The sequence below is a fragment of the Flavobacterium sp. HJSW_4 genome (genome assembly GCF_042436695.1).
GTDB lineage: Bacteria > Bacteroidota > Bacteroidia > Flavobacteriales > Flavobacteriaceae > Flavobacterium.
Map to the genome: position 1 here is coordinate 57,672 of NZ_JBHNPP010000008.1, position 176,865 is coordinate 234,536.

Here is a 176,865-nt window from a genome sequence, read left to right on the forward strand (position 1 = left end):
GTCCGACACCTTGTCTGTCCTGCAAAACTTCTTTTTTCTGAAGATCATTCTGAATCGCCAGATAATCTTTATCAACAAATATTCTAATATGAAGCGGTTTTTGTTCGCTTACAACATTGTGTTTTACTGTATTCTCAAGCAAAAGCTGTAAAGAAAGCGGCACCACTTTGGCTTCTGGATTGATATTTTCTTTTGGCAATTCGTAAAACAAACTATTTTCGAAACGCATTTTCAGCAGATTCATATAGGTTTTTGCAAATGACAATTCGTCTTCAACCGAAACCAATTCTTTATCTTTTTGTTCTAAAACATAGCGGTAAATTTTAGATAACGAAGTTGTAAATCGCTGTGCATTATCTGGATTTTCTTCTATTAAAGAACTCAAAACATTTAAACTATTAAAAAGAAAATGCGGATCAATCTGATTTTTTAAACTTTCGAATTTGGCATTTGCCGTCCCCGCGATAATCTTTTGCTGTGTAACCTTGTTTTCCTGATAAAGCTTATAAAAATTAAGTCCGTGAAAAAACAGCAACACAATAAAAGTCATTACCGCAGATTCTATATAATTTTCTGCTTTTTCATTGGCTAGAAAACCTATAATTGTTTTGTTCTCGATTATTATACTTGTAAACAAACGCAATATTCCAATTACGATCATCGACAGAAAAAATGAACTTACAAAACCAATTAAAATCCTCCTTAAAGAATACGGATTTGATCTGAAAACTCTATCTAAAAAATCAAAAAGAACGACATTTACGATATATAAAACCACACTGTAAAGCATGCAGTACAAGAAATAAATAGAAAGATTCTTAGTAAAAACTGCTGTTCCTATAGAAGCAAATCGAATTAGAAAAGAAAATAAAAATACTATTCCTCCAACTAAACATGCCTTTAACAAATTGGGTTTTAATATCATGATGGCTTATAGCTATTAAATTATTTACAAGTTTTTTGAATTTCTAACGCTCTGTCTAATCCCCATTTTGGAGCATAAGGCGTTGCTGGTTTAAAATTATTAAAAAGTTCAATAGATTTATCAACTTGTGCACATAAAGGTTTTGTATCAACTCCTGTCCATTTTGCACCGCCTAATTGGTAATCTGCTTCACCAAAAACTGCTCTCGGATTATTTGGGTCTAATGCTTTAGCTTTCGCGTAAGCTTCCATTACTTTACCAGAATATTTCATTCCGTTTGTCATTGGATCAGCTACAACATATCCTGTGTAAATTAAAGCCTGCATTACATACAATTCAGAATTGGCTTGGTCTTTAATCAATTCTACATCTAAAGCATCTTGCGCTTTTGTCAATAACAAATCGATTTTTGTTTTGTCTTTTTCAGTAAATACTGCCGTCGCGTTGATCAAAGCTACATAATAATTTGGCAAATAACTGTTTTTTTCGGCCGCAGCAATTCTTTCAAATAAAGCAGAAGCTTCTGTATTTTTTCCTTCTTTCCAAAGTCCGAACGCTTTGTTCATTCCTTGTTCAAATTGTGTTTGCGCTGAACCTATTACTACTACAAATAATGCGATTAAAGTGATGATTTTTTTCATTTTATAAGTTATTTAATGGTTTGTTTATTGGATGAGTTATTTATTAAAATGTAATTTGAATTTTTGAATCTTTACTGACATTAAATTTAGCGTCGGCATAAGAAGGAGGCCCCATAAATCCTTTTGCATTGTTTGAAGCCGCATATTCTTCTGACGGAATTCCCATTGCATTTCGATCTAATTTTCCGTTGCTATTTTCGTCATGATAAGTTGAAATCGCATATTCTCCTGCCGGAAGATTATCGAAAGTGACAACCGCTTGATTGTTTTTAATTTCTGAAGCAAGGCTTTTGTAAGTTGTTTTAAGAAACGTTCCGTCTGAATTATATAATCCTACTTTAACAACTCCTGTATCATTTTTCAATCCTGAAACAGCAACCGTTAATTTTGCGTTTTGAGCAGACATTAAGCTGCAGATAAATAAAATAGTTATGGTAATAATTTTGGTCATGATTTCTTTTTTTTAAAGGTTCGTTTTTTAGGTTCAGAGTGTCAAAGGTTTTATTTTCTAATTATTAAGATTCTAAACTTTGAACCTTTGCATCTCTGAACCTCTGTTCCTTTTAATCTACACTTCAAAAGTATGCTGGTTTTTAGTCTTTTAAAACTAAATGATACTGAGTTGTTGATTTTGGTTACTGAATTGTTTCTTTTTGAGGAGCAAAGGTTCAGAGGAACAAAGCGACAAAGGTTTTCTTGTATTTCTCATAGATCTTTGTCTTTTAAATCGAAGCTTTTTTTGAAACGCAAAGAAACCTTTGTCCCTCTGAACCTTTGCCTCTTTGTCCCTTTTTTAAAGGTTCTTCAACTGATTCTCATTTTTATTCTGGCTGATTGTCCAGAAGAAACCAACGAAGAAGAATCTATCAGCTGTTGGAACTACCGCTTGTCTTTGATACACTCCGCTTGGATCTGGATTTCGGGCATAATCATATCCGAAAACATTTTTTGTCCCTAAAAGATTTGAAACAGAAAAATAAAGGATTTTTTGTGTTGTCAATAAATATGCCCAGTTGAAACTCAAACTATTGTACGATTTTGTTTTTCCATTCATGAACTGCGTTTGGTTCGGATCATTGTATGGGCGTCCTGTGCTGAAACTGTTTGTAAAACCAACCTGCGATTTCCAGTCTGTAATGAAATATTTAGTAACAACAGATAAATTATGATTCGCAATAAAACTTGGAGTTGCCATGTAAGGGAAGTTTTTATACTGTCTTTCTGAATCGATATAAGAATATGAAATCCAATATTCTAAGTTTTTGTATAAATTGCTGTCTCTCCAGAAAATATCTAATCCTTTTGCATAACCCGATCCGTTGTTATTGAAAACCGAATTGTACTGAATGTCTCTTGTATCGTACTGCACCAAATTGCTGTAATCTTTGTAATACCCCTCTACTCTTAGCGTTTGTCCTGGTCTTGTAAAAGTGTAATTTAAAATATAATGGCTTGCTTTTTCGCTTTCAAACTGATGGTATTTAGAAAACTTAATATAATCTACAACAGGCGTTTGCGTAAAATCTCCGTAAGCAAAAGAAAATTGACTGGTTTTGGAAGCTTTAAATCCTAGTGAGGCTCTCGGCGCAATATTATTTTCGTTTAATAAACTATTATTAGAATATCTTAAACCAACTTTCAAAGCTAATTTCTTAGAAAACATAATATCTCCTTCTGTATACGCTGCAAAAATATTCGAGTCGTAACCATTTGTAACATCAAGTGCGATATTATCTGCTACATTTTCATTGTATTTTGTAATGAAATAATCGGTTCCGAAAGACAATTTAAAATAGTTTGAGAATTTCTTGCTTAACTTCAATTTCAGCTGAGCCGCATTTTCCTGACTGTCAACTCCCGTGATATCGTATTTCAATTTATTTTTACTGTAACCATAACTAACTCCAGAAGTAATCTGCCATCCTGTTCCAAAACTTCCTTTATAAGATGAATTCAAATAAAAATTATTATTGTTCATATCAGTTCGAATCGGATTTTCGAAATTGACATTCTTCTGATTTAAATCGAATTTCTCAGAATCGAATGAAGCATACAATTTGAAAATTCCGTTTGTGAAATTATATCTGTAAACCGTTTCACCTCCAAGCGATTGATACGGATTGTTCCAATCTACATTTTGCGGAACAACAGCTTGATAAGGAGCCAAATTGATATAAGCCATATTTACACTTAAGGAGCTTTTTTTGAATTTCTGCGTATTTCCTAAACTCAAACCAACTGTCATTAATCCGATGTCTGTTTTTTCGTGATCTTCTTCATCTTGTGTGTTCAAAAGCAAAACACTTGACAAAGCTTCTCCGTATTCTGCAGAATAACCACCTGTAGAAAATGCGATTCCACTAAATAAGAAAGGAGAAAATCTACTTCTTGTTGGCAAATTATTAGTGGTTGCGCCGTAAGGTTGCGCTACACGAATTCCGTCAACAAAAGTCTGAGTTTCGCTTGCTTCACCTCCACGTACAAACAAACGTCCGTCTTCTCCAACTGTCTGCGTTCCTGGTAAAGTTTGTAAAGCTGCAACAATATTTCCCGCAGAACCTGCAGTCGTTACAATATCTAAAGGTTTTAGAACAGAAACTCTTGCTTTGTCTCCAGATTCTAAAGTTCCAGCTGTAATAACAACTGCATCTAAAGTATTAACATTATCTCTTAATTTTACGGTTTGATCTTTATAATTGGCAACATCAATTTCTTGTTTGAAAGTTTCGAAAAGCAAAAAACTAACTACTATAAATTTATTTCCTGTTTCTGTTGTTTCAAAAGAGAATTCTCCAGTTTCAGAACTTGTAGCTCCGTCGTAAGTTCCGTCAATATATATGTTTGCACCTGCAACTGGTTTTCCTTTTTGATCTACAACTTTTCCTGAAATTGTATTTTGAGCAAAAATTAATGCAGTGAAAAATAAAAAGCTTACTGTAAAAAATAATTTGGTTTTCATGTCATTTATTGGTTTTGATGAGGCAAATGTATTTTAACATTAAACGTTAAAAAATATATAATAACCCAATTGTAGAATTTCGAGGATGAGTTGTAAATGACTAATTTGTATCTTAGCTAGGAATTCCAAAAAATTACCATTTATGTCAGAAAGCAAACGAATTTCAAATTTATATCAATCCATTTATAATGGAAATCCATGGCTAGAAGTCAATCTAGACAATACTTTAAAGAATGTAACCGCAGAACAAGCATACCGAAAAATAAATCCGAATTTGAATACGATTTGGGAAATTGTCAATCATTTGATTCAATGGAGAAGAAACATTCTAGAGCGTATGCAAGGAGAAGTTATTAAAACTCCAGATCATAATTATTTTGTTCCTGTTCTAGATCCTTCTGAAGCAGCTTGGGAACAATCGCTACAAACATTAGCAAAATCTCAAGATTCATGGAATGCTTTTTTTGAAGATTTTAGTGATGCTGATTTAGCTAAAATCTATGTAAATAATGGCCATACGTATTATGAACATCTTCACGGAATTATTCAGCATGACGTTTACCATTTAGGACAGATTGTTATTTTGAAGAAACTGCTTTAAAATTTTTATATGATTGATGAAACATTAGATTATCAATGGCGAAAGGTTAAAAATGGAAAAACTTTTTTAGCCATCGTAAATCTAGAAATCAGTAAAAATGACAATCAAAATGAAATTATTGAAGAATATACGGGTGAAGGTTGGATTGGAATGGGGCATTTTGCAAGTATTCCTGCGAAAGATGAACCTGGTAAAGCACGTTTTTCCGATTGGAGAAAAGCAGTATTAAGAGGTTTGGAATTAATTTTTTCTGAAATTGAAACCAAATGGACTGTTAAAGTAAAAAAAGTCGAAGGACTTCTTATTACTGATACTAATCCAACTATTATAGGTTATGTGACAATTTTAGCTTTTTGTAAGCAAACCAATATAGAATTAGACTCTGATCTCATTAAAAAAATTGAAGATTTTGTATTTAATAGTTGGGAAGATAAAAACCATGAAAAAACACCAAATTTTGTAACATTACAATATGACCTTTAAATATTTTCTTAAACTTCATAACATGGAAAAAATACTATTTATTTTCGGTTTTTTGTTTTTTAGCACTATCAGTTTTTCACAAGAAACTGAAGCGAAATACGATGAAGCTTTAGCAAAATCGCTTCATGCTGACGAATACGGAATGAAGAAATATGTTTTTTGTCTCTTAAAATCTGGAACTAATAAAACGGCATCGAAAGAAGAAACCAAAAAACTTTTTGAAGGTCATATGGAAAACATTGGAAAATTAGCCAAAGAAGGAAAACTCGTTGTGGCTGGTCCTTTCATGAAAAATGATAGAAATTATCGAGGCATTTATATTTTTAATGTCGAAACTATAGAAGAAGCCAAAGCTCTTGTTGCCACTGACCCTGCAATAAAAGCCAATTTACTTGAAGCCGAATTAACGCCTTGGTATTGTACTGCAGCTTTACAGGAAACTGTAAAAATACATGATAAAATCGCCAAGACGAAAATGTAAATATGAAAACAGAAAAAGAAAAAATGATCTCTAGCGAATATTATAACGCTTTTGATCCTGAATTAGTTAAAGGCCGTCGCGCCGCAAAAAATCTTTTACATAGCTTGAATGTAAAAGAATATCGAGTTACTAAAAAAGCAAAAGAGATCTTAAAAGAACTAATTCCAAATGCTGGAGCAGGTTTATATATCGAACCGCCTTTTCATTGCGATTATGGTTATAATATTTTCTGCGGAGAAAATGTTTATTTCAACGTGAATTGTGTTGTTTTGGACTGCGCGCCAGTAAATATTGGATCGAATGTGTTTATTGCACCAAATGTTCAAATTTATACTGCTTCTCATCCGCTTGACGCTGAATTGAGAAAAACATTAGAAAATGCTTATCCAGTTACAATTGGAGATGATTGCTGGATTGGCGGAAATTCGGTTATCTGCCCTGGCGTAACTATCGGAAAAGGTTGCGTTATTGGAGCCGGATCTGTTGTAACGAAAAATATTCCAGACAATTCATTGGCAGTTGGAAATCCAGCGAAAGTTATTCGAAAATTAAATCAAGAACCTGAATCACAAAAATAATGCTTACCCTTAATAAAGTTCATCATATTGCCATTTTATGTTCCGATTACGAAAAATCGAAACATTTCTATACTCAGATTTTAGGTTTAACGATAATTAGAGAAATCTATCGCGAAGAACGCCAATCTTATAAATTGGATTTAGCTTTAAATGGTTCTTATGTTGTTGAATTATTCTCCTTTCCGAATCCACCACAAAGACCTTCACGTCCAGAAGCTGTTGGTTTGCGTCATTTGGCTTTTGAAGTGATTAATTTGGAAGAAACAATTGCTTTTTTAACTTCAAAAAATATAGAATCAGAGCCTATTAGAATTGACGAAACAACAGAAAAACGTTTCACTTTTATTGCTGATCCCGATTTACTTCCAATAGAATTCTACGAGAGATAGGTCTTTCAGAGGGACAAAGGGACAAAGGTTTTTACACTTTATGTCATTTCACATGAGAAAAACCTTTGTCCCTTTGTAACTTTGCCTCTTTGTTCCTTTTAAGAAAAATAATGCGAGATTTTTCCTGTTTATATCACTTTTAACACACTAAAATGAATATTTCCTAGAAAAAACCGAATTTCATGCTTAAATTTGTAACCCGCAGATAAAAAAGTGCGGATCTTCAAATATATAGTGATGAACAAAACGGCGCAAATCAAAAAAAATCATCAATTAATCAAATTCCGAAAATTAGTAATTGTTTCTATTTTAATTGGCTTTCTTTCAGCCTTCCTCGGAATTTCACTAAAAAAAATAACTGAATATTACGAAGAAATTTTCTTCCACGAAGTATCAGTTCACCCAGTATTTTATATCGTATTTCCAGTTTTCGGATTATCGGTAATTTATTTCTTAAGACAATATCTTTTTAAGAAAAAAGAAAACAAAGGAATTAAAGAAGTTTTTGAAAGTACAGCATCAAAATCAAAAAATCTTCCTTCTTATAAAATTCCATCTCACTTCATCAACGGATTATTAACGGTTATTTTCGGAGGTTCTACAGGAATCGAAGTTTCTACCGTTGTTGCTACAGCAACTATCGGATCTGTTGCTCACGAAAAAGAAAATGTTTTCCGTCAATACAAAACAGAATTAATCTGCGCGGGTGTTGCAGCGGGTGTTACGGCACTTTTCAGCAGTCCGATTGCGGGAGTTTTATTTGCTTTCGAAGTTATTTCTAGAAAAGTAACTCGTGCATTTATCATTTCAAATTTAATTGCAGTTTCAATTGCATTTGGTTTATTAACCATTTTAAAAGAAGAACCTTTATTTGCGGTTTCAATTGCAACTTGGAATTTAAAAGCAATTCCGTACTTCATTCTTTTAGGAATTTTAGCTGGAATGAATTCGGTTTACCTAACGCGTTGCGTTTTATTCTTCAAATCGCAATTTGGTAAAATCGATACGCATTATTACAAAATCATTTTAGGATCTATTGTATTAAGTGCTTCATTATTCATGTTTCCTCAATTATACGGAGAAGGTTATCACGCGATAAAAGGGATTTTTGGAGGAGCTGCACAAATGCAATTGACTATAACTTTAGCATTGACCTTCATCGGAATTTTAATTCTAAAACCAATTGTAACTTCAATAACATTGGCTTCTGGAGGTGACGGAGGTGTTTTCGCACCAAGTTTATTCATTGGAGCATTTTTAGGATTATTACTGGCTTCAATTTTAAATAGCTTTTTTAATGTAAATGTAATTCCGGTTAACTTTATGATTATCGGAATGGCAGCGGTTCTGAGTGCAAGTATCCACGCGCCTTTTACAGCAATTTTCTTAGTTTGCGGATTGACAAACGATTATACTTTGTTTTTCCCAATTCTTGTAGTTTGTTTAATTTCAAAATACACTGCAAAAACAATTTATCCGTATACCGTTTATAGTTATTCTCCAAGTTTAGTTAAATAATTTCAGATAAGTATAATCTGAAAATTAAAAACATACAGCAAAGTATATTTAAAAGCATAACGAGTAAAATATAATACCACAATAATGCCAACTGAAAAAATAAAAAGAAGCTATCGCAAAACACGTTACATCCTTTACAAAGAGACTTTAATTGACTATAAAGAGCACTTTTGGTCCTTTTTAGGTTCTTTCGTCGGAATCGGAATTTTGGCTTATGTACAATCGATACATTTTTCTGGACCTGATGCCGTTTATTTAATTGGTTCTTTTGGAGCTTCGAGCGTTTTGGTTTACGGAATTATTCAGAGTCCATTTTCTCAACCTCGAAATTTAATTGGAGGGCACGTAATTTCAGCTCTTGTCGGAGTTACGGTTAACAAACTGGTTCCAGACGTTATGTATATTGCTGCTCCATTAGCAGTTTCTTTAGCGATTATTTTAATGCAAATCACTAAAACGCTTCACCCACCTGGAGGAGCAACTGCTTTAATTGCAGTTATCGGAACAGAAAAAGTAAAAGCTTTAGGTTATATGTATGTGCTTTCTCCAGTTTTTACAGGCGTCCTGATTCTGTTTTTAACGGCCTTGATTTTTAATAATATGACGCCAAGCAGAAGTTATCCGAGCAATTACCACAAACATTATCATAAAATTAGAAAAAGATTAGCGAGAAAGTAATTTTGTTTTTCTTCTGAATGTCACCCTGAGCGAAGTCGAAGGACGCTTCAATTGGAAAAAGGGCTTCGACTTCGCTCAGCCTGACAAACTATTGACTATCAAATTTCTAAAATCTTTTCAACAAATCACGATTCGTGATTCGTATTTCATTTTTTATATTTTACCTTTGACCTCTCAATAAAAACAAAGATTATGGTTTATAAATTTAGAGTTATTCTAGACGCCGAAGAAGATATTTTCAGAGACATTGCTATTCTTGAGGAAGATACACTTGAGGATTTACACAATGCAATCTTCAACTCTTTTGGCTTTGACGGATCGGAAGTGGCTTCATTTTATACTTGTGATGATACTTGGAATCAAGAAGATGAAATTCCGCTTTTCGATACAGGAGATGTTCCTGGCGAAATAAGAACCATGAACGATTATCCGTTATCTAGTATTTTAGACAAAGAAAATACAAAGATTATCTACGTTTATGATTTCATCAGCATGTGGACTTTCTTAGTTGAATTGGCTGCAGTCGAAGATGAACAAGTTGGAGTTACTTACCCAGAAACTTTATTCTCTCACGGTGAAATGCCAGCAGACGCTATCGAAAAAAGCTTTGAAGCAGATGACATGCACGACGATATCTACGGAGAATTTGAAGACGACCTAGACGAAGATGATCTAGACATGTTCGAAGGCGATGATAGCTTTGAGGATTATGGGTTTGAGGAGAATTGGAATTAATTTTTGAGGTTCAAAGAGTCATAGGTACAAAGGCTCAAAGGTTTCTTTAAAATCTTATGATTTTAAAATGTAATATTTTTCTTTATTTTTATATTTTAATTATTAAAATATAAAATGAAAACTTTTCGCGACCTTTTAATTTGGCAAAGATCTATGAATCTTGTAACCGAAATTTACCAATTAACAAATTCATTTCCAAAAGAAGAAATTTACGGGCTATCTTCACAAATCAGAAGATGTTCAATATCAATACCAAGTAATATTGCGGAAGGATATGGCAGAGATGGAAACAGTGACTATTTGAGATTTTTAAATATTTCTATTTCGTCATTGTTTGAAATGCAGACTCAGCTAGAAATTTCATTCAATCTAAAATATATAACCGAGTACCAATTCAGTAAAATAAATGGAGAAAGTAAGGAGTTAGAACGAATGTTGAGTTCTTTTATACGAAAAGTAAAAGATCGCAAATAGCCTTTGTTCCTCTGAACCTTTGCACCTCTGAACCTAGAAAAAAATGATCAATTTATTCAACACCCACATCGACACGCTGGCGATACACCGCGTAGGAAACAAAAGCCGTAATGAGGCTATTTTTTTATCAGAGCAGCCATTTAACTTAAATGATGAGATTGTTCCTTTGATAAAAGAATTCTTTTTTAAGCCTTTTAGAGAAAAAGAAGAAAACTATTATCAGTTTGCACATGAAGTGGACTTGGATTACAACGACATGTTTAAATATGCAACTGAGATTTTTACAAATCCGGCAAGTGTACACGAGGTTTCTAAAAACATCACAAAACATTTGTACGAGCAGTCAAATCATCCGCATATTAAAAATGGAGAGGTTTATGTGACGTATTTAACTGGTTTAAGTATCGACAACAATGTGGTTGATGCAATCGGAATTTTTAAAAGCGAATTACAAGCTGACTTTTTACAGTTTGAAGAAAATGGAAGCAACCTTGAAATGATTTTACAACAAGGAATCAACTTGAGTAAATTAGATAAAGGATGTTTGATTTTCAACTACAAAAAAGAAGAAGGATATAAAATCTTAACTGTAGACAGCAACCGTTACGATGCGCGTTACTGGTTAGAGCACTTTTTATCTGTAGATGCTTTCGAAGATGAAAATTTCATCACTAAAAAATATTTGAAATTCTGTCAAAACTTCGCAAAAGACGTTGTTTTGCCAGCTGAAGACAAGAAAGAGGAAGTAATGTTTATGAACCGATCTGTGAATTATTTCGCTAAAAATGATCAGTTTGAAGAACAGAATTTCTTGAATGAAGTAATTGACAACCCTGATTTGATCCCTGAATTTAAAAACTATAAAGTTGATAAAGGAGAAAAATACAGCATCGAAGATGTGACCTCATTCCCTATTGCCAACGCAGCGGTTTCTGACGCTAGAAAATCGATTAAAAACGTAATTAATTTGGATACTCACATTCAGATTAAAATGGATTTCATCAATCCTGAAAGTGCAGAAAAATTTGTTGAAAAAGGCTGGGATGAAGAAAAACAAATGTATTACTACTTAGTTTACTTCAACAAAGAAGAAAAAAACTAAGGGTTTTCATTTTCTATTACTTACTTATTTAATACAAAAAACGGCAGCTACAATTGTAACTGCCGTTTTTTTATTGCAATTAATTTTCTAAAACAAAGCAAAAATCGATTTTAAAATATCATCGTAAACTTGTTTGTCTCGCTCGCCAGCTCTTGCCAAAACTCTGATTCCCGAATAATTATTAAAGATAAAACGAGCCAAAGACCGAGCTTCTTGTTTATCAGAAATCTGTCCCGACTCCTGCCCTTTTTTTATGGCTTTAGAAAAAATATCTTCCACCATTTTTTGATTGTCGTGAACAATCTTTGCAATTTCAGGATCGTGCATCGCCAGTTCTACAGCAGAATTTACCATAAAACAACCTTTTGTAATTCTATCCTGAAGACTTTCTACAACTGCTTGTTTAAAAATTTCAGTAAAAGCCGTTTTTATATTTGGAGCATTTTCTAAAAGTTCTATCAGAACGTCTTGATTTTGCTGTTGATATCGTTTCAAAGATTTTACAAAAAGCTTTTGTTTGTCTCCAAAAGTATCATACAAACTAGAACGGCTTAATCCTAAATGGTTTACCAAATCCTGAGCCGAAGTTCCGTTGTAACCTTTGTGCCAAAAAATTTCGATTGCTTTATCTAAAGCCTGATCTTCATTAAATTCTTTCGTTCTAGCCATGATATCCAAATTAAATTCTTTACAAAGATATAAAAATACGGAACAATCGTTCCTGAATTAGTCAAAAAAATTATACAACTGCATTTACAGTAAGTCCACCGTCAACTACAATTTCAGTTCCTGTAATGAATGAAGCATCATCTGAAGCTAAGAACGAAACTGTTTTTGCAATTTCAGCAGATTGAGCAAAACGTTTCAATAAGATTTTTTCACCTAGAACAGCTCCAAAGCCTTCTACTTCTTCTTTTTGCAAACCTAGTTTTCCATAAAGCGGAGTTTCAACTGGTCCAGGAGAAACAGCATTTACTCTGATTTTTCTAGGAGCTAATTCTACAGTAAATACTTTATTAAAAGATAAAACAGCTGCTTTACTTGCCGCATAAACACTAGAATTTGGCATTCCAAGATGAGCATTTACCGAAGTATTGAAGATGATAGAACCACCGTCATTTAAAATTGGCAATAATTTCTGAACAGTAAAATAAACTCCTTTTGTATTTACGTTCATAATTGTATCATAATGATCTTCTGGAGCTAATTCTACGGGAGCAAAAGAAGCTGTACCAGCATTTAAGAACACGATATCAATTTTTCCAAATTTTGCTTTTACTTCTTCTACTAAATTGTCTATTGATTTTAAATCAGATTGATCAGCTACAATTCCTGTAACGTTTAATTCTTGTTCCGCTTTTGCTAAAGCTTCTCTGTTTCTTCCTGTTACAATTACTTTTGCACCTTTTGCTACTAAATCAGCCGCTGCTGCGTATCCGATTCCACTGTTTCCTCCAGTTACTATCGCAACTTTATTTTCTAAATTTTTCATTGTTATTTGTTTTTAAGTTATTGATTATTCAATTATTATGGTACAAAGATATAATAACGGAACGATCGTTCCGTTATTTGTAATGTTAATTTTTAGTTAAAATTAAAAAGAGCGACTAGAAACCCCTTAATTATAAGGGAAACAACTATTTAAGTATAGAGGAAAGAAATCATAAAATGTCGTGCATTCTTAATTTATGCTTAATTTTGCATTAAAAAATTACTCAGATGGATATTCAGTTTTTCAAAGAAAGTCCTTTTAACACTATAATTTCATTTCACAAGCTAATTGAATCTTTTGAAGAAATTGCCTTGTCTAATGTTGATTATAGATCTAACTATGCCAAAGCGATTTTAGAACAGATAGATTTAATTCCTGAATTGAGAACTGGAATTCAAGATTATTCTGTCATCAAAGATAATGAGGCTTTAATTAAGAATATTTTGGCTGATTTGTTTCCGACTGCATTGACGCACAACGAAATAAAAGCCGTTACAATTCCATTTCAAAATATCTCTTTCAACTATACGGAGCGTTTCAAAAAAATCTTGAAAAATGCAGGAGATGAATTTTACATGGAAATTCGTGATTTTAGCGATCATCAATTCTACATTAATAACTGTTGTCTGATTCTTAGCTATTACTACAATCAGCGTATTGATTTTAATCAGCCTTTTTTCTATGACATTCCAGATGAAAATGGTGTAGAAAAGCATTATCGAATTTTATATAATGCTGATTTCATGGAAATTATTCCAACAGAAAATTCTGTTCCATTAACCCAAGAAGATATCGATCAATTAATTGATAATTATAACGATATTAATTTATGGAAATCTAAATTCCCTCCAGGAAGCTGGATTTTAAGAGGTTTCGGAATTGTTTCTTTATTTGATGCCACTACAGAAAGTGCTATTTCTATTTTAAAAAGTAATCTCCTAAAACCAGGACCAAAAACCGTTGCTACAGATCAAGAAATTTCTAACATTTTTCAGTCGATTTTTAATTTGCCTAACTTAAAAGTTGGATTTATTATTTATAATCCTGAAGAAGAGAAATTTATAAGACCTGCTAAATACGAAAATCAAATGAAGAGTTTTTTACTTTCTGCCGATCAGGAAGTAGATTGTAAAAATGCTTTTTTTGGATGTTCTTTCGAAAATCTGTTAGACAATCAGGAGCCTTTTGTAATTTCAAATGTGAGCAAGTTTACAGAACAGTCTTCAAATAAGAGACTTGGAGAGCATTTACTGGCGCAAGGAATTCAGAGTTGTATTTTTGCTCCAGTCATTAAAAGCGGACATTTATTGGGGGTTGTCGAATTGGTTTCTGAAAATCCAAGAGATTTAAATACTGTAAATGCAACTAAACTAGATTTGGTTCTACCGTATTTAACTGATACAATCGATCGTTACAATACCGACATGCAGCATCAGATTGAAGCGATTATTCAGCGAGAATATACTACGATTCACCCAAGCGTTTATTGGAAATTCAAAAGAGAATCGCAGAATTATTTTCAGAATATGAATCATACGAAAGATTATATTTTTAAGGAAATTGTTTTTAAAAATGTATATCCGCTGTATGGTCAAATTGATATTAAAGGTTCGTCTGAACACCGAAATGAAACTGTAAAAATCGATTTAAAGAATCAGCTTACGGCTCTTTTGGAAATTTTCGACAATCAAGAATCTAATTCGAATCTTGTTCTTTTGGAACAAAGAAAATTTGAATTGGAATCGCTTAGAAGCGAATTGGATTTTCCTTTAAAAGCAGATACCGAACAGCATGTTCAACGTTACATTGAAGAAGAAATTCATCCTATTTTAAAGAATACTAAAAGCAACGTTAAAAGCGAAAAACTGGAAAAACTTTACTTTGAAAATCTGGACGAAAAAACTGGAATGTTTTATCAGGAAAGAAAAAAATTCGACAATGCAATGTCGATTATCAATAAGAGATTGGCAACTGTTTTAGATAGAAAACAGGTTGAAGCACAGCAGATTTATCCGCATTATTACGAACGTTTTAAAACGGATGGTGTAGAACACAATTTATATATTGGAGCTTCAATTTCGCCAACAAAACCATTCGATATCATGTATTTGCACAATCTTCGTTTGTGGCAATTGCAGACTTTATGCGAAATGGAATTGGAGCATCACGATCTTAAAACCTCATTGCCTTATGAATTGGACGTTACTTCTTTGATTTTGGTTTTCAGTTCTCCGCTTTCAATCCGTTTTAGAATGGATGAAAAACGTTTTGATGTTGATGGAACTTATAACGCGAGATACGAAGTGGTTAAAAAACGAATTGACAAATCGCATATTAAAGGAACAAACGAAAGAATTACTGAAAAGGAGAAAATCACTATTGTATATTCTCAAAACAGCGAAGAAGCAGAATATTTAAAATATATTAAATACTTGCAACATAAAAAAATTCTTGAACCATCAATTGAACAATTTGAAGTGGAAGATCTTCAGGGAGTTTCTGGTCTGAGAGCGATTCGTGTGAAAGTAATCAACAATAATTCAAACTCAGAAGTTAAAAAAATAACCTATCAGGATTTATTAGACGAAATCAACTAATTAGTGACTTTATTGTACGCTGATTAAACGGATTTTTAATAAAAAAAGCTTTGTCAAGTTTAAAACTTTGACAAAGCTTTCTGTATTTTTAGCTATGTGTGAGAAACGAGTTTCTTTCTTTATTCTTTTTTGACGCAGAAAAATCTATGTTTCTATGTGTTTAAAATTTCAAATTATATCGATTTAAAAGCAATCACAAATGCAATCACCGTAATTATAATTCCGAACATAAAGAAATTGTACGCAATTCGAAGTAAATTATATTTTCTCTGTAAAACCAATCCTAAATAATACAAATCTTTAATCATTGTCGAGTACAGATAATCTCGGTCTTTCATCATTTCATTCATTGCCCAATCGTAATCTTCAAGAGGCATTTTATAGAAATTTCCAAAAAACATTAAATTGACTTTTTTATCTTCAACATCATTTCGGGTAAAAAATCCTGAAGTCACTTTTGGACGTGTAGAAAGAATGGCAAAAATAATCGTAATCACGCTCGACATCAGCATGATGAAAGTTGGAACAACTAAATGCGCATTTTTCGGACTATCCAATTTTGGAATAATAGATGATAATGCAATTGAAATAATAATTGCATTTACAGATAATAAAATATTGGCTTTACTATCGGCAATTCCGCTTAAACGTGTATGATTTCCAAGTGTGACACGAAATAAAGTATCAATTCCGCGATCTGGTTTTTCGGCTTTTTCCGCTTTTTCTCTTTTTTTATTTTCTTCTTCGATTGCTGCCGCAGCTTTCAATTCCTGTTTATTGATTTTTTTCTGAATCATTAATAGGTTTTTCTCCTTCAAAGGCTGCCATTTTCTTAAAGCGTAATCCGTATAAAAACGGTGTTTATTCAACAAGAAATTTAAATTTTCTCTTGTCCATTCGGCATTAGAAAAACTAACAATTCCAGCATTTTTTAATTCCAAACGAAGCAATTCGCATGTTGTAGCATATTCTGCACCCATTAAATGAGCGTAATCTGCGTCACGAATAATTTTTTCTAAATGCGTTTTAGGTTCATATTCTTTAACAGTAGCTAGAATCAAACTAGAAACTAAAGCAATAAATTCTTCCGATTTTCCTTTTTCACGCAAAAATTCTGCTGCTATTTCGGTGCTTTTCTTTTCGTGATTTTCATATCCTTCAATATATCCCGTATCGTGAAACCACGCAGCCACCAAAAGTGCCTCTTTGTCCTCGCCTTCTACATCTTCTTTTTTGCAAAGTTCTTTTACCGCAGTAACCACCGTAAAAGTATGATTAAAATTATGGTAAGAATATAAATTAGAAAGTTTATCTTTGAGTAAATTACCGACAAAATCCTCGGATTGTTCTATTAGATTCATAAAGAATATTTTTATACCACTAAATTATGAAATTGTTTTTGGATAATCATTTTATTGCAAAGATTAAAAACTTTTCTTTGGCAATTATGGCCCTATTCATTGTTTATTCCTGTGCAACGCGCAAACCGCAGTACGGAAAAAATGTTAGTGCCAACGAAACAGAAAACGCAACTGACACTATAAAAATTGCACATACCTTTTTTCTTGTTGGAGATGCTGGAAATGCCGACGAAGAGCAGGCTCAACAAACGCTCGAACTTTTGCATCAAAAGCTGAAAAAAGCAAATAAAAAATCGACGCTTCTTTTCTTAGGTGACAATATTTACCCAAAAGGTTTTCCGGGCAATAAAAACCCAGAAGACAAGGCTTTAGCAGAAACAAAACTGACAAATCAATTAAAATTAACTAAGGGTTTTAAAGGAAGAACAATTGTAATTCCTGGAAATCACGATTGGTACAGCGGCATTAAAGGTTTAGAGCGTCAGGCTGATTTTGTAACGAAATATTTGGACGATAAAAAGAGTTTTCTGCCAAGAAAAACCTGTCCGATTGAAGACGTAAAAATCGACAGCGTAACCACTTTGATAGCTGTTGATAGTGAATGGTTTTTGGAAGATTGGAACGATCATCCAACGATAAATGACAATTGCGAAATTAAAACCAGAGAAGCTTTTTTTGAAGAATTAGAAGGGCTTTTAAATAAAAACCAAGAGAAAACAGTTGTCTTGGCCATTCACCATCCGTTATTGAGTAACGGAACACATGGCGGACAATTTTCGTTAGAAAAACAATTATTTCCTTTAGAGCAAAAAATTCCGCTTCCAGTAATTGGTTCATTCATCAATTTGCTTCGAAAAACATCTGGAGTTAGTCCGCAAGATATTCAAAATAAGCAATATACTATTTATACGAAAAGAATAAAGACGCTTTTACAAAAACAGAAAAATGTAATTGTAGTTTCTGGTCACGATCATAACTTGCAATATATCAGCAAAGAAAACATTCAGCAGATTATTAGCGGAGCAGGATCAAAATCTGAAGCAGCGAGAGCAATTAGCCCTTATGATTTTTCGTATGGCGGAAATGGTTATGCTGTTTTAACAATGTTTAAAAGTGGCGATGCAAAAGTTTCATATTATGGAAATGAAAACAACAAAGAGAAACTTCTTTTTGAACGCGAAATTATAAAAGCTAAAGAAATTAACTGGGCTTCAGATATTCCGAATAAGTTTCCTGCAAAAGTGACAACTTCGATTTATTCTCCAAAAATGACTCAAAAAGGTGCTTTCCATAAATTTTTATTCGGACAGCATTACAGAAAATATTACAGTCTTCCTATTGAAGCTACAACCGCAACTGTAGACACTCTAAAAGGTGGTTTGAAACCTATTCGCGAAGGCGGCGGACATCAATCAGTTTCTTTAAGAATGTCTGATCCTCAAGGTCGTGAGTTTATCATGCGTGCCATGAAAAAAAGTGCAACAGTATTTTTACAATCCGTTGCTTTTAAAGATCAATATGTCGTAAATGAGTTTGAGAAAACCTATGCCGAAGATTTCTTATTTGATTTTTACACCACATCTCATCCTTATGCTTCTTTTGCAATTGGTGGAATGTCAGACCAAATTGGTTTGAGGCATACGAATCCGATTTTATATTATGTTCCAAAACAAAATGGTTTAGGAGAATTCAATGCGAGTTTCGGCGATCAATTATATATGGTTGAAGAAAGACCAGCAGATAATCATTTAGATGGAAAAAATTTCGGAAAACCGAGCAACATCATCGGAACTGATGATCTGATGCTAAATCTTCATAAAGATGAAAAATATGTGGTTGATGAAAAAGAATATATAAAAGCCCGTTTGTTTGACATTCTTATAGGAGATTGGGACAGACACGGCGACCAATGGCGTTGGGCAGAATATAAAGAAGATGGAAAAGTAGTTTACAGACCTATTCCAAGAGATCGTGATCAAGCTTTTGTAAAATATGACGGTGCTTTGCTTTCACTTATCATGAATATGCCTCCACTTCGTCATATGCGATCTTTTAAAGGTGACAGAATTAATGTGAAATGGCTTGGAAGAGAACCTTACCCTATGGATTTGGCATTTTTAAAAACTGCTGAAGAAAAAGAATGGGTAGAGCAAGCCAAATACATTCAAGAAAATCTGACTGATGCTGATATCGATGAGGCTTTTAAAAACATGCCAAAAGAAGTTCAGGATGGAACGGTTGACGAAATCAAATCAAAATTAAAACAAAGAAAAAAAGATCTTCAAAAGTATGCTAGTAGATATTCTGACGTTTTGAGCAGAACAATTATGATTGCTGGAACAGACAAAAAAGACAAGTTTGTTTTGAATCATAATGCAAAAGGAGCAATTGAAGTTCAGGTTTTCAGAGTTAAAAAAGAAGGTGATGAATTGGTTTACACTAAAACCGTAACAGATGATAAAACCAAAAATCTTTGGATTTACGGATTGGATGACAACGATACTTTTGAAGTAAAAGGGAATCAGAAATCAAGCATAAAAATTCGTTTGATTGGAGGTCAGAACAATGATACTTACAACATCGAAAACGGAAGAAAAGTTATTGTTTACGATTTCAAATCAAAAGAAAACACATATAATCTGGATTCTAAAACACAGACGCAGTTAACGGACGATTATGATGTGAATGCTTATAACTATGAAAAACCTAAATACAATGTAATTGCAGGACTTCCAAACATTGGATTTAATCCTGATGATGGTGTAAAAGTAGGAGTTAATTTAAATTATACCGTTAATAATTTTAAGCAGAATCCATATACGCAAAGACATATTTTTAACGCCTTTTACTATTTTGCGACTGGCGGTTTAGAGTTCAATTACGCAGCACATTTCCCAGGTTTATTAGGAAAATGGGTTATTGATGTGGAATCTTTATATACGACTCCAAACTTTGCCATGAACTATTTTGGTTATGGAAATGAGTCACAGTATGATGATGATGTAGATATGGATTACAATCGTGTTCGTATCAGAAAATTTAATGCTTCAGGCGCGATAAGACACGTTGGAAGATTTGGAAGTGAATTCAGCATTCAGCCAATTTTCCAGAGAATGACGGTTGAAGAAACTGAAAACAGATACATTAATATTCCAGGAATTGTAAATCCAGAAGTATTCGATAGCCAAAATTTTGGAAGTTTGAAGGTCAAATATGTATTTAAAAATTCAGATTTTGCTGCGAAACCTACGTTAGGAATGTATTTTATGGTTGCTGGAACTTGGACAACAAATTTGGATCAAACCAAAAAGAATTTCCCAACGCTTGAAAGTATTTTAGGTTTTACACATAAAATTGATCATAACGGAAAATTGATTTTGGCTACTTATTTAAAAGGAAAAGCTATTTTAAACAATAACTACGAATTTTACCAAGGTGCTTCTTTAGGCGGCGATACTGATTTACGTGGTTTTAGAAATGAGCGTTTCTTAGGAAATTCATATTTCTCTCAAAGTTCAGATTTACGATTAAGTATCGGAAAAATACGCAAAACAATTGTTCCTTTTACTTACGGAATTCTAGGCGGTTTCGATTATGGAAGGGTTTGGCTTGATGGTGAAGATTCTAAAAAATGGCACCAAGATTACGGCGGCGGACTTTGGTTGAATGCTATAAATGTCATTACAGCGAGAATCTCTTATTTTAAATCTCCTGACGAAATTGGAAGGGTGATTTTTGGAGCAGCATATAGTTTTTAATTAGGCACAAAGGTAAATAGTGACAAAGGTTCAAAGGTTTTTAAGATAACAACTTAAAAACCTTTGAACCTTTGTTCCTTTGCAACTTTGAACCTTAATTAAAGCTTAAACTCATAAACCTTTCCTCCTATTTTATTTGTTTTTTCGTCGGCGATTAATAATGTATTGTTGTCTTTAAAAACGATGGCTTCTTTTTGGGAAAAGTGATTTAGATTTAATTCTGTTTGGGTTCCTTTATGGAATAAATCTCCTTTAAAATCTTTAAATAAAAGCACTTTATCGTGACTTAATAGCGCCACTTTTTTTCCGTCTGGACTTATTGTTGCACTCGTTAACACGCAATGATTGTAGTTGTTACAAGTTTTAAATTCACCAATTTTTACTGCTTTCTGAGTTCCTGCAGCATTTTTAATTTTATAGATAAAAGCTGTTCCATCAAAACCTTTGCTTCTGTTTTTAGTAAAAAGATAGAAATAACCGTTTTGCTCAAAGAAACCTTCAACATCATAAAACATTTCTTTTTTCTTTGGAGGAAACTCTTTTTGTTCCGGATATGAAAATGAGATTTTATATTCGGCTTTAGCCAAATCATTATTCAGCTGATTTTTTGCCACTTTATAAATGCATAAATCTCGTCTTTCGTTATCATTATTTCCAAAATCGCCAATGTAAATATTTCCAGATTTGTCTTTTGTAATGTCTTCCCAATCGACATTTGTAGCGTTAGAAATTGTGATTGTTTTGGCTAATTTCCCTTTAGAATCAATTGCATAAATAGCATTTTTATTTCCGCTATCTTCTAGAGTGTAAAGAATATTGGATTCAGGAAAATAGGCAATTCCAGAAACTTCTTTTAATTTTTTTGGAAGTGAATAAAGTTCTTTAAAATCAGAACCAGATTGTTTCTGGCAAGCTAATAAAACAATTGAACAAATAACTAAAAAAGATTTTTTCATAAAATTTATTGTTTTTGAAACCATATAAGTTATATAAGTAATTTAAGAAGCAATGCTTAATTGAACTCATATGACTTATATGGTAAAATATTTAAACCAAATTGGTATTTTTAAAATTACGCGTAATAAACTCAAATGCAGCGTGCATCACATGTCCCATCGATTTTGCGTTTTTGAATTTCATGTCGTTCGTATAACGATACAATTCCATTTTTAATTGCATCAAATGTTCGTGTGTCGAAATCGTATCGTGACACATTATATTGAGTAATTTATGAATTCTAGTTTCGGCTGAGTGAATACGTTTTGCTAAAATCGCTCTTTCTTCATCTTTATATTGAATGATCGAACGCTCTTCCAATTTCTCTTTGATTAATTGAATCATCGGAAAATTTTCCTTGAAAAACTGCGGACGATAGACTTTAAAATTCCCTTCATAACATTGCTGGTCAAAATCAATCGGACGAATTTTATAGACAACTTGATCAAAATCGTGAATCGGGACAATTACATAATTATATGCACGCATATCTCCCAAAAGACGAATCATACAGCGTTCGTTAAACTTGACAAACTCTTTTGCAATCTGCGCTTTTTCCATTTCGCTACATTTATCCAGAAGCGTATCCATAAAAACATCACCTGGAATTCCGATAATATGCTCTTCGATCAAAGTGTCTTTATAAACCAAAAAGTTAATTTTATCTGGCGAAAGAATATCTTCCAATTCTAATCCATAAATACGTGAAGCATCTGCTTTTTTGATGTAAAAATGGACATAGTTATCATTCAAAATATTTCGAACTTTAATTCTAAAAGGCTTCGAATTTCCGAAAGTGCAATAATCAATCGCATCAACATTCAGGAATTGAATGATTTCATTATTTCCATCAGAATGCAAAAGCGAGTAGATTTTCTTTAGATTTAAATCAATTTCACTGCGCTCAAATTCGCCATAATATACTCGAATCCAAAGCGTATCGTTATCATATTTATCGTAAACATTTATTGAACCCGAAAAACGGAGCAAGTCATCATAAAACACAGAAACTTTAGAAATACGTTCGTATCGCTCTAAATAACTTAAAAGTGGCTGCGTTAAAGGGAAAGACGGTTTTTTTAAAACCATTAAAGGCTCGCTCATTTTGAATATCTTTATTACAAATTTACGTCAATACGATTTAAAGTTAGAATTTAAAGTAACAAAAATCAACTTGACTCGTCATACTAAAAACTAAAACCAGAAAAATTTGGAAACCATATTAACCATTGAGAATTTAAGTAAAAGATACGGCCGAATTCAGGCTCTGAAAAATGTATCTTTTCAAATACAAAAAGGTCGTGTTTATGGCATTCTAGGGCCAAACGGCAGCGGAAAATCGACCACATTAGGAATTGTTTTGAGTGTTGTCAACAAATCGTCTGGCAATTATCGCTGGTTTGACGGCAATGTGGAAACGCATGAAGCTCTTAAAAAAGTTGGCGCCATTATAGAAAGACCAAATTTTTATCCGTACATGACGGCTGAGCAAAATCTGAAACTGGTTTGCAAAATCAAAAATATCAACTATTCTAAAGTGAATGAAAAACTGGAATTGGTTGGTTTAATCGAAAGAAAAGACAGCAAATTCAGTACTTTTTCTTTAGGAATGAAACAGCGTTTAGCCATTGCATCGGCACTTTTGAACGATCCAGAAATTTTAATTTTAGATGAACCAACTAATGGATTAGATCCTCAGGGAATTCATCAAATTCGAGATATCATTAAAAAAATTGCATCACAAGGAACTACTATTTTACTGGCTTCTCATTTATTGGATGAAGTAGAAAAAGTATGTTCGCAGGTTATTGTTTTAAGAAAAGGTGAAGTTTTATATTCTGGCCCTGTTGATGGAATGTCTTCTAACGAAGGATTCTTCGAATTACAAGCCGATGATAATTTAGCTTTAAAAACGGTTTTAGCAGAAAATCCAGCAGTTGACAGAATTGCTGAAGAAGACGGAAAAATTTTAGTTTACTTAAATTCTGACTTATCAGCTTCAGAATTAAATCAGTTTTTATTTTCTAAAAACATTGTTTTAAGCCATTTAGTAAAACGCAAAAACAGTTTAGAAGCTCAATTTTTAGAATTAACCAAAAATGCTATCGCCCAAAAAAACTAAACCATGAAAAGACTTCTCTCTATAGAATTGCAAAAAATCTGGATGAATAAAGCCAGTCGTATATTAACCTTAACTTATTTCATATTACTTTCTTTTATAGCACTTATTGCTGTTATAAAATTTGATATTGGTCCTTTCAAATTTCATTTGGCAGAAATGGGAATCTTTAATTTTCCATTTATTTGGCATTTTAATACTTATGTTGCCGCTTGGATGAAATTCTTTTTAGCCATTGTAATTGTTTCCATGATGGCAAATGAATATAGCTACGGAACTTTAAAACAAAACTTGATTGATGGTCTCAGCAAAAAAGAATTTATTTTATCTAAATTCTTGACTGTCGTTCTATTTGCTTTTGGATCTACCGTTTTTGTTTTTATCATGAGTTTAATTCTAGGCGTATGGTTTTCTTCTTATACTGAATTTGGAATCATTTTTTCGGACTTAGATTATCTTTTAGCCTTTTTTGTAAAACTGACAGGATTCTTTTCTTTCTGTTTGTTTTTAGGAATTTTAGTAAAACGTTCGGCTTTTGCTCTTGGTTTTCTTTTAGTTTGGAATATAATCGAAGCAATTATAAGAGGAACTTTAGCTTTTAAAGTTTTTCCAAACAGCGATACTGACGAAAAAATTGTTCAGTTTTTACCTTTAGAATCAATGTCTAATTTAATTGTTAATCCGGGTCCGAGATTATCTGTAATTAAAAATATTGGTTCTCAAATGGGAATTGAAACAGGAGGTGACTTTAGCGTCAATTATACTGCTATTTTTATCGTTTTAGTGTGGACTTTTTTGTTTATCTATTTTTCTTACAAATTATTAAAAAATAGAGATTTGTAGTATATTTGCTACTATGAGTCAACTAAGAACTTTTCTAATTTTACTTTTGTGCTGTTTTTTCCATAAAATCAGTGCTCAGAATATTTCTGTTGATGATACAGCGACACCAGCAGATTTAATTCAGAATGTTTTAATAAATAGTTCTTGTGTTGATGTTGAAAGTGTAAGTGCATCAGGAAACCCGACTCCAAACGAACAGAGTTACGGTTCTTTTACAGCTGGTGCTAACTTTCCTTTTCCAAGCGGAATAGTTTTAAGTACATCACCGAGTAAAAATGCAGAAGGTCCTTATAATCAACAAGGTTCTAAGGGCACGCAAATAAGAGCTTGGAATGGTGACGCAGATCTTAACACAGCCTTAGGAATTACTAACAGTACTCAAGCAACAGTTTTAGAATTTGATTTTATAGCATTGACCAATTCGATAAGCTTTAATTATATTTTTGCTTCGAATGAATATCAAAATAATTTTCCCTGCATTTATTCAGATGGATTTGCTTTCTTAATTAAAGAAGTCGGAAGTGCTGATAATTATAAAAATCTTGCGGTTTTACCCAATACCAATACAGCGGTTTCAGCTACGACAGTTCACCCAAAAATTGAAACCATAAATGGCAGTGCTGGAGAACCGATAGTTGGGTGCGAAGCTATAAATGAAAATTATTATAGTGGTTACAATACGGCTTCGAGCCCTATAAACTATGCGGGTCAAACGATAGTGATGAATGCATCTACAGATGTAATTCCGAATAGAAAATATCATTTAAAATTAGTCGTTGCCGACGATGTTACTAGACAATACAACTCAGCAGTGTTTATTGAAGCGGGAAGTTTTGTAACTAAAATAAATTTTGGACAAGACAGAACTGCAGCTAATGGAAACCCTGTTTGCTTTGGCGAAAATTTTGCTTTAGATACTAATTTAAACCCTACAAATTACACTTTTAAATGGTTTAAAAAAGATGCTTCTAATACTTATGTTCAAATTCCAGGAGCAGCATCTCCGTCTTATCCCGTACCATCGGCAGGGATGTACAAAGTTGAAGCAACAATGAATGGCACAACTTGCGTTTCTATTGGAGAAATTACAGTTGAATTTTCTGCTGAAATACCATCAACAAATACTTCTTTGCTACAATGTGATGATGACAATGACGGCATTACAATTTTTGATTTGACTAAAGCTGGTAATATTATAAAAAATAATAATTCTCAAATCATCAATCAGGGATATTATGAAACTTTGGCTGATGCACAAGCTAAAACAAGTCCCATTTCAAATCCGCAACGATATACAAATAAAGGTCTAAATCAAATTGTTTTTGCCCGTATTGAAAACACTTTTGGCTGTAGCGCAATAGCAGAAATTACACTAAATGTTTCTAATTCTGTTATTCCAGACCAATCGCCAATAGAAACTTGCGACGGAGATGATACGCAGGATGGTTTATATCAATTTAATTTACTCGAAGAAGTAACGCCACAAATCAAAACTGGTTTGCCTTCAGAATTGGTTATTAATTATTTTTTAACGGCAACCGATGCAATTACGGAAACAAACCAACTACCGAATATTTTCAAAAATACAACTCCAAACAGTCAAACCATTTATGCACGTGCAGCAAACGGCCCTAATTGTTATGATATCACACCAGTAGAATTAATCGTTCATACTTTTGATCCGCCTAATTTTGAAGATGAAACTCGTTATTTATGCAAGGGAGACGAAATGACATTAACTGTCGCTACTGGATTTAACAGTTATAGCTGGTCTACTGGAAGCAGCACAAATTCTACAGTAATTAATAGCGCTGGAGATTATTCTGTTTTAGTAACTAATGCTAACGATTGTCCAAAAACTAAAAATTTCAAAATAATTTTATCTGAACCTGCCACAATTACTGGAGCAGATATAAAGGATTTTTCTGGAAATGATAATACTATACAAATCCAATATACAGGTGCTGGAAATTATGAATTTTCTCTTGATGGAACTGTTTTTCAAGACAGCCCAACTTTTACTCAAGTAAATCCAGGAATCTATAATGTAATTGCCAGAGACAAAAATGGCTGTGGTTTATCTAATTTATTTTTAGTATATGTTTTAGATTACCCACGTTTCTTTACTCCAAACGGAGACGGATTTAATGATTTATGGGTCATTAAAAATATTGATCAAATGCCAAATTATACGATCTCCATTTTTGATCGCTATGGAAAATTACTCAAACAAATGAACCAAAGTGGCGCAGGCTGGAACGGAATTTTCAACGGAAGAGAAATGCCTTCAGATGATTATTGGTTCACTTTACTTTTTGTAAACGGAAAAAATGTTAAAGGGCATTTCAGCTTGAAAAGATAACCTTTCAAAAATTCCAATTATTAAAACCTAAATTCCAATATTTGGTTTATAATTTTAAATCTCAGAAACAACTCAATTCAGCATAAAAAAAATCCCAAACTCCAGATGGAATTTGGGATTTTTATATTGAAATTTAAAATATAATTAGATTTTATATCTTTTTCTATCTGTTTCGCTTAAGTAGATTTTTCTTAAACGTAAAGATTTTGGAGTAACTTCAACATACTCATCTTTTTGGATGTACTCTAAAGCTTCCTCTAATGAGAATTTGATAGCTGGAATAATTCTAGCTTTATCATCAGCTCCAGAAGAACGTACGTTAGAAAGTTTTTTCGTTTTAGTAACGTTAACAGTCATATCATCGCTACGAGTGTTTTCTCCAATTACTTGACCTTCATAGATATCCTCGTTAGGATCAACGAAGAATTTACCACGGTCTTGTAATTTATCGATAGAGTAAGGAATTGCTTTTCCGTTTTCCATAGAGATTAATGAACCGTTGTTACGTCCAGGAATTTCTCCTTTGTATGGCTCATATCCAATGAAACGGTGCGCCATGATAGCCTCACCAGCAGTAGCCGTAAGCAATTGATTTCTTAAACCGATAATTCCACGAGATGGAATGTTGAATTTAATAATCATACGCTCACCTTTACCTTCCATAGAAAGCATTTCTCCTTTACGGATAGTAACGAATTCAACCGCTCTACCTGAAAGGTTTTCTGGCAAGTCGATAGTTAATTCCTCAATTGGCTCACATTTAACACCATCAACTTCTTTGATGATAACTTGTGGCTGACCAATTTGAAGCTCGTACCCTTCTCTTCTCATTGTTTCAATAAGAACAGATAAGTGAAGTACACCACGACCAAAAACCATGAATTTATCAGCAGAATCAGTTTCTCCAACTTTCATCGCTAAGTTTTTCTCTAACTCTTTTGTTAATCTTTCACGAATGTGTCTAGAAGTAACAAATTTACCTTCTTTACCAAAGAAAGGAGAATCGTTAATTGTAAACAACATGCTCATTGTTGGCTCGTCGATAGCAATAGTTTGTAAAGCTTCAGGATTTTCGAAGTCAGCGATAGTATCACCAATTTCAAAACCTTCAATACCTACAACAGCACAAATATCTCCAGCAACTACTTCTTCTACTTTTCTACGGCCTAAACCTTCAAAAGTATGTAATTCTTTAATTCTAGATTTGATTACTTTACCATCTCTTTTTACCAAAGAAATTGGCATTCCTTCTTTCAAAGTACCTCTTTCAAGACGACCAATAGCGATACGACCTGTAAAAGAAGAGAAATCTAAAGAAGTAATCAACATTTGAGGAGTACCTTCAGAAACTTTTGGAGCAGGAACATTAGCAATAACCATATCTAATAATGGTTCAATGTTTTCTGTTTGATTTTTCCAATCGTCAGACATCCAGTTGTTTTTTGCAGAACCGTAAACTGCTGGGAAGTCTAATTGCTCCTCAGTAGCTCCTAATTCGAACATTAGATCAAAAACTTTCTCATGAACTTCTTCTGGAGTACAGTTTTCTTTATCTACTTTATTGATAACCACGCAAGGTTTCAATCCTAAATCGATCGCTTTTTGTAAAACGAAACGAGTTTGTGGCATTGGACCTTCAAAAGCATCAACTAGCAAACATACACCATCGGCCATGTTCAATACACGTTCTACTTCACCTCCAAAATCGGCGTGGCCTGGAGTATCGATAATATTGATTTTTGTTCCTTTATATTGAACAGAAACGTTTTTAGAAGTAATTGTAATACCTCTCTCACGCTCTAAATCGTTATTATCTAAGATTAAATCACCTGTGTTTTCGTTTTCACGAAATAACTGACAGTGATACATAATTTTATCAACCAAAGTGGTTTTACCGTGATCGACGTGGGCAATAATTGCAATGTTTCTAATAGATTCCATCTGTGATTTTTAATGGGCGCAAAGGTACACTTTATTTTCTAAAAAAAAACGTTTCTGACATAGTTTGCGTATATACAATCAATTAGTTAATATAAAACATCAAAATATCGGTTTCAAAATGACATTAACATACGTTTAGTTATAGTTAAATTAACTATATTTGAGGTGATGAAAAGTAAAACTCTCCAAATTACTCTTATTTATACCATCATCTCAATAATTATGGCAATCTTATGTCATAAATTATTCATAACCTACTTTTCTTCACCAGAATACCTATACCTGCCTTTAATAAAAGACATTATATTTATCCTAATTACAGTATTGGTTTTCAGTCTCATACTTTCAAAAAATGAAAAAAGAAATATCACAATCTTTGAAAAGCTAAACAAAACCAACGAAGAAATTGAAGAATCTAATGAGAAATATGATATCGTAGCAAAAGCAACCAGCGATACAATTTGGGATTGGAAAATTCAAGAAGACAGCATTAATTGGAACAAAGGAATTGAAAGTGTTTTTGGTTATGACCCTAAAGAAGTAGGCAAAACTTCTAAATGGTGGTTTGACAAAATTCACCCAGAAGACAGTATCCGAATGTCAATAAAGCTTTATTCTTTTATTGAACAAAAAACAGAAAAATGGCAAGACCAATACCGTTTTAGATGCGCAGACGGAACTTACAAATATGTTTTGGACAGAGGTTTTTTATTGAAAGATGAAAACGGAAGAGCCATCAGAATGATTGGAGCAATTCAGGACATTACAAAACAAAAAGAAGAAGAACAGCGATTAAAGCTTTTAGAAACCGTAATTACACAATCTAAAGATTCTATTTTAATTACCGAAGCCAATTCTTCTGAGAGAAGAATACCTAAAATAGTATATGTAAATCCTGCATTTTCACAAATGTCAGGTTATCAATCAAATGAAATTATCGGAAAATCTCCAAACATTTTCAAAGGCCCAAAATCAGATTCTGATGAATTACAGAAACTTTTGAGAGCTATAAAAAATGAAGAAGAGTGCCTTATTGAAACTATTACTTACACCAAAAGCAAAGAAGAATATTGGGTACGATTTTCTATGATTCCTATTTTTAATAATGAAGGCGTGATTTCACACTGGATTTCGATTCAGAGAGACATTACAGATGAGAAAAAACTAGAAACAGAAAAAGAACATCTTATTCGAGAATTAACACAAAACAACAAAGACTTAAAACAATTTTCATACATCACATCACATAATCTTAGGGCACCACTTTCTAATTTAATCGGACTTTTAAATTTAATAGAAGATATCCCAATCGAAAATGAAGAGCTCCAAGAAATACTAGCCGGATTTACAAAATCTACTCATTTATTAAATGAAACCATAAATGATTTAGTAAAAGTGATCATTATTAAAGACAATCCTTCAATGCAAAAAGAAGAAGTGTCTTTGAAAGAAGTTTTTGAAAATGTATTTAGTCAGCTTTCATTTCAAATTGAATTACATAAACCAATAATTAAACTTAAATTTGACAAAGTCCCTGAACTTATTACAAACAAAGCTTACATTGAAAGCATTCTATTAAATCTGCTTACCAATTCCATAAAATATAAATCGGAAAACAGAAAACTAAAAATTTCTATAACAGCAGAACAAATCGAACAACGAACAATCTTAACCTTTAAAGACAACGGAATCGGAATTGATTTAGAAAGAAATCGCGACAAAGTATTTGGGCTTTATCAAAGATTTCACAATTATCCAGACAGCAAAGGATTAGGATTATACCTTGTAAAATCGCAGGTAGAAACAATGGGAGGAACAATTTCTATCGACAGCGAAGTCAATAAAGGAACTACATTTACAATAACATTTAAAAATTAATCATTATGCTTGAGCAGATTTTATGCATCGATGATGACCCTATCACATTGATGCTATGCAAAAAAGTAATTTCAAAATCTTTATTTTCACACGAAGTTATTACAGCTCAAAACGGCGAAGAAGCTCTTCATCATTTCAACGTATTAAAATACACTAACGATAAAGCTAAAAAAAGACCCGAATTAATTTTTTTAGATCTAAATATGCCAATTATGGGAGGATGGGAATTTTTAGACCATTTCACTTCTCCAGATTACAAAGAATTCAACACCGTTCCTGTTATCGTATTATCTTCAACCATTGACCCTGAAGATCTAGCCAAAGCAAAAAAATATCCTATTATAATAGATTTTTTATCTAAACCTATTACACTGCCAATGCTAGAATATCTTAAAAAGAAAATAGATCTTTAGATTAAATTCCAATATTAAAAATCCAAATTCCAACTTTAAAAACTATTGGAATTTGGTTTTTTTTTATTTTCAAAAATGGCTTTAGAATTTAATATAAATAAAAAAAAAAGTCCTCTAAAAGAGGACTTTTCTATATCTAATAAATTGTATTAATTACAATTTAGCAACGTGTTTCGTTAATTTAGACTTCAAGTTAGAAGCTTTGTTATCGTGAATGATATTCTTTTTAGCTAATTTATCAATCATAGAGATTACAGTTGATAATTTCGCAGTAGCATCAGATTTATCAGTAGCTAATCTTAATGCTTTGATAGCATTACGAGTAGTTTTATGTTGGTATCTGTTAAGAACTCTTCTTTTTTCGTTGCTTCTGATTCTTTTTAAAGCTGACTTATGATTTGCCATTTCTTTTTAATTTTAGATGTAATAATTATTATATATACTAGTTAAAAAAGAAAAACCTCCCACAATTGTTAAACAATCACTTTGGTTTTAACTAATAAAATAGAAATCGAGACACCAATTTTTATTTTATAAAACTTATTTACAACTAATTTTCGTAGTCTGTAAGGGAATCGAACCCCTGTTACCAGGACGAAAGCCTGGAGTCCTAACCCCTAGACGAACAGACCATTTCCTTCTAAGTTCTCTTCAATTTAAAATTGAAATTTGTAGTCCGTGGGGGAATCGAACCCCCCTTACCAGGATGAAAACCTGGCGTCCTAACCGATAGACGAACGGACCTAATTTTCCTAAGTTTGGAAATTTTCAATATGTAATATAACTTGTAGTCCGTGGGGGAATCGAACCCCCCTTACCAGGATGAAAACCTGGCGTCCTAACCGATAGACGAACGGACCGCGCTTCTGTATTGCGGATGCAAAGATACATCTATTTTTTAGTTGCGCAACACCTAACGTAAAAAAAATATTTTTTTTTTAGTATGCCTTAGCAAAAAGCACTCTTTTAGAAGAAGGTTTCCCAGTAAACACGCAGGTTCCCGCCTCTTCAACAGCATCCAAAGGAATGCAACGAATCGTCGCTTTTGTCAATTCTTTTATTTTTTCTTCTGTCTCAGCAGTTCCATCCCAGTGAGCAGACAAAAAGCCTCCTTTACCTTCTAAAACTTCTTTAAACTCCTCAAAATTATTTACTTCCGTAATATGAGTATTACGATAATCTAATGCTTTCGTAAATAAGTCAGTTTGAATCTGCTCTAAAAGATCATTTACATGTTCAACGATTTTTTCGCTAGCAACAACCTCTTTCGTCAAATTATCACGTCTTGCTACTTCAAAAGTTCCATTTTCTAAATCTTTTGGACCAACAGCAATTCGAACAGGAACTCCTTTCAATTCCCATTCCGCAAATTTAAATCCTGGTTTTTGAGTTGTTCTGTCATCAAATTTAACAGTGATTCTTAATCTTCTCAATTTAGCCGCTAACTCATTAACCGCTTCAGTAATTTGAGCCAATTGTTCGTCTGTCTTATATATAGGAACAATTACCACTTGTATTGGAGCTAAGTTTGGAGGCAATACCAATCCTTGATCATCAGAATGCGTCATAATCAACGCCCCCATTAAACGAGTAGACACTCCCCAAGAAGTTCCCCAAACATGTTCTTGTTTTCCTTCAGCATTAGCAAACTTAACATCAAATGCTTTTGCAAAGTTTTGCCCTAAAAAGTGAGATGTACCAGCTTGCAATGCTTTTCCGTCTTGCATTAATGCTTCAATACAATACGTTTCATCTGCTCCAGCAAAACGTTCTGTTTCGGTTTTAAAACCTTTTACAACTGGAATTGCCATGAAGTTTTCTGCAAAATCAGCATAAACATTCATCATTTTCTCTGACTCTTCTATTGCTTCATCTTTTGTAGCATGAGCAGTATGCCCTTCTTGCCATAAAAACTCAGCAGTTCTCAAAAATAAACGCGTACGCATTTCCCATCGAACCACATTAGCCCATTGATTAATTAACAAAGGTAAATCTCTATAAGATTGCACCCATCCTTTATATGTAGACCAAATAATAGCTTCACTTGTTGGACGAACGATAAGCTCCTCCTCTAATCTTGCATTCGGATCAACCATTAATTTCCCTGGTCTATCCTCATCATTTTTTAATCTGTAATGCGTTACAACCGCACACTCTTTTGCAAATCCCTCAGCATTCTTCTCCTCAGCCTCAAACATGCTTTTCGGCACAAACAAAGGAAAATACGCATTTTGATGTCCAGTTTCTTTGAACATACGATCTAACTCCGCTTGCATTTTTTCCCAAATAGCATAGCCGTATGGCTTAATTACCATACATCCTCTAACTCCTGAATTTTCAGCTAGATCTGCTTTTACAACCAGTTCGTTATACCATTTCGAATAATCTTCTGATCTTGTAGTAAGGTTCTTACTCATATTATATATTTTGGCACAAATTTTGTTTTATACAATTTTAACTAAATAGTTTGACAAAACTAACTAATTTTGTAATGTGCAACAATAAAAAACACCACAGATATGAAAACTTACCTTTCACTCCGCCAAAACTCTAATCATTTTTACTTAATTGGATTATTGAGTTTATTGCTAGCGTCATGTGGTTCTTACCAAAATTCATCTTATTACGATAATGATGGAGTATATGGAGGTACATCTGTTAAGTATGTACAAACTGGAACAAACAACCAATACAAAGAATACTTTAGATCATTGCAAGATGACAATCAGCCAACTGAAATATTTACTGATGTTGATAATTACACCAATTATTCAGACAGTACTCAAACTGCCTCTGTAGCAGGCTATCCTGCATGGGGAAGCAGCAGTTCTGAAGTTTCTGTAAACGTTTACTCTACACCAACATGGTCATTCGGATTCGGATGGGGATACCCTTATTATGGATATGGATACGGTTACGGATGGGGCTACCCTTATTACGGATGGGGTTACCCAGGTTACGGATGGGGCTACCCAGGATGGGGTTATCCTGGCTATGGATACCCTTATTATGGATACAACTACTCTTACAACTACGGAAGAAGAGGTTCTGCAGGTTATTACGGAGACAGAAACTACGCTTACAACAGAAATTACAGCACTAATAGAGGATACACAACCAATAGAGGAGCGTATACAACTAATAGAAACTATACCACCAACAGAGGAAGCTACACAACTAATAGAGGAAGCTTTACAAATAATAGAACCTACAACACAAATAGATCCAACGGTTATACTGACTTCAGAAGAACTAGTACGAATAGCGGAACAACAAGTCCAACATTTACAAATAGAAGATCATATTCAAACGGTTCTGACTACAGTAACAGCAATTACAACAGCACCAGAAGATCTTATAATAGCGGAAACGGCAACACTACAACAAATAGAAGCTACACCCCTAGCAACAACAGCGGTTCATCAAGAAGTTATACTCCAAGCAGCCCTAGCCGTTCAATGAACAGCAGCGGTGGCGGAGGAAGCTCTAGATCATACGGTGGCGGCGGTGGCGGCGGCGGAATGAGATCTGGCGGCGGCGGCGGAGGAAGAAGATAATTTTTTCCTCAGCAGTCTTAAATTCGAACTAAAACTTATCAAAATGAAAAAAATACTTTTCCTATTTATAACAGGACTAACTGTCAGCGCGTCATATTCACAAGAAGTTTCAGACGGTTTACGTTACGCCCAAGACAATCTTACCGGAACTGCTCGCTTTAGAGCAATGAGTGGTGCTTTTGGAGCTGTTGGAGGAGACATATCTGCCTTAAGCGTTAACCCAGCTGGATCTGCAATTTTCAACAGCAATCAAGTCGGAATATCTTTTAGCAATCAGAATATCAAAAACAACTCTAATTACTTTGGCAATAATACTTCCGACAAAGAGAACTCTTTTATCTTAAACCAAGCCGGTGGTGTTTTTGTATTTAAAGACAATAATCCAAAAAATGGATGGAATAAAATTGCAATTGGCGCAACTTACGAGAACACAAACAATTTCAATAATGAAGTTTTCTCAGCTGGAACCAATCCTACTAATTCAGTAGGCGACTATTTTATGTCTTATGCAAATGGAATCCCTTTAAAAGTCATAGATGGTTTAGACTATCGCGATTTAAATTACACAGAACAGCAAGCCTATATGGGATATTGGGGACATGTTATTGACCCTGCTGCCATTGATCCAGAAAACACTGAATATCTAACGAATATTCCTGCTGGAGGAAATTATTACCAAGAAAACGAAGTTTACACTAGAGGCTATAACAGTAAAGTAGGTTTTAACATTGCTACTTCATATAAAGACCGATTTTATATTGGAGCTAATTTAAATGTTCACATTACTGATTATAGAAGAACTACAAGTTTCTATGAAGACAATAGTAATCCGTTACAGCCATACGAGACAATTTCTAATTTACGCTTCAACAACGAATTATACACATACGGAAATGGATTCTCTTTCCAACTTGGAGCAATAGGGAAAGTAACTGAAAATTTCAGACTTGGTTTAGCTTATGAATCTAATACTTGGTATGAACTATACGACGAAACTTCTCAAAGCATTTACACAACTAGACAAGCAGATGGCGGACCAGCTTTGAATGCTAATATAAACCCTAATGTAATTAATGTATACGAATCTTATACTTTGCAAACTCCAGACAAATGGACTTTTAGTGCCGCATATATATTTGGAAAATCTGGTTTATTAAGTATTGATTATGCTATAAAAAACTACGGAAATACTAAATTCAAACCTACAGATGACCCAGGTTTTAGAGGAATTAATAATGATATTAGCAACACTCTTACTAGTACTGGCGAACTTCGAATTGGTGCTGAATACAAAATCAAACAATTAAGTTTGAGAGGTGGATATCGCTATGAAGGAAGCCCTTATAAAAACGGAATCACAGTTGGAGACTTAAACAGCTACTCTGCCGGCTTGGGATATAATTTCGGAACTACCAAATTAGATTTAGCTTATTCATACTTAGAAAGAGAATCAAATCAAGGTTTTTTCACAAGAGGTTTCACAGATGCTGCTAAAGTTACTTCAAAACTAAACAATGTCACTATGACTTTATTATTTGAATTGTAATTAAAAATCAAAATAGATGATTGAAAATTTCCGTCAGGTTTTTACTTGACGGATTTTTTTTACCTTTTAAACGCCTTTCACATTAAATTCTACTTAAGAATAACTGCAGCTTCATAAAAAACAGCTAAAACAAAGTGCAAACTAGTGATGTTTGAATAAAAAAAGTGTAATTTTGCACTCCAATTTATAAAAGTATGAGAACCAAGTCTTTAAAAAAGAACAAAATTAACGTAATCACTCTTGGGTGTTCAAAAAATGTTTATGACAGCGAAGTCCTTATGGGACAGTTGCGTGCAAATGGAAAAGAAGTTGAACACGAAGCTCCTGCAGAAAAAGAAGGAAACATTATTGTAATTAATACTTGCGGATTTATTGATAATGCAAAAGCAGAATCGGTAAACATGATTTTGGAATACGCTGATAAAAAAGACAGAGGGCTTGTAGACAAAGTTTTTGTAACAGGATGTCTATCTGAGCGTTACAGACCAGATTTGGAAAAAGAAATTCCTAACGTTGACCAATATTTTGGAACAACAGAATTACCTCAATTATTAAAAGCTCTTGGAGCTGATTATAAGCATGAATTACTTGGAGAGCGTTTAACTACAACTCCGAAAAATTATGCTTATTTGAAAATTGCGGAAGGATGCGACAGACCTTGCAGTTTTTGCGCAATTCCATTAATGAGAGGTTCTCACGTTTCTCAACCAATTGAAAAATTAGTTAAAGAAGCTCAAGGCCTTGCTAAAAACGGAGTTAAAGAATTGATCTTAATTGCTCAAGATTTAACGTATTACGGTCTTGATCTTTATAAAAAAAGAAATTTAGCAGAATTATTAGAGGCTTTAGCAGCTGTTGAAGGAATCGAATGGATTCGTTTACACTACGCTTACCCTACTGGTTTCCCGATGGACGTTTTAGAACTAATGAAACGTGAGCCAAAAATCTGTAATTATATTGATATTCCATTACAGCATATTTCAGATTCTATTCTAAAATCTATGCGTCGTGGTACAACTCAAGCTAAAACAACTCAATTATTAAAAGATTTCCGTGCTGCAGTTCCAGGAATGGCAATTAGAACTACTTTAATTGTTGGTTACCCTGGAGAAACTCAAGAGGATTTTGAAATTTTGAAAGATTTTGTTCAAGAAATGAAATTTGACAGAATGGGATGTTTTGCTTATTCTCATGAAGAAAATACTCATGCTTATTTGTTAGAAGATGATGTTCCAGATGATGTGAAACAAGCAAGAGCTAATGAAATTATGGAATTACAATCTCAAATTTCTTGGGATTTAAATCAAGAAAAAGTGGGCAAAGTTTTCAGATGTATTATTGACAGAAAAGAAGGCGCTCATTTTGTAGGACGTACTGAATTTGACAGCCCAGATGTTGACAATGAGGTTCTAATCGATGCTTCTAAGCATTATGTTAAAACTGGTGAATTTGTTAATATCAAGATAATTGAAGCAACAGAATTTGATTTATACGGAGAACCTGCTTAAATTTACGGTGAACTATTGCAAAAATTAGACAAAAAAACTTTTATGAAACCTACTCTGAACCTAATTCTTTTCGTTTTTACTTTATTTTGCTTCAACACTGTTTCTGCTCAATATGGAGGCGGATACAATAATGGTTACGGCGGCTATGGCAATGGTTATGGTGGCGGCTACGGAAGAGGCGGCGGAATGGGTATGGACAGAAGCATGATGGGCGGACAACAGCAAAGCACACCAAGCAAACCTAAAGAAACTCCTCCTGAAGAAATTGCTGCAATTATTATGGAGCAAATGAAACCACAGGTAAATTTGGATGAATTGCAAGCAATTGCTATTTCAAATGTTTTAGCTGAAAGCATCAGAGAACAAGGTATTTTGCTGAAAAATGAAAGCAGTAGTCAAGATCAAAAAATTGAGCAGATTAAAGCTTTAAAAGAGAGTACTGATAAAAAAATCAGCGCTTTTTTAAATCCTGATCAAATTGAAAAATATAAAACTTTCATGGATACTTTTAAAGACATGAAAAAATCTAAATCAAAAAAGAAAAAAGATAAAGATTCTAAAGACAAAGACTCAAAAGAAGTAAAAGACGCCCCAGATACGAAAATTTCAGAATAATCGTTATTAACTTATAAAACAACGAATTATGACAAAAAAACTTTTTTGTTATCTGATTTTAGCAATTATCATCAGTGCTTGTTCTACAAATCCGTACAAGAATACTGAGAAAGCTTATGATCAGCAGCTGAAAACTTTAGAGAACCAGATTACAAGCAAAGAAGCCAAACCAATTCCGCCAGTTTCACCATTGGCAATTGACACTTCTTATGCACAGCAACTGGGAATCATAAAAGACACTTTATCTAAAACAGGCTCTACGTATTTGGTAAATGGAATAAATACCGAGTGGGTTGGTACTGTAAACTTTAACTTAAGAAAACCAAGTTTCGTTATTATTCATCATACTGCTCAAGATTCTCTACAGCAGACGATTAATACTTTTACAAAAACGAAAACTCAAGTAAGCGCTCACTACATCATTTCTGAAAATGGAAAAGTAGTACAAATGCTTAATGATTATCTAAGAGCATGGCATGCTGGAAATTCGACTTGGGGAAAAACAACAGATTTAAACTCTTGCTCTATTGGTATTGAGTTGGACAATAACGGTTTTAAACCTTTTACTGAAGCACAAATTAGCAGTTTGGTCGCTTTGTTGACTAAATTGAAAAAGGATTATAACATTCCGACGCAAAACTTTTTAGGTCATGCTGATATTGCACCGGGAAGAAAACAGGATCCAAGCGCCTTATTTCCTTGGAAAACTTTAGCAGAAAAAGGATTCGGAATCTGGCCAGATGAAGTTTTAGAGCCAGCTCCTTTTGATTTTAAAATTGAACCAGCGCTTAGAATAATAGGTTACAACACCAAAAATTTAAGTGCCGCAATTCAAGCTTTTAAATTGCATTATATTCAAACTGATGCAACTTCAGTTTTAGATAGAAAAACAATCGATGCGATTTATTCAATATACAAAAAACAGGTTCAATAAAACCTCATCATTTAAATAATAAAAAAGCGTTTCTATTTAACAGAAACGCTTTTTTTATCCCTACTACTCTTCACAACAATTCATATAATACAAGAATACAAGTTGATAACCACATACATAGAACTGGAAATTTTAAATTAAAATAAAGCGTTTTAAAGAAGTTAGAAGAAAGAAACAAAACATGAAATTCAGAACTTCAAATTTAAAACTTGAAACCTGAAACCTGAAACAAAATAAAAAAGCTGCCAAAACATTAGAATGTTTCGACAGCTCCAAAAAAAAAAAAAAATATCAATCTTTATCTCTAGAAAGAGTATGTTGTTGCAATTAATCCGAAGAAGCTTCCTCCTGTTGGCAATGCATCTTTGTCTAAAAATATATCCTGAGATGCCGCATCGTATCTTAACTCAGGAATTATAGTAAGCTTTCCAACTTTGTAGTTTAAAGAAACTGTGTTAGCAAATACACTTGATCCTGCTAAAGTTCCTAAACTTAGAGCCGCATCTTTAGCATCAAAATATTCCATTCTGTAAGCTAAAAGCAAGGTTGGTTTGAAAGAATAAGTAGCATATCCTACCAAAGAAAACCAATCTCCATCTAAATTACTGTCAAAATCATTTGTCGTTTTAGCATAAGTTGCATTTAATCCAAGTGAAAAACTATCATTAATTGCTTTAGATGCTGTTAAATCAAACTGTGTTTTATTTTCGTCTGAAACTGGAATTGTACTTCCCGGAATTGGATTACTACTTCCTGTTGTAAAATTCAAATAAGCACTTCCTGTATCTCCAATATATCCTACTTGACCAATAAATGTTTTTTGGTAAGAACCTGCATCCATAGCCGATTTAAAGTCAGTCGGGTTGGTTAATCCTAACATCGCAGTAAATTTACCAGAAGTATATTGCGCTTTAACCCCAGTATTGAAAAATGGTCCATAAGAAAACGCATAAGACATACTGTAGTTTTTATTATCTACCGCATCTAGTACTTCATATCCGATATGAGTTCCGAAACTACCTGCCACTACTTTAAATTCATCAGTCAAATTGTATGTAAAATATAATTGTTTTAATAAAAATTTTGCACTTGCATCTTTATCTGGCGTTTCATTATATGAAAATTCTGCTGCTCTTTTTCCGAAACCTAAGTCCACAAAAACAGACGCTTTTCCAAATGTATGACCTGCTTCAATCGATGCCATTCCTAATTCGAATGAATTTTGCGAGTTGGTGAAGCTCGTCAATCCATTCATTTGTTTTGAAAAATCATATTTGTAGTACGCATCTGCAGAACCTCCCCATGTGGTTGCTGGAGCAGATGTTTCCTCTTCTTGGGCAAAGGCAAAAGAACTTGTTAACATCGCGGCTAAAATGTGAAATGCTTTTTTCATGTTTTAATTTGGTTTTTAGTTATTAATTGATTCTGGTTAGTTAATCTTTTATATATCTATTTAATAGTATAAGTCACTTCTAAAACCTTTCATGCGCCCTTCAAATCATCATCATTTTCATTAGCGAATTTATTAACTTTTGTATGAGTAGAATAATTCAAAACTGCTTTTTTGACGTTTTAGGCGAAGAATTACGGATTACAAAAATTAATGTTCTAATAATCATTATTTGATATTTATAGATAATTGTTTTTGAAAATTCAACAACATATTTTCACCTTTTTAATAAAATAAAAATAGGGTTAAAGTAAAAAATACTACAAAAACAAGAACAAAAACACCAACAAAACACATTTCAAAAACAATACCCCTATAAAAAACAGGGGTGTACATAAAAATAAATAAAAAACACAAAAACAACCATAATACAAAAACAAGTAACCAAACAAAACAATTAGAAGAAAAAATTCCTACAAAAATAAATCATCATAAGAACGTTTTTAAACTCAAAACTATAGCTCTTTTTAAACACAAAAAGCATTCATCCGAAACAAAAAAAAGCCCGTTCATTTAATTTGAACGGGCTTTGCAAAAATGACCTAACTAATATATTATTCTTTATTATACATTCTCAAATATTCGCGTACTTTAATTCCAGATTCTTTTAAATCCTCATCTTTCCATTTTCCTTCCGATTTTGCAGATTTCTTTAGAATTGAGCAAGTCTCATCTTTATCTGACACCGACCAAGTAATCCAGCTCAATTTTCGAGCTTCCATCCAATCTACATATTCTTGCCAAGCTTTATAATTTAGAGGTCCATCACCAGAAGCTTCCATTCCTGCCGATTCTGAAATAAAAACAGGCAAACCGCTTTTAATAGCATTGTCGGTTCTATCTCTTAATTCTTTACCGTGTGTTGCCGCATAAAAGTGCATCGTATACATTATATTAGTATAACCTCTTATCGGATCTTGAGCAGGAAGATCTATATCTTGATCCCAATGCGGACAACCCACTAAAATTATATTATTCGGATCGTTCTCTCGAATGACTTTTATAACTTCTTCTGCATAGGTTTTTACTTCCCACCAAGTCTCATAATCTGGTTCGTTGAAGACTTCATATATTATATTAGGATACTTAGCATATTTTTTAGACATCTCGGCAAAAAAGTCTTTTGCTTCTTTCAGGTTTACATTATGACTGTGCCAATCTATAATTACATATATATCAGACTTTATTGCTCCATTTACGACAGCCTCTATTTTCTCTTTCGAAAATTGCGGATCTTTTATATAGGAGTACTCACCAAGTTCAATTCCCATTGCGGCGCGAACTACATTACAATTAAAATCCTTTTTTAACCAGCTTACTGCTTTTTCATTATAAAATCTTGGCCACATGCTATGCCATCCAAAACTTAAGCCACGGAGCACAATCGGATTATTATCTTTGTCTACAAGCTGAGTTCCGAGAACACTTAACTGTCCGTGTTTTTTCACAAATTGCGCTTTTGAAACATTCATCAGAAACAAAAGAAAAAAAGCAACATACCAAACCTTTGATTTCATATTATATAGATTTAAGGAATTAATTTTAAGGTAATAACATCATGCGAAGCTATTTCAGCTGTAAAAACTTTTTTCGTATTTCCGATTTCTTTATTCTTCCAAAGGTCTTTCAACTTGAAGGTTGTTTTATTGAAATCGGCTTCATATCCAAAATCGGCATCTTTGAGATTATTTTTCTTCCAATCGAAATTTACTTTTTTCGAAGTTTCTGTTCTATTTATAAAACTAACTGCCCAAGCTCCATCTGAAAGCGGTTTTACCCACACTTCTACTCCATCTAAGATAGCATATTTAAATCCTTGAATCCCAAGTTTATCTTGATTTACAGCAAGTAATTCTTTATTGGTTAAAATTGCTAAAGTTTCATTAGACATTTTACGATAATCATTTCCTGTAAATAAAGGAGAAGAAAGCATACACCACATTGCAAAATGCGTTTTATCTTCAGTGTCATTCATTTCGTTTCCAACTTCCATCATATCAAAATCATTCCAATGATCTGGACCTGAATATTTACGAATATCTTTTCGCATATCAGCAATTTTCATAAATCCCCAAGACGACCAATTTTCTGGATGTTTGAATTCGCAATCAAAACAAGGATAAATATCTCCTGAGATTCTCCAAAGATTTCCAACAGGTTTACCCCATTCCCATGGCTGATTATCTCCCCATTCGCAAAGGCTGAAAACAATTGGTCTTCCAGCTGTTTTTAATGCATTGCTCATGGTTGTATACGCTTCTTTTGCAGTAATTCCTTCTGTATTGCACCAATCGTATTTTAAGAAATCTATTCCAAGTTTTGCGTAAAATCTAGCATCCTGATATTCGTAGCCTCTTGTTCCTGGATAACCGGCGCAGGTTTTGGTACCTGCACAATTGTACAATCCGAATTTAAGGCCTTTACTGTGAACATAATCTATAAGCGCTTTCATTCCGTTTGGAAATTTTTCTGGGTCTGGAACTAAATCGCCGTTTACATCACGTTCGTGCGTCATCCATCCATCATCTAAAACAATATAATTGTAGCCAGCTGCCGCCAAACCAGAAGAAACCATAATATCTGCGGTTTCTTTTACTAATTTTTCGTCAATATTAGTTGCAAAAGTATTCCATGAATTCCAGCCCATTGGCGGCGTCATTGCAAGTCCTTCAAATTTTCCGGCTTGTTGTTTATGAGTATTTCCTTGGCTGAAAGCAAAACTCGAAATACTTAAAGCAAGCATCAATGCGATTTTTTTCATTTTCTAGATCTTAATTCATTATAAAAAGATGTTCCCTAATTTTTCAACTAGGGAACATCACAAACTAACTCAAACCGATTCCTATTTTAATACAAATCCTAAATCATCAAACAATACGGTATTACCACCATCACTATTTGACTCTTGGAATGTAATCATTGAAAGAGTTGAAGGATTTCCTAATTTATCTAACGGAATTTCTATGTAAACCCACGCCGTTGTAACTGGAATAACATAGTTTGGCCCGCCGTTTAAACTAAAGTTAACCTGACCGTTTTTAGCTCCTTTCACAGCAATTCTAAATGCTTTATAAGGAGTCATATCAACATTGAAGCCCCAGTTTCCACCATCCCAAGCTGCAAATTCCCATTGCCATGATTTTTCGCCTTGATACGAATCGCCATCAAAATCAAAATTAACTCCTTTACCTGCCCATGGTCCTCCCCACTGCATTCCGTAAAGTTTATCATCATACAATGCTGTTCCGATAGCTTCTTTTGAAACTGCTGTTCCAGAAATATTAGAAACTGTCAAATATCTATGATTCGCATTGGCTGGAATTTTCACTACAACTTCTTCCAAAGTTGATGAAACAACCTCAACAGGAACTTCTGGTTCTGTAGCCGTTTTAGCCAATGTAACAACTGGATCTAAGAAATATTTTCCTTTTATGGTTACCTCATCTCCTTCTTCACAGTTTATAGAATTGAATCCGCTGAATGTTGGCACGGGAGGCGCAACCATTAAATCGTACTCTGCTGTTCCTCTACTTGTAACTACTCTTAATTTATTAGAAGCATTTGCAAAAGGCGTATTTTCATCAACAAGAATAATGATATCAGTATCTGTTACAAAAGTTGATCTAAAATAAGTATCGTAATCATTGAAATAAACTTTTGTCGCTGTTAGAAATCCTTTTCCGTGAATTACATAATAATTTTTTGGATCTACTAATTTCGTTGGTTCTAACGGCTTAAGACTTCCATCTGCATTATAACCAGAAGGCATCACCGATTCTATGACAGGCGCTCCTGTGTATGCATCAGCGCTATCATCATTTGAGCAGGAAGTAAAAAGCAATAATGACAGCATTAATACCAAACATGCTCCTAATGAAACAATTTTTAAATTTTTCATATTTTAATATTTTTAAAATTATTTAAAAGTATATGGTACTACTTCCGTTAATTTTGGATTTTTAGTTAAGTCATCAGCAGGATAAGGAAGCAACAAATTCGTTGCTGAAATTGTGATGTGTTTTTCCACTTCTCTATTTCCTCTGTTTTGCGCTTCTAGAATTGCTTTCGCTTTTTCGAAAGGCAAACGTCCTAGATCAAAATAATAATCTCCTTCACAAGCTAATTCTGCACGTCTTTCTTTAAAAATATCATCAAATGTAATTACAGATTTTGTTGGCAAACCTGCTCTTTTTCGAACTGCATTGTACGATTTAAGTGCGTTTGCATCTGTAGTGCTTCCTGTTTGTCCGCCAAGAATTGCTTCTGCGTGAATTAATAACAATTCAGCATAACGCATCATGTAGCTATTCATACTGCTTTCTCCATTATTTACAGGATTAAAAGCTCCCGTAATTGGAAGATTTTCTTTTCCGATAACATATTTCTTAAGTCCAGCTCCAGATTTCTGTGCTTCGTATTGCAACTCAAAAGTGTAGCCTAAAATTTTTGGAGCACCAATCTCTAATGTTTTTGCATAAGTCAAATTAGGATAAAAATCTCCTGGAAGCATAAAAGTCTCGATTCTTCTTCTGTCTCCGTTTTCAAAACCATTTTTAATCAAATCTTGAGATGGGGCAATCTGACCAGAATATGTAGTTTCTACTAATCTATTTTCAGGGGCAAATAATGTATTGGTAAAGTTTCCGTCAAAATAACCTCCAGTTCCTGTCCATTGCCAAGCAAAAATAGACTCTTCATTATTATTGTTTTTTTGCAAAAATAAATCAGCAAAAGATTTACTTGGAAGTTCGTCTCCACCCAATAATTTAAACTCTCCACTATTAATTACCTCTTGCGCCATTTGTCTAGCCAAGTCATATTTCTTTTGATATAAATAAACTTTTGCAAGCAGTGCTTTTGCAGATCCAGCAGAAACGTGAGCATTTGCAGCATAATTTGAACCTCTATTTTTTGTTCTCAAGTTAGCAATCGCAAATTTCAAATCATTTTCGATAAACGTATAAACATCTTCAACTCGGTTACTTGGAATAACGTAGTTTTTTGAATAGTCCGCATTGTTCTCAATAATAGGCACATTTCCCCATAATCTTACTAGAAAAAAATAAGAGAAAGCTCTAATAAAATGGCATTCACCCAACGTATTATTTAAAGCTTCTTTACTAACATTTGGCCCAACACTTTGTGGTAAATTGCTTAGATAAGCATTAGAATTTGCAATAGCACCAAAACAAGATCTCCAAGAATCTGAGATATATCTCGATGTATTAGTGAAACTTAAATCGGTAAAATCACCAAAATCATTATAAATATCAGCATACATATTTCCAGAAATTACATCGGTAATTCCGTAAAAACCTTCTTTATTCATATTAAACCAAACTAAACCATACAGTCCGTTTGTTGCATTATCTAACTTTTCATCAGAATCATAATAATTCCCCATCGTTGGATTTCCTTCAGCAGGCACTTCTATAAAATCTTGTGAGCAAGAAGAAAACAACATCAACAATGCCATCAATCCAACACCGCCTTTTTTATATATATTTTTCATACTTCTTTTTATTAAAATTCAACATTAAAACCAAAAGTAATTTGTCTTGGTACCGGATAGCGCCCGTTGTCAATTCCCGTCATTAACGCATCCTGATTGTAAGATCCTACCTCTGGATCATATCCTGTATACTTTGTAAAAGTGTACAAGTTTTGTGCAGAAGCATAAACTCTCAACCTAGTCAATTTGATTTTTGAAATGATGTCTGATGGTAATGAATATCCTAATGTCACGTTCTGAATTCTTAAATATGATCCGTTTTCTATCATACGAGTTGAAATCGCATTATTAATATGATCATAGCTAGAAGGAGTTGGCAATGAACCATCTAAATTACTTGCAGAATAAAAATCAGCCGCTTCAGTTAAATAGTTAGTGCCTAAACCACTGTTCATAATTCCAGATGAACGAGTTAAATTCATTAATTTATTTCCAGCAGTTCCCTGAAGAAAAATGGATAAATCAACATTTTTATATTTGAAGTTGTTTGTAAAACCGTAAGTAAATTTAGGATTCGGGTTTCCGATTGCCGTTAAATCGCTTTGGTCAATTTTACCATCATTATTCAAATCTTTATAAATAACATCACCTTTTACAAAATTTGGCAATAATGAGTTTGTTCCGTTTTTCAAAGGCACTTTATTTCCACTACCATCATCATGGCCATATCTCACTAAATCTTCATCTGTTCTATAAATTCCTAAAGCCTCATAACCTAAGAAAGAACCAATTGGCAAACCTTCTTGTGTTCTCGTTACACTCACGGTATTATAAGCAAGAGTTCCAGTTGTTTTCACAATATTTAAACCTGCCATATCTGTAACTTTATTAACATATTTAGTAAAGTTTAAACTAGAATCCCATGAAAAGTCTTTTGTAAATTTATTGTGATAACCAAGAGTAACCTCAACCCCTTTATTCTGCATACTTCCTAAGTTGAAATATGGAGGATTTACACCTCCCTCATAATCACCACCTCCAGAAAGATAATTTGGAAGAGGTACTTGATACAAGAAGTTTTTAGAAACTTTTTTATACAAATCTACCGAAGCAGAAAATTTAGAATCAAACATTGTAAAATCTAAACCTAAGTTGGTCTGATCTTGCGTTTCCCATTTCAAATCTTTATTTGGCGTATTTGAAGGAAGATAAGAAGTTCCCATTGAACTAATTACAACATGCAAGTTAGAATCGTATAAGTTGTTAGGAATTTGGTTATTTCCTGTTTGTCCCCATCCAAATCTAAATTTAATATTGTCAACATATTTTTTTGTGCTTTCCATAAAAGACTCATTAGAAAGTTTCCATGAAGCACCTACAGAACTAAAAACACCCCATTTATTTCCTACGAAAAATTTAGAAGATCCATCGGCTCTTACTGCTGCAGAAATTCCATAACGATCAGCATAATCATAAACTACCCTTCCTAAATAAGAAGCCAAAGTCTGACTGCCTGAATAAGTGCTTTTAAGTTCTGCTTGCGTCAAATCTCCACCCGCAAGAGTTTGGTTATTATTGTCTTTATAACCATTTCCTACCATAGAATATCCTTCCCAGTGTGATCTATTTGATTCTTGAACGGCTAAGATTGTGAAGTTATGCTTATCAATAGTATTTCTGTAGGTAAGCATATTTTTTAAGTTCCAAGAATTTCCAGAAGACGGGTTGTAATACAAGTTTGCATAATCTTTTACTGCATTTCCTAAAGAATACATAGGATCAAAACGCTGTCCTAAATTATCGTATAGGTATCCTCCAGCCTCAAAACGATATTCTAATCCTTTAACTATATCTACTTGAGTATAGAAATTTCCAGAATAGTTCTTTCTCACCAAAGTATTAGAACCTAATAAAGATGTTGCAACAGGGTTTACAAACGAAACTCCAGAAGTTGGTCCAGCAAAAGCACCAGATAATTCTCTAACCGCAACATCTGGCGTAGCTAATAAAGAAGTTGCTACTACTCCGTTAAACTGCCCGTTTAAAGTCAATTTTTCATCTGTAATTGCACCGCTTACATTGATACCAACTTTAATAAAGCTATTTACTTTGGCATCAACATTTGTTCTAATGTTATATCTTTTAAAACCAGACTCTATAACAATTCCTTCCTGATTCAAAACTCCTCCAGAAATATAATACGTGACACCTTCTTTACCTCCAGAAAAAGACAGCTGATTTGAGCTCATCATACCCGTTTCGTAAATAGCATCTTGCCAATCTGTTCCAGCGCCTAAAAGTTCAGGATGAGCAAATTCAGGTCGTTTTGAAGATGGATCATAAACATTTGATAAAGCATTCTGATGTGTAGCATATTGCTGTAAATTCATTGAATGCAGTTTTTTAGGAAGATTACTTATCGAATAAGAATTTTCGAAAGTCAATTTACCTGTACCTTTTTTACCAGATTTTGTTGTTACAATGATAACCCCATTTGCACCTCTTGAACCATAAATTGCAGTTGCCGAAGCATCTTTCAAAATATCGATAGACTCAATATCGTTTGGATTAATTAATGCCAATGGACTCATAGTAATATTTCCGGCATTAGAAAAGTTAGATTCTCCAGAAGCATTTCTCCCTGAAGTCGCAGAATTTCTTGCATCTCCAGAAATTGGCACACCATCAATTACATACAAAGGTTCGTTTGTACCCGTTAAAGAAGAAACCCCTCTAATTTTTACAGAAACATTACTTCCCGGCTCTCCAGAGTTACTACTAACGACTACCCCCGCTGCTTTTCCTTGCATCATTTGATCAAAGGAAGCTACTTTAAGATTTTCGATATCTTTAGAGCCAATACTTGAAATCGCACTATTGATATCTTTACGTTTTTGCGTACCGTAACCAATTACAACAACGTCTTTTAAGTCTTCTGCATTAGATTTCAAAACAACATCAATTTTCGTTTTACCGTCTACGGCAACCTTCAATGTTGTAAAACCGATAAAAGAGAATGATAGAGTTGAATTTGCCGGAACATCAATAGAATATTTACCATCAAAGTCCGTAGAAACAGTCGCTTTCGAACCAGAAACCGAAACATTGGCACCTGGAATAGACAGTCCTTTTTCGTCTGAAACTGTCCCCGAAACTTTTACTTGAGCCGTAATAAAATTACTGGCCAGTAACAAAAATAATATCAAAGGAACAGCTCTGTGGTCAGCCTTCCAATGAATGAAGCTAGTCATTAGTTTTTTCATAATAAGTGTTTGGTTAGTTGAATTTGTTTATTGCGAATCCAAAAGTAAAAGCCTGGTAATTTTTACTTTCAAATTATTTAACAAATCTATAACAGAGAGGATTATCAAATCGATAATATTATATCATTTAATGATAATATTTTTACCAGAATCGATTTTAAAAACATATATGAAAATAAAATCGCGTAATTTTTAAATTATTCGCAATGATATCACCTCAAAGAACACAAACGATGAATAAAAACTAATGAAATTGCAAAATTCAAACGTTTTCGTTAAAAATAATATTTATTGATGACAAAAAAGTATCACTATAAAATTCGCTTCAAGCCCGAAAACTCTTCACGATACTGACTTGGCGTACAATTTTTTGTTGCTTTAAAACTGCGATTGAAGTTCGCTATATTATTAAAACCCGATTTAAAAGCAACTTCAGAAACACTCATATCTTTTTCTACCAACCAACGCGCCGCGTAACCGATACGAATATCATTTATATAATTGACGAAAGTTTTCCCAGTTCTTTTTTTAATAAATCGGTTAAAAGAAATTATCGACATACTCGCCACATTTGCCACATCTTCTAAAGTGATTTTTTCAGCAAAATGCTTTTGCACATATTCATAAACCAATTTCATTTTATCATAATCATCAAAAGTATCGTAGTCTACGGTATAAGTCGAAAGCAAACGTTGATTTCTAGAATTTGCAAGATCATATAATAAAGAAGTAATTTCTAAAAAATAATCCATACCATCTAACTTAGAAAGCCTCACAAGCCTTGGCATTAATTCTTCAGCTGTTTTTTTTGAAAAAAGAATTCCGTGAATTGATCGATTAAACATATCTCGAATCGGATTCATAATACGTCTTGACAATAAAGATTCGTGAAATAAATCATTATGAAACTGGATCGTTATTTCGTGTATTTTTTTACTCGTACATTTATTCAGTTCCCAACCATGATATAAATTTGGGCCAATTAAAACCAATTCGACATTATCGATTTCCTCAATATTATCTCCCACAACCCTTTTAACTCCTTTTCCATTTTGAATGAAATTGATTTCAAATTCTGGATGATAATGAACCGGAAAATCAAAACTATCTTTTACGCGATCAAAAACCAAAAAGCTGTCACTTGCAGCAAGTGGCGCTATTTCTCTATAAAAATTCTTCGTATTACTCATCTTAAATCTATTTCAGGAAAACAATCATTCGTTTATTCGATTGCAATAATATGATATATAATTGATAAAATAATATTAATTACACTATAATCATCCGTTTATCTTTGAAAAAATTAATTTATCATTTCTTTAAAAAGAACATTAATAATAAACATTAATCATTTTTTATTAAATAACTTTTTATAGTTTTAATAATTTTAACCCTAATCGCGTTGAAAATTTTCGATAGAAAAAACGCTATTATTTAAAAACTGTAAACCCTTGTTTAGTTAGCTTTTAGCTAAGCAACCAACTTATATTTTTCGATGAAAAAACATTTTTTAACACTTTTAGCTATAACTGTAATGAGCAGTTCGTGTTTGTCACAAAAAAGCCACAGTAATACTAATTTGTCACTTTCAGATAAAAAAGCAACAGCAGAAACTAAATCTTTATACAAAGAACTTCATTCTTTAACTCAAAAAGGTTTCCTTTTTGGACATCAAGACGATTTGGCTTATGGCGTAAAATGGAAATACGAAGATGGTCGAAGCGACATAAAAGATGTAGTTGGAGATTATCCTGCAGTTTATGGATGGGATATTGCAGGTTTAGAAAATGATAGTCCGAACAATATTGACGGAGTTCCTTTTACTAAAATGAAACAATATATTATTGATGCAAACGCAAGAGGCGGAATTTCAACTATCAGCTGGCATTTTGATAATCCAGCGACAGGAAAAAATGCTTGGGATAACACTCCAAATTCTTTAAAAACTATTTTGCCTGGAGCTGAAAATCATAAAAAATATGTTTCTTGGCTAGATAAAGCTGCCATTTTCTTTTTGTCATTAAAAGATAAAAATGGAAAAAATATTCCGATTCTTTTTAGACCTTTTCACGAATTGACTGGCGGATGGTTTTGGTGGGGAAAAGGAAATTGCACTCCAGAAGAATTTAAAACTGCTTGGAAATTCACCTTTGATTATCTTCAGAAAAAAGGCGTTCACAACTTGATTTATGTTTACAATACAGGAAGTTTTGGAAGCGAAAATGACTTCTTGACCAATTATCCTGGCGACAATTATGCTGACATGTTGAGTTTTGACTCTTACCAAAACAGTAATGATCCAAATGGAGAAAAATTCATTAGCGAAGTTCAAAATCAATTTAAAATATTGAACGAGATAAGTCTAAAAAAACATAAATTGATGGCTCTCGCAGAAGCTGGTTATGAAGCAATTCCAGACCCTAAATGGTGGACAGGAACTTTACTAAAAGCTATTGGAGATTATAAAATTTCTTATGTATTGCTATGGAGAAATCACGGATGGCAGGAAAAAGAGCAAAAAATGCATTACTACGCTCCTTATAGCGGACAAGTAAGCGAAAAAGATTTTGTTGATTTTTATAATCTTGACCAAACTATCTTTGAAAAAGACATTCAGAAAAAATTAAAATAATCAATTTGGTGAGATAAAACAGATTTAATTTTAACACATAGAAACATAGGTTTTTATTGCTTCGTGTTTGAGGTTATAGAAAAGCAAGCTTTAACACATAGCTCTATGTTTAATATTATAAGTGAAACGACTTTAATAAATTCCTAAAAGCTATGTTTCTATGTGTTAAAAAAATTACCAAGCGAATAATTGCCCCAAAATAAATTACAATCTTTAAAAGAAATCTAATGCACGACAAAATTAGTTTAAAAGAAAAAATTGGTTACGGACTTGGAGATGCTGCTTCCTCTATGTTTTGGAAAATTTTCAGCATGTATCTGCTATTTTTCTACACCGATGTTTTCGGATTGGCGCCTGCTGTAGTAGGAACTATGTTTTTAATTACTAGAATCTGGGATTCTTGTTTTGACCCAATTGTTGGAATTCTAGCCGATAGAACCAAAAGCAAATGGGGAAAATTTAGACCGTATTTACTTTGGGTAGCGATACCTTTTGCCGTGATTGGAGTTTTAACTTTCTACACTCCAGATTTTGACGAAAAAGGAAAAATCATTTACGCTTACGTGACCTACTCGTTAATGATGATGATTTATTCTTTAATCAACGTTCCTTACGCTTCTCTTTTAGGAGTTATGTCTTCTGACAGAAAAGAAAGAAACACACTCTCTTCTTACCGAATGGTTTTCGCTTTTGGCGGAAGTCTTTTGGCACTTTGGCTAATTGAGCCTTTGGTAAATTATTTTGGAGGAAATTTAAATTCTAAAACAGGCTGGTTGGCTACAATCGCCGTTTTCGGATTAATTACAACCATCTTTTTCTGGGCTTGTTTTTTATTCACTAAAGAAAGAATCAAACCAATTGAAAATGAAGAAAACAACTTAAAAGAAGATTTAAAAGACCTTCTAAAAAATAAACCTTGGTGGATTTTGCTTGGAGCCGGAATTGGCGCATTAGTTTTCAATTCTATTCGAGATGGTGCGGCAGTTTACTACTTCAAATATTATGTAAGCAGCAGTATAAACTTCGATTTTTCACTTTTCGGAACCGATTTCCACATGACACCAACTTCAATTTATTTGGTTTTGGGACAAGCCGCAAACATTATCGGAGTAATCGCAGCAACAACAATCGCGAATAAAATTGGTAAAAAGAAAACCTTCTTCGGAGCAATGGCTGTGGCAGCAATTTTAAGTCTAATTTTCTATTTATTCGGAAAAGAAGATGTTTTCTTAATTATGAGTTTCCAAGTTTTAATCAGTATTTGTGCAGGCTGTATTTTCCCGTTAATCTGGTCAATGTATGCCGACAGCGCCGATTATTCGGAATGGAAACAAGGACGTAGAGCAACAGGGTTAGTTTTCTCTGCTTCGTCAATGTCACAAAAATTCGGATGGACGATTGGTGGTGCCGGAGCGGGATGGCTTTTAGGCTATTACGGCTTTCAAGCCAATGTTGAACAAACAGCAACAGCTCAAAACGGAATTCAATTAATGTTGAGTATTCTTCCAGCAATTGCCGCAGCCATATCAGTTGCTTTCATAGCATTTTATCCTTTATCAGAAGAAAAATTACAGATAATCGAACAGGATTTAAACGAAAAGAGAAATCATTAAAAACAAAGACAAAGAATCAATTTATATGACAACAATAACCTCTTCAGCCCCTTTTCTAGAAAGAAAATCGGCATTAGAAAAACAACATAAAACGCTTCTTGAACAAAAAAACGTACCTCAAGAAACTGTTGGAAACGGGATTTACGAACGTTATAAAAACCCAGTTGTTACCGCAGCACATATTCCGTTAAACTGGCGTTTTGATTTCAACGAAGATTCAAATCCGTTTTTACAAGAAAGAATCGGTGTGAACGCAGCCTTCAACGCTGGAGCAATGAAATGGAATGGCAAATATTTAATGGCTGTTCGTGTAGAAGGAATTGACAGAAAATCATTTTTCGCTATCGCGGAAAGTCCAAACGGAATCGATAATTTCAAGTTTTGGGATAAACCTTGTGTGATTCCACAAACTGAAGAGCCAGATACAAACGTTTATGATATGCGTTTAATAAACCACGAAGACGGATTTGTTTATGGAATTTTCTGTACCGAAAGAAAAGATCCAAAAGCTCCAAAAGGCGATACAAGTTCGGCTGTAGCCAATGCAGGAATTGTTCGTTCTAAAGATTTGGTAAACTGGGAAAGACTTCCAGATTTGATTTCGAACACAGGACAACAGCGAAATGTAGTATTACATCCAGAATTTGTAAACGGAAAATACGCTTTATATACACGTCCGCAAGATGGTTTTATCGATGTTGGAAGTGGCGGAGGAATCGGTTTAGGATATGTTGAAGATATGACAAATCCTGTTGTAAAAGACGAAAAAATCATTTTTGGAAAACAATATCATACGATTTACGAATTGAAAAATGGTTTGGGTCCTGCCCCAATTAAAACTTCAAAAGGCTGGTTGCATTTAGCCCACGGAGTTCGAAATACGGCTGCAGGATTACGCTACACTTTATACATGTTCATGACCGATTTGAATGACATTTCGAAAGTAACTCACGTTCCTGCTGGCCATTTTATGGGGCCTGAGGGAATTGAAAGAGTTGGAGACGTTTCGAATGTTTTATTCTCTAACGGATGGATCGAAGACGAAGACGGAACAGTTTACGTCTATTACGCTTCTTCTGACACACGCATGCACGTTGCAGTTTCTTCTGTAGACAAATTGGTTGATTATGTGATCAATACTCCCGCAGATACTTTTATTTCAGCAGGTTCTGTGCAAACCATCATTAATCAAATCGAAAAAAATAACGCAATTTAAAATATCGTGTCATTACAAAGAAAGCTTTTAAAATCGGAACTAACCGCAGAACTTGATTCCATCCTAAAATATTGGTCGAAGCGTACTATTGACGACCAAAATGGAGGTTTTGTTGGCCAAATCGATTTTAACGATCATCGGATTGCGAATGCAGAAAAAGGTTCGGTTTTAAACGCCCGAATTCTTTGGACATTCTCTGCCAGTTACCAAACCACGAAAAACGAAAACCACAAAAAACTGGCAGAAAGAGCATTCGAGTTTCTCGCATCTTATTTTTATGACACACAGTTTGGAGGTCTTTTTTGGAGTATAAATGAGGATACAACTCCAAAAGACACCAAAAACCAGATTTACGCATTAGCTTTTGCGATTTATGGATTATCTGAATATTATGTGATTTCGAAAGAAGAAAGAGCTTTAGAAATTGCTAAAAACTTATACGCTAAAATTCAAGAACACAGTTACGATCCTGAAAACAAAGGTTATTTTGAAGCTTTTACAAGAGATTGGCAACCTATTGAAGATTTGCGTCTAAGCGCGAAAGATGCCAACGAAAAGAAAACTATGAATACGCATCTTCATATTATTGAAGGTTATGTGAATTTATATAAAGTCTGGAAAGATGAAAAACTCCTTCAAGACATTATTGAATTATTAGAAACAATCGAAAAATATTTCATCAATACCAAAACGGGTCATTTGCGTTTGTTTTTTGATGAAAATTGGATCGAAAAACCAGATGTTATTTCATACGGACATGATATTGAAGCTGCGTGGCTTTTACAGCAATGTGCCGAAATTTCAGGCAATGAAAAATTAATTGCCAATTTCAAGAAATACGCTATCCAAATTGCTGAAGCCACAAAAGAAGGTCTCGATTCTGATGGCGGATTATGGTATGAATATGATCCTGAAAAGAAAGAATTAATTCTAGAAAAACATTGGTGGCCGCAGGCAGAAGCTTTGATTGGCTTTTACAATGCTTATCAATTGACCGGAAAAGAAGAATATCTGGATATTGTTTACAAAATCTGGAAATTCACAAAAAAACACATGATCGACCACAAAAACGGAGAATGGTTTTGGGGCGTTTATGACGATTATTATACAATGAAAAAAGATAAAGCTGGTTTTTGGAAATGTCCATATCATAACGGCCGCGCTTGTCTGGAACTTATTAATCGAATTAAAGACTAAAGGTTTTAGGTTAAAAATTAAAACTTCTTAAATAACGTAAAACCCTAGCCCTGATAGAAGTGAAAATCCTTTTGTGGCGGGGTTCGCCACAAAAGATTGTAACGGATAGCAGGATTAGCTCCTTAAAATACAAATTATGAAAAACAGATTTTTTAAAACCCTTTCATTAGCTATGATTTTTACTGTAATCGCTTGTCAAGCGCAGGAAAAAATCACCGTAAAAGGAAACCAATTTTTTAAAGGAGATCAACCTTATGCTTACATCGGAACCAATTATTGGTACGGAAGTATGCTGGCTTCTAAAAAAATAGGCGACCGAAAAAGGCTTTTGCGCGAATTGGATTTAATGAAAAAAAACGGAATCGATAATTTGCGTGTTTTGGTTGGTGCTGATGGTGGAAAATATGATTTTACAGTTCGCCCAGCCTTGCAATACGAGCAAGGAAAATACGATGAAGATCTTTTGGACGGTTTAGATTTTTTAATTTCTGAAATGCAAAAACGTAAAATGTACGCGGTTTTGTATTTGACGAATAACTGGGAATGGTCGGGCGGAATGTCGCAATATTTAGAATGGAATGGCAAAGGTCCGGTTCCGGTTCCTGCGATTCCACCAAATACTTGGCCTCAATTCATGTCGTATACAGAGCAATTTCATAGCTGCGAACCTTGTATGGAAGCGTTGAACAATCATGTGAAGTTTATTATTGGAAGAACAAATGCTTATTCTAAAAAGAAATACAACGAAGACAACACGATTATGGCGTGGCAAGTTGGTAACGAACCACGACTTTTTACTAAAGAAAACGAAGCGAAATTCACAAAATGGTTGAATAACATTGTCGATTTGATTGATAGTTTAGACAAAAATCATTTGGTTTCTACAGGTTCTGAAGGAAAAAACAGCTCGAACGACAGCATGGAAATCTTCGAAAGAACGCATCAAAACCCAAATATCGATTATTTGACAATGCACATTTGGCCAAAAAACTGGAATTGGTTTAAAGCTGATAATGCCGAAGCTACAATGCCTGCAACAATTGAAAACGCTGGAAAATATATTGACGATCACATTAAAGTTGCCAATAATCTGAAAAGACCAATTATCATTGAAGAGTTTGGGCTTCCGAGAGAAAACGAAAATTTAAATGCGGGCGCGCCTTCTGTTTATCGTGATCAATTTTACAGTTATATTTTTGGAAGAGTAGTTGAAAGTCATAAAAATGGAGGGCCGTTGCAAGCGGCAAATTTCTGGGGTTACGGCGGTGAAGGAAAAGCCATTCACCCTGATGGAAAATGGAATCCTGGTGAACCTTTAACGACAGATCCTCCGCAAGAACCGCAAGGTTTGAATTCTATTTTTAATGGAGACAAATCGACTTTAGAAATTGTAAAAAAATACAATTTAGAATTGAAGAAAAAATAAAATAATTTTCACCATATAAGTGATATAAGTTCATTTAATAAGTTTGGCTTTAAGTCCTAGCTAAATTGAACTTATATCACTTATATGGTTTCAAAAAATACCCGCATGAAAAACACATTTATTCTTTTTTGTTTCTTATTCCTAAATCTTTCTTTTTCTCAGAAGAAACAAGACTTTACTGTAACTTCTCCTGATGGAAAAATTGAAGTCAAAATTTCTGTGAATGATAAAATATCTTGGTCGATTTCGCATGAAAAAGATTTGATTCTGGCTCCTTCGCAAATGTCTTTGACTTTAGATGAAAATCAGATTTTAGGAAAAAATCCAGTTGTTATTAATTCGAAAAAAGAAAGTGTAAATAATTCGTTTGAAACATCGCTTTATAAAAAGAAATCAGTTCAAAATCATTACAATCAACTGACTTTAAACTTTAAAAATGATTTCAGTATTGAATATCGTGTTTTTGATGATGGTGCCGCGTATCGATTTATTACCAAAAAGAAAAAAGATATTACAGTTAAATCTGAAGAAGTAGTTTTAAATTTCGATAAAGATTACAACACTTTAATGCCATATGTGAGAGATTTAAGAAATCCGAAAGATCCTTATATTTCTTCGTTTGAAGCACATTACGAAAACAAAAAAATCAGCGAATTTTCTAAAGATACTTTAGCATTTTTACCTTTTTTAATTGATTATAAAAACCACAAAAAAGCAGTTTTTCTAGAAGCTAATTTGGAAGATTATCCGGGATTATTTGTTACAAACAACAAAAATAAATCAAGTTTTGAATCTCGTTTTTCTAAATACCCTTTAAAAGAAACCAACGGCGGATTCAACAATATCAACCGATTAATTACAGAAAGAGCCGATTATTTAGTAAAAACAAAAGGAACAAGAACTTTCCCATGGAGAGCCATTGTAATTTCTGAAAATGATGCCGCTTTAGCTAATAATGATATAGTTCAGAAATTAGCTGAACCTTCAAAAATCAAAGACATTTCTTGGATCAAACCTGGAAAAGTAGCTTGGGATTGGTGGAACGATTGGAATATTTACAACATCGATTTTAAAGCTGGAATCAACACTCAGACTTATAAATATTACATTGATTTTGCTTCTAAAAACAAAGTTGAATATGTGGTTTTGGACGAAGGTTGGAGTTTGGAAGAAGATATTATGAAACACAATCCGAATGTTGATTTAGAAGCTTTAATCGCTTACGGAAAAGAACGAAATGTTGGCATTATTTTGTGGAGTTCGTGGATGGCTTTAACTAAAAATACAGACGGAATTTTGAAGAATTATGCCAACTTAGGAATCAAAGGTTTTAAAGTGGATTTCTTAGATCGTGACGATGCCAAAATGGTAAATTCAGTTTACGATATTTCGCAAAAAGCGGCAAATCATAAATTGGTTTTGGATTTCCACGGAATGTACAAACCAACTGGAATTCAAAGAACTTTCCCTAACATTTTAAATTTTGAAGGCGTAAAAGGTTTAGAAAACAATAAATGGACACCAAATGATGATGTTCCTTTATACGATACTACAATTCCGTTTATCAGAATGATGGCTGGCCCGATGGACTATACGCCAGGCGCAATGCGAAATGCTACTAAAAGCGAATTCAAACCAAGTCATTCTACTCCAATGAGCCAAGGAACGAGATGTCATCAATTGGCACTTTACACGATTTTTGAAGCTCCTTTGCAAATGATGGCCGACAGTCCAACCGCTTTTATGAAAGAACAAGAAAGCACTGATTTTATCGCTAAAGTTCCGACCGTTTTTGATGAAACTGTTGCTCTTGATGGAGAAGTTGGAAAATACGTTTCTATTGCTCGAAAAAAAGACAATACTTGGTATTTAGGAGCTATCACAAATTGGGATTCCAGAGACATTACAATTGATTTTTCTTTCCTTGAAAAAGGCAAAAAATTCCAAGCCGAAATTTTCTCAGATGGTGTAAATGCGGATAAAGCTGCAGTCGATTATAAAAAAGAAATTATTACTGTTGATTCTACAACGAAGTTAAAATATAGATTAGCAAACGGTGGCGGTTTGGCGATGATTATCAAATAAAAAAAGGAGAACAAATTGTTCTCCTTTTTTTATCATTTTTATTTATTAAGCTAAAATCTTCTCAATCGCATTTAATTCGTCATGAGAAAACTCCGTATTCTGTAAACAATCGATATTATTACACAATTGTTTTACAGAACTCGCACCAATCAAAACCGAAGTGATTCGTTTATCTTTTTGAAGCCAAGCTAATGCCATTTGCGCCAAAGATTGATTTCTATTTTGAGCAATTTCATTCAGCTGAATCAATTTCTGAATTCTTTCCTGTGTAACTTCGTCTTCTCTCAAATGCCCATTCGGATTATGAGCTCTTGAATTCTCTGGAATTCCTTTTAAATATTTATCTGTTAAAAGTCCTTGTGCCAAAGGCGAAAATGCAATACATCCCACTCCTTTTTCTTCTAAAACATCCAACAAACCATTTTCAACCCAACGTTCCAACATCGAATACTTCGCTTGATGAATCAAACAAGGCGTTCCCAGTTGTTTTAAAACATCAACCGCAACTCTAGTCTGCTCCGCAGAATAATTACTGATTCCAACATACAAAGCCTTACCACTTCTTACGGCATGATCTAAAGCCATCATCGTTTCTTCAATCGGAGTTTCTGGATCTGGACGATGCGAATAAAAAATATCAACATAATCAACATTCATTCTTTTCAAACTTTGGTCTAAACTCGAAAGAAGGTATTTTCTCGAACCCCAATCTCCGTAAGGTCCTTTCCACATCGTATAACCTGCTTTTGTCGAAATTACGATTTCATCACGCAGATTTCCTTGAAAATTATGCCATAATATTTTTCCGAAATTCTCCTCAGCAGAACCAGGAACTGGACCGTAATTATTAGCCAAATCGAAGTGTGTAATTCCTTTATCAAAAGCTTCAATAGCAATGCTTTCAGCATTCTCAAAATTATCTACTGAACCGAAATTATGCCATAATCCTAAAGAAATTTCAGGCAGTAATAATCCGCTTCTGCCGCATCTGTTATATTTCATGTTTGTAATTTAAAAGTTGGAGTTTTAATAGATTTTAAAAATACAAAAAACTCCCGCAGATTTTGCAGATTTAGGAGATTAAAAAAATCCGCTAAATCTGCTAAATCTGCGAGAGAAAAATTAAAATCGTCACGACTCGAGCGATAGCGAACAGGCGAAGCAATTCACAAATTAATTGAATAAATTCGTGAATTCGTGGCGAAAAATAACTTTGAACCTTTGTTACTTTGCCCCTTTGAACCTCTTAAAGAATCTCAAAACCACTTTGCAAACCTTTATCAGAGCTTCCTCCAACCATGATTTTAAAAGTTCCTGGTTCTACAAGATATTTTCCTTCATTATCATAAAAACCAAGTTCTTTATCTGTTAAAGCAAATTTTACCGTTTTCGTTTCTCCTTTTTTAAGATTTACCAATTCAAAACCTTTTAATTCTTTAATTGGACGAATGATACTTGCAAATTCATCATGAATGTACAATTGAACTACCTCTTTTCCATCATAATTTCCAGAATTTGTGACCTCAACAGAAACCTCAACTTTTTCTCCTTTTGCAAAAGAAGTTTTATTCAACTTCAAGTTTTTATAATCGAATTTCGTGTAGCTTAATCCAAAACCAAACGGAAACTGAGGAGTTTTCTCCACATCCATGTAATGCGACCAGAAAACATTTTTATCGCTGTCGATTGGTCTTCCTGTGCTGTATTTATTGTAATAAATTGGCACTTGACCAACATTTCTAGGAAACGACATTGGCAATTTCCCACTCGGGTTATAATCTCCGTATAAAACCTGAGCAATCGCATTTCCTGCCTGAGTTCCTAAATGCCAAGCCTCAACAATTGCTGGAACATTTTCAGCTGCCCACGGAATACTCAACGGACGACCATTATTTAAAACCAAAACTACATTCGGATTTACTTTATAAATTTCTTCTAATAATTCCTGCTGTAAACCTGGCAAGTTCAAATCCGTTCTGCTTCTTCCTTCACCGCTTTGGAAACCGTATTCTCCTAAAACCATTACAACAACATCGGCATTTTTTGCTGCTTTTTTCGCTGCTTCAAATCCGCTTTTATCAGTTGTATTGAAAATGGTTTCGGTTAAAAAAGTTGCTTTTTGAGTCAATAAATCTGCACCTTTTTCAAAAGTCAGCTGATTGTCTTTGTATTGCTGCATTCCTTCTAAAACTGAAACTGCAGTATCATCTGAAGCAGCAATTCTCCAGCTTCCCAACGGACTATTTTTATCATTTGCCAAAGCGCCAATCAAAGCGATTTTCTTCCCAGATTTCTTTAGCGGAAGCAAATTCTTTTCATTCTTCAATAAAACGATAGATTTCTTTGCCATGTCTAAAACGCCTTCATTATTGGCTTTACTTCCAACAACTTCTTTTTCGCGTTTTTCATCACAATATCTGTACGGATCGTCAAATAATCCTAATTCAAATTTCACACGAAGAATTCTGCGAACGGCATCATCAACCAAAGCTTCTTTTACCTTTCCAGATTTTACCAAATCAACCAATTTAGCAACGTACAAATACGATTCCATATCCATATCAGAACCTGCAATTACTGCTTTTGCCGTTGCATCGGCTTCATCTTTTGCATAACCGTGCGCAATCATTTCACGAATCGAAGCATAATCAGAAATTACAAATCCGTCAAACTTCCATTTTTCTTTTAAAATATCTCTTTGCAAAAAAGCATTTCCAGTTGCTGGAACTCCATTCAAAGTATTAAACGAATTCATAAACGTACGAACTCCAGCTTCAACCGTCGCTTCAAAAGGAGGCAAAACCGAATTGTACAATTTAGAATTACTAATATCCACAATATTATATTCCAAACCAGCTTCAACATAACCGTAAGCCGCAAAGTGTTTCGCGCAAGCAGCAATTGTATTTACTTTTTGCAAATCAGCAATTGTTTCCCCTTGAAAACCTTTCACACGCGCATACCCCACTTTACTTCCCAAATACGGATCTTCCCCCGCACCTTCCATCACACGTCCCCAACGCGCATCATTTGCAACGTCAACATTTGGCCCAAAAGTCCAATTAATTCCAGATGCCGAAGCTTCATCAGCCGCAATTGCAGCCGACTTTTTAATCGCTTCCAAATCCCAACTCGCGGCTTCTGCCAACGGAATCGGACTTAACGTTTTATAGCCATGAATTACGTCAAAACCAATAATTAACGGAATTCCCAATCGCGTTTCTTCAACCGCAATTTTCTGCACAGCGCGAACTTCTTTTACACCACGAACTGTCAGCATCGATCCGACTAAACCTTTTCTTAAATGTTCGTATTTTAATTCGGCCGTTCCGCCTTTTGGCGCAGGTCCCGTAACATCCCAAAAACCATTATATTGGTTCATCTGTCCCACTTTTTCCTCCAACGTCATCAACGGTAAAAGCAAATCTATGCGTTGCTCAACAGTTTTATTTTTATCCAGATACGGCTTTTTTTGTGCACTCATATTTCCAACAGTAAACAGGGACAAAACCCCGATAATAATTATTTTTCGATTCTTCATGATGGTTTAGTTAGTTTAGTAATTTGGGCGTGTCCCGCCGAAAAAGGCGGGTCGGGCTATCCGTTACAAGTCCTCGCACTTCCTTCGTCAGGCTGCGGGCTTTCCACTTCTATCCCTCACGCAAACATTTTCAAAAGAGCATTTTCATTATTCTGTTTTTATAATTCAAAATCATTCAGAAATAAAACAAGAAGCAGGCAAATTGGCTTTATTAAACAAATTCGATTGCGTTGTATTTCCCCAAGCAAATCTCACTTTTGCTGGATTTACAACTTTTTTACTTGTCAAAATCACCTGATTATTTTTTATCGAAGCTTCAGCAGGAACAAAAACTCCATCGGTTCCAGCCACTTCAAATTGATTCGATTTTTTGTCTTTAAAATACAATCCGTCAGCATAATCGAAAGAAACAATTACTGTGTTTTTTTCAACTTGAATATCTTTAAACAACGGACCATTTACCAAATTAGAATTGGTTTTATACGTTTCCTTCAAAGCCAAATTCGCCAAACGAATTCCAACTGATTTTTTATTTTTAGGATGAATATCAATCGTATCTGAAATATCACTAATTACAACCATTCCCGTTTTCGAAACTTCTTTCAATAATTTTCTCTGAGAATCTCTAACCGTTACGTTCGAAAAATTATTTTTTCCGGTTTTAAAAGGCGCAATCTGAACATAATAAAACGGGAAATCATCTTTCCATTCTTTTCTCCAAGACGTAATTAACGCTCCAAGGGTTGCATCATAAACCAAAGAACCTACATTCGATTCTCCTTGATACCAAAGCGTTCCTGCGATTTTAAATCCAACAATTGGGTAAATCATCGCATTGTAGGCGCGTCCAGGTTGTCTTGGTCCGTATTCTTGTTCGTTAAGTTTTTTAGCATTTTCTAATAAAATCGGATCATTATTTACGACTTCTTCTGGCATCCAGATTTCTGCTGGAGTTCCGCCCCAATTAGAAGAAATTAATCCAATTGGAACATTTTTCAAATCTTCGCGAAGGCGTTTGGCAAAAAAGTAGCCAATCGCGCTAAAATATTTCATGGTTTCAGGAGTCGATTCTGTCCAACTTCCAAGCAAATTATTCTGCGGACTTTCTGCCGTTAATTTCGGAACCGTAAAAAAACGAATATTCGGATTCGTAGCATTTTTCATTTCTTCTTCTCCATCATCAATTCCCCAACTTACCGACATTTCCATATTCGATTGACCTGAGCAAAGCCAAACTTCGCCAATCAAAATATTTTTTAAAACCACTTCGTTGTAACCTTTTATCGAAATTGTAAAAGGTCCGCCAGCTTCTGGAGTTTTAATCGTCAATTCCCATTTTGCCTGATTGTTAGCAACGGTTTTATATTCCTGATTGTTCCAGCTAGAAACCAGTTTTATTTCTTCTTTTGGATTTGCCCAACCCCAAATTTTCACTTCAGAGTTGCGTTGTAAAACCATATTATCACTAAAAATATTCGGAAGCGAAACGTTTGCCATCATAGTACTGGAAATCAATAAAAAGAAAACAAACTTATAGATATTATTTTTCATTTAGCAACTTCTTTAAAAATGGAGCATATTCGTCTGCCAAAAGCTTATGTTCTGCCACATCTGGATGTCCTGAACATCCGCTTGGAGTCATTGGTTTGAATTTAAAAATCTGAATTGGTTTGTGCGCTTTATCATTCGCGAAAGCATTTTTAACTTTATTCAAACAATCTTCAAAAACAACTCCTCTTTCACCTCCAACCATCGGACTGTTTGTAATTACAATTTGCGCTTTCGGATTATGTTCGTACAACATCTTTATAAAATTGACGTAATTCGAAACATATTTTTCAGGATTAAAAGGCAAACGTTCTTTCTTTCCATCTCCGCCAGAAAAGTCATTTGTCCCCAAAGCAATACTGATAATATCGGGGTGAAAAGCAAAATCGTATTTCGGTTTTGAAGCATCTTTCGTCAAATACAAATTCTGATAAACATCTGGCATTATCGCTTCGTCTTTGTTTTCGTCATTCCAATTTCTATACATTCCAATTCCAGAAACAGAACTTACCAAATAATCTACACCAATTGCCCTAGAAAGTGTTGGCCCGTAAGCGTAATAACTATTGTGGTGATCGTAATATTCGCCTTTATCGCAAGGAATATCAGAACCGTCACTCGCTGCTCCGCAAGTAATCGAATCTCCAATAAACTCAATTTTCTTTTTCTTTTTAAATGAAATTGAAGTTAGTTTAGCCGTTGTTCCTGCGAATAAAACTCCACCCGTATGTGCTTCAGTATTTTTATAGATTTCTAAACGATGTTGTTTTTGATTTGAAGTAACTTTAATTGGAAAAGATTGTGCTGTTCCTTTTTCAATTCTAATTTTCCCAATATACTTTCCGTCCAAAACCAAAGAAACATAATTATGATGTTCGTATGAATCGACACTTTGAAGTGAAATCGAACATTCATTTCCCGTAAAATTGAAAGAAACAGAAGAAGCCGTTCCAATCAAAATGACGTTATCATGCTGCAGTTTTTCTACTCGACCTCGATATAAGAATGTTTTGTTTGAATTTAGCGTTTGCGAATTTGAAATAATCGAAATCAGCAAAAACAAAATTAAAAGTGCTATTTTTTTGGGAAACATAATTTATTTGTTAAAATATAAATACGATTCACAAATATATTGGAAAGAGAATATCGAAAAAGATACTAAAATGTCAAAAAGTAATAAAAAAACACCACATAAACACATCAATTTTAAGTTTACTGACGTTAATTCTTACAAGTGCAACAAATAGTATTCTTTTGAAATGCTTATTTTGCAGCTTTTCTTTATCAACACAACAATTTTACATACAAAATGAAGTCACGTTTTTTTATTATTCTATCTGCCGTTATTTTATTTTCTTCTTTTACTTTAAAAAAGAATGAAGAAAAAACTCTTGTTCAAAATCCTAAGATTCAAACTGAAATCAATCGTGATTCTCTTATTGTTTTTGCAAAAAAGCATTTGGGCATTCCTTATGTATATGCCAGCAGTAACCCGCAAAAAGGTTTTGACTGTTCGGGTTTTGTGAGTTATGTTTTTAAAAATTTTGGAATGACGCTTCCGCGAAGTTCAGGCGGTTATAAAAACATCGGTAAAACTTTGAAACCAGAAGAGTTTAAAGTCGGTGATGTTTTAGTTTTCTACGGATATAAAAACAGAAATGTTGTTGGTCACGTCGGAATTATCTGCGAAGCCAACGGAATGCAGTCGAAATTTATTCACGCTTCATCAGGAAAAGCGCAACAAGTAACTATAACAGCGCTTGATACAGAACACTATACCAAACGCTTTTATAAATGTGTTGATGTTTTATCGGAATAAGTTTTTTTTGCCACGAATTACACGAATCTTCACAAATTTTTATTTCACGGAGATTTAAAAAGATTTAAGCAGATGTGCGCAGATTTATTTTATAAAAAATCTTTTTAAATCTGCTCAAATCTGCCAAATCTGCGTGAAAAATTTCTACAGAATCATTTTTATTCTTCAGTTAAAAGTTTTATCAAACTTTCATCTCTACCGTAAATATCTTTGTAGAAATTTAGATTTCCTTCGCGGTCAACCCAAGCCGTAAAATATCCGATATAAACTGGAACTTTTTTCTTAAGTGTGTACCAGCTTTCTTTTCCAGCGTGCATGGCTTTGTCAATTCTTGCAGGATTCCATTGCGGATCTACTTTTAATAATTCGATTGCTAATTCTCTTGGTTTTGCTACACGCACACAACCGTGACTGAATGCTCTACTTTCTCTTTCGAACAAACTTTTTGAAGGCGTATCGTGCAAGTAAATATTGCTTGAATTTGGAAACAAGAACTTCACTAAACCTAAAGAGTTATTTTTTCCAGGAAGTTGGCGAACTGCACCATTATTCCATTCTAGATTTTTCTTCTGCAAGTAGTTTTTATCTTTTGCCATTCCAGGCTTAATCTCGGATTTGATAATACTCGGCGGCACATTCCAATACGGACTAAAAACAATATTACTCATCATCCCGCTGAAAATAACGGTTTTTGTCATTGCTCTTCCAACTACAACTGGCGATACAAAAGCGATTTTTCCGTCTTCTATTATATACAATCTAAATTCGGGAATATTAACTTCAATATATTTCTGACCTTTTTCTAGTTCAGGATCAATCCAACGGCAACGCTCCATATTCGCAATAATCGTTTTGATACGCTCCGAAACTGGAATGTTCAAATCAGTAATATGCTCTAATAAAATCGTATTTTTTGGAGTGTAACCATGACGAACTTCATAGTTTTTCATGGCTTTTATTAAAGTCGTATCGCAAACAGCACTTTTAGTATCTTCCTTAAGATCTTTGGTCACAAAAAGTCTTTCTCTAATTTGAGCAACCACATCTGATGAATCTCCAACTTTTAAAGCTTTATAATCTTCACCTGTTTCAATATTTTTCCAACCTCCATTTTTTTCAATTTCTCTGTATTCTTTTAGAGCATCACGAAGTTTGTAATATTGGCTGAACATCTTTTTTTTCTTATCATCCAAAATGGTTGATTTCTTAAAAATAGAATCAGAAAGAACTTGATAATTGAACTTTTTTCGAGGCAAAAGCCATTCTAACGAAATACTCGTTTTCTCATCAAAACCTGCATATACTTTTTCTGCATAATAGTAATACAAGTTTGACAACAACAAATCGGTATCCTCTTTAGATATTTTTTTGGTTGGATTATTTTCGAAAACCGAATTTAGTTCTTCTTTATAAGGATAATTGGCTTTTAATCCTTCTTGATCCAAATTTTTGTATTGGTTGAATAATGTATTTCCAAACTCGACAACTCCTTTATTATCCTGCCATAATTGAGTTGATTTATTTTTTTGATACAAAGAAGTTACATCACCTTTAAATTTCTCCAATTTTGGATAGGTTTCATAAAATTTCGCAATGCGTGTGGTGTCAATTGTAAGTTTTAATTCTGGAATTTTTTCGACTTTCTTTATTGAATTTTCGTCTTTCTTATCTGCTTTCGAATTACACGAAAAAACAACGAAAAAAACGACTGCAATTATAGGCGTATACCAAATTTTCATAGCTTAAAATTTTTGATTAAAAGTAGAAAAAATTCTGTTAAATCAAAGAACTCCGAAATAAATCTTAATCCTTATTTTTTTGAAGTCTAAACGGTTAATAAAAAAATAAAAGCTCCAAACAATTTGCATGTCCGGAGCTTTCGCCATATAACCAACCTATTAAAAATCTTAGATAACCGTACCTTTTAAAGTAAGTACTTTTGGTGTTGTTTCTGCACTAGTTGTTACAGTAACTGTTTTTGTAAAAGCTCCTTTGTTTGCAGCGTTGTAAGTTGCAGTAACTTTTGCAGATTTACCTGGCTGAATTGGTTCTTTTGTGTAATCTGTAGCTGTACATCCGCAAGATCCTTGAACGTTTGTAATAACTACAGCAGTTTTTCCTGTATTTTTAAATTCGTATACAATTGCTTTTGGAGTTCCTTGCGGAATTTGTCCAACATCAATTGTTTCTGCTTTCCAAACAATTGTAGAAGCGGCAGTAGTTTCTGAAATTTCATTATCTGAAACTAAAGATTGTACCGGTGCAATTGCCGAAAAAGACATTAGGCCTAAAGCCAAAGCTAACATCGAAATTTTGATCATTTTCATAACTGATATATTTAAAATGGTTTGTAGTTCATTTTGATATTACAAAGGTAATTCAGACAAATTCAAATCGCTGTTAACCGCTTTCAAACGTTTGTTAATGACTTGTTAATCGCTTATTTTCAGGCTAAAATTGATTAATATTACACTCTCAAAATCCGTTATTCTTGAAAATTAATAAACTCAACAGTATCATTCTCTTAGGATTGGTTGCCATCATTAGCATTTTGGTAGCACAATTGTTATGGACAAAAGAGGCTTTTACAATTGAACAAAAAAAATTGAGCCAAAAAGCACATATTGCTTTGTTGGAAGTGGCTAAAAAATTATACGAAGGAACGAATCACGAACTTCCTGTTCAAAATCCGGTACAGAAAATTGCAAACGACTATTATATTGTAAATGTTGATAACGAATTTGAACCTGATATTTTAGAATTTTATCTAAAAACGGAATTCAAAAAAATGAACATCACGACCGATTTCGAATACGCGATGTACAATTGCCAAAGCGACGAAATGATATATGGCGATTATATTTCGCTTTATAAGAAAAAAGCAGAATGCAAAAAGACCGTTTATTTCCCTAAACATAAAAATCTAGTTTACTATTTCGCTGTTCGTTTTCCTAATGAAACCACTTATTTGTTCAGTTCGATGCGATTTTGGTTTATTCTTTCAACGGCATTAATTCTGATTTTACTGATTTACGTTTATTCGATTTTTACACTTTTACAGCACAAAAAATATTCAGAATTGCAGCGTGATTTCATCAATAATATGACGCATGAATTTAAAACGCCTCTAGCTTCTATTTTGATTGCTTCGAAATATTTGATTGAACAGAAACCAATTAAAGAAGACAAAAAACTTTATACTTATACGGATATTATTATCAATCAAGGAAATAAACTAAACGGCCATATCGAGAAGATTCTGAATATTGCAAAGTCTGATTATGCGCCTTTAGAACTCAAAAAAGAAAGCATTTTAATTGTTCCGATTATTGAAGAAGCGATCGAAAACATCAAATTAAAATATCCTGAAGCTTCTATTCAAATTGAAACAGTTTCTAAAGAATATTTGCTTGAAACAGACACTTTTCATTTTGCCAATTTGGTTTATAATTTACTCGATAATGCCATAAAATATTGCAATGAAAAACCAGAAGTTACCATCAAAATTATCGAAGAAAATAACTGCTTAAAATTGGAGTTTATTGATAATGGAATCGGAATTAATCCTAAAAAAATATCTTTTATCTTTGATAAGTTTTACCGCGTTCAAAACGAAAAAAGTAACGAAGTTAATGGGTTCGGACTTGGTTTATACTATGTGAAAGAAATCTGCAGTTTACAAAACTGGAAAATAAAAGCCGAAAATAATTCAGAAAAAGGTGTTACCTTAACCTTATCAATTCCGTACAAAAAATGAGAAATTTCAAAATACTATATGCCGAAGACGACGAAACTCTTGCGTTTTTAACCAAAGACAATTTGGAGCAAAATAATTACGAGGTAATTCATTGTTCTGACGGAAAATCGGCTCTGAAAATTTTTGAGGAAGAAGAATTTGACATCTGTATTTTTGATATTATGATGCCAAAAATGGATGGTTTTGACCTTGCTGAAGCCGTTCGAAAAATTGATATTGAGGTTCCTATTATTTTCCTTTCGGCTAAAACTTTAAAAGAAGATCGCATCAAAGGTCTTCGCCTAGGAGCTGATGATTATTTGGTAAAACCTTTTAGTATTGAAGAATTGCTTTTGAAAGTTGAAATTTTCTTAAAGCGTTCGCAGAAAAATGTTCCGCCTGCGAAAACAATTTACGAAGTCGGAAAATATCAGTTTGATACCAAAAATTTTATTCTTTTTAACGACGAAGAAAAAGTTGGTTTGACGCAGCGTGAAGCCGAATTATTGAAACTTTTTCTAGATCATAAAAATTCTGTTTTAAAAAGAGAACAAATTCTTACCTCTTTATGGGGAACCGACGACTATTTTATGGGAAGAAGTTTGGATGTTTTTATTTCTCGTCTTCGTAAAATCTTAGCAAATGAGGAAGGAATTTCGATTGAAAACCTCCACGGAATTGGGTTTAGGTTTTCTATTGGATAAATCACAATTCTGTTAAAAATAAAGAAAAATCTGTAAGCAGTTTTTCGAAAAACTTTGTATTTTTAATATCTAATTTTCTTGGATATGAAATTACATCATTTGCGAAATGCCACTTTGGTAATTGAAACAGAGAAGCATGTCATTTTAGTTGACCCAATGTTAGGTAAAAGAAAAACAATTCCGCCTTTTACTATTTTCAGATACAAACCAAAACGAAACCCTTTGGTCGCATTGCCTAAAAACAGTCGTGACATTTTAAGTCGAGTTACGCATTGCTTGATTACGCATTTGCATCCTGATCATATAGATAAAGCTGGCGAGGTTTTCTTAAGACGAAAGAGCATTCCCGTTATCTGCAGTTCTAAAGACGAAAAAGCATTGGTACAAAGAGGATTAAGTGTAATTCAAACTTTAGAATATTGGGAATCGCAAAAGTTTTTAGACGGAAAAATCACTGGAATTCCTGCTATTCACGGTTATGGTTTTATCGCCAAATTAATGGGAAATGTAATGGGATTTCTAATTGAATTAGCCGATCAAAAATCAGTTTACATTAGTTCTGATACTATTTTTACAGAAGACGTTGAAAAAGTTCTAACGCAATTTAAACCAGATATTTCAGTTGTTGCCTGCGGTACAGCTCGACTAGACATCGGACAACCTTTATTAATGCGAATGGATGATATTTTGAAATTCGTAACACTTGCTCCAGGAAAAGTTCTTGCCAATCATTTAGAAGCTTTAAACCATTGTCCGACAACGAGATTGCAATTAAGAACTGCTCTTTCAGATCACGGACTTTTGAATAAAACTTCTATTCCAAATGATGGAGAATGTATTGAATATTAAAGCACTAACAATCCAAATTCTCTCAAAGTATTTACTGGTTTAGAATACCAAAACAATTCAAAATCTTCTAAAGAAGTTTCGAAATCTGTTTTGACTTCTTGAAAAGTATAATTTTTAGAACCTGAAACGGCTATTTTTGATAAAATCGAAACCAACCACTCGCCTTCTTCTTTACTCGTTTGAATATCGAAACTTTCTTTTTTGTCGTGAAAAGTTAGCGACATCATTTCCCAACTTCTTCCTTTTTTCGATTTTGTAAATGCTGATGCAGAAGGTTTTCCTCCCAACCAAACCACTTTTGCATTTGGTTTTGTATTGAAATCGTTTTGTTCTTCTAAAGCATTAAAAATAAAATCGGGATGGATTTTTGTTTTTGGAATTTTAAAATCAAACCAATCTTGCAATTCGTAATCAAAACAGATTCCGTGCATGAAATTGAAAAGCGATTTCTTTAATCCGAAACTAAATTTATCGTGATTGATTCCTGTAGAATCACTGTATTCTATATCATTGTTGGCAAAAGTTCCAATTACTTCTGTCTTTTTAGTCACGCCAAATTTCTCTGGATACAATCCAACTGGACTGTGAGCTGTCAAAGCAAATTGATGCCAAAAACCAGATTGCAAAACTCCAGCTTCAAATAATTGGCGAACCATTTCTAAACTATCAACCGTTTCTTGAATCGTTTGTGTTGGATATCCGTACATTAAATACGCATGAACCATAATTCCCGCTTCAGTAAAATTTCGAGTTACTTTAGCCACTTGTTCAACCGTAACTCCTTTATCGATTAATTTCAACAATCGATCTGAAGCCACTTCTAAACCTCCAGAAACAGCAATACAGCCTGAAGCTTTCAACAACAAACACAAATCTTTTGAAAAGCTTTTTTCAAAACGAATATTCGTCCACCAAGTTACAGCTAGTTTTCTTTTTAGGATTTCAAGAGCCAAAGCACGCATTAAAGCTGGCGGCGCGGCTTCATCTACAAAATGGAATCCGTTTTGACCTGTTTTTTCGATCAATTCTTCCATTCGGTCGCAAAGCAAACTTGCCGCAACAGGTTCGTAAACTTTTATATAATCTAAAGAAATATCACAGAAAGTACATTTTCCCCAATAACAGCCGTGTGCCATTGTGAGTTTATTCCATCTTCCGTCGCTCCACATTCGGTGCATCGGATTTACAATTTCGATAACCGAAATATATTTATCCAAAGGAAGATCTGAATAATCTGGAGTTCCTACATAAGCTTGTTTGTAATCGTGTTTTAAAGAATTATTCTTGTAAACGACTTCTCCATTTTCTAATAAAAATGTCCTTTTGAAAGAATCAGAATCTGGATTTTCTAAATGAAAAATTAATTCTTCAATTGGAACTTCTCCGTCATCCAAAGTAATAAAATCAAAAAATTCGAAAACACGTTTATCAGAAAGCGAACGCAATTCAGTATTTGGAAAACCGCCTCCCATTGAAATTTTAATTTCAGGATGATTTTGTTTTACCCATTGCGCACATCTGAAAGCGCTATATAAATTCCCCGGAAAGGGAACAGAAATTAAAAATAAAGTCGGTTTTACAGCTTCAATTTTAGCTTTTAAAAGCGAAATTAAAATCGAATCGATATAAGTTGGTTCTTGCTGTAAAGCACCGTACAATTCATCAAAAGAATTAGCGCTTCGTCCTAAACGTTCGGCATATCGGCTAAAGCCAAAATTTTCATCAACACATTCTACAATAAAATCTGAAATATCTTCAAGATATAAAGTCGCCAAATGTTTTGCTTTGTCCTGAGTTCCCATCGTTCCAAAAGCCCAATCGAGTTCTTCTAATTGAGCAAAACGAGAAGCTTCTGGCAAGAAATCTTCCTGACAAATCTGCAAAGCCAAAGTTGGATTTTTTCCTTGCAAAAACTGAATTACAGAATCAATCGTTTTAATATATTCATCTTGAAGCGCAAAAATTCGCTTAGAATTATCTGAGATTTCAGAATCTGAAACTTCAAACTTGAAACTTGAAACCTGAAACAAGTCAATCAATCCTTTTTTTGAAAACAATTCCAAAATCACATCAATACCCAAATCAGCCTGAACCGATTCGACATTTTTAGTATTCAGAAAACCTTTTATATACGCCGTTGCCGGATACGGTGTATTTAGTTGTGTAAAAGGCGGCGTAATTACAAAAAGTTTCGTTTTCAAAAGGGAATTATTTTTTTGCAAAAATACGCCTTATTGTGGATTTTTTAGCGAAAAGATTTTCGACAAATATATTCTGCCCTTTTCAACTTTCTTTAAACGCAAAAAAACCTTAAAGAAACATCGTCTTTAAGGTTTTTAATAATCTATATTTTAATTATAAAGTCAATTAAAACTTATGTTCATCTTTACTAATCACTAAAAATGAAATTAAAGATATAAGTGCTGCGGCAATTAAATAGAATCCAACATAGCTCACATCATAGGTTTTCGCTAACCAAATTGCAATCATTGGCGCAAAAGCAGCTCCTAAAATTCCAGCCATATTGAATGTTAAAGATGCTCCTGAGTAACGAACATTCGTTGGAAATAATTCTGATAAAAAAGTTCCTAAAGGTCCATAAGTAAATCCCATCAGAGACATTCCGATACAAGCAAAAATAGTAACCAGAGTGATATTTCCTTCACTTAAAAAATAAGAAAAGAAAAATCCGAAAATCGCTATCGCCGCAGTTGCCCCAATAAGCATTTTACGACGCCCAATTTTGTCTGCCACAACAGCTGAAACTGGAATAAAAATCGCAAAAAACAAGACCGAGAACAATTGTATCAATAATCCGTCTCTTTTCACAATTCCTAAATCTGAAGTTGCCCAGCTTAAAGTAAATACGGTCATTAAATAGAAAACTAAAAATGTTGTAATAGCGGCAAATGTTCCGAAAATCAATTGATTTTTATATGATTTCACTAATTCTAAAAATGGAACTTTTACTTCTTCTTCGTGTTTTTTAGCATTTTCAAATGAAGGTGTTTCTGTAATTTTAGTTCTGATATAAAAGCCAACAGCAACTAATAATGAACTTGCAATAAAAGGAATTCTCCAACCGTAATTCATAAAATCTTCATTACTCATAGAATCGGTCAACAATAGGAAAGTTCCACCTGAAAGCAATAATCCGATTGGAGCGCCTAATTGCGGGAACATTCCATACCAGGCACGTTTGTTTGGCGGTGCATTTTCTATCGCCAATAAAACAGCTCCTCCCCACTCGCCTCCTAGACCAACACCTTGTCCGAATCGGCAAAGCATTAATAATAAAGGCGCCGCCACACCAATACTGGCATAACTTGGTAAAAATCCAATTGTTACGGTCGAGATTCCCATCGTCAATAAAGCGGCAACAAGAGTAAATTTACGTCCGATCTTATCTCCATAATGGCCAAAAAATGCAGAACCTAATGGTCGTGATAAAAAGGCAATAGAAAAAGTTGCTAAAGATTCCAGAGTCGCCATTGTTGAATCTGCACTAGGGAAAAATAATTGAGGAAAAACCAAAACCGCAGCATTGGCATAAATATAAAAATCAAAAAATTCGATTGTGGTGCCAATAAGGCTTCCAAAAAGAACGTGTTTTAAAGAGTTCTTTTTATTTGGGTTAGTTTTCATGTAAAACGGATATAACTTTTTTTTTGATTACAAAAATATAGTTTCATTATTAATAATTCATATTTAAGAGAATTAGTTTTAAAACACTTCCCGTTTTTTAACAAATTCAATGTGTTTTCCATTTAAAAACAACGAATTCTAATTCAATATAAAAACCTGATTGTAGGCATTTTAAAATAAAAATTAAAAATCAATTCTTAAGCAATTGTTAATAGCGTTTTAAACTATATATTTTCATTAAATTTACAGCTGTCAAAAATAAATTTAAAATTATGCCTACCGACTGTATCAGCTTTCAATCTTCTGGATATTTCTCTAAATTAATGCAAGATTATTTAGATCAAAAACCAGAGTTAAAACCGCTGTACAATAATTTTCCAAGCCTAGAAAATTTCGAAAAACAAATAGCTGAAAAATCGGCTAATTTTGATCATAATAATAGAACTGCATTGGTTGAAACGTTGCAAAAGCAATATCAAAATATTGAAGCTTCAGATTTAACCAAGCAAAACATCTCGCTTTTAGCACTCGAAAATACATTTACAATTACAACTGGACATCAGTTAAATCTATTTAGCGGACCGCTGTATTTTTTATATAAAATCATTTCTACGATTAATTTAACTAAAGAATTAAAGTCGAAATATCCTTCGTACAATTTCGTTCCAGTTTATTGGATGGCTACCGAGGATCACGATTTTGAAGAAATTAATTATTTTAATTTTAAAGGAAAAAAAATCCGTTGGAATGCTGAAAGCACGGGACCTGTCGGAAGACTTTCAACTGAAGGTTTAGAAGATTTATTTGAAATTTATTCTCAGGAATTAGGTTCAAGCACAAATGCTAATTCGCTTAAAAAGCTTTTTGAAGATGCTTATTTAAAACATTCAACTCTAGCTGATGCGACTCGTTATTTAGCCAACACGCTTTTCGCAAATTACGGCTTAGTAATTATAGATGCGGACGATGCTGATTTGAAACGCGCTTTTATTCCGTTTGTGAAAGAAGAACTAGAAAGTCAAACTTCGTTTAAAGAAGTTCAGAAATCAATTGAAAAACTTTCAGATTATACGGTTCAGGTAAATCCGCGTGAGATTAATTTATTTTATATCGAAGATAAACTTCGCGAAAGAATCATTTTTGAAAATGACAAATACTTTGTAAACAACACAAAAATCTCATTTTCAAAAGATGAAATTTTCAAATTACTAGAAAGCAATCCTGAAAAATTCAGTCCGAACGTGATTATGCGTCCGTTGTATCAGGAAATTATCCTTCCAAATCTTTGCTACATTGGCGGAGGCGGAGAAATTGCTTATTGGCTAGAATTGAAAGCTTTCTTTGAAGCTGTAAATATCACTTTCCCGATATTATTGGTTCGAAATTCAGTTCTTTTAGCAACTGAAAAACAAGTTAAAAAAGCCGATAATTTGAATTTAACTTGGAAAGATTTATTCAGCAAATCCGATAATTTGGTTAATGAAATTACACATAAACTTTCTCCGTTTCCAATCGATTTGACTCCACAAAGAGAAGCACTTGAAAAACAGTTTGCTTATCTTTTTGAATTGGCTGAAAAGACCGATAAATCTTTTTCTGGGGCTGTAAAAGCACAAGAAGTAAAACAAAAGAAAGGTCTAGAAAATCTAGAGAAACGTTTATTAAAAGCACAAAAAAGAAAACTGGCAGATCAATTGGAACGTGTTACAGATTTGCAATGTGAATTATTTCCAAATAATAGCCTTCAAGAACGTCAAGCCAATTTTTCTGAATTTTATTTAGAAAAAGGAGAACAATTGATTCCGCTTTTAATTCAAAAATTAAAACCTTTAGAACACAATTTTGATATCATAATAATCTAAAATAATTATCTTTAGAAATTATAAAAGTGATGATTTAGGAACAAATAACCAGCACATTTCCTAGATCATCGCTCTCTCAAACCAAATAGAATTATATTTTATAACCTATTAACTAACTAACCTAATGGTAAGAGAACGCCTAATTTCGCTTGATGTCTTTCGCGGACTGACAATTCTATTGATGACTATTGTAAACAATCCCGGTGATTGGGGAAATGTTTATCCGCCGCTTTTACACGCGCATTGGAATGGCTGTACACCAACCGATCTTGTATTTCCATTTTTCATTTTTATGATGGGAGTTGCAGTACCGCTTGCAATGCCAGACAAAAAGTACGACGAAACAACATTCAACAAAATTCTGATTCGTTCTTTAAGAATGTTCTCTTTGGGTATTTTCTTTAATTTCTTTGGAAAAATCCAACTTTTCGGATTAGACGGAATTCCACTTTTAATTGGGAGATTAATTATCACTTTTGCGGTTGGTTATGCTTTAATGGGCAATTTCAGTACACGTTTAAAAAACATTTTCGCTTTTAGCATTCTAGCCATTTATCTCATTTTAGCCTACGGCGGATTCGAAAATTATCAAGATGTTCGTCTTCCTGGTGTATTACAACGCATTGCAGTCGTATATTTTGTGGTTTCACTTTTGTATTTGAAAACGTCACGAAAAACTCAAATTATTACAGGAGCTGTTTTACTTTTAGGATATTGGGCTGTAATGACTTTAATTCCTGTTCCTGGGTTTGGAGAAGCTAATTTAGAAAGAGGCACCAATTTAGCAGCTTGGATTGACAGCATTTTTCTAAAAGGACATATGTATCACGAAACCAACACTTGGGATCCAGAAGGACTTTTAAGCACACTGCCATCAATCGTAAACGGAATTATCGGTTTATTTATCGGCCAGATTTTATTGCTTAATATAAGCAAAATCCAAAAAGCCTTTACAATGGGCAGAATTGGCACGGTTCTTATCTTTTTCGGATTAATTTGGGATTTAGTTTTGCCTATAAACAAATCAATTTGGACAAGTAGTTATGTTTTATATACAACAGGATTAGCAACTGTTTGTTTAACCTTTTTATATTATATCATTGACATTAAGGAATACAAAAAAGGCTTTAAGCTATTTGTCATTTGGGGAGTAAATCCGATGATTGTTTTCTTCGCTTCGCAGATTATTCCACAAGCTTTGGTAATGATTCATTTTCAGCATCCATTACTTGCTGGAGAACAAATCAATTCATTAGATTATCTATACCGTTTCGGAATTGCACCATTTTTCAGCAACCCAATGACAGCCTCTTTAGCAGGCGCATTGACATACGTTGCAATCTGGACATTCATATTATGGATATTCTACAGAAATAAACTAATTTTTAAAGTATAATTTTTTTCCACCATATAAGACATATAAGTTCATTTAAATAATTGAGCACAAAAGCATCGTGCGAATCTGGCACATTTTCTAAAATGAACTTATATGGTTTATATGGTTTTAAAAATATCGTCCTAAAAACCATTCTAAACTGTTTTAATTATGAATTTATTAAAATCAATTCATAAAAAAAGTATACTTTTGCACAAAATTTAATAAAATATAAAATGGCAACAAATAGAACTTTTACAATGATTAAACCAGATGCTGTTGCAAACGGACACATCGGGAATATCTTAGCAATGATTACTAATGGTGGTTTCAAAATCGTTTCATTAAAATTAACTCAATTAACTGTAGCTGATGCTAAAGCATTCTACGCAGTTCACGCAGAAAGACCTTTCTACGGAGAATTAGTTGAATTCATGTCTCGCGGACCAATTGTTGCTGCTATTTTAGAAAAAGACAACGCAGTAGAAGATTTCAGAACTTTAATTGGCGCTACAAACCCAGCTGAAGCTGCTGAAGGAACTATTCGTAAAGCATATGCTACTTCAATCGGAGAAAATGCAGTTCACGGATCTGATAGCGACGAAAACGCTGCTATCGAAAGCGCATTCCACTTCGCAGGAAGAGAGCAATTTTAATTAGTATCCAGTCTCAGTCACAGTTTTTTAGTGATTGAATACATAAAAAAATCCTGTTTGTTATACAAACAGGATTTTTTTTATCATCAAACTGCGACTGCGACTGCGACTGCGACTGCGACTGCGACTGCGACTGCGACTGCGACTGCGACTGCGACTGCGACTAAAAACTATCGCAAAACAACATCCTTCACCACCTCGCGCCCTAGTTCTTCATTGATCATTTTTACAATCTTATATTTTCCGTGAGTTAATTCTTCACGTAAAACAGAAGATCCCAATTCTACGTAAAGCGTACTGCCTTTCAAGACAACATTTCTCGTATAAGTGTTTACACCACTTCCCATAAGATTTTTCCAAGCATCACGCACATCAATTTGATCCATGCCTGGCTGTAATTTATTCACTTGAATAATCTGCTGTAAAACAGCACTAATCGTACTTTCGTTATTTAGTCTTTTCGCCATCGTTCAGAAGATTTACAGGTCCAGCTTTTTTATAATGATATTCTATTTTTTGCGGATTTTTAACCACCAATTTGTCATCAGAAAGAGAAATAATTTCCTCGCTCCATTTTGCATACTTCGTTTTGTAATCTAAGAAAACTTGTTCTCCAGCAAAACGAACTGACACATTTTCAAAAGTATCCGTTGTTAAAAACGTACCGTCAAACTGCGGCATTACCTTCGTTCGAACACCTTTGTTATTTTTGATTTCAAAAAAATCAAAAGTCTCGTTCATTTTATATTCCTTCTCTTCACCTTTCTCAAAAACCACTTTTTCAATTTCCCAATAGCCATTTAACTTAGCAATATCTGCAGGTTTTACTTCCTGTTTGCAGCTCACAAACAAAAGCGAACAAAACAAAACTATAAAAGTGTTTTTCATAAATAAAGTTATTAAAATTTATTCTTTTTAATTTGAATGAAGTCGAAGAATTAGGAGCTGATTCCTGCTGTCCGCTGTATCTTTTGCTTTTTAAAGAAAAAAGCAAAAGGATGCCGCTCCCATCAGGGCTAGGGTTCTCGTTTTCAAAAGAAATTTTTCTCGGACTACAAAGATAGTCTTATAATCATCAAAAGAAATAAAAAATATCGAACAAAATGAGATTAATAATACCTAAAAAAAATGAGTTTTAAGCAAAAAACTTCTTGCCTAAAACTCAATATATTTTCGGAAATAAATTATCGATTCGTTTTTATTCTTTTAAGAACTCCTAAAAAGAATAAAATAATTCCAGCCACCAACAAAACGTAGTATACCGAAAGATTACTAGCTTTCAATAAGTGTGCAAAAACAAAACACACTACACTAGCAAAATAGAATGTAATAGCTGATATATTTTTCATTATTAATTATTTAAAGAAGCTGTCAACAAATTCATATTTATTGAAGACTTGCAAATCTTCAATTCCTTCGCCAACACCAATATATTTTACAGGAATTTGAAATTGATCTGAAATACCAATCACAACTCCACCTTTTGCAGTTCCGTCCAATTTAGTAACGGCAAGAGAAGTAACTTCAGTCGCTGCTGTAAACTGTTTTGCTTGCTCAAAAGCGTTTTGACCTGTAGAACCATCTAAAACCAAAAGCACATCGTGAGGCGCATCAGCAACCACTTTCTGCATTACACGTTTTACTTTAGTCAACTCATTCATTAAGTTAATTTTATTATGAAGACGACCAGCAGTATCAATAATCACAACGTCTGCATTTTGAGCCACTGCAGATTGCAAGGTATCAAAAGCTACAGAAGCAGGATCACTTCCCATATTTTGTCTTACAATTGGCACGTTTACACGGTCTGCCCAAACTTGCAACTGATCAATCGCTGCAGCACGGAATGTATCTGCCGCACCCAAAACCACTTTATGACCCGCTTTCTTAAACTGATAAGCCAATTTACCGATTGTTGTAGTTTTCCCTACTCCATTCACTCCAACAACCATTAAAACGTAAGGCTTTTTATCTTTCGGAATTTCAAATTCTGTTGCTTCGCCTGTATTTGTTTCAGACAATAAAGCACCAATTTCATCACGAAGAATTTGATTTAACTCTTCTGTCCCTAGATATTTGTCTTCAGCAACACGTTTTTCAATTCTTGAAATAATTTTTAAAGTAGTATTTACTCCAACATCCGAAGCTACAAGAACTTCTTCCAGATCATCTAAAACATCATCATCAACTTTAGATTTCCCTGCAACGGCCTTACTTAACTTCGAGAAAAAAGTAGTTTTCGTTTTTTCAAGACCTTTGTCTAAAGTCTCTTTTTTTTCGGTAGAGAATAATTTTTTAAAAAAACTCATTTTTTGTAGATTATTTAGATTTACTTGATTTCTCGATTTTCACACTAGAAATCAAAATCTTTAAAGAAAGCGCAATTGTTTTTCAAAAAAAGGCCAATTGTTACGATTCTTTAAATTCTTAGACAAATATAGGTAATAAAAAAGCTACTTCCGAATGAAAGTAGCTTTTCTATATATTGTAATAGTTAATTATTTCTTTTTCAAGAATTCATCAACTTCTTCAGGAGCCATAATAGATTCTACGAATGTATATGCACCAGTTTTAGGAGATTTTACCATTTTGATGGCTTTTGATAATCTCTTAGAAGATGTTTGTAACGATGCTACGGTTTTCTTTGCCATGATTCAAATGTTATTTGAAATTCATTAAATCTTCAAATGAAAAACCATTTGAGATTTAAACAAAATCTCTAATTATTACTTAATTTCTTTGTGAACAGTTACTCTTTTTAAGATTGGATTAAATTTTTTAATCTCTAATCTATCTGGAGTGTTTTTTTTGTTCTTAGTTGTAATATATCTAGAAGTACCTGGAACACCAGAAGTTTTGTGCTCAGTACATTCTAAAATTACTTGGATTCTATTACCTTTCTTTGCCATCTTGCTATATATTTATTTAGGAAAAGATTATTTGATAAATCCTTCTGACTGTGCTTTTTTCAAAACAGCAGTGATTCCATTTTTATTAATTGTTTTTATCGTAGATGCTGCTACTCTAAGAGTAATCCATCTATCTTCTTCTGGAAGATAAAAACGCTTTTTAACTAAGTTTACAGAAAACTTTCTCTTAGTTTTGTTCATAGCGTGAGAAACGTTATTTCCTACCATCGCTCTTTTACCTGTAAGGTCACAAACTCTTGACATTATACTTATCTTTTATCGTTATTCAAAATCAGGGTGCAAAGAAAAGAAAAATAAACCATTGGTGCAAAAAATTATTGCACAATTTTTAAAATTTCTTTCTGTAATATTTCTAAACTCTTAACTGATGCCCTATCTATCACTTTTTCACGCGGTTGTCCGAAGTTAAATTCTTCTACAATCACTCCTTCTGGCGTTGCCAAAGCAATGAAAACTGTACCTATTTCCGCATCAGAATCTCCTTTTGACGGGCCTGCATTGCCTGTGGTAGCAAGCGCATAGTCGGTTTTCAGCAAATCTTTAACACTCAAAGCCATAGCCGATGCGACCTCAGCACTTACAACAGAAAATTCATCAATTAAATTTTGCGAAATTCCCAAAACATTAACTTTTGCTTCGGTTGCATAAGAAACAACGCTTCCTTTAAAATAACTTGACGACCCCGGAATAGCCGACAACAGAGAAGCAATTCTACCTCCTGTGCAACTTTCTGCTGTTGAGATGGTTTTATTTTGCTTAGAAAGCAATTTGCCAATTACGGCTTCTATTGTTTCGTTTTCTTCGTAACCTACAATTATATCGTGAATTATCGCGTCTAATGATTTCACATTCGATTCAATCGCCTCTTCTAATTCCTCTTTATTAGTTCCGCGAGCGGTTAAACGCAAACGAACTCGTCCTGGATTTGGCAGATACGCCAGTTTTATAAATTCTGGAAGATTATTTTCCCATTGCTCAATACGCTCTGCAACTAAACTTTCGCCTTGACCGTAAGTCAAAATCGTTTTATGGATAATATAAGGGCGTTTGTATTCGCGAACAATTTTTGGAATTATTTCTTCTTCAACCAAATATTTCATTTCGTAAGGAACTCCCGGAAGCGAAATAAAAACGGTATTTTCTTTTTTCATCCACATTCCTGGCGCTGTACCTACTTTATTATGCAGTACTGTACAAGTTGACGGAACGAGAGCTTGGTCTTTGTTCAGTTGAGAAATTGGTCTTTTGTAAAAACCTTCAATCAATTCTGTCACATGTGCCAAAACTTTTTGATCTACAACCAACTCATCGTTAAAGTATTCGCAGAATGTCTTCTTTGTAACATCATCTTTCGTCGGACCTAATCCGCCAGTTACAATTACAACATCTACTCTGTTTTGCAATTGCGAAAAAGTATCTAAAATATGTTTTTTATCATCGCTTATCGATAACATTTCTGCTACCTCAACTCCAATTCTATCAAGAGATTTAGCTATAAAAGCCGAATTTGTGTCAACGATTTGCCCAATTAAGATTTCATCTCCAATTGTAATAATTGCTGCTTTCATATTGTAAAATATATTTTGCCTACATTAAGCAAGCTTGTAATTTATAAGTAGAAAATTTAAATTTTGTCTTGGAGGAAGGTACGAACGACTTTTACAAACTATAAGCCGTTTACAAAATTCAAAAAATGATTTTGACTTATTCCTTGATTCAAACAAATCAGGAATAAGTCAAATTTTATATTTAAAGATCAAAGTCTTTTTTTATTTCTTTAATCGCTTCTTTTACTTGTACCTTGATACTTTTAAAAGTTTCGATAATATCTTTTTTCTTGCCTTCTGCTTTTGTCCACGCTTCTACTTGCAAGATTTCTTCAAAAGCCACATTTAATCCCATTAAATCTAATGTTGGCTTTATTTTGTGTGCGTACGAATAAGCGTATTTATGATCCTTCTTTTTTATTCCTTCTTTAATTTGTTTCAAATCTTCTGGTACTTCTGTAACAAATAAAGTCAAAATCTGATTTACAAATTCAGGATCGTTATCTGAAAGCGCATAGACTTTCGAAAGGTTGTATTTTAAAGCCATTATTTTACTTGTATTCTGAATAATTTTTTATCTTCTAAAAAGCCTTCTAAAACATCATTTGGTTTTACAGCCGCAACACCAGCCGGCGTTCCTGTAAAAATAATATCTCCAATTTTTAATGTAAAAAACTGAGATACATGAGCGATTAATTCATCTATTTTCCAAAGCATCATACTTGAGTTTCCTTTTTGAACCGTTTCTGAATTGCTTCTTAATTCAAAATTAAGATTTTCCATAGAAACAAAATCAGTTTTTGGTAAAAAATCACCAATAACCGCAGAACCGTCAAATGCCTTGGCTTTTTCCCACGGAAGTCCTTTTTCTTTTAATTTACTTTGAAGATCTCGTGCTGTAAAATCGATTCCGACACTAATTTCATCGTAGTATTTATGAGCAAATTTTGGCTCAATATACTTTCCAACTTTATTAATCTTTACGATTATCTCAACTTCATGATGAACATCTTCAGAAAATTCTGGAATAACAAACGGATGCTGTTTCAACAAAACCGCAGAATCAGGTTTCATAAAAACAACCGGCTCACTTGGACGCTCGTTTTTCAATTCTTCTATATGATTGGCATAATTCCTGCCGACACAGATAATTTTCATTCTATTAGTTTTCAGTCACAGTTTTCAGTCACAGTCCGCAAAACAATTAAACAGCCTCAACTTAAACTGAATACTGCCACTGCGACTGAAAACTTATTTTGTGTTTAATTTTCTTAATTTAATTGCTGTCAAAACTTTTTTGGTGTACAAAGGAAAATCAGCATTTTGAATCCAGCTGAAATATCCTGGTTCTGTCTCTAGAACTTTCTCCACTTTTGCACCTTTATGTTTTCCAAAAGTAAAAATTTCTTCGTCATCTTTATCAAAAGCGATCATTCCAGCAAAATCAGCGATTTTTTTACGAGTTGTAAATTCAGACAATGATTTCATATCGTTCTCCAATTCTGGGTAACGATCCAACTGCGCTTTTAAAATCTCGTAAGTTGCCATTGTATCTGCTTCTGCCGAATGCGCGTTGTCTAAAGTTTTTCCGCAATAAAATTTTAAAGCCGCACTCAAAGTACGCTCTTCCATTTTATGGAAAATAGTCTGCACATCTACAGAAACCTTGTTTTTCATATCAAAATCGACACCAGCACGAAGCAATTCTTCTGCCAGAAGCGGAATATCAAAACGATCTGAGTTAAAACCACCAAGATCACTGTCTTTAATCATGTTATGAATGTGCGGAGCAAGTTCTGCGAAAGTTGGTTCGTTGGCCACTTTTTCGTCTGTGATGCCATGAACTGCAGTTGTCTGCGGAGGAATTGGAATTGTCGGATTAACCAACCAAGTTTTACTTTCTTTGTTTCCGTTAGGAAAAACTTTGAATATTGAAATTTCTACGATTCTATCTTTACCGATATCAATTCCCGTTGTTTCGAGATCAAAAAAGCAAATTGGTTTGTTTAGTTTTAATTCCATTTCTAATTTTTATAAGTTTACAAATGTAATTTTTAAAGCCGAATATCTTCCCTTATTCTGATTTTTTTTGTCGAAAAAAGCTTTCAAATCGTGATTTTAACTTTTCCAAAATAGGCCTTAAGCAAGATTACGCATTTCCACTTAATTCTTTTCTTACAAAACAAAAAATCCGATAAGTTTTAAAACCTATCGGATTTGAATTCCTTTATTTATTGATTTTAGAAATCTCTATCTACATCAAAAGCTTCTAAATATTCTGCGACTCTTTTCACAAAACTTCCTCCTAATGCTCCATCAACAACTCTATGATCATAAGAGTGAGACAAGAACATTTTCTGACGGATTCCGATAAAATCTCCTTCTGGAGTTTCGATAACCGCAGGAACTTTACGAATTGCTCCAAGCGCTAGAATACCAACTTGAGGCTGATTGATAATTGGCGTTCCGAAAACACTTCCAAAAGTACCAACGTTTGTTACAGTGTAAGTTCCACCTTGTGTATCGTCTGGTTTTAGTTTTCCAGCTTTTGCACGGTTTCCTAAATCGTTAACCGCTTTTGCCATTCCAACCAAATTCAACTGATCTGCATTTTTAATTACAGGAACAATTAAATTTCCGTTTGGCAATGCTGCTGCCATTCCTAAATTGATATTTTTCTTTTTAATGATATAATCTCCATCTACAGAAATGTTCATTCCTGGGAAATCTTTTAAAGCTTTCGCAACAGCTTCCATCATAATTGGAGTAAAAGTCAATTTCTCGCCTTCTCTTTTTTCGAAAGCTGCTTTTACTTTATCTCTCCATTTTACAATATTTGTTACATCTACTTCTATAAAAGATTGTACGTGAGCAGAAGTCTGAACCGAAGCAACCATGTAACCTGAAATCAGTTTACGCATTCTGTCCATTTCAATAATTTCATCTCCACCATTTACAGAAACAGGAACTGCTTGCTGGCTTTTCTGAGCAACTGGTTCAACTGCCTTTGGAGCTTCAACTTTTGGAGTTTCCACTTTTGGAGTTTCTACAACCACTTTCGGAGCTGCTTCAACTGCTTGAGGAACTTGAACAGCACCTGACTTGCGGTCTTCTACATATTTTAAAATATCTTCTTTTGTTACGCGTCCGTCTTTTCCAGAACCCGCAATATTTTCAAGTTCGTTTAGAGAAACTCCTTCTTCTTTTGCAATATTTTTTACCAATGGAGAAAAGAATTTATCAGAACTTGAGAAATCTTGAGAAGTTGTTACAGTTTCTTTAACTGCTTCAATTGTTTTTTCAATTTCAGCAACTTCAGCAGGAGCTGCAACTTCTTCAGCATTATTTGTTCCTGCAGTTGGCGCATCGCCTCCTTCAGTTTCAATAATTGCAATAGTTTGCCCTACTTGCACTAAATCATCTTTACCAAACAATTGCTCAACTAAAATCCCTGATACTTCGCTAGGCACTTCACTGTCAACTTTATCTGTTGCAATTTCGAGTACGGCTTCATCAGCCTCAATTTTGTCTCCAACCTCTTTCAACCAGTTTGTAATGGTTGCTTCAGCGACACTTTCTCCCATTTTAGGAAGCTTTAATTCAAATCTTGCCATATTGTTAATCTAAAAGATGTTTTTGATTTTCATATTGCGAAATTAATGAATATTTTAAACATAAATTTCATTTAATATAATTTTTTACTCGATTTTTACAATTTGCCCCCTATCATTTCTAGAATTACTTCCAATAATAAAACGGGTGTTTTTTGGTAAAATTTTAAAAGTAATACTCTTATCTTTAATAGTTTCTATGATTTCGATACATTTTTTGAATGAAATGTATTGATTATCCAAAATGATTTCGACCTTTTTTCCCTTAAAAATCAGGCACGAATTTACCATTTTTTCTTTCGGGATTTTTAAAAAGCGGACTTTATTTTTTAAAGTTAAAGCTAATTTTTGAGACAAATCTTCATTTAAAGAATAAAAAACATACGATTCTGGATTCGGTTTTATTCTCGTTTTACCTTGGAACATTTTCACAAAAGAAAAAAAACAAGTTCCGATTTGAATGAAAAAACTAAAGAATAATGATTTCTTGAAATGCTTCTTATAAAAGAAATTCATCGCTTCTTGAAAGCGCATCATATATTTTTCGTCTTTTATTGTACTTTCTCCTTTATAATGTAAAACAGTGGTTTCGTGAAAGTAATAATTGCTTTTTTGCTTTTGCAGCGCACGATATGACAAATCGATGTCATCGGCATACATAAAACAATCTTCATCAAAACCATTTAAATCTTCGTACAGTTTTCTTTCTAAAAACATAAAAGCACCAACGAGAATATCAACTTTTCCAGTTTCATTATCGTTTAAATGCTGTGCGTAATATTGATTGAAAAGTTTGGTTTTGGGAAAGATTTTATACAATCCGAAAATTTTTGTGAAGGCAACCCAAGGCGTTGGAATACCACGTTTACTTTCTGGAAGAAATTTTCCTGTTCCGTCAATTAATTTACAGCCAATAATTCCGAGATTGTTTTGCCTTTCGGCGAAAGCCAGAATCTTTGTAAAAGTATCTTCAGCAACAACGGTATCAGGATTTAAAATACAAATGTACTTCCCTTTCGCTTGACGAACACCAATATTATTGCCTTTTGGAAAACCAAAATTCTCTTTGTTTTCAATCAGTTTTACGTCGGGAAATTTCTCTTTCATCATCAAAACACTTTCGTCTGATGAATTGTTATCAATCACAATAATTTCGGCATCGATTGCTGCAATTGCTTCCTGAACGCTTAAAACGCATTGTTCTAGAAAGTAACGCACATTGTAATTTAAAATAACAACCGATAACTGCATGAATAATTGGTTCTGTAGATTTTGGCCGAAGTTAGAAATTTTCTGATAACCCCAAACGAAGTGACCAATCGTTTTTACTAATTCCGTAATCTAACGCCAAATTACTGCCATTTCTTTTGTTCCATTTAATTCGAATTCCAGTTCCAACAGCAGGATTCCATTTTTTAAATTGGTAGGTATCTATTTTTGAAACCGAAGAAACATTGGTAAAAAAAACAGCTCCAAAAAAACCGTTTCGGCTTATATCGGTTCTGTATTCAGTTTCAAAATAAACCAAAGCGTTGCTTCTGTATCTATTTTTTGTAAATCCACGTCCCGTTTTTCCTTCGCGATCCCAACCAATACTTGGCAAATCTAAATAATGAGGTTTTCCGCCAAAGGTTGACCAATAAAAAGCTCTAGAGGCCCAAACCCGATGTTTGGTTTTACTGAAAGAATGGTATTTTCTCGCATCAAAATATAAGGATTGCCATTTGTCACCTTCTACTCCGCTCGTATTTATTCGAAAATCGGCTTCGATATACAAACCTTTTTCTGGATTAATGATATTTTCTCTCGAATCGTAAAGTCCTTGCAACGCAAAACCAAACGAAGTTTCGTTAGAGAAATCACCGTTCATATATTGGTAATAATCGGTTTCTCCCTCTATATAAGATTCCTCAGAAATGTTTTTATAATTATCTAAAAGAAAACCAACTCCCAAACGATAATTTCCAACAACCTGCCTCGTTATAAACTGATAAAAACGCCACTGTTGGTAATCGAGCGTTGACATTTCTTCTTTAGAATCATGCTCACCCAAACCATACGTGAGCTGCGGATAAATCATGTAGCGATAATCGCCAATAAGACTCCATTTATTATCCTTCGAATAAATATAAGACTGGATCGGAAAAACAAATTGTTTGCTAAAACTAAAATAAGGCGAAAAAGTAACCTGAGACATTCTGGTCGTTTCGGGGTCACCCAAATAAAAAGTAGTCAAAAAAGAAACAACCAAACCCGTACTTGAGTTAACTCCAACAGGAACAGGCAATAAAGAAAAAGTTAGCTTCTTTTTTCTTTCTGGACGAATGGTATCTTGCTTGTCAAAAATTCTGTGAATAACATCTAAAATATCTCGAGTACCCACGTCTGTACTGTCATTTTGAGCTTGACAAAATGATCCTACTAAAAGTAAAATTAAGATGTATTTAATTTTTAAACTATTCACGCACAATATTTTAAAAACCGTCTCTTACAAATTTAGAATTTTATAAAGAATAACAATCTTTTTTTGTACGAATATTTTTTTGGTCTTCAGTCGCAGTCTCAGTTGGCAAACTGAGACTGCGACTGAAAACTAAAACCTTAAAGATGCAACTGAATTTTATATCTATTCAAGATTTTCATTACGAAAAGCATAATGATCGAAAATAGTAGAGACCATAGAATTCCCGGAACTCCTACTCTAAAATATCCTGGAATAATATGGAAGTTTATAAGCTTACAGAAATAATAAATAACGCCCGGCAAAATATAAATCAATAACGGATTTGCCGCAGCTGGCATGAAAAATTCACTCCATTTGGTTTGTTTTTTAACTTCCATCAGCCAATACAAGAAATAGAATAAAACAGTACAAATTGCCGCTGAAAACATTGTCCATGAAGGTGTGCCTTTTATTTTTGAAATTCCAAAATACGGACGAAGTAAAATGGCTGTTATCGTAAAAAGTGCAATAAAACCAATTACAGGCCAGTTGATTTTGGAACTTATTTTTCGATCAAAAAACAATAGCGAAATCACAATTCCGGCTGAAGTTAAAGATGCGTGCGTAAGATGACCAGCTATAAAACTTAACCAAGAAGTATTATGAACAAAAGAGATTTCGATTAAATTAAGAGAATTCATTGCGACTGAAAAAACTAAAAACGCAATCATTGCCCATAAGTTTCCTGAAACTAGCCAATAATAAATTACCGTAAAAAGATACGCCCAACCGATTAAACCTAGAATTCCCCACCATTTTGGCGTCATTCCTCTTTCTCCAGTATCTTGGATATATAAAAAATAAAGTGTTATAAGAACTAGAATTCCTCCGTATTGAAGTACATTTTTTAACCAAAGAGGAAAATCTTTCGAGTATTTATTCCAAATCGGAATTGGCATTATATATGCCAAAAGTGCCCAAAGTACAGGTGTAATTATCATTTTAGAAGCATCGTAACCATATTCGGCATTGACCATAAAAACACCAATTACGATAAGTGCAATGGCTCTTTTTAAAGTATGCGTCCAGATTGTTTTCGGGCTGTCTCCTTTTATCAATCTTGCATTAAAAGCGAATGGAACAGACATCCCGACAATGAATAAAAAAGCAGGAAAAACTAAATCGACAAAAGTCATAGCATCTGCATCTGCAGGCATGTGCTTCATCCATTGCGGAACTTTTTGAATACTTGCCAATTCATTTACAAAAATCATTACAAAAATGGTAATTCCACGCAAAGCATCAATAGAAATAATACGCTGATTAAACAGATTCTCTTTTATTTTCATAATTTTTTACTTTTTTACTAAAAATCAAATATAACATAATTCTAAAATGTCTTGTTACAAATTCTAGATTACTTTTGCGCGTTATAAAACTGATTTATACATTTTTGTTTCATGTTATCATTTCTCAAATCAAAACCTATATTAAAAGAACTTCTTGACGGAAGTTTTGTAGACATTCATTCTCATGTTTTACCAGGAATTGATGATGGAGCACGCAACATTAAAAAATCAGTTGAGCTAGTTTCTTCTTTGCAAAACTTAGGAGTTTCTCAAATCATTACGTCTCCACATATTAGTCATGTATGGCATAATTCTCCTGAAATTATTGAAGCTAAACTTAAGGAAACTCAAAACGCATTAGAAGAAAATAAAATTAAAATGCCTGTTCAGGCTGCGGCAGAATATTTTATTGATAGCTGGTTTGAAAATCATCTTAAAGAAGAAAAACTTCTGACCTTAAAAGACAATTATATCTTAGTCGAAATGTCTTATCAAAATGCTCCTTTAAACATTTATAAAACCATTTTTGAAATACAGTTGGCTGGCTATATTCCTGTTTTAGCTCATCCTGAACGTTATGTTTTTTACCACAACAAGTTTTCAGAATATGAAAAATTAAAAAATGCGGGTTGCCTTTTCCAATTGAATTTGCTTTCTACAGTAGAATATTATGGATCTAAAATTGCCAAAGCTACTGACGAACTTTTAGCGAAAGGAATGTACACTTTTTGCGGAACTGATGTTCATCATAAAAAACACATCGAAGCTTTTGACGAAAAAATAAAAATTAAAAATCTTGAATCTTTGAAGGAAGTAATTAGTAATAATCAATTTTTCAAACTTTAAAAGGCTTAATAAGCGTTTTCTTCTCCTTTAAAAATATTGATTACTGTTTTTACAATAATCTTAATATCCAGCAAAAAACTCCAGTTTTCGATATACCAAATATCGTATTCTACTCGGTTTTCCATATCGCTCAAAACTTTAGTTTCTCCCCTAAAACCATTTACCTGCGCCCAACCTGTAATTCCTGGTTTAGCATATTGGCGCACTAAATAATGACTAATAAGATCGCTATATTCTTTAGCAAGATTAACCATATGCGGTCTTGGTCCCACTACCGACATGTCTCCCCAAAAAACATTAAAAAACTGAGGCAATTCATCGATACTTGTTTTACGAATAAAAGCTCCAAATTTGGTTATACGGCTATCGCCTTTTTCCGCTTGTTTATTATGAGCAAGTCCGTTGACATGCATGCTTCTGAATTTGAGGCATACAAACGATCTGTTATCTCTTCCTGATCTTTCTTGTCTGAAAAATACAGGCCCTTTCGATTCTAATTTTATAATAATCATGATAATCGGAAACAGCCAAGGAAAAATAAGCAAGATGACCAACCCAGAAAAACAAACATCAAAAACCTTTTTTATAAGTCGATTTGAAGCAAATTCTAAAGGTTCTGGACGAAACATTAATACAGGAGTATTTTCATAAAAGGCAACTTCTACTTTACTTGCTTTTGTATACAACTGAAAATCTGGAATAAATTTGATTCGAACCATTTTTTGCTCGCAGATTTTCGTCAATTTGTTAATGATTTCGATGTTATCAATATGCAAAGCAACGTACATTTCATCTATTTCATTATCATTTAAAAAGGTTTCGATATCTTCAAACTGTCCAATAATAAGAGCTGGATCTACAATTTCTTGATCCTTTTTTTCATCAAAAAAACCTAAAAATCGATATCCGAAGGTTAAATCTTTCGCTAATACTCTTCTAATTTTTTCTCCAGATTCGTTTACTCCAACAATTATAAAAGTTTTAAAATTATATCCTTGTGCTCGAACATATTTTAAAAGCTTCATAGAGAAATATCGCGAAAACATCAGCAATCCAAAAAATATCATGTAGAAATACACTAAGCGGAGCCTAGAAATATCTGTATATTTTAGATAAACGACAAATATGGAAACTAAAGCGGCGTGAATTGAAATCTTTTTAATGGTTCTCCATAATATCGATTCTATTGGTTCAACCCTCACGCTGCGATTGGAATCTTTTTGAAGTAATAGCGCCACCCATATTAAAATGGCCAAAAGCGAAATTGTTTTTTCTTCTTTAGACAATAATTTATCCAAATTCCCAAACCTTGCCAATGCTGATAATATTGTAGCAAAATTCAACAGAATAACATCAACTACTACAAACAAAAGTTTATAATAACGTGAAATTCGAAAGTGCGCTAATTTCTGTAGAATTTTCATGATGAGGCGAAATCTTATTCAAAGGAATAAAAAAGACTTTTATAATAAAAGTGCTGCAAAATAACATTTAAATTATATTTTTTAATTACTTATTCATTCTATTATTTAAAACTTTACTTTTATCTTATGCAGACTTAATATTGCACTCATGTTAAAAATTATATTTTTCTTCTTATCCATAACCTCCATTTATTCTCAAATTCCTGGCTGTACCGATTCGCAAGCAGAAAATTACAACGCGTCATCTAGAAAAAACGACGGAAGCTGCAGCTACAAAAACCTGAAAATGAAGCCCGAATATTCTTTTCGCCTAAGCGATTCAATAAAAGAAACTTCTGGATTAATTGCTTTTGAAAATTTGCTTTGGACGCATAACGACGATCACGACAGGACAATTTATGGTTTGGATTCTTTAGGAAAAATCAAAAAGAAAATTATTCTTCCCGAAATTACAAATCACGATTGGGAAGAAATCTCACAAGACAGTACACATATTTATATAGGAGATTTTGGCAATAATTATTCTGGAAACAGAAGCGATTTGAAAATTCATAAAATTGAAAAAAGATCTTTTTTAGACGAAAATCCAAAAATTGAGACAATTTCATTCAATTATTCCGATCAAACTGATTTATCTCCTTCAACTCCCAACAAAACCGATTTTGATTGCGAAGCTTTTATAGTTTCCAAAGACAGTATTTATCTGTTTACCAAACAATGGAAATCCTCTCAAACGGCTATTTACGTCCTTCCAAATCAATCAGGATCGCAGATTGCGAAGTTAAAATCGACATTAGACACCAAAGGTTTGGTCACGGGTGCAACTTATTTAGAAGACAAAAAACTAATTGTTTTGTGTGGCTATACCAAAGTTGGAAAACCATTTTTATACTTGCTTTACGATTTTAAAAATCAGGATTTATTGTCTGGAAATAAAAGACGAATCGATTTAAAACTTCCTTTTCATCAAGTAGAAGGAATCGCGACAAAAGACGGACTTCATTATTTTATTACGAATGAATCTTTGGTTCGAAAACCAATTATAAACAATCCGCAGCAAATTCATTATTTAGATTTGAGTGCCGCTCTAAGTTCGTATCTCCATAAATAATTCGCAAATGCAAGATAATAGTTTACTTTTGCAGAAAGTTATGTTTTTGAAAACACTCATAACCCATAATTTATAACTTATACTTACAAAGTGAATTACTTATCTGTAGAAAATATATCGAAGTCATTTGGCGAAAGAGTCCTTTTTGACAACATTTCTTTTGGAATCAATAAAGATCAAAAAATCGCTTTTATTGCAAAAAATGGTTCTGGAAAAACAACTATTATGAGCATTATTAATGGTTTGGAAGAGCCTGATACAGGGCAAGTTGTTTTAAGAAAAGGAATTAGAATGGCATTTCTTTCTCAAGATAATAATCTTCAAGATGAGCTTACGATTGAAGAAAGTATTTTTGCTTCAGACAATGAAACACTTAAAGTAATTGAAGCTTATGAAAAAGCTTTAGAAAATCCTTCAGACGAAGAAGCTTATCAAAAAGCTTTTGACGCAATGGATCAGCACAATGCTTGGGATTTTGAAACGCAATACAAACAGATTTTATATAAATTAAAGCTGGAAGACTTTAAACTTAAAGTAAAAAATCTTTCTGGAGGGCAAAAAAAGCGTCTTTCATTAGCCATAATTCTAATCAATCGCCCAGATTTATTGATTTTGGATGAGCCAACCAACCACTTAGATCTTGAAATGATCGAATGGCTGGAAAGTTATTTTGCTAAAGAAAATATTACGCTATTTATGGTAACGCACGACCGTTTCTTTTTAGAACGTGTTTGTAACGAAATCATCGAATTAGATAACGGAAAATTATACCAATACAAAGGAAATTATTCTTATTACTTACAGAAAAAAGAAGAAAGAATTACTTCTGAAAACGCAAGTATTGATAAAGCTAAAAACTTGTTTGTAAAAGAATTAGAATGGATGCGCCGCCAGCCAAAAGCGAGAACAACCAAATCTAAATCTCGTCAGGATGATTTTTACATTATTAAAGAAAAAGCGCAAAGCCGTCGTAAAGAAAATAAAGTTGAGCTTGAAATTAATATGGAAAGAATGGGAAGCAAGATTATTGAGCTTCACAAACTTTCTAAAAAATTCAAAGACCGTGTTATTCTGGATAATTTCAGTTTTGATTTCCAACGAGGAGAAAGAATCGGAATTATCGGGAAAAACGGAACTGGAAAATCGACTTTCTTAAATCTTTTGACAGGAACAATTCCGCCAGACAGCGGACGTGTTGTTAAAGGAGATACTATAAAAATTGGATATTACACGCAATCTGGAATTAACCCAAAACCGGGACAGCGCGTTATTGATATTATTAAAGAATACGGAGAATATATTCCGTTGACAAAAGGAAAGATTATTTCAGCTTCGCAATTATTGGAGCGTTTCCTTTTTGATGCTAAAAAACAATACGATTATGTTGAAAAATTAAGCGGTGGAGAATTAAAACGTTTATACTTGTGTACGGTTTTAATTCAGAATCCGAACTTCTTGATTCTCGATGAGCCAACAAATGATTTGGACATTGTGACTTTGAACGTTTTAGAAAGTTTCCTTTTAGATTACCCAGGATGTTTATTGGTAGTTTCGCACGACCGTTACTTTATGGATAAAATTGTCGATCATTTATTTGTCTTTAGAGGACAAGGCGAAATCGAAAATTTCCCAGGAAACTACTCTGATTTCCGTGCTTATGAAGACAGCGCCGATGTTGCTCAAAAAGAAGAAAACAAAGCTGAAAAGAAAGATTGGAAACAAAATAATCCGACAGGAAATTTAAGTTTTAACGAACAAAAAGAATATCAAAAAATCGAAAGAGAGATTAAAGATCTTGAAGCTGAAAAAGTTAAAATCGAACAATTATTCTCTGACGGAAAAGTAGCTGATGCTGATATCGAGAAAAAAGCTAACGAACTTCAAAATATCATCAACAAAATTGATGCGAAAGAAGAGCGTTGGTTTGAACTTTCCGCTAAACTTGAGGGATAATTTTTGAGTTTTCAGTCTCAATCGCGGTTTTCAGTTTTGATTTTTATTGAAAGAAAATTCTTTATTTTTAATTAATTTTGAAAAAAATCAATTATGGATTATAAAGAATTATTAGCATATAAAAAGTCATTTGAACTTGCTATGGAGATTTTCGAATTGTCAAAAGCTTTTCCTAAAGAAGAAAAATATTCGCTAACAGATCAAATACGCCGATCGTCGAGAAGTGTTGCCGCAAATATTGCAGAATCTTATCGAAAAAGAAGATATACAAATCACTTTATTAGCAAATTGACCGATAGTGATGCCGAAAATTCAGAAACAAATACATGGCTTGAATTTTCATTAAAGTGTGAATATATTAGCAGAGAGACTTTTGACAGATTAAACATGAAAAGTCTTGAAATTGGAAAACTGATAAATTATATGATTAACAATCCGAATAAATTTGGATGCAATTAGAAAAATAAAATTATACGATCCAACAAAACTGAAAACCGAGACTGAGACTGAGACTAAAACTACTTAACTCTATTTTTAATTTTTAAAAGAATACCATTTATGAAAAAACTACTAGCCGCAGTATTTACTTTAACATTATTTATTTCTTGTAACAATACAGAAAAGGAAACACCTGTTACTCCGCCAAAAGATTATACGGCAGAAAACGATAAAGAAATCACAGATTATTTAACCAAAAATAATTTGACTGCAACTAAAACTGAATCAGGTCTTTATTATATTATTAATGAACCAGGCGATGGCGCTAAACCTACAGCTACTTCAAATGTAACTGTTGCTTATAAAGGTTATTTTACAGACGGAAAAGTTTTCGATCAAAGCAAAGATGCAGGAATTTCATTTGGCTTAAATCAAGTAATTAAAGGATGGACTGAAGGAATTCCTTATTTTAAAGAAGGCGGCTCTGGAGTGATTTTAATACCAGCTCATTTAGGCTACGGAAGCGCATCTATTCCTGGTATACCTGCTGGTTCTGTACTTCTTTTCGACGTAAAATTGATTAAAGTAAACTAATATTTCTAGATGCTTTTTCAAATAAAATCTTATCTAACCTTTCTTTGGCATTCTAAAAACGAACATGCGGTCCATTCGCCTTTTGTTTTTAATTTATTGACAAAATGTTTTTATGATAAGAAACCAAAACCGGAATATGCAATTCTAAAAAAGTATAGAAAATCGCTGTTAGAAAACAAAAGCTTCATTAAAGTGACCGATTTTGGAGCGGGTTCGAGAGTTTTTAAATCCAATAGAAGACAAATTTCTAAAATTGCTCAAACAGCTGGAATCTCGCCAAAACGAGCAGAATTATTATTTCGTGTTACGAATTACTTCCAGCCTGCAACTGTTTTAGAAATAGGAACATCTTTAGGTTTAGCAACTTCAGCTATGGCTTTAGGAAATCCGAAAGCAAAAGTGGTTACAATTGAAGGTTGTCCAAATACAGCAAATGTTGCCCAAAATCAATTGGCTGAATTTGATTGCAATAATGTTGAAAATGTAATTTCTGAATTTGAATCTTTTTTAGTTTCTGAGAATATTCAAGCCACAAATTACAACCTCATATATTTTGACGGAAATCATTCTAAAAAAGCAACTTTAGCATATTTCGACCTTTTACTGCCAACAATCGACAATGATTCTGTTTGGATTTTCGATGATATTCATTGGTCAGAAGATATGGAAGAAGCTTGGGAAATGATCAAAAATCATCCTCAAGTAAAAGTTACAATTGACACTTTTCAATGGGGATTTGTATTCTTTAGATGCGAACAGCCAAAAGAACATTTTATAATTCGAGCATAAAAAAAGACGATCATTTCTGATCGTCTTTTTTGTTTCTAATTCAAAATTTTTAAAAATTTTATTTTTTTGCGTCTTTATTTTCTTCAGACTTAGCTCCCATTCTGTTTACAGTATACATTGGTGCAAACTTAATTTTCAAACCGGCGATTTTTCGGTTATCCTCAGCTGTTAAACCTTCTTTTTCAACTGTATTTTTACGGCTATCTAGAGCTTCATACATTAATTTAATTTCATCCCAGTCTTCTCTAGAATATTTGTCTTTATTATTTTCTACAGTATGAACAAACTGCTGATAAACGCTATGAATATTTTTAGCATTAACCCAGCTAAAACTCATATCATCACCAATTTTTCCTGCACCAAACAAAGCATCTCTTAACTGTTGTTTTGGACTAGGAGCTGGAGGGGCAAATTGGGCGGTCATTTCATTTTTAAATTCTTCGTACTTTGCTTTACTTGCATTTATTTTTTCTGTTGCTGCAGCGTTGTCTTTAATATCTGCCAAAGCAGCTTCTGCTTCTTGAGATCTTCTGTCGTATTCTGCTTCTACGCTTTTCCAATTGTCTTTTAAATCAGTAGCGGCAACATTTTTTACAGAGTCAACATAGATTACATAGTTTTCTACTGTTTTTTGAGCTTTTTCTTGTTTTTCATCTTTACACGATGTTAACCCTAATACTAATAATGCAATTCCTGTAGCTATTTTGATATTTTTCATAATCTTGATTATTTAATTAATTGATAATCAAATTTACTAAAGACTTATCTTAATAAATTACATTATTATCATGTTTTCAAAAACAAAAACATTTTAAAACTGTAAAACTCACAAAATAATGATAATCATGCAAAATCAATCAAAAAAGATATAACATATTTCTAATTTAAAAATGCAATCTAAACAAGCACATTTATGAAAGAGCTTTTGTAACAAAATCCAATTCTCAACTACTTATCATTTTTATTGAAAAGTGTTTTGTACTTTTAAATCCAAAAATTGTAAAACGAAATGGCTGAACCATTAATTAAAATAACCGACATCAAACGAAATTTTATTTTGGGCAATGAAACGGTTTATGTTTTAAAAGGAATAAATCTAGAAATCAACAAAGGCGAATACGTTGCTTTAATGGGACCTTCTGGATCTGGAAAATCTACATTAATGAATTTATTAGGTTGTTTGGACACGCCTACTTCTGGACGTTACGTTTTGAACGGAAAAGATGTCAGCCAAATGAAAGATGATGAATTGGCCGAAATCAGAAATAAAGAAATTGGCTTTGTTTTTCAGACTTTCAATCTTTTGCCAAGAACTACCGCTTTAGACAATGTTGCCTTACCTATGATTTACGCTGGTTACGGAAAATCAGAAAGGATTGCTCGTGCCACCGAAGTTTTGAAGCAAGTTAATCTAGCCGACAGAATGGATCACCAGCCGAATCAGCTTTCTGGAGGACAACGTCAGCGTGTTGCCGTTGCCCGCGCTTTGGTCAACAAACCTTCTATTATTTTGGCCGACGAACCAACTGGAAACTTAGACAGTAAAACTTCAGTAGAAATCATGAAGCTTTTCGGAGATATTCATGCACAGGGAAACACCGTAATTCTAGTAACTCACGAAGAAGATATTGCCGCATACGCACATCGTGTAATTCGTCTAAGAGATGGTTTAATTGAAAGCGACACAAGAAAATCTGTTTAACCTTTTATTTGGTTAATCGTTTAATCGCTAAAAAGAAAACTCAGCATCTTAGCAACTCAGAACCTTAGCATCTTAAAAAAATGAAAGTATATACCAAAACAGGCGATAAAGGGACCACAGCTCTTTTTGGAGGAACTCGCGTACCAAAAGATCATATTAGAATTGACAGTTACGGAACCGTTGACGAATTGAATTCTTATATAGGATTAATTCGTGATCAAGAAATGGATTCTCACTATAAAACCATTTTGATAGAAATTCAGGATCGTCTTTTTACTGTTGGTGCCATTTTGGCAACTCCACAAGAAAAAGAAGTCTTAAAAAATGGAAAACTTCGCTTAGAAAATCTCGGCATAATTGACTCAGATATTGAATTACTCGAAAACGAAATAGATAAAATGGAGGAAAGTCTTCCGCCAATGACTCATTTTGTTTTACCAGGAGGTCATCCTACCGTGTCACATTGTCATATAGCGCGCTGCATTTGCCGCAGAGCAGAACGTTTGGCAGTACATTTAAGCCATAATGAGCACGTTCCAGAAATAGCAATTATGTACTTAAACCGACTTTCTGACTACCTTTTTGTCTTGGCACGAAAGTTGTCGTTTGACTTAAAAGCGGAGGAAGTGAAATGGATTCCGAGGAAGTAATTAGTCGCAGTTTTCAGTTTTCAGACTTAAAACTGGTACTGAAAACTGAGTGCTAACAAAGACGTTCTTAAATTTTATTAAAATAAATCAAAATTTACTTGTCTTTTTCAGTAAAAAATTTATTTTTGCACAAACTAAACAGATAACAGATGTATTGGACATTAGAATTAGCATCTTATTTAAGTGATGCGCCATGGCCTGCTAACAAAGACGAACTTATTGACTACGCTATTAGAGCAGGTGCTCCGTTAGAAGTAGTAGAAAACCTTCAGTCAATCGAAGATGAAGGCGAGATATATGAATCAATGGAAGAAATTTGGCCTGATTATCCAACAGACGAAGATTATCTTTGGAATGAGGATGAATATTAAAAAATAAACCAAAGGAAAAAGTCTCTCATTATAGAGGCTTTTTTTTTGGTTCAAATACATATATATAATAAAGAAATACAATAAATCATGAGTTTCATAAACAGTATTATTAAAGTCTTTGTCGGCGATAAGTCGCAGAAAGATGTCAAAGCTTTACAGCCTTACTTAAACAAAATTAAAACATTCGAAGCTCCTTTAATGAGTCTATCAAACGACGAATTAAGAGGAAGAACCGTATTTTTTAAAGATAGAATAAAAGAAGCTAGAGCTGATAAAGATGCTAAAATTGCTTCGCTTAAAGCGGAAGTAGAAAACATCGAAGACATCGATAAAAGAGAAGATATTTATGATGCAATAGATGCTCTTGAAAAAGAGGCTTATGAAATCTCTGAAAAAACTTTATTGGAAATTCTTCCAGAAGCGTTTTCTGTAGTTAAAGAAACGGCTCGTCGTTTTAAAGAAAACTCTCATATTGAGGTTACTGCAACTCCAAAAGACCGCGAATTTTCAGCAACAAAATCATACATTGAAATCCAGGGAGAAAAAGCAATCTGGGCTAACAAATGGAATGCTGCTGGTAAAGACATTACTTGGGACATGATTCACTATGATGTTCAGTTAATTGGTGGTATGGTATTGCACGAAGGTAAAGTTGCCGAAATGCAAACGGGAGAAGGTAAAACTTTGGTTGCTACTCTTCCACTTTACTTAAACGCTTTGACAGGAAATGGAGTTCACTTAGTAACAGTGAATGACTACTTAGCAAAACGTGATAGTACTTGGAAAGCACCTTTATTCGAATTCCACGGTTTATCTGTTGATTGTATCGATAATCACCAACCAAGCACAGAACAAAGAAAGAAAGCTTACGATGCTGATATCACTTACGGAACTAACAATGAGTTTGGTTTCGATTACTTAAGAGATAACATGGCGCATTCGCCAAGCGATTTAGTTCAAAGAAAACACAATTTTGCTATTGTCGACGAGGTTGACTCTGTATTAATTGATGATGCTAGAACTCCGCTTATTATTTCTGGACCAGTTCCTCAAGGAGATCGTCACGAATTCAACGAATTGAAACCAAAAATCGAAAACTTAGTTGCACAACAACGTCAGTTAGCGAATGGTTTCTTAGCTGAAGCTAAAAAATTAATCAAAGAAGGTAATACTAAAGATGGAGGTTTCCAATTATTGAGAGCTTACAGAAGTTTACCTAAAAATAAAGCATTAATTAAATTTTTAAGTGAAGAAGGAATTAAACAATTACTTCAAAAAACTGAAAATCAATACATGCAAGATAACAATCGTGAAATGCACAAAGTTGATGAAGCTTTGTATTTTGTGATTGAAGAGAAAAACAATCAAGTAGAATTGACAGATAATGGTATTAAATACCTTTCTGGAGATACTGATTCTGATTTCTTCGTTTTACCAGACATCGGAACTGAAATCGCTGCGATTGAAAAACAAAAATTAGACAAAGACGCTGAAGCTGAAGCTAAAGAAAGATTATTCCAAGATTTTGGTGTAAAAAGCGAACGTATTCATACTTTAACTCAACTTTTAAAAGCTTACGCTTTATTCGAAAAAGATGTTGAGTACGTTATCATGGACAACAAAATTATGATTGTCGATGAACAAACAGGTCGTATCATGGACGGACGTCGTTATTCTGACGGTCTTCACCAAGCGATCGAAGCAAAAGAAAACGTAAAAATCGAAGCTGCTACTCAAACATTTGCTACAGTTACATTACAGAATTACTTCAGAATGTACAACAAATTAGGAGGTATGACAGGTACAGCGGTTACAGAAGCTGGAGAGTTATGGCAGATTTATAAATTAGATGTTGTTGAAATTCCAACAAACCGTGGAATTGCAAGAATTGATAAGGAAGATTACATCTACAAAACAACACGTGAGAAATTCAACGCTGTAATCGAAGATGTTACAGAATTATCTCAAGCTGGAAGACCAGTATTGATTGGAACAACTTCTGTAGAGATTTCAGAATTATTAAGCCGTATGCTTAAAATGAGAGGGATCACACACAACGTATTGAATGCTAAAATGCACAAGCAAGAGGCACAAATCGTTGAAGAGGCTGGTAAAGCTGGAGTTGTAACTATTGCAACAAACATGGCTGGTCGTGGTACCGATATTAAATTAACTCCAGAGGTAAAAGCTGCCGGAGGTTTAGCAATCGTTGGTACTGAGCGTCACGATTCTCGTCGTGTAGACAGACAGTTACGTGGTCGTTCTGGTCGTCAAGGAGATCCAGGAAGTTCTCAATTCTATGTTTCTCTTGAAGACAACTTAATGCGTTTATTCGGTTCTGAAAGAGTTGCGAAAGTAATGGACAGAATGGGATTGAAAGAAGGTGAAGTTATTCAACATTCTATGATGACTAAATCTATCGAACGTGCTCAGAAAAAAGTAGAAGAAAATAACTTTGGTGTTCGTAAACGTTTATTAGAATATGATGACGTAATGAACTCTCAACGTGAAGTAGTTTACAAACGTCGTCGTCACGCATTGTTCGGAGAGCGTTTGAAACTGGATATTGCAAACATGCTTTATGATACTTGCGAATTGATCGTAAGCAACAATAAAATTGCAAATGATTTTAAAGGATATGAATTTGATTTAATTCGTTATTTCGGAATCACATCTCCAATTTCAGAAGCTGATTTCTTAAAATTATCTGATATTGAAGTTACTGGAAAAGTTTACAAAGAGGCTTTAGCTTTCTATACTGAAAAAACAGAAAGAAGCGCAAGAGAAGCTTTCCCAATTATCAAAGGAGTTTACGAAGAGCCAAACAACCATTTCGAAAGAATTGTAGTTCCATTTACAGACGGAATCAAAACTTTGAACGTTGTAACTGACTTGAAAAAAGCTTACGATAGCGAAGGTGCTCAATTGATCGCTGATTTTGAGAAAAACATCACACTTTCTATTGTGGATGAAGCTTGGAAAAAACACTTACGCAAAATGGACGAATTGAAACAATCTGTTCAATTGGCTGTTCACGAGCAAAAAGATCCATTGCTTATTTACAAATTAGAAGCTTTCAACTTGTTTAGAGGAATGTTGGACAACGTTAACAAAGAAGTTATTTCATTCTTATTCAAAGGTGATTTACCAGCTCAAAACGTTCCTGAAATTCACGAAGCAAGAGAAGTTCGTCAAAAAGAAAACTTACAATTGAGTAAAGACGAAATTCCAAACAGCGAAAGCATGAACCGTGAGGCAGGAGAAACGCAACAACGTCAAGTTACTGAAACTATCGTTAGAGATATGCCAAAAATCAACAGAAACGATACTGTTGTAGTTCAAGAAGTTGCGACTGGTAATACAGAAACAATGAAGTACAAAAAAGCTGAAGCTTTAATTGCTGCTGGAACTTGGATTCTAATTAACTAATAAAATTTTAAGTATTCAGTCGCGGTATTCAGTCACAGTTTACTAACTGATATTTTAAATCCATAAAAAAGACCGATAGTTTAAACTATCGGTCTTTTCTTTTATTGCTAGTTTACAAATCCAAAACTGAGACTGAGACTACAAACTGAAACTTATTTATCTCGGATTATCTTGATAATAACGTGCTTCTATTCGTTTTATATCTTTAATAGAATTTTTAGCCCAATCTAAACGTTTGACTAAAATTTCTTCTTCTGTCAATTTCCAATCGATATCAGATCTACGAAGTCTGTTCGTTAAACTTTGAATGATAATCGCAGCCGAAACAGAAATATTCAAACTTTCAGTAAAACCAACCATTGGTATTTTCAAGAAACCATCGGCATTATCCATAATTTCTTGAGACAATCCTTCTTTTTCTGTTCCGAAGAATAAAGCGCTTGGTTTGGTAATATCGAAATCTTCCAACATGCAATCTTTTTCATGCGGAGTTGTCGCAATAATTTGATATCCTTTACTTTTTAAATCAGAAAGACATCCTGAAACAGAATCAAATCGATTAATGTCAACCCATTTTTGCGCGCCTAAAGCAATTTCTTTATCGATTCTTTTTCCAAAACGCTGTTCAATTACATTCAATTCTTGAATTCCAAAAACTTCACAGCTTCGCATTACAGCGCTTGTATTGTGCATCTGATAAACATCTTCTACCGCAACTGTAAAATGCTTTGTTCTATTTTCTAGTACTTTTAAAAAATTAGCTTTTCTATTTTCTGTCAATATATTTTCTAAGAATTCGAGGTAATCTAAATCAATCATTTTATTTATGTTTGGCGCAAAAATAATAAATAAAAGAGAAATAAGTCTTCAACAGATTTTCAGCCAGCCAAATCTTCGATAAAATTAGCATTAAGCTTTTGGTGCAAAGCATTGAGTTGAACCAAATTCACAGACAAAACATCATCTTTATATGAATCTCCTATAAAAACGGTGCTTTCATTTTTAGAATGTTTTTTAAGACGCTCCAACATCTTATTTAATTCATTTTCGGAAAAATCGATAGTAATAAAAGCTATAAATCGCTCTATGACATTTTTCATTCCGTCATTATAATTAAGCATTATTATATTTTCATCTTTTTCATAAAAATCTAAAAAACCTTGAAAATACTTTTCTAAAACCAAAGCCTGATATTGCTGAAAACTTAATTCTTCTATTTCTTTAGAAGTAATTCCGAAAACACTTGACGGAATTAAATTAGGAACCATATGCATTCCCGCCATTTTTTGATGCGATCTTAAAACTTCTGCTGGATTTCGATACAATAAAGCAAAAGGAATTTTAGGAAAAATCGATCTCAAATAAGAAGCTTCAAAAATACTCCAAGCATCCAATTTTATAATTAAATGTTTTTGTTCTGGAAATCTTTTCTGCCCTAAGAATTTCAAAACTGATTTCAGTAAAGCCGTTTTTATTTCTGAATTAAAAGCATCACTTCTTAAAATCTGATCTATAATTGGAGCTTCAGAAACCATGATATTTTCTGGTGAAGTTGCCAAAGACTGACTCAACATTGTAGATCCGCATCTTGATACGTGAAAAACCAATCCTTTCAATTCTACAGAATCTAATTCTTTAGACCAATCAATAATATTTTCTGCCGTGCTTATTAATTTAAATCCCTTGGAATTATAATTGTGACCTGTACATTTCACAATTGTTTCTTCAAAAAAAGGTTCTGCAAAAGGTATGTCTGCGAAATACATCCATTCAAAATAAACTTCATTATCTTTTTCAATCATTTTAATTGGAATCCAATTTGAAATAAGCTCTTTTACATTTTCCATTTTTATGAGTTCATTTGCGATTGAAGTTGGGCGATAATTTTAGCATTTGTTTCAGATGGATTTTTAGAAAGTTCTGCAATAACTTGTCTTTTCATTTCATCTGAATATTCATATTCCGGCTCATAATTCACATCAAAACCCATTTTAGAAAACAATTCGTCAGACCATTCGTTTCTTATGCAATCTATCGTTAAGTGAATTCTAGGTTCTAAGCTTTTATTCTCCACACTATGTGGCAATTGAAAATTGGCATACCAACACTCACCCATTTTCATTGGAACTAATTGCTGATTTACATAAAAATAAACTTCCGAATTGGTAATAATCGGAACATGAATTCTAAAAAATCCATCTTCATACGAAGTATCATTATCAACATGTTCTTTAATTTCGCTATTAGGTCCAAGTCTTAACAACCTAACCGCTTCTTTTTCACATTGAAACCAATCCACTATTTCTTTAAAATAAGGACAACTTTCCAACAGAGGCGTATTTTTGTATTCTTTATCTGGAAAAGAAAGAATGTCATTTTCTAAGCCCGATTGCGATCGCAAAGAAACGCTGGTCCAATTTCCTTCATATCGATAGGTATTAAAATGCGGAGTCCACAAATTATTTTCGCAAGTCAATAAATCGTTTTGCAATTTTTCTATCGAAAAAGAAATCGGAAGCTGGCAAGAAGAAGGATTCATAACTTTAAGAATTTAAATTGCTAAGTATAAAATTGTAGAGCTTATGGGTAGAAATCGAAACTGTTTCTGAATCTGTTTTTAAAACTAAATCTGCTTTTTTCGGAATTTCGAAAACGTCGCTTATTCCTGTAAAACTTGTAATTTTATTTTGATCGCCGTCTGGCAGCAACGCTCTTTTGTACAATCCTTTCGGATCTCTTTCGATCAAATTAGTAATGGCACAATCTAGAAATACCGTTTTCACAAATTCAAAAGATCTCAATTCATTTCTGAGATTTTCATAAGGATTGATAACTGACATCAAAACTATTTTCTTTTCTTCAATCAGATTTCGACCAACGTTAAAAAGACGCCTTACATTTTCACAGCGATCTTCTTTAGAAAATCCTAAATCTTTACAGATCGTTTGTCGGTAAACATCGCCATCGACAATTTCGGCTTCATAATTATTTTGAAGCAAAAGATGTCTAACATTTTCTGCCAGCGTCGTTTTTCCCGAACCAGATAAGCCTGTAAATTGAATTAAAATCATTTAGAAATACTTTTATCAAACCCAACATTAAAACTAAATAATTCAGAACGAGAGACAAAGAGTATAAATACCCTTTATTTTCTATAAAAAAAGCACCGTTAATCCTTACTATTTACCAAACATTTGAATAAAGAAATCACTATTTTTATCTTTTAATAAAACTCAAAATGAAAAAGAAACTTGTTGTTTTAACAGGAGCAGGAATAAGCGCTGAAAGCGGAATTAAAACTTTTCGTGACAGCGATGGTTTGTGGGAAGGACATGATGTGATGGAAGTTGCAACTCCAGAAGGCTGGCATAAAAACCAGGAATTGGTTCTAGATTTTTACAACAAAAGACGTCAACAACTGAAAGAAGTAAATCCTAATCTGGGTCATATTATTTTAGCTGAATTGGAAAAAGATTTCGATGTACAAATTATTACTCAAAATGTTGACGATCTGCATGAACGCGCAGGAAGCACAAACGTTTTACACTTACATGGCGAATTATTAAAAGTGAGAAGTACACAGAATAAAAATCTAATTTTAGATTGGACTGAAGATTTATTTACGGGAGATCTAGATAAAAACGGACATCAATTGCGTCCGCATATTGTTTGGTTTGGCGAAGAAGTTCCAGCACTCGAAGAAGCTATTGATATAACCGAAACTGCAGATTATTTTGCTGTAATTGGAACTTCGTTGCAAGTTTATCCTGCTGCTGGATTAATTGCGTATACGCCAAGCACAACGCCAGTTTTTTATATTGATCCGAAACCAATTGCAATTCCGAATCTTAGAAATAAAGTAGAAACTATTGCAAAATTTGCTTCGGAAGGAGTTGCCGATATGAGAGAAAAATTATTGAACTTAGAAAAAACAACATGATTTTTGAAAGCTGGTTACAGCAATTAACCCAATTTAATCTCTTTTGGCTCTTTGTTTTCTTTTTAATAGAAAACGCAGTGCTGGTTGGTTTATCCGTTTTAATTGGAAAAATATTGGAGCCAGAAAATACTCTTTTAAAGAATAAAGATCAAAAATGGGTGCTTTCAACATTGATCTGCAACACCTTTATAACTTTAATAGGTTTTGAATTGTATCATTATGGAATCATGAAAATAGATTTTTCTGGATCCTTACAGCTTATCTTTTTCGATACGTTCTTATTGATTGTATTAATGGATCTTTTCATGTTTATTTTTCATTTTCTCGTTCATTTTTTTAAATGGATGTACCCGATTCATAAACTGCATCATACACATGTCGAAACCAATGTTTACAGTTTGTATGTCTTGCATCCTATAGAAACTCTAGGTTTTGGTTTTATATGGCTGTTTTTAATCACCATTTTGAAGTTTAATTACTTGAGCATTATTATCTATCTTGTTCTAAATCTGTCTTATGGAATATTTGGGCATTTAAAACGAGACATATTTCCTGCTTTCTGGTATAGCAATTATTTCACAAAATGGATTTCGACTACCAAATTCCACAATGATCATCATAAAAATGAATCTCACAACTACGGATTTTACTTTACAATCTGGGATAAAATTTTCAAAACCATAATTTAAGCACTAATATAGCTTTCAGAAGTTTTAACAATAGCTTATATTTGCACCTTTCGAAAAAACAACATAACAATGACTACTCTAAACGAATTGAATGCTATATCGCCAATTGATGGAAGATATAGAAACAAAACTCAAAATTTAGCACCTTTCTTCTCTGAAGAAGCTTTAATAAAATACCGCGTTTTAGTTGAAGTGGAATACTTCATTGCGTTATGCCAAATTCCGTTGCCTCAGTTGCAAGGTATCGATTCTAGCTTATTTGAAAGCTTGAGAAATATCTACAAAAACTTCTCTACAGAAGATGCGCTTTGGATTAAAGAAACTGAAAAAGTAACAAATCACGACGTAAAAGCGGTTGAATATTTTATTAAAGATGCTTTTGAAAAATTAGGTTTATCTCAATACAAAGAGTTCATTCACTTCGGATTAACGTCTCAAGATATTAACAACACGGCTATTCCGCTTTCTACAAAAGAAGCTTTTGAAGATGTATATATGCCAACTTTAATTGCTGTAATTGCGAAATTAAAAGAACTAAGTGTTGAGTGGAAAGACATTCCGATGTTGGCGCGTACACATGGACAGCCAGCTTCTCCTACTCGTTTAGGAAAAGAAATTTTGGTTTTCGTAGAGCGTCTAGAAGAGCAAATGCGTTTGTTATTCAACGTTCCGTTTGCAGCTAAATTTGGTGGAGCAACAGGAAACTTTAATGCGCACCATGTAGCATATCCACAAATTGACTGGAAACAATTCGGAAATAAATTTGTTGAAACCGATCTTGGTTTAAAACATTCATTTCCAACAACTCAAATTGAGCACTACGATCATTTTGCTGCTTTCTTTGATGCTTTAAAAAGAATCAACACCATTTTAATCGATTTAGATCGTGATATCTGGACATATGTTTCTATGGATTATTTCAAACAAAAAATCAAAGCAGGAGAAATTGGTTCATCTGCAATGCCACATAAAGTTAATCCAATCGATTTTGAAAACTCTGAAGGAAACTTAGGAATTGCAAATGCTATTTTCGAACATTTAGCGGCTAAACTTCCTATTTCAAGATTACAGCGTGATTTAACTGACAGTACTGTTTTACGTAATGTTGGTGTTCCGTTCGGTCATACAATTATTGCTTTTGAAGCAACTCTTAAAGGTTTAAACAAATTACTTTTAAACGAAAGTAAATTTGCTGAAGATTTAGAGAAAAACTGGGCAGTTGTTGCAGAAGCTATTCAGACAATTTTACGCCGTGAAGCTTATCCAAATCCGTACGAAGCTCTAAAAGGTTTAACCAGAACTAATGAAGCAATCGACAAAAATGCGATTCATAATTTCATTGCAACTTTAGAAGTTTCAGATTCGGTTAGAGCAGAATTATTAGCTATAACTCCTAGTAATTACACAGGAATTTAAGAAAAATACCAAATATTTTACCAAAAAAAGCTATCTTTATCGAGATAGCTTTTTTTATTAAATCTAGAGGCTAAAAACCAGATTGCTTCACTCCTCTATTGTTCTAATTAGGGTTTTTGTGAATTTCATTTGAATGAAAAGCTGGTTGAGCCACTTAAAAAAAATACCACGCTTTATATGATTGCATTAAATGCCGCAGCTGAAACTACACACCACTTACAACCTTTAATTAGTGATTTAGGGTTAATCCTAATGACTGCCGGAATTGCCGTTCTAATATTTAAAAGAATGAAACAGCCCTTGGTTCTAGGTTACCTGATTGCAGGATTTTTAGCCGGAAACCATTTTGATTTTTTCCCATCAATCTCTGACATGAAAAGTGTTGAAGTTTGGGCAGAAATCGGGGTTATATTTTTACTTTTTAGTTTAGGACTCGAATTCAGCTTTAAGAAACTAATGAAGGTTGGGGGGACTTCGTCTGTCACCGCCATAACGCAAATTATGTTTATGACCATAATTGGTTATTGCGTCGGGCAATGGATGGGCTGGGGAAAAATGGATAGTATTTTCTTAGGAGCAACACTTTCTATTTCATCTACAACAATTATTATCAGGGCTTTTGATGAATTGGGAGTTAAAGGAAAAAAGTTCGTTGGAATTGTTTTCGGAGCTTTAATTGTAGAAGATATTGTTGCCATTTTAATGCTCGTTTTATTATCAACAATTGCCGTAAGCGATCAAGTTTCTGGAGCAGCATTACTGCAGTCTGTTTTAAAACTAATTTTCTTTTTAATTATCTGGTTTTTAGGAGGGATTTTTATTATTCCAACTATTTTCAAAAAAGCAAAACATCTTTTAACAGACGAAATGTTATTGATTATTTCTTTGGCGTTATGTCTAATGATGGTAATTTTTGCTTCAAATGTTGGTTTTTCTCCAGCTTTAGGAGCTTTCATCATGGGATCTATTATTGCTGAAACTACAATGGCAGAAAAAATTGAACATTTAATTCAGCCTGTAAAAGATTTCTTTGGAGCCGTTTTCTTCGTGTCAGTCGGAATGTTAATTAATCCGATAACATTGGTAAATTACGCGCTTCCTGTTGCCATAATTACTTTATTGACCATATTCGGAAAAGCTTTCAGTTCTTCTATTGGAGCTTTAATTTCTGGCCAGCCATTAAAACAATCTGTTCAAACGGGAATGAGTTTGGCGCAAATTGGGGAGTTTTCGTTTATTATTGCAACTCTCGGAATGACTTTAAAAGTAACGAGCGATTTCTTATATCCAATTATTGTTGCCGTCTCTGCAATTACCACATTTACTACTCCATTTTTAATTAAATATTCGGAGCGTTTTGCTTTATTTTTAGAATCAAAAATGCCTAAAAAATGGGTTAAAAATATTAACCGTTATAGTGTGAATGCCCAAGCTATCAAATCGGTAAGCACTTGGCAGATTGTCCTTCGTTCATCAATCACACAAATTATTCTTCATACCATTATTATTACGGCGATTATTCTTTTGTCATCTAAGTTTGTAGCGCCATTAGTAGCCGACACAAGATTCGGAAACACTTTGGCTGCTTTATTGACTTTGGTTGTTATTGCACCGTTTTTATGGGCGCTTTCACTTCGTCGTGTAAAAGTAGATGAAGTTGAAGCTCTTTGGGAAGAACGTAAATATCGTGGCGCGCTTTTAATGCTTATTTTGATTAGAATGAGCCTTGGTTTATTCTTTGTTGGATTTTTATTGAATATTTTCTTCTCTCCTTTGGTTGCTTTCGTCGCACTGATAATTGCCATTGGAGCGTATCAAATTTTTCCTAAAAAACTAAATGAGCAATATCATAAAATTGAAAATCACTTTTTGAAAAACTTCAACGATCGTGAAAACAAAAAGATCGACAGAAGATATGCCAATTTGATGCCATGGGACGGACACATGTCTTTCTTTGAAATTAAAAAAGAATCTAACTTGGTTGGACAAACTTTGCAAGAACTTAAAATTCGTGAGCAATTAGGCATTAATATCGCCTACATTAAACGAGGAGAAGTTACAATTCCGATTCCGACTAAAAACGAACGTTTATTTCCTGGCGATGAAATCTGCGTAATTGGAACTGATGCCCAAATTGCTGAATTCACAAAATTCCTAACTCAAAATGAAACAGAACCGCCTGTAAAAGTAGAAGAAACCGATATTGTTTTACGCCAATTAGAAGTTTCGCAAGATGAATTTATTCAAAAAAGCATTGGACAATTCAGAGCCAAAACAGACGGAATGGTTGTCGGAATTGAAAGAAATGGAAATCGTATTCTAAATCCAGAATCTAGTTTAATTTTAGAAAAAAATGATATTCTCTGGGTTGTTGGAGACAAAAAAAGAATGGCGGCTTTGTTGGCGGTGAAATAAGGTGCAAAGGTTCAAAGGCTCAGAGGGACAAAGATCTCGTAGAAAATAAAAAGGGCTGGTATTTTTCCAAATGGAAAAATACCAGCCTTTAAACTTTGAACCTCTGTCCCTCTGAGCCTTTGTACCTCAAAAAAAAAATTACTTGTTCGGCTGCGGAGTCAAACGCAAATAAGGTTTAATTGGCGTATGTCCTTTTGGGAATTTAGCTGGAATATCGCTGTCTGGAATTGCTGGTGCAATCACCACATCTTCTCCATCTTTCCAGTTTGCTGGAGTTGCAACGCTATAATTTGCAGTTAATTGTAAACTGTCAATTACACGAAGTAACTCGTCAAAATTTCTTCCTGTAGAAGCTGGATATGTTAAAGTCAATTTGATTTTTTTATCTGGGCCGATAACAAAAACAGAACGAACTGTAAATTTGTCACTTGCATTTGGATGAAGCATATCATAAAGATTTGCTACTTTTTTGTCTTCATCAGCAATAATTGGAAAATTAACTTCTGTATTTTGAGTTTCGTTGATATCTTTAATCCACTCTTTGTGTGATTCTAAACCGTCTACACTGAGAGCAATAACCTTAGTATTTCTCTTTTGAAATTCTGGAACATAGTTGGCTACAGTTCCTAATTCAGTAGTACAAACAGGAGTAAAATCTGCTGGATGCGAAAATAAAACACCCCAAGAATCTCCTAACCATTCGTGAAAACTAATTGGTCCTTGTGTCGTTTCTGCTTGAAAATCTGGAGCTATATCGCCTAATCTTAATGTTGACATAATTTATCTTTTTTAGTTCCTCTAAAATTAATTAAAAAATACATTTAGAAAACATTCAAAAGGAAAAAAAAAGTTAAAATTCTACTTTGTCGATATAATTAGTATTTTACTCCTAAATAAAACTAAGAATGAAGTACCAAAAAGCAAGCGTTATGAAAGAAATCGGTATTCCGAAACCAATCATCATACTGCTTAATTTCGGTTTTAATCCGTACGTTGAAGCTAAGATTGCACCAGTAATCATGGGCGCCATAGCGGTTTCCATTATCGTAATTTTTATCACTTCAGAATGCTGGTTGAAAATGAAAACGTAAAGCACAAAAATTACAAAAGGAATTAAAAGCAGTTTAAAGAAAAGTCCTAATCGCAAAAATCTCCAATGCTGACTTTTTCTATCGAAAGTTAATTGCAAACCAACAGAAAGCAAAGCCAAAGGTGTTACCAAACTTCCAATTTTTAATAATGCCGATTGAAAATTTTCGTTTAAATCCACTTGAAAAATATTCATTAAACAAGCAATTACAAACATGATAAAAGGCGGAAACAAAATAATCTTTTTAAAAATTCCTAAAGCATCTGGACTTCCTTTAGAATAAAAAGCTGCTGTAAAAACACCAAGAGTCGAAACCACAACAAAAGTCCCAGGTTGATCTACCAAAACTGCAGTTTCTAGACCTTTCTTTCCAAACAAAGCTTCAATAATTGGATAACCGAGAAAAGAACTGTTGCTTAATCCTGCAGTCAAAATCAGACATCCAATTAGTTTGTTTGACCAGCCATTTCTTCTTCCTAAAAAATGAAAAAAGATAAAAGCCAAAATATAAGTAATCCACCCAGCTCCTATTGGAAACAATAATTCACTGCTCCATTTTATTTTTGGAATATGATATAAAGTGATCGCAGGAAGGCAGAAATAAATAACTATTTTATTGAGTGTCTTATAAATATGAGTAGGAAATTGTTTCACTCGCTGTAAAATTAGACCGAGTGAGAGAAAGAGAAATATTAGAATAAAGTTGTTCATATTATAAGATCAACACAAAAATAAGTATTTAAAAATTGAGGTAAACAATTAATTTTTAGTTAAATTAGTATTTTGTGTTACAAAAAGATGTAAATTTGTAACATATTTTATTACAGTATGATTTCAGGTAAATTCGCCATAACGATTCACATTCTTACTCTGCTGCATAAATTCCCGAATGATTTTTTGTCATCGGAGTTTATTGCGGGAAGTATTAATTTAAATCCTGTTTTGGTTCGAAAAGAAATTGCCAACTTAAAAGCGCATCATATTGTAGAAAGTAAAGAAGGAAAAAATGGCGGTACAAAATTGGCAGTAAACGCTGCTGAACTGACTTTAAAACAAATATTCGAAATGACCTTTGAAACGATTGGTTTAGGTTTTGCTAAAAATCAGCCAAATCCTGATTGTCCTGTTGGAAAAAATATCAATCAGCATTTGGAGAATTTATATAGCGAAATGAATCAGAAAGTCAGCGCGCAGCTGGAAGGAATTTCATTGGAAGATTTTTCGAATCAATTTTAAAACTATTTTTTTAACCAAAACTGTAACATTTTTTATTACTAAATAAATTTATATATTATGAAAATCGCACTTATTGGAGCTACAGGATTTGTTGGCTCAGCACTTTTAAACGAATTAGCAGATAGAAAACACGAAATCACTGCTATTGCAAGAACTCCAAAAGATACAGCAAACGCGACTTGGGTTGCTGCAGATATTTTTAATGTTGATGCTTTGGCTGAAGTCTTGAAAGGTCACGATGCTGTTATCAATGCTTATAACCCAGGATGGACAAACCCAAACATCTATGATGACTTTTTAGCTGGTTCTAAAGCAATTCAAGAAGCGGTTAAAAAATCAGGTGTAAAACGTTTCATTACAATCGGTGGCGCAGGAAGTTTATACGTTGCTCCAGACTTGCAAGCAGTTGATACTCCAGACTTTCCAAAAGAAATTTTCCCTGGAGCAAATGCAGCGAGACATTATTTAAATATCATTAAAGAAGAAAAAGATCTAGACTGGGCATTCTTTAGTCCTGCTTTCGAAATGCACGCTGGAACTAAAACAGGAAGAACTGGAAAATACCGTTTAGGATTAGAAAATCCAGTTTTTAACGACGAACAAAGAAGTATTTTATCTGTAGAAGATTTAGCGGTTGTTATCGCTGACGAAGCAGAAAATCCAAAACATCACCAAGTTAGATTTACAGCAGGGTATTAAAAAGATACTAAGTTGCTAAGGCGCTAAGATTCTAAGTTTTTTTTGCCACGAATTCACGAATTTTCTTTTTTAAATCTTTGAGATTATTTTTTCGAATTAATTCGAATAATAATATCTGATATAGTTTTTCAAAAGAAAATTCGTGAATTCGTGGCAAATTATTTTTACTCCTTTTCAGAATAACAAATTAGTGGAAATTCGTGGCATTCGTGGCAAACTAACTTTTTGAAACTGTTTTTGTTTTCTGTACTTTTACATTTCTAAAAAATGCGTTTTGTCAAATTTCAATAAACCATCTGGCAGTATATCTGAAAAAGCTGGAATTTCTCCTCCCGAAATCACCAATATTTCGGCTATCAATCAAATTAAAAACAAACGCAGACAGCAGCCAACTTCTCAGGAATTAATTAATGGTATTTTAGAAGGAAATAGAACTTCTCTTAGCCGTGCCATTACTTTAATTGAAAGCACTAATTCTGATCATTTTGAAAAAGCGGGTGAAGTCGTTCAAGGCTGTTTACCTCATGCGAATAAATCAGTTCGTATTGGAATTACGGGTGTTCCAGGTGTTGGAAAAAGTACTTTTATTGAAGCTTTTGGAAAACATCTGACAGAGCTTGGAAAAAAAGTAGCAGTTTTAGCGGTTGATCCGAGTAGTTCGCTTTCACACGGAAGCATTCTCGGCGACAAGACCCGAATGGAAGAATTGGTTAAAGATGAAAATGCTTTTATTCGACCAAGCGCTTCTGGCGAAACTTTAGGCGGTGTGGCGCGCAAAACTCGAGAAACTATTATTCTTTGCGAAGCCGCAGGCTTTGATACAATTATCATCGAAACGGTTGGTGTTGGCCAAAGTGAAACCGCTGTTCATAGCATGGTCGATTTCTTTTTACTTTTAAAAATTTCAGGCGCAGGCGATGAACTTCAAGGCATCAAACGTGGTATTATGGAAATGGCAGATGTAATTGTTATCAATAAAGCTGACGGCGATAATATTAAAAAAGCCAATCAGGCAAAAGTAGAATTTAATCGGGCGTTGCATTTATTTCCTCCAAAAAAATCAAATTGGCAACCTAAAGTTACCACTTGCAGTTCGCTAACAAAAGACGGAATTCCTGAAGTTTGGAATACAATTTCTGATTATTTCGAACTAACAAAAGAAAGCGGATTTTTCCAAGAAAAAAGAAATGAACAAAATCATTTCTGGATGATGGAAACCATTAACGAACAGTTGAAACAAAATTTCTTTAATCAGCCTGAAATTATTTCATTATTGGAAGAAAGCAAAAAAGCAGTGCAAAACAATGAAATTTCATCGTTCGCAGCTGCTCAAAACTTATTAAAGTTATATTTCAACAAAAAAAATTAAACCATATAAGTCATATAAGAAAATTTAAGCCATTACAATTAAATGAACTTATATGACTTATATGGTTTAAAATTTACTTTTTCCTCAACTTGTATTTACTTTCCTTATACAAATTTCCTGCTGTAATAACGTGTGCTAAAGCATCTTTTGCTAAATCTTCGTTTAGTTTTACAGGAATTAAAGTCGTATCATTTTTAATTTCGAATTGAAGCGGTTTCAAGTTTGGTTGCATGATAACAACTTGGTTTTCTACTCTAAAAGCATTGATATCATTAAACTGCATGATAGATCTTCCTTGAACTTTTTTGTCTAATTTCGTTAGGTTTCGTCCTACCATTGGCGTTTCAAACGGCATTCCTAAATAACCTAATAATGTTGGCGGAATATCAATCTGACTTGCTAATCTATCATAAACTGCTCCTTTAGCAACTCCAGGTCCCATAATAAATGCTGGAATATGGAATTTATTTATTGGAACTAAATTTTTACCGTACGTTCTCGTATTATGATCGGCAATTACAATGAAAATTGTGTTTTTGAAATAAGCCTCTTTTTTAGCCATTTCAAAGAATTTCCCAATAGAAAAATCAGCATATTTCATGGCATTGTTTACCGTTGCTGGCTTTTTATCGTAAGGTTTAATTCTTCCTGCTGGATATTCAAAAGGTTCATGATTTGAAGTTGAGAACATCAAAGAAAAGAATGGTTTATCTCCTTTTGATTTGAAATACTGATTGGCTTTAGTAACTAAATCTTCATCAGAATAACCCCAAGTTCCTTTGAAAGCATATTTATTTCCATCAGAATCAAAATCTTCTTGATCGACAATATCGCTGAAACCATTTCCGTTGAAAAACGAAGCCATGTTATCAAAATTGGCCATTCCGCCATAAATGAAGCTTGTTTCGTAACCTTTTTGTTTTAACGCTTCCGCTAAAGTAAAAAACCCTTGTTGCGAGTTTCCAAGTTTTACAACACTTTCTGATGGCGAAGGCAAAAATCCAGTTACAACCGCTTCAATTCCGCGAACGCTTCTGGTTCCTGTGCAATATAAATTAGTAAATAATGTTCCTTCTTTTGATAATTTATCAAATTCTGGAGTTAATGGTTTACCACCTAAAATTCCAACATATTCTGCACCCAAACTTTCCTGTAAAAAGATCACCAAGTTATAAGGCTTCTTTGCGACAGAATCTGGCTGCTGCACATGTAAAAACGGAATTTCAGCATCGGTAAAATCATTTGGTCCTGCAACCATGTATTTTTTTACACGAGCAATCGCTTCAGCTTCATCCATTTTACCATACATTTTGGTATTTCCTTCATTTTTGATTGAATATGCCGCAAAAGCCACAGTATAGAATGAATTTAATCCAAGCGTATTGGTCAACTGATCGGTAGAAAAAACCGCATTACTTGCATTAATAGGACGTTTTGAAGTTAGACTTGAACGCGCTCCGAAAAACAATAAAAAAGCTACTAATGGAAAAACCATTAATTTGAATTTATATTCGGTACTAGTTGTATAGAATAATTGTTTTCCTTTTTTGAAAGCAAAATAAATTACAACTCCTAAAATTAGGAACGTTACAATAATAGAAGTCAGGTAGCTTTTTAAAAGCATTCCAACCACTTCTTTTGGATAAATAAGATAATCTAAGAAAATCTTATTCGGGCGTGTATCGTATTGTTTTACAAAATCTGGCGAAGCTAATTCTACAAAAAGAATTAAAAACAGAAACAGAAAACTGTAAATTACCAGAAATTTGTTGGTAAACTTTATCGCTTTATTCGGCAGAAAAGTAATTAGCAATGCTGGAAGAAACGACAAATAACAAAGCAATATTAAATCCATTCGAAGACCGATTGGAAAAATATACCAGAAATCTGGCGTCTGCTCTACTCTTTCTTTAAAAAGAAAAAATAAAAATATTCGACTTAAAGTTGTAATCAATAATCCGATTGCGATGAAACTAAAAATCGGTTTTAAAAAACGTAAATTTTTCATTAAAAATAGTATAAGAACGTAATGTCAAACTAATTACTCTTCGTAACGGTTTATTTCTCTGTCATAAAACTCGTTTGCTTTTTCAATTAAACCTTCCATTTCGATGTTTAATTCTGCTTCGTCAAGATCTTCAGCTTCTTCTAAAAACTCCACCTCATCATCTTTCAAGTTGATGATAAATCTTGGATAATCAAGGTGAATGATGAAAATATCGTCTGGGAAATCGGTATTATCTCCAAGTAAAAATTTAGGTAATTCCATATGTGTCTATTTTTTTTAGTTATTGATTGTATTTTTTCTACTGATTTCACTCATTTTAATATTCAAAATCAGTGAAATATATTTTTCAAATTTAATTATTCTGTGTCTGAATTCTTAATTAATCTCTTGGTTAAGTAATGAAAACGAACATAAAGGCAAATTGCCGCCGCTGTCAAACCAGCCAAAAGTCCGATCCAAACTCCTTGTGCTTTCAGTTCTGTGTGTTCTCCTAAATAATAAGAAATAGGAAAACCAATAACCCAATACGCGACAAAAGTAATGTACATCGGAATTTTTACGTCCTGCAATCCGCGTAAAGCGCCTAAAACTACAACTTGAATTCCGTCAGAAATCTGGAAAATTGCGGCAATTAAAAGCAGTTTTGAAGCAATTCCGATTACTTCTTCATTATCTAAAATCTGTCCTGTATTTTCCATATTCAAGAAAATGTACGGAAGGTAATCGTGGAAAATGATGAAGAAAATGGCAAAAATGGTTTCGAGAATTATAGCAAGCAAGAAAATAGAACGCGCTACAACAACCAGTTTTTTATAATCCATCAAACCTCTTTGGTTACTTACACGCACCATCGATGTTACACTTAATCCCATTGCAAACATAAAAGTCATCGAAGCCAAACTCAAAGCGATCTGATTGGCTGCCTGACTTGTTTTTCCGATATTTCCGCAAAGCCAGATTGAAGCTGTAAACAAAACCACTTCAAAAAGCATCTGCATGGCAGAAGGAAATCCAATACTAATTATCTTTTTTATGGTTGCTTTTTGAATTTCATTAAAACTAAATCCTTTAAAAAATCGTTTTAAATCATCTCTTCGCGAAAGCATAATATGCATGAACATCACCAAGAATATTCTAGAAATTACAGTTCCTAAAGCGGCTCCAATAATTCCCATTTTTGGAAAAATCCAGATTCCGTAAATCAAAACATAATTTATACCTACGTGAAGAACGTTTGCCATAACCATCGCATACATCGAATATTTGGTTAATGACATTCCGTCAGCAAATTGCTTATACCCTTGATACATCACTAGCGGAATCAGCGAAAAAGCAACCCAACCTAAATAAGGTTTTGCCAGTACGATAACATCTTCTGGTTGTTGCAACAATTCCATAATTGGTTTGGCGAACATAATTACCGTAAAAAGCACCAATCCTAAAATTGTACAAAGAAATAATCCGTGATGAAAAGCAGATCGAATTTTGGTATCGTTTTTTTCTGCGTCACCTTCGGCAACAATTGGCGTAATGGCGGTAGAAAATCCGATTCCTAAAGACATTGCAATAAAAATCATACTGTTTCCAAGCGAAACTGCCGCCAATTCTGTGCTTCCAATTTTACCAACCATTATATTATCGACAATACCAATTAAGGTATGTCCGACCATCCCTAAAATTACAGGATATGCTAGTCTTAAATTATATGAAAACTCTTTGGTGTACTGCTTTAAATTCACTTGTATTCTTTTTTAGTCGGCAAAGATAGTCAGAAGCTTCGAATTCTATCCTATCAATAAAAATATATCCCAATTTTAAGACAAAAATAAGACGAACTCAATATTATGTAACGATTTTTAAAAATTGTATAACAATCTCCAAACGCCTTGCATATAATTTTACATTATAGAAATTTCAAAAATATAAGCCATGAAAAAAGTACAGATGTTATGCCTAGCTGCGTTCACGTTTTTATTTGCCAACACGACATTCGCTCAAGAAACAGAAGCGACAAATTACGATCAGGGTTTTAGATTAGGATTTGGAGTAAACGGCGGACTTCCTACCGACAACGATTATGATTGGGCTCTTGGTGGAGACGTACGTTTACAATACGACCTTTCTAAAAAAACATCATTAACCTTAACAACGGGATTTACTAATTTATTTAACGGCAAAAAAGATGCCGCTGGAAATGACATTAAAGATCTTGGATTTATTCCAGCAAAAGCAGGTTTTAAAGCTTTTGTTTTAAAAGATCAATTTTATGTTCTAGGAGAACTTGGTGCTGGTTTTGCGGTAACTAACGGTTACAATCAAACCACATTTTTATGGGCTCCGGGAATTGGCTATGCCAACAAGTACATCGACTTAAGTGTTCGTTACGAAGATTATCATGACTTTAGAACCAATCAAGTAGCGCTACGTGTTGCTTATGGTTTTAAACTATAAAAAATAGGTTTAATTTATTATTTTGTTTTTGGTAAAAACCGACAGTCTGAGGAGTCTGTCGGTTTTTTATTTTGTGTCATTACCATTGGTCAAAACAAAAGTGCTATTAGTCAAATGATTTTTCAGGATCGATTGAGAACGCGGTAATTCGCAGAAAAATTAATCGAATCATGAACAAAACAGTCATTTATTTATCGCAGCTTTTCCTTTTTTTAATGGTTACAGTTGCACATTCTCAATCTGGAATTTCGGGCGAATTTAAAGTTGATTATGTCCCTTTTTCTAAATATGTACGTCCAATGGATAGTACTAAGACAAATGCCGAAAGCAATTTTAAAAGAGCACAAATTGCTTTTGAAGTGCCGCTTTCTCTAAAAATGGATCAATACAATCATCCAAAACTTTGGTCGGTAGTTTTTAATACGAGTTATGCCAAAATGGAAAATAGAAATTATGAAATGGAGTCTCTTCCAATCGAATTTCAAGGCGGTTTTCCGAATGAATTGCTAAACACACAAATTGGAGTCAAACATTTGCGTTCTATTTCTCCGTCTTGGTCTTTATTAGTAATGGCTTCAGTCGGTGTTTACACAGATATGGTGGAAATTAATAAAGACGATGTCTTGCTGCAAGGAGGCGTTCTTTTCATCAAACAATTTAATCCGAAACTGGCTTTGGGGGTTGGTCCTGTTTTAACGAATAGTTTTGGTGTTCCAATGGTTCTTCCTGGAATTTATTTTAACTGGGAAACTACTGGTGCTTTACATTTTAAAGTTACTTTTCCTGAAGGTGCAGAAATTGGTTATCGAATGTCTGATACTTTTGACTTAAAAGCGGTAGTCGAATTAAGCGGAATGACTGCTGAAACCAAAATCGGAAATAAATCTTCTTTACTTGGATATCAGCAAATAATTGCGGGTTTAAGGCCTCAGATGAAATTTGGAGAACACTGGGTTTTAGAACCAACTGGAGGAACTACTCTTCTTAGAAGTTTCTCGACAACAAACCGAAAAATTAAAGAAATATTCAAAGAAAAAGATATTGCCGATCCGAAATTCACGACTACTTTTTATGGAGCAATAGCTCTAAAATGGAAATTCTAGAGCTATCTGCTTAATAAGTTTTTATAAACTACCTCTTTCAATAAAACTTCTCTACGAGTTCTTGAAATAGGTAGTTCTTGTCCTTTTATAAATAAACGTCCGCCAGAAACAGAATCGATATGCGTAACATTTACCAAAAATGATTTATGGATTCTAAAGAAAATTTCTACAGGAAGTGTTTCTTCTAATGAAATCATGGTTTGATGAATAATCAGCACTTTATCTTTAAAATGAAGTTTCGCATAATTTTGCATTCCTTCGATATACAAAATATCCATCCAAGAAATTTTCTGAAATCCTTCTTCCTGACGCACATAGAAAAAAGGATCTAATTGATTCTGTTTTGGAGAATTCAGCATTTGATGCCATTGCTTTGCTTTTAACGAAGCCTGATAAAAACGCTGAAAAGTAATGGGTTTTAATAAATAATCTACAACCTGAAGCCTGTATCCGTCTAAAGCATGTTCTGAATAAGCCGTTGTAAAAATCACCAATGGCGGATTCTCTAAAGATTCTAAAAATTCCAATCCAGATAAATAAGGCATATTTATATCTAGAAATAATAAATCTATCTGTTTTTCCTGAAGATATGAAGTTGCTTCTAGAGCCGAAGCGCAAGTAGCAACAGTTTCCAGAAAATCAATTTTAGAAACAAAATCTGCTATTCCGTTTCTTGCTATAGGTTCATCATCGATAATGAGACATTTCATAGTCAGCTGTATTTTTATTTTAAATCTAAAACAACCTCAACAGTAAAATCTGAATCGGTTTTATGAATATCTAATTTATATTTTTCTGGGTATTGAATTTCCAATCTTTTCTTCACATTCTCCAAACCTAATCCCTGATTTTTTGAAGGTATTTTATATTGCTCCGTATAAGAGTTTTCAATTTTAAAATTCATTTGATTATTTAACTGCTTACAAGACAAATGCACATATCCTTTTTCGTTTGGAAGTCTTGAAACGTGTTTAAAAGCATTTTCAATTAACGGAACCAAAAGCAAAGGAACAATCTGAAGCTGTCCATCTTCAATATTCCATTTGCTTTTAACCTCAAGTTCATTTCCCCATCTGGTTTCTTCAACAGCAATTAAATCTTTTAAGTATTTAATTTCAAGATACAAAGGCACATAAGCTTTATTGCATTCATACAATTGATATCTTAAAATATCCGAAAACTGAACCAATAAATCTGATGCCAATTTCACATCACTTTGCATCAGAATATGAATATGATTTAGAATATTAAACATCAAATGCGGATTGATCTGATCTTGCAAAATCTTAATCTGCGCTTCTAAGTGAACTTGTTTTAATTCTGCATGACTTCTTTCGATAGCATTATGTTCTTGATAAAATCGAAGTCCGCAAGCAGTTCCATTTATTAAAATTGCCGCTGGAATGCTGCCGTAAAATTGAACCCATAAAAACTGCAATGTATTCAGATCTTCTCCATCAGGATAGACTCTGCTTCGTGCTTCTGGATTTGAAAAAACAGCATAAACTGTTGCCAAACAAAAAGACAAAAGAAGAACAACTACAACGCCTTGAAAGGCAAACAATGCCATTTTGTTTTTTCGCAAAGCGCGAGGCAATAACACATCGCTTAAAAAATGTGCTAAAGCGGTCGAACAAAACAAAATTAAAACAGATTGAGAAAAAGCAGACCAAAAACTATAATCTTCTATTAACTGACCCCAAATTGTAAAACCTAATAGACACCAAAAAAAGACCAGAAACATCCAGTGTCTATTTTTATTAATTGCAATCATTTATATAATTTATTGAGAAAATTTAACATCAAAAGTAGCCCTATATTTTTTAAAGAAACAGCAAAGAACCAAAAAGATTCTTTGCTGTTTAATAGGGATAAACGATAAAATGTGTGTAATTTATTTTCGAACTAAAACTTTTAGTGGCATTAATTAGTTTGCCTTAATTGGTAAAATCAGCTGAACTTGAGATACAGATTGAGCATTGATTTTAGAAGCAATTAATCCGAATAAGAAAATGGCAGTCAGCAACAATAATTTGTACATATTCATGATAATAGTTTTTATTAATTTGACGCAAAGAAGCACAAACCATAAACACTATTCAAATTAGTTTGATGAACTACATTTTTGTTTTGACAAACGGAATTTAAAATCCAGTTTCAAAAATTATCTCATTATCTAATTGGCAAATTATCTCAATTACTTACTTTTCTCGCCCAATTCCTTTTTATACAATTCGATATTTGCAGCCGTCTTTTCGTCTAGTTCAGGTTCTGTAATATCAGTGTGTTTTTTCATTTCTTCCCAAATAATTTTAGCTACAATATAGCGAGACATTTCTTTGTCGTCTGCAGGAACAATATACCACGGTGCATGCGAAGTCGAAGTCTTATTGATCGCTTCTTCATAATACTTCATGTAATCATCCCAATAGCCACGTTCTGTCAAATCGCTTGGCGAAAATTTCCAATTGTGTTTTTCTTCATCCAAACGTCGCAATAAACGTTGACGTTGTTCTTCTTTACTCAAATGAAGATAGAACTTCATAACGATAGTTCCGTTTTGAGAAATATGCTTTTCAAAATTATTAATCTGTTCAATTCTGTTTTTCCAAAAATCGGGCGTGATATCATCTACAGAATTAATTCCTGGCAAGTTTTCTCCCAAAATATATTCAGGATGCACGCGCGTTACCAAAACATTCTCGTAATGCGTTCTATTAAAAATCGCAAATTTTCCTTTTTCTGGAAGCGCAATATAATGTCTCCATAAATAATCATGTTCTAATTCTGCCGAAGTTGGCGTTTTAAAACTATGCACCACTACTCCACGTGCATTAAATTCTTTAAAAACTTCTCGAATCAAACTGTCTTTTCCCGAAGTATCCATTCCTTGCAAACAAATCAAAACGCTGTATCTATTGTGCGCATACATTACATCTTGCAAGTCGCTTAATTTCGCTTGTACTTTATCTAATTTTTCCTCTTTTTCATCGTCATCTGCTTTTACTGACAATAAAGTCGGAATGTCTTTTAGTTTAATTTTATCTACTACTTTAAAATCTTTCGGATCTATTGATTTCATATTTTACAATTTTTATATCTTAAATATACTAATTTTACGAAGCATATTCCTGCTATTCATTGCAATACTTTTTAATAAATTGCTTTTTTCTAAAGCCATAACAAGAGCTTCCGTTGGTCGCTTTCTTATGTCAAGAAAAAATCCAATTTCTTTTCAAAGTATTTCCATTACTATCAGGGCTAGGCTGCTATTTTCAAAAGAACAATACGTTCTATTTTTTTTGAATTTATATTTACATCATGAAAAAAATTATTTTAATCTTTCTATTGTTATTCGGATTTCAAGGGTTCTGCCAAATTGGAACAAATTCTATTGAAGATGAAATTTATATTAAGTATTTTGGAAAATGCTTTTCAGAAGTAAAACCACTTCCTGAGGTTAAGAATAGAGCAAAATTGAACAAAATACCTTTTTGCAGTTTGTATCAATGCGTTCGTTATATACAATATGTAGAATATGAAAAAAAGATTCAGGATGCTATTTTAAAAAGAGCCGTCGAAATTGCTACACTACTTTATAAAAACAATTCACCGATTTATTTAATAAGTGGAATGAGTAGCGGTGATCATGCACTCCGAAAAAACATAAACTTAAATGATGACAATAAATTAATCTATGTAAGTATTGCAGAATGTGTCACTACTACAACGCTAGAAAAAATTCAAGAAGCAGTAAATAACGAAACGACAAAACTTATAAACTCAAAAAAATAAATTCTTCTTTTCATGGAAAAATTCACACTAGAAATATTATTTCACATTATCGGAATCGGTTCTGCATCAGGATTATTTTTAAATAATGATTCGCTTTACGTAGTTGGTGACAATAGCGGATTCCTTTACGAATACAATATCGAAAACAAACAATTAAACCAGCACGCTTTAATTGACAATCCGATGCAAAATATTCCTAAAAACTTAAAACCCGATTTTGAATCTATAACGCATCATAACGACACATTGTATGTTTTTGGTTCTGGTTCAACCGAAAACCGAAACAAAATGATCGAATTTGATATGAAATCAAAAACGGTTTTACAAAAGAATAATTTAGTCGATTTATATGCTGTAATGCAAAATTTCGGAGAAATAAAACCAGAAGATTTTAATTTAGAAGGTGCTATTTTCGATGGAGAAAATTGGTATTTATTCAATCGAGGAAATGGCGCTACCAACAAAAACACCATTTTTACAATTCATGCTAAAAACCTTGGAGAAGAATTTGCCTTGATTTCTGTCAATTATAAACTTCCAAAAATAAAAGGCGTTCGCTCTAGTTTTACCGATGCCATTTTGGTTGATGATAAAATCTATTTTCTTTCAACTGTAGAAGACACTAAATCAACTTATGATGATGGCGCAATCTTAGGAAGTTTCATTGGTAGAATCGATGTTAAAACGATGAAAATAGATTTCACTCAAAAAATTACCTCAACCAATAAGTTTGAAGGTTTGACACTTTACAAAAAAGAAAATAACAAAATTGAGTTTTTGCTTTGCGAAGACAATGATACTGAGCTTTTAGAAACAAAAATTTATAAATTAACATTACCAATGAAATAAATTGTAACATTTTTCTTAAAATTGCGTCTTTTATACCAAAATCAAATAACTTAAGATAACCAATTTTAAAAATAATGATCAGAAAAACCGCTTTCGCTCTTTTAATTTTTATTACAAGTCAAGCCACACAAGCCCAGTACAAATATCCTACGACTCCTGAACGTCCTGTTGTAGATGATTATTTTGGAACAAAAATCACAGATTCATACAGATGGCTTGAAGACATGAACAATCCTGAAGTTCAAAAATGGTTCAAAGACGAATCGGATTATACCAATTCTATTGTCAAAAGGATTTCTGGGCGCGATGTTCTTTTTAATCGAATGAAAGAAATTCAAGCTTTGGGTGGAGATCAATACGGATCTATTAGACAGGTTGGAGATATTTTCTACTATACAAAAAATAAAAAGCAAGAAAACATATACAAGTTGTATTTCCGTAAAAGCAGAAATGGAGCTGAAATTTTATTGTTAGATCCTAATACAATTACTAAAGGTGCAACGATTACCAATTTTAATATTAGTCCTGATAATAAAAAATTAGCTGTAACTATATCTGAAGGCGGCGCAGAAGTTTGCGACCTAAAAATCATGGATCTTGAATCGAAAAAATTCCTTTCAGATAACCTCACTCCCGTTTGGAGCGAATTTCCTTTTGAATTTACTCCAGACAGTAAAGCCATAACATACACTCAAATGGCTACGAGAGATAATACAAGTGACGATTTTTTGAAGAACATGAAAGCCTTTTTACATGTTATTGGAACTGATCCAAAAACAGATAAAATATTGGCTTCAAGAGAAAACAATCCTGAATTAGGAATTCTTGCGGCACAATTTCCTTATGTTAAATTACCGGATGATTATTCGTATATCATTTTAGATATTGGATCTACAAAAAATGAAGAATTTTCTTTTTATGCGCCATTTTCAGAACTAGGAAAATCAAAAATTAATTGGAAACCATTAGTAAAATATGAAGATGATGTAACAGATAGCCAAATTATTGGTGATAAAGTTTTTTTCCTTACTCATAAAAATGCTCCTAATTATAAACTAGCATACACAAGTCTGAAAAATCCAGATTTTAATAATCCAACGATTCTTGTTCCAGAAAACGATAAAGTTATACGAAGATTAAGAAAATCTAAAAACTTCATTTACTATAATTTAAGCGACGGAATCAATCAGGAAACTTTCCAAGTTAATGTCAAAACTTTAGAAATCAAAAAAATTCCACTTCCAATGGGTTCTAATTCAGGATTCCCATTAAGTCCACGTCAAAACGATAACTTGAGGCTTTTTAACAATGGCTGGGTTACTCCTTCTACTGATTATGATTATGATGCTCAAACTGGAAAATTAGAAAAAAGCAAAGAATTAACCGCTAATGGTTCTTTTCCTGACTTTAGCAAAAATTATATTGTAAAAGAAGTAGAAGTACCAAGTCATGATGGAGTAATGGTGCCTTTATCTATAATCTATCCTAAAAACATCAAAATGAATGGTTCTAATCCTTGTTATGTTACAGGATACGGCGCTTATGGAATTAGTGAATATCCTTATTTTGTGGGACCTAGCGTAATGACCCTATTAGAACAAAATACAGTTGTGGCTTTTACGCATGTAAGAGGTGGCGGTGAAAAAGGCAATAAATGGCATGCTGACGGAATGAAAGCTAAAAAGCCAAATACTTGGAAAGATTTTATTGCTTGTTCAGAATATTTGATAAAAGAAAAATATACTTCTAAAGAAAAACTTATTGGAAATGGAGTAAGTATGGGAGGCGTATTAATTGGAAGAGCAATTACAGAACGTCCTGATCTTTATAAAGTAGCTTTGGTTGAAGTTGGCTGTACCAATACTATTAGAATGGAAACTTCTCCTAATGGAGCAAATCAAATTCCGGAGATTGGAACTTTAAAAAATGAAGAAGATGTAAAATATATTTTAGAAATGGATTCGCAAAGTAAAGTGAAGAAAGGCGAAAAATATCCAGCTACTTTCATTCGTACAGGAATTAATGATCCTAGAGTTTCACCTTGGGAACCAGGTAAATTTGCTGCAATATTGCAAAATTATAATAGCTCAGAAAATCCAATTTTATTGCACGTTAACTATGCCAACGGACATCATTCAAGTGACTTAGATGTTACTTACGGTGATGAAGCAGACATGTGGGCATTTGCATTATGGCAAGTTGGAAACACTAAGTTTCAGCTTAAAAAGTAAAAACTCCAATATAATTTAATGAAATCTGTAGAAGCCTTAAGTGACTTCTACAGATTTTTTTTGCTTTCACTACAAAGCAAAAAATGATTATTTTTATTTTTTTTTCACACCCGTCCCAACCTTTTTATCTTTTTATCTCTCTATATAAGAAAGACAACAATTGTGATAAACGAAACTCAAATAGCAAACTGTAAAAAAATGCACCGCGATGCCCAGCGCGAGGTGTACGAATACATGGCGCCAAAGTTGTACCGCCTTTGCAAAAGATATTTAAAAAAGGAAGAAGAAATCGAAGAAGCACTAGCCGATGCATTCTTTACTATTTTCACCAAACTAGATCAGTTAAAAGAAGCCTATGCTTTTGAAGCTTGGGCCAAAAGAATAACTGTAAATCATTGTTTGGCAACTATTCGAAAAGCAACCAACTTCAACATGTATTTGGACGACGTAAAACTGATTTCTCAGCCTTCTGTCGACGAACTAAATACATTGGAAGAAGAAGATTTACTTAATTTATTAAACCACATTCCAGACGGCTGTAAAACTGTTTTTAACCTTTTTGTTATTGAAGGTTACTCTCATAAAGAAATAGCCGAAATGCTAAAGATCTCTGAAGGCACCTCAAAATCACAATTGAATGCCGCGAAGACCAAACTGAAAGAACTGGTTAATAAACTGTATTATCAAAAAGCAAAATAGTCATGGACAATCAAGATAAATTATTCGATAAAATAAAAGAAGCTTCGCAAAAAGCCGAGTTTCAAGACTTTCCAGGAATGGAAAAGGTCTGGGCGCGTGTAGAAGAAAAACTGGATAAAAAGGAAGACAAAAAAACAATCGCTTTATGGAAAAAAATTGCCGTTGCGGCTTCTCTTCTTTTACTAATTTCTTTGGGTTACCAATTTTTACATTCAGATAAAGAGGTTCTAAAAGATGCTCCAAAAGTAGTTTTTGAAGAAAAAGAAATCGAACAACGCGAGAAACCTACTTTAAACGAAAAAAATGCAACTCCATCTTCAAATTCTGAAATAGTTTCTAACGAAGAAGCAGTTAAAATTTTAGAAAACCAAACTAAGCATAAAGAACGAGTTGCAATTCAGGAAAACATAATTCCTCAAGCAGAACCAGTGCTTTCTGCGCCTGCACCAAAAATTGCAGAAGAAACAGCGATGCCAGAAAAAGTTGTATTAAATGACTCTTTTGACGAAGAAGATAATACTTCATCAAAAAAAGAAGTAACGTCAGATATGGGCTATTCTAGTTATCCTGAAAGAAGATCTGCAAAAGTTGCTTATTCTGCATCTCCAGCTGCACAAAAAGCAAAAAAAAGCGCTCCTTTAGTTGTGCTTAACGGCAGAGCTATTGCGCATAGTGATGATGTGAAGAAAGATAAAATGATGCAGGAAGAGCTTCCAAACTTGCAACCTGAAAATGTAGATTCTCTAATGATTTTAGACGATCCGCTATACATCATTGACGGCATTTATTATTCGGAACAAGATTTATTTGGCAAAAAACCAACGAGTCCGTATGCCCCTTTGGACAATCAGGAAATAAAAACGATAACTATTTTGCAAGACCTTGAAGCTACCGAAAAATATGGCGAAAAAGGAAAAAAAGGAGTTGTCATTATCACTACTAAAAACGGAAGACCAGCTCCGAAAAAATAATCTCAAACTTTGTCAAAGTCTGCAGCTTTGACAAAGTTAAATCTCAACATTAATTCTAAAACTTATTATCATGAAAAGTCTAAAACTTATTTCATCAGCCATTGCTATGCTTATATGTTTCGTAACCATGGCACAAGAAAGAACGATTTCTGGAATCATTTCAGATAAAGAAAAACAGCCTCTTCCAGGTGTAACTATTTTAAATCAAACTTCAAAAGCATCTACTCAAACTGATTTTGACGGAAAATATAACATTCAGGCAAAAACAGGTGACCTATTAGTTTTTAGCTTCATTGGATTTGAAACACAGAGACAAAAGGTACAAAACTCAAATACAATGAATATCATACTTAAGGAATATAACCAAACATTAAGTGAAGTTGTAGTAGTAGGTTATGGTTCAAGCGATGCTGAATATAGCAATCGCAGTTACGAGCGTGCTGAAAGAAAAAAAGCCAAAGTGGCTATGACAGTTCAAAGTAATGCTATTTATGCTCCAAGTCCTGCTATCGTTGTTCACGGAAATGCTCCTATTGCTCCAAAAAACGAGCCGATTTATATTATTGATGGAGTTCCGGCAAAAGCCAACCAAATGTCAAAAATTAATCCGAATGATATTAAAGATTTAAAGGTTTTAAAAGATGTTGATGCAACTTCTATTTATGGAACAAAAGGCGCAAATGGTGTTGTTGTAATTGCGACTAAAAATGAACTTTACAAAAATCTTTCTGAAAAAGAATTGGACAAAAAATTAAATATTCTGCCAATTCCGACCGAGCCAACTCAGGAAGATTATGATACATTTGTTGAAAATGCTTTCGAAAGTCCAAAAACAGCGCCTCTTTCTACATTTTCTATAGATGTTGACAATGCTTCTTATACCAATATCAGACGCTTTTTAAACAATGGCCAGCAAGTTCCAAAAGATGCAGTTCGTGTAGAAGAAATGGTTAATTTCTTTAAATATACTTATCCGCAGCCAAAAAACGAGCATCCGTTTTCTATCAATACAGAAGTGAGTGATTCTCCTTGGAATTCAAATAACAAAATCTTGAAAATTGGTTTGCAAGGAAAAAACATCCCAACAAACGATTTGCCAGCTTCGAATTTAGTTTTCTTAATTGATGTTTCAGGTTCAATGGGCGACATGAACAAATTGCCTTTATTAAAACAATCATTAAAAATTTTGGTTAACGAATTAAGACCAAAAGATAAAGTGGCAATTGTAGTCTATGCAGGCGCAGCAGGATTGGTTTTACCTCCAACTTCTGGTGATGAGAAAAAAACAATTGTTGATGCATTGGATAATTTGCAATCTGGCGGAAGCACTGCCGGCGGTGCAGGAATCGAATTGGCTTATAAAATTGCAACAGAAAATTTCATCAAAAGCGGAAACAATCGTGTAATTCTAGCAACAGACGGCGATTTTAACGTAGGAAGTTCTTCTAATACTGACATGGAAAAATTGATCGAAGAAAAAAGAAAAACTGGCGTTTTCTTGACTTGTCTAGGTTACGGAATGGGCAATTACAAAGACAGCAAAATGGAAATCTTAGCTGATAAAGGAAACGGAAATTATGCTTACATCGACAATATTCAGGAAGCGAATCGTTTTTTAGGAAAAGAGTTCAAAGGTTCGATGTTTGCTATCGCGAAAGATGTAAAAATCCAGATCGAATTTAATCCAAAACAAGTTCAAGCGTATCGTTTGATTGGTTATGAAAATAGAAAATTACGTCCAGAAGATTTTAAAAATGATGCGATTGATGCCGGAGAATTAGGAAGTAATCATACCGTTACAGCTTTGTATGAAATTATCCCTGCAGGTGTAAAAAGCAATTATTTAGCGGAACAGCCAGATGCTTTAAAATACACTCAAACAGAAACGAATTCTAATAATTACAGCAATGAATTGGCAACAGTAAAATTCCGTTACAAAAAACCTGACGGCGAAAAAAGCATCGAAATGGTTCAGGTAATCGAAAACAAATCTATTGCTTTAGAAAAAGCAAGCGACGACATGAAATTTAGTTCTGCCGTAGCTTGGTTCGGATTGAAATTGAGAGAGTCAAAATTAATCTCTGACAAATCTTCTGACGGAATTGTAAAATTGGCAAAACAAGGAAATTCAAATGATGGCGAAGGGTATAAAGCAGAGTTTATTCGTTTAGTTGAAACTTCTAAACAGTACAATTAATCAATATTTTATTACATTTGCGACTTTATTTTTAAAAATTATTTTACACACGTATGAATCCTATTTTAAGCCAAAATCTATTTTTAGTAAAAGAACATGTTGGAATGTTCAAAGCCGCAAACAATTACGATATTTATCATCCAGAAACCAATCAGATTATCATGAATTGCCGAGAAAACAATCTTGGTTTTTTCACAAAAGTATTCCGATTTACAGATTACAAAAGAGCAACTCCGTTTAATATTGAAATTACAACCGCTTCTGGCGAAAAGCTAATTACCGTAAGAAGAGGTGTTGCCATCTTTAGATCGACTGTTGAAGTTTTGGACGAAAAAGATCATTTGGTTGGAACTTTCAAACAAAAATTCTTTTCGATTGGAGGAAAGTTTGATATTTTGGATAAAAACGAAAAACCAGTTGCAACGCTTCAAGGAAAATGGACAGGTTGGGATTTTAAATTCTCGCATGAAGGCAAACAATTGGCTCAAGTAAATAAAAAATGGGCAGGATTAGGAAAAGAGTTTTTCACAAGTGCCGATAATTACGCACTTCAAATTGAAGAAACAGTTCCAGCTGATAGTTCGTTGAGACAGTTAATTTTAGGAGCCGTAATGTGTATCGACATGGTTCTAAAAGAATAATCGAAAGTTGTTAAACTTAGATTAAGAATATCTTTTAAAGCATCATTTTAGTTTTCAAAACCTTATTTTTGTAAGACTTAAAATGATGCTTTCTGCATTTCTAAAAATACAATCATGACCGACTTAAAAAATAAAAACGCCTTTATTACTGGCGCAGGAAAAGGAATTGGAAAAGCTGTAGCAATTGCTTTGGCTAAAGAAGGTGTAAACCTAATTTTAGTTTCAAGAACTCAAAAAGACGTTGAACAATTGGCTGACGAAGCTTCAAATTTAGGCGTAAAAGCTTTAGCTTTAAGTGCTGACGTTTCTGACATTAATTCTATCAATAAAGCGGTAGAAAAAGCTTTAGCCGAATTTAAACATATCGATATTTTAATCAACAGCGCCGGAATTGCTTCTTTTGGAAAATTCTTAGAATTAGATCCAGAAGCTTGGGAAAGAATTATTCAGGTGAATTTAATGGGAACCTATTTCACAACTCGTGCGATTATTCCAAATATGATTGAAAGACAAACTGGAGATATTATCAATATTTCTTCGACTGCTGGATTAAACGGAAACGCTTTGACAAGTGCTTACAGCGCTTCTAAATTTGCTGTTTTGGGTTTAACCGATTCTTTGATGCAGGAAATGAGAAAACACAATATTCGTGTTACGGCTCTAACGCCAAGTACAGTGGCAACTGACATGGCAAAAGACTTAAACCTGACTGACGGAAATCCAGAAAAAGTAATGCAGTCTGAAGATATGGCAGATTTAATCATTGCACAATTAAAATTAAACCGAAGAGTGTTTATTAAAAACAGTAGTATTTGGTCTACTAATCCTTAAGACATCTTTATAATCTTTGTCAAAGTTTAAAACTTTGACAAAGATCTAAACTCACAAAAATTGTAAAATGGAACAATATTTAAGACAATTGGTCGAAATAGAATTTCAGGATAAAAAACAGATTTTCTCTGGATTTCTTATTGATTATTCTGATGAATGGATTTTGCTTCGAAATAATCCTGTAGATTTTGTTTTGGATGGTTTTGTTATTCTTAGAAATAAAAACATTGAAGTTGTAAACCGAGATCACGATTTGGCTTTTACAGAAAAAGTAATTCGTTTGAAAGGTTTAAAAATAAATTCTGACGATATTATTCCGATTAAAGATTTGGCTTCAATCATTAAATTTATTTCTGAGAAATATGGCATTTTTCAGATTGCAAAAAAATCATCTAAATCTGCTTATCTAGGAAAATTAATCGAATTGAATGATGAAGAATTGACAATTGATTTTTTAGATACACGAGGTCAGTTTGGGGGAGAATTGAGTTTTAATCCCGAAAAAATTCGAGTAATTGAGTTTGATACGGATTATATTAATTCTTTGAAATTGGTGGTCGCTCAAGATCAAAAATTATAAAAACAGAAAAGCCTCTTTTTAAGAGGCTTTTCTGTTTTATTGTGTCATTGCGAGGAACGAAGCAATCTCAATTAGCTAAGTTCTTACTCATGTTAGTGTGGTTGATTCGTCACTCGCAATGACAAACTTTATGTGTTAACTTTGTCAAAGTTTGAAACTTTGACAAAGTTCTGAATATCTTTTTTTTTTAAACCTCAGCAAGCTTATTCAAAAACTCCAAACGAACACTTCCGTCTTCGTCGATTTTTGTCAAGTTGATTTCTTGCAAAGTATTTACCAATTCAGGATTCCAAGGAGTTTTTACTTTTACGTAATTTTCTGTAAATCCGTGAATGTATCCTTCTTTATTTTCTCCTTCAAAGAGAACTGTTCTATTTGTTCCCAATTGGCTTTCGTAAAAAGCACGACGTTTCTTAACAGATAAACCGCGAAGCATTTTACTGCGTTTTGCTCTTACATTTGAAGGAACAACACCTTCCATATCAACAGCCTCTGTATTGTCTCTTTCTGAATACGTAAATACGTGCAAATACGAAATATCCAATTCGTTTAAGAAATGATAGGTTTCTAAAAAGTGTTCGTCTGTTTCTCCAGGAAAACCAACAATAACGTCAACACCAATACAAGCGTGTGGCATTACTTCGCGAATTTTATTTACACGATCAATATAAACTTCGCGTAAATAACGACGTTTCATCAATTTTAAAATATCATTGCTTCCTGATTGTAGCGGAATATGAAAATGTGGTACAAAAGTTCGGCTTTTAGAAATGAATTCGATTGTTTCGTTTTTCAATAAATTCGGTTCAATTGAAGAAATTCTCAAACGCTCAATTCCTTCTACTTTGTCTAAAGCTTGAACTAAATCTAGAAAAGTATGTTCGTGTTTTTTATTTCCAAACTCCCCTTTTCCGTAATCACCAATATTTACACCGGTTAAAACAATTTCACGAATATTTTGAGCCGAAATTTCTTTGGCATTTTTTAATACATTTTCTAAAGCATCACTTCTAGAAATTCCTCTTGCCAACGGAATTGTACAATACGTACATTTATAATCGCAGCCGTCTTGAACTTTCAAAAATGCTCTTGTACGATCTCCAATAGAATAACTTCCAACGTAGAAATCGGCTTCAGCAATTTCGCATGAGTGAACTTCACCCATATCGTTTTTGCTCAAATCATGAATATAGTCTGTGATTTTGAATTTTTCTGTAGCTCCCAAAACCAAATCAACTCCATCAACTGATGCTAATTCTTCTGGTTTTAATTGTGCATAACAGCCAACAGCAGCAACAAAAGCTTTTTCATTCAGCTTCATTGCTTTTCTAACTACTTGCTTAAACTGCTTATCTGCATTTTCTGTTACAGAGCAAGTATTGATGACATAAATATCTGCTATTTCTTCAAAATCGACGCGGTCAAAACCTTCGTCATTAAAATTTCTGGCAATTGTAGAAGTCTCTGAAAAATTCAGTTTACAACCCAGCGTATAAAAGGCAACTTTTTTTCTATTTTCCATAATCTGTCTTAAATTAATGAAATCGTTGTCAAAAAATTTAAGGCTGCAAATTTACAAACAATATTCATTAAAAGAAAGCAATTAATAGACTTCGAATCAATATTTTGCGCGAATGTTAATTTTGAAACATTCAAAAGTTAAAGTTTTTACTTTTATTTTAAAAAAAATACTGTGTGTATATTTTTTATTTTTATACATTCTGATAAGAATAAAATGACAAAATAATCGATTAAATGCAAGTTTTATCGATTAAATACAATTTTTACCGTTTTAAAATCAAAATTTCTTACATTTACCATTGTTACAAATACAGTTTGCAATACATTTATATTAAACAATTTTAATACGCTTTAATTAATTTAATAATAATTCAGGCATAACAATTTTGAATTTTACTCGTTATGTTGTTGTTTTGTGTTACAAAATGAAATGGGAAAGCCGAAAACCAAAGAGAGTAGGCAAAATTAAATTACAAATACCACGCTTTATGAAAGCATTTTTACCCACAATCTGCTTGATGTTCTTAACCGTATTTAGTTCGCAAGCGCAAACTAATGCTCCAGCTGCAAGTGCAAATCCATTTCCTACTATTAGCACATTGACGACTTGGGCAAGCTTTAACTCACAACAGCAATTTGATGTTGCTATTCGTGCAGTTGGGTTTAAGTTTGAAGTTAAAGAACCAGGTGAAGGATCTACAGCTTATACCTACATTCGTAAAGTAACTGTTAACGAAGTAAATTATACGGATAGAATTGTATATAGAATTACAAATAACAATTCTGCAAGTATCATTTCTTTAGTAACTGCTTCTACTGACTTGGTTAGTTTATACACACCACAATTGGCAAGTTTTAAAAACAACAACTGTAAAACAGAAATGTCTAAAGACAAAAACACAACTTGCAGCTGTTACGAAAGTGCAAATTTTGCAATCGATCTTTGCGACGAGCGTGTAAAATTAACTATGGGTGACGGAAATAAATACTTTGTTTCTGTAGCTAAAAAATAATATTTAACTCTGATTTGTTTCCAAATCTTTACTGACTTTTAAGTATGTAAAGATTTGGAACACATTTCTTAGTTTGAGTTTGGATTTTTAAGTTCGTACCAAACTTCTAATTCTTCTTGATATTCAAAAGAATTCACAAAACGAAAACCTAACTTTTCTAGTATCTTTCTAGAATTTTCGTTTCCCGCATCGGCATAAGCATAAAGCGCTTCAACCTTCATTTCATTAAAAGCGTGATCAATAAAAGCCTTACCTGCTTCAGTTGCATATCCTTTTCCCCAATGTTTTTCGATAAAACGATATCCTAACTCGTAAAAGTCTTTGTGCTTATTGATTTCGTCTGTAATAAATTTGATTCCAGACCAGCCAATAAATTCGTTTGTTTCTTTAAGAACAACACCCCATCTTCCTGTTCCAAAATCTTTATATTGTTTTTGAACAAATTTGATATACTCGATACTTTCGTCGATGTGCTTTACAGGCCTATTTCCAACAAACAAATGCACATTCGGATTCGAATCCAATTCAAACATTCCTTCTGCATCAGATAATTCTAATTCTCTTAAAAGCAAACGCTCTGTTTCAATTGGATTTTTCATTTTTAATTTAGTTTAAAATATATTTTTGCACAACTTCAGCAACCCCATCATTATTATTTGAAGCTACGATTACATCAGCTTTATCACGCAATTCAGGCGTTACGTTATCAACCCAAACCCCTAGACCTGCATATTCGATCATTGTCAGATCATTTCCTGCGTTTCCTACGGCGATAATCTCACTTTGATGAATTCCTAGCTTTTCAGCTAAAAGTTTCAAACTCGCCGCTTTATCGATACCTTGTTGCGCTGCTTCTAAGAAAAATGGTTTAGACATTGAAACACTTAAATGCGGCATAGCATCGATCAAATCTTTTTCCAACGTTTTTAAATAAGCTGGATCTTGCAACAAAATACATTTAACCGCCGGTCTGTCTACATAATCTTTAAAGCTTGAAACTTTATGATGCGCCATTCCAGTGATTTCTTTTTCGACTTCAATATACTCAGAATCCGTTTCACTAATGATTTCGTCATCTAAATACGTAATGATATGCGCATTCTTTTTTACGCTATAATCATATAAAGCATGAATTTGCTCTACCGTTAACTTTTGTTCAAACAAAACCAAATCGTCTTTTACACGGCTAATTATCGCTCCATTAAACGAAATCATATACGAATCGTTTTTATCCAATTCCAGCTCTTTTGCATAAGCTGTCATTGCTGTCGTCGGTCTTCCAGAAGCCAAAACCACATAAACACCTTTTGCCTGAGCTTCTAATATTACTTTTTTATTTAAATCTGATATTCTGTGATCGTCTGTCAACAAGGTATCATCCATGTCGAGCACTAACATTTTGTATTGCATATTTTTTTAGTTTTCAGTCGCAGTCACGGTTTACAGTTTGAATACTGAAAACTGTGACTGCCAACTGCGACTTATTAAAGGCTCATTCTAAATTCTTCAATAACTGGATTTGCTTTCGCGAAATCTGTTTCTTGAATAAATACTTCAACCGCCAAATCTGTTTGACCAAAACCGCCTAAACGTGCTGATTGAATATTGTCTTTTTTTACTGTTTCAACTCCTGCTTCTTCTAATCTTTCTTTCAAAGCAATTGCTAATATTTCACTTCCTGAAAATACTTTCATTAATCCCATGATATTCTATTTTATTATTAAGTTTTCAGTCTCAGTCACAGTTTACAGCAAACTGTATACTAAAACCATTTATAAAAAAATCCCGCTATTCAGTTACTAAGACTGAAAACCGGGACTGTTTACTTCATTATTCTTCTTCGATGTCATCCTCCTCTTCATCAAGCTCTTCTCCATCTTCATCCATATCAAACAAATAAGGCTCTACCATTATTTTGTCTGCTAAAATTTCGATACGCTCTGTCAACGTTTCAGAAAAAATAATTCGCTGCACTTTAGCAATACTGTTAGAAATACGAGTAATTTTGGGATCATGACGCAATTTCAAAATCGGATCTGCATCATCCACAATAAACATCTTTAGACGATTTACATTGTAACCCGCCGTGCTGAACATATCGTTTAATTTAGTTGGAGTTCCGATCAAAACATCGATTCCAGTAGAAACGTAGTTTTTATCGTAATCCATGTCGCCTTTTTCATTTACACCATAAATTTCCAAATCGGTGTATTTTCCATATTTATTAAAAAGCTCAACCATTTCCAGAACTTTTGCCTTGTCTTCAACAATAATCAGAGCTCGAGGAGATTCTTCTGTTTGGCCAGCCAACTGCTGAATTACATTTAAAACAATCGTCGTTGTTTTTCCGCTTCCTTTCGGAGAAATAATAATACAGTCCGCACCACTTTTTATAGTCGAAAAAGTTTCCATCTGTAAAGCATTAGCTTCTGTCAGACCATTTTCGATTAAAGCGTCTTGTAATTTCTCGTTTATTTTTTTTAGTTTCATTTCTAAATTTTATATTTATGATTTTAGATTGGAAATCCTAAATCATTATTTACTTGCGAACATTTTCACATCTCCCTCAGAGATTTCGTTTCCTCCCAAAATGATCAATCTTTCTACAACATTTCGAAGTTCACGAATATTTCCCGTCCAATCGTATTCTTGCAATAATTGAATCGCTTGTGCCGAAAACGACTTAACCGCATTTCCTTGCTCTGAAGCTATTTTTTCTGTAAAATGCGAAATCAAAGCAGGAATATCATCACGTCTTTCATTCAATGGCGGAACTTTAATTAAAATTACAGCCAAACGATGGTATAAATCTTCACGGAAACGGCCTTCAGCAATTTCTGTTTTTAAGTCTTTATTGGTTGCAGCCACAACACGAACATCGACTTTAATATCTTTATCTGCACCAACTCTTGTAATCATACTTTCTTGCAAAGCACGTAAAACTTTGGCTTGCGCCGAAAGGCTCATGTCTCCAATTTCATCCAAGAAAATCGTTCCTTTGTCTGCCGCTTCAAACTTTCCAGCGCGATCTTTCACTGCTGAAGTAAAAGCACCTTTTACGTGTCCGAACAATTCACTTTCGATCAATTCGCTCGGAATCGCCGCACAGTTTACTTCGATTAACGGAAAACTAGAACGCTCGCTTTTTTCGTGCAATTGATGCGCCACTAATTCTTTTCCTGTTCCGTTTGGTCCAGTAATCAAAACTCTAGCTTCTGTTGGAGCAACTTTATCAATCATCACTTTTATATGATTAATTGATTCGCTCTCACCAATCATTTCGTAGTTTTTGCTAACTTTTTTCTTTAGAATTTTATTTTCAACTACTAATTGTTTTTTGTCTAAAGCATTTCGAACTGTATTTAACAAACGATTCAAATCTGGCGGTTTCGAAATATAATCAAAAGCTCCCAAACGCATCGTCTGAATTGCAGTTTCCATATCGCCGTGACCCGAGATCATCACCATCGGAATTTCTGGTTTTACTTTTTTTGCTTCTTCCAAAACCTCAACACCGTCCATTTTTGGCATTTTGATATCGCACAAAACCAAATCGTAATCGTTGTTTTTTATTTTTTCAAGTCCCGCAACACCATCTTCAGCTTCATCAACCTGATACGCATCATTTTCTTCTGATAAAATTTTCACCAAAACTCTTCTGATCGCTGCTTCGTCTTCTATAATTAGTATTTTACTCATTTTTTTAAGGTTCAAAGTTGCAAAGGGACAGAGGGACAAAGTTTAAAATCTTTATCTACAATGACACTTTTTAACCTGTTATTATCAATCTTTATGGTTTACCGCAATTCTTAAAGTAGTTATTCTAAAATTAAAGAGTCCAAATGAAAGAAACCTTTGAGCCCTTTTCCCTTTGAACCTCTGTAACTTTATTGAATTAGTACTTGAGCCACTTATACAATTCTTTCCACGTTGGTTTTTTGCCGTACATTAAAATACCTACTCGGTAAATTTTTGCAGCGAACCAAACCACAAGGAAAAATGTAGCAAACAATAATGATACCGAAATTGCGATTTGCCACCACGGCACGCCAAACGGAATACGCATTAACATTACAATTGGCGAAGTTAACGGAATCATAGAAAAGATAACCGCAACACTTCCGTGAGGATCGTTTACTACTGTAAAAAATCCGATATAAACGCTCAAAATCAGTGGCATTAAAATTGGCAACAAAAACTGTTGAGAATCAGTTTGATTATCAACTGCTGCTCCAATTGCTGCATAAAATGAACTGTACAGAAAATATCCTCCAATAAAATAAATTACAAATCCGATTAAAATGCTGGCAATTGGCAAATTCCATAATTCAGCAATATACATTTGCGCAGATCCAGAAAATTCATGCTGTGCCGTTTGCATCATTTCTGGCGAAATTCTCGCTGTTGGCCCAACGTTTACTCCGAAAAATGCTGAAGCAGCAAACATTAGTCCAAGACCAATTATTACCCAAATCATAAATTGCAGAATTCCAGCTAATGAAGTTCCGACAATTTTACCGATCATTAATTGAAATGGTTTTACAGACGAAATAATAATTTCGATAATTCGGTTTGTTTTTTCTTCAATTACACTTCTCATTACCATATTTCCGTAAATGATAATAAACATCATAATCAAGTAACCAAATGCACCGCCAATTCCAATTTTAATTTCGTTCAACCCTTTCAAACTTTCTTCCCCAGAAGCTTTAACCAAATGAATATTCACATCTGACTGCGCTTTCTGAATAGCCAAAGTATCTAGTTTTGCTTCCTCTAGATTTAGTTTTGTAATTTTATTTCCGATAATATCCTGAGTGTTTTCGATAAAAGAAATGCTCGGACTATTATTAGAAATAAATTCAATTTTACTTTCTAACTCTTTAATATTTTTAGTTTTCGGAATAACAATTAATCCGTTGAAATTTTCTTTTGTAATGCTATCTTTTAAAGCTTTTACATCAATTTCAGATAAATTCAGATATTTAAATTCGGCTCCTTTTTTATTTTCCTTTAAAAAATCTGAAGTAAAAAGTCCAGTTTCGTCATGAATAGCGATTCGTTTTGTTTCTGCTTTCATCGAACTCAAATAGCCAATAAAAACTGCTATCGCCACAAACAAAAGCGGACTCAAAAAAGTCATGACAACAAAAGATTTATTGCGGACTTTGGCAATAAATTCTCTTTTTATAATTAATGAAATAATACTCATTTCTATATTTTAGATTTTAGATTGTTGATTTTAGATTTATAGATTTCAGGCTTTCACTCTAAAATCTAAAATCCGAAATCTAAACTTTATTTTCTGTTACCGTTTGAATAAAAATATCGTGTACACTTGGAATTTTTTCCACGAAATGTGTCACTTGCCCGCGCTGTGTCAGAACATGTAACAATTCATTTGGCGAAGCATTTCCAATCTGAATATTTAATTTCAAATCATCATTTAAAGATTTAAAGCTTGCAGGCGAAACAGTAAATTTTTGTGTAATGTCATACATCAAACCTTCAACATTATTGGTCAGGATTCCAACTTCAAAACTATTGGTTCTAAATTGACGTTTTACATCAACAACTTTACCTTCAATCAATTTATTTGATTTGTGAATTAAAGCAATGTTTTCGCAAAGTTCTTCTACACTTTCCATTCTGTGAGTTGAGAAAATAATCGTAGAACCTTGTTCTTTCAAAGCTAAAATTTCATCTTTAATAACATTTGCATTAACGGGATCAAATCCTGAGAACGGTTCATCTAAAATCAGCAATTTTGGTTTATGCAAAACACAAACTACAAACTGAATTTTCTGCGCCATTCCTTTAGAAAGTTCTTGGATTTTCTTGTTCCACCAACCTTGAATTCCTAAACGGTCAAACCAATAATCTAGCTGTTTTTTGGCTTCAGCCTTAGAAAGACCTTTCATTTGTGCCAAATACAAACATTGCTCCCCTACTTTCATTGAGCTATACAAACCTCTTTCTTCTGGAAGATATCCAATAGTTTGTACATGTTTTGCTTGCAATCTTTCTCCATCCAAAATTATCTCGCCACTGTCAGGCAATGTAATTTGGTTTATGATTCTGATAAGGGAAGTTTTTCCGGCTCCATTCGGACCTAAAAGTCCATATATACTGCCTTTTGGCACATTTAATGAAACTTCGTTAAGTGCTACATAATCGCCGTATTTTTTTACGACTTTATGTACTTCAAGTAAGTTACTCATGCTATTTTTAAGGATTTACTGCGTTGCTTTACCTGTTAAAGTTCAGCGACTGTAAAAGTAAATAATTCGAAGCGAAATTGTGTCATATTACGCAAAAAACCCATTCTAATTTATACTAGAATGGGTTTTTATTTTTTTATAACCTTTTAAAAAAGTTCAGATTATGAGAACATATCTTTTACTTTTTCAAAGAATGATTTCTCTGATTTCTCTGGACTTGGAGCAAAGTGCTCATCATTTAAAGCATTTTCAAAGAATTGTTTTTGCTCTTTATTTAAAGTTTTTGGAGTCCAAACGTTTACGTGAACTAATAAATCTCCGCTTCCGTAACCATTTAAACTTGGAATTCCTTTTCCTTTTAATCTTAAGATTTTTCCAGACTGAATTCCTTCTTCTAATTTAATACGAACTTTTCCGTTGATTGCTTCAATATCTTTAGAAGCTCCCAAAACTGCTTCAGGGAAACTGATGTATAAATCGAAATGAATATTTTCACCTTCACGCTTCAAGAATTCATGCTCAACTTCTTCAATTGCCACAATTAAATCTCCTGGAATACTATTTCCTGGAGCATCGTTACCTTTGTTAGAAACCTTCAACTGCATTCCGTCAACAACTCCCGCAGGAATTTTGATTGATACTGTTTCGTCTTCTTGAACCATTCCTTGACTATCTGCCTCAGAAGGTTTTTTATCTAAAATCTGACCAGAACCACCACAAGTAGGACAAGTAGATGCAGATTGCATTCTTCCTAAAATAGTATTGGTTACACGCATTACTTGGCCTTGACCGTTACAAGTCGTACAAGTTTTATACGTTACGCCTTTTGCCTGAACTTTACGTTTTACTTTTACTTTTTTCTCAACTCCATTTGCAATTTCTTCTAAAGTCAATTTTACTTTAATTCGAAGATTGCTTCCTTTCGCACGGCGAGGACCTCCGCCTCCGCCTCCGAAACCGCCAAATCCGCCACCAAAAATATCACCAAACTGGCTGAAAATGTCATCCATATTCATACCGCCGTGACCACCGCCAAATCCGCCAGAACCATCAAATGCTTGATGACCATATTGATCGTATTTCGCTTTTTTCTGCGGATCACTCAAAACTTCATAAGCTTCTGCCGCCAATTTGAAGTTTTCTTCTGCCTCTTTGTCGCCTGGGTTTTTATCAGGATGGTATTTTAAAGCACTTTTTCTATATGCTTTTTTAATTTCGGCAGCATCAGCATTTTTTGAAATGCCTAGTATTTCGTAAAAATCTTTTTTCATAATTAGATTAAGTTCCAAATCTTATCCCGAAGCTTCGGGACCAAAATCCAAAAACAATTCATCGGACTTTGTTTACATTTTTTTAGTTTCCTACAACAACTTTAGGGAAACGAATAATTTTGTCTCCTAATTTGTATCCTTTTTCAATAACATCAACAATTTTCCCTTTTAATTTGTCAGACGGAGCTGGAATTTGGGTAATTGCTTCAGCAATATCAGCATTGAAAGCATCTCCAGCCTGAATCTCAACTTGCTCTAAACCTTTAGAAACTAAAGTATTTTTAAGTTTATCGTGAATCAATTCAACTCCTTTTTTCAAGTTTTCATCCTCAGACTTGTTGATTTCTACTGCAGCTCTGTCAAAATCATCTAAAACTGGAAGCATTGCCAATAAAACTTCTTGGTTTGCTGTTTTAAATAAATCGATACGTTCTTTTGAAGTTCTTTTTTTGTAATTTTCAAATTCAGCAAATAATCTCAAAAACTTATCTTTTTCGTGAGCCAAGTCTTTAGCTAATTGCTCCTCAACACTTAATTCTTCAACAATTAACTGCTCTCCGTTGGCATTGTTCTCTAACGTTACATCGTCTAATTCCTGATCGAATTCTGTATTTTCCGTAGTCATATTACTTTTATTTTTAAAAATATTCTTAAACTTCATTTTTATTTCTTTCTGTTGGATTGCAAAAGTACTGCCAAATCTTATAAAATGTCAAATTGTCACTTTATTAATTATGAGACATTTAAAAAACGCATTTGCAGAGAAAAATTTTATTATAATTTTAAGACTATTACGTTTTAGTTTATCTTATCTTTGAGACCAATAAACATAAATTATTACCACTAAAAATTGAATTTAAGGGTTGGCTTCGGCCTCTAAATAATTATTAATTCAAGTTTACCTTATATTAAAAAAAGCTTCGCCTAAAGAGACGAAGCTTTTTTTTATTTTGAGCTTTTATGACAAGTCTGTCATTTATTTTTTGCACGGGCGGAGGGATTCGAACCCCCATCAACGGTTTTGGAGACCGCTATTCTACCCTTGAACTACGCCCGTAACTTGAGGTCGCAAATTAAAAGCTTTTTTTCTTTACTGGCAATTATTTCAAGCTCGATTTAAAAAGATTTACACTAATAAAAACCAATCTAACTAGAAATCAAAACTATAGAAGAAAAACTTTTTTTTCTCTTAAAGCAAAGAATTCTTCAATCCTTCAAAATCAACAGAAACCTGCTCTCCTGTCACTAAATTTTTAAGTGTATAAGAATTTGAAGCAATCTCCTGATCTCCAACCAATACTGCAAACGGAATTAAACGTTTGTCTGCATATTGAAATTGTTTCCCCACTTTTACGCTGTCAGGGTATAATTCTACTTTTATGTTTTCTTTTCTCAATTTCTGAATTGCCTGCGAAGCATAAAGCGCTTCTTTGTCTCCAAAATTTAAAAATATTGCTTTTGAAGTGGCCGCAACGGTTTCTGGGAATAATTGCAATTCTTCTAAAACTAAGTAAATTCTATCCAAACCAAAAGAGATTCCGACACCGCTCATATTTTTTAAACCAAAAATACCAGTCAAATCGTCGTATCTTCCGCCGCCGCCAATAGAACCCATCGAAACAGTTTTTGGGGCCGCAACTTCAAAAATAGCTCCTGTGTAATAATTTAAACCACGAGCCAAAGTCACATCCAAATCTAAAATTGCAGTTGAAAGACCTAAAACGGCAACATTGTCACATATAAATTTCAATTCTTCAACACCTTTCATTCCTTCTTCAGAAGAAGCTAATAATGCTGAAAGCTGTGCAATTTTGTCTGAAAAAGTTCCTGAGAAACTAAAAAGTGGCTGTACTTTAACCAACGCTTCCTCAGAAATTCCTTTTTCAATCATTTCTTTCTTTACGCCGTCTTCTCCAATTTTATCTAATTTATCCAGCGCAACCGTAAAATCGATTAATTTATCTGAAGCGCCAATTACCTCAGCAATTCCAGATAAAATTTTTCTGTTGTTGATTTTAATTGTAACGCCTTCTAAACCTAAAGAAGTAAAAACAGTATCGTATAATTGAACTAATTCAACTTCCTGCCAAAGAGATTTTGAACCAACAACATCGGCATCGCATTGGAAAAATTCTCTAAAACGTCCTTTTTGCGGATTGTCAGCCCTCCAAACTGGTTGGATTTGATATCTTTTGAAAGGAAATTCAATTTCACTTTGGTGCTGTACAACGTATCTTGCAAATGGAACTGTCAAATCGTAACGCAATGCTTTCTCCGAAATCTTTCCAGTGAATTTATTTAATTCGATTCTTTGTTCTAAAGTAATTTTCTCAGCAGAATTCAACTGTAATTCTTCAATTGATTCTGGCAATTCAATTTTACTTTTATTGTAGAAAAAGTTTCCAGAATTTAAAATTTTAAAAATCAGACGATCTCCTTCTTCTCCATACTTCCCCATTAAGGTATCTGAATTTTCAAACGAAGGCGTTTCAATTGGCTGAAATCCAAATTTCTCGAAATTAGCTTTTATAGTCTGAATAATATATTGACGTTTTGACACCTCAGCTGGTGAAAAATCTCTTGTTCCTTTTGGTATACTTGGTTTTGAAGCCATCTTGTTTTTATTTTAGATTTTAGATTTCTGATTTTAGATTATTTCAAAAACCTTAACATTAATTCTTATTGATTCTTCGAATCATAATCGCCTGCAAATATCTCACTTTTTAAAATAAATAATAACACTTCGAAAACAAACTTGTAACAAAAAACGTATTTTCGTGACAAATTGGTCATGATGCTAAAATTATTTAAAGAAAATATTCGAATTGCTTTTGGTTCTATCAAAACACAAATTCTGCGTACTATTCTTACCGTTTTAATTATTGCTATCGGTATTACGGCTTTGGTTGGAATCTTGACTGTAGTTTCTGCTTTAGAAAACACCATTTCGAGCGATTTTGCTTCGATGGGAGCCAATACTTTTAACATCAATCAATACGAAAATAAAGTTCGAAACCGTGGCGGAAAGGAACGTGAAGTAGTCAATCCAATTATTTCTTATCCCGAAGCTGTTGCTTTCAAAAACAAGTTTAAATATCCGTTTACCGAAACCTCTTTATCTTTTACCGCAACTTCAACCGCTGAAGTAAAATATCTAGGCGAAAAAACAGATCCCGAAATTACAATTGTTGGCGTAGATGAACATTTTATCACTAATTCTGGGCTTGAAACTAGTTTAGGAAGAAGCTTTAATCAGTTTGATATTGAAAACAACACGTATTCTTGTGTTGTTGGTTCTGACTTCGAAAAAGGACTTTTAAAGGATATTAATCCAATTGATAAAATCATTTCTATTCGAGGTGCAAGATTTAAAGTAATTGGCGTTCTGAAAGAGAAAGGTTCTACGTTTGGGAATAGCCAGGATTTAAGAGTTCTGATTCCGATTCAGGTTGCGAGATCTTTATTTACAGCGCCAAACATCAATTATACCATTAGTGTGATGGTTTCTAAAAAAGAAGTTTTAGACGAAGCCATAGATAACGCAACAAGCACCATGCGAAGAGTTCGCAAATTAAGTCCTGTTCGTGACAATAATTTCGGCGTAGTTCGAAGCGATGATTTGATTAACCGAATTCTAAGCATAACTCAATATTTAGGAATTGCAGCGTGGACTATTTCTGTTATCACCATTTTAGGTTCTTCTATTGCTTTGATGAATATTATGGTTGTTTCGGTTACAGAACGTACTCGCGAAATCGGTGTTCGTAAAGCTTTAGGAGCCAAAAGATCAACCGTTGCTTTTCAGTTTTTCATTGAAACTCTATTGATTGGACAAATTGGAGGTTTGGTTGGAATTGTTTTAGGAATTCTCCTTGGCTTTGCCATTGCAACTGCCATGAGTTTTTCTTTTGTAATTCCGTGGATGGCGATTTTTGCTGCTTTTGCTACAAGTTTTTGTGTGGCATTGGTTTCTGGTTTATATCCAGCAATTAAAGCATCAAAATTAGACCCTATTGAAGCGTTGCGTTACGAATAATTTTTAAAGTCGCAGTTTTCGGTCTCAGTTTTCAGTTGATTTATCTGAAAACTGAGACCGAGACTAAAAACTTAAATATTCCCTTTTACCATACGGTCATTGTCGTAAATATCTTTTCTAAGCTCTACGTTTTCGAAACTCATATTTTCTAGTAAATCAATCATTTCTTGTCCAAGATATTGATTGATTTCAAAATATAATTTCCCTTTTTCTTGAAGACCGTTTTGTGCTAAAGAAGCAATTTTTCTATAAAAAATAAGCGGATCGTTGTCTTCTACAAAAAGTGCTAAATGCGGTTCATAATCCAGTACATTCTTTTTAATTTCTACTTTTTCTAGATTTCGAACATACGGCGGGTTGGAAACAATAACATCAAACGGACAGGCAAATTCTTCAGCTTCTAAAATATTCAAAAGCATAAAAGTGACATCTACATCATTTCTGATGGCGTTTCTTTTGGCCGTTTCAATCGCTTTTTTTGAAACATCAATTCCGAAAACTTCTGCGTTCGGCAGATTTTTTGCCAACGAAATAGCAATACAGCCCGTTCCGGTTCCAATATCTAGAATTCTTATTTTTTTGTTTTTATCTGGACTTGCATTTTCATTGATAATCCATTCTACCAATTCTTCTGTTTCTGGTCTCGGAATCAAAACATTTTCATTTACTTCAAAATCCAAACCGTAAAAGTTTGTTTTCCCAAGCAAATACTGAATCGGAACTTCTTTTTTAAGCTGTTTCAGCAATTCGTCCCATATCATAAAATCATTCTCATCAAATACCAATTCATGATTTAAAGCTAAATCAATCTGACGAAGCTGGTGTTTATCTTCTAGAATCAAATAAAAAAAACTCTCTGCTTCGTACGCATCGTAAAAAGGAGCTAATTCTTTAATAAACTGAGTACGATATTGTTTAATTTTCATTTTTAATTTTTGAGAATTTATATCAGTTCAAAACTGACATTTTATCTTTCAATAAGTCTTGCTGTTTTTAATTTGTTACAGAACAACTACAAAGTTTTCAGCATCCATACAGGGCAAGAACTATGCCCAGTATTTCCCATTGGCGCATCCAAATATTCAAAACCAGATTTCTTATACAGCTTTTGCGCAGCATGCATAAATGGCATGGTTTCTATATAGCATTTTTTAAAACCAAAAATTCTGGCTTGCTCCAAACACTTTTCCATCATTTGCGTTCCAATTCCTAAACCTCTTGTTTTTGGCAGGAAATACATTTTTTGCAATTCGCAGATTTCTGGATCTCCATTTTCTAAAGGCGCAACCCCTGCACAGCCTACAATTTCCCCATCATTTTCTACAACAAAATATGCCGATTTGGATTTATTATATTCTTCAAACATCAAATCCAGATACGGATCTTCGTATGCTGTTCCTACTTTTGGAATTTCCATTTCATCAAAAACAGAACGTATCAAACTTGCAACTGACTGATTGTCTTCTTTTTTAATTGCTCGTATAAGCCAATTTACCATTTTTTTTATTCTAAATCATTATAAACACAAAAGTAAAGATAGTATTTTGATCCCATTATAACTATTCAGATTGTTTCACAACTTAACCTTTTTGAGTTAGTGATAATCTCAAAATTAACTACTTTTGCACTGTGAATATACATGAAAAACATATAAAACGCTGCATCGAACTGGCACAAAATGGACTTGGAACAACGTATCCGAATCCGCTGGTTGGTAGCGTAATTGTTTATGAAGATCGAATTATTGGCGAAGGCTGGCACAAAAAAGCCGGCGAACCTCATGCAGAAGTTAATGCCGTAAATTCTGTAAAAGACAAATCATTGCTAAAAAAAGCAACTATTTATGTCAGTCTGGAACCTTGCAGTCATTTTGGCAAAACTCCTCCTTGTTGTGATTTAATTATTGCAAATGGAATTCCGAATGTTGTTGTGGGAACTGTTGATCCTAATGAGAAAGTAGCCGGAAGAGGCATTCTAAAACTAATTGAAGCTGGTGCGAATGTCACTGTCGGAGTTTTAGAAAACGAATGCAACGAACTGAATAAACGCTTTTTTACTTTTCATCAGAAAAAAAGACCTTATATTATTTTAAAATGGGCAGAAAGTCAGGACGGCTTTTTAGCTCCTGAAAAAGTCACAAATCAAGATCGAAAACCAATTTGGATTACAAATCAATATTCAAGGCAATTGGTTCACAAATGGCGAACTGAGGAACAAGCCATTCTTGTTGGAACACAAACGGTTATTGATGACAATCCGAAATTGAATGCTCGAGATTGGGATGGAAATAATCCGACAAGAATCGTTATCGATCAAAATAATCGAATTGATGCAAACAGTTTTATTTTTGATGATACGGTAAAAACTATTGTTTTTTCTAAAACGTCAAAACCTTCAAAAGAAAATACTCAATTTGAAGTAATTGATTTTGAAAACAATATCATTTCTCAAATTTTGGATGTTTTATACCAGAATCAAATTCAATCTGTAATTATTGAAGGCGGAAGACAAACGCTTCAATCTTTTATTGATGAAAATCTTTGGGATGAAGCTCGAGTTTTTATCGGAAAAACAAGCTTTGAAAAAGGAACGAAAGCTCCAGAAATCTCAAGAAAAAATAATTCTATAACCAACATTTTAAGCGACGAATTAATACAAATTAGAAATTATGATTAATGCGATAATTTTTGACTTTGGAGATATTTTTATCAATTTGGATAAACCTGCCACAATTTCTGGTTTGCAAAAATTAGGAATGACCGAATGGAATAATGAATTTGATCAATTAAATCTTTCTTTTGAAGTTGGAGCAATTTCTCCAGAAGATTTCATTGGAGGTTTTCAAAAACAATTGCCAAACGCTTCAAAAGAAGAAATTCTAAAAGCTTGGAACGCAGTTTTGGCAGATTTTCCTTTTTATCGTCTGGAATTCCTTCAAGAATTATCAAAAAAATATCGTTTGTTTTTATTGAGCAACACCGATTCTATTCACATCAATACATTCGAAACAAAAAGTGGCGTTTCTTTCTACAAAGATTTTTATGCTTGTTTTGAAAAAGTTTATTTTTCGTTTGATATCGGAATGAGAAAACCAGATCCAAAAATCTATCAATTTGTTTTGAATGAAAATAATCTAATTGCAGAAAACACTTTGTTTGTTGACGATAAAACAGAAAACACAGACAGCGCCGCAGCTTTAGGAATTAAAGTTTGGAATCTTAAAGTTGGAAAAGAAGATGTGGTTGACCTTTATAAGAAAAATATAATTTAGAATACTGCTTTTGGAAATTAACGATACTTATCAAACTATTGCATCTGCATCTGAAGAAATACTGTTTAAAGAAAAAGGCAGCAAATTCTTTGGCTATGCCTTTCCAATAGATCATGAAGACGAAGTAAAACCTATTATAGAAGAGCTTAAAAAACAGCATCCTCATGCGGTACATTATTGTTATGCTTACCAAATTGGCGTTGGAAATAAAATCTCGTATCGCGCCAACGATGACGGCGAGCCAAGCAACACGGCTGGAGCTCCAATTTATGGCCAGATACAATCTTTTGGAGTAACTAACGTTCTTGTTGTAGTCGTTCGTATTTTTGGCGGAGTAAAATTAGGCGTTGGCGGCTTGATTGCTGCTTATCGAACAACTGCTCAAATGACTTTGGAAGTTTGTGAAATTGTAGAAAAAACAATCGACGTCGAATTTTTAATTTCTTTTGATTACAAAAACATGAATAAAGTGATGCGAGTAATCAAAGAAAAGAAATTAGAAATCGTATCTCAGGAAATGGAAATGGATGAAGATTCGGGATTGCCAATTGGAAAAATTGTGACAAAAACGCGAAAAAAAAATGCCGAAACAGTGTTCAGCATTTTTGATTTAATGTTCGAAATTGACATCAAATTAGTATAAATTCATATCAAAATCTTGTCAGTTTTAACAATTATTCAAGCGATTTAAATATTTCCAAAATGTATTCTGGAGGAGCTGTTGGACGACCCGTTTTTAACGCTACAAATACTAAAATAAACGTCGCAGTTGTTAATAACTCATTCGCCTCATTGTAGATTGCGCAGTCAAATTCGATCTTCACAGAAGAGTGACTTTTGAAAGTCGTATGAATTGTTAAAAGTTCATCATATCTCGCCGATTTTTTGTAACTTATATTCATGTTCACAATCGGAAGGCCAATACCGCTTTCTTCCATGCTTTTATACGAAACCCCTTTATTTCTAAGCCATTCCACGCGTCCAATCTCAAAATAAGGAACATAATTTCCGTGATAAACGACTCCCATTTGGTCGGTTTCTGAGTAACGAACTCGTACTTGAGTCTGATGATTTTTCATTGATAAAATATTAAAAAAATTCGAATTTAAAAAGTCCTTTTACAACTTTTTTTTATAAAATTAGATACCAAAATATTTTTTTTTACAGAAATTTGTTCACATATTTGTTATCCCGAAATACGGAATAAAATTGCTCCTCTTTTATTAGGAGAATCTTTATAACAATAATAAAAATTTATCTGAATCTATGACTAAAACTGCTCAATCGGTATGGGAAAACTGTTTGTCCTTTATAAAGGATAATATTCAAGACCAAGCATATAAAACTTGGTTTGAGCCAATCAAATCAGTTGAGCTAACCGATAACGCATTATACATTCAGGTTCCAAGTAAATTTTTCTACGAGTGGCTAGAAGAACACTACGTAAAATTGTTGAAAGTTGCGCTTACCAAAGAACTGGGAAAAAACGCAAAGTTACTCTATAAAATTAAAATGGAGAACACTTATGGCAACAAACAGCCGTTTACCGAGCAGCTGCCAAGTGCCAACAGAGTGCCAATGAAACCGCAAGAGGTTGATGCTCCGTTTAAAAACTTAAATCCTGAACTAAAAAATCCGTTTGTAATTCCTGGAATTAGAAATTTAAAAATTGAGTCTCAGTTAAATCCGAACTACAGTTTTGACAATTTCTTAGAGGGGGATTCTAACCGTTTGGCTCGTTCTGCGGGTATGGCGGTTGCAAACAAACCTGGAGGAACTTCATTTAATCCTTTATTGATTTTTGGAGGAGTTGGTTTAGGAAAAACACACTTAGCGCATGCTATAGGTGTAGAAGTAAAAGATAAATATCCAGAAAAAACCGTTTTATATATTTCTGCTGAGATTTTTACACAGCAATACATTGATTCTGTAAAAAAGAATAATCGTAATGATTTTATTCACTTTTATCAGTTAATCGATGTTTTGATTATTGATGACGTTCAGTTTTTATCTGGAAAATCAGGTACACAAGACGTATTCTTCCATATTTTCAACTATTTGCACCAAAACGGAAAACAAGTAATCTTAACTTCAGATAAAGCTCCTGTTGATATGCAGGATATCGAACAAAGATTATTGTCTCGTTTCAAATGGGGATTATCTGCAGAATTGCACCAACCTGATTACGAAACTCGTATCTCAATCTTAAAAAACATTTTATACCGTGATGGTGTAGAAATGCCAGAAGATATTTTAGAATATGTTGCCCGCAACATCAAATCAAATGTTAGAGAGCTTGAAGGCGCGATCATTTCGTTAATCGCTCAATCTTCTTTCAATAAAAAAGAAGTTACGATTGATTTGGCAAAAAGCGTAGTTGAGAAATTTGTTAAAAATGTAAAAAGAGAAATCTCTATCGATTATATTCAAAAAATCGTTTCAGATTATTTCCAGTTAGACATTGAAACACTTCAATCTAAAACTAGAAAGAGGCACGTTGTACAAGCAAGACAATTAGCAATGTTCTTTGCAAAAAAATTCACTAAAGCTTCTTTGGCAAATATTGGTTCACAAATTGGAGACCGCGATCACGCAACTGTTCTTCACGCTTGTAAAACAGTAGATAATTTAGTTTCTACAGACAAACAATTCAAAAAATTTGTTGAAGACATTAATAAAAAACTAACGCTTTAAGACGCGCCATGCCTGTAAAAATCTTAATGGTTTGTTTAGGAAATATCTGCAGATCTCCTTTAGCAGAAGGAATTTTAGCTTCTAAACTTCCCGAAGATAAATTTTTAGTAGATTCTGCCGGCACTGGTTCTTGGCATGTTGGTCATTGCCCTGATAAACGTTCTATCGAAGTCGCTAGAAAAAACGGAATCAACATTAGCGCGCAACAAGGAAGACAGATAAAGGTTTCTGACTTTGATGAATTCGATTATATTTATGTAATGGATAATTCGAATTTTCGCGACGTAATTCATTTAGCTAAAACTCCAGAACATAAAAATAAAGTTCGTTTGATTTTGAACGACTTATTTCCAAACGAAAATGTCGACGTTCCAGATCCTTATTATGGTTCTGCAAACGGCTTTGATAATGTTTACCAAATGCTCGACGAAGTCACTGATCTAATTGCTGATCAACTACTTAAAAAACACTACTAATTCAATTCAATTGTTTCTAAAAAAGAGATAATTGAATTTTTTAATTTAAAACAAAACACATTATGAAATCTATCGGAAAATTATATTTAATTCCAACTACAATGGGCGAAAGCGATCCGATGGATGTTTTACCTCAAACTGTCAGAAGAACAATAGAAGTTATCGACCATTATATTGTTGAAAATGATAAAACGGCTAGAAAATCTATAAAAGCAGTTTATCCCGAAAAAAAACAATCTGAACTGGTTCTTTTTACTTTAAACAAAAGAACAGAAACTAGCGAACATAATGATTTCATAAAACCTTTATTAGAAGGAATAAACATGGGATTAATGAGTGAAGCCGGTTGCCCAGGCGTTGCAGATCCCGGTGCTGCAATTGTAAAATTGGCTCACGAAAAAGGAATTCAGGTTGTGCCTTTGGTTGGTCCTTCTTCTATCCTATTGGCCATGATGGCTTCTGGAATGAACGGTCAAAGTTTTACTTTCAATGGATATTTACCAATTGATAAAGACGAGAAAAAATCGGCAATTCGTCATTTTGAAAGATTATCTCAGGACAAAAATCAATCGCAGCTATTTATTGAAACTCCATATAGAAATAATAAACTGATTGAAGATCTTTTACAAATTTTAAATCCTTCAACTCATCTTTGCATCGCTGCAGATATTACGCTTCCAACAGAATTTATAAAAACAATGAAAGTATCAGATTGGAAAAAATTAAAAATTGATATTGACAAACGTCCTGCGATTTTTATTATTCATAAAATGTAAGTTAACCACAAAATCAGCATATGAAAAAGTTTATTCTTATAATTTTAATTTGCTTTGCACAAAATACATTTTCACAAAGCACTAAAAAGAATTCTACAACAAAAAACACTCAAACAAAAAAAACAGAAACACCTACTATTCAAATCAATAGCGATTATTATGACACCGAGTCTAGATCATCACAAGCGGTAGTAAGTCAAGGTGACGATTTCGTTTACAATACTGCAGGTGTAGAAGTTAAGCCCGTGTACACTGGAGGTATGGAGAAATTTTATCAATTTGTGGACAATAATTTTAAGTCACCTACGGGAGAAGACATTGACTTAAAAGGAGAAAAAATATATGTATCTTTTATAGTTGAGAAAGATGGTTCATTATCTGATATAAAAATTCTTAGAGATGCTGGCTATGGAACAGGAGCCGAAGCAATTCGAGTTATAAAAAAAGGTAACAAATGGATTCCTGGACAACAAAATGGTAAAAATGTACGCGTTATATATGCAGTTCCAATAACCATTAAATAATCCAATTTCATATTTGCTCAAAATTTTTTCTAAATCAAACTTTATAATGAGCAAACTCTCAAGTGCAACCACAAGTTTTCTTGTTTTCGACTATTTTTAAATTAACAATCCATAAAGATATTTTTAACTCTTGCACATTAGCTAAAGAGCTACCTTTATTAGCCTAAAAAAAAATTGTTATCGCCTTAAATTTTAATGATTTAAGCATCAAACCATCATAAGAAACCCTCATCATTTTTAAATCATTAAGATTAACCTAAATAATTAATATTTAAAAATAATCATCATGAGAACATTTCTTTTTTTATTATTATTTTTTGGTTTAATTACAAATTCTTTTTCTCAGGTTGAAAACAATAATTCTAAAGGGGGAGAGATTGAAATGAAAGATTTACCAGCAGTGGTAATTAAAAGTGTGGGAAAAGATTTTTCTGTTTATTTGCCAGATCGAAATCCGGATGAAAATGTTAGAGCACTTCAAGAAAAATTTATTTCCTATGATTTAGGAAAAGACTATCAAGGTTACGATTCTTACCTTGTTGTTTTAGAGGGTCCAAAAGGATCTTTATCTGCAACTTATAATGACAAAGGGGTATTAACAAGTGTGATTGAAAATTACGAGAACGTTCAACTTCCCGGTAAAGTAATTTATTCCATCTATAAAGAATATCCTGGATGGACAATTGTAAAAGATAAATTCCTTTATTCTCAAAAATCAGGAGATATTCAAAAGAAAGAATACAATCTGAAAATTAAAAAAGGCAATGAAGTTCGTAAAATTGTCATTAAACCAAATGGAGAAATTCAAAAATAATCCATAAAGAGAGTTGAAAAGACATTAAATAACAACTATTTATCAGTTAGTTTTCTTTAATGTCTTTTTTTTTATGCCTGCAAAAAATAAAAACCACTCAAGTTTATTTCAAAACAATTACTTTTATAAGTATTTTCTACAATAATAATATGAGCAAACTTCCAAATGTAACCACAAGTATTTTTACAGTAATGTCAAAAATGGCAGCAGAATACAATGCGATAAATCTTTCTCAGGGATTTCCAAACTTTCCTGTTGACGAAAGATTGACCGATATTGTTACCAGATTAGCTAAAGAAAATGTTCATCAATACACACCAATGGCAGGTTACCCGCCGTTGATGAACAAAATTGCGGCGTTAACTCAGAGTTCTTATAACAGAACAATAAATCCAGATACAGAACTTTTGGTTACAGCTGGAGCTACACAAGGAATTTTCACGACTATTTTAGCTTTGGTAAAAGAAAATGATGAAGTAGTTATTTTAGATCCGAGTTATGATTCTTACGAATCTCCAGTTTTGCTTTGCAAAGCAAAACCAGTTCGAGTAGCGTTGAATGATGATTACACGCCAAATTGGGAGCGAATTGAAAAAGCATGTTCTGCTAAAACCAGAATGATGATTATCAATAATCCGCATAATCCGACGGGGAAAATTTTAACTGAAAATGATTTTTTTCAATTAAAAAATCTGCTTGAAAAATATCCTGACATTCTTATTCTTTCCGATGAAGTTTACGAATATATTACTTTCGAAGAAAAACATATTTCTGCACAAACAAAAGATTTTCTATTAGACAAATGTATCATGGTTTCTTCTTTTGGAAAATCATTTCACATCACGGGCTGGAAAATTGGTTATACCATTGCGCCAGAGCATTTAATGAAGGAAATCAAAAAAGTGCATCAGTTTTTGGTTTTTAGTGTAAACAGCATTTCTCAATTTGCTATCAGCGAATATCTTGATGTTGTTGATGTTAATTTACTTGGAAAATTCTATCAAGAAAAAAGAGATTATTTTCAGAAATTGCTTCAAAATAGCCGTTTCGAATTAAAACCTTGCGAAGGAACTTATTTTCAAGTTGCTTCTTATGCTAACATTTCAAATGATGATGATGTTACTTTCTGCAAAAATCTTATAATCGATCACGGAGTAGCCGCCATTCCAATTTCTACTTTTTACTCCGATCATAAAGATCAAAAATTAATTCGTTTTTGTTTTGCCAAAGACGATTTCACACTTGAATCTGCAGCGAAAAAATTATGTGATATATAAAATTTTTAAAATTTTATAACATTATTATGCGTGCATCCTATTTTATTTAACTAATATTGTAAAAAAAGAAAAAGTATGAGCTACACAGATAAAATGTTACGTGACGATGCTTTACAAGGCAAAGTCATTGTCGTTACAGGCGGCGGAAGTGGTTTAGGTAAAGCAATGACCAAATATTTTCTCGAATTGGGAGCTCAAGTGGCCATAACTTCTAGAGATCTAGAAAAGTTAAAAACTACAGCTGCCGAATTGGAAAGCGAAACTGGAGGAAAATGTTTACCTCTTCAATGCGACGTTCGTCATTACGAAGAAGTAGAAAATATGCTTCAGGAAACTTTAAAAGTTTTTGGCAAAGTTGACGTTCTTTTAAATAATGCTGCAGGAAATTTCATTTCTCCAACAGAAAGATTATCTGCAAATGCATTTGATACTGTGATAGATATCGTACTTAAAGGTTCTAAAAACTGTACATTAGCTTTTGGAAAACACTGGATAGACACGAAACAAACTTCGGCTACGATTTTAAATATTGTGACAACTTACGCTTGGACAGGATCGGCTTATGTGGTTCCTAGTGCTACAGCAAAAGCGGGAGTTCTAGCAATGACAAGAAGTCTTGCTGTAGAATGGGCAAAATATGGAATTCGTTCTAATGCTATTGCTCCAGGACCTTTTCCAACAAAAGGAGCTTGGGACAGATTATTGCCAGGCGATCTTTCAGAAAAATTTGATATGGCTAAAAAAGTGCCATTAAAAAGAGTTGGAGATCACCAAGAATTGGCCAATTTAGCGGCGTATTTAGTTTCTGATTTTTCATCTTACATCAATGGAGACGTAATCACGATTGATGGAGGCGAATGGCTAAAAGGCGCCGGACAATTCAACTTATTAGAAGCAATTCCAGAAGAACTTTGGGATCAGCTTGAAATGATGATAAAAGCAAAAAAGAATAAATAATTACAAGTGCTTACTAAATTCAGAATATTTTTTAAAACTATACTGATTGCACGAAATCCCGAAGGTTTACTTTCGGGATTTTTTTTATATTTTTCACCATATAAGTAATATAATTTCAGTTAAGTAACATTTTGTTTAAATATTTTCTAGCTTAAATTTACTTACATTACTTATATGGTTAAATTATTTTAAATGTTTAACGATTCAGTTAAATTATTATTTTTGCGAAACAAATTATAACATCAAATTTATGCTCATTATAGGAATTGCAGGAGGAACAGGAAGTGGAAAGACAACAGTAGTACACCAAATCATGAACGAATTGCCACATACAGAAGTTGGGGTAATTTCTCAAGATTCTTATTATAAAGAAACTACCAATTTGTCTTTTGACGAAAGAGCATTAATCAATTTTGATCACCCTAGAGCGATTGATTTCGAATTATTGGTAAAACATTTAAAAGCGTTAAAAGCTGGCGAAACGATAGACCAACCCGTTTACTCTTTCATTCAGCACAATAGAACCGACGACACCGTTTCGACACATCCTAGAAAAGTAATGATTGTAGAAGGGATTTTAATCCTAACCAATCCAGAATTGAGAGATATGTTTGATATTAAAGTCTTCGTTCACGCAGATTCTGACGAAAGATTAATTCGTCGTTTAAAAAGAGACATTTCAGAACGCGGACGTGATATCGATGAAGTTTTAAACCGTTACCAAACAACTTTAAAACCTATGCATGAGCAATTTATAGAGCCATCTAAAGCTTTTGCAGACATTATCATCCCGAATGACAAATACAATACAGTAGCAATTGACGTAGTCCGGGCTGTAATTAATCAGAGAATTTCATAATTTTTATCGTAAATTTAGTCCATAATAATTAGGAACTGATTCCCGCTACTACTATCGGGCCTAGAGACAACACTCAAATTCAAAAGAAATATTCGTTTAAAATGAAATTTAAAAATCCATACAAAGACAAAAAATGGTTTAAATACCTGGGAAACAAATATGTTTGGGTTTCGCTGTTTTTTATAGTTTGGATGTTGTTTTTAGACAATTACTCCTATTTTGACCATCGCTTTTTAGATGGACAAATTCATGAACTTCAGGACAATAAAAAGTATTATCAGGAAGAAATCAGAAAAGATCAAGAGCAGATTAAACTGCTTAAAAATCCTGAACAAATTGAAAAATACGCTCGCGAAAAGTATTTTATGAAAAAAGATAGCGAAGATATTTATATCATACAATTTGAAGGAGACACTATTCAAGAAACAGAATAATCAAACAAAATACAATGGCCACTAACCTATTCGACGATTTTAATCCGATTTCATCCAAACAATGGAAACAAAAAATTCAGTTTGAATTGGATGGAGCCGATTACAATCAGACTGTTATTTGGAATTCGCCAGAAGATATTCAGGTAAAGCCTTTTTATCATAGCGACGAATTTACAAAAGCAGCAAATGTAAATACACAAGCCTCAGATTTTAAAATCTGCCAGAATATCTTTGTTTTCGATGTTGAAAAATCTATCGAACGTGCTTTAAACACTTTAGAAAGAGGTGCAGAAAGTCTTCGTTTTACTATTGAAAACGATAAAATTGATATTGAAAAATTACTAAATAATCTTCCTTTAGAAAACAAAACCGTTTACTTTAATTTTACTTTTATCTCAATCGATTTCGTTAAAAAATTAGATACGATTTCGATTCAGAAAAAAGCAAATTTCTATTGCAATTTTGATCCACTTGGACAATTAGCAAAAGATGGAAATTGGTTTACAACCTCAGAGAAAAACAACTTTGAAACTTTAGATTTACTCTTTAAAAATACAACCAATTTAAATCTATTATCTGTTGATTTAGGTTTATACCAAAATTCAGGAGCGAATATCACGCAACAAATTGCTTATAGTTTAGCACATTCAAATGAATATTTAAACCGTTTCTCAGGAAATGAAAAATCTATTGTTTTTCAAATTTCTGTTGGAACAAATTATTTCTTCGAAATTGCTAAACTTCGAGCACTTCGAATGCTTTTTGATTTAATTGCTTCTGAGTATAATTCAAAAATAAAATGTCATTTTTTGGTAACGCCAACAAAACGTAACAAAACAATTTACGATTACAACGTTAATATGTTGCGTACAACAACTGAATGTATGTCCGCAATTTTGGGAGGTGCAGATGCCATTGCCAATTTACCATACGATTTATTATACCACAAAGACAATGAATTTGGAGATCGAATTTCAAGAAACCAGCTTTTGATTTTAAAGCATGAAAGTTATTTCGACAAAGTAAATAATCCAGCAGACGGAAGTTATTATATTGAAAGTTTAACCATGCAATTGGCTGAAAAAAGTTTGACTTTATTTAAAGATATCGAAGCCAACGGCGGATTTTTGAAACTTCTGAATGATGGAACAATTAAAAAGAAAATTCAGGAAAGTGCTAATAAAGAACAAGAATTATTCGATTCTAAAAAAGAAATTTTATTAGGCACCAATAAATACCCGAACAAAGAAGACAGAATGAAACATGATTTAGAATTGTTTCCTTTTGTAAAAATGAAACCAAGAAAAACATTAATTACGCCAATTATTGAAAAAAGATTGGCAGAGAAAATGGAGCAAGAACGATTAGAACTGGAATAATCTCTTAAAAGTAATTAATTAAAAATTCAAAAAAGTGTCTCAATGATTAGAAAAGACCTTAAACATATAAAGTTAGACGTTAAAAGTCATAAGTTAGAAGTTAGTTCTGCTGAAAACTTTACGACCGCTGAAGGAATTGAAATCAAAAGAAATTATTCGGAGAAAGATATCGAAGATTTAGAATTTCTTGATTTCGGAGCTGGTTTTGCACCAAACTTACGCGGACCATATGCAACAATGTATGTGAGACGTCCGTGGACGATTCGTCAATATGCAGGATTTTCTACAGCAGAAGAAAGCAATGCTTTTTATAGAAAAAACTTAGCTGCGGGTCAAAAAGGACTTTCCATTGCATTTGATCTTCCAACGCATCGCGGTTACGATTCAGACCACGAAAGAGTTGTCGGCGATGTTGGAAAAGCTGGCGTTGCGATAGATTCTGTCGAAGATATGAAAGTGCTTTTCGATCAGATTCCATTAGACGAAATGTCGGTTTCTATGACCATGAATGGAGCTGTTTTACCTATTATGGCTTTTTATATTGTTGCGGCTGAAGAACAAGGCGTTGCTCCAGAAAAATTAGCAGGAACAATTCAAAACGATATTTTAAAGGAGTTTATGGTGCGAAATACGTATATCTATCCTCCAACTCCTTCAATGAAAATTATTGCCGATATCTTTGAATTTACCAGCAAAAAAATGCCAAAATTCAATTCGATTTCTATTTCTGGTTATCACATGCAGGAAGCTGGCGCAACGGCCGATATTGAATTAGCATATACTCTGGCTGATGGTTTAGAATACATTAGAACTGGATTATCAACTGGAATGACGATTGACGATTTTGCTCCGAGATTATCTTTCTTCTGGGCAATCGGAATGAATCATTTTATGGAAATTGCAAAAATGAGAGCCGGAAGAATGATTTGGGCGAAGTTGCTAAAACAATTCAATCCAAAAAGTGATAAATCTTTAGCTCTAAGAACGCATTGCCAAACTAGCGGATGGAGTTTAACAGAACAAGATCCTTTTAATAATGTGGCCAGAACTTGTATTGAAGCTTCTGCGGCAGTTTTTGGAGGAACACAATCTCTTCACACCAATGCTTTAGACGAAGCAATTGCACTTCCAACAGATTTCTCAGCAAGAATTGCTCGAAATACTCAAATATTCCTTCAGGAAGAAACCAAAATGACTAAAACGGTAGATCCTTGGGCTGGAAGTTATTATGTTGAAAGTTTGACTAATGCCATTGTTGAAAAGACTTGGAAGTTAATTGAAGAAGTGGAAGAATTGGGCGGAATGACAAAAGCGATTGAAGCTGGAATTCCAAAACTTCGAATTGAAGAAGCCGCTGCAAGAAAACAAGCCAGAATTGATAGCGGACAAGATATTATTGTCGGCGTAAACAAATATCGTTTAGAAAAAGAAGATCCGTTAGATATTTTAGATGTGGACAATCAATTAGTTCGAAAGCAACAAGTAGAACGTCTTGAAGAAATCAAACAAACGAGAGATTCAGAAAAAGTAAATAAGTCACTAGAAAAATTAATCCATTGTGCACAAACGGGAGAAGGCAATTTATTAGAAATCGCAATTGAAGCCGCTAGAAATAGAGCAACATTAGGCGAAATTAGTAATGCATTAGAAACTGTTTTTGGTCGTTTTAAAGCACAAATTAAATCTTTTAGCGGAGTGTATAGTGCAGCAATAAAAAATGACGAGAATTTTGAAAAAGCCAAACAACTAGCAGATGTTTTTGCCAAACAAGAAGGAAGACGTCCTAGAATTATGATTGCCAAAATGGGACAAGACGGTCATGACCGAGGCGCAAAAGTAGTCGCGACAGGTTACGCCGATGTAGGTTTTGACGTTGATATAGGTCCGTTGTTTCAAACTCCTGCAGAAGCTGCAAAACAAGCCGTAGAAAATGATGTTCACATCTTAGGAGTTTCATCTCTTGCAGCTGGGCATAAAACTTTGGTTCCGCAAGTTATTGAAGAACTTAAAAAACACGGACGCGAAGATATTATGGTAATTGTAGGCGGTGTAATTCCGTCGCAGGACTATCAATTCTTGTTTGATGCAGGCGCGTCAGCCGTTTTTGGGCCAGGAACTAAAATAAGCGAAGCAGCTATAAAAATCTTAGAAGCTTTAATAGATTAGAGTTTACAGTCTCAGTCTCGGTTTTCAGTTATTAATGATAAGAAAAAAGTTGCGGATTGAGATTTACTACTCATGAAAGAGAATAAAAATAGAAAAAGAGGTTGTTTCACTGTTGTGAAACAACCTCTTTTAATTTAGTCGTTTACTGTTGCGTTACTATCTGCTTCTATAAAAGAAAGATCGTAACCTGCAAAATCTCTCATGTAGCTTTTCAAAGAAGTTCCGAAAGCATCTCTAAAATGTCTGCTTCCTTTATTTTTGAAAAAATTCTTTACAGAACCTGCACCACCTAAATGCGCTGCAGCTAAAATTCCAGATTCGGTAATTTCAATACCGCTGATGATTTTGCCTTCATACTTTTGAATTTCGTAACGTAAAATCCATTTGTTTTTGGCTAATAAAGCGATGAAAGCTTTTTCTTGTAGAGCAGGATCTTTTAAAAAGGCTTTATTATCATTAATTCCAATTGCTCTTAAAGCTTTAGAACCAAATTGATATTTACCCATATAACCAAGGGAATTTACTAGTCTGTATTGCCCTTGCGATTCTTTAAAAGCTACTGCTTCTTTAAATCCTATAAGATGATTTCCTGTGAATGGGACGTTGGTGTTCGGATAATCATCCTTTTCTTTTGATGGAAAAATGTATTCTGATCCATCTGTTTTTTCAATTAAAAACCAAGGTTTGGTTTCTTTTTCTGAGGGAATAAATCCCAAACTTAAAAATGTAATAATAACGACTAAACTCGCATAAAAATACCATTTCTTTATCATAAATTGTTTTTCTTCAAGACACTGTCACTCTCTTGAAATTTCTACGGTGCAAAGATAAGACATTTTTAAAATATGCTAAAAACCAGCGATTTAACAATTTTAGACTAAAATCAAGATTCGCTTTAATCCCAAGTATAGTAATAGATTCCAAGAGATTTTGGTAACAATTTTTTAACCTTAAAAATCGAAAATTTGGGGTAAAAAAAAATCCATTTTATATAAATTTTAAGCAAATTCACACAAAAAGAAAGAAATGGATTACAATAAAATCGTCTTTTTTGTGCCAATTTTGAAAATGAGTTTTCAAATTTTATAAAATTTATGGCCGAAAAATGTTTAAATTTTCATTACTCCTAACCCAAAAATTGATCAAAATATTAATTTAATAATTTTCAAAGCAAAATCAATTTTCGATGTAAGTTTTAGAAATAAAAAAACCGAAGTAAAGTTTACTTCGGTTTTTAATATTTTTTAGAGAACTAAAATTATCTCGTTACTCCTTGACTTGCGATCCAGTCTGAATATTTTTTTGCATTTACATTGTGCTCTGCTAATGTCGCCGCAAACTCATGATATCCGAAACGTTCAACACTTGCACAGAAATAGATATAATCGTTCTTCTCTGGATTTAAAACTGCTTCTAAAGCTGTAATATCTGGCATAGCAATTGGTCCAGGAGGAAGTCCTTTATTTACATATGTATTATATGGAGATCTCATTACCAAATCGTTATAAAAAACTCTTTTAATAACTTGATCAAAATTATTGTCTCTTAATTTTAAAGAATAAATAACGGTTGGATCTGCTTGCAAAGGCATTTCTAAACGCAAACGGTTTAAGTAAACACCCGCAATACGAGGTCTTTCGTCTTTTTTAACCGATTCTTTATGAACGATTGAAGCTAAAATTGTAGCCTGAACTGGAGTTAAACCTTGTTTCTTTGCTTTTTCAATTCTTTCAGCTGTCCAGAAATTGTGATATTCTTTAATCATTTTATCACGGAATTTTTCAGCCGAAGTATTCCAATAAATTTCATAAGTGTTTGGAATGAACATTGCAAAAACGTTTTCTTCGTTAAATCCGTTTGCAGCTAAGAAAGTAGAATCTTTGATGGCTTTCAATAAAGACAAACTGTCGGCTTCGATTTCTTTACCGATTCTTCCAACAAAATTTTCTAAACGCTCTTGGTTGTTAAAAACCAATTTCACAGGAATATTTGAACGCATTGCTCGCACTAAGTCGATATTGTTCATGTCTTTCTTCAAAAGAAAACGACCTGATTTTACATTTTGTGGATAATCTCTTTTTTCTGCAACCATTTCGAAGTTGTCGAAATTCTTTACGTAAGGTGCTAAAATCTTTTTTACATCTGCGTAATTCGCATCTGTAGGCACATAAACGTATACCTCTTTTTCTTCGAATTTAGTATTAGAACTAAAAATTTTATTGATTAAAATAAAACCATAAATCAATAAAACTGAAATTATGGCTACGGCACTTATTGTGATTATTTTTTTTAGACTCAAAGCTTAAAATTTAAATTTGTTTATTAATTAGCTGAAAAATTGCTTCATCATGATAGTGGTTATGATACAAAATCCAGTCTTTTTTTATTCCGATTTTCTTAAAACCAAATTTAGTAAAAAGTGCAATACTCGCTACATTTTGTACGCCAATATTTGCATACAATTGATGAAGGTTTAAATTAGTAAAAGAATAGTTAATTAAAAGCTCTAAAGCCTCAGAACCAATATTTTTACCTTGATTTTCTTCTTTCTGAATTACAATACCGATCCCTGCCCTATTATTTCTAGGGTCAAATTCAAACAAATCAATCAAACCGATAGCAGGAAAATCTTCGTCTTGGCAGATTGCTAAACGAAGTTGTTTTGCCTCATAAATATCTTGATGAGCATTCTCTAAATATTGTTTAATCAAAAAACGGCTGTAAGGTGTCTGTGTGTTGCTAACTTCCCAGATATTCTCATCATTTTCTATAGAATAAATAAACTCCAAATCTTGAGGTTCAAGTGCACGCAAATAAATCGAATCGCCTTTTAATGTGATCATTTTACAATTTTAGATTTCTGATTGTAGATTTTAGATTTAAATCTCAATTGTTCCTTTGAATACAAATTTTGCAGGTCCTGTCAAGAAAACATTGGTATATCCATCATTATCTTTATCAAAAGAAACGACCAATTTTCCACCTTCAACGTTTAAGTTTATTGAAGTTTTATCAGTTTCACCAATCGCATTCATGGCAATTGCAACAGCAGTCGCTCCAGTTCCGCAAGCAAGAGTTTCATCTTCAACTCCTCTTTCGTAAGTTCTCAAAGAGAAAGTATCATTATCAACTTTTTTAACAAAATTGATATTGCTTCCTTTTTCTCCATATAATTCTCCGTAACGAATCGCTGCTCCATTTTCTTTTACATTATAATGTTCCAAATCGTCTACAATTTGAACATGGTGAGGCGAACCTGTATTTAAGAACGTATAAGAATCTTTTTTCTGAATTTCGTTTACATCAATCATTTGCAAAGAAACAATTGAATCATTATTGACTGAAGCGTGGTGTAATCCGTCAGTTGCAATAAAAGTCGTTTTGTCATCAATTACTCCCAATTGATTAGCAAAAGCAACAAGACAACGACCGCCATTTCCGCACATCGAACTTTGGTTTCCATCAGAGTTGTAATACACCATTCTGAAATCGGTTTCAGAATCATTTTCTAAAAGAATTAATCCGTCAGCTCCAATTCCGAAACGTCTGTCGCACAGACGCTCAATTAGTTTTACATCGTCTTTTGGAAAGAAATTTGTACGGTTATCGATCATTACAAAATCGTTTCCTGTACCTTGATATTTATAAAATTCTATTTGCATTTTTTAGTTGTTAGAAGTACAAAAGTACGAACTATTAATTAATGAAATGTTAATCATTGTTAAAGAGAGTTAAACCGCTTTTCCAAATAATTTTTTGAAGTAATTTTACGTTAAATAAAACATGAAACATAAATTCTAATAACTTAATTACAAATTCTAATATGAAAAGATTTTCAGCCTTATTTTTAGTGTCATTATTAAGTGGTGCTATTACTCTTGGTGCTTACAAGTTATTATTTGAAAGCAACAATTCTTTTTTTGGAAAAGGAAATTCTGTTGTAACTCTTGCCCCTAACTCTTATGGAAAAAATGTCGGTTTAGGAGCTGAAATACTAGATTTTACCGAAGCCGCAGACAAAACAATTCATACCGTTGTTCACGTTAAAAATGTTTCGAGAAGAACTGTCAGCAATCCGATGTTGGAGTTCTTCTACGGATATGGCGGACAACAACAGCAAGAACAAGTGGGAACTGGTTCTGGAGTAATTATTTCTGAAGACGGATATATCGTGACTAACAATCACGTAATCAAAGATGCTACAGATATTGAGATTACTTTAAACAATAAAAAATCATACAAAGCGAAGTTAATTGGTACTGATTCTAAAATGGATATTGCCCTTTTGAAAATCAATGCTGACGAGAAACTTCCTTATACTGCTTTTGCAAACTCTGACAATGTTAAAGTTGGTGAATGGGTATTGGCAGTTGGAAATCCTTACAACTTGACTTCGACTGTAACTGCTGGTATTGTTTCGGCGAAAGCCAGAAATTTAGACCAAAGCGGAATCCAATCTTTCATTCAAACTGATGCTGCCGTGAACCCAGGTAATAGTGGTGGAGCGTTAGTAAATGCAAGAGGCGAATTAATTGGAATTAACACGATGATTTCTTCTATGACTGGTTCTTATGTTGGATATTCTTTCGCAGTTCCTTCTAATATTGCTCGAAAAATTATTGAGGATATTATGGAATACGGAAATGTACAAAGAGGTATTCTTGGTGTTGAAGGTGGCGAATTGAACAGTACAGCTTCTAAAGAATTAGGAATTACAGAAACACAAGGATTCTATATTAATAGAGTTTCTAAAAATTCTGGTGCAGAAAAAGCTGGTCTTACAAAAGGGGATATTATTGTAAAACTTGACGAGCAAAATATTTCAACTTATGCAGATTTATCAGGTTACATCAATACAAAACGTCCAAACGATGTTGTAAAAGTTACTTATATTAAAGACGGGAAAACGAAAACGGTTCCTGTAACTTTAAGTAAAAACGAATTTTACAGCGCTGAAGTTAAAGGAATTGAATTAGAAAATATAGACGCTGCTGACAAGAAAAAATTCAGAATTGATTATGGTGTTAAAATTAAAAACATCACCAACGAGAATTTAATGCAATATCAAAATGAATTACTAGGAAACATCATCCTAAGTATTGATAATGTAAAAGCAACAAACGTTGAAACAGTTTCTAAACTTTTAAGTAAAAAAGACGAAGGACAAAGCGTTCGAATTGAAATGATCAACAGAAATGGAGAGATTTTCAGAATTATAATTTAAGTCGCAGTTTTCGGTCACAGTTTACAGTTTTCAAACTGCGACTGAGAACCGAGACTGAAAACTTCAAAAAAGCCATCTTAAGAAATTTAAGGTGGCTTTTTTATTTTCAAAAATAAATGCTAAAATAGTTTACGAAATCGATTGAAATAGATACTTTTGCGCCAAATTTTAAAATAGTGAGCATTTTATTTTTTCAATTATGAGTAACAAATCATTGTACCAAAAAGAGGTAACATTACAAGTCGACCGAAGAAAAGCGGGTGTCGAATTAATCAAAGTCATAAGCGATTTATGGTATGACAAATCAATCGAAATGGTTTTATTCAAAAATCAATTATTGGATAAAAACGTAAGCGATATTATCAATCTTCATCAATATGCTGGCGAATTTGTTGGCAAACCAATCACCATTTTTGATTCGGTTGAAATCGCAAAAGTGGTTCTATCTTTAGATCTTCCACCAGCGAAAATAGATTTAGGAAAACTAACTTATGAGTATCGATTAGAAGATGAAAAATATCCTGATGCAAGATATTTTGTTATTGAAAAATTGAAAAAAGCAAAATCTTCAAAAGAGATTCAACCTAAAGATGTTGTTTTATATGGTTTTGGAAGAATTGGACGTTTATTAGCAAGAGAGCTAATGTCTAAAACTGGAAAAGGAAACCAATTACGTTTGAGAGCAATTGTAACCCGTGATAAAAATGACGCATCAAGTTTAGAGAAACGAGCTTCTCTATTGCGATATGACTCAATTCACGGAGATTTTCAAGGATCTGTAATTGCCGATTCTAAAAATAATGCTTTAATTATTAACGGAACAACTGTTCACAACATTACTGCAAATTCTCCAGAAGAAATTGATTATACAGCATATGGCATCAATGATGCTTTAGTAATTGATAATACTGGAGCATTTACAACAGAAGAAGCATTAAAAAGACATTTAACTTCAAACGGAGCCAGCAAAGTTTTATTGACTGCGCCTGGAAAAGGAGTTCCAAATATTGTTCATGGCGTAAATCACAATGATTTTAATCCTGATGAAGTAAATATTTTTTCTGCTGCATCATGCACAACAAATGCGATTACTCCAATTTTAAAAGTAGTTGAAGAAAGTTTAGGAGTTGTAAAAGGACATTTAGAAACAATCCATGCGTACACCAACGATCAAAATTTGGTTGATAATATGCATAAAAAATACCGTCGAGGAAGAGCAGCAGCTTTAAATATGGTTATTACAGAAACTGGTGCAGGAAGCGCTGTTGCAAAAGCTTTGCCATCATTAGAAGGAAAATTAACTTCAAACGCTATACGAGTTCCCGTTCCAAACGGCTCTCTTGTGGTTTTAAATTTAGAGGTTAAGAAGGCAACATCAATTGCCGCAATCAACAAAATCATGAAGAAATATGCTCTAGAAGGAGAATTGGTAGAGCAAATAAAATATTCTTTAAATAACGAATTGGTTTCATCTGATATTGTCGGGACATCTGCTCCATCAATTTATGACAGCAATGCTACAATCGTTTCAAAAGACGGAAAAAATATTGTGCTGTACATTTGGTATGACAATGAATACGGATACAGTCATCAAGTTATCCGTTTAGCAAAATATATTGCCAAAGTAAGACGTTATACTTATTATTAATTCGACCAAACTAACTTTTTTTCTTAAAACCATCAAGATTTCTTGGTGGTTTTTTGTTTGTCAGATAGGCAAAACAGTGGTACTTTTTACTTCTGAAATTACAAAAACAGTGTTTATTAAAGAAACTTCAGGCAAAACAGATAATTTTTTCTGATGAAAATGATGATAGCTTTCCATGTCTGGAATTATAATTTTAAGCATATAATCAAAGTTTCCAGAAACATAATTGCACTCAACGACTTCAGGAAGATTCAAAATAGACTGATTAAACCCTTCTGATGTGTCATAAGTCTGTTTGACCAACGTAACCTGACAATAAACCGTCAAATTATTTCCTAATTTTTTCTTGTCAAGAAGCGTTACATATTTTTCTATAATTCCATCTTTTTCAAGACGTTTCACCCGATCATGAACAGGCGTTAACGACAAATTTATTTTGTTTGCAATATCTTTTAAAGTGTAATGTGCATCTTCTTGCAAAAGACGTAGTATTTTTTTGTCAATTTCATCTAAAGCCATAACGAAAACGTTTTATTAAAATTAGTTCGATTTAGTCTTTTTTTCTTTTTGAAGAATAAAATTCACTTCCAAACAGAATATTTTTCTGTAAAAGTAAAAAATAAAATAATATTTTCTTATTTACTATGCGTTAAACCATAATTTATTCTCTATCTGTAGATTTGTAAAACAATTTCAATAAAAACAAAAAAATATAACAAAATGATAATAGGTGTTCCGAAAGAAATAAAAAATAATGAAAACAGAGTTGCTTTAACTCCTGCAGGTGTTTCTGAAATGAAAAAACACGGCCATACAGTTTATGTTCAATCTACTGCTGGTATAGGAAGTGGTTTCGCTGACGCAGAATATGCTGAAGCTGGCGCGGTAATTTTACCAACTATTGAGGAGGTTTATGCTATTGCAGAAATGATCATCAAAGTAAAAGAACCAATTGCTTCAGAATATCCATTGATCAAAAAAGATCAATTATTATTTACTTATTTCCACTTTGCTTCTTCAGAAGAATTAACACACGCAATGTTGGAAAAAGGAGCTGTTTGTTTAGCTTACGAAACTGTAGAAAAAACAGACAGAAGTTTACCATTATTAGTTCCAATGTCTGAAGTTGCAGGTCGTATGGCAATTCAACAAGGGGCAAAATACCTTGAAAAACCATTAAAAGGAAGAGGAATTCTTTTAGGAGGTGTTCCAGGTGTGCCACCAGCAAAAGTATTGGTTTTAGGTGGAGGAATCGTAGGAACTCAAGCTGCTAAAATGGCTGCTGGATTAGGTGCTCAAGTAACTATTATGGACTTAAGTTTACCTCGTTTACGTCAACTAGACGATATCATGCCTGCAAACGTAAATACAGAAATGTCTAACCACTACAATATCACAAGAGCAATTAAAGATGCTGACTTAATTGTTGGAGCAGTTTTAATTCCAGGAGCAAAAGCACCTCACTTAATCACTCGTGATATGCTAAAATTAATGCGTCCAGGAACTGTTGTTGTTGACGTAGCAGTAGATCAAGGCGGATGTATTGAAACTTGTACACCTACAACTCACGAAAACCCAACTTTCATTATTGACGATATTGTTCACTACTGTGTAGCTAATATGCCAGGAGCTGTTCCTTACACTTCTACTTTAGCTTTAACAAACGCAACTTTACCTTATGCTGTACAATTAGCAAACAAAGGATGGGAAAAAGCTTGTGCTGAAAATGAAGAATTGAAAAAAGGATTAAACGTAGCTAATGGAAAAATCCTTTACAAAGGAGTTGCAGAAGCTTGGAATCTTCCTTTTAACGAAGAAATAGTATTAGCAAACGCATAGTGCTAATACTTGTATAAGTGCTTACTAAATCACTATTACATAAAGGCTTTTCTTAACTGAAAAGCCTTTTTTTATGCCATAAAAAAACCTGCCATGAAGACAGGTTTTTTAAATATTATATTTTTTATTTCTTATCATCAAGAACTTCAGTCATTACCTTCGCTTCAGTTCCATTTGGAAAAGTAACTTTTATTTTCTGAGCTATTGTTGGAGCAATCTCTGTAATAGCCTTTTTATCATGAGACTCTCCTTTTTTAATATTCCAACCGTAGAAAATAGCAGGTACGTGTGTATCATAACTGTAGATTGTTCCGTGTGACGTTCCAGTAGGAGTATATTCAATCATACCTGGTTTGTCTATAATAACTAAATCGCCGTTTTGCGTTACATCATACCCCTTAGCAGCAAAATTTAAAGCATAATCATTTCCTGCATTAGCTAAAATTTCTTCTTCTGTATAAACTTTCTTAACTTGTGGCTGAGTAATTAAAAATTCTTTAAAAGCTTGTTTTACTTTTACAAGTTCTAAATTTTTATCTTTAATAATTTGTTTATTGAAGAAAACATTAAAGTTCGAATAATTCTGAATTAAATCTACACCAAAAGTCTTAGTTGAAAAATCTTGTAAGCTTTTCTTAACCTCTTTAGAAGGGTAATTGTCTACATTATATTTACGATCTTTCAAATAAATTACGTTTTCAGCTCCAGCATGATCAGCTGTCAAGAAAAGCAAATAATTACCTTTGCCAACGGTTTTATCAAGATAAGCTAAAAAATCAGCAATTGTTTGATCCAATCTTAAATAAGTATCTTGAAGTTCCATAGACCTTGGCCCAAGTAAATGCCCTACATAATCCGTAGAAGAAAAACTAACAGTCAAAAAGTCTGTAATGTTGTCTTTACCTAATTCTTCCTTCTCAATCGCTCTTTTTGCAAATTCAGCTAATAAATCATTCCCGAAAGGAGTTGCCTTGATAATTCCAGCATCATTCTTCTCATACATTGATTTTAAATCATATGGAAAAACTGGAGCTGCACTTCCATATAATTTTCCTTCATACGGATTATTATCAGGAAGACTTTCATTGTAAACCGAAGCAGGTTTGTACAAATCCCATCCTTTATTGATATATTTTAAGTAGTTTTTCTCATTATTGAATTCTGTCACCCATTCTGGTAATTTTTCACCATAAAAAGTACTTGAAATAAAAGAACCGGTTTTACTGTACCAAAATGCCCAATTTGCAAAATGCCCAGCTGGTAAGATAGCACCACGATCTTTTAAACTTAATCCGATTACTTTTCCATTAAAATTTGTAGCCATTCTAACTTCATCAGTAATTGTCGTAGCTTGAAGGTTTTTAGGAGACATTGCACCTTCTTCAACAGTTCCGTCACCTACAGTTTTAACTCCTGCATCATCTGTACAATAAGTTTCTTTACCTAGAGTTCTACTGAACCATTCATTACCAACAATTCCATGAGTAGCAGGCGTTGTACCTGTATAAATTGAAGCATGTCCAGGAGCAGTATAAGTTGGCATATAGTTATAATGCATGTTTTGGAAAGTAAATCCATCATTCATTAATCTCTTAAAGCCGTTTGGAGAAAAATCATCTGAAAAACGATATAAATATTCCATTTTCATTTGATCGACAACTATACCCACAACCAACTTTGGACGTTGTTGTTGCGCACTTAAACCTGTAACAGCAAGAAGCGCTAACAATAAAATATTTTTCTTCATGTTTAAATAAAATAATTGAAACACAAAAATACTCATTCAAATTCAAAAAGTCTAAGGTATCAATATTTAACCTTCTACAATTGACTATAATTTAACAGTTATTAAACTATTATGACTACAATTAATGGTGTTTCCCTATGTGCCGTCCATTATATCTTTTCTGGGAAGAGTATTTAAAGGAAAAGAAGTCAATCAAAAACACCCCTAAAACAGAAAACCCCATCCGTATTGGATGGGGTTTTCAAAAGAAAGGCGACGACATACTCTCCCACATAACTGCAGTACCATCTGCGCAGGCGGGCTTAACTTCTCTGTTCGGGATGGGAAGAGGTGAGCCCCGCCGCAATAACCACCTTAAGAAGTTATAATTGCTTTGGGCAATCTTTGGCTGATTATCAGCCAAACAATATTTTAACATACTGAGATAAAGAAACAAACAAGCTTTTTTAGAAAGTTTCCTCCCGAGCCTTGCGGCCCGGGAAAAGTCGTGCATAAGCTTACGGATTATTAGTACTACTCGACTATGACATTACTGCCTTTACATCTGTAGCCTATCAACGTGGTCATCTTCCACGATCCTTAAAAGAAATCTCATCTTGTGGTGGGTTTCGCGCTTATATGCTTTCAGCGCTTATCCCTTCCAAACGTAGCTACTCTGCGGTGCCCCTGGCGGGACAACAGATACACTAGAGGTTTGTCCAATTCGGTCCTCTCGTACTAGAATCAGATCCACTCAAATTTCTAACGCCCGCAGTAGATAGAGACCGA

The 176,865-nt window shown here is 33.4% G+C and carries 157 protein-coding genes, 4 tRNA genes and 2 rRNA genes (1 of these 163 cut by a window edge); 82 read left to right on the forward strand and 81 right to left on the reverse strand.

Translation table 11 applies throughout. The annotated features are described in order from the left end of the window. From ACE01P_RS09755 to ACE01P_RS09770, 4 genes are all read right to left on the reverse strand, one after another. Window positions 1-925 carry the 5' portion of a 2TM domain-containing protein gene (locus ACE01P_RS09755; RefSeq protein WP_379696845.1) on the reverse strand. 413 nt of this gene lie to the left of the window's left edge, so 925 of the gene's 1,338 nt are visible here — the first part of the coding sequence; it begins with the start codon at window positions 923-925; its stop codon lies off the left edge, out of view. A 20-nt stretch (window positions 926-945) separates the two neighbouring features. Beyond that, complete coding sequence (locus ACE01P_RS09760) at window positions 946-1,566, reverse strand: hypothetical protein (protein ID WP_379696847.1); 621 nt, start codon at window positions 1,564-1,566, stop codon at window positions 946-948. A 43-nt stretch (window positions 1,567-1,609) separates the two neighbouring features. Next, on the reverse strand, window positions 1,610-2,017 hold the full coding sequence (locus ACE01P_RS09765; protein ID WP_379696850.1) for a DUF2141 domain-containing protein: 408 nt from the start codon (window positions 2,015-2,017) through the stop codon (window positions 1,610-1,612). Window positions 2,018-2,359: 342 nt separating this feature from the next. Further along, on the reverse strand, window positions 2,360-4,525 hold the full coding sequence (locus tag ACE01P_RS09770) for a TonB-dependent receptor domain-containing protein (RefSeq protein WP_379696853.1): 2,166 nt from the start codon (window positions 4,523-4,525) through the stop codon (window positions 2,360-2,362). Between the two features lie 142 nt (window positions 4,526-4,667). Here ACE01P_RS09770 and ACE01P_RS09775 point away from each other — a divergent pair, with 142 nt between their 5' ends. From ACE01P_RS09775 to ACE01P_RS09820, 10 genes are all read left to right on the forward strand, one after another. After that, a complete protein-coding gene (locus tag ACE01P_RS09775; RefSeq protein WP_379696856.1) occupies window positions 4,668-5,126 on the forward strand; it encodes a DinB family protein in 459 nt (152 codons plus the stop codon). Between the two features lie 9 nt (window positions 5,127-5,135). Continuing rightward, window positions 5,136-5,609: a hypothetical protein gene (locus ACE01P_RS09780; protein WP_379696859.1), complete on the forward strand. Its 474-nt coding sequence runs from the start codon at window positions 5,136-5,138 to the stop codon at window positions 5,607-5,609. 22 nt (window positions 5,610-5,631) lie between these two features. Further along, the gene (locus ACE01P_RS09785) at window positions 5,632-6,090 is read left to right on the forward strand and encodes a YciI family protein (protein WP_379696862.1); all 459 of its coding nucleotides are present in this window, start codon (window positions 5,632-5,634) and stop codon (window positions 6,088-6,090) included. Between the two features lie 2 nt (window positions 6,091-6,092). Then, the gene (locus ACE01P_RS09790) at window positions 6,093-6,668 is read left to right on the forward strand and encodes a sugar O-acetyltransferase (RefSeq protein WP_379696865.1); all 576 of its coding nucleotides are present in this window, start codon (window positions 6,093-6,095) and stop codon (window positions 6,666-6,668) included. Next, window positions 6,668-7,057 carry a VOC family protein gene (locus ACE01P_RS09795; protein WP_095931000.1) on the forward strand — a complete coding sequence of 130 codons (390 nt, stop codon included), beginning with the start codon at window positions 6,668-6,670 and terminating at the stop codon, window positions 7,055-7,057. Before ACE01P_RS09790 ends, ACE01P_RS09795 begins: the two co-directional genes overlap by 1 nt. A 237-nt stretch (window positions 7,058-7,294) precedes the next feature. After that, complete coding sequence (locus ACE01P_RS09800) at window positions 7,295-8,575, forward strand: chloride channel protein (protein WP_379696868.1); 1,281 nt, start codon at window positions 7,295-7,297, stop codon at window positions 8,573-8,575. An 84-nt stretch (window positions 8,576-8,659) separates the two neighbouring features. Then, window positions 8,660-9,253 (forward strand): HPP family protein, encoded by a 594-nt coding sequence (locus ACE01P_RS09805; RefSeq protein WP_379696870.1) that lies wholly within the window; start codon window positions 8,660-8,662, stop codon window positions 9,251-9,253. Between the two features lie 192 nt (window positions 9,254-9,445). Continuing rightward, window positions 9,446-9,988 carry a hypothetical protein gene (locus ACE01P_RS09810; protein WP_379696872.1) on the forward strand — a complete coding sequence of 181 codons (543 nt, stop codon included), beginning with the start codon at window positions 9,446-9,448 and terminating at the stop codon, window positions 9,986-9,988. Between the two features lie 114 nt (window positions 9,989-10,102). Further along, window positions 10,103-10,462, forward strand: coding sequence for a four helix bundle protein (locus ACE01P_RS09815; RefSeq protein ID WP_379696875.1), 360 nt, complete (start codon window positions 10,103-10,105; stop codon window positions 10,460-10,462). 43 nt (window positions 10,463-10,505) lie between these two features. Then, on the forward strand, window positions 10,506-11,564 hold the full coding sequence (locus tag ACE01P_RS09820) for a nucleoid-associated protein (RefSeq protein ID WP_379696877.1): 1,059 nt from the start codon (window positions 10,506-10,508) through the stop codon (window positions 11,562-11,564). Between the two features lie 87 nt (window positions 11,565-11,651). Here the strand turns inward: ACE01P_RS09820 and ACE01P_RS09825 are convergent, their stop codons facing one another. Then, the gene (locus ACE01P_RS09825; RefSeq protein ID WP_379696879.1) at window positions 11,652-12,233 is read right to left on the reverse strand and encodes a TetR/AcrR family transcriptional regulator; all 582 of its coding nucleotides are present in this window, start codon (window positions 12,231-12,233) and stop codon (window positions 11,652-11,654) included. A 70-nt stretch (window positions 12,234-12,303) separates the two neighbouring features. Then, a complete protein-coding gene (locus ACE01P_RS09830; protein ID WP_379696882.1) occupies window positions 12,304-13,056 on the reverse strand; it encodes an SDR family oxidoreductase in 753 nt (250 codons plus the stop codon). Between the two features lie 227 nt (window positions 13,057-13,283). Here ACE01P_RS09830 and ACE01P_RS09835 point away from each other — a divergent pair, with 227 nt between their 5' ends. Next, window positions 13,284-15,653, forward strand: coding sequence for a GAF domain-containing protein (locus ACE01P_RS09835; RefSeq protein WP_379696884.1), 2,370 nt, complete (start codon window positions 13,284-13,286; stop codon window positions 15,651-15,653). Between the two features lie 173 nt (window positions 15,654-15,826). Here the strand turns inward: ACE01P_RS09835 and ACE01P_RS09840 are convergent, their stop codons facing one another. Continuing rightward, window positions 15,827-17,014, reverse strand: a complete 1,188-nt coding sequence (locus tag ACE01P_RS09840) for a Pycsar system effector family protein (protein ID WP_379696887.1) — start codon at window positions 17,012-17,014, stop codon at window positions 15,827-15,829. 26 nt (window positions 17,015-17,040) lie between these two features. On the opposite strand from ACE01P_RS09840, the gene ACE01P_RS09845 reads away from it, so the two are divergent. After that, window positions 17,041-20,772, forward strand: a complete 3,732-nt coding sequence (locus ACE01P_RS09845) for a metallophosphoesterase (RefSeq protein ID WP_379696889.1) — start codon at window positions 17,041-17,043, stop codon at window positions 20,770-20,772. Window positions 20,773-20,870: 98 nt separating this feature from the next. On the opposite strand, the gene ACE01P_RS09850 is transcribed toward ACE01P_RS09845, so the two are convergent. Beyond that, complete coding sequence (locus ACE01P_RS09850; protein ID WP_379696892.1) at window positions 20,871-21,728, reverse strand: hypothetical protein; 858 nt, start codon at window positions 21,726-21,728, stop codon at window positions 20,871-20,873. Between the two features lie 91 nt (window positions 21,729-21,819). Beyond that, window positions 21,820-22,872, reverse strand: coding sequence for a hypothetical protein (locus ACE01P_RS09855; RefSeq protein WP_379696895.1), 1,053 nt, complete (start codon window positions 22,870-22,872; stop codon window positions 21,820-21,822). A 106-nt stretch (window positions 22,873-22,978) separates the two neighbouring features. Between ACE01P_RS09855 and ACE01P_RS09860 the strand changes: the two genes are divergently transcribed. The 3 genes from ACE01P_RS09860 to ACE01P_RS09870 are packed head-to-tail and all read left to right on the forward strand — an operon-like array spanning window position 22,979 to window position 27,092. Continuing rightward, window positions 22,979-23,890, forward strand: coding sequence for an ABC transporter ATP-binding protein (locus ACE01P_RS09860; RefSeq protein WP_379696898.1), 912 nt, complete (start codon window positions 22,979-22,981; stop codon window positions 23,888-23,890). Window positions 23,891-23,893: 3 nt separating this feature from the next. Continuing rightward, window positions 23,894-24,730, forward strand: coding sequence for an ABC transporter permease (locus ACE01P_RS09865; RefSeq protein ID WP_379696900.1), 837 nt, complete (start codon window positions 23,894-23,896; stop codon window positions 24,728-24,730). A gap of 13 nt (window positions 24,731-24,743) precedes the next feature. Beyond that, window positions 24,744-27,092, forward strand: a complete 2,349-nt coding sequence (locus ACE01P_RS09870; protein ID WP_379696902.1) for a choice-of-anchor L domain-containing protein — start codon at window positions 24,744-24,746, stop codon at window positions 27,090-27,092. Window positions 27,093-27,236: 144 nt separating this feature from the next. Here ACE01P_RS09870 and typA read toward each other — a convergent pair whose 3' ends face one another. Beyond that, window positions 27,237-29,033 carry a translational GTPase TypA gene (gene typA, locus ACE01P_RS09875; protein WP_012026900.1) on the reverse strand — a complete coding sequence of 599 codons (1,797 nt, stop codon included), beginning with the start codon at window positions 29,031-29,033 and terminating at the stop codon, window positions 27,237-27,239. A gap of 168 nt (window positions 29,034-29,201) precedes the next feature. Here typA and ACE01P_RS09880 point away from each other — a divergent pair, with 168 nt between their 5' ends. Continuing rightward, on the forward strand, window positions 29,202-30,911 hold the full coding sequence (locus tag ACE01P_RS09880) for a PAS domain-containing protein (protein ID WP_379696904.1): 1,710 nt from the start codon (window positions 29,202-29,204) through the stop codon (window positions 30,909-30,911). Between the two features lie 5 nt (window positions 30,912-30,916). Then, window positions 30,917-31,324 carry a response regulator gene (locus ACE01P_RS09885; protein WP_379696906.1) on the forward strand — a complete coding sequence of 136 codons (408 nt, stop codon included), beginning with the start codon at window positions 30,917-30,919 and terminating at the stop codon, window positions 31,322-31,324. 153 nt (window positions 31,325-31,477) lie between these two features. On the opposite strand, the gene rpsT is transcribed toward ACE01P_RS09885, so the two are convergent. The 5 genes from rpsT to proS form a co-directional block, all read right to left on the reverse strand. Beyond that, entirely contained in the window at window positions 31,478-31,729 is a 252-nt protein-coding gene (gene rpsT / locus ACE01P_RS09890; RefSeq protein ID WP_089052957.1) for a 30S ribosomal protein S20, read from the reverse strand. Between the two features lie 155 nt (window positions 31,730-31,884). Further along, window positions 31,885-31,956 (reverse strand) — tRNA-Glu (locus tag ACE01P_RS09895). A 40-nt stretch (window positions 31,957-31,996) separates the two neighbouring features. Then, window positions 31,997-32,068 (reverse strand) — tRNA-Glu (locus ACE01P_RS09900). 44 nt (window positions 32,069-32,112) lie between these two features. Further along, window positions 32,113-32,184 (reverse strand) — tRNA-Glu (locus ACE01P_RS09905). A gap of 78 nt (window positions 32,185-32,262) precedes the next feature. Continuing rightward, window positions 32,263-33,741, reverse strand: coding sequence for a proline--tRNA ligase (proS, locus tag ACE01P_RS09910; protein ID WP_379696908.1), 1,479 nt, complete (start codon window positions 33,739-33,741; stop codon window positions 32,263-32,265). A gap of 102 nt (window positions 33,742-33,843) precedes the next feature. On the opposite strand from proS, the gene ACE01P_RS09915 reads away from it, so the two are divergent. From ACE01P_RS09915 to ACE01P_RS09935, 5 genes are all read left to right on the forward strand, one after another. Continuing rightward, window positions 33,844-34,881 carry a hypothetical protein gene (locus ACE01P_RS09915; RefSeq protein ID WP_379696910.1) on the forward strand — a complete coding sequence of 346 codons (1,038 nt, stop codon included), beginning with the start codon at window positions 33,844-33,846 and terminating at the stop codon, window positions 34,879-34,881. A gap of 43 nt (window positions 34,882-34,924) precedes the next feature. Further along, complete coding sequence (locus ACE01P_RS09920; RefSeq protein ID WP_379696912.1) at window positions 34,925-36,427, forward strand: OmpP1/FadL family transporter; 1,503 nt, start codon at window positions 34,925-34,927, stop codon at window positions 36,425-36,427. 194 nt (window positions 36,428-36,621) lie between these two features. After that, complete coding sequence (gene rimO / locus ACE01P_RS09925; RefSeq protein ID WP_111289008.1) at window positions 36,622-37,935, forward strand: 30S ribosomal protein S12 methylthiotransferase RimO; 1,314 nt, start codon at window positions 36,622-36,624, stop codon at window positions 37,933-37,935. Between the two features lie 42 nt (window positions 37,936-37,977). Further along, window positions 37,978-38,550, forward strand: coding sequence for a hypothetical protein (locus tag ACE01P_RS09930; RefSeq protein ID WP_379696914.1), 573 nt, complete (start codon window positions 37,978-37,980; stop codon window positions 38,548-38,550). A gap of 28 nt (window positions 38,551-38,578) precedes the next feature. Continuing rightward, entirely contained in the window at window positions 38,579-39,484 is a 906-nt protein-coding gene (locus ACE01P_RS09935) for an N-acetylmuramoyl-L-alanine amidase (RefSeq protein ID WP_379696916.1), read from the forward strand. Between the two features lie 304 nt (window positions 39,485-39,788). Here ACE01P_RS09935 and ACE01P_RS09940 read toward each other — a convergent pair whose 3' ends face one another. From ACE01P_RS09940 to ACE01P_RS09970, 7 genes are all read right to left on the reverse strand, one after another. Continuing rightward, complete coding sequence (locus ACE01P_RS09940) at window positions 39,789-40,877, reverse strand: outer membrane beta-barrel protein (protein WP_379696918.1); 1,089 nt, start codon at window positions 40,875-40,877, stop codon at window positions 39,789-39,791. A 611-nt stretch (window positions 40,878-41,488) separates the two neighbouring features. After that, window positions 41,489-42,451, reverse strand: a complete 963-nt coding sequence (locus tag ACE01P_RS09945; protein WP_379696920.1) for a glycoside hydrolase family 5 protein — start codon at window positions 42,449-42,451, stop codon at window positions 41,489-41,491. Between the two features lie 11 nt (window positions 42,452-42,462). Beyond that, entirely contained in the window at window positions 42,463-43,695 is a 1,233-nt protein-coding gene (locus ACE01P_RS09950) for a glycoside hydrolase family 27 protein (protein ID WP_379696923.1), read from the reverse strand. An 81-nt stretch (window positions 43,696-43,776) separates the two neighbouring features. Then, window positions 43,777-44,832, reverse strand: coding sequence for a hypothetical protein (locus ACE01P_RS09955; RefSeq protein ID WP_379696926.1), 1,056 nt, complete (start codon window positions 44,830-44,832; stop codon window positions 43,777-43,779). A gap of 18 nt (window positions 44,833-44,850) precedes the next feature. Continuing rightward, complete coding sequence (locus ACE01P_RS09960) at window positions 44,851-46,446, reverse strand: RagB/SusD family nutrient uptake outer membrane protein (protein WP_379696929.1); 1,596 nt, start codon at window positions 46,444-46,446, stop codon at window positions 44,851-44,853. Window positions 46,447-46,457: 11 nt separating this feature from the next. Then, complete coding sequence (locus ACE01P_RS09965) at window positions 46,458-49,649, reverse strand: SusC/RagA family TonB-linked outer membrane protein (protein ID WP_379696931.1); 3,192 nt, start codon at window positions 49,647-49,649, stop codon at window positions 46,458-46,460. Window positions 49,650-49,960: 311 nt separating this feature from the next. Next, window positions 49,961-50,839, reverse strand: coding sequence for an AraC family transcriptional regulator (locus ACE01P_RS09970; RefSeq protein ID WP_379696933.1), 879 nt, complete (start codon window positions 50,837-50,839; stop codon window positions 49,961-49,963). Window positions 50,840-51,144: 305 nt separating this feature from the next. On the opposite strand from ACE01P_RS09970, the gene ACE01P_RS09975 reads away from it, so the two are divergent. From ACE01P_RS09975 to ACE01P_RS10000, 6 genes are all read left to right on the forward strand, one after another. Then, window positions 51,145-52,281 carry a glycoside hydrolase family 26 protein gene (locus tag ACE01P_RS09975; protein ID WP_379696935.1) on the forward strand — a complete coding sequence of 379 codons (1,137 nt, stop codon included), beginning with the start codon at window positions 51,145-51,147 and terminating at the stop codon, window positions 52,279-52,281. Window positions 52,282-52,508: 227 nt separating this feature from the next. Next, window positions 52,509-53,894, forward strand: a complete 1,386-nt coding sequence (locus ACE01P_RS09980; RefSeq protein ID WP_379696937.1) for an MFS transporter — start codon at window positions 52,509-52,511, stop codon at window positions 53,892-53,894. 25 nt (window positions 53,895-53,919) lie between these two features. After that, entirely contained in the window at window positions 53,920-55,110 is a 1,191-nt protein-coding gene (locus ACE01P_RS09985; RefSeq protein WP_379696939.1) for a glycosidase, read from the forward strand. Window positions 55,111-55,116: 6 nt separating this feature from the next. Further along, entirely contained in the window at window positions 55,117-56,307 is a 1,191-nt protein-coding gene (locus tag ACE01P_RS09990) for an AGE family epimerase/isomerase (protein ID WP_379696941.1), read from the forward strand. Window positions 56,308-56,443: 136 nt separating this feature from the next. After that, complete coding sequence (locus tag ACE01P_RS09995; protein ID WP_379696943.1) at window positions 56,444-57,733, forward strand: beta-mannanase; 1,290 nt, start codon at window positions 56,444-56,446, stop codon at window positions 57,731-57,733. A gap of 105 nt (window positions 57,734-57,838) precedes the next feature. Further along, entirely contained in the window at window positions 57,839-59,818 is a 1,980-nt protein-coding gene (locus ACE01P_RS10000) for a glycoside hydrolase family 97 protein (RefSeq protein ID WP_379696944.1), read from the forward strand. A gap of 45 nt (window positions 59,819-59,863) precedes the next feature. Here the strand turns inward: ACE01P_RS10000 and mgrA are convergent, their stop codons facing one another. The 4 genes from mgrA to ACE01P_RS10020 form a co-directional block, all read right to left on the reverse strand. Continuing rightward, window positions 59,864-60,820: an L-glyceraldehyde 3-phosphate reductase gene (gene mgrA, locus ACE01P_RS10005; protein WP_379696946.1), complete on the reverse strand. Its 957-nt coding sequence runs from the start codon at window positions 60,818-60,820 to the stop codon at window positions 59,864-59,866. Window positions 60,821-61,064: 244 nt separating this feature from the next. Continuing rightward, a complete protein-coding gene (gene bglX / locus ACE01P_RS10010) occupies window positions 61,065-63,359 on the reverse strand; it encodes a beta-glucosidase BglX (RefSeq protein WP_379696948.1) in 2,295 nt (764 codons plus the stop codon). A gap of 171 nt (window positions 63,360-63,530) precedes the next feature. Next, window positions 63,531-64,910 carry a sialate O-acetylesterase gene (locus ACE01P_RS10015; RefSeq protein ID WP_379696950.1) on the reverse strand — a complete coding sequence of 460 codons (1,380 nt, stop codon included), beginning with the start codon at window positions 64,908-64,910 and terminating at the stop codon, window positions 63,531-63,533. Continuing rightward, a complete protein-coding gene (locus ACE01P_RS10020; protein ID WP_379696952.1) occupies window positions 64,900-66,000 on the reverse strand; it encodes a GDSL-type esterase/lipase family protein in 1,101 nt (366 codons plus the stop codon). The genes ACE01P_RS10015 and ACE01P_RS10020 overlap by 11 nt, the downstream gene beginning before the upstream one ends. A 216-nt stretch (window positions 66,001-66,216) precedes the next feature. Between ACE01P_RS10020 and ACE01P_RS10025 the strand changes: the two genes are divergently transcribed. Beyond that, complete coding sequence (locus tag ACE01P_RS10025) at window positions 66,217-66,726, forward strand: C40 family peptidase (protein ID WP_379696955.1); 510 nt, start codon at window positions 66,217-66,219, stop codon at window positions 66,724-66,726. 158 nt (window positions 66,727-66,884) lie between these two features. On the opposite strand, the gene ACE01P_RS10030 is transcribed toward ACE01P_RS10025, so the two are convergent. Further along, complete coding sequence (locus ACE01P_RS10030) at window positions 66,885-68,465, reverse strand: murein L,D-transpeptidase (RefSeq protein WP_379696957.1); 1,581 nt, start codon at window positions 68,463-68,465, stop codon at window positions 66,885-66,887. 168 nt (window positions 68,466-68,633) lie between these two features. After that, window positions 68,634-69,053, reverse strand: coding sequence for a DUF1573 domain-containing protein (locus tag ACE01P_RS10035; protein WP_379696959.1), 420 nt, complete (start codon window positions 69,051-69,053; stop codon window positions 68,634-68,636). A 164-nt stretch (window positions 69,054-69,217) separates the two neighbouring features. On the opposite strand from ACE01P_RS10035, the gene ACE01P_RS10040 reads away from it, so the two are divergent. From ACE01P_RS10040 to ACE01P_RS10050, 3 genes are all read left to right on the forward strand, one after another. Then, window positions 69,218-70,483: a sensor histidine kinase gene (locus ACE01P_RS10040; protein ID WP_379696961.1), complete on the forward strand. Its 1,266-nt coding sequence runs from the start codon at window positions 69,218-69,220 to the stop codon at window positions 70,481-70,483. Then, on the forward strand, window positions 70,480-71,166 hold the full coding sequence (locus ACE01P_RS10045; protein ID WP_379696963.1) for a response regulator transcription factor: 687 nt from the start codon (window positions 70,480-70,482) through the stop codon (window positions 71,164-71,166). Before ACE01P_RS10040 ends, ACE01P_RS10045 begins: the two co-directional genes overlap by 4 nt. Before the next feature lie 84 nt (window positions 71,167-71,250). After that, entirely contained in the window at window positions 71,251-72,015 is a 765-nt protein-coding gene (locus tag ACE01P_RS10050; protein WP_379696965.1) for an MBL fold metallo-hydrolase, read from the forward strand. On the opposite strand, the gene ACE01P_RS10055 is transcribed toward ACE01P_RS10050, so the two are convergent. Both ACE01P_RS10055 and ACE01P_RS10060 read right to left on the reverse strand, forming a co-directional pair. Next, window positions 72,012-74,216: a B12-binding domain-containing radical SAM protein gene (locus ACE01P_RS10055; protein WP_379696967.1), complete on the reverse strand. Its 2,205-nt coding sequence runs from the start codon at window positions 74,214-74,216 to the stop codon at window positions 72,012-72,014. The two genes, ACE01P_RS10050 and ACE01P_RS10055, sit on opposite strands and share 4 nt — an antisense overlap. Window positions 74,217-74,382: 166 nt before the next feature. Then, the gene (locus ACE01P_RS10060; protein ID WP_379696969.1) at window positions 74,383-75,660 is read right to left on the reverse strand and encodes an MFS transporter; all 1,278 of its coding nucleotides are present in this window, start codon (window positions 75,658-75,660) and stop codon (window positions 74,383-74,385) included. Window positions 75,661-75,932: 272 nt separating this feature from the next. Between ACE01P_RS10060 and bshC the strand changes: the two genes are divergently transcribed. The 3 genes from bshC (at window position 75,933) to ACE01P_RS10075 (ending at window position 79,553) form a co-directional block, all read left to right on the forward strand. Further along, window positions 75,933-77,522, forward strand: a complete 1,590-nt coding sequence (bshC, locus tag ACE01P_RS10065) for a bacillithiol biosynthesis cysteine-adding enzyme BshC (protein WP_379696972.1) — start codon at window positions 75,933-75,935, stop codon at window positions 77,520-77,522. 124 nt (window positions 77,523-77,646) lie between these two features. Further along, complete coding sequence (locus ACE01P_RS10070; protein WP_379696974.1) at window positions 77,647-78,918, forward strand: acyltransferase family protein; 1,272 nt, start codon at window positions 77,647-77,649, stop codon at window positions 78,916-78,918. Window positions 78,919-79,133: 215 nt separating this feature from the next. After that, window positions 79,134-79,553, forward strand: a complete 420-nt coding sequence (locus tag ACE01P_RS10075) for a nucleoside-diphosphate kinase (protein ID WP_012026941.1) — start codon at window positions 79,134-79,136, stop codon at window positions 79,551-79,553. A 170-nt stretch (window positions 79,554-79,723) separates the two neighbouring features. On the opposite strand, the gene ACE01P_RS10080 is transcribed toward ACE01P_RS10075, so the two are convergent. The 14 genes from ACE01P_RS10080 to ACE01P_RS10145 form a co-directional block, all read right to left on the reverse strand. Continuing rightward, the gene (locus ACE01P_RS10080; RefSeq protein ID WP_095931056.1) at window positions 79,724-80,020 is read right to left on the reverse strand and encodes a DUF721 domain-containing protein; all 297 of its coding nucleotides are present in this window, start codon (window positions 80,018-80,020) and stop codon (window positions 79,724-79,726) included. Then, window positions 80,001-80,441, reverse strand: coding sequence for a lipocalin family protein (locus ACE01P_RS10085; RefSeq protein ID WP_379696977.1), 441 nt, complete (start codon window positions 80,439-80,441; stop codon window positions 80,001-80,003). Before ACE01P_RS10085 ends, ACE01P_RS10080 begins: the two co-directional genes overlap by 20 nt. Window positions 80,442-80,908: 467 nt before the next feature. Continuing rightward, entirely contained in the window at window positions 80,909-81,862 is a 954-nt protein-coding gene (gene ftsY, locus ACE01P_RS10090) for a signal recognition particle-docking protein FtsY (protein ID WP_379696979.1), read from the reverse strand. Window positions 81,863-82,051: 189 nt separating this feature from the next. Continuing rightward, complete coding sequence (locus ACE01P_RS10095) at window positions 82,052-82,204, reverse strand: DUF4295 domain-containing protein (RefSeq protein ID WP_008468081.1); 153 nt, start codon at window positions 82,202-82,204, stop codon at window positions 82,052-82,054. A 75-nt stretch (window positions 82,205-82,279) separates the two neighbouring features. Beyond that, on the reverse strand, window positions 82,280-82,462 hold the full coding sequence (rpmG, locus tag ACE01P_RS10100; RefSeq protein WP_008253902.1) for a 50S ribosomal protein L33: 183 nt from the start codon (window positions 82,460-82,462) through the stop codon (window positions 82,280-82,282). Between the two features lie 27 nt (window positions 82,463-82,489). Then, complete coding sequence (gene rpmB, locus ACE01P_RS10105; RefSeq protein WP_008468080.1) at window positions 82,490-82,726, reverse strand: 50S ribosomal protein L28; 237 nt, start codon at window positions 82,724-82,726, stop codon at window positions 82,490-82,492. Between the two features lie 71 nt (window positions 82,727-82,797). Beyond that, window positions 82,798-84,051: a competence/damage-inducible protein A gene (locus ACE01P_RS10110; RefSeq protein WP_379696981.1), complete on the reverse strand. Its 1,254-nt coding sequence runs from the start codon at window positions 84,049-84,051 to the stop codon at window positions 82,798-82,800. Window positions 84,052-84,232: 181 nt separating this feature from the next. Further along, window positions 84,233-84,577, reverse strand: a complete 345-nt coding sequence (locus tag ACE01P_RS10115) for an Hpt domain-containing protein (protein ID WP_008468078.1) — start codon at window positions 84,575-84,577, stop codon at window positions 84,233-84,235. After that, a complete protein-coding gene (locus ACE01P_RS10120; protein WP_289057565.1) occupies window positions 84,577-85,188 on the reverse strand; it encodes a fumarylacetoacetate hydrolase family protein in 612 nt (203 codons plus the stop codon). Before ACE01P_RS10120 ends, ACE01P_RS10115 begins: the two co-directional genes overlap by 1 nt. 93 nt (window positions 85,189-85,281) lie before the next feature. Then, window positions 85,282-86,052, reverse strand: coding sequence for a 3'-5' exonuclease (locus ACE01P_RS10125; RefSeq protein ID WP_306156146.1), 771 nt, complete (start codon window positions 86,050-86,052; stop codon window positions 85,282-85,284). Between the two features lie 218 nt (window positions 86,053-86,270). Continuing rightward, on the reverse strand, window positions 86,271-87,644 hold the full coding sequence (locus ACE01P_RS10130) for a dihydrolipoamide acetyltransferase family protein (RefSeq protein WP_379696984.1): 1,374 nt from the start codon (window positions 87,642-87,644) through the stop codon (window positions 86,271-86,273). Window positions 87,645-87,728: 84 nt separating this feature from the next. Further along, a complete protein-coding gene (locus ACE01P_RS10135) occupies window positions 87,729-88,892 on the reverse strand; it encodes a glycosyltransferase family 2 protein (protein ID WP_379696987.1) in 1,164 nt (387 codons plus the stop codon). Between the two features lie 31 nt (window positions 88,893-88,923). Beyond that, window positions 88,924-90,105: a hypothetical protein gene (locus ACE01P_RS10140; protein ID WP_379696990.1), complete on the reverse strand. Its 1,182-nt coding sequence runs from the start codon at window positions 90,103-90,105 to the stop codon at window positions 88,924-88,926. 137 nt (window positions 90,106-90,242) lie between these two features. Beyond that, window positions 90,243-91,433, reverse strand: a complete 1,191-nt coding sequence (locus ACE01P_RS10145) for a DUF5009 domain-containing protein (RefSeq protein WP_379696992.1) — start codon at window positions 91,431-91,433, stop codon at window positions 90,243-90,245. Between the two features lie 111 nt (window positions 91,434-91,544). On the opposite strand from ACE01P_RS10145, the gene ACE01P_RS10150 reads away from it, so the two are divergent. After that, on the forward strand, window positions 91,545-92,279 hold the full coding sequence (locus ACE01P_RS10150; protein WP_379696995.1) for a tyrosine-protein phosphatase: 735 nt from the start codon (window positions 91,545-91,547) through the stop codon (window positions 92,277-92,279). A gap of 5 nt (window positions 92,280-92,284) precedes the next feature. On the opposite strand, the gene ACE01P_RS10155 is transcribed toward ACE01P_RS10150, so the two are convergent. Continuing rightward, a complete protein-coding gene (locus ACE01P_RS10155) occupies window positions 92,285-93,703 on the reverse strand; it encodes an undecaprenyl-phosphate glucose phosphotransferase (protein WP_379696997.1) in 1,419 nt (472 codons plus the stop codon). A 148-nt stretch (window positions 93,704-93,851) separates the two neighbouring features. On the opposite strand from ACE01P_RS10155, the gene ACE01P_RS10160 reads away from it, so the two are divergent. The 5 genes from ACE01P_RS10160 (at window position 93,852) to ACE01P_RS10180 (ending at window position 98,588) form a co-directional block, all read left to right on the forward strand. Next, the gene (locus ACE01P_RS10160; RefSeq protein WP_379697000.1) at window positions 93,852-94,814 is read left to right on the forward strand and encodes a T9SS C-terminal target domain-containing protein; all 963 of its coding nucleotides are present in this window, start codon (window positions 93,852-93,854) and stop codon (window positions 94,812-94,814) included. Window positions 94,815-94,904: 90 nt separating this feature from the next. Continuing rightward, window positions 94,905-96,767 carry an ABC-F family ATP-binding cassette domain-containing protein gene (locus ACE01P_RS10165; RefSeq protein WP_379697003.1) on the forward strand — a complete coding sequence of 621 codons (1,863 nt, stop codon included), beginning with the start codon at window positions 94,905-94,907 and terminating at the stop codon, window positions 96,765-96,767. A gap of 93 nt (window positions 96,768-96,860) precedes the next feature. Further along, window positions 96,861-97,226 (forward strand): four helix bundle protein, encoded by a 366-nt coding sequence (locus ACE01P_RS10170; RefSeq protein ID WP_379697006.1) that lies wholly within the window; start codon window positions 96,861-96,863, stop codon window positions 97,224-97,226. 99 nt (window positions 97,227-97,325) lie between these two features. Further along, the gene (locus tag ACE01P_RS10175; RefSeq protein ID WP_379697009.1) at window positions 97,326-97,799 is read left to right on the forward strand and encodes an FKBP-type peptidyl-prolyl cis-trans isomerase; all 474 of its coding nucleotides are present in this window, start codon (window positions 97,326-97,328) and stop codon (window positions 97,797-97,799) included. 9 nt (window positions 97,800-97,808) lie between these two features. Continuing rightward, complete coding sequence (locus ACE01P_RS10180) at window positions 97,809-98,588, forward strand: O-methyltransferase (RefSeq protein WP_379697012.1); 780 nt, start codon at window positions 97,809-97,811, stop codon at window positions 98,586-98,588. A gap of 58 nt (window positions 98,589-98,646) precedes the next feature. Here the strand turns inward: ACE01P_RS10180 and ACE01P_RS10185 are convergent, their stop codons facing one another. Next, window positions 98,647-99,306: a DUF6565 domain-containing protein gene (locus tag ACE01P_RS10185; RefSeq protein ID WP_379697015.1), complete on the reverse strand. Its 660-nt coding sequence runs from the start codon at window positions 99,304-99,306 to the stop codon at window positions 98,647-98,649. Between the two features lie 291 nt (window positions 99,307-99,597). Between ACE01P_RS10185 and ACE01P_RS10190 the strand changes: the two genes are divergently transcribed. The 4 genes from ACE01P_RS10190 (at window position 99,598) to secA (ending at window position 104,740) form a co-directional block, all read left to right on the forward strand. Beyond that, window positions 99,598-100,290, forward strand: a complete 693-nt coding sequence (locus tag ACE01P_RS10190) for an ABC transporter ATP-binding protein (protein WP_379697017.1) — start codon at window positions 99,598-99,600, stop codon at window positions 100,288-100,290. Between the two features lie 80 nt (window positions 100,291-100,370). Further along, window positions 100,371-100,940 (forward strand): cob(I)yrinic acid a,c-diamide adenosyltransferase, encoded by a 570-nt coding sequence (locus ACE01P_RS10195; RefSeq protein ID WP_379697019.1) that lies wholly within the window; start codon window positions 100,371-100,373, stop codon window positions 100,938-100,940. A gap of 149 nt (window positions 100,941-101,089) precedes the next feature. After that, window positions 101,090-101,311: a DUF2795 domain-containing protein gene (locus tag ACE01P_RS10200; protein WP_007138072.1), complete on the forward strand. Its 222-nt coding sequence runs from the start codon at window positions 101,090-101,092 to the stop codon at window positions 101,309-101,311. Window positions 101,312-101,398: 87 nt separating this feature from the next. Then, on the forward strand, window positions 101,399-104,740 hold the full coding sequence (gene secA / locus ACE01P_RS10205; protein ID WP_379697022.1) for a preprotein translocase subunit SecA: 3,342 nt from the start codon (window positions 101,399-101,401) through the stop codon (window positions 104,738-104,740). Window positions 104,741-104,896: 156 nt separating this feature from the next. On the opposite strand, the gene ACE01P_RS10210 is transcribed toward secA, so the two are convergent. From ACE01P_RS10210 to cysC, 4 genes are read right to left on the reverse strand one after another with little or no spacing between them, the layout of a single operon-like run. Next, window positions 104,897-105,559, reverse strand: a complete 663-nt coding sequence (locus tag ACE01P_RS10210) for a TrmH family RNA methyltransferase (RefSeq protein WP_379697025.1) — start codon at window positions 105,557-105,559, stop codon at window positions 104,897-104,899. 59 nt (window positions 105,560-105,618) lie between these two features. Beyond that, window positions 105,619-106,587, reverse strand: coding sequence for a sulfotransferase family protein (locus ACE01P_RS10215; RefSeq protein WP_379697028.1), 969 nt, complete (start codon window positions 106,585-106,587; stop codon window positions 105,619-105,621). Window positions 106,588-106,589: 2 nt separating this feature from the next. Beyond that, complete coding sequence (locus ACE01P_RS10220; protein ID WP_379697030.1) at window positions 106,590-107,279, reverse strand: aspartyl/asparaginyl beta-hydroxylase domain-containing protein; 690 nt, start codon at window positions 107,277-107,279, stop codon at window positions 106,590-106,592. A 4-nt stretch (window positions 107,280-107,283) separates the two neighbouring features. Next, a complete protein-coding gene (gene cysC, locus ACE01P_RS10225) occupies window positions 107,284-107,811 on the reverse strand; it encodes an adenylyl-sulfate kinase (protein WP_379697033.1) in 528 nt (175 codons plus the stop codon). A gap of 167 nt (window positions 107,812-107,978) precedes the next feature. Here cysC and ACE01P_RS10230 point away from each other — a divergent pair, with 167 nt between their 5' ends. The 4 genes from ACE01P_RS10230 to ACE01P_RS10245 all read left to right on the forward strand — a co-directional run bounded on the left by ACE01P_RS10230 (window position 107,979) and on the right by ACE01P_RS10245 (window position 113,200). Next, a complete protein-coding gene (locus tag ACE01P_RS10230) occupies window positions 107,979-108,680 on the forward strand; it encodes an NAD-dependent deacetylase (protein WP_379697036.1) in 702 nt (233 codons plus the stop codon). Continuing rightward, window positions 108,677-109,369 carry a sterol desaturase family protein gene (locus ACE01P_RS10235; RefSeq protein WP_379697039.1) on the forward strand — a complete coding sequence of 231 codons (693 nt, stop codon included), beginning with the start codon at window positions 108,677-108,679 and terminating at the stop codon, window positions 109,367-109,369. Before ACE01P_RS10230 ends, ACE01P_RS10235 begins: the two co-directional genes overlap by 4 nt. Window positions 109,370-109,438: 69 nt before the next feature. Then, window positions 109,439-110,785 carry an adenylosuccinate lyase gene (gene purB / locus ACE01P_RS10240; RefSeq protein ID WP_379697042.1) on the forward strand — a complete coding sequence of 449 codons (1,347 nt, stop codon included), beginning with the start codon at window positions 109,439-109,441 and terminating at the stop codon, window positions 110,783-110,785. Window positions 110,786-110,962: 177 nt separating this feature from the next. After that, window positions 110,963-113,200: a cation:proton antiporter gene (locus ACE01P_RS10245; RefSeq protein ID WP_379697045.1), complete on the forward strand. Its 2,238-nt coding sequence runs from the start codon at window positions 110,963-110,965 to the stop codon at window positions 113,198-113,200. Between the two features lie 138 nt (window positions 113,201-113,338). Here the strand turns inward: ACE01P_RS10245 and ACE01P_RS10250 are convergent, their stop codons facing one another. Beyond that, window positions 113,339-113,977, reverse strand: coding sequence for a peroxiredoxin (locus ACE01P_RS10250; RefSeq protein WP_379697048.1), 639 nt, complete (start codon window positions 113,975-113,977; stop codon window positions 113,339-113,341). Window positions 113,978-114,089: 112 nt separating this feature from the next. Continuing rightward, the gene (locus tag ACE01P_RS10255; RefSeq protein WP_379697051.1) at window positions 114,090-115,001 is read right to left on the reverse strand and encodes an AEC family transporter; all 912 of its coding nucleotides are present in this window, start codon (window positions 114,999-115,001) and stop codon (window positions 114,090-114,092) included. Window positions 115,002-115,118: 117 nt separating this feature from the next. On the opposite strand from ACE01P_RS10255, the gene ACE01P_RS10260 reads away from it, so the two are divergent. From ACE01P_RS10260 to meaB, 3 genes are all read left to right on the forward strand, one after another. Continuing rightward, window positions 115,119-115,526: an RrF2 family transcriptional regulator gene (locus ACE01P_RS10260; RefSeq protein ID WP_379697053.1), complete on the forward strand. Its 408-nt coding sequence runs from the start codon at window positions 115,119-115,121 to the stop codon at window positions 115,524-115,526. A 57-nt stretch (window positions 115,527-115,583) separates the two neighbouring features. After that, on the forward strand, window positions 115,584-116,225 hold the full coding sequence (locus ACE01P_RS10265; RefSeq protein ID WP_379697056.1) for an NAD(P)-dependent oxidoreductase: 642 nt from the start codon (window positions 115,584-115,586) through the stop codon (window positions 116,223-116,225). A gap of 274 nt (window positions 116,226-116,499) precedes the next feature. Next, window positions 116,500-117,594, forward strand: a complete 1,095-nt coding sequence (gene meaB / locus ACE01P_RS10270; protein WP_379697059.1) for a methylmalonyl Co-A mutase-associated GTPase MeaB — start codon at window positions 116,500-116,502, stop codon at window positions 117,592-117,594. Between the two features lie 73 nt (window positions 117,595-117,667). Here meaB and ACE01P_RS10275 read toward each other — a convergent pair whose 3' ends face one another. From ACE01P_RS10275 to ACE01P_RS10285, 3 genes are all read right to left on the reverse strand, one after another. After that, window positions 117,668-119,602 carry an LTA synthase family protein gene (locus tag ACE01P_RS10275; RefSeq protein WP_379697062.1) on the reverse strand — a complete coding sequence of 645 codons (1,935 nt, stop codon included), beginning with the start codon at window positions 119,600-119,602 and terminating at the stop codon, window positions 117,668-117,670. Window positions 119,603-119,635: 33 nt separating this feature from the next. Continuing rightward, window positions 119,636-119,863, reverse strand: coding sequence for a hypothetical protein (locus tag ACE01P_RS10280; RefSeq protein ID WP_379697065.1), 228 nt, complete (start codon window positions 119,861-119,863; stop codon window positions 119,636-119,638). A 95-nt stretch (window positions 119,864-119,958) separates the two neighbouring features. After that, window positions 119,959-121,341, reverse strand: coding sequence for an MATE family efflux transporter (locus tag ACE01P_RS10285; RefSeq protein ID WP_379697068.1), 1,383 nt, complete (start codon window positions 121,339-121,341; stop codon window positions 119,959-119,961). A gap of 190 nt (window positions 121,342-121,531) precedes the next feature. Here ACE01P_RS10285 and ACE01P_RS10290 point away from each other — a divergent pair, with 190 nt between their 5' ends. Both ACE01P_RS10290 and ACE01P_RS10295 read left to right on the forward strand, forming a co-directional pair. Next, a complete protein-coding gene (locus tag ACE01P_RS10290; protein ID WP_379697071.1) occupies window positions 121,532-122,053 on the forward strand; it encodes a hypothetical protein in 522 nt (173 codons plus the stop codon). Between the two features lie 170 nt (window positions 122,054-122,223). Next, window positions 122,224-123,156, forward strand: coding sequence for a DUF6268 family outer membrane beta-barrel protein (locus ACE01P_RS10295; RefSeq protein WP_379697074.1), 933 nt, complete (start codon window positions 122,224-122,226; stop codon window positions 123,154-123,156). 2 nt (window positions 123,157-123,158) lie between these two features. On the opposite strand, the gene ACE01P_RS10300 is transcribed toward ACE01P_RS10295, so the two are convergent. From ACE01P_RS10300 to ACE01P_RS10310, 3 genes are all read right to left on the reverse strand, one after another. Then, window positions 123,159-123,866 carry a LytR/AlgR family response regulator transcription factor gene (locus ACE01P_RS10300; protein WP_379697077.1) on the reverse strand — a complete coding sequence of 236 codons (708 nt, stop codon included), beginning with the start codon at window positions 123,864-123,866 and terminating at the stop codon, window positions 123,159-123,161. 14 nt (window positions 123,867-123,880) lie between these two features. Continuing rightward, complete coding sequence (locus ACE01P_RS10305; RefSeq protein WP_379697080.1) at window positions 123,881-124,930, reverse strand: sensor histidine kinase; 1,050 nt, start codon at window positions 124,928-124,930, stop codon at window positions 123,881-123,883. A gap of 423 nt (window positions 124,931-125,353) precedes the next feature. Continuing rightward, window positions 125,354-126,238, reverse strand: a complete 885-nt coding sequence (locus ACE01P_RS10310; RefSeq protein ID WP_379697083.1) for a PPK2 family polyphosphate kinase — start codon at window positions 126,236-126,238, stop codon at window positions 125,354-125,356. A gap of 239 nt (window positions 126,239-126,477) precedes the next feature. On the opposite strand from ACE01P_RS10310, the gene ACE01P_RS10315 reads away from it, so the two are divergent. From ACE01P_RS10315 to ACE01P_RS10355, 9 genes are all read left to right on the forward strand, one after another. Then, entirely contained in the window at window positions 126,478-126,951 is a 474-nt protein-coding gene (locus ACE01P_RS10315) for a hypothetical protein (RefSeq protein ID WP_379697086.1), read from the forward strand. A gap of 12 nt (window positions 126,952-126,963) precedes the next feature. Beyond that, complete coding sequence (locus tag ACE01P_RS10320) at window positions 126,964-127,800, forward strand: DUF6929 family protein (RefSeq protein ID WP_379697089.1); 837 nt, start codon at window positions 126,964-126,966, stop codon at window positions 127,798-127,800. Window positions 127,801-127,874: 74 nt separating this feature from the next. After that, window positions 127,875-130,031, forward strand: a complete 2,157-nt coding sequence (locus ACE01P_RS10325) for a prolyl oligopeptidase family serine peptidase (protein ID WP_379697092.1) — start codon at window positions 127,875-127,877, stop codon at window positions 130,029-130,031. Between the two features lie 198 nt (window positions 130,032-130,229). After that, entirely contained in the window at window positions 130,230-130,730 is a 501-nt protein-coding gene (locus tag ACE01P_RS10330; RefSeq protein WP_379697095.1) for an RNA polymerase sigma factor, read from the forward strand. 2 nt (window positions 130,731-130,732) lie between these two features. Next, entirely contained in the window at window positions 130,733-131,701 is a 969-nt protein-coding gene (locus ACE01P_RS10335) for a hypothetical protein (RefSeq protein ID WP_379697098.1), read from the forward strand. Window positions 131,702-131,771: 70 nt separating this feature from the next. Beyond that, window positions 131,772-133,898: a von Willebrand factor type A domain-containing protein gene (locus ACE01P_RS10340; protein WP_379697100.1), complete on the forward strand. Its 2,127-nt coding sequence runs from the start codon at window positions 131,772-131,774 to the stop codon at window positions 133,896-133,898. A gap of 53 nt (window positions 133,899-133,951) precedes the next feature. Further along, window positions 133,952-134,539 carry a phospholipid scramblase-related protein gene (locus ACE01P_RS10345; protein WP_379697102.1) on the forward strand — a complete coding sequence of 196 codons (588 nt, stop codon included), beginning with the start codon at window positions 133,952-133,954 and terminating at the stop codon, window positions 134,537-134,539. 114 nt (window positions 134,540-134,653) lie between these two features. Continuing rightward, a complete protein-coding gene (locus tag ACE01P_RS10350) occupies window positions 134,654-135,370 on the forward strand; it encodes a 3-ketoacyl-ACP reductase (RefSeq protein ID WP_379697105.1) in 717 nt (238 codons plus the stop codon). A gap of 67 nt (window positions 135,371-135,437) precedes the next feature. Then, window positions 135,438-135,950 carry a hypothetical protein gene (locus ACE01P_RS10355; RefSeq protein ID WP_379697107.1) on the forward strand — a complete coding sequence of 171 codons (513 nt, stop codon included), beginning with the start codon at window positions 135,438-135,440 and terminating at the stop codon, window positions 135,948-135,950. Between the two features lie 187 nt (window positions 135,951-136,137). Here ACE01P_RS10355 and mtaB read toward each other — a convergent pair whose 3' ends face one another. Further along, window positions 136,138-137,472: a tRNA (N(6)-L-threonylcarbamoyladenosine(37)-C(2))-methylthiotransferase MtaB gene (mtaB, locus tag ACE01P_RS10360; RefSeq protein WP_379697110.1), complete on the reverse strand. Its 1,335-nt coding sequence runs from the start codon at window positions 137,470-137,472 to the stop codon at window positions 136,138-136,140. A 487-nt stretch (window positions 137,473-137,959) separates the two neighbouring features. Here mtaB and ACE01P_RS10365 point away from each other — a divergent pair, with 487 nt between their 5' ends. Next, window positions 137,960-138,484 carry a hypothetical protein gene (locus ACE01P_RS10365; protein WP_379697113.1) on the forward strand — a complete coding sequence of 175 codons (525 nt, stop codon included), beginning with the start codon at window positions 137,960-137,962 and terminating at the stop codon, window positions 138,482-138,484. Window positions 138,485-138,552: 68 nt separating this feature from the next. Here the strand turns inward: ACE01P_RS10365 and ACE01P_RS10370 are convergent, their stop codons facing one another. The 11 genes from ACE01P_RS10370 to hisS all read right to left on the reverse strand — a co-directional run bounded on the left by ACE01P_RS10370 (window position 138,553) and on the right by hisS (window position 148,590). After that, window positions 138,553-139,083 (reverse strand): GNAT family N-acetyltransferase, encoded by a 531-nt coding sequence (locus ACE01P_RS10370; protein WP_379697115.1) that lies wholly within the window; start codon window positions 139,081-139,083, stop codon window positions 138,553-138,555. Window positions 139,084-139,090: 7 nt separating this feature from the next. After that, entirely contained in the window at window positions 139,091-139,894 is an 804-nt protein-coding gene (locus tag ACE01P_RS10375) for a Cof-type HAD-IIB family hydrolase (protein ID WP_379697118.1), read from the reverse strand. Window positions 139,895-139,968: 74 nt separating this feature from the next. After that, on the reverse strand, window positions 139,969-140,187 hold the full coding sequence (locus tag ACE01P_RS10380) for a putative signal transducing protein (protein ID WP_379697120.1): 219 nt from the start codon (window positions 140,185-140,187) through the stop codon (window positions 139,969-139,971). 127 nt (window positions 140,188-140,314) lie between these two features. Then, window positions 140,315-140,974 carry a DEAD/DEAH box helicase gene (locus ACE01P_RS10385; protein ID WP_379697123.1) on the reverse strand — a complete coding sequence of 220 codons (660 nt, stop codon included), beginning with the start codon at window positions 140,972-140,974 and terminating at the stop codon, window positions 140,315-140,317. 45 nt (window positions 140,975-141,019) lie between these two features. Beyond that, window positions 141,020-142,183 (reverse strand): sigma-54-dependent transcriptional regulator, encoded by a 1,164-nt coding sequence (locus tag ACE01P_RS10390; RefSeq protein WP_379697125.1) that lies wholly within the window; start codon window positions 142,181-142,183, stop codon window positions 141,020-141,022. 196 nt (window positions 142,184-142,379) lie between these two features. Further along, on the reverse strand, window positions 142,380-143,696 hold the full coding sequence (locus tag ACE01P_RS10395; protein ID WP_379697128.1) for an ABC transporter permease: 1,317 nt from the start codon (window positions 143,694-143,696) through the stop codon (window positions 142,380-142,382). 79 nt (window positions 143,697-143,775) lie between these two features. Further along, window positions 143,776-144,705: an ABC transporter ATP-binding protein gene (locus tag ACE01P_RS10400; RefSeq protein WP_379697130.1), complete on the reverse strand. Its 930-nt coding sequence runs from the start codon at window positions 144,703-144,705 to the stop codon at window positions 143,776-143,778. Window positions 144,706-144,866: 161 nt separating this feature from the next. Continuing rightward, the gene (gene dnaJ / locus ACE01P_RS10405) at window positions 144,867-145,976 is read right to left on the reverse strand and encodes a molecular chaperone DnaJ (protein ID WP_379697133.1); all 1,110 of its coding nucleotides are present in this window, start codon (window positions 145,974-145,976) and stop codon (window positions 144,867-144,869) included. Window positions 145,977-146,058: 82 nt separating this feature from the next. Beyond that, complete coding sequence (locus ACE01P_RS10410; RefSeq protein WP_379697136.1) at window positions 146,059-146,637, reverse strand: nucleotide exchange factor GrpE; 579 nt, start codon at window positions 146,635-146,637, stop codon at window positions 146,059-146,061. A 325-nt stretch (window positions 146,638-146,962) separates the two neighbouring features. Further along, a tRNA-Trp gene (locus ACE01P_RS10415) sits at window positions 146,963-147,033 on the reverse strand. Between the two features lie 132 nt (window positions 147,034-147,165). Continuing rightward, window positions 147,166-148,590, reverse strand: a complete 1,425-nt coding sequence (gene hisS, locus ACE01P_RS10420; RefSeq protein WP_379697139.1) for a histidine--tRNA ligase — start codon at window positions 148,588-148,590, stop codon at window positions 147,166-147,168. Window positions 148,591-148,767: 177 nt separating this feature from the next. Between hisS and ACE01P_RS10425 the strand changes: the two genes are divergently transcribed. Beyond that, window positions 148,768-150,012 (forward strand): ABC transporter permease, encoded by a 1,245-nt coding sequence (locus ACE01P_RS10425; RefSeq protein WP_379697142.1) that lies wholly within the window; start codon window positions 148,768-148,770, stop codon window positions 150,010-150,012. Between the two features lie 71 nt (window positions 150,013-150,083). Here the strand turns inward: ACE01P_RS10425 and prmC are convergent, their stop codons facing one another. Together prmC and ACE01P_RS10435 are read right to left on the reverse strand one after the other, a co-directional pair. Continuing rightward, window positions 150,084-150,938 carry a peptide chain release factor N(5)-glutamine methyltransferase gene (gene prmC, locus ACE01P_RS10430; protein WP_379697145.1) on the reverse strand — a complete coding sequence of 285 codons (855 nt, stop codon included), beginning with the start codon at window positions 150,936-150,938 and terminating at the stop codon, window positions 150,084-150,086. A gap of 86 nt (window positions 150,939-151,024) precedes the next feature. Beyond that, a complete protein-coding gene (locus tag ACE01P_RS10435; protein WP_379697148.1) occupies window positions 151,025-151,510 on the reverse strand; it encodes a GNAT family N-acetyltransferase in 486 nt (161 codons plus the stop codon). A gap of 131 nt (window positions 151,511-151,641) precedes the next feature. On the opposite strand from ACE01P_RS10435, the gene ribD reads away from it, so the two are divergent. From ribD to ACE01P_RS10450, 3 genes are read left to right on the forward strand one after another with little or no spacing between them, the layout of a single operon-like run. Next, a complete protein-coding gene (ribD, locus tag ACE01P_RS10440; RefSeq protein WP_379697151.1) occupies window positions 151,642-152,688 on the forward strand; it encodes a bifunctional diaminohydroxyphosphoribosylaminopyrimidine deaminase/5-amino-6-(5-phosphoribosylamino)uracil reductase RibD in 1,047 nt (348 codons plus the stop codon). Then, window positions 152,681-153,283 (forward strand): HAD family hydrolase, encoded by a 603-nt coding sequence (locus ACE01P_RS10445; RefSeq protein ID WP_379697154.1) that lies wholly within the window; start codon window positions 152,681-152,683, stop codon window positions 153,281-153,283. Before ribD ends, ACE01P_RS10445 begins: the two co-directional genes overlap by 8 nt. A gap of 10 nt (window positions 153,284-153,293) precedes the next feature. Continuing rightward, the gene (locus tag ACE01P_RS10450; protein WP_379697157.1) at window positions 153,294-153,926 is read left to right on the forward strand and encodes an IMPACT family protein; all 633 of its coding nucleotides are present in this window, start codon (window positions 153,294-153,296) and stop codon (window positions 153,924-153,926) included. A 31-nt stretch (window positions 153,927-153,957) separates the two neighbouring features. On the opposite strand, the gene ACE01P_RS10455 is transcribed toward ACE01P_RS10450, so the two are convergent. Then, on the reverse strand, window positions 153,958-154,362 hold the full coding sequence (locus ACE01P_RS10455; RefSeq protein WP_379697160.1) for an acyl-CoA thioesterase: 405 nt from the start codon (window positions 154,360-154,362) through the stop codon (window positions 153,958-153,960). A 187-nt stretch (window positions 154,363-154,549) separates the two neighbouring features. Here ACE01P_RS10455 and dnaA point away from each other — a divergent pair, with 187 nt between their 5' ends. The 11 genes from dnaA (at window position 154,550) to scpA (ending at window position 165,639) form a co-directional block, all read left to right on the forward strand. Then, a complete protein-coding gene (dnaA, locus tag ACE01P_RS10460) occupies window positions 154,550-155,977 on the forward strand; it encodes a chromosomal replication initiator protein DnaA (RefSeq protein ID WP_379697162.1) in 1,428 nt (475 codons plus the stop codon). A gap of 8 nt (window positions 155,978-155,985) precedes the next feature. Next, window positions 155,986-156,453 carry a low molecular weight protein-tyrosine-phosphatase gene (locus tag ACE01P_RS10465; protein ID WP_379697165.1) on the forward strand — a complete coding sequence of 156 codons (468 nt, stop codon included), beginning with the start codon at window positions 155,986-155,988 and terminating at the stop codon, window positions 156,451-156,453. 62 nt (window positions 156,454-156,515) lie between these two features. Beyond that, the gene (locus tag ACE01P_RS10470; protein WP_379697167.1) at window positions 156,516-157,229 is read left to right on the forward strand and encodes an SAM-dependent methyltransferase; all 714 of its coding nucleotides are present in this window, start codon (window positions 156,516-156,518) and stop codon (window positions 157,227-157,229) included. 20 nt (window positions 157,230-157,249) lie between these two features. Next, entirely contained in the window at window positions 157,250-157,753 is a 504-nt protein-coding gene (locus ACE01P_RS10475; RefSeq protein ID WP_379697170.1) for an energy transducer TonB, read from the forward strand. Between the two features lie 286 nt (window positions 157,754-158,039). Beyond that, window positions 158,040-158,567, forward strand: coding sequence for a hypothetical protein (locus ACE01P_RS10480; protein ID WP_379697173.1), 528 nt, complete (start codon window positions 158,040-158,042; stop codon window positions 158,565-158,567). A gap of 149 nt (window positions 158,568-158,716) precedes the next feature. Beyond that, window positions 158,717-159,844 carry a methionine aminotransferase gene (locus tag ACE01P_RS10485; RefSeq protein WP_379697177.1) on the forward strand — a complete coding sequence of 376 codons (1,128 nt, stop codon included), beginning with the start codon at window positions 158,717-158,719 and terminating at the stop codon, window positions 159,842-159,844. 75 nt (window positions 159,845-159,919) lie between these two features. Further along, entirely contained in the window at window positions 159,920-160,801 is an 882-nt protein-coding gene (locus ACE01P_RS10490; RefSeq protein WP_186296627.1) for an SDR family oxidoreductase, read from the forward strand. A 250-nt stretch (window positions 160,802-161,051) separates the two neighbouring features. Beyond that, on the forward strand, window positions 161,052-161,660 hold the full coding sequence (udk, locus tag ACE01P_RS10495) for a uridine kinase (protein WP_111289226.1): 609 nt from the start codon (window positions 161,052-161,054) through the stop codon (window positions 161,658-161,660). A 101-nt stretch (window positions 161,661-161,761) separates the two neighbouring features. Beyond that, on the forward strand, window positions 161,762-162,094 hold the full coding sequence (locus ACE01P_RS10500; protein WP_379697181.1) for a septum formation initiator family protein: 333 nt from the start codon (window positions 161,762-161,764) through the stop codon (window positions 162,092-162,094). A gap of 14 nt (window positions 162,095-162,108) precedes the next feature. Continuing rightward, entirely contained in the window at window positions 162,109-163,473 is a 1,365-nt protein-coding gene (locus ACE01P_RS10505; RefSeq protein ID WP_379697184.1) for a methylmalonyl-CoA mutase subunit beta, read from the forward strand. A 42-nt stretch (window positions 163,474-163,515) separates the two neighbouring features. Continuing rightward, entirely contained in the window at window positions 163,516-165,639 is a 2,124-nt protein-coding gene (gene scpA, locus ACE01P_RS10510) for a methylmalonyl-CoA mutase (RefSeq protein ID WP_379697187.1), read from the forward strand. A 134-nt stretch (window positions 165,640-165,773) separates the two neighbouring features. Here scpA and ACE01P_RS10515 read toward each other — a convergent pair whose 3' ends face one another. From ACE01P_RS10515 to dapF, 4 genes are all read right to left on the reverse strand, one after another. Next, window positions 165,774-166,412 carry a peptidoglycan-binding protein LysM gene (locus ACE01P_RS10515; RefSeq protein ID WP_379697189.1) on the reverse strand — a complete coding sequence of 213 codons (639 nt, stop codon included), beginning with the start codon at window positions 166,410-166,412 and terminating at the stop codon, window positions 165,774-165,776. A 485-nt stretch (window positions 166,413-166,897) separates the two neighbouring features. Continuing rightward, window positions 166,898-167,938, reverse strand: a complete 1,041-nt coding sequence (mltG, locus tag ACE01P_RS10520) for an endolytic transglycosylase MltG (protein ID WP_379697192.1) — start codon at window positions 167,936-167,938, stop codon at window positions 166,898-166,900. Between the two features lie 10 nt (window positions 167,939-167,948). Continuing rightward, the gene (locus ACE01P_RS10525) at window positions 167,949-168,482 is read right to left on the reverse strand and encodes a GNAT family N-acetyltransferase (protein WP_198858273.1); all 534 of its coding nucleotides are present in this window, start codon (window positions 168,480-168,482) and stop codon (window positions 167,949-167,951) included. 36 nt (window positions 168,483-168,518) lie between these two features. Then, entirely contained in the window at window positions 168,519-169,301 is a 783-nt protein-coding gene (dapF, locus tag ACE01P_RS10530; RefSeq protein ID WP_379697195.1) for a diaminopimelate epimerase, read from the reverse strand. A 161-nt stretch (window positions 169,302-169,462) separates the two neighbouring features. Here dapF and ACE01P_RS10535 point away from each other — a divergent pair, with 161 nt between their 5' ends. Continuing rightward, window positions 169,463-170,863 (forward strand): trypsin-like peptidase domain-containing protein, encoded by a 1,401-nt coding sequence (locus tag ACE01P_RS10535; protein WP_379697198.1) that lies wholly within the window; start codon window positions 169,463-169,465, stop codon window positions 170,861-170,863. Window positions 170,864-171,062: 199 nt separating this feature from the next. Further along, window positions 171,063-172,511, forward strand: coding sequence for a glyceraldehyde-3-phosphate dehydrogenase (locus tag ACE01P_RS10540; protein WP_379697200.1), 1,449 nt, complete (start codon window positions 171,063-171,065; stop codon window positions 172,509-172,511). A 60-nt stretch (window positions 172,512-172,571) separates the two neighbouring features. Here the strand turns inward: ACE01P_RS10540 and ACE01P_RS10545 are convergent, their stop codons facing one another. After that, window positions 172,572-173,030, reverse strand: coding sequence for an Lrp/AsnC family transcriptional regulator (locus ACE01P_RS10545; protein ID WP_207294966.1), 459 nt, complete (start codon window positions 173,028-173,030; stop codon window positions 172,572-172,574). Window positions 173,031-173,231: 201 nt separating this feature from the next. Between ACE01P_RS10545 and ald the strand changes: the two genes are divergently transcribed. Then, complete coding sequence (gene ald, locus ACE01P_RS10550; RefSeq protein WP_379697202.1) at window positions 173,232-174,350, forward strand: alanine dehydrogenase; 1,119 nt, start codon at window positions 173,232-173,234, stop codon at window positions 174,348-174,350. Window positions 174,351-174,474: 124 nt separating this feature from the next. Here the strand turns inward: ald and pafA are convergent, their stop codons facing one another. The 3 genes from pafA to ACE01P_RS10565 all read right to left on the reverse strand — a co-directional run. Next, window positions 174,475-176,097 carry an alkaline phosphatase PafA gene (pafA, locus tag ACE01P_RS10555; RefSeq protein ID WP_379697205.1) on the reverse strand — a complete coding sequence of 541 codons (1,623 nt, stop codon included), beginning with the start codon at window positions 176,095-176,097 and terminating at the stop codon, window positions 174,475-174,477. A 247-nt stretch (window positions 176,098-176,344) separates the two neighbouring features. Then, a 5S ribosomal RNA gene (gene rrf, locus ACE01P_RS10560) occupies window positions 176,345-176,454 on the reverse strand. A 130-nt stretch (window positions 176,455-176,584) separates the two neighbouring features. Beyond that, window positions 176,585-176,865, reverse strand: a 23S ribosomal RNA gene (locus ACE01P_RS10565); the annotation flags it as partial.

Bases quoted from the DNA above. Each gene is read 5' to 3' on its own strand.
- bglX (WP_379696948.1), bottom strand. From the start codon at position 63,359: ATGAAGAATCGAAAAATAATTATTATCGGGGTTTTGTCCCTGTTTACT.
- bshC (WP_379696972.1), top strand. From the start codon at position 75,933: ATGCCTACCGACTGTATCAGCTTTCAATCTTCTGGATATTTCTCTAAA.
- mgrA (WP_379696946.1), bottom strand. From the start codon at position 60,820: ATGAAATATAACAGATGCGGCAGAAGCGGATTATTACTGCCTGAAATT.
- ACE01P_RS09955 (WP_379696926.1), bottom strand. From the start codon at position 44,832: ATGAAAAATTTAAAAATTGTTTCATTAGGAGCATGTTTGGTATTAATG.
- ACE01P_RS10230 (WP_379697036.1), top strand. From the start codon at position 107,979: ATGAAAAAGAAACTTGTTGTTTTAACAGGAGCAGGAATAAGCGCTGAA.
- cysC (WP_379697033.1), bottom strand. From the start codon at position 107,811: ATGATTTTAATTCAATTTACAGGCTTATCTGGTTCGGGAAAAACGACG.
- typA (WP_012026900.1), bottom strand. From the start codon at position 29,033: ATGGAATCTATTAGAAACATTGCAATTATTGCCCACGTCGATCACGGT.
- ACE01P_RS09770 (WP_379696853.1), bottom strand. From the start codon at position 4,525: ATGAAAACCAAATTATTTTTTACAGTAAGCTTTTTATTTTTCACTGCA.
- ACE01P_RS09845 (WP_379696889.1), top strand. From the start codon at position 17,041: ATGAAATTGTTTTTGGATAATCATTTTATTGCAAAGATTAAAAACTTT.
- ACE01P_RS10185 (WP_379697015.1), bottom strand. From the start codon at position 99,306: ATGAAAAATATCAAAATAGCTACAGGAATTGCATTATTAGTATTAGGG.
- ACE01P_RS10425 (WP_379697142.1), top strand. From the start codon at position 148,768: ATGATGCTAAAATTATTTAAAGAAAATATTCGAATTGCTTTTGGTTCT.
- ACE01P_RS10015 (WP_379696950.1), bottom strand. From the start codon at position 64,910: ATGAAAAATAATATCTATAAGTTTGTTTTCTTTTTATTGATTTCCAGT.
- ACE01P_RS10465 (WP_379697165.1), top strand. From the start codon at position 155,986: ATGCCTGTAAAAATCTTAATGGTTTGTTTAGGAAATATCTGCAGATCT.
- ACE01P_RS10220 (WP_379697030.1), bottom strand. From the start codon at position 107,279: ATGAATCCTTCTTCTTGCCAGCTTCCGATTTCTTTTTCGATAGAAAAA.
- ACE01P_RS10155 (WP_379696997.1), bottom strand. From the start codon at position 93,703: ATGAAAATTCTACAGAAATTAGCGCACTTTCGAATTTCACGTTATTAT.
- ACE01P_RS10235 (WP_379697039.1), top strand. From the start codon at position 108,677: ATGATTTTTGAAAGCTGGTTACAGCAATTAACCCAATTTAATCTCTTT.
- ACE01P_RS10410 (WP_379697136.1), bottom strand. From the start codon at position 146,637: ATGAAGTTTAAGAATATTTTTAAAAATAAAAGTAATATGACTACGGAA.
- ACE01P_RS10500 (WP_379697181.1), top strand. From the start codon at position 161,762: ATGAAATTTAAAAATCCATACAAAGACAAAAAATGGTTTAAATACCTG.
- ACE01P_RS10030 (WP_379696957.1), bottom strand. From the start codon at position 68,465: ATGAAAATTTGGTATACGCCTATAATTGCAGTCGTTTTTTTCGTTGTT.
- ACE01P_RS10515 (WP_379697189.1), bottom strand. From the start codon at position 166,412: ATGATAAAGAAATGGTATTTTTATGCGAGTTTAGTCGTTATTATTACA.
- ACE01P_RS10170 (WP_379697006.1), top strand. From the start codon at position 96,861: ATGGATTATAAAGAATTATTAGCATATAAAAAGTCATTTGAACTTGCT.
- ACE01P_RS10115 (WP_008468078.1), bottom strand. From the start codon at position 84,577: ATGGCTTTAAAATACAACCTTTCGAAAGTCTATGCGCTTTCAGATAAC.
- ACE01P_RS09940 (WP_379696918.1), bottom strand. From the start codon at position 40,877: ATGAAAAAAGCATTTCACATTTTAGCCGCGATGTTAACAAGTTCTTTT.
- ald (WP_379697202.1), top strand. From the start codon at position 173,232: ATGATAATAGGTGTTCCGAAAGAAATAAAAAATAATGAAAACAGAGTT.
- rimO (WP_111289008.1), top strand. From the start codon at position 36,622: ATGAGAACCAAGTCTTTAAAAAAGAACAAAATTAACGTAATCACTCTT.
- ACE01P_RS10290 (WP_379697071.1), top strand. From the start codon at position 121,532: ATGAAAAAAGTACAGATGTTATGCCTAGCTGCGTTCACGTTTTTATTT.
- ACE01P_RS09835 (WP_379696884.1), top strand. From the start codon at position 13,284: ATGGATATTCAGTTTTTCAAAGAAAGTCCTTTTAACACTATAATTTCA.
- ACE01P_RS10260 (WP_379697053.1), top strand. From the start codon at position 115,119: ATGATTTCAGGTAAATTCGCCATAACGATTCACATTCTTACTCTGCTG.
- ACE01P_RS09930 (WP_379696914.1), top strand. From the start codon at position 37,978: ATGAAACCTACTCTGAACCTAATTCTTTTCGTTTTTACTTTATTTTGC.
- ACE01P_RS10370 (WP_379697115.1), bottom strand. From the start codon at position 139,083: ATGAAAAATCCAATTGAAACAGAGCGTTTGCTTTTAAGAGAATTAGAA.
- ACE01P_RS10345 (WP_379697102.1), top strand. From the start codon at position 133,952: ATGAATCCTATTTTAAGCCAAAATCTATTTTTAGTAAAAGAACATGTT.
- ACE01P_RS09945 (WP_379696920.1), bottom strand. From the start codon at position 42,451: ATGAAATCAAAGGTTTGGTATGTTGCTTTTTTTCTTTTGTTTCTGATG.
- ACE01P_RS09865 (WP_379696900.1), top strand. From the start codon at position 23,894: ATGAAAAGACTTCTCTCTATAGAATTGCAAAAAATCTGGATGAATAAA.
- dnaA (WP_379697162.1), top strand. From the start codon at position 154,550: ATGACTAAAACTGCTCAATCGGTATGGGAAAACTGTTTGTCCTTTATA.
- ACE01P_RS10335 (WP_379697098.1), top strand. From the start codon at position 130,733: ATGGACAATCAAGATAAATTATTCGATAAAATAAAAGAAGCTTCGCAA.
- ACE01P_RS10445 (WP_379697154.1), top strand. From the start codon at position 152,681: ATGATTAATGCGATAATTTTTGACTTTGGAGATATTTTTATCAATTTG.
- ACE01P_RS10210 (WP_379697025.1), bottom strand. From the start codon at position 105,559: ATGATTGATTTAGATTACCTCGAATTCTTAGAAAATATATTGACAGAA.
- ACE01P_RS10215 (WP_379697028.1), bottom strand. From the start codon at position 106,587: ATGGAAAATGTAAAAGAGCTTATTTCAAATTGGATTCCAATTAAAATG.
- ACE01P_RS10160 (WP_379697000.1), top strand. From the start codon at position 93,852: ATGTTAAAAATTATATTTTTCTTCTTATCCATAACCTCCATTTATTCT.
- ACE01P_RS10375 (WP_379697118.1), bottom strand. From the start codon at position 139,894: ATGCAATACAAAATGTTAGTGCTCGACATGGATGATACCTTGTTGACA.
- ACE01P_RS10080 (WP_095931056.1), bottom strand. From the start codon at position 80,020: ATGGCGAAAAGACTAAATAACGAAAGTACGATTAGTGCTGTTTTACAG.
- ACE01P_RS09995 (WP_379696943.1), top strand. From the start codon at position 56,444: ATGAAAAACAGATTTTTTAAAACCCTTTCATTAGCTATGATTTTTACT.
- ACE01P_RS10075 (WP_012026941.1), top strand. From the start codon at position 79,134: ATGGCAACAAATAGAACTTTTACAATGATTAAACCAGATGCTGTTGCA.
- ACE01P_RS10485 (WP_379697177.1), top strand. From the start codon at position 158,717: ATGAGCAAACTTCCAAATGTAACCACAAGTATTTTTACAGTAATGTCA.
- ACE01P_RS09965 (WP_379696931.1), bottom strand. From the start codon at position 49,649: ATGAAAAAACTAATGACTAGCTTCATTCATTGGAAGGCTGACCACAGA.
- ACE01P_RS10125 (WP_306156146.1), bottom strand. From the start codon at position 86,052: ATGGAATTAAAACTAAACAAACCAATTTGCTTTTTTGATCTCGAAACA.
- ACE01P_RS09785 (WP_379696862.1), top strand. From the start codon at position 5,632: ATGGAAAAAATACTATTTATTTTCGGTTTTTTGTTTTTTAGCACTATC.
- ACE01P_RS09800 (WP_379696868.1), top strand. From the start codon at position 7,295: ATGAACAAAACGGCGCAAATCAAAAAAAATCATCAATTAATCAAATTC.
- rpmB (WP_008468080.1), bottom strand. From the start codon at position 82,726: ATGTCAAGAGTTTGTGACCTTACAGGTAAAAGAGCGATGGTAGGAAAT.
- ACE01P_RS09795 (WP_095931000.1), top strand. From the start codon at position 6,668: ATGCTTACCCTTAATAAAGTTCATCATATTGCCATTTTATGTTCCGAT.
- ACE01P_RS10180 (WP_379697012.1), top strand. From the start codon at position 97,809: ATGCTTTTTCAAATAAAATCTTATCTAACCTTTCTTTGGCATTCTAAA.
- proS (WP_379696908.1), bottom strand. From the start codon at position 33,741: ATGAGTAAGAACCTTACTACAAGATCAGAAGATTATTCGAAATGGTAT.
- ACE01P_RS10350 (WP_379697105.1), top strand. From the start codon at position 134,654: ATGACCGACTTAAAAAATAAAAACGCCTTTATTACTGGCGCAGGAAAA.
- ACE01P_RS09825 (WP_379696879.1), bottom strand. From the start codon at position 12,233: ATGGCTAGAACGAAAGAATTTAATGAAGATCAGGCTTTAGATAAAGCA.
- ACE01P_RS09960 (WP_379696929.1), bottom strand. From the start codon at position 46,446: ATGAAAAATATATATAAAAAAGGCGGTGTTGGATTGATGGCATTGTTG.
- ACE01P_RS10070 (WP_379696974.1), top strand. From the start codon at position 77,647: ATGGTAAGAGAACGCCTAATTTCGCTTGATGTCTTTCGCGGACTGACA.
- dapF (WP_379697195.1), bottom strand. From the start codon at position 169,301: ATGCAAATAGAATTTTATAAATATCAAGGTACAGGAAACGATTTTGTA.
- ACE01P_RS10300 (WP_379697077.1), bottom strand. From the start codon at position 123,866: ATGAAATGTCTCATTATCGATGATGAACCTATAGCAAGAAACGGAATA.
- hisS (WP_379697139.1), bottom strand. From the start codon at position 148,590: ATGGCTTCAAAACCAAGTATACCAAAAGGAACAAGAGATTTTTCACCA.
- ACE01P_RS09830 (WP_379696882.1), bottom strand. From the start codon at position 13,056: ATGAAAAATTTAGAAAATAAAGTTGCGATAGTAACTGGAGGAAACAGT.
- ACE01P_RS10400 (WP_379697130.1), bottom strand. From the start codon at position 144,705: ATGAGTAACTTACTTGAAGTACATAAAGTCGTAAAAAAATACGGCGAT.
- ACE01P_RS10470 (WP_379697167.1), top strand. From the start codon at position 156,516: ATGAAATCTATCGGAAAATTATATTTAATTCCAACTACAATGGGCGAA.
- pafA (WP_379697205.1), bottom strand. From the start codon at position 176,097: ATGAAGAAAAATATTTTATTGTTAGCGCTTCTTGCTGTTACAGGTTTA.
- ACE01P_RS10265 (WP_379697056.1), top strand. From the start codon at position 115,584: ATGAAAATCGCACTTATTGGAGCTACAGGATTTGTTGGCTCAGCACTT.
- ACE01P_RS10110 (WP_379696981.1), bottom strand. From the start codon at position 84,051: ATGAAAGCAGCAATTATTACAATTGGAGATGAAATCTTAATTGGGCAA.
- ACE01P_RS10315 (WP_379697086.1), top strand. From the start codon at position 126,478: ATGAAAAAAATTATTTTAATCTTTCTATTGTTATTCGGATTTCAAGGG.
- ACE01P_RS09815 (WP_379696875.1), top strand. From the start codon at position 10,103: ATGAAAACTTTTCGCGACCTTTTAATTTGGCAAAGATCTATGAATCTT.
- ACE01P_RS10380 (WP_379697120.1), bottom strand. From the start codon at position 140,187: ATGGGATTAATGAAAGTATTTTCAGGAAGTGAAATATTAGCAATTGCT.
- ACE01P_RS10340 (WP_379697100.1), top strand. From the start codon at position 131,772: ATGAAAAGTCTAAAACTTATTTCATCAGCCATTGCTATGCTTATATGT.
- dnaJ (WP_379697133.1), bottom strand. From the start codon at position 145,976: ATGAAAAAAGATTTTTACGAAATACTAGGCATTTCAAAAAATGCTGAT.
- ACE01P_RS09765 (WP_379696850.1), bottom strand. From the start codon at position 2,017: ATGACCAAAATTATTACCATAACTATTTTATTTATCTGCAGCTTAATG.
- ACE01P_RS09855 (WP_379696895.1), bottom strand. From the start codon at position 22,872: ATGAGCGAGCCTTTAATGGTTTTAAAAAAACCGTCTTTCCCTTTAACG.
- ACE01P_RS10145 (WP_379696992.1), bottom strand. From the start codon at position 91,433: ATGAAAATAAAAGAGAATCTGTTTAATCAGCGTATTATTTCTATTGAT.
- ACE01P_RS10135 (WP_379696987.1), bottom strand. From the start codon at position 88,892: ATGCAGTTATCGGTTGTTATTTTAAATTACAATGTGCGTTACTTTCTA.
- ACE01P_RS09950 (WP_379696923.1), bottom strand. From the start codon at position 43,695: ATGAAAAAAATCGCATTGATGCTTGCTTTAAGTATTTCGAGTTTTGCT.
- ACE01P_RS10365 (WP_379697113.1), top strand. From the start codon at position 137,960: ATGAAAGCATTTTTACCCACAATCTGCTTGATGTTCTTAACCGTATTT.
- ACE01P_RS10305 (WP_379697080.1), bottom strand. From the start codon at position 124,930: ATGATTGCAATTAATAAAAATAGACACTGGATGTTTCTGGTCTTTTTT.
- ACE01P_RS10525 (WP_198858273.1), bottom strand. From the start codon at position 168,482: ATGATCACATTAAAAGGCGATTCGATTTATTTGCGTGCACTTGAACCT.
- ACE01P_RS10435 (WP_379697148.1), bottom strand. From the start codon at position 151,510: ATGGTAAATTGGCTTATACGAGCAATTAAAAAAGAAGACAATCAGTCA.
- ACE01P_RS10540 (WP_379697200.1), top strand. From the start codon at position 171,063: ATGAGTAACAAATCATTGTACCAAAAAGAGGTAACATTACAAGTCGAC.
- ACE01P_RS09885 (WP_379696906.1), top strand. From the start codon at position 30,917: ATGCTTGAGCAGATTTTATGCATCGATGATGACCCTATCACATTGATG.
- ACE01P_RS09840 (WP_379696887.1), bottom strand. From the start codon at position 17,014: ATGAATCTAATAGAACAATCCGAGGATTTTGTCGGTAATTTACTCAAA.
- scpA (WP_379697187.1), top strand. From the start codon at position 163,516: ATGATTAGAAAAGACCTTAAACATATAAAGTTAGACGTTAAAAGTCAT.
- ACE01P_RS10385 (WP_379697123.1), bottom strand. From the start codon at position 140,974: ATGAAACTAAAAAAAATAAACGAGAAATTACAAGACGCTTTAATCGAA.
- ACE01P_RS10085 (WP_379696977.1), bottom strand. From the start codon at position 80,441: ATGAAAAACACTTTTATAGTTTTGTTTTGTTCGCTTTTGTTTGTGAGC.
- ACE01P_RS10060 (WP_379696969.1), bottom strand. From the start codon at position 75,660: ATGAAAACTAACCCAAATAAAAAGAACTCTTTAAAACACGTTCTTTTT.
- ACE01P_RS10095 (WP_008468081.1), bottom strand. From the start codon at position 82,204: ATGGCAAAGAAAACCGTAGCATCGTTACAAACATCTTCTAAGAGATTA.
- ACE01P_RS09970 (WP_379696933.1), bottom strand. From the start codon at position 50,839: ATGAGTAATACGAAGAATTTTTATAGAGAAATAGCGCCACTTGCTGCA.
- ACE01P_RS09790 (WP_379696865.1), top strand. From the start codon at position 6,093: ATGAAAACAGAAAAAGAAAAAATGATCTCTAGCGAATATTATAACGCT.
- rpsT (WP_089052957.1), bottom strand. From the start codon at position 31,729: ATGGCAAATCATAAGTCAGCTTTAAAAAGAATCAGAAGCAACGAAAAA.
- ACE01P_RS10050 (WP_379696965.1), top strand. From the start codon at position 71,251: ATGAAATTACATCATTTGCGAAATGCCACTTTGGTAATTGAAACAGAG.
- ACE01P_RS10295 (WP_379697074.1), top strand. From the start codon at position 122,224: ATGAACAAAACAGTCATTTATTTATCGCAGCTTTTCCTTTTTTTAATG.
- ACE01P_RS10280 (WP_379697065.1), bottom strand. From the start codon at position 119,863: ATGGAATTACCTAAATTTTTACTTGGAGATAATACCGATTTCCCAGAC.
- ACE01P_RS09780 (WP_379696859.1), top strand. From the start codon at position 5,136: ATGATTGATGAAACATTAGATTATCAATGGCGAAAGGTTAAAAATGGA.
- ACE01P_RS10120 (WP_289057565.1), bottom strand. From the start codon at position 85,188: ATGAAAATTATCTGTGTCGGCAGGAATTATGCCAATCATATAGAAGAA.
- ACE01P_RS10025 (WP_379696955.1), top strand. From the start codon at position 66,217: ATGAAGTCACGTTTTTTTATTATTCTATCTGCCGTTATTTTATTTTCT.
- prmC (WP_379697145.1), bottom strand. From the start codon at position 150,938: ATGAAAATTAAACAATATCGTACTCAGTTTATTAAAGAATTAGCTCCT.
- ACE01P_RS09980 (WP_379696937.1), top strand. From the start codon at position 52,509: ATGCACGACAAAATTAGTTTAAAAGAAAAAATTGGTTACGGACTTGGA.
- ACE01P_RS10255 (WP_379697051.1), bottom strand. From the start codon at position 115,001: ATGAACAACTTTATTCTAATATTTCTCTTTCTCTCACTCGGTCTAATT.
- ACE01P_RS10190 (WP_379697017.1), top strand. From the start codon at position 99,598: ATGGCTGAACCATTAATTAAAATAACCGACATCAAACGAAATTTTATT.
- ACE01P_RS10035 (WP_379696959.1), bottom strand. From the start codon at position 69,053: ATGAAAATGATCAAAATTTCGATGTTAGCTTTGGCTTTAGGCCTAATG.
- ACE01P_RS10150 (WP_379696995.1), top strand. From the start codon at position 91,545: ATGTTATCATTTCTCAAATCAAAACCTATATTAAAAGAACTTCTTGAC.
- ACE01P_RS10175 (WP_379697009.1), top strand. From the start codon at position 97,326: ATGAAAAAACTACTAGCCGCAGTATTTACTTTAACATTATTTATTTCT.
- ACE01P_RS09915 (WP_379696910.1), top strand. From the start codon at position 33,844: ATGAAAACTTACCTTTCACTCCGCCAAAACTCTAATCATTTTTACTTA.
- rpmG (WP_008253902.1), bottom strand. From the start codon at position 82,462: ATGGCAAAGAAAGGTAATAGAATCCAAGTAATTTTAGAATGTACTGAG.
- ACE01P_RS10330 (WP_379697095.1), top strand. From the start codon at position 130,230: ATGCACCGCGATGCCCAGCGCGAGGTGTACGAATACATGGCGCCAAAG.
- ACE01P_RS10505 (WP_379697184.1), top strand. From the start codon at position 162,109: ATGGCCACTAACCTATTCGACGATTTTAATCCGATTTCATCCAAACAA.
- ACE01P_RS10475 (WP_379697170.1), top strand. From the start codon at position 157,250: ATGAAAAAGTTTATTCTTATAATTTTAATTTGCTTTGCACAAAATACA.
- purB (WP_379697042.1), top strand. From the start codon at position 109,439: ATGACTACTCTAAACGAATTGAATGCTATATCGCCAATTGATGGAAGA.
- ACE01P_RS09880 (WP_379696904.1), top strand. From the start codon at position 29,202: ATGAAAAGTAAAACTCTCCAAATTACTCTTATTTATACCATCATCTCA.
- ACE01P_RS10200 (WP_007138072.1), top strand. From the start codon at position 101,090: ATGTATTGGACATTAGAATTAGCATCTTATTTAAGTGATGCGCCATGG.
- ACE01P_RS09810 (WP_379696872.1), top strand. From the start codon at position 9,446: ATGGTTTATAAATTTAGAGTTATTCTAGACGCCGAAGAAGATATTTTC.
- ACE01P_RS10320 (WP_379697089.1), top strand. From the start codon at position 126,964: ATGGAAAAATTCACACTAGAAATATTATTTCACATTATCGGAATCGGT.
- ACE01P_RS09870 (WP_379696902.1), top strand. From the start codon at position 24,744: ATGAGTCAACTAAGAACTTTTCTAATTTTACTTTTGTGCTGTTTTTTC.
- ACE01P_RS10250 (WP_379697048.1), bottom strand. From the start codon at position 113,977: ATGTCAACATTAAGATTAGGCGATATAGCTCCAGATTTTCAAGCAGAA.
- ACE01P_RS09920 (WP_379696912.1), top strand. From the start codon at position 34,925: ATGAAAAAAATACTTTTCCTATTTATAACAGGACTAACTGTCAGCGCG.
- ACE01P_RS10545 (WP_207294966.1), bottom strand. From the start codon at position 173,030: ATGGCTTTAGATGAAATTGACAAAAAAATACTACGTCTTTTGCAAGAA.
- ACE01P_RS10395 (WP_379697128.1), bottom strand. From the start codon at position 143,696: ATGAGTATTATTTCATTAATTATAAAAAGAGAATTTATTGCCAAAGTC.
- mtaB (WP_379697110.1), bottom strand. From the start codon at position 137,472: ATGGAAAATAGAAAAAAAGTTGCCTTTTATACGCTGGGTTGTAAACTG.
- ACE01P_RS10325 (WP_379697092.1), top strand. From the start codon at position 127,875: ATGATCAGAAAAACCGCTTTCGCTCTTTTAATTTTTATTACAAGTCAA.
- ACE01P_RS10000 (WP_379696944.1), top strand. From the start codon at position 57,839: ATGAAAAACACATTTATTCTTTTTTGTTTCTTATTCCTAAATCTTTCT.
- ACE01P_RS09805 (WP_379696870.1), top strand. From the start codon at position 8,660: ATGCCAACTGAAAAAATAAAAAGAAGCTATCGCAAAACACGTTACATC.
- ACE01P_RS09935 (WP_379696916.1), top strand. From the start codon at position 38,579: ATGACAAAAAAACTTTTTTGTTATCTGATTTTAGCAATTATCATCAGT.
- ACE01P_RS09985 (WP_379696939.1), top strand. From the start codon at position 53,920: ATGACAACAATAACCTCTTCAGCCCCTTTTCTAGAAAGAAAATCGGCA.
- ACE01P_RS10045 (WP_379696963.1), top strand. From the start codon at position 70,480: ATGAGAAATTTCAAAATACTATATGCCGAAGACGACGAAACTCTTGCG.
- ACE01P_RS09820 (WP_379696877.1), top strand. From the start codon at position 10,506: ATGATCAATTTATTCAACACCCACATCGACACGCTGGCGATACACCGC.
- ACE01P_RS10535 (WP_379697198.1), top strand. From the start codon at position 169,463: ATGAAAAGATTTTCAGCCTTATTTTTAGTGTCATTATTAAGTGGTGCT.
- secA (WP_379697022.1), top strand. From the start codon at position 101,399: ATGAGTTTCATAAACAGTATTATTAAAGTCTTTGTCGGCGATAAGTCG.
- udk (WP_111289226.1), top strand. From the start codon at position 161,052: ATGCTCATTATAGGAATTGCAGGAGGAACAGGAAGTGGAAAGACAACA.
- ACE01P_RS10310 (WP_379697083.1), bottom strand. From the start codon at position 126,238: ATGAAATCAATAGATCCGAAAGATTTTAAAGTAGTAGATAAAATTAAA.
- ftsY (WP_379696979.1), bottom strand. From the start codon at position 81,862: ATGAGTTTTTTTAAAAAATTATTCTCTACCGAAAAAAAAGAGACTTTA.
- ACE01P_RS10275 (WP_379697062.1), bottom strand. From the start codon at position 119,602: ATGAAAAATTTACGTTTTTTAAAACCGATTTTTAGTTTCATCGCAATC.
- ACE01P_RS10245 (WP_379697045.1), top strand. From the start codon at position 110,963: ATGATTGCATTAAATGCCGCAGCTGAAACTACACACCACTTACAACCT.
- ACE01P_RS10390 (WP_379697125.1), bottom strand. From the start codon at position 142,183: ATGAGTAAAATACTAATTATAGAAGACGAAGCAGCGATCAGAAGAGTT.
- ACE01P_RS10455 (WP_379697160.1), bottom strand. From the start codon at position 154,362: ATGAAAAATCATCAGACTCAAGTACGAGTTCGTTACTCAGAAACCGAC.
- ACE01P_RS10130 (WP_379696984.1), bottom strand. From the start codon at position 87,644: ATGGCAAGATTTGAATTAAAGCTTCCTAAAATGGGAGAAAGTGTCGCT.
- ACE01P_RS10020 (WP_379696952.1), bottom strand. From the start codon at position 66,000: ATGTTTCCCAAAAAAATAGCACTTTTAATTTTGTTTTTGCTGATTTCG.
- ACE01P_RS10195 (WP_379697019.1), top strand. From the start codon at position 100,371: ATGAAAGTATATACCAAAACAGGCGATAAAGGGACCACAGCTCTTTTT.
- ACE01P_RS09850 (WP_379696892.1), bottom strand. From the start codon at position 21,728: ATGAAAAAATCTTTTTTAGTTATTTGTTCAATTGTTTTATTAGCTTGC.
- ACE01P_RS09975 (WP_379696935.1), top strand. From the start codon at position 51,145: ATGAAAAAACATTTTTTAACACTTTTAGCTATAACTGTAATGAGCAGT.
- ACE01P_RS10480 (WP_379697173.1), top strand. From the start codon at position 158,040: ATGAGAACATTTCTTTTTTTATTATTATTTTTTGGTTTAATTACAAAT.
- ACE01P_RS10355 (WP_379697107.1), top strand. From the start codon at position 135,438: ATGGAACAATATTTAAGACAATTGGTCGAAATAGAATTTCAGGATAAA.
- ACE01P_RS09775 (WP_379696856.1), top strand. From the start codon at position 4,668: ATGTCAGAAAGCAAACGAATTTCAAATTTATATCAATCCATTTATAAT.
- ACE01P_RS09760 (WP_379696847.1), bottom strand. From the start codon at position 1,566: ATGAAAAAAATCATCACTTTAATCGCATTATTTGTAGTAGTAATAGGT.
- ACE01P_RS10490 (WP_186296627.1), top strand. From the start codon at position 159,920: ATGAGCTACACAGATAAAATGTTACGTGACGATGCTTTACAAGGCAAA.